Consider the following 219,154-nt stretch of genomic DNA (forward strand, 5'->3'; position numbering starts at 1 on the left):
CCGTCGTGTGTCGCGTGAACTCCACGATAGCGTCAATCAGATTCTCGCTTCGGTCAAGTTTCGGATTGAGTCGGTCGAGGAGCACTTGACCGGCAGAAACAAGCTTGTGCGGCTGGAAGTCCGCAAGACCAAGCTGCTGTTGAACAAGGTCATGACCGAAATCCGCCGCATATCCCGCAATCTTCGCCCGGCCGAACTTGACGACCTGGGGCTCGCATCGGCTGTGCGAAGCCTCGCGGATGAATTCAGCGAACGGACGAACATCGCGACGCGTGTGAAACAGAAGTGGCCGGCGATACCGCTTTCCCCGGAGGTCAAATTGACGCTCTATCGCATTATTCAGGAATCCCTGATGAATGTCGAAAAACACGCGAGAGCCAAGCGCGTGCGCATCAGCTGCACACAGAACAACAATGAAATCACCTGTGTCATTGAAGACAACGGTCTTGGAATACGGACGGATGAACAAACGAAAGCCAGGGCCAGGGGAGACGGATTAGGACTGCTCGACATGCAGGAGCGTCTCTCGTTCATTGGGGGAAGACTTGAAATTTCGTCCGTACCGCGGCAGGGCACTGTCGTGACAATCCATGTCCCTCTGAAACCATCACAAGTATCGGACAAAACCAACGCATGAAAAAACTCTCTCCCGCGAAAATCCGACTCCTTCTTGTCGATGATCATCCCATCGTCCGTGAAGGAATCAAGTCCGCCCTCGCAAAGAAAAGCAACATCACCGTTGTCGGCGAAGCGTCGTCGGGCGAAGAGGCGATGGTCAAAGCAAAGAAGCTCGTACCGGATGTCATTCTGATGGACATCAATTTGCCGGGGATGAGCGGTCTCGAGGCCTCACGCCGTCTGCGCAAAAGCGTTCCGGCCTCAAAGATCCTCGCGCTCACCATGCATGAAAACAGGGAGTACGTGCTCGAGATGAGCCAGCTCGGGGCACGCGGGTACGTGTTCAAGGACTCCTCTCCATCCGAACTCTTTCGGGCAATTGAACTTGTCCATGCGGGAGAGTTTTTCTTCAGCCCCAGGGCTTCACAGCAGCTCCTGAAGTCCTTTCTGAAAGGTGAATCCCGCCAGGACAAGCGTACCGCAATCGACCTCTCCCAACGCGAGAAAGATGTCCTGCAGCTGATTGCAGAAGGACTCAGAACGAAGGAAGTCGCGAAACAACTCGGCGTCACCGATCGGACCATTGAAACGTACCGTCGACGGCTTATGGCGAAACTCTCTGTCCATTCCATCGCAGGACTCATCAAACACGCCATTGGCCGGGGCCTTGTGAAAATCGAGTAGACGCTTTTTGTGGCGCGGTATCCGAGAGCGAGGAAGAATTCATCGGCTCCGGCTATTCGCTCATCGCCACGACTGTCCGCATGGACGATGAACGCTACAACGGCACCGCGTTGTCCCGCATCGATTCAGATTGACGCTCCCACCTTCTTTTCAATTTCTTTCCGATGTACCCTCGCGTCTTATTCCGCTACACCGACATCATGTATCCGCGCAGACGAATTCCAATTTCAGTATTCACTCCCGTCTCATTCCGCAGTTTCCGCAATAGTCCCCCCACATTCCGCAATTACTTGTAGGTACTTTTACGTACACGAAGATGTCGGTACTAGTACGCATTGACATTGAGCCAGGAGTTGACGTGCTTGGTTCCGGAGTCAACGTGTATGGACGGGACACCCTGTGAAATCATTCGATGTACAGCTGATAGAAAAACAAAACCACAGATTTGTCGAAGCTGTTGGTGATACAAATCTGCTCGAATGTGAGAAAGATGTTGTCACGCTCATCGGTTTCTGCACGGAGTTTCATGCCGACCGGATGATGCTGCACGGCAGCGTACTCTCAAAGAATTTCTTCGATCTGAAATCAGGGCAGGCAGGCATGATCCTCCAGAAACTTGTCAACTACCAGATCAAGACTGCGGCCGTTCTCGCGCGCGATCAGATACGGGGCAAGTTCGGGGAGTTTGTCGTCGAAACGAATCGAGGTCACCATTTCCGCGTGTTTTTCAGCCGGCAAGACGCCGAAGCCTGGCTTCTGACCGACTGATCTGATCGTTTGGTTGAACAACGAAGGTATTGAAGGAACACATATGATCGATCTGCAGGCCGAGGGGCCTTCTTACGAAGAGCTCATTCAATTGATGGGAGTATTCTCCGGCGACAAAGACCTGCTGAACTGGTTTTTATCACTTCAGAGCATGACCGAAAACGCCCGGAACGCACATTTGAGAAGCATGGCAGACGGGATGAGGACCACAAGGGAACGCCCGGACCTGATTGCTGCTGTGGAATCGCTTCTGACTCCGCACGTGTTCAGGTCGGCCATCAAAACAGTCGAATCTCTCCGTTCCTAGGGGCCGATTTTTGTACGTAATAATACGTACACGCGTTTTGTACGTATTTGTACGTATTGACATTTGCCCATCCCTTTCCGTGATTGCGGCTATGGAAATGAAAAAGCCGGTCGGGCCAGCCAACACGCACGTCACCACAATCAGAACGATCGAATTGGAGACCATTTCCTTCAGCTCGTACGTAACACTCTGCGTCCTGATTTCTGTCTGCATTGGCCTCGTGGTTTCCATCGCGTTCTTTGTCCTCGACATTATCGTCCTCGACACCTCGTTTCAATGGGGAGGTGTGTCGATTGCTGATACCTGGACGAGTATCATCGCAATGTTCGTGGGTCCATTCGTTTTTGGCATTGTTGGTTTGGCAGGATCTCTTTTCACACACCGGTTGTTCCTCTGGGCGCTCCGTACGTACTCCGGACTTTCGCTGACGGGGACCTGGTCGGTGACCAATCGGGGTGATGATTTGGAGAATGCCACCCGGCAACCTAAGCCTCGCCGACCCGAAGAACAGTAAGGCGAACGGGTCACGAGCGGACCGGGAACAAGGTTCGTGCAGCCGGGGAGAACCCTCCCCTCCGGTGAAGTGACTGTTTCACGTACAGAAGGAGATGTGGATGAGCTATTCTGAAGAGCTAATTCAGGCGGTCTGGGAAAAAGCAATTGCGCAAGATGATAACGATGCAACCATGTGGAGAAAAGATGAATGTGGTGCATGGATGCAGCGAGTGATGTACGGGGATCGCGATTCACAGTACGGATGGGAGATTGACCAAATCTCGCCCAAATTTCCCGAGACCATCTCCAACCTGTGCCCGCTGCATTGGAAGAACAGGATCGGGAAGAGCGACGGAAGGTTGATTTGCTCCGTGACTTCCAGCGGTATCGACAACAAGGAACTGATAGACGGAAGTACCATCAAGGACCTCGCCGCACGATGAAGGTCCGCCGGGGACGGGCACACATCGACACGGAATACCCCGCATTGGCGGATGCACTGTCAGCCGTGGAGATCTCTCATGGGAAGACACTTTGGATTCGGTTCACGCGGGTTTGTATCGGGCTGGCTTCGAGCTGCATGGTCAGAATCTGCTGATCGATGTGGGTGAGGGGGAATACCTTGAGGCCAGTCCGATAAGACCCGTGATCAGCCTGCGTCAACCATGAGAGGGAGGTAGCGCGGCAAGCCCGCGCTGGAGAATGAATGAACAAACCTGAGAAAAGAATCACGGTGCTTGTTGCGGACTTCCACGGTGAAATCCGCGAAGCTGTCTGCGAATATCTCAACCGCATGCGTGGAGTGCACGTCATTGCAGAAGCACTCAACGGTTTCGAAGCCATTGCCAAGGTCGAACAATTGAAGCCGGATATCGTGATTCTTGATGTGGGACTTCCGGAACTCAATGGCATTGAAACGGCTCGAATTGTCAAGCGGCGGTTCGCATCAACGAAAGTATACCTCGCGACGCTGTTCGATGAAACCCTGTACGAGATGGAAGCCCATCGCGTCTCGGCCGACGGGATCATTTCCAAAACGCATTTGAAGCGCGGCCTCACGGCGCTGATGCACGTCGCTCAACATCAGGCGACGCAATGAGGGATGGTCAGAAATATTCTTCAGGGGAATTCCCCGCGACGCCCGGACGCCGCTCCAATCCGAAGTCACCCGGCGGGATTCCGTCACACGGAAAGGACGGGTCAGTGCAATTGCCTTGTCCAAAAAGGATTCTGATCGTCGACGAGGATATCCTGAGCATCGTGGATTTGTCACGTGCTCTCCTTCGCTTCGGGTACGTGCTCTCCCACGCCACAGACCAGGTGCGAGCCGTCGAAGCGGTCAAGAACGAGAAGCCCGATCTCATCATCTGCACTCCCGATGGCCGGAAACTGGACACTCCTCAATTCGTGAAGACGGTGCAACGCTTACCCTGGTCGCGGAGCATTCCCTTTCTTTTTCTTATCGAATCAGGAGATGGTTCCGACCAGGCCCCTCAAATCCTCGGACCCATACAGTATCTGGCCAGACCATTCACGAGCGAACAGCTTTCATCGGCCGTCCAGGAACAACTCGCACGAAGGAGGGCGCGTCCCGCTCGCTGATTATTCGATGCCAGAAAGATCACCCCGGTTTGTTCAATGGAATAGACCGTCGATGGTGCACCAGAATGCTCGAGAGACCACGATCACCTCATGCCAATTGTAGAATTTGACGGATCCGCCGCAGCTGCATTCACTGTGTTTGTCCGTCACAACATGCCCTTGTTCACAGATGAAGCCGTGGTCAGGAAATACGAAAAGATCCTGATGGCAGAAGCAGAGAAATCTCGGTGTGAAGCTCCCGTCTATCTATTCATGCCCGACAGGTGCCACCTCCTTCTCCAGGGGAAGGGAGGGTTGGCAAGCCTTGTCAGCACCATTAAAGCATTCAGGATGGGAGCAGGATACTGGCTTTCAAGAACCCACTGTGATGCCGAATGGCCGGGAAATCATGGGAGTGACAGCCGGACCACTCAGCACGAGATACTGCAGTACGCCCGCCACATTCTCAACGAGCCGGTTCGCGTCGGCATAGTTCCCGACTGGAAGCAATACCGCTACAAAGGCTCAACGCTGTATCAACTGGAATCATGGCTGTAGGATCTTCCCCAAAGTTCCCTCCTGCTCGTCCACGAAACACTCCAAGCCCGGATCTCTGAGCGCCATTGTTGCTCGCCACCCCGGGAATCTCTCTTCCTTGTATCTGAGCCGAATTTTCGCCATTTTTGGAAAAATTAGGTCAATCCAATAGAAATTGACCCTTGAGTGCTTTGGCTCCCTCCCCACCCTCCTCCGCTGCAACATTGGGTGGCGGGCGCCGGCTCTGAGCGTAACCTCGTCTTCCCTGCGGGGCTCACAGCAACCTGTACCAGAGAAAGCAATGATATGCTTCTGATATTCCCCTCCATTGAAATCCGAAGTGGAGAATGTGTCCAGCTCGTCCACGGTGAACCGGGATCGGAGAATCTGTATTCGATCGACCCGGTGAAGATGGCGGTACTCTGGCGAGGGGAAAACGCAAAGACGCTGCATATCTCAGATGTCGATGGCGTCAAAACGGGAAGAGTTCACAACTGGGATATCATTGAAAGAATCGTCAAGGCAGTCGATATCCCTGTTCAGGTCGGAGGCGGCCTCCGCAGCTACGACGATATCAAATCGTTGCTGGAGAAAGGCATCTATAGAATAGTCATCGGGACGATCGCTGTCCACGATCAGGGGTTGGTGGAGAAACTGATTCAGGATTTCGGGGCACGCAAAATAGCAATATCCGTCGAGGCTTTCGAAGGAAAGATCAGGACCGATGGCGGCGCCACCGTGCACAACGTCACTCCCCTCTCGTTCATACTGCAGATGAAGAAGCTGGGAGTGTCCCGCATTGTCTACTCTGAGATGAGCGCAGATGGGGTAACGAAAGTCAGCAACCCCGCCTCGATGAAAGAACTCGCGCAAAGATCCGGCCTTCGCATTACCGCCCAGGGGGGTATCAACGGGTATCAGGAACTGATTCGACTGCAGGAACTTGAGAAATTCGGTGTCGACTCGGTGATTGTCGGCAGAGCGCTCTATGAAAACAGCTTCCCGTGCCAGCGGCTCTGGCGATTGAACGAAAAAGAACTGACGGACCTCGGACCAACAAGACGTATGTGATCAACCGAAGGATATCCCAGTGGCGAAAGATTTGAAAGTAACGGTCATCGGCCACCTTGCCCGTGACTTTTTTCATGTGAGCGACTCTGTCGGCAGCGAACAGGTTATCGAAGCCTACGGCGGCATTTTCTATTCGATCGCCGCCCTTTCGGCATCGCTTTCGCCGGATGACAAAATCATTCCGGCGTTCGGAATTCACGAAGCCGAGTACGACGCGATCGTGGAACGGTGTGCGAGGTTGGGGAACGTCGATACGCGGGGAATCTTCAAGACGAAGGAACAAGTGAACGAGGTTCACTTCTTCGGCAATGCATCCTCCGGAAGAGTCGAATGCTCAAAGCACATTGCCTCGCCGATCCCCTTCCAGCGCATCAAGTCATTGCTGGATGTTGATGGCGTTCTCGTCAATATGGCCTCAGGATTCGATATCGTGCTGGAGACACTCGATGCCATCCGCATGGATGTGCGCGACGATGGTATCCCGCTCCATTTTGACTTCCATTCGCTCACCCTGGGGGTCGACGAAGACTTCAAGCGATTCCGGCGCCCGTTGAGCGATTGGCGGCGATGGTGCTTCATGCTTCACTCCATTCAGGTCAGCGAAGAAGAGGCGGCAGGACTCACGGCGGAACGATACGATGAAACCACGCTCATCAATCAACTGATGCCGCTGATGGTGAACGGGCTCGTGATTACGCGTGCCGAACACGGGGCAACACTTATCCAGCAGGAGCACAAGAAGCTGTTCCGCCACGAAATCCCTGGTATCGCAATGCCAGCCGTTGTCGATACCGTTGGCTGCGGAGATGTTTTTGGCGCCGCCTTCTTTGCCGAGTACCTGAAGTCGAAGGATCTCGTGAAGGCCGCCGGGGCCGGCAACAGAGCCGCCTCCTTCAAATCAACATTCCGGGGGCCCGACGGCCTCGAAGCGCTGAGACAGCAATCACCGACCCCCTCGTCTCCGTAGGAATCAATCAGGACCACCGTATGATCATTATGAAATTCGGTGGCACGTCAGTCGAAGACGCACGTGCCATGGAAAATGTGATTCAGATTGTTACGAAGGAGCAGAACCGGCGCCCTGTGGTGGTTCTCTCGGCAATTGCCGGAGCTACCAACACGCTCCTCAAGTCCGCGAACATTGCCCTCGAAGGGAATCTCGAGAGCGCCCATGCGGAGCTCAACGCGTTGCTGGAACGCCATGTGACGTTGTTGGAAAACCTCATCGAGAACCGATCGGAGATTCAACAGCTCATTCTGACAATCAGGAAGCGGTTCGAGGAGCTCAAAACCCTTTGCCAGGGGATTGCAATCCTGGGGGAATTGACGAACCGGTCGCTCGATGCCATTGCTTCCGTGGGGGAACAGCTTTCTACACTGATACTGGCGCGAGCAATGACGGCACGAGGGTATGATGTTGATCTGGTCGACGCCCGCAGCTTTATGATCACGAACGATCAGTTTGGCGCGGCAGCGCCGGATTTTGATCTCATCAATCAGAAAACACGAGATCACATTCTCCCGTCCCTGCAGGCAGGGAAAATCGTAATCACCCAGGGATTTGTCGCATCGACGGCAAAGGGAATTACCACCACGCTTGGGCGTGGCGGCTCGGATTACTCCGCGGCAATTATCGGGGCCGCTCTGGGAGCCGAAGAGATTCAGATCTGGACCGACGTCGATGGTGTCCTGACCGCCGACCCGCGGATAGTTCCTTCTGCGAAGAAGTTAAGGGTCATCTCTTTCCGAGAGGCCTCCGAGCTGGCGTATTTCGGGGCAAAGGTACTGCACCCGAGCACGATCCTGCCGGCGGTGGAGAAGAATATCCCCGTGATTGTGCTGAATTCGAAACGGCCTCAATCCACCGGGACCAGAATAGTCGGCCATCCGCCGAAATCAAATGCGGCGGTAAAATCAATCGCGTCAAAGAAAGGGATCACCGTCATCAATATTCAATCATCCCGGATGTTGATGGCATACGGTTTTCTTTCCTCAATTTTCTCGGTCTTCCAGAAACACAAAACGCCGGTGGACCTCGTCAGCACCTCCGAGGTCGCTGTGTCACTGACGATCGACAACACGACAAGCTTGGAGATCATCGAACGGGAGTTGCAGCAGTTTGCCGAGGTCAGCGTGTACGACAACAAAGCGATCGTGTGCGTCGTCGGTGAACAAATGCGCTCGACCGTCGGTGTCGTCGACAGGGTGTTCCGGGCACTGAACGACATCAACGTCATCATGATTTCCCAGGGAGCGTCCGAAATCAACATGAGCCTCGTGGTCGACGAAGACTGTGTGACACAGGCAGTGCAGCAGCTGCACAAGGAGTTTTTCGAACCTGTCCCTGAACTCGATCTTTTTGAACAGGTGGATGCATGAGTCAACCCAATCACGCGTTGCGTCTCGCCCTTATCGGCTATGGAAAAATGGGCAAGGAAGTCGAACGCGCCGCTCTCGAGCGCGGCAACGAGATCTGCGCGCGCATCGACCTCGACTCCGCTTCGCTCTCGACCGATGATGTCCGGAGGGCCGATGTTGCAGTCCATTTCGCGATTCCCTCGACAGTCCTGAAACACATTGAAGAATTGGCGAACCTTCGAAAGCCGGTCGTCGTCGGTACAACCGGATGGATGAAGGATGCGCCATCGGTTCGGTCGATGGTGGAGGCTGCAGGCATCGGGCTGGTGCACGCATCAAATTTCTCCATCGGGGTCAACATTGTATACCGGCTCCTCAGGGAGGCGGGCTCGTTGTTTGACCGCTTTGAAGAATACGACGCTTCCGTTCACGAAGTCCATCATAAAGACAAATTGGATACCCCGAGCGGTACAGCGCTCAGCATCGCCGACGTTCTCCTGGGCAAGATCAGGAGAAAGAAGGAGGTCCTCTCCGGTTCTCCACAGGGGAAGATACGTCCGGAGCAACTCCACGTGACATCCGCACGCTGCGGCGCCGTGGTCGGAACGCATACGGTGACGTTCGATTCATTGGCTGACAGCATCGCGATCATTCATACGGCAAAGAACAGGACCGGCTTCGCGCTGGGGGCAGTCGTCGCTGCCGAGTGGGTCAAAGACAAGAAGGGGATGTTTACATTTGAGGATGTGCTCGAAGACCTTTTCAAACAGCAACGATAGGAATCGACTCCATGGCAAAACGAAAACAATTTCAGGGCACCGGCACCGCGCTCGTCACTCCATTCAAGAAGGACGGATCGCTCGACGAGAAGTCGCTTCGGCGACTCGTCGACTTCCAAATCAAGAATGGCGTTGAGGCCCTGATCCCCGTCGGCACCACGGGGGAAAGTCCAACCTTGACCTACAAGGAACATTACCGGGTATTCGATATCGTTATCGAGCAGGCAAACGGACGGGCAAAGATCTTCGCGGGCAGCGGAAGCAACAGCACCGATGAGGCAATCGAACAGTCAAAACACGCAAAGAAGGCCGGCGCAGATGCAGCCCTGATAGTTGGCCCCTACTACAACAAACCCTCACAGGAGGGCTATTTCCAGCACTACAGGGCCATTGCAGAGGCAGTGGACATCCCGATCATCGTCTACAATGTCCCCGGCCGCACCGGTGGCAACATCGAGGCCTCTACGGTATTGAGAATGGCTTCGGAAATCCCCGCAATAATGGCCGTGAAAGAAGCCTCCGGGAACATGGCTCAGATCATGGAAATTGCGCGGAACAAGCCTTCAGGCTTTTCGCTCTTGTCCGGCGACGACGCCCTCACGCTTCCGATGATGTGTCTCGGCGGAGACGGATGTATTTCGGTTGTCGCAAACGAGACACCAAAGGAGTTTTCCGATTTGGTGCGATGCTGTCTCAAAGGACAATGGGAAAAGGCACTGGCACTGCACAACAAGCTTCTTCCCTTGATGAACATCAACTTCATCGAAGCGAACCCGATTCCAGTCAAGGCGGCTGTTGCGATGATGGGGATGATCGAAGAAGTGTACCGGTTGCCGCTTGTACCGATCAGTGAAAGCAATCGCGAAAAGCTCAAAGTTGTGTTGAAGGGTCTTTCCCTCATCTAGGCGGTCGAATGTTATCACGCCAACGAATACGGACATTCTGCAATGGCACTCAAAGACCAGATCGAAGGTTTCTTTTCACAGAATATCGATTCGCTTGACCGCGACGCAGCGCTCAAGGCATTCAACGAGTTGAAGTTCTTTCTGAACCAGGGAGAAATCCGCGCGGCGGGCAGGTCCGGCGAGGAAGGGAATATCGATGGATGGGTCCTCAACAGCTGGGTCAAGAAGGGAATTCTCCTCGGGTTCCGGCTTGGGGAGATGCACGACTATTCTGCGACTCCACAGTTCCGCTACTTCGACAAGAGCACGTTCCCACTGAAAGGCCTTTCCCTTGAGCATGGTGTACGGGTCGTCCCGGGTGGAACATCGGTCCGCGACGGGTCATTCGTCGCTTCAGGCGTGGTGATCATGCCGCCGGCGTACATCAATGTCGGCGCCTACGTCGACGAAGGAACGATGGTCGATTCACACGCGCTCGTCGGTTCGTGTGCCCAGGTAGGCAAACGCGTCCACCTGAGCGCGGCGACGCAGGTCGGGGGTGTGCTGGAACCCGTCGGCGCGATGCCGGTCATCATCGAAGACGATGTCATGGTCGGGGGCAATTGCGGCATTTACGAAGGGACGATCGTGAAGCGACGCGCGGTCATCGGAGCCGGCGTCATCCTCACCGGCTCGACTCCGGTTTACGACCTGGTGAAGGGAACGATCCATCGTCGCACCGCTACGCGGCCGCTTGTAATCCCCGAAGGGGCTGTCGTCATCCAGGGAAGCCGTCATATCGATGGCGATTTTGCCCGTCAACACCATCTTGCGATCTACACGCCCGTCATCATCAAGTACAGGGATGAAAAGACCGACGCTGCGACAGCGCTTGAAGAGAGTCTTCGATGAAACGGATTTTGATCTGCGGATCCAATGGTCTGCTGGGGCAGCGACTTGCTTTGATGCTGAGCTCCCAGACCGACTATGAGGTACTGAACACCTCACGGAAGCGCTCCTTTGTCTATGACGATCGACTGTTTGACTACACGCAGCTCGACATCACGAAAAAAGGGGATGTCAAGAGCCTTGTGTCGAGCTTCAACCCGACAACCATCATTAATGCGGCCGCTGCGGCCGACGTCGATTGGTGCGAGCTGCACCGCGAGGAAGCCTGGAAAATCAACGTGGTGGGAGTGGAGAACCTGATCGAAGCCACGCGCAAAGTCGGGGCGCGCCTCATCCACATCTCAACCGATTACGTGTTTGACGGAACGCACGGACCGTACGGCGAGGACGATAGGCCGAACCCCATCAGCTACTACGGAAAGACCAAGCTTGCAAGCGAAAACGCTGTGCGGATTGCTGAGATTCCTCACGCGATTTTCCGGACCATCGTCCTCTATGGCAGTGGTATCGGCACCCGGGACAACTTCCCGATCTGGGTGATCAAGAACCTCCGGGCGGGCAAGACCATTCGCTGCTCCGAGGACCAGATCAGCAATCCCACGCACGTGAATGACATAGCATTCGCTGCTGTCAAAGGATTCGAACTGAACCGCGAAGGGATCTATCACATCTGCGGCAGCGAGCGCATTAGCCGATATCAGTTCGCTGTCCGGACGGCGGAGCTTTTTGGTCTCGATCCCGGCCATGTCCAGAAAGTGAAGTCGGCGGACCTCAACCAGGTTGCTCCGCGTCCTCCCGTGACGGGATTTGTTACGTTGAAAGCCCAGACGGAATTGGGGCTTAAACCAATGGATATCACGCAGGGCCTTACCTTTTTGAAACGCGAGCTTCAGGGGGCTGGACGCAATTGATGAGCTCGGGCATCGCACTCGTGAACTTCCGCCAAACTATCCGCCTAGCCCTGCTGTTCGCTGCTGCCTCCGGCCTTCTGCTGTCAGCAGGCTGCTCTTCGAGCAGATATTCCGGGTCAGGTTCGGCTCTCCGGATCATGACCTGGAACATCCATCACGGCGAAGGGCTCGACCGGAAGGTTGACGTCGACCGGATTGCGAAGATCATTCTGAGCGAGAAACCCGATGTGGTTGCCTTGCAGGAAGTCGACAGAGGCGTTGAACGATCCGGAAAAATCGATATTATCACCAGGTTGGCAGACCTGACAGACATGACCTATGCCTTCGGCAAAACCATCTCGTACCAGGGCGGAGATTACGGGAATGCGTTTCTGACGCGTTTTCCAATCCTGGAGGAACGGAATCTTCTATACAAGATGATTCATCCAGGTGAACAGCGCGGGTTGCTCCAGGTGGTCCTCGATGTTCGTGGAGAAGAAATCGTTGTCGCCAATACTCACCTGGAAAGCCGCGCGGACGATTCCGCACGATCCACAAGCGCGGCTGAACTCACGCGGGCTCTGCGGGGCTATTCTTCCCGACCTGTTATTCTGTGCGGAGATTTCAATGACGTCCCTGGCAGTCGTGTCATAGCAGAGCTGAAGAAGGACTTCAGAGACAGTTGGGATCAAGTTGCCCGCGGCGCGGGGTTCCCGTTTCCGTCGGAAATGCCCGGGAAACGAATCGACTATATCTTCATGCTCAACAGTTCACAACCTGACAGCGCATCTGCGGCATCGCGTCTTCGCGCAGTGTCGGCTCGCGTGCTGCAATCGTCAGCGTCCGACCATCTGCCGCTCATTGTGGAATTCGAACTCAGAACCGATCGATAGAAAGGACATGGTTTTTCGACTATGCTCGACCTGAAATTTATCCGCGAAAATCTGGAGACCGTACTCAAGGGGGCCGAAGCCAAAGGCGCCACGATCAACCTCCAGGAAATCATAGCACTCGACGAACACCGTCGGAAGATGATCCAGGAAAACGATTCCCTGAAAGCGCGCCGCAATGACGTCTCGGCGCAGATCGGGAAACTGAAAAAGGAGGCGGGCGATGCCGCTCCCGCAATTGCGGAAATGGAGACTGTCAAAAACCGCATCCAGGCCCTCGACGCCGAGCTCAGGGAAACCGAAGGAAAGCTGAACGAGCTCTTGCTGACCGTGCCGAACGTTCCGCACCCTTCCGTTCCCATCGGCAAGACACCCGCCGACAACAAGGACATCTTTCACTGGGGCGAAGTGCCAACCGTGGACTTCGAGCTCAAACCTCATTGGGACATCACGGATCGATTAGGCATTATCGACTTTGCACGCGGCTCAAAAGTCACGGGTGCCGGATTTCCGTTCTACGTAGGCAAAGGCGCTACCCTCGAGCGTGCTCTCATCAACTTCTTCCTCGATCAGGCATTGGAGCGCGGGTACAAAGAGATCTTTCCACCGATCGTCGTCAACGAGGCCAGCGCACGGGGAACCGGACAGATTCCCGACAAAGAAGACCTGATGTATATTGTCGAACGCGATCAATTCTATATGGTCCCGACAGCGGAAGTGCCGGTCACGAATTTTCACCGTGATGAACTTCTGACGGAAAAGGATCTTCCCATTCGTTACGCGGCCTACACGCCGTGCTTCCGCCGTGAGGCCGGCTCGTACGGCAAGGATGTCCGCGGGCTCAACCGTCTTCATCAGTTTGACAAGGTGGAACTTGTGAAATTCGTTCTCCCTTCAACGTCGTACGATGAATTGGAATCACTCCGTTTGGACGCCGAACGCCTCCTTCAGCTCCTGGGCCTCCCCTACCGGACGCTGTTAATGTGCACCGGTGATATGGGATTCACCCAAACGAAGAAGTATGACCTTGAAGTCTGGGCACCCGGCCAGAACAAATGGCTGGAGGTCTCATCGTGCAGCAATTTTGAGGCTTTTCAGGCCAGAAGGATGAACTTGCGGTTCCGTCCGGCGAACGGATCGAAGCCGGAATTTGTTCATACTCTGAACGGTTCAGGCCTCGCGTTGCCAAGAGTCGTGGCTGCCCTGATTGAGCACTACCAGACCCCCGAGGGGAAGATCATCGTCCCGAAGGTTTTGCATCGCTATACAGGGTTCGAAACCATCGGCTAGGCGAAGTTCTTTCTTTTCTGTTATCAGTCTCAGGGTTTTTGTGTCTGGTTTTCGATTTTTCATTCTCCCCCTTTTCATTTTGACTTGTTCATGAAGCCATTACTGCGTCTCAAACCGTACTTGGTTCGCTACAAGCGCACGCTCCTCTGGGGTGTGGTGACGGTGATCGCGAGCAACCTGTTCACCGTTGTGCAGCCGATGTTCCTCGGTAAGGCAATTGATGCGCTCAAGACCGGCATCGATACTCATGCGGTGGTGGCAGGAGATCTTCTGCGCTGGGCAGTCATCATTGTCTCGTTCTCGCTTGTCGCCGGCTTCTTTACGTTCCTGACCCGCCAGACAATCATCGTCGTGTCGCGCCACATCGAATTCGACCTCCGGAACAATCTCCTCTCGCATCTGCAGAGCTTGTCGTATTCGTATTTCCAAAACACGCCAACCGGCGACCTCATGGCGCACGCCACCAACGACATCAGCGCAGTGCGCAATGTCGTCGGCCCCGGCATCATGTATCCGACCGATACGCTTCTGACATTTACCATGGTCCTCGGTTTGATGCTTGTCAAGGACTGGCAGCTCACATTACTCGCCTTGATTCCGTTACCCTTTGCGTCACTTTTTGTCTATCTGCTGGGGAAGAGCATTCACAAGAAATCGCTCGAACGCCAGGCGCAGTTTTCGCTGCTGACGACCCGGGCTCAGGAGAATCTCTCCGGCATCAGGGTGATCAAGTCCTATGTCCGCGAGAAATACGAGATCGGCCTTTTCAGTAGGCTGAGCCGGGACTATCTCCAGAAGAACCTCGTTCTGGCCCGCATCCAGTCTCTGATGTGGCCGCTGATGTTCGGAATTGTCGGTTGCTCAATCATCATCACCCTGTACGCTGGTGGACTGAAGGTGATCAGCGGAGAGCTCACAATCGGAGCACTGTCCGCCTTCCTCGCTTACCTGATCATGCTGATCTGGCCCGTGATCGCCTTCGGATGGGTCATTAATTTGCTTCAGCAAGGGGCAGCGTCGATGGAGCGTCTGTGTAAGATCCTGGACACTACGCCGGAAATCAAAGACACGGATGGGACGCTTGCGACGATCCAGGATATCGGAGGCGAGATCGAGTTTCGCGGAGTGAACTTCACGCACAAGGGGGCTGAGAGGCCAACGTTACTCAACATCGATCTCAAAATCGAACGCGGCATGACAGTTGCCGTCGTGGGGTACACCGGATCCGGGAAAACCACACTCGTCAACCTCGTCCCGCGCCTCTACGACATCACTGGGGGCAAGCTTCTGATTGACGGCGAAGACATCAGGAATATTCCCCTCTCTGTCCTGCGCACACACATAGGGTATGTTCCACAGGAGACATTCCTCTTCTCGGACTCTCTGGCGGAGAACATCCAATACGGGACCGATAACGGAACTGCCGGCCACGTTCGGGAAGCTGCAGAAATCTCCCAGATCGCAAAAGACGTCCTGGAGTTTCCAAAGCAATTTGAAACAATGATCGGTGAGCGGGGCATCACTCTCTCGGGCGGGCAGAAACAGCGAACCAGCATCGCCCGGGCTCTCATGCGTCAACCGCGGATACTGATCCTCGATGACTGTCTCTCAGCTGTCGATACCTACACGGAAGAGGAGATTCTCCGGCGGCTGCGTGCCTTCATGAAGGGACGAACGAGCATTATCATCAGTCACAGGATTTCCACGGTCAAAGAAGCGGACCTGATCGTCGTGCTGGACAAGGGTCAGATTGTCGAGCGGGGCAGCCATCACGAGCTGGTGGCTCATGGCGGCATCTATGCCGACCTGAACGAGAAGCAGCTGCTTGAACGAGAGCTCGAAGAACTGTAATAGCGCATTACTCGAACGGGCGTGGCGCGAAGCACGTGAAGCCCTGTATTGGCTCAGATTGTTAGACGCCTCCAGATTACTGGAAAGGAGGTCATTCATCGACGCTATCCAAGAAGCCGATGAGATTACGCGGATTCTTGGAGCGATTGTGAGTTCTGCACGCGGCAAGAGGAAGACATGAAGAGACATTTCGCTTCCCTCCAGTTTCATTTTGCCTTTCCCATTTTATCTTTTGATTTTGCATTTTCAATATTGAATTGACTTATGCACGAAGAAGAAGTTCTCGGTAAAGCGTACGACGCCCGCTTGATGCGGCGGCTGCTGAAGTATCTGCGGCCGTACCGCTGGCATGTGATTCTCGGAATCGCGCTGAGCATTCTCACGAGTGCCATGGAGGCTATCCGGCCATACTTCACAAAAGTGGCCGTGGATTCGAACATCGCTCAAAAAGACGCTCATGGCCTGCTGATTACTTCGATTCTCTTCTTTGCCGTCCTCATCGTTCGCGGTTTTGTCCAGTATGCGAACGCCTATTTGACACAGTGGATCGGCCAACAGACCATTTATGACCTCCGGATGGAGATTTTCACGCATCTTCAGAACCTCGCTCCAAAGTTCTACGACAAGAACCCGATTGGCCGCATGATTACACGGGTGACGAACGACGTTGAAGTGCTGAACGAGATGTTTTCGTCGGGTATCGTCATGGTGTTCAGCGACATCTTCACCATCATCGGCATTTTCTACTTCATGTTTACGATGAATTGGGAACTCTCTCTCGTATCGCTGAGCGTCCTCCCGCTCCTGTTCTACGGTACGTTCCTCTTCCGCAAGAAGGCACGCGAAGCGTATCGTGAGGTTCGCACCCAGATCGCCCGCATCAACACGTTCATGCAGGAACACATCACGGGCATGATGGTCGATCAGATTTTCAATCGGGAGAAGAAGTCATTTGACAAGTTTTCCGCCATCAACGCCGCCCACCGGGATGCCAACATCAAATCCATATTCTACTACGCGGTGTTCTATCCGGGCGTCGATCTCATTGGCGCAATTTCAATAGGCCTGATCATCTGGTACGCCGGCGGCAACGTCCTTGGCGGAGCTGTGACGCTGGGAACCGTGATGGCCTTTCTGCAGTTCAACGAGATGTTCTGGCGGCCGATTCGCGATCTCTCGGAAAAATACAACATTCTGCAAACCGCAATGGCTTCGTCTGAGCGTATTTTCCAGCTCCTCGATGACAAGTCCATCGCGAATTCTCCCCAGGTGACCACGCCGCTGCCGTCAGTGAGCGGTGAGATCGAATTTCGCAATATCTGGTTCGCCTATCACACGCCGTCGGACGGAGCAAACTCGCCCGAGTGGGTGCTGAAGAACGTTTCCTTTCACGTGCAACCCGGACAAACAGTCGCTCTTGTGGGGCATACCGGCGCGGGCAAAACCTCCATCATCAGTCTGCTGAGCCGCTTCTATGAACACCAAAAGGGCGAGATTCTTGTCGACGGCATCAACATCGATATGGTTCGGCCGGAAGAGCTGAGAAAGCACATTGCGGTCGTGCTCCAGGACGTTTTTCTCTTCTCGGGGGATATCAAGGGAAATATCAACCTCGGCGATCCGTCTATTCCTCTCGACCGCGTGAAAGAAGCGGCGCACATCGTTGGGGCTCACCGCTTCATCGAACAACTGCCCCGGCAATACGACGCCGAAGTGAAGGAACGCGGATCGACTCTTTCCGTGGGTCAGAAACAGCTCCTGTCGTTCGCAAGAGCACTGGCGTTCAATCCGCGGATTCTTGTGCTCGATGAAGCGACGTCGAGCGTCGATACGGAAACAGAATTGCTCATTCAGGCGGCTATCAAAAAACTGTTGAAAGGCCGGACATCGATCGTCATTGCTCATCGCCTCTCGACAATCCAGAGTGCGGACAAGATCATCGTCATGCACAAAGGCGAGATCCGTGAAATGGGGACTCATCAGGAACTCCTCGCGCACGATGGGATCTATCGAAAACTCTATCGGTTACAGTACAAGGACCAAGAAATCAAATCATAGCCGCGAGTCAAGAGTGTGCGGCGATGCTGTAGAAGGAATTCCCTCAGTGCATACTCCGGCTCTGTTCTTCAAGACTCGCAGCCTCGTCGCAAACCATCAGCAACCCCATCCAATCTCAGGCCTCCACTGCCATGTCCCAAAATAAGATTATTACCCTTGAACGTCACATCATCGAAGGTGAGCGGGCACACCCGGGCGCAAGCGGGAGTTTCTCGGGACTCCTTCGTGACCTGACACTCGCCATCAAGATCATCTCCCGTGAAGTCAGCAAGGCGGGGCTCGTCGATATTCTCGGCTCACTCGGACGCGAGAATATCCATGGAGATGAAGTCAAGAAACTGGATATCTATGCGAACGAGGCGATTTACAAGGCAATGGATCACGGCGGCCACCTGTGCGTGATGGCGTCGGAAGAACACGAGGATGTTCTGGATATCCCTGAACATTATCCGACTGGAAAGTATGTTCTTATCTTCGACCCGCTTGACGGTTCATCGAATATCGACGCGAACGTCACCATCGGCACGATTTTTTCCCTCTTCAGAAGGGTCAGCCCCTCCGGACCGGGCTCAATGTATGATTGTCTCCAGCCCGGATATAAGCAGGTCAGCGCAGGGTATGTGATGTACGGTTCGGCAACAATGATCGTGTACACCACCGGCGACGGCGTGCACGGATTCACGCTGGATCCAAGCATAGGAGAGTTCTTGCTCTCACACGAGAACATCCGCATTCCAAAAAAGGGCAGAATCTATAGTGTGAATGAAGGTAATTTTCATCGCTGGTCTGACGGAATGAAGAACTATGTCCGCTATCTTCAGGCTGAGGACAAAGCGACCGACCGGCCGTATTCCGCCCGCTATGTCGGTTCGCTGGTAGGAGACATCCAGCGTACGCTGTTGTATGGCGGCATTTTCATGTATCCGGCCGATTCGAAAAATCCCAAAGGAAAGCTCCGGCTTATGTATGAAGGGAATCCCATGGCGTTCCTGATCGAGCAGGCTGGCGGACGCGCCACGGACGGAATGCAGCGGATTCTGGATATTCAGCCACAGTCGCTCCACGAACGAACTCCGCTGATTCTCGGGAGCGAGGAAGACGTTCGGATTGCAGAGGAATTCATTCAGGGGAAGCGGAATCATTGAGGACGGACCGCACGGTGAAGAGGCCGCAGCTCATCAGCAAGGCAACATTTGTCGTCGTTGACGTTGAAACGACCGGCATGAGCGCGACCGACGACCGCATCACGGAAATCGCGATGATGAAAGTCCAGGACGGCGTTCTGGTCGATGAGTTCTCGACACTCGTCAATCCGCTGGTGACAATTCCGGCGTTTATCACGTCGATGACGGGCATCGACAATGTCATGGTGCTTGATGCGCCGCCGGCGCGCGAGGTCGTCCCCTTCATCGCAGAATTCCTCGGCGACGCGGTCTTCGTTGCCCACAACGCTGCGTTCGACTGGGGATTCGTGTCGCACACTGCGAGGCGCGAACGCGGCATCGAACTCGACAATCAGCGGCTCTGCACGGTCAAACTCTCGGGCCGCATACTCCCTCACCTGACCAGCAAGTCACTCGGCCCTGTGGCGGAACACCTGGACATAACAATCCCCGAACGCCACCGCGCGTCCGGGGATGCGTATGCAACAGCGCTGGTTCTTGTGAAATTCCTCTCGTACCTTCAGAAGAAGGAAAACCTCAGTACTGTCGAAGAGCTGCTCAAGTTCCAGTACGGCCGCTCATCTCACTTTTCACGCACCTGAAGCTCTCCTGTTTCCTGCAGATGTTACGAATCCTTCTTCGGAGCCCACTTCTTCAGGAAATCAAACACCTTGTCGTGATCGTGATGATCACCGCTCTCGAGTGCACCGGTATCTTGTGAGTGCAGAAGTTTCCCCGTGCTTTCCAAAACGAAAATATGGGGGTACCCCTTCACCTGCGGAGATTTGGAAAGGAACTTCTCGTTCTTGTTTTCTGGGCTCCAATTGATCTTCACAACGATATAATTCGTGTGAAGAAATTCCGATACGTCCTTGTTGTCCTGAAAGAACTTGTCGAGCTTGCGGCACCAGATGCACCATTCGCCTCCGACATCGAGCAGTATGCGCTGGTGTGTCTTCGCAGCCAGAACGATCGCGTCCTGAAGATCCTTCTCTGAGTCCCGCTTTGGGTCGAATTTCTCCCGTTGTGTCCCTTCTTCCTTCGGCGTCTCCTTCGTCTGGGCAACTGTGAAGCCCGACAGAATTGACACGAATACGATAAGTGCAATGATCCGGCGTTTCATGTACTCCCCTCCTTCTATGAGAAGATTCGTTGTGGTGTGATTTCGGTGAACTTCTTCAACGTGCTGTAGACCTCGGAATAGATACCAGGCCGGCATTTCCTTCCTTATCGACTGCCTGTACCCCGAAAAGATACTCGTCCTTGGATACCTTGAGTGTGATGGTCGTATCACGGGTGAATACACTTTTTTCCCACACTGGTGCGTGACTTTGCCTGTACCGCACAAGATATCCGGCAAGGTCCGATTCCGGGTTCCTGGACCACCGCAGGACGGTGTCATAGCCCAGTTGAGCGGTAAGTATCGTGGCTTTCTGAACCGGCTGCGGTGCCCGTGCAAGCGTTGCTATCGCCGCAGCATTGATGCGCGCAGCATTGGCACAATACTCGTAATCGACAAATTTGGGGAGGTCCCCGAGTTCCTTTCCGTTTTCAATCCTCACGTCCTGGTGCTGGTGATCATAATTTTCTTTCACTTCGCTGAACCGTACCGCCCGAAATCCGCGCTCGTGGAAGGGCCGGTGATCCCCTCCCCGGAGGAAACGATCGAGCCGATAAACCAGGTCCACACCGAATTTCGGATTGTACCTTTCACCAATCTCTTTGATGTATCGGGCAAGGGTGCGGGAGCCGCCGTCGTTTTCCAGGCCTTGCGATACTAGCTGCCGGAACGCCGCGCCTGTATCAAGAGGAGTGAACGCCTCGGAGAACAGCCGCACATAACGGGTCTCCCGAGTCCCGTCGCCGGCGACCGTACTCCCCACCATGTCAATGTTGAATACCGCTTCGACATTAAGCTTCTGTTTCTTGGCCATGTCAGCCCAGGCAGCTGCCCCAAGCAATCCCTGCTCTTCCCCTGCAAACGCGATAAACACAATCGTCGCATCGAAGGAATACTTGCTAATCACACGGGCGAGCTCCATTGTCACTGCGGTTCCGGTTCCATCGTCGTTCGCCCCCGGCGCATCGCTCTTGACATCTAGAACGTTCGCCGCGCGCGAATCATAGTGGCCCCCAACCACAATCACTCTTTCGGCGGAGGGGCCGGGTTGGGCGGGTCTCAGGGTGGCAACCACATTCACGACTTTTGTCGGAGTTGGTACACGCTGCGTGGGCGGGGACGTCGTTTCGAAAAACTCAACCGTCATCTGACCTTTGCTCGCCTGCGCGGATCGCTCAAATTCTGACATTATCCATCGTCGTGCCGCCCCGATTCCCCGCGTATCACTCACGGTGTCCGAAATCGTCAACCTGGTACCGAACCCGGCGAGTTTGTCAACCGTCGCTTTCAGATTCTTGCGGGAAATTTCCTTGAGAATTTTTTCCACATACGCATTCTTTGTCGGCGGCTGCTGGCCCAACCCAATCGCAACAACAAACAGACAAGCAATTGAAATGAAAAGTGGTTTTCGCATGTCGTTCCCTCCAGCCTAGGACCTTCGTTCCACTGCAACGGCATCGTCGATCTGGCTCCCAGATCATCCGATAAACGGATCACCTGATGATCCGATACCTTACCTTTGTATCACTTCCGGATACTTGATGCCTGCCGCCGTGTTGAAAACGAGCACTCGATCTGTTTCAGCTATTTTCTCTTCACGTAAGAGATATCGCAGCGCAGCAAATGCTGCCGCCCCTTCCGGACAGATGAACAACCCTTCGGTCTTTGCTATCTCGTACACCGTTGCGACAATCTCTTCATCGCTCACAGCTACGGCACTGCCATTGCTCTTGTAGACTGCATCGAGAATAAGATAGTCTGCAAAAGCTTTTGGTACCCGCAGTCCGGACGCGATTGTCTCCGCGCTCTCCCAGAACTGTGAGTCGGGCTTCCGTTCCTTGTACGCCTTGACAATGGGAGCGCAGCCGCTCGCTTGAACCGAGATCATCTTGGGCCGTTTGCTCCCGATCCAGCCAAGCTGCTCCATCTCATCGAACGCTTTCCACATGCCGATCAGCCCCGTACCACCTCCTGTCGGGTACACCACCACATCGGGAACATCCCAATCAAGCTGCTCGGCCAGCTCATACCCCATGGTCTTCTTCCCTTCAAGCCGGTAGGGTTCTTTGAGCGTCGATACGTCAAACCAACCTGGATTGGCCTTTTTCAGCTCGATCATTCTTTTCGCTGCGTCGCTGATGTTCCCCTTGACCAATTCCACATGGGCCCCGCACGCCAGGCATTCCTTTATATTGATTTCAGGGGTGTCCTCAGGGAGAAAGATGTAAGACTCCATTCCGGCACGCGCAGCATACGCCGCCAAAGCACCCGCTGCATTGCCTGCCGACGGGATGCAGACGGTCTTGATCCCGAGCTCCTTCGCCTTCGATACAGCCATCGCCAGTCCGCGGGCCTTGAAGGACCCTGTGGGAAGCTGACCTTCATCTTTCATGAGAAGCTTGGGCAGGCCCAGGCTCTGGCCCATTTTCGGCATCACGGTGATCGGAGATATTCTCTCCCCAAGTGAAACCATGTTCTGTTCTCGCTCAATGGGAAGCAACGGGGCATATTTCCACATCGAGGGCTCTTTGTCCCTGAGCGAAGCCCTGAGGAATGATGTGCGGGCGGCCTGGAGATCGTATCGGGCAACGAGCGACTTGCCGCAGCTGCGGCAGACAGTCTGGATTTCGTGGGGAGAATGACGGTCCCCGCACACACTGCATTCAAGATGAGTAAGGAAGTTCATGGGCGACTTGAGGTTGAACGGTGGCGATGCGAATGGTTGTCTGCAGGAACGGAAATCAATGTAGAGGGAGAATGGCGGAGAATCAAGATAAAACAGCTATTCTAGCGGAACTACGGGCATTCCGCTCTCGTTGAATGTCTGGGACCTTTTATCTAATTTGATGAAGCCAATTCACTCTTTCCACCATTCTGACGGAATCCCAATGCGAAGATACCTGTCTGTTTGTGTAGTCACCGCGTTCGCGTTTACCATGACGGCATTCGCTATTCCCAGGTTTGCCACACAACTGAATCTTCCCTGTCAGAGCTGCCATGTGAATCCATCAGGCGGCGGGATGCGGAACGCTTTCGGCCAGAGTTTTGGAAGCGATAGCCTCTCATTGAAGAGTACGCGCGAAGCGTATGCCATCGACGACTTCTCAACGAAGATCGGCGAGTTCATGTCGTACGGAGCTGATTTCCGGTTCCTTGCCTTCTATCAATCCAGGACAAATCCGGATGCGTCGCTCAGCTCGTTCTTCCCGATGCAAATGGATCTCTATTTCAATCTGGCGGTCTCAAAGAAGATCAGCCTCTACATCAATCCTGCGTTCGGTCCGTACAATCGCCTTGAAGCGTTTGGAATTGCGAGAATTCTCCCGGCGAACGGCTATCTGAAGTTGGGCCGATTTGCGCCGCCGTACGGCCTTCGATTTGACGATCACACATCCTTCATTCGTCAGGCTACGCCGTTCCGGAACAATATGGGACAACAGACCGGCTTGGAGCTTGGATTCAGAACCGGGTCTGTTGTCGCGATGGGTGCCCTCACCAACGGCACGCGGGGTGACCTCGATGGAATTCTCTCGAAAGCTGTGTTCGGCAAACTCGAAGCTCACGGAGAGCTGGGACCACTGAACGCCATGGCCGGCGTTTCGTCGTACAACGACGTTTCGAGTGTCGACAAACTGAACCTCCTCGGCGGTTATGCCTCAGCGACTTTCATGGACAGGCTCACCATCCTCGGTGATGTCGAACGCATCCAGGGAAACTCCTCTTCGATGAGCCTGAGCTCGGACCTCAATCAACGGAACACTCCAGGGACGGACCGCAAGCAACTGGCGGTTTTGATCGAAGCGGATTACAAACTGCTGCAGGGAGTCGAGTTGAAATTCATGTATGATTTCTTCGATCCGAATACGGATGTCAAGAGCGGCACTGCGGTCAGGTATTCAGGGGGATTTGAGATCATGCCGGTGAGCGGCGTGGAAGTGCGTCCGCTGTTTCGATATACGAAAGACACCATCCTAAACAGAAACTCAACCGATCTGCAAATACTCGTCCATCTCTATCTTTGACAACGTGGTCGAACATCCAAGAACAACGGGGGGAAGAAATCCTCATTCGACTTTTTCAATCTTGATCGTATTGGTTGTCCCCCTTGAAAGCAAAGGCAACCCTGCCGTGTAGATCACGTAGTCGCCGGATTTAACATATTCCAGCTTCCGAAGCTCATCGTTGATGCGCTTGAAGGCAGTGTCCGTATCGACAACGAAATCGGGCACTATGATTCCCCGAACTCCCCACACGAGGTTGAGCCGCCTCAGGATCTTCTCACGGCCCGTGATGGCGAGGATCGACGCTTTGGGCCGGTACTTCGCCGTGTTGATCGCGCTGAATCCGGAGTGCGTGATGACAACAATAGCCTTCGCATCAATCTCGTTGGCAATGACACATGCTGCCCTGCCTATTGCATCGAACATCGTGAACTCTTCTGCCGCGCTCATCCTCGCAATATCAAGATGGGGCTGATACCGGATTTCTGCCTTCCTGATGATACGATCCATTGTTTGTACCGCTTCAACAGGAAACTTTCCCACAGAGGTTTCGGCGCTCAGCATGACTGCATCTGCCCCGTCCAGCACAGCGTTCGCAACATCGTTTGCTTCCGCCCTGGTTGGGCGAGGGCTCTCAATCATCGATTCCAGCATCTGCGTGGCGACAATCACCGGCACCCCCTCTTCGTTACAGAGGCGGACTACCATCTTCTGAATGAGGGGGACATCTTCTGGAGGAAGTTCAACTCCGAGATCTCCCCGCGCAACCATGACGACATCCGACTCAGCGATGATCGAATTGATGTCTTCCACCGCTTCGCCTCTCTCGATTTTCGCCACAATCGGGATTCGCTTACCTTTCGGGGCTTCCTTCACCAGAAACTCCCGCAAACTTTGTATATCCTTCACTGATCGTACGAAGGAAAGAGCAACGTAGTCAATATCGTTCGCTAGGCCGAATCTGAGATCTTCGACGTCCTTTTCCGTAAACGACGGCACGCTCACCTTTACTCCGGGAAGATTCATCCCCTTCTTGTCCGAAAGAACTCCTCCATTCACGACCGTGCACTGAACATCCGTATCGGTTTTTGACACCACAGTGAATTTCATTTTCCCGTCATCGACTAGAATCGAATCTCCTGCCTGAATATCCCTGGGCAGCAGTTGGTAGGTCGTCGAGACGACGTCAGTATCACCGAGTATGTCGCGTGTCGTGAAGGTGAACGTCGATCCCGTATGTATTTCCACGCTCTTTTCCTTCAACCGACCCGTCCGGATTTTCGGACCGCTCAAGTCCTGAAGAATCGTAATATGCTCGCCTGTCCTGCTGCTCGCCTCCTTGATGTGCTCAATAACCTCCCGGTGCTGCTCACGCGTCCCGTGCGAGAAGTTCAATCGGGCGACATCCATGCCCGCCTCAATAAGCTTTACGAGTGTGTCCACACTCTGCGATGCAGGACCTATCGTGCAGATGATTTTCGTCTTACTGAACCCTGACGATGGAATCATGGTGTTTTCCCTTGTTGTTGACTGAAGTATGTGACGAGTTGAGGCAGAATTTCCCCCGCTGCCCCCAGAAGTGTCTCCTGGGCACGGGCAGAGAGTTCGGTATGTTCGCGGTTGATCTGAACAACATATGCTCCATGATCCAGGGCCGTGTGAGGCAATGAGGCGGCCGGATACACCACAGCAGATGTTCCCACACAAAGAAAAAGGTCACAGCGGCGGGCAGCTTGTTCGGCTATCGAGTATGCCTCCACCGGCAGCATTTCACCAAACCAGACTACGTCGGGCCGTATCAGTCCGCCGCAATGCGAGCAATGCGGTGCTCCGCTCTTTGCGTCAAGGTCCAGCTCAGAGACGGAGGTTCTGCACTCGATGCAGTAGCTGCGCTCGATGTTGCCGTGAAGCTCAACCACAGATTTGTTGCCGGCCCGCCGATGGAGGTTGTCCACGTTCTGGGTCACGAGAGTGAAGTCGTCAACAGAACGTTCGAGCTCAACGAGCGCACTATGGCCTGCGTTGGGAATGACCTCATGGATCAGTTTCTTGCGATAGGCGTACCACTCCCACACAAGGTCGGGATTCCGGATAAACGCCTGAAAGTTCGCCAACTCCTCGGGTTTGAATTTCTTCCACAGCCCGTCCTCTCCGCGAAATGTCGGCACCCCGCTCTCAGCAGATATTCCCGCCCCGGTCAGCACGCAGACCGACCGGCTCGATTGGATGCGGGCTTTGAGCTCTCCAGATATCGTCATTGTGCCGGCCGCAGAAGCAGGCGATCGTAACCAGCATTCTCAATTGCAGATCGATCCATGAGTTGTGTCCTGTAGCCTCCGTTCAACCACAATTGTACTTGATCGTCGTAGTGGTGTTGAAAAACCTGGCCCGACTGTCCCGGGGGTGTGACAGAACGTGTGTTGTTCCGGTTTGAGAGGTCAAATATCTGGCGCGTGGAAGGACCAACGTAATGCTGGAAGGTTTGCGAGAGGCGAAAGTCCCCTTTGTTCACGGTCGAATGGGAACCACCGCTCGGAAATGGCCCAACGTTGAAAATCCGCCGGAGAAGATCATGCGAGCCAAATACGTGAGGAAACTCAACCTGGTGGGCAGTGCCCCATCGCATTTCCTTGATCTCTCCGCCGAATTTCGTCTTGAGGTCCCGCACTCCATCCTCGACGCTTCGGCGGATGATATCAACCATCGCCTCCGCCTGGGGCGTCCTGATGTCGTCGAACCATGCGGATGATCCCTTCTTCATCAGATTCGTAATCGCAGCGAGCGGGACCGTCGCCAGAGTATCATATACCCCCAGAAGTTGAGGTCCCATTTCATCTTCAAAAGTATTCCGGACCATCTGAACAAGAAACGATTGAAACAATGTTGTCGCGACATCGTTCGGTCTCATCTCATAATTCCAATTCCGGAAATAGGTCAGCGTCGTTCGAACATCGGTACCCTGAGGCGGAGAAGTATCGTATGCTTTGAGAATAATCGGCACGAGCTCACGGGCCTGAGGCGAGAGCACGTCCTGCTGAAGTCGCTGCATATCTTCCACTGAAAACCGTTCTTGTTTGCGCAGCAATTCAGAGATCCGCGTGATGCGCCAATCGGGCTCCCAGAGATTCGACAGGTAGTGGGGATAAGAATCCGAAACGATCTTATTGTTTGCCGTGGCGATGAAGCCCTCGGGAGGATTGAATGATTGCGGCATCTGCTCGAAAGGAACGTACCCTTTCCAATCATACTCGTCTGTCCACCCGGGAAACGGCAGCGTCGCCGTCTTCGTCTTGCGTACTGGAATCCGGCCGCCGGTGTGATATCCGATGTTCCCATCGACGTCCGCGTACACGAAATTCTGGGCCGGAACGGCATAGTGGCGTAGTCCCTCCAGGAACTCCTTCCAGGAATGTGCCCGGTTGATCATGGAGAACGCCTGGGCCTCATTCGAATTATCATGGCCAACCCAACGCATAGACAGCAATTGACGCGAATACTGGGCCGCAGGCTCCATCCGGTTGACGATCGGTCCTCGGTGCGTACTATAGGTCGTCAACAGCACAGGTGGACTGTTCTTCACGAGAATTGTGTCCACCTCTCGTTCGACAGGTCTCCAAGTGTTGTTGAAACGATACCTCGTGGGATGCTGAACGGAATCGACTTCTTCAACATAGAAATCTTCATCGTCGAGCATCGCGTTGGTGACTCCCCAGGCAATGGACTGGTTGTGTCCAATCACGACGAACGGCACGCCTGCGATCGACGCACCGGACACATCCAGATCGGGGCCGACAACATGAATCTCATACCAGCGCCCCGGCGCGGAAAACAGAAGATGCGGGTCGTTCGCCAGAATCGGTTTTCCGGTAACCGATTTCGCTCCTGAAACTACCCATGCGTTGCTCCCTGATTCCATTCCCGCGTTTCCCAGGAGTTGCCTGAACGCCTGATCTGCATCAAGCAACTGATCAGCCATCGCACTTGTCTTTCTTCCTCTCAGTTCGTCTGGAACAATCAACGGGGCGCCTTCCGGCCACGTAGGGAAGATTTCCGATGCTTTTGTAGCACCAAGCCTTTCCACAAGCTGCCCGAGCACAATATCGACCCAGCGCGAGTAGTTCAGTTCCCACGCCATGAGTCGACTTACAAGAAGAGAGTGAGCGATGGTCCATGGTTCAGGTTCGAAATTCAGCAGGTCAAACTCGATTGGGTACTTCCCTTTGTGTGACGCAATATAATGAGAGACACCGTCAGCATACGCCTCAAGTGCAACACGCGTTTTTGCATCTACATCGGGAGCGTTCTTTTGTGCTTGACGCCAGAGACCGAGCATCCGAAACATTCTATCGATTTTCAGGGCTGGCTCGCCCAAAATTTCCGCTAGCCTCCCTTCACCAGCCCGACGGATGAGTTCCATTTGCCACAACCGATCCTGCGCGTGGATGTAGCCAACAGCATAGTACGCGTCGTGTTCTGAATTCGCGTAAACATGAGGCACGCCGTAATCATCCCGATACACCTGGACCTCCGCCTGGATTCCAACAACATTCTCGGTCCCAGAGGTTGCCGGGTACGACTTCGTGATCAGATAATAGAAGAACACCGTGAGCGAAAGCGTCAAGACTGTCAGCGTTCCGAGCACGCCAAGGAATACCTTGAGACGAAGATGCATACGATCGAAGAGAGATTAGGTGGGGAATAGTCCCATCAGTTCATTGTACAGAACGGGACTAATGTAAAGAAAGTTGAGGGGGATTACAATTCGAAACCGAATGCGGTCCATTTTGGCGAGGCGATTCGGCCGGTAATCGGCCCACAGGAGAGGTGCAAGGTCAACGGTTGACGGGCAAGGATCCATTCGTTTCGATGCGAACCACAAAGCGGGAGTAAGCCAGATCAGGGAACGCCATCGGTGCGGGCTCCCATCGCTTTTCCCAGATCTCGATTCTCTTCACCCGGCGCGGATTGATACCATCCAGGTCTTCTTGCTCAGAACGGTTATCGTCGATGTAGAAAGAGATTTCCCTCAGCGTCTTGACCCACCCCTGCTCCGTGTTCGGGAAAAGATCCGGCATCAGGTAGTGCAATACAAGTTTGAAGCGATCATAGCCCGCTGTATTGATCTCTTGTGCATTGATGATGCGGTGGGGTATTTGCGCTCCACTTGATTGTGTGTGCGATAGAGGTGGTATGCCCAAGCATAGAAAAAGGACGAAGGTGAGCTTGCGATATATGCAGTTCATGGTTGCCCCTTTGAGTCCACTCAAATGGCAAGCCCCGATGTGTCTGGCACATCGGGGCTCGGCTCGGAGATTGCACCTCCAATTATCACTAGAAACGGTACGAAAGGGTAATGTTCAGCGTATTCGTATTGACCGTTTCGGCCGTTCGCGATGGAGGCGTACTGGTTCCAGAGAGATAGTAGTTGTCCCGCAAGGTGTTCCATTTGCCGATGGCCAGCGACGCGTTCAGGAATACATTTTCATCGACGGCTGCCCCGATTCCCGCCGTATAGTGTAGCTGATCACGTGAGCTCGGATCGCCTTTATAGGGAGACGGGTTATATACGACTCCCCCACGAAGTCGAATACCATTATTCAAAAACAGGAATTCTGCTCCACCCCTCAGATTTGTCGTCGAACGGAACAGATCCCGGATAGCCCGGTTTTCTGACACCAAATCGGGATTGTCGTTTGTAAACTCCATCTGCGTCCAGTCGGTAAACTCTGCATCTCCCGCCAGCAAGAGCCAATCACGCACCTGGACAGATACTCCTCCTGAAAGGACGAGGGGAGTTTTGACAGCGTATTTTGTCGAACCAAGGTTCTTGGATGTATACGAATCACCATTGTCAAACCAGCTGCTGCCAATATCAGCGAAATCCTCTGAAATATCGTAGTAAGTCGGGGTTCGAACCGTGACACCGATTTTATAGGCCCCTTGCTTCCGATACATGAGACCAATCAGCAGATTGTAGCCGCTTATCTCGCTTCTGATCGTGCTCTCGTATGTGAATCGGCTCAAATCGAAAGGCGGGCCATAATGATAGATGTTTCGTGAATCAGTCTCAGTGTACAGACGATCGTAAGTATATGACCCGGAAAGAATATTGATCCCAACACCAAGTGTGAGACCGCGAGCAATCTCAAGTGCGCCGCCAAAAGACCAGCTATTCAGTCCGCCACCTTCCAACACGTTGCCTTCCTGCTGCACGCTGTCTGTCACGTTCGGATACAACCTTCCCCGCACGGTATCAGAGAGAAATGTCTGGAATGGTATGTTGTTATCAAGAAGGCTCTTTCGATCGGAGGCCGACATTGAATTGAGGTTTACGTCGGGCGTCAGAGATTCAACGATCGAACTGCCAGGGTTGAATCCTTTGAAGGAAGCTGAAGTGGCGTAGTTTGCAACGCGGGCAAACCCGAATCCAAACGAGAGGCTGCCCCGCGAAGTTGGGACAGGGTACACAAGTCCAAGGTTATTCAGATTTGTCACCCTATTGCTGACATTCGTCATTGATCCGAAGAATGTCGCATCATTGGCGTATCCCGCGTTCGAAAGTCCAGCCGAGAATTCAAAGCTACGCAGGGAAGCAAGTCCTGCAGGGTTCGTATACAATGCAGAAAAATCATCGGCGACACCGACGGAGGTGTTTCCCATGCCGGCGCCGCGGGCACCGATACCCATGTTGAATGTCGAGAAACGAAGGACATCCTCTGCATACTGAGCTCTCGAAATCCCGTGGATGAGCAGGGTTGACAGCAAGATACCCAGAACCAGATGAGCGGTAGAACTTGACTGGGTCGACTTCATGACTCACATCCTCCTGAAATTTCAGTTAATTCCGGCCACTGCGAGTTGAACCACTGTTCCTGTTTCCTCCGTTGCCTCCGCTAGAGCTTGGTGCTGGGCTTGAAGAAGCAGGTGCCGATGATGGAGGCGGCGAGTATGAAGGAGCCGGTGAAGTGCGCGGAGAAGACGATGTGGCACTCCCCCTCTGTGAACCTGCTTCCGTCCTGTAGTAGCCAGATGCCGGAGCTTCCGAGTATCCCCTGCTTCGGCTTGTTCCACTATTCCTCGTGTTGCCCTCAGGGCTCCGGCTTCCGCCGCCGGAGGGGGCTGTTCTTGCGCTCGGGGTCGCCGACCGGCTCGGCGCGGCAGTACCACGTCCGCTGCTACCCGATGGCGAGCTATAGTTTCGCGACGCACGACCCGATGGAGCCTCGCTCCGTCGTGTAGCCGGTGCGACTGAACTACCACCCTGGCTGCCTGATCGACGGCTCGCCGGAGGTACACTGAGCGAACTTCCCGGTGATCTTCCGTCTCCGCCCACGTATCCTCCAACCTGGGTTGTGCCGCCAGTGCGACGGTAGCCTGCGTTCCTTGTCTGTGTAGGCCTTCCACTCCCGTACACGACGTACGGATATCCATTGTAGGATCCATATGGATTGTATCCATAACCACCATATCCGTAACCGTATCCATATCCGCCATAGTATGAATTCCAGTTGTTCCAATACCCGTTGTAACCCGGATATCCCATCATTCCGCCGTAGTAGGGCGACCCATAGTAATAGGGATCACCGAAACGAACATCCCAGTACCAACTGGAAGGATAGTAGTACCCGAAGCCAACCCGATAGTGGCCATGCATTTGGTCATAGTCGTCATAATACGATTCTTGGTCCGCATCGGTAGTATCTTGTAGCTCGTTCAGTCGTGTTCTTTCGGGCTTCGATGTGTAGGAACCCTGGTCGTCATCTCGCGTTGTGGCAAGCTGGGTGTAGCACCCTGACAAGAAAAGAGAGAGTGCGAACATCGACACCACTGTCGCTAGAAGCTTGGTTGGGGGTTTCATGAATCCACCTTTCTTTCGTATTCTCTAATGAATTCGAGCAACATTGGTGCCACCAACTCTATGAAAAAACCCCAATCTCAGGCGAAAATTGGGGTTTCTTGTGCGATTGAGACCGCTCAGTATATACAATTGTCAACACCGAGATGCAGTAGTGTACACACGTTGGAACATCAAAAAGCTCCCACGTATTCGAGCTGCAGAGTCCTGTTGCCAACCGAAATATCGCCTTGATTCTTGAGGACATCTTTGATATTGACCCCAAGGACAAGCCCTTTTCCCCAACTCCAACGCACTCCCAGATTCAGGTAGCCGCGTCCGCGGTCACGACCAATCGCATTTGCGCTGTTATCATTCAGCCCAAGGTCATACTCTCCGAGCAGAGAAATGTCACGCCCAAGGCTCTTTTCAGCTCCGAAGAAAATGTTGAGGTCTTTGTCACCATCTCCGCTCTCTGTCGACAAGTTCAATCCACCATGGACGCTGAGATTCCCAAGTATTGAATAATTCTGACTGGCTACGGCATAGAAGCCCGGGGATTTATTGACGTAACGCTTGAGATCTTCAAGATACGGTCCGCGTCCCTGCCACTCAAAACCAATTGCGACGGCAGGCGCCGCAGAACTCTCGTCAAGAACCCGGATCTTGACATTGACTCCGGGATAGGGGTTCATTTTCGGTTTGTTAGTACCCAGAATATCAGTTCCCCCATAGGAAATGCCGAAGTTGAATCGATCAATCAGTCCGACTGAGACGCCGAACAGCACACCACCTTGCTCGAAGAAACCGGCACTCGCGTAGTAGCTGCCACGGTGTAACATGCCGGCTGTGGGCTTGTCAATGATCATCGTCGGTTCAATATTCGCAGACGTGCCTGCATTGCTCTGACCCCGGGCACAATGAAGCACGAGCAGCGCTGCGAAGACGATTGTAGTGATTTTCCTATTCAATGTGTCCCTCGCATGAATGAAGGTTTAGACCGTGGAGAAATCAGCCTTTCCTCCACACCGTTCCATCTTTCTTGTCTTCGATCGTAATTCCGATCTTTTTGAGGCCATCGCGTATTTTGTCAGAAAGCGGCCAGAGTTTCTGAGCACGGACGTCCGTGCGAAGATCGACGAGAAGTTGGGTAAGATCAGCTTCCAATGCCACATCGCCAGACGTCAAGGAAGCGGACTGGGACGAGAGGATGCCCAAGACAGACCCGCCGAAAGTCATGAAGAATTTCTCTATCCGCCGAAGCGATTCGATTGTGAACTTCTCCTCGAGGCTCAGCAGTGCGTTTGTCTCCCTCGAGAGATCAAAGAGGACAGCGATCGCCTGCGGCGTATTGAAATCGTCATTCATTGCCCCGACGAACCGGGTCTCGTAGTGCTGCAGATCTACCGTCGCTTCGGCCGTGCGATCCGCGGCTGCAGGCTTCGAGATTTCCTCCCTAAGATTCCGCACGGTGTTGAGAAGTTTCTCGAGGCCAACCTTCGCACCGGTCACAGCGTCGTCACTGAAATCAAGCGTGCTGCGATAGTGACTTTGGAGTATGAAGAACCGGACGACGAGCGGGTCGAATTTCTTGAATGCATCCTTCAGGTTTACAAAATTCCCGAGGGATTTGCCCATCTTCTGTCCGTTCGCCGTCACCATGTTGTTGTGGATCCAGTATTTCACGAACGGCTTTCCCGTGGAACACTCGCTTTGTGCGATCTCGCATTCGTGGTGAGGGAACTGGTTCTCAAGTCCTCCACCGTGAATATCGAAACTCTCTCCAAGGTATTTCATCGACATCGCCGAGCACTCAATGTGCCAGCCGGGGTATCCTTTCCCCCATGGGCTTGACCATTGCATGATATGCTCCGGTTCAGCTTTCTTCCACAAAGCAAAGTCAGCGGGATGTCTTTTTTCCGGATTCACATCGATTCGTGCACCGGCCTCGAGATCTTCGACACTCCTGCCCGAGAGTTTTCCGTAACCTGCGAACTTAGTGACATCAAAATAGACCGATCCGTTGGCGATGTACGCAAATCCGCTACGAACGAGCTGTTCCACGACTTCTATTTGTTCGATGATGTGCCCGGACGCACGCGGAGTTATGTCTGGACGCAGAACTCCGAGCGCGTCCATATCCTCGAAGTAACTCGTCGTAAACATGTCTGCTATCTGCATCGGGTGAACGCGGTCGAGCCGCGATTGTTTCTCGATCTTGTCTTCCCCAGCGTCTGCATCGTCTGTCAGGTGTCCAACATCGGTGATGTTCTGGACATACAAGACCTTGTAGCCAGCATAACGCAGGTAGCGCACGATTGCATCAAACGAGACGTAGCTCTTCGCGTGTCCAATGTGGGAGTGACCGTAGACCGTAGGGCCGCATACGTACATTCCAACGCGACCTTCGTGAAGCGGCTTGAAGTCTTCCTTCTGCCGCGAGAGCGTATTATATACCTGAAGTGACATATCCGATAAATATTTCGTTGTTAGTGCAAGCGGATTATATACGTGTCAACCCCATAAGCTCACGCGCGCCCTGAAGGCCGGCGTCTGTTACCTCTGTTCCGCTCATGAGTTTTGCGACTTCCTCTACCCTTTCTTCCAATTCCAGCTTCCGGAGACGTGTACGCGTTCTTTTGTCACGCTCTGATTTTTCGACTACAAAATGCGTATCTGCTAGACCGGCAATTTGAGGAAGATGTGTGATTGCCACGAGCTGATGGAATTGTGACAGACTCTTGAGGCTTCTTCCAACAGCGAGGGCGATTCTGCCGCTTACGCCCACGTCAATTTCATCGAAAATGAGGAGAGGCAGCCGTTCGGATTTCGCCAGGATGGTTTTGAGCGCTAGCATGATCCTCGAGATCTCACCACCGGATGCGACCTTTGCAAGCGGTTTCAATTCCTCACCGAGGTTCGCCGAGATGTAGAATTCGACGAGATCGATTCCCTTGGGAGTCGCTTCGAAAAACTCCCTGCCAAGCTTGACATAGGCGCGGGACGGATTCGCGGACCCATTGGCCTTCCCCATCGCCTTGTTTTCGATCCTGACATCAAATCTGGCATTTGCAATCCCGAGCTTTGCCAACTCCGATGTAACTGAGCCGTTGATCTTCCCCACATGTTCGCGCCGTTTGGATGACAATCGCTGCGCGGCTGCTGAGCACGTGCGCCGCTCGGATTCAATGCGGTCTCTCAGCTTTCGGATTTCCTCCTCGAAGTTTTCTGCCAACGCAAATTCCGCCCCGATGTTCGTTCGATGTTCGATGACCGCGTCGAGCGAACCTCCGTACTTCTTCTTCAATAGCGCCAGCTTGCCTAACCGGTCTCTGATTTGCTCCAGCCGGTCGGGATTGAATTCAATTTTCGAGTTGTAGCTTTGGATAAATTTCGCTACTTCACTGATGATCGCAACGGCAGAGGCGCATTCGTTCCTGATTTCCTCAAAGGCTCTGTCGATTCTCGAGAGGTCTTCCAGTTGGTTGCGGGCCAGAACCAGCTGATCGTAGACCGCCTGTTCTCCTTCATAGAGCAGCTGATGCAGGTTTGATGTGGATTCGAAGAGTTTCTCGGCATTCTCAAGAATCCGCAATTCCGCTTCGAGCGCGTCCTCTTCGCCAGGCTGTGGATTCAGCGCATCTATTTCCTGAATCTGAAACTCATAGAGATCTTTGCGCTCACGCAGCTGGCGTTCCTTTGACTGAAGATCCTCAAGCTCGCCGAAAAGCTGAGTGAGCTGATGGTAGCACGCTTCGTATTCTTCTTTCAAGCCGGCCAGGCCTCCGAAGTCGTCGAGCAGATCGATGTGAGTCTCTGCACGCAAGAGAGACTGATGGTCATGCTGGCCGTGGAGATCGACCAACTGATCGCCGAGCGACTGCATCACAGACAGCGTCACCGGCGAATCGTTGACAAAGCATCGGTTGTGACCTTTGGCGGATATCTCGCGTCTCAGGATCAGGTCCTCATTCACTTCGATATCCTGAGATTGGACAAAACTCTTCACGCGTCGATTTCCCGAAACTCCGAAGAGCGCCTCAACCACGGCCTTCTCGGCTCCCTTGCGGATCACGTCTGAACTTGCGCGATCTCCAAGGACGAGGCTCAAGGCATCGATCAAAATCGATTTGCCCGCGCCCGTTTCGCCCGTGATGATGTTGAGGCCGCTTTCGAATTCGACCTCCACCTCTTCGATAAGGGCGTAGTTCTTGATGAGGAGAGTCTTGAGCAATGGTCCGTGCCTTCGTTAGGCTGAAATGTAGCAAAAAAAAGGGGGATTTCAATACAGGAGTCACAAGGTTGAACGCGGAGGCTGTGCTTCGACCTCCATGGCAGCTGTGTGGATCAGTTCACAGACTGGGCCGGAGGGATCGGTTCTTCGAAGAAGTTCACGTCGGGAACGTCAGGGAGGATTCCGTGGAAGTATGCGTACCGGACAAACTCCGACAAACCCGCTTGTTCTGTTTCACCGAGGCCGTAGGAGAACGTGGCAAGGTATTCCTTGCCCATTTCTCGAGAGATCTTCCGCTCGGCGCAGAGCAGTTCGGCACTTTCAGTCAGGTGGGTGATACCCTGCTCCTTCGCCTGCGCCAATCGCTCTACAGTTTCCGCCGACACGGAGCCATCATAGCCAACCCAGAAGCCGTGGACGTACGGCAGACCGGTCAAGTCATGCCATTCCTCCACGAGGTCGATGGCAAAAGGCCGACTTTCCGGAAAGGACTGCGGATGGAAATTGACGATGAGAGCGGCGTCGGCCTTACGGAGCATCTCTTCCCGATTCGGGAACATCGGAATATACTGGATGGGATCGCTGAAAGAAGCTTCATTCGGGAATTTTTCGGCGAGAATGATCTTTGCCAGGATGATCTCCGACGTCACCCGGATGTCGATGGCGATCGAACGGATATTCCGCACATTCGGATTCACGAACAACTGAACGGTATCAGACCGGGAAGATGACGACACGCCGACGCCGGGGACTATCACATAGTCGGCACCGTGGCGGGCATAATCGATAGGGGATAAAAAAGCGCATCGGATGGGACCGATGCGCTGTTGAAATTTGACCGCGAGCTGAGATGGAAGATCGACAAGAAGTTCAACGTTGTCGGTCGATCCTCTCAGGCCATAGAGCAAGGGGTAAAGATAGGACGCATCTGGAACCCCCAGAACGTTCTTTTCAACCTCAGGCACTGGTCTTTTGCGTGACTTGTTTCGCAGCAAGTTTTCGCAGGTAGTAGAGCTTCGCGCGACGGACTTTCCCTTCCTTCACCCGTTCGATCTTGGCGATCCGGGGTGAGTGGAGGGGAAAAATACGTTCGACGCCAACACCATCAGAAATCTTCCGGACGGTGAAGGTTGAATTCAAGCCTGCGCCGCGCCTGCTGATCACGACACCCTGGAATTGCTGGATGCGTTCCTTATCGCCTTCGACGACGCGCACGTGAACATTGATCGTATCACCCGGGTTGAATGCCGGCCTGTCCGATTTGAGTTGTGTTGCTTCGATGAGTTTCATCTTATCCATTGTTGCTTCTCCCAGCTGGTAACGTGTCTCTGTTTTACGAATTCTTGTTCAACAAGTCCGAGCGACGGGATTGTGTCCGTTCCGCTCTCTGGCTCTGGCGCCACTTTTCGATTTTGGAGTGATTTCCCGACAGCAGAACATCCGGGACCTTCATGCCGCGATACTCAGGCGGTCGTGTGTACTGCGGTGCTCCCAACAAACCATCCTGGAATGAATCAGTCAACGCGGATTCGCTGTCATTGAGAACGCCCGGCACCAAACGAACAACCGCATCGACCACCACTGCCGCCGCAAGTTCTCCGCCCGTCAACACAAAATCGCCGATCGAAAGCTCCCGCGTAGCCAGCGACTTTCTCACACGCTCATCCACCCCTTTGTAGTGCCCGCAGATAAGCATGAGGTTTTCTTTCAGCGAGAGATCATTGGCGACACGCTGGTTCAACGTTTCGCCGTCTGCAGTCAGAAAAATTATCTCATCATAGACCCGCTGCCGCTGCAGACTCTCGGCACACTCGAAGAGCGGCTCCGGCTTCAGAATCATGCCGGCCCCTCCGCCATACGGTGTGTCGTCGATGGTTTTGTGTTTGTCGTGTGCGAATTCCCGCAAATCGTGAACGACGATCTGAACTTTTCCTTTGTCCTGAGCCCGCCGGATGATGCTCTCTTGAAGCGGACTCTCGAGGAGCTTGGGCACGCCTGTCACGATATCAATGCGCATCACTCCAACAACCCTTCCAGCGGACGAATCACCACTTTCCGACGCTGCACATCGACTGACCGAATAACATCTTTGATCGCCGGGATCAGGAATTCCTTTTCCCCCTCCACCACAACCCACACATCGTTTGCGGGGAGCTGCATCACCTCCTGCACCGTCCCGACTGGTTCACCCGATTCCGTTTCAACGCTCATCCCGACAATGTCGTGGATGAAGTACGAACCCTTTTTCGGCATCACCACATCTTTTGCTGCGATGAAAACCAACTGGCTCCGCAGCGAGTCTCCAGCGGTGCGAGAATCAACCCCCTTCAACTTCACAACGGCCGCCGAGCGTGTCACTCTCACAGCGGTGACGGCATGTTTCACCGCCAGGGACTCATCAATTCCAATCCAGACTGTTTTCAGTTTTTCGAAGCGTTGCGAGGTATCGGTGAGCAGTGAGACGTTCAGCTCGCCCTTGAGACCTATGCTTCTGGTGATTCTTCCGACAGCAACCATCAGAAAACGTCTCCGTGATTCAGTGTTCCGAAAACCATGCTCAGCCTATGATATCGAGCACGGCTTTTTTCCCTTCTTTCGCGGCCACTGCCCGCAAGAGCACTCTCAAAGCCGACGCCGTACGTCCCTTCTTTCCTATGAGTTTCCCCACATCCGTTTGCTCTACTCTGAGCTTGAAGATCGTCTTGTCCTCCTTCTCTTCCACCTCCACGACGACCTAATCAGAATGATCAACGAGATGCCTTGCAAGGTATTCCACGAATTCCTTCATGATCCACCTCCTGATTAAAAGACAGGGCCTTGCACATTGCGTACGAAAGCACTCACCCTTTAAACATCGTGGGAAGAAATTCTGTCGAACCTATCGCCGGGGAAGTTTCCCTTCCCCTTCACGCCCAGCTTAGGCCGCGGGCTGCGGAGCGGGTTCGGCTGCGGCGACCGGAGCAGCCTCTGCCGGTTTTTCCGCTGCCTTTTTCTTCTTCTGAACCCGGCGGCTTTTGCGATCAGCTTCGCGTTGCGCACGCTCGGTCTGCTGCATCTGCCATTTCTCGACGATAACCTGCATCTTGGCATCATCGACACCACGCCGCATCAAGGACCAGCGCAGCCAAACTCCCTTTCGCTGCAAAAGCGATCGCACGGTGTCTGTCGGCTGTGCACCTTTTTTCAGCCAATAGAACACCCGCTCCTCTTTCACAGAAAGGGATATCGGATTCATGTTCGGATCGTACTGCCCCACGGCTTCAATGAAGCGGCCATCGCGGGGAGAACGAATATCCGCAGCAACGATCTTGTAGATCGGATGCTTCTTTTTTCCGGCTCTTCGCAAGCGTAACTTTACCACCGTATAACTCCTCGTAGGTTTGAGATGAAAGTTTCGATTTTCAAGCTTAGAATTTCAAGTAATGAATCGATGGAGCCTTCTAGCGGTTCGGGAGTCGCATCCCCTGCATCGCACGCTTCATACCCCCCCTGGTCAATCGCTTCATCATTTTCTGCATTTCATCGAACTGCTTCAACAGGCGGTTCACCTCCTGCACCGTCGTTCCGCTCCCAAGAGCGATGCGCCTTCGACGACTGCCATTGATGACGGAGGGCCGGAGGCGTTCTTCCTGCGTCATTGACTGGATCATCGCCTCAATCCGCACGAGGGCATTGTCGTCGACCTGGACATCGGCTGGAATACGATTCATTCCGGGCAACATCCCGAGGACCTGGCTCAGGGGACCCATCTTTTTCACTTCTCGAAGCTGCTCGAGAAAATCTTCCAGCGTCAGCTGCGACTTACGGAGCTTCTCCTCGAGCTTGACCGCCTTCTCTTCATCGAATTGCTGCTGCGCCTTCTCAACGAGGGTGACAATGTCACCCATGCCGAGGATTCTGGACGCGATGCGCTCCGGATAAAACGGTTCCAGCGCGTCGAGCTTCTCGCCGATGCCGATAAACTTGATCGGCTTCTGAACAACCGAGCGAATCGAGAGAGCAGCGCCGCCGCGGCTATCGCCATCGAGCTTCGTCAGCACCACGCCGTCGAAATTGAGACGGTCGTGAAACGCTTTCGCCGTATTCACGGCGTCCTGTCCGGTCATTGCGTCGACGACGAACAGAATCTCGTGCGGCTTCGTGATCTCCTTGATCGAGGCCACTTCCCGCATCATCTCTTCATCGACGTGCAGGCGGCCAGCGGTGTCGATGATGACTGTATCGCGAATATTCTTTCGCGCAAAATCAATCGAGTCGCCGGCGATCTTGACTGCAGATTGACCCCGGTCCGTGAAGACCGGGACGTCCAGCTGCTTTCCAAGCGTCATCAGCTGGTCAATGGCAGCCGGCCGATGCACATCAGCTGCAACCAGCAAGGGATTGCTCCCTTTGCTCTTCAGATACCCGGCGAGCTTTGCCGCAAACGTGGTTTTCCCCGAGCCTTGAAGGCCTGCGATGAGAACCACGGTCGGGGGAGTCTGCGACGTTCTGATCTCAGCTTTCGACTCGCCGAGTAGTTTGACCATCTCATCATAAATGATTTTGATGATCAACTGCCCGGGGGTGATACTGTTCAGGACATCCTGACCAATTGCCCGCTTCTGGACGTCGTCGATAAACTGCTTGGCGACCTTGTAATTGACGTCCGCATCTAAAAGAACTCTTCTGATCTCACGGAGATTCTCGGCGACGTTCGCCTCGGTAATCCGCCCCTCTCCGCGCAGTTTCTTGAAGACCGATTCAAGCTTCTGACTAAGGCTTTCGAACATCGAAACTAACCCTCTCTGCCTGACAAAACTGCCGAAATCTCCCCGCCAATTGAGATTTCGTAAGCCAGAGGTCTCAAAATTAAGGGCCTATAAAGTAGCGAAAAAAAGACAGCCAATCAAGGCATTTGTGGAGCACGCAGGCAGGCCGAGACAGGGTCCCGGTCAACAAAAAACCGTTGCCCCGGTGATCGCGGCAACGGTTTCAAGCATTTCTTTAGCTCTTTTCCCTCAACCCCGGCAGGGAAGGCACTCAGCCTGCTTTGGTTAACGCTTCAGCGCCACTTACAATTTCAAGCAGTTCCTTGGTGATCGATGCCTGGCGTGCATTGTTGAACTTGAGCGTGAGGTCACGGATAAGCTCTTTCGCGTTCTCCGTAGCGTTGTCCATAGCCGTCATCCGGGCTCCCTGTTCAGCGGCATTTGACTCAAGGAGCATCCGCCACATCTGGAAATTCAGGTGACGCGGAATGAGCGCATTGACGATTTCCACGCTCGACGGCTCGTAAATATAGTCGACCTGCGACAGGGAATGAAGATCCTTCGACGATTTCGTCTCCTCCGGTGGAATAGGAAGCAGCTGTTCGATGACGATCCTCTGTTGAATGACCGACTTGAATTCGTTGTAGATCACATCAACCCTGTCGTAGTCTCCCCTGAGGAACCCTTCGGTGATTTCCTGAACAATTTCCCGCGCATCGCTGAAATCGAGGTCGGTGAAAATGCCGGGATACTTGGACACGACCGTGAAATTTCTCTTACCGAAGAAGTCCGTTCCTTTTCGCCCGACTGTGAGCACACGTGCTTGAAGGCCTGAGTACGTCTTCAGCTGATTGACAGCCGCCTTGATGATATTGCTGTTGAAAGATCCGCACAAACCGCGATCGGCAGTGATGACGATGAGAAGGACGTTTTTTGTTTCCCGGCCGACGAGGAGGGCATTGAGGTTGACGTCCACCTTCGTAACGAGATGGCGGAGGAGCTCGCCGAGCTTTCTTGCGTACGGGCGCGCAAAGATGATCGCTTCCTGTGCCCGTCGCAGCCGGGCAGCCGCGACCATTTTCATAGCCTTGGTGATTTTCTGGGTATTCTTAACACCAGAGATGCGCCGTCGTATTTCGCGAAGTGTTGCCATGCGTCACAAGTACCCGACACGTTTGAAGAACATTGCGTTATGCAGCCTTCCCAGAGGTCCTGAACTTGCCGGCGAATTCCTTCAGGACTTCGTGGAGTTTGGCCGCCGTAACATCGGAAAGTTCTTTCGTTCCGGAAATCGTCACATAGATATCAGAGTACTTCATTTCGATGAATTCGTGCAATTCGCGTTCATAGCGCATCACATCTTCCATCGGTATTGCATCAAGATATCCGTTTGTGCCGGCGAAAATTCCCACGATTTGCTTCTCCACAGGCATCGGCACATACTGCCCCTGCTTGAGCAACTCAACGAGACGGGAACCCCGGCGAAGCTGCTGCTGCGTTGCTTTGTCCAGGTCAGAGCCGAATTTCGCGAACGCTTCCAGTTCACGGTACTGGGCGAGGTCGAGGCGCAGACGTCCGGCGACCTTCCGCAGGGCTTTGATCTGCGCATTACCGCCAACGCGCGAAACCGAGATGCCGACGTTGATCGCAGGGCGAATACCAGAGTTGAACAGGCTCGATTCGAGGTAAATCTGTCCATCGGTAATCGAGATGACGTTTGTCGGAATGTACGCAGAGACGTCGCCTGCCTGTGTTTCAATAATCGGGAGAGCGGTCAGGCTTCCGCCGCCAAGATTGTCGTTCAGCTTGGAGGCCCGTTCCAGCAGACGAGAATGGAGATAGAACACATCGCCCGGATAGGCTTCGCGTCCAGGAGGGCGGCGCAGAAGCAGGGACATCTGGCGATATGCCTGGGCATGTTTCGAGAGATCATCGTAAATGACGAGAGCGTGTCGTCCGCTGTCACGGAAAAACTCGCCAAGCGTTGCGCCGGCGTACGGAGCAATGAACTGCAGAGGAGCGGGGTCACTTGCCGTGGCCTGGATGACGGTCGTATACTCCATCGCTCCAAACTCTTCCAGCTTGCTTACCACCTGCGCCAACGTGGAACCCTTCTGACCGATAGCGACATAAATGCAGAAGACCGGCTTGATCCCTTCGCTCTTTGCTTTCTCCGTGTGCGTGTACTTCTGATTGATGATCGCATCGAGTGCGACGGCGGTCTTCCCTGTTTGCCGATCTCCGATAATCAGCTCGCGTTGGCCACGTCCGATGGGGATCATGCCATCGACAGCCTTCAGGCCGGTTTGCAGAGGTTCCTTCACAGGCTGACGCTGCAGCACACCAAGCGCCTTTCGTTCCAGTGGCAGAAACCGTTCTGTCTTGATCGGCCCTTTTCCATCAATCGGCTCACCAAGCGGCGTCACGACCCGTCCCAGCATCTCCTCTCCCACCGGCATCGAGGCAAGGCGCTTTGTCCTTTTGACAATGTCCCCCTCCTTCACGAATCTGCTTTCGCCAAACAGCACACAGCCGACATTGTCCTCTTCGACATTCAACACCATGCCAAACACGTCATGCGGGAACTCCACGAGTTCGCTCGCCATAACCTTGGACAGGCCATAGACGCGGGCGATACCATCTCCAACCTGGAGCACGGTGCCCACGTCATACACGTCAACTTCCTTTTGAAAACCGGAGAGTTGTTTCCGCAGTATTGCAGAAACTTCATCAGGTCTCACTTCTGGCATACGATTTCCTCTTGGTCAAGTCTGATTATCGAAACGGCCTGCTAAGTACGGCCAATCCCTTCGGCGAAGCGGACACGGAGCAGCTCAAGCTGCCGTTGAACGCTGCCATCATACACTGTATCGCCAACTCTGGCGACGAAACCGCCCTTCAGCTGCGCATCGATGCTGAAGGCCACGCGCACTTTTTTCTGCGTTATCTCCTCAAACCGCTTCACAATTGACTGCTGCTGGCTCTTGGAGAGCTCCGTCGCAGCCCGCACTTCGAGCGTGACGATGCCCAGCCGGTCATCGCGAAGTTTGAAGTACTCGCCGATGATGTCTCCCAGCACATCCTCCCGCCCCTTCTCGACAATCATGTTCAGGAAATCGAATGAGAGTGCACTGATGCGGGATTTGAAGACCGCGCTCAGGACCGCCCGCTTCTTCTCCTTCGAGATGACGGGGCTCTTGAGCAACGCCAGAAACTCGCGCGACTCTCTGATCGCCTTCCAGACGACTTCAAGATCGTCTGCAACGCGTTCGCCCTGTTTCTGTTCCTCGGCAAGTTCCAATGCGGCCTCTGCGTAGCGCCGCGCAACACGATATGCACTCATAGATTTCCTGATTGCCCGCCGTCGAGATGACACTGAGATGGAGTTCGAGCGACGATCGCCTCTCCGGACAAACCACCTCCGCGCAACCCCTGAGCACTCGTTTAGCTATTGGGGAGTTGATTCAGAAAGCTGTCGACGATCTTCCTGTGCTTCGCCGCATCCAACGTCTCATCGAGAATCTTGCCAGCAGCCAGCACTGCCAGGTCGGCGACCTCGGTCCGTAATTGCTGCTTGGCAGCATCGACGTCCCGCTGAATCTCCTCCTTCGCATGCTGGATTTCCCGCTGTGCCTGTTGATGAGCTTTGGCGACAACTTCCTCTTTCAGCTTCTCTGCGAACGCCTTTCCTTCCCGAATGATCTTCTGATACTCGTCTTCGGCTTTCGCAAGATTCAGTTCATTCTGCTTCAAGAGTTCCGCGGCATCCGCACGGGCCCTTTCAGCCATCTCGAGCGCCTGACGGATCGTATCTTCACGATCTTTGAGCGACTGCAGGAGCGGCTTCCAGGCGAACTTTGACAGAACGATGAGAAGGACCACAAACGTGGCAACCGTCCAAACCATTAACCCTGGATTGATATCAAACATGGACTGTCGTCCCCGGTTACTTCAACGTGGCAAGAATGATGCAGATCGCCAGGCCAAAAAACGTTGCGCCCTCGATCAAAGCTGCGGCAATAATCATGGCCGTCCGAACTTGTCCCGCAACTTCGGGCTGTCGACCGGTGGCTTCCATCGTGGCTGCTGCGAGTTTGCCGATACCGTACGCCGCACCGATAACGATGAGACCGGCGCCGATACCCGCTGAAAGATACGCTAGTGCAAATGTTCCCATTGTATGTATTCCTCCTGATTGAATAGGTCGTTCAGATAGTGCAGAGTTTTCTTTCGAACTTAGTGAGACTGCTCAGCATGCTCCTCAGTGTGTTCAGTTTGCATGCCAAAGCCCATGAAGAGCGATGTCAACATGACGAATATGTATGCCTGCAGGAACGCGACAAACAGCTCAAGCATGAGAACCCCCACGCTGAAGAGCACGGGGAGCGGAGCCAGAACTGCCGACCGAAAGAGCAAGATCAACCCGATCAGCGCCAGCAAGACGATATGGCCTCCGTTCATGTTCGCGAACAAACGCATACACAGAGCGAAGGGCTTTGTGAACAAGCCGAGTATTTCCACCGGGATCATGATTGGCCAGAGCGCCCAGTGAACGCCGCCTGTCAGGTGAGCGACGTAGTGCGTGACCCCTTGCGCGCGTATTGCCGCGACCTGAATCATGATGAACGCAATAAAAGCCAAGGCGCCGGTGACCGAGATATTCGATGTCGACGTCGCACCGTACGGGATCAGGCCGAGGAGATTCATGATCAGGATGAAAAAGAAAAGGGTCAGCAGGAAGGGAAGATAGCGGAGACCCCCGGGGCCCATATTGGGCACCGCCACTTCATCCCGTATGAACAGAATGAAGACCTCAAGGAGATTTCCAACGCCCTTCGGCACGACGCTCTTCCGGTTCTTTCTGGCTGCATAGATTGCCATGGCTGCAACAATAACCGCAGCGACCAGAAGAAAGAAGACGTGTTTCGACATTGAAAGGTCGATCGTCAGATCACCGATCTGGAACGAAGGACCATGGGGCAGTTCCACATGACCCCACGGAAGCTCAAGCTCCCCCGAGTTCTTCATGTGGTCCAGCAGGTGTCCGAACGCAAAACCCTCACCGTGCTGAGCGGCGCTGTCTGCTACGGCCGCCAACGCGGTATCAACCACACTCACCGCACCGTGCCGGGCTGTATCAACTGCTGCTGCTGTTGGATCTACCATCGATGTCAGATTAGCGTTTGAGAGCAACTTTTTTCTGGAGAAGGTGAATTTCAAGAACCAGGTTCAGCACAAAAAACAACAAGAACGAGATCATCAGCGAAACCGTGTGAAACTCATAGACCCGAACGAGCACAAACACAATTCCGACGAGCAAGCCCATCCGTACGAACGTTCCGCCAAGAATGATCTTGAGAAACGTCGTGTTGGATTTTTCAAATCCAGCCTCAATACAGGCATATCCAAGCAGAAGGTGAACGATGCTCGCGGCGCCGCTGGCAACGACACTCCGGACAATCTCTTTGCTGGAGTACAGCGAGAGTGGAAGCACGACAAGCACAACCACTCCGAAGACACAATATGACACAAGCTTCAAGAATGCCCAGTCGATCTTCACGGTTTCGCGTTCGCAGACTTTTCCTGTTTTCCGAGTTCCACTGCAGATTTCAGAAACTTGATCAATCCGCCGATCGCACCAAAGCCCAGGCCGATCAATTTGAACATCGGCGACGTTTCGTACCGGGTATCCAGCCACCAGCCTATCAGGAAGAACACCACGATGGCTGCTGCAAGCTGGATCCCCATTGTCAAATAGGGAGCGACCTCGCGGAGCGTCTGGTCGGTAGGTTGCTCAGGCTTGCGGGGTCCAGCGGAATTCGGTTCCTTCGTCATGCTGCGCCCTCTCCGACAGTCAAACGGCTCAGTGACGGGCTTCGTAGAGTTGAGTCTTCTCCGTCATCACCACTTTTCCATCGAACAGGCACCCTTCATCGATCACCAGCCTCGACGCGCGGATGTCTCCTGATGCGAACATTACCCTGACTGCGGATCTTCCCTTCGACGACGGTTCCCGGGCCAATCAGATTGAGTTCTTTGACCGGATCAGTTTTCAGAGCCGTAGCTCCTTCAGAAGTTAAGGTTTAGGATGAAGTTGGCCGGGTCGACAGGCACGCCGTCCCGCCAGATTTCGAAGTGAACATGTGGTCCCGCACTTGTTTCGCCCGAGTTCCCAAGCAATGCGATCGGTTCACCGCGCCGCACGTGCGCATTCATCGCTATGAGCACGGACTGATTATGCTTATAGAACGTCAGGAACCCGCCGGGATGCGAGAGAATGACCTTGTTTCCATCATCACTCGTCCACCCTGAAAAGACAACGAATCCATCAGCCGCTGCATTGACCAGCGCTCCGACACTTCCCGCAATGTCCAGTCCGTAGTGTCGTCGGGAGGCGTCAAATCCCCCCGTAATGTACCCTGATGTCGGCAGGATGACCGGAAATACGATCCGGGTATTCTCCGAGGGAGCAGACTGAACCGATCGAGTAGCGGCGATCGAGTTTGTCGCTGCCGGACGGACGATGTCGGGCAGGTTCTGCGCCCGATCTTCCTTTTTCCGTGTGTCAGGCTTTTCGGTTTTTGAGTTGCCAACGATCGCTACACCAGAATCCGTCACCACTGCTCTCTCTCCCAGCGCGTTGCGCAACCTTGCATTGTATTCCCTCAGGAGGATCAATTCCTGGAGGACTGCGGTCATCCGTTCGTTGAGCGAAACGAGTTCTTTGCTGTACCGATTCACGAGTCCCGGGTTCTCGATGGGTATGAGAGTTCCCACGGGCGTGAACACGAGTAGTCCCAGAACGATTGCGACAACGAAGACGAGCGTGCCGGAGATCAGGGCATAAAATTGCCAAGGAGCGAGCCGCAACGATTTTGCCTTCCCTGCATCATCACGAGGTACGAGCAGGAGATCGTAGCGTACCTTTTTTGATCTATGATGCTGGTCTCCCGACATCTGGCCTCTGCACTCCACTCGAGTCTGGCACGATCTTCTCGACCATGCACCCCGGGGCAACTCTTGCTCAGGGGAGCCCTCCCACTCATACGGGAGAGAAAAACAGGTAAAATCGGGGCAAAATCATAAAATTGGACTGATAATTTATGCAAAACGTGCCCAAAAGTCAAAGGAATTATTGCAGTTACAGCGATGATGGGATGAGAACGAAATGATGAACAGCTGTGAGGGGAGTGTTTTCTCAGGGCCTCCGGACCTGAAGAGCGATCACCTTTTGCTCAACATATCTGCGATAGTTCTCCTTGAAAATGCTCCGATTGAATTGTTCGGCATGCCTGCGAATCTCAGCCGGATCAATTGTACGGGTGCGGAGTTTCACGAGGGCTTCTTCGAGAGCGGCTGGAGTTTGCTCATGGAAGAAGACACCTGTCCCACGAAGTGGGTCATCGACAACCGTTTCCAGTGCTCCTCCCTGACCGAAGGCAACGACGGGTTTGCCGCTGGCCATCGCCTCGAGTGGGACGATACCGAAATCCTCTATTCCGGGAAAAATCAACGCCCGGCACCCGGCATAGAGCATTGCCAACTCAGCATCCGATCGCCATCCGAGAAACTCGATATTGCCAGGGGCAAGAGATCGCAACCTGGACAACTCAGGCCCCGTCCCAACGACGAGCAGCCTCTCACCGGATTTCTTGAATGTCTCTATCGCGAGATCTACACGCTTGTACGGTACGAGAGCGCTGACAATGAGATAGTAGCCTTTGTCCTCCCTGGAGATGGAGAATTGATCCACATTGACCGGAGGATAGATGACATCCGAACTTCTTTGGTAGTATTTCATAATGCGCTCAGCAACATGGCGTGAGTTCGCAACAAAAGCGCTCACCCTGCTGCTGGTGGCAACATCCCAACGTCGGAGACGAGGAGCGACAAACGACATTGCAGTCCGGGTCACAAAACCCGCCCGCCCGGGTCCGAAATATTGGTCATACAACTCCCACACATACCGCATCGGAGTGTGGCAATAGCAGATGTGCAGGGCGCCAGGCGAGGGGCGCGCTCCTTTGGCGACCGCGTGGCTTGTCGATAGAATGAGGTCATATCCTGAGAAATCGAACGATTCAATCGCATCTGGAAAGATTGGAAGGTAGTTGCGGTATTGCGTTGTCTTCAATGGAAGACGGTCGATGAACGACGTATGAATCTCCCTCTCCTCGATAACGGGTGAAACGCTCCCCCTGTTGTGAAGAAGAGTGAACAACGGTGCACGGGGATACAGTTCGCAGATCGCTTCCAACACCTTCTCACCTCCGCGCATGCCGGTGAGCCAGTCGTGAACCAACGCGATTTTCAGATCATGCGCCATTGAGTGTCCGTCAGGGGTTCGGAGTGTGTCTGCTTCAAAAGTACGCGTAAATCGTATCACATCAAAATGAGGGGCGCCGCCTTGCATCCGAGCGACGCCCTCTCTATATTGACTTCGAATTCCATTTGCCAACAACGAGATCCGGGACTGCAGCACATGTCCATTCTCCTGGCGCTGCTCCTTTTCGCCCTGCTGTTCCTCATTACAGCTGCGGCGACGATTTTCGTCTTCGGCCCCCTCCTGGTTCTTCAACCCCATCTCCGGACGCGCGCCTGGTACGGCACATTTACCGATCTCCTCGAACCACGTGACGCGGGACTTCCACAGGAAGACCTCGTCTTGTCCACACAAGAGGGGTTCAGGCTCAGGTGCTGGTTTGTCCGCCAGCCGGGGAACGGACGGGGCACGATCATCTATCTGCACGGGGTGGGTGACTGCATGATCGGCGGGGTTCCCTATGCACGGTTGTTCTTTGAGAGAGGCTTCAACGTCTTCCTCTATGATTCCCGCCGGCACGGGATCAGCGAGGGTCCCTACTGCACCTACGGTTATCATGAGAAGCGCGATCTCTCGATTGTTCTTGATCATCTGTGCTCGCGCACTGACGCCACGATCGGAAAGATCGGGGTGTTCGGAACATCGATGGGAGCCGCGGTGGCATTGCAGGCTGCTGCAGTTGATTCGAGAATCGACGCCATTGTTGCCGAGGCAAGTTTCACGGACCTTCGGACGGTGATGGTAGACTACCAGAAACGGATCATCAAACTGCCCTGGCATTTCCTGCGCAACCTGGCGATGAGCCGGTCACAGAAACTCGCCGGGTTCAAGGCCCGGTATGTCTCGCCAATCCACGCCGTGAGAAACGTCCGCAAACCGGTTCTGTTCATTCACGGAACGGACGATACAAAGATTCGTATGGAGTATTCCCGGGTGCTTTATGACAACGCGAATCAGCCGAAGGAACTGCTGCTCGTTCATCAGGGCGATCACACAAACCTGCTCAATGTCGGCGGGAGCGAGTACGAGCAGAGGATTATGGACTTCTTTGAGAAGTATCTTTCGGAGAACATCGAGATCGGTTAAATTGCCAATTGGTAATTATCAGTGGCAGGAGAAATTCTCCCGAATTTGTTGCAGCGCATGAAATCGAATCTTAGACCAGCCAGGACGTTATGACAAGAAGAACTTCTTCCTTCCTTCTGCTTTTCGCTTCCGTCTCCCTTGCGTGGGCTCAGACGCAGACACCGTTTTCAACAGACAGCGCGGCGGCATATCTGCGCACGATTTCGGTCGATATCGGGGCACGTCCGATGGGTTCGCCGAATGAGCGGAGGGGAATGGAATTCGCTCTCAGCAAGTTTCGGGAATTCGGGCTCCATGAGGCGTACATCATGCCTATGAGAGAATATCCGGGCTTTCGGGGAGGCACTCCCACGAACACGCAAAGCGGGGTTGCTGTCGGCGTTCTGCGCGGAGCGACGGACCGGATCATCGTCCTCGGGGCACACATGGACTCCGCCGATCCGGATGTTCCGGGCGCCAACGATGACGGTTCGGGAAGCGCAGTGATACTGGAACTGGCGCGGGTCCTCTCCCAACGGGTGAATGAATCGACGATCGTCTTTGCACTGTTCGGCGGCGAAGAAGCCGGACTTCAGGGATCGAAGTACTTTGTGGAGCATTTTCCCGATTTGAATCGGGTCGCTTTGATGCTCCAGGTGGACATGGCGAACGGGTCTCCACTTCTTTTTCCCACACTTGACGCCGGCGGGCGCAGCGCACCGGAGTGGCTCGTGCGAGCTTCGTATGAGGAGTTCTCCAGGCTCGGACAGACAGGCCTCCATTTTCCAACTGATTTCTTCGTCTTCATGGGTGCCATGCCCGGAGGAGGCGTGGGTTCAGACCACGAACCTTTTCTCGAGAAGGATATTCCGGCAATTGATTTCACCTCGGATGCCCGCGATCCCATCCACACGCCGCAGGACAACTTCGATAACTTCAAGGTAAGCGGACTCAAGCGCTCGGGAGATTTGATCTACAAGCTGGTGGAGAGATTTGATGGCGGCGTTCCGGAAGAAAAAACGGGAAGGTATTTCCTGTATCAAACCGGTTCATATCCCTTCTTTGTCCCCATCTGGGCTCTCTGGACTTTCATCTTCGTTTCAGTGTCTGTTTCTATTGCAGCCTTGATTCTCGTGCGGAGGCGGAGGAAATTCTACGAGGGGACTATGCGACCGAAGGTCCCGGGGCTCAAGCTGTTCCTCCTGATGATCATCATACAAGTCTGTGTCTGGCTTTCTGAAAATGTTGTTTCGCTTCTCAAAGGAGTTCGATATCCGTGGATGACCGACATCAACGGCTATTACGTTCTGGCCTTTCTTGGTGCATGCCTTGGAATCTGGCTTTCACTCCGCCTTTCTCCAAAACTCCGGCTCCGCCACGATGCTTACTCGTACTATCTCCGCGCGTTTGTTTTTCTTGTGCTCTTTGTTGTGCTGGCATCGCTCAGCTCGGCAAAACTTGCGCTCTACCCCGCCACGGCCCTTTTCCTGCTCGGCCTGGCAATGATTGTGCGACAGCCGATGTTGAAACTGCTATTCTGGCTCCTGTCGCCCCATTTCATGTTTCGACTCCTTTTCACAGAGACGTTTGATTTCCTCGCGCGGTTCATGCATGCGCAGCCCGAGATCACACCCGTGGTCAATAGTCTGGTGGTCCTTTCTTACATCCTCTTCTTCTCGATCTGGGCATTTCCGTTTCTACTCGGATTTGCAGCGGTGTACTTCGACTCGGCGAAAGACCTGCTATGGTTGAAGACGTTGAAGCAGCGGACCGCTGCGATTATCGCGGCTGCGCTCTTCGTTGTCATGGTGGTTTTTCTCCTGCAGGAGAATTCCTATTCGAAGGAGTGGAAGCCATCGGTCCGGATTGAACAATCTTTCAATCTGGATTCGACACGCGGTAATCTTTCTGTCCGGAGTCCTGAGTACCTGGGCGGCACGCATCTCGCTTTCGCCGGCATCGACACGACCATCGCAGGGAAGACAACTGAGGTCACCTTTGAGCGCTCACTCTCTCTACCAGCCGATCCATGGATCCGAATTGTCCGGACGATACAGACAGCGCGCAAGGACAGCATGCTCACGGTGGAACTCGTTGTGAACCTGAACATGAAACACCGTCCCGTCAAACTCAAAGTCAGCTATTCAGGAATGAAGGGGAAGCTGGTCAACGCAGCTTCTCCGTACGCTTCAGGGACAACTGAAGGCTCAATTTCGCTCCAATGGGCTTCATTTCCGGACACTTTGCTCACGATTCCGATCAGTTTTTCCATTCCCGCCCGGGACAGCATCGGTATTCGCGAGCATCTGGAGGCGTACTTTGTAGAGGAACCCGTGCCCATCAGCGTCGAAACCAGAGAGCCATCGTCCCTTGTACGCAAGGCGCACTTCCTTCGGGACGGTATCATCAAGCTGCAGTAGCCTATACAGTCATTTTCATAAAGTCATATCATTTTGGGGCTTAGGGTTCTGAAGCCCTCGAAGCGTTATCCGTCTTGACATTTCCATAAATTCTCTTAACTTAGCCGCCAGAAGGAGACGCTCCCACAAACACGAACACCACCATGCTCGCACGTTCGTGTTTTCCCAGATTCCCCCTCGTCCACCTTCTTACTCGTTGTTTCATTTCGTCTCTGTTGTCAGTTCGCAATTACCGTGGTCTTGATGAGATAGATTCCCAATCACTCATTTTGACGAACCAAGAACGATAACACGTCCAAACATTTTCCTGTATAATCCGGTTCAGTTTTTGAGGTCGAATCGAGCAACTGTTGCGGCATTCCCATTTTGTTGATGGGGATGGCGCAGGTTGTATTGATATTCTCACCTCACTTCTTTTCGCAGTAGAAGCGATGAGACATTCTCGTCTGCAGCTCGCGCATTCATTGTAGTGGCGGGAAATCTCTATATCGCCCAGAACATTGCAGCGATTGGAGATTCACTCTCAGAGCAGCGGAGTGTTGTCAAGAATAAGAATCCAGCTCCACACTATTCCAGAGCAATCAGATGTTGAATCCGAGATACACGCTTCACTAATCCACCATCACCACAAGGGAGGTAGCATGCGAAAATTATCTTGCTACATTTTTGTCTCGCTGATCGCGCTTGCGTTGGGAGCCTCCGTGGCTCTGGCGCAGCTCGGAACGATCAAAGGAACGATCACCGATGCGCAGACCGGCGAAGCCATGATCGGAGCGAACGTCTTCCTCGAGAAGACTTCGTACGGCGCTGCATCCGATAGCAAAGGTGTGTACACGATTCAAAATGTACTGCCCGGACCCTACACGCTCGTCGTCAGTTACATCGGCTATGAGCAGTACCGAGTTTCCGTAGCGGTGCAGAGCGACAAGACATCAGCGGTCGACATCAAATTGAAGTCGAGTGCCGTTACGCTGAGCGGTGTCGTCGTCACGGCGATCGGCACACGAGTCGAACGCGAGAAGATGGGCGTCTCGGTTTCGAGCGTCAACGCTGCATCACTTGCCACCGTCGGCACGAATGATCTCGTGGCAGGCCTTGCCGCGAAAGCACCGGGCATTACTACCATCGAATCAACGGGCGACCCGGGCGCTGCAACAAGAATCGTCTTACGCGGCGTGCGATCACTCAACAACAACAACTCCCCTCTGATCGTTTTGGATGGTGTTCCTATCTTCAGCGGCACATCGATCGGCGGTGGAACAGCATATGTCGCCGCAGAGTCGAGGGTGAACGATATCAATCCTGATAATATCGAATCGATCGAAGTGTACAAAGGTCCCGCGGCGGCGGCCCTGTGGGGCTCACGAGCTGCAAACGGCGTCATCGCTATCACGACAAAATCCGGAGGGCAGACTGGAAGCAAGAAGCTGAGCATTTCTGTCCGTTCCCGGACAAGCGGAGATCAGCTGCTGCGCGAGTTCCCCCTGCAGCAGAAATTTGGACAGGGTCAAAACGGGGCATTCTTGTTCAACGGTGTCCGTTCGTGGGGAGACCCGATCTGGTTGAGAGCCGGCGGCGCGGATGCTCTTGATCGAACGAACTATCAATACGCGACCATTGTTACGAAGAACTCCAAAGACGTCTTCAACCACGCGACTGATCTATTCCGGAACCCGATCACCGTGGATGCCGGCGTAACCCTGCGCGGCGGCGACGAATGGAGTGATTTCCTCGTGGACATGAGTCAACTGAACCAACAGGGGATCATCCTATCGAACTCAGATCTGCTACGGACTTCGATCCGGGCAAATGCCACCCGGCGGTTCACTGAAAACGTTATTGTCAAAATCACTTCTCAGTATGTCCGCAGCAAGACGAGCCGCATCCAGCAGGGGTCGAACGTATCCGGGCTTCTCCTCGGAGGCCTTCGCACCCCGCCAGATTTCAATCAGAGCCCCTACCTGACCGATTATGTTTCGCCGACGGGAGCAATCACGTACGGGGTTCAGCGGACGTTCAGAAATATGTCCGCCAACCCGGCTTTGGGCCCAGGGTTTAACAATCCCCTTTACATCATTTATAACATTCCGACGACGCTCAACACCGACCGCCTGCTCGGCACCGTGGAGCTTACCTACGACCCGATGAAGTGGTTGAATTTCGTCTACCGGCTTGGAGGCGACTACTACACTGACCGTGAAGTCTCGACGTACCCGCCCGGCGATGCAAGTTATCCAACTGGCGATACGTATCGATCATTCAACACGAACTACCAGGTCAATTCCGATTTGCTGGGGACGGCGAAATATGATTACAACGAGAACATCAACGGATCGCTGATGCTCGGATTCCACATCGATCATCGCCAGAACCACTCGATTTCAACCGATGCGACCGCCTTCATTCTCTATGATGCTCCGGCGACATTCAGCAACGCGCTGAACTATGCTCCGGGTGAAGGATTCTCGATCATTCGATCGGCGGCGGTCTTCGGTGAAGCTACCCTCGATCTCTACAAACAGGTGTTCATACGAGGAACGGGTCGTTTGGAGAGTGCCTCCACCTACGGCGCGGACGCAACGAAGTCGTATTTCTATCCCTCCGCGAGCGTCGCTTGGCAGTTTACTGAGGTACCTCTCTTCAAAGACAACGGCATTCTGAGCTACGGCAAACTCCGTGTCGCATACGGAACTGCCGCCAATCAGCCGGGAGCCTATGTGACCAAGACGTATTTTGGAAACGCGTTACCCGGAAACGGTTGGCAGACAGGGTTGAGCGGTATTCAATACGGAGGTGCTCCACTCCGCGGAACCAGGCTTGGAAATACGACTCTGAAGCCAGAGATGACCTCGGAGACGGAATTCGGACTCGATCTCCGCTTCCTCAACGATCGTCTCTCAGTAGGCGTAACACAATATGTTAACAAGACCACCGATGCTCTCTTGAACGTAACTGTCGCTCCAACTTCGGGCTATACCTCGCAGACTGCGAATGCAGCCAAACTGGAAAACTCGGGCACAGAGTTGCAGATAATGGCAGAGTGGCTTCGCATCGAGCCGTTCTCATGGAACACGACCATCAACTGGTCCAAGAACAAGAACCTGGTCACAGATTTGGCCGGCGTCAGCGTTATCACTTTGGCGGGCTTTGTTGGTTCCACGTCCTCCGCAATTCTGAATCAACCCGTAGGCATCCTGTATGGCACCAGGTGGGCACGGAATGCAGATCAAACCATAAAGCTCGACGCGAACGGCTTTCCGCAGATCGACGCCACATCGGGAATTCTCGGCGACCCGAATCCGGATTGGCGGGCAGGTTTCATCAATACTCTCCGCTATGAGAGACTCGCGCTCAATGTCGTCCTCGACATCAAGAAAGGCGGCAAAGTATGGAATGGCACAAAGGGCGCGCTCTATTCGTACGGCACGCATGGTGACATGGACATGTGGACCACAATCAGTTCTGCTCAGGCCGCGGCCTTGAAAAACTGGGCTGGCAATACACCGTCCAAAGTCATCGCTGGCTCAACCACACAGAAGCGCTACTACACGAATGCCGATGGTTCAGTCTCCTTCCGTGGAAAGATCGGGAATTTCGGCGCCGGGGACGTGATCCTTGATGAAGATTGGTACCGAAACGGCCTGGCGAACGGATTCAACGGACCAACAGAGCAGTTTGTGGAAGATGCCGGCTACGTGAGGCTGCGCGAAGTTTCCTTGTCGTACTCCATGCCGCTTCACTTCCTGGGGTTGCAGAACCTCACCGTCAGCGTTACGGGACGCAATCTGGCCCTGTGGACGGACTACACCGGCAACGATCCTGAAACCAATCTGCAGGGAACAGGCAACGGCATCGGAATAGACTACTTTAATAACCCAACCACAAAATCCTGGACCATCTCGCTCCAGATTGACTACTAACCACCACGGGAGTTCGATCATGAGAAATTTCATAATCATACTCACAGTCGCAGTTTTCCTGGCGGGATTGGTCGGATGTGAGAAGTATGTTACCGGCTTCGAGTCCAATCCCCTTTTGCCATCCGATGCGTCGGCGCTCAAGGTCTTCAATGGAGCGGAGTTGTCATTCACCGTCTTCACAGAGGGCTTCCCGGCGTATCTGGCGGCTATTTGGTCACAGCAACTCAACGGTGCGGACCGTCAGTTCCTCACCTACGTGACATATACATGCACAACAGACGATTTCAACAATGATTGGAGCACGGCGTACGCAGGAGCGTTAGGCAACCTCCGGCTCGTACAAGACAAAGCCGCGGCCGCTGGTCAGCTCAACCTGAAAGGCGCTGCAGAGATCCTCGAAGGGCTGCACATGGGAAACGTGGCAGCACTCTGGGGAAATGTTCCATATTCCGAGGCCATCACGCCTCCAAACTTCCAACCAAAGTTCGACGGTCAACTCGCTGTCTATACGGCGGTCCAGAAAGTTCTTGATCAAGGAATCGCGGATTTCAATGCGAATCTGGTACCGCTTGCGCAAGATGCTTTATCAATGGGCGGAAGTGCCACACGCTGGGTAAAACTTGGTCATTCGGCGAAGGCGCGCTATCTCATGCACGTCGCCCGCGGCCAGGCTTACAGTGCAACAATTCTGAACCAGATCATCACCGAGGGGGGACTGGGCATCACGAGTCTTACAGGATCGGAAGATGTCCTGACCACCCATGGATCAGTTCAGAATCAGAGTCAGAACCTCTGGTACGATTTCATGGTGGCTTCTCGCACCGGCTACATGGATGCGGCCAACACTTTCATCATCCCCATGTTGCGGGCGAAGAAGTTCGACGGCAAATCAAGTGAGACCGGAAGGCTCGCGTTCTATTTCAACGCAGCTCAGAATAACATGAACACGACCGCTACCGGGGCTTACGCGATCAATGCCGGATACCCCATCTTCCGTGCATCTGAAACGCACTTGCTTATGGCAGAGGCATATGTCCGTCTCGGCAATACTGCGAGCGCGTTGACGGAACTGAACAATGCCCGGACCTACAACAACAACGTGTTCAAGAACACATCCGCGGCGTTTGTTGCGACAGATTTCCCGACGACGGCAGACCTCCAGCAGGCCATTCTGAATGAGACATATGCTTCCCTCATGCACCAGACGGAAGCATTCAGTTTCCTGCGCCGGGTGAACTTCGCGATATCGTATAAGGATTCTGCCGGGGTGACGAAGACGCTGGCACCGACGAAGGGAACAGCGTTCCCGCAACGGTTCCTGTATTCGACGACCGAAGCGAACGCCAACCCGAACTGCCCGGTCGAGCAGACGAACGCGCAATTCAACAAGACACCTGCCAACCAGTAGCAGCGGCCGGCAGCATGTTCTCACACTGGGGCCCCGCATTTCCTGCGGGGCCTCTTTTTTCCAGGATGGTGTCGAGCATCCGGCGCAGGAGGAAAGATCGATGCGGATAACTCAGCTTGCATGTATTCTCGGGGTCCTGATCAGCGGCTGCGTTGCTCCTCGGGAGGGAACCACAGGCAGGGGACAAGGCGATATTCTGACAGCAGAAGAAATCGCGGAAACAACGGCACAGAATGCCTACGACGCCATCAGCCTGAAACGGCCATTCTTTCTGAAGTCCCGCGGCCCCAGAAGCCTGCAGGGCGCACCTGCCGGCCAAACCGTGGAGTTCCCAATTGTCTATGTTAACGGCATGTATTTCGGAGAGCTTGAGTCGCTCAGGAATATCCATGTTTCACAAGTGAGAGAGATCCACTATCTCGATCACAACGCTGCAACCTTGCGATTTGGAACGGGACGTACGGGCGGTATCATTTCGGTCTTGCTCAAGGAAGGCACCGAGTAGCTCCCCCAAGCCTCGTGCCTCTATTTCTCGAGGTTGGTCAGAAGGCGGGTATTCCAATGATCCGTTCTGGCGGCATTTCAGAATAGAAGAAATCGATGGAACTCTTCCGGTTTGTTTTGTACACTCTTTCGAGATCATGAACCTTCTCCGGCTAAAAATCACGCTCTTCCTTTCGTTGTCACTTACTCTCGTGACAAACGGCATTTGTCAGAATGCGACTGTCAGTGAACCAAACGGAGCCGGGGAACGGGTGGTAGTCCTGCCGTTTGAAACGCGCGGCGTTTCCCCGGATGATGGCATACGGCTGAAGCAGAAGTTCGCCGAGGTACTTGCAGAGTCGAAGCGGTTCGACGTCATGCCGGACAACGTGCTGAAGAACAACCTCGATCTCTCAGGCCTCTCGAAGATCGACAGCTGCAATACCTTGCCCTGCCTTGCTCAACTGGGAAATGTTTTGAAGGTTGACAAGATTGTCCACGTGTCGGTGGAACAGTGGAAGGATCGCTACGTGCTCCACATTCGTCTCGTGGGCTCCGCTGAAGCAGCGCTGTTGTATGACGAGCGGGTGGATTACACAGGTGATTCCAGCAGCCTTCTCTCGACTGTTATTCCAGAGCAGGCACGAAAGCTTGACAAAGCCTTCCTCGATAAGAAGCCCAACTGGTATCTCATCGCCGCCGGCGTCATCATCGGCGTAGGACTTATCTATTGGATTTACTCCACATTTTCCGCGGTGAGCGGCACCGAAACAGATAGCCCCATCCCCCCGGGAGCAACGAAGTAACTGCACCTCGTCGTCACCAGTCGCATCCTTCTTCTAAAACCAGAAGCGGTCTGAGATTTTGATCCGGCTAAGAGCCGAGGGGCGCTCCTGCGGGCTGCTCAAGGGAAAAGGCACACACCCCTGCCCCCCCCTCTCCTGCAGGCAATCCAACACACAGAGGACACTGTTTGAGCTCTGAGGAGGACCGTGGGCAGACGTGAATCCAGGAATTGCACGTCCCCTCTCTTGCCAGGGAATGCGGACTGTGAGAGAGGAGTTGAGGGGTACGTGCTTTGTTTCGGAAGGACTGGAGTTGGGGCCCGCTCAAGTCTCGGTGGCCTGCTGTGGGCTCATTCAAAGTCTTTCCAAAACACAACACTTGGCCCTGGTATTTTATTGGCGCAGAGTGAGGCGGGCTACGTTTTCGATGTGATACGTGTGAGGGAACATATCGACGGGCTGAAGAGCTACAATGTCATACTTCGCCGCAAGGTCTTTCACATCTCTCGCCTGCGTCGCCGGATTGCAGCTGACATAAACGATCCGCCCCGGCGCGATCTTCAGGATCTCCTCTACCACCTTCGGGTGCATGCCGCTTCTCGGCGGATCGATGATCATGACATCCGGCTTCGGGTGTGATTCGATCCATGCACGATCCTTCGTCAAACGGTCCTTCAGATCGCCGAGCACAAAGCTGCAATTCGTGACCTTGTTGGAAAGCGCATTTCTCTCGGCATTGTTCACGGCATCTGCGACGGACTCCACGCCGATAACATGTCGTACGGCGTCCGAGACGAACAAGGCAATCGACCCCGTCCCGGAGTACAAGTCCCACACGATGTCCGTTTTCTGAAGGGCGCCGAACTCCTTCGCCGTCGAGTAGAGACGTTCGGCCTGCGCGGTGTTTGTCTGGAAGAACGAACTGGACGAAATAGTGAAGTACAGCCCTCCCAACCGCTCCCGTATAACCCCTTCTCCGGCATAGACTTTCTCCGTGTCGCCAAACGCGATCTGAGCCTTTTTGGAATTGATCGTGTTGACGATTGTCGTCACCGAAGGCACTGCCGCAAGCAACTCCCCGGCATAGTTTTTCATGATTTCCGGTCGATCTTCAAACGTGACGAGGTTCACCATGGTCTCCTGAGTCCGTTTTCCCTCTCGAATGACAAGAAAACGCAGGTAACCCTCGTTAGCGTCGGATGAGTAGACCGGAAGATTCTCGCGTCGGGCAAATGCCCGGGTGAAATTGAGGATCGCGTTGGAGACTTCCGACTGCAGGTGGCACTCGGTTATTTCGAGGACCTTGTCGTACCGTTGGGGAACGTGAAGACCCAGGAAGAGTTTTGAGATTGGAGTTTCGAGTTTAGAGTTGGTTGGATCAGGTACGCTCTCAGGAGGAGTTTCGAGCCATTCCTGCTCAGCGAAGGAATACTCCATTTTGTTCCGATAGAAGAAGACGTCCTCGGCACCGATGATCGGAAGTACATTGGGGCTTGGGAACCCGCCGATCCGTTCGAAGGAATCGACGACGTGCTGCTGCTTGAACCGGAGCTGCTTCTGATACTCGACATGCTGCCACTTGCATCCTCCGCATGACCCGAAGTGACGGCAACGCGGCGCCACACGGTATTGCGACGGCTTCTCCAGGGAAACGACCTTCGCTTCCGCATAATTTTTCTTGGCCTTCAGAATGCGGACTCGCACCGTATCGCCGGGAACGGCCCCCTCGACAAAAATGACAAATCCTTCCAATCGGGCAATAGTCTTCCCCTCGAAAGCGGCGTCTTCCACCTGCACGACGAGTTCGTCATTGTGCTTTAACTTGGTTGAACGGGGTGAATCCATCTGGTTCATCGTAATTGTCGATTGTCGGTTTTCGATTGTCGATTATTGTTGACCAATTGGCAATCGAGAATACTCTACATACTCAGCCAATAGCTGATTTTCAGGAGAAGCACGTTGTCCGAAGGGAGGGCGAAGGTATTGCTTAGATTATCCCCGAATGTGCTTCGGTACGATCCGCGTTCGCCCTGCCGGGATTGCGACCAGACAAGGTACACTGTACTCCCAGGGAGGTATTCCCATCGCAAAACAACGTTGGAATTGAAAGAGAGGTCATTGAAATCACGCGACGGGAGCGACCACGTGTACGGTGCAAAATGGCGGTCATCACCGAAAACCTGTTGGAAGTTCTCGAACGTTCCTGTTGCGAAGAAGAGCTGAAAGTACACCTGGAGCGTGAGCTCCGTGGAGAACACGTACGACCCGCGCGTCATGAGGCTCCATTCATCGGCCGACCGCTCTGCAAAGATGGTTCCATCCGGCGGGCCTGTAAGATGTGCGACCCATGCGAATTCGTGCTCGCGGAGGCCTCGTTGAAGTTCCATTTCCAGCGATATGTTTGTGGCCGGTTTCAGCTCCAGTTCCCCCATGATCTGAAAGTACCTGCCGGCTCTCTGATCGGACCCAAGCGAGAATGCTCCATGGCCAACGATGTGTTGCCTCTTGTCTGATTCAACCGCCAGCGCCACAGTCTGGGTCCCGGGCTTTCTATACAATCCATAGCCGCGCATTTCCCGATCGTCGTACTTTCCCCGGTCAATTTCTGCACGCGCTTCGAACATCCAGTAGCTCGGAAGCGTGAGCTGACTTTCAAGGCTAACCGAATGATTGAGTTCAGCACCGTCGAAATTGCGGCGAAGATGGTACATGGAACTCAGCGACCAGAACCGGCGTGATTCCGTCACTTCATCATCGCGATAGAGGACCTGCCCCATCCAGCCATAGTCGTTCGGCCGCCGGAAATATCCCATGTCGTTGATATTGTATTTTTTCGATGTGAAGTCGAATGAAGCGAACCCGCGCCAATGAGGTCCACCGTCCTTACTGAAATTGAACTTGCCTGCCGTACCGTTTGCGCGGCCTACCTCAGGAATCGTGGTTCGCGAACCGGCGAGGAATCCGTCAACGCGATACATGCTTTCGTCAAACTTGAGGCTCCAATCGGCTCCTGCAGTCATGGCGGGGAGAACACCGTCACGGTTGACAGACGTAACGATCATGCCGATGTTTGAGTTCTCAAGAACGTCCTGCCTTAGGCGAACCAGGCTGTAGTTCGCGAGCGGTTCAACCACTGTTTCAGTTCGTCCACCGGAAGCCGAGACGAGTGTCGCCCTTTCCTTTCTTGTCACCACCTCCAAGACGCCAACGGAGAGTCCCCTGGCCGTCTTGCCGGAAATCTTGGCTGCTCCAAGTATCGTGGCAAATCTCGGTTTATTCAGGACGTACCCTCCCCCGGGAGCTTCGACGTCCAGCGCACGTCCGATCCGGCGGGAATAGAAAAGCCCCGGCCCAAAATCTCCTCCGAACGTCGTGAACTGCATAATCTGCGACCCTTCGACAAAGAAGGGCCGTTTCTCAGGATAGAATGTCTCAAACGTTGTGAGATTCAAAACTGCCGGATCTGCTTCCACCTGGCCAAAATCGGGATTCACCGTCGCATCCACTGTGAAGCCGCTCGCTGGCCTGTATTTGAAATCGAACCCGGCATTCGGCTTTATTTCGTGACCATCCGGGTAACTCGGTGATTTTGGCACAAACCGCGCGTCCGCCACAGCATACGGAATGATTTCGACATTTGACGTCGAAGGGATATGTTCGATGCCGACAAGATGACCGAACTTCGATGTGTGACCTCCTTCGCTCTTGCTCCTCAAGGCCCACATTTGCAATTCGTTCAGCCGCGCGATGCGGCGATAGAGCTGCAGCCCCCATTCAAACGATTCACGGTGCTGAAATCGAAGTATGCGGAAGGGGATTCTGACTTCCGCAATCCATCCACGCCCGGTTATTCTTGTTTTCACCTCCCACACGGCGTCCCACGAAGCATCTTCCAACTGTCCATCGTTGTACTGCAGGATATCGATCTTTACTCCTGCCGCGTTGATCGTGAATTCGAAGTTCGTCTGATGGTCGTGGTACGTATCGATTCGTATGGAGATATTGTCTGATAACACCTCATCGTCCCGCCGGACGAGACGAGCGATGATCTTCGACGGATCAGGGTCATCCATGGTGCAGCCGAAATAGATTGCCTCATCGTCATACAGAATCCGGAACTCCGTAGGCATCGTCCCCGGCGCACCTTCATCCGGGTCCTGCTGCAGAAAATCCTTCACGGGCTTCGCTAACTTCCATTCGGGCTCGTCGAGCACACCATCGATGCGCGGCGCAACGGGAGTACGAACAGCCGTGGCTTTTTTCGGGTTGCTTCCGGCGACCAGCGAGCCGCAGAGAATGAGCAGGAAACAAATCGGGAAACAGAGAGATCGATTCATCATTGGAACGATGGGAGACGATGTTTTCCATTAGCCAACCGTTCTTTGGTTGGGGTTATAGTCGGTCCGATCACACGTGGATTATCAACTCGTCGACGTGTCTTTCAATCGGTATTTGCAAATCGACAATCTATCTACATACTCAACCAATAGCTGACTTTCAGCAGGACCACATTATCCGACGGAAGAGCAAACGTATTACTAAAGCTGTCGGTGAGTGTGCTTTCGTACGTTCCGCGTCCGCCGAGCCGTGCTTGCGACCAGACAAGATACATCGTGCTGCCGGGCAAGTACTCCCATCGCAGGACGACGTTCGAATGGAATGAAAGCTCGTTGAAATCCGGTCGCGCGTAGAGCGGGTACTGCGTGAAGCGATCGGGGGCAAGCATCACCTGGTAGTTGTCGTACTTCCCTTTCGCGAGGAAGATCTGGAAATACACCTGAATGGTAAGGTCCGTCGCGAAGACGTACGACCCCCTCGTTGTGAGGCTCCAGTTATCCGTCGTGCGGTTTGCGAAAACCGGGGAAACGGCTGCCAGGGAAGATGACCAGGCAGGTACAACGTTGTCCGCCCACGCGAATTCATTCCGCCGCACCGATCGTTCCAGATCGAACTGCAGCGTGAGATTCGAGGCTGGCTTGAGTTCCAGATCGCCTTTCATCGACAGGAAGCGGCCGAGGCGCTGGTCGCTCCCCCAGGTCAAGACCACTTCTCCCACGGCGAGTTCGCGCTTGTCTGATTTCACGTCGAGGCTGAGGCTCTGCGTGCCGGGTTTTCTGTACAGTCCGTATCCGCGTGACTCGCGGTCATCGTACTGCCCGCGATCGAGTGATGCGGTGAGATCGATGAACCACCAGTTCGGCAGCGTAATCTGGCCATCGAGAGTAATCGAATTGATGAGTTCCGCCCCGTCGAAATTGCGGCGAAGGTGATACATCGAGCTGAGACTCCAGAGACGCTTGAGGGATGTCACTTCGTCATCCCGGTACAGAACTTGTCCCACCCAGCCATAGTCGTTGGGCCGCCGGAAGAAGCCGATATCGTTCACGTTGTATTTCGGAGCGGTGAAGTCAAACGAGAGCGACCCGCGCCAATGAGGGCCGCCATCCTTGCTGAAATTGAATTTCCCTGCCGTGCCGTCGACACGGGAGCTCGAGTTGTTCGACGTTCGCGAACCGGCGAGAAACCCATCGACTCGGTACACGCTCTCCAGGAACTTGAGGCTCCAATCGATCCCGGCGGTCATCGCCGGCGGGCGACCGTCGCGGTTCACCGAAGTGAGGATCATGCCGACGTTCGAATTCGCCATCAGGTCCTGGCGAAGCCGGATGAGACTGTAGTTCGTCAACGGCTCCACAACTTGTGTTGTTCGATTGCCCGTCGAGTCAACAAGCGTCGCCGTCTCTTTTCTTGTCACCGCTTCGAGAACTCCGACGGAAAGCCCCCCGGCGGTCTTCGAAGAAATTTTCGCCGCTCCCAGAATCGTGGCAAACCTCGGCTGATCCAGCACGTACCCGCCCGGGGGGGCCGCCACCTGAATCGCCCGGCCTATGCGCCGTGAGTAGAACAATCCTGGTCCAGCCAGCCCGCCAAAAGTTGTGAATCGGATGATTTGTGTCCCCTCGATAAAGAACGGCCGGTTCTCCGGGTAGAACGTCTCAAACGTCGTGAGGTTGAGGACCGCCGGATCTGCCTCCACCTGTCCGAAGTCCGGGTTGATCGTCGCGTCAATCGTGAGACCGCTTCCCGGCCTGTACTTGAAATCGAAGCCCGCATTCGGCGAGAAATCATGTCCGTTGGGAAACGCCGGCGAAGCAGGCACGAACTTGCCGCTCCCGACGACATACGGAATGATCTGAAGATTTGCGGATGGACGGAGTTTTTCTATTCCTTCGAGGCGGCCAAACTTCGAGATGAAACCGCTCTCGCTCTTCCGGACCAATGCCCACATCTGCCGTTCGTTGTTGCGCGCGATCCGGCGGATCACCTGCAGCCCAAACTCATAGATCTCCTGTTGAGAAAAGCGAAGTGCGTGGAACGGGATCTTGATTTCCGCAACCCATCCGTCGCTGGTGACCGATGTCTTCGCATCCCAGACCGCATCCCAGGTTTTGTCCAGATCGACACCGTCGTTGTACTGCAGAATATCCGCTTTGAGCCCCGCGGCGTTCACGATGAATTCGAAACACGTCTGGTGATCGTGATAGGAATCCAGACAGATCGACAAAACGTCAGAGACCGGCTGATCGTCCCGCCGTGCAAGACGGCCGACGATCTTTGACGGTTCGTTGTCGTACATCGTACATCCGAAATAGATGGCATCATCATCGTAGAGAATGCGGATCTCGGTCTTCTGGCTTGCCGGGGCTCCCTCATCGGGATCCTGCTGCGTGAAATCGGAAATCGGTTGTGCCAGCTTCCACTGGGGTTCGTTGAGATTGCCGTCAATGACCGGCGCCACGGTTGTCCGGACTGCCCTGGCGGATTTCGGATTGTTTTCCGATTGGGCGCCGGCAGCGAGGCAAGCAGCGAGAACAAACACAAATGGTACTCTTCTGGTCATGATGGCGTCGAGATACTCCATATCAAATCGACAAAAAAAACCTCCGCTGTGGAATCAGGGAGGTTTTGGAACCCACTCCGTACTTCCTGTTTGCGCGTTGCCGGGCCCCCGACGAGCGACCTGGGGAATCCGGCGTCAGACTTCCATCGCGGCCTTGAGGAGCGAATCGACTCTGTACACAGAGTCGGCTTCCGCGTAGAACCGGATCAACGGTTCCGTGCCTGACGCCCGCACCAGCACCCAGCCACCGTCGAAAAACAACTTGTAGCCATCCCCCGTCTCCACTTTTCTCACCAGCATCCCCGCGAGGCTCTTGACCCCTTTCTTGTAACCGGCCAGAGTCTTCTGTTTCTGCTTTTCCGTCATGTGGGCATCGATGCGGTTGTAGTAGTGCCAGCCAAACTCGAGCATCAGTTCCTCAACAAGTTCGCTCAGTTTCAGCTTGCGCGCTGCCATCACTTCCGCGAGCAGCAGTCCGACGTAGATGCCGTCGCGTTCCGGCAGGTGCGCCTTGAGTCCCAATCCACCGCTCTCCTCGGCAGCGATCAGGATATTTCTCTCGGTCATAAGCCGGCAGAGGTGTTTGAACCCTACCGGGGTCTCGTGCAGCTTCAGCCCGTATTTCAGGCACATTTTGTTGATCATCTGGCTGACGGAAAGGGATTTGGCGATTTCGCCGGTCCGGTGCTTTTCCGTTACCAGGTATTTCAGCAGGATGGCAAAGATACGGTGGGAATCGACAAAAGCTCCATTTTCATCGAGTGCTCCGACGCGATCGGCGTCCCCGTCGGTCGCGATGCCGATGTCGCATCCCTTCATGACAACCGTTGAAGCGAGGTCTTTGAGGTTTTGAGCAATCGGCTCGGGATGGCCGCCTCCAAACGAAGGGTTATAGCTGCTGCGCAGCTCTGCACGAACCGGTACCAGCTGCGAGAACACACCCTGACCGGCGCCGTACATTGCGTCGTAGGCGATCTTGATCCCCGACGAAGCGATCAGGGGCAAATCAAGTTTCGTTTTCAGATCCTCGACATAGACGGAGGTGAAGTCCATCTCTTTGATAGTCCCCTTCTCCACCAGCTCCGCATACGTCTTCTTACTCACCACTTTTGACTTGATTACTTTCTTCAGTTCCTTCTCAACCTTTTCGATCATTTCAGGATGAGCCGGACCTCCGAAGTCTCCCTTGATCTTGAAACCGTTGTACCGTGCCGGGTTATGGCTGGCGGTGATGACAACGCCGCCTGCCGCTTTCAGCTTCACCGTCAGGAGCGACACCATGGGCGTGGACGAGATCTTGTCGGAGATGATGACCTTGATCCCTCTGTCCGCGAGAATCGTCGCAGTCGTCTGCGCAAATTCCTTGCTGAGGAACCTTGAGTCGTACCCGATCACGATCCCGTTTTTGATCCTCTTGTGCCGTTTGAAATAGTTCGCGGTCGCGAGCGCGACCTTGGCGACATTGTCAAACGTGAAGTCGGCAGCAATCAGACCGCGCCACCCGTCCGTTCCGAACTTTATCTCTGTCATATGCAATCCATCCCGAGTCTAGAGGATACGTGGACTATCAAGCTAGTTTCTGATTCAGCGCGCCGAAGCTCGCATAGTACCCGTTCGTGCCGAGTTCCTCTTCGATGCGAATGAGCTGATTGTATTTCGCGATACGGTCTGTGCGGCTGGCCGAGCCCGTCTTGATCATCCCCGAGTTCGTCGCAACCACAATATCTGCGATCGTCGTGTCTTCCGTCTCACCCGAACGGTGGCTCAGAACGGTGGTGTAGCGAGCACGCTTGGCCATTTCGATGGCATCAAGCGTCTCTGTCAACGTCCCGATCTGATTGACCTTGATCAGAATCGAATTTGCGACGCCCATGTCGATCCCCTTCGAGAGATACTCGACGTTTGTCACAAACAGATCATCACCGACAAGCTGTACTTTCTTGCCTACCGCATCCGTCAACATCTTCCAGCCTTCCCAATCATTTTCCGCCATGCCATCTTCGAGCGACGCTATCGGATATTGTTTCGTCCATCCTTCCCAGTACTTCGCCATCTGTTCAGGGGATTTTTCAGACTTGTCCGACTTTGAGAAGATGTATTTCTTCTTGTCTTTGTCGAAGAACTCGCTCGCCGCAGGGTCGAGGGCAATGTAGATCTGCTCGCCGGGCTTGTAGTTCGCCTTCTGGATTGCATCGAGAATGACTTCCAGGGCTTCCTCGTTTGATTTCAGATTCGGGGCAAACCCTCCTTCGTCTCCGACAGCCGTGTTGTATCCCTTCTTCTTGAGAACCGACTTCAGAGAGTGAAACACTTCCGCTCCCATCCGCAGCGCTTCGGCGAACGATGGAGCGTCGATGGGCATGATCATGAATTCCTGGAAATCGACATTGTTGTCGGCGTGACTTCCACCGTTCAGGATGTTCATCATCGGGACAGGCAGGATTTTGGCATTGGTTCCACCAATGTAGCGATAGAGCGGCATGTGAAAAGATTGGGCTGCCGCTTTTGCGACCGCGAGTGATACGCCCAGAATTGCATTCGCACCCAGCTTCCCTTTGTTGGGTGTACCGTCGAGAGCGATCATCATCTTGTCGATCCCAACCTGGTCGGTGGTATCGAAGCCGACGACCTCTTCTGAGAGGATGTCGTTGACGTTTCCGACGGCTTTCAGAACGCCCTTGCCGTTGTAGCGGGATTTGTCTCCATCGCGAAGCTCGACCGCCTCGTTCTCGCCTGTCGATGCACCACTTGGAACCGCTGCGCGGCCGATGATGCCGTCTTCAAGTGTTACCTCGACCTCGAGGGTTGGATTTCCGCGGGAATCAAGGATTTCACGCGCCCATACATCAGTTATTGTTGTTTTCATTGTTATCTCCAGGAGTATTCGTCAGAACAGCGTTTGCGGTTAGTGGGACTGCAGCAATCGACGTCAATTAAGCCAAAAGTTGCAGGAAAATCAATTCATTCTGAGCCGAAATGATTCCATCCAGCTGCAGAGGCGGATCTGTTCCTCGAGCTCAACGCCCTGCACATCGCGGTAGAGGTGATTGAGTGACTGCCAGTAATAGATTTTTGCTTTCTCATATTTGCCGATAGCGAATGAGAGCTGTCCAAGCCGGCGCTGACGGGCCAGTTCCAGGATGGGAGACCTCCACGGCGGGACGTTGTCGAGCAATTGCAGCGCCTCTTCGTATCGTTCCTTCGAATTCAATTCTCGCACGAGGAGGTATCTGGGAATGGACTCCGCTGGAAAGCGGGCAACGAGCCTTTGAACCGCTGCCATCCTCAGAGAATCTTCAACGGAGGAGAGGAGGAATGATTTGAGTTCACGCGCGAGATCGGGTTTGAGGAGTATTTCAAGCCGTAGCGCAAGCGTCTCATCCCACGACGATGACAGATGCGAGCGGAGAAGTTCGGAATACGCCTTCATCGCAGGTTCGAGAGAATCCACGCCCCAGAGTGCATCGCCCAACGATAGCTTCAGGGTCAGGAACGACGATGCAGCGGCGCTGTCCGCCAGTTGCGTTTTTGTGAAGGAGACCGCCTCCGAATATCTTCCGAGCCTCAACAGGGCAGCTGCTTTCTGATAGACCGCGTCCGCGTTGACCGTCAGGCTGAGTGATTTGTCTGCGGACGCCAGCGCCTCATCATATTTTCGTTGCACGAGAAGCGAGCGGGTCTCCTTGTTGAGATTCGCAATCACACGAGCACAGACCTTGCCGAAGATTGATCGACGTTTGAAGAAATACTCTGCCTTTGCGAGATCGGCCTCGCTGTACCGAAACCCTGTCATGGTTTTCCGCCAGTCATGCAGGAGCGCCGGGAGGGTTTGGCCGTACAGGATTTCGAATTCACCCGTCCTGTACAACAGCTTGAACCGTCGCATGCCGTACCGATCGATCAGAAACCGGCAGAATGAGCCTGCGAGTGTGTAGCTCACCCCAGCAGGCGCTTTCATAAATCCCGAGAGAGAAAACAGGCTGACCAAATCAGGTGTGCCGCCGGCTGCGAATGCCATGCCTGCAAGCCGGTTGATCGGCTCCTCGAACTCCATGCGTTCCATCGCCACGGCCAGGCCCTCAATGAGCCCCGAGTTGACGCCAACCCTCAGGAGCGGAAATCCAAACTCCGCCGCAAGGACGTGAACGAGTTCGTGCTTCAGTGATCCATCAACGTCACCGAGATTGATGTGAAGCTGCCACAGCCACGGCTTGGCCAGGTTCGTCCCTCCGGCGCCGATGAGTCTTCCCTTCTGATCAGACGAAGCATAGAGAAAGGTGTGAATTTTCCTCGAGGGCTGGACGCGAAGAGCCCGAACAAGCTGATCGAAGTAGAACTCGTGCAGCTGCGCAACTTGTTGGAGCCGCTTGCCTTTCAGAAGAGAATCAGGATACGAAATGATAAAATGCTCGGTTTCGGTTCTTCCACCCAACGTCTGTTCGATCGAAGATTCCGAGGAAGACATCCCGAGACGGTCACTGAATCCGTAGAGGGCTCCCGCAAGTACCAGGGAGACCACCGCCAGAGACTGCATCATCCTCGACAGCTCTTGCGGTTTTTCTCCGGTGATGCTCGTCCGCCGATAATGAATCGCGCATGCCTCAATAAGCAGGAACGCACCAAACGCCAGGGTTCCGATCCTGTACACCAGGAGGCGGTTGAGGACGACGAGCGTCTCATCGTACGTAAGGCCGGCAAAATATCCGAGGATCGGATTGAACGCGAAAATCTGAGGACGTGTGAACGTGACGTACCCGATCTGCGAGAGAATCACTATCCAGCCCAGGAAGAAAATCGTTTTCTTCCATCGCCTCATGGACACGGCGATGAGGAACGAGAACGCGTGGACAAGGAGAACACCCGGAACGACGATCAGCAGAAACAGCATCGCACCCTGCAGAAACGAGCAGTTCTTGACACAGAACGCGTTCACGCTGATAACGAGAGCCGGGATGAGAAGAGGTACAAGCGAAAGTACGATCGAGCGAACGAGGAATGGTTTGAGTTCAACGGATGATTCAGCGGAGGACTTGTTCCAGAGCGAAATGGTCAGCAGTCCCGCAGCGAGGCTCCAGACAAGAGCGATAACCGCGGAGAATTCATACCCGAGATAATTGAACAGCGGAACCTGCGTCAGCGCCAGAGAGATGACGAACAACAGGATGACTGCTACCTTGTGCGCCCTGTATGAAAACAACTCTCTGACCATCGCCATGTCGAGTGAAAAGAAGAAAGACTCCACCACAAAGTCACGAAGAAGAGAGGAAAAAAGAAGCCCTCAAACCCCTGCTACTTTCGTGACTCTCCCGCCCGCCCTAAGAGACACGAAGAAAATATCAGGTATTCTTCTTCCCAAAGATCAAACACTCGGCGATCTTGGCGTCCTCGGCGGTTCATCTTTTTTTTGGAAATTCGAAACTCAACAATTTGCTAGAACTCTTCGCTTGTTGCGCGCTCGATGTCGGCGCCGAGCCGGGAGAGTTTCAATTCTATTTGCTCATAACCCCGATCGAGGTGGTAGACGCGCAGCACCTCCGTTGTTCCCTCGGCAGCAAGTCCTGCCAGGATCAACGACGCGCTTGCCCTCAGGTCTGTGGACATCACTTTGGCGCCGGTCAGCCGTTCCACGCCGACGATCGTGGCGATATTATCCTTGACGGTGATGTCAGCGCCGAGTCGAACCAGCTCGGGCACATGCATGAAGCGATCAGAATAAATTGTCTCCGTGACAATACTTGTTCCTTTCGAGAGGCTCATCATGGCGATCCATTGAGCCTGCATGTCGGTAGGAAAGCCGGAATAGATCGACGTGGTGATATTCACCGGCCGGATGGTTTCCGGCGGAACGATCTCCACGAAATCTTTTCCGAGCGTGAGTTGAGCCCCGACATCTTCCAGCTTCGTGGTCACTGCACTCAAATGCGCCGGATTGCACTGTTCAACTCGGACCGAAGCACCTTTGTCTCCTGTCATCGCTGCCGCGATCAACAGCGTCCCGGCCTCGATTCTGTCGGGGATCGTGACACAATCTGCCGGATGCAGCGAATCTACGCCCTCAATCTCGAGGTGATTCGTGCCAACCCCGTCGATTCTCGCGCCCATACGGATCAGGAATTCCCCCAGGGCGACAATTTCAGGTTCCATGGCGGCATTGTCGATGACAGTCGTGCCCTGCGCAAGGACGGCAGCCATCATCACGTTTCCAGTCGCTCCGACGCTGGAGACATCGAAGACAATTCTCGCACCCCGCAGCCTTTTCGCTTTGGCTCTGATATACCCCCCCTCGACGTCGATCTGAGCACCAAGTTTGCGCAATCCTTCAATGTGCAGGTTGACCGGCCTTGGACCCCACGCACACCCGCCGGGGAGCGACACATGTGCTTGTCCAAACCGCCCTACGAGCGGTCCCAACACATAGATTGAAGCGCGCATTTTCTTGACATGCTCGTACGGCGCTTCGAAACTCGTGACCTCCGATGCATCGATGTGAAGCGTGTGATCGGTGCGGCTGATTTTCAGCCCCATGGTCTCCAGCAGGCGCGACATCGTTGTCACGTCCCGAAGCATGGGAGTCCGGTGAAGTGCGTACTCTCCGGAAGCAAGGAGCGTCGCCGGCATCAAAGCCAGCGAGGCATTCTTGGCGCCGCTGACTTCAACGGTGCCCCGTAATTTTTTTCCACCGTGAATGACGAATTTATCCACGCTTGACCTTCAGGGTTTGGGAATGAGCAGTCGATCCGGTTTGTGGTGAAAATATAACCGATAAACGAGTGAAAGGCAAAGATACGGCTGCAATGAGGCTGTCTTGTATTTCGTTCTTTTTTTCGCTACACTTTTTGGGAAAGCGACGATCAGTGATCCGAGATCAACCGATTCAGAGGCGCTGACGGTCTTTCAGTCCATCGCTGAGCCCTTCCCGCACAGAAGATCCTTCACGTATTTCAAAACTGCCTTCAAGGACTGCGTATGCCTGTTCAGATTATCGTCGGTGCTCAATGGGGGGACGAAGGGAAAGGGAAAATCGTCGACCATCTCAGCGAGAAAGTCGATATCGTCGCACGCTATCAGGGGGGCGCCAATGCCGGTCACACCGTCGTCATCCCCTCGAAAGGACCCGGCGGGATGACGACAAAGGAGTATGTTCTTCATCTCATTCCCTCCGGAATCTTCCACAAGCATGTCACATGTGTCATCGGGAACGGCGTTGTTCTCGATCCCGTTGCGCTCATGACGGAGATCGGTCAACTGCATTCCCTCGGCATCTCCATGAAGGGGCGGCTGCTCATCAGTCACAACGCGCACCTCATCATGCCGTATCACAAGCTGCTGGATTCCATCCGCGAGCAGGGGGACCAGAAGATCGGCACGACGGGGCGCGGGATCGGTCCTGCCTACATCGACAAATACATGCGAACCGGGATACGCGTCGTCGATTTGCTCGACCGGGACACTCTCTGTGCGAAGTTGAAACGCAACATCGAGGAAAACAACCAGCTGTTCAGCAAGTTGTACAACTCAAAGGAACTCGATGTCGACGAGATCATACACGAGTATCAGGAGTTTGACAAGAAGATCGATGAATACATTACTGATACATCGCTGTATCTGAACAACGCTCTCAAGAGGAAGAAGGTTATTCTCGCCGAGGGAGCGCAGGGTGCGCTGCTTGACGTCGACCATGGCACCTATCCGTTTGTCACGTCGTCGAGTCCAACCAGCGGAGGAGCGTGCACCGGCCTCGGGATCCCTCCCACAGCCATCACATCCGTCATCGGAGTGGTCAAAGCATATTCCACCCGCGTCGGGAACGGTCCATTTCCGACGGAATTGAATGACGAAACCGGTGAGCGCCTGCGAAAAACCGGCGGCGAGTACGGTGCCACCACGGGACGGCCGCGACGCTGCGGATGGCTCGACCTCGTCAGCCTCCGGTACTCAATAAGGATCAACGGCATCCAGAAAATGGCCATCACGAAGCTCGACGTCCTCGATGAATTCGAAGAGATAAAGGTATGCACAGCGTACCGCGTTGGGAACAGGAAGATCGAAAATTTCCCCACAGATCTGCGAACGCTCGAGCACATCGAGCCTGAGTACCGCGTGTTCAAAGGATGGAAATCACCGACATCGGGCGTACGCTCGTACGGAAAACTGCCTGCAAGAGCACGCGCCTATGTGGAGGCTTTCGCCTCGCTCCTCGGAACGAAGATCTGGATGGTCTCTGTCGGCGCGCGGCGTGACCAGACACTCATCGCCCGCTAATCCCCATGACGCACCGGACGTTAAACCGGCAATGATAAACCACAATCGAAATCTGCTTCCTCAGTCGAGCGAACTCAAGGTCGGTCTCCTCATTCTTGCGTTCGTCATCGTCGCTGGAACGCTTTGGTACACGCACTCCATTGTCAGCGACCTCGAAGTCAATCAGAAGAATATTGCCAGCCTGTACGCGAAGTCGTTTGAGTACATGGGAAGCAGCACGACGCAGAATGGCGACTACACGTTCGTCGTCGAAGAAATCGTTCGCAACATCGATTTCCCGATGATTCTTTCCGATTCGTCCAATGAGCCCATTGCCCCGTATCCGATGTATGTTCGCAACATCAAGCTCGACTCCACGATATCCACGGACGCCCAGCGATCATTCCTGAAGGACCTCATCCAGGAGATGGATATGCATAATCCACGGATCAGAGTCGAGGCCGGGGAGAATGTTATCCTGAACTACGTCCACTATGGCGAGTCGAAGCTGATCACCCGGCTTCGTCTTCTTCCGTACGTCGAGTTCGGCGTCGTTGCGGTGTTCATCCTTATCGGCTACATCAGTTTCAGCTACATCAAGAGGAGCGAACAAAGCAGCATCTGGGTCGGGATGGCGCGCGAGACTGCGCATCAACTGGGCACCCCCATCTCCAGCATGATGGGGTGGGTTGAACTCCTCAGGCACCAGACCGGAAACGGGGATGAGACGGTCGTTGAAACGTTGCACGACATGGACAACGATCTGCAGCGTTTGCAGAAGATTGCAAGTCGTTTCTCGCGCATCGGATCGAAGCCCGACCTCAAGGAAGAGAATCTGGTTGAGATCATCGAGAAGGTCATTCAATATTTCCAGCGGCGGATCCCTCAGACGGGCAAGAAAGTGCAGCTCACACTCGAATACAAGACTCCGGTTCAAGCAAACGTCAACGGAGAGCTGTTCGAGTGGGTCATCGAGAACCTGATCAAGAACGCTCTTGATGCGATCGAAAACGGCGCTGGCAGGATCACGATTTCGCTGTCGGAACGTCCCGAGCATATCAACATAGACGTGACCGACACGGGCAAAGGGATCGACATGACGTACCGCAAAGAGGTCTTCAGGCCCGGGTTCTCAACCAAGAAGCGCGGCTGGGGACTTGGATTGAGCCTCGCACAACGCATCATCGAGTCGTACCACCGCGGAAAACTCATCCTTCGGGACAGCAAGCCGGGAACAGGAACGACCTTCCGGATCAAGCTTCGCAAACGCTAAGACCTTCCTTGATTTCATCCACCATGCGCGGGAGTTATATGAGAATCGCCAACGCTGCACGCATACTCCTTTTTCTCTCGGTGACAATTGTCTCGCTCCATGCCCGGCAATCCATGGATGGCATCGTTGATCGCGAACTGCCGAAGCTGCTCGAGACATACCGTTACCTTCACAGCAATCCGGAGATTTCCTATCATGAAGAGAAAACATCCGAATTTATGGCAAAGGAACTCCGACGGCTCGGCTTCGAGGTGACGGAACGGGTGGGGAAGTACGAAGACGCGAGACGCGTCAGTTACGGACTCGTTGCCGTGATGAAGAACGGCGATGGCCCGGCAGTCATGGTCCGGACCGACCTCGACGGACTGCCCATTGCGGAACGAACCGGACTTCCCTACGCCAGCACTGTTACAACGAAAGACGACGCCGGGCAGGATGTATCGGTGATGCACGCGTGCGGTCACGACATTCACATGACGTCGTTCCTCGGCACCGCGACGCTCCTGAGTCAGCTCAAGGACCGCTGGAAGGGAACGGTGATCATGATCGGTCAACCGTGCGAGGAGCGGGGCGCCGGAGCGCACGCGATGCTCAATGGAGGATTATACACCCGCTTCCCAAAGCCTGATTTCATTCTCGCGCTTCACGATAATGCGACGATGGATGCCGGAACTGTGGGAGTTTGTGAAGGGTTCACGCTTGCGAGCGTTACTTCCGTTGACATCCTGGTTCGCGGCGTCGGCGGACATGGTGCATATCCGCAATCGACAAAAGATCCCGTCGTCATCGCTTCCGAAATCGTCCTCGCTCTTCAGACGATCGTGAGCAGAGAAAACTCACCGCTTGATCCGGCCGTCGTGACAGTCGGCTCGATCCACGGCGGAACGAAGCATAACATTATTCCGGACGAGGTCCGTCTGCAGATTACCGTCCGTGCCTACAAAGAAGACGTTCGGAAAAAGATCCTCGCATCCATCGAGCGGATTGCCCGCGGCATCGCCTTGGCGGCAGGCGTACCTTCCGACAGGATGCCGGTCATACGAATTGATGAGAGCGAATTTACCGCCTCGACGTATAACAACCCGGAGTTTACGAAACGAGTTGCGCGGTCGTTCGAATCAGCGCTGGGAAAAGAAAAGGTGTTGAAGGTGGAACCCGTTATGGGTGGGGAGGATTTCGGGGCCTACAGCCTTGATGACAAGATTCCGCTGTGCATCTTCTGGCTGGGAGCGATCGACCCGGCAAAAGTGGAAAGGAGCAGGAAGGACGGAATTCCTCTCCCTTCCCTTCACTCAAGCCAATTTACTCCTCTGCCAGAGCCCACGATTCGGGCGGGCATGAAAGCAACGGCTGCCGCAGTGATGGATTTGCTTGCCAGGTAGAACGTCAAGGGGCGATTCTCGAATCGCCCCTTGCGTGTTGTTCATTTTGCAGATGATGTGTGGTCGTAGACGATGCGCCAACCCTCCGGCTTCCTCTCGAGGACGAGCGTGAATCGGCCTCCCGGTTGGTCTTGTGCCCTCGTAAGCTGCCAGCCTCCGGTGGCAATAACGATGTCGCTCGCGATGTTCCGGATGCTCAACTCTGTGAATTCCAGCTTACCCATTTTTTCCCGCGTGTCATATCCCTTCTTGTATCGCGCAAGAACCCCGCGATAACCGCGTGTCACGGTTCCACCGCTGACAAACGTCGTGCTGTCGGAATTCCAGTACCCCTTCATGTATCCTTCAACGCTTCCATCGTTCCAGGCTTTCACCTGGTCCATAAGGACCTTGCGGACATCTGCTATCCCGTTCTGAGCAATTGCAGAGTTGATACCAATGACACTGCACAATAACCACAAGGAGAGATATCGGGTTTTCATGACGTTATGCCTGCGTTGTGTGCGGAGGCGTCTTCGGACGGAACAATGTATACCCAAGAAGGGCCCCAAGTATTGTGAAGATAGGATAGACAATCAGCGTAATGAACAACCCGCCGAAGACATTCGACATGCGACCCGAGTCCTTGACGGACTGTTCGATCTGTTCTTTCAGATTTTCAACCGCGTCCGATGGCAGGCTTCCCTGCTCAGACAGCCGATCCAGCAATTTTCCTGCAATCGACCTGACGAGCTCGGCTTCGACCGGACCAAATACTACATGGATCAACACGTTGATCAATGTGGCGACGAAAGCGCCCACAACCCCCGCCATCAATCCAAGCATCAGCGCATCCGAGGATTCCAGCGGTGGCATCCCTTCCGTGAACTCCTGTTTGTACAGATAGATCGCCAACATTCCGCCAAGCCACACACCGACACAGCAGCAACAGTTGATCAGGCTGAGACCCGGGATGGCGGCGACAACGCCAATCGCGACGCCGCTGATGAGAGCGGTTCGGATCTTATTCGGTTTTTCGAGCATAGAAGAAACCTCCTCGTGCTAAGTATTGATCTCGAAGTTGTGCAATGCCCTCCAGCAGAGGGGGAAGTAGATAGAAAGGCAGGACGAAGCCGAACAGCAGACCTGTCATCGCTCTGGTCAGGAGCGTGCTCACGTGGATCCCCGTCACATTGATGAGCACATCGATGAGCATCGGAACAATCGCGAGAGCGATCCAGTGCTTCGCCGGGAATGCCGGCGCCTGCAACCCACGAGCGTACGGATACAGAACCATCGAAAGCAGGAATCCGAAGTAGATCGCGGAACAACGGGAACACACACCAATCTTCTCACCAAACAGGTGGAACGATCGCGCGTCGATCTGATGACAAATCGGGGAATAGAACGAATAGAGAAGCGTCGAGGCGCCCGGAAGAGCGGTGCTGAACGCGGGAGCAAGAAGGATTCCTCCGCACCAGAGGGCGACCATGAACAGCAAGATCAGGTATGTGCGCTTGTTGAATTCCATTGTCATCGAATTGTCACCATTATCGCAAGTATTGGTATCTTTGTCAAGGAGTGCGGCCGGCTAAACGAATATCCGATCTCGTCCATATCTTCTCGTTCCCGCTGTCTTGATTCTCAAAGCATATAGCGGTACTTTTGTCCTCACATTTTTCACCAATCGGTGTTGATACCATGCCCGTCCCAAAGAAATTCAGCGTTGGGTTGATTCAGATGGCTTTGGGGTCCGATCCGGACAAGAACCTCAGGAAGGCGATTGCAGGAATCGAGGAAGCGGCTGACGGAGGCGCGCATGTTGTCTGCCTGCCCGAGCTGTTTCTTTCCCCCTATTTCTGTCAGACCGAAGACGCTGCGTTGTTCGATCTTGCAGAACCGATCCCCGGACCAACGACCCAGACGCTCTCAAAGCTGGCGAAGAAGCTCAAGGTCGTACTGATCGCTCCCCTTTTTGAGCGAAGAGCGGCCGGTATCTACCACAACAGCGCCGCAATCATCGACGCGAGCGGCGAGATGGTCGGACTCTACCGCAAGATGCACATCCCCGACGATCCGTCATACTACGAGAAGTTTTATTTCACACCGGGTGATCTCGGTTTTCAGGCATTCGATACGCGAGTGGGACGGATCAGCACGCTCATTTGCTGGGATCAATGGTACCCGGAAGGAGCCCGGTTGTCTGCATTGCAGGGAGCTTCGATTCTGTTCTACCCGACTGCGATCGGCTGGCATCCGCACGAAAAGAAACAGCATTGGAAAGTCCAGCGCGATGCGTGGCAAACGGTGCAGCGGGGTCATGCGATAGCCAACGGAATCTACGTGGCCGCGGTGAACAGAATCGGTCATGAGAAACCGAACAAAAAAACCGCTGGAATTGAATTCTGGGGCACTACCTTCATCGCTGATCCTCAGGGTGTTGTTCTTGCAGAAGCCGGGATCGACAAAGAGGAAATTCTGATCAGCGAGGTGGACCTTGTTCATCTCGAGGATATCCGCCGAAACTGGCCTTTTCTTCGCGACCGGAGAATCGATATGTATGGCGGGATCACACAACGTTTTCTTGACCAAGCTCCAAGGAAGAAAGCTCGATGAACACAAGAGGAAAGACTCCTGCGGCACTGGGTTATCATATGCCCGCCGAATGGGAAAACCACGAGGCGACCTGGCTTGGCTGGCCGCACAACAAGACCGACTGGCCAGGTAAATTCTCGCCCATTCCCTGGGTCTTCGGGGAAATGGCAAAGAGAATTTCCGCGGGTGAAATTGTCCGGATCATAGCGACGACCCGGGTTCAGCAGCAGGCGAAGCGCGTTCTCACTCGAGCCGGCGTCAACCTTGGCCAAATCGAGTTCTTCAATTACCCGACCAACCGCGGCTGGACGCGTGATTTCGGTCCCATCTTCGTCACAAGCAACAAGAAGCCGGACGATGTGGCAATTGCGCGGTTCCGCTTCACAGCCTGGGCTCGCTATCCCGATTGGAAGAAGGACGACGCTGTCCCGCCGAAGGCCGCGAAGAAACTCGGCGTTCCTTTGATCGATGCGAAGATAGGCGACAAGGATTTTGTCCTCGAAGGCGGAAGCATCGACGTCAATGGACGCGGGACGGTACTGACGACCGAGGAATGCCTTCTGCACAAGACTGTTCAGGTACGCAACCCTGGCTTCGGGAAGGAAGAAGTGGAACAGGCCCTTCGCGACAACCTCGGAGTAACGAATGTTCTCTGGCTCGGCGACGGGATCGTCGGCGACGACACGCACGGTCATGTGGACGATCTGTGCCGGTTCGTCAATCCAGCGACGGTCGTCCTCATACAGGAATCTAATCCCAAGGATGTGAACTACCGGCCGCTCCACGAAAATCGAGAACGGCTGGAAGGGATGAAGTTGGAGAATGGATCGAAGATACAGGTTGTTCCACTGCCCACGCCCGCCCCTCTTTACTATGATACGATGCGTCTCCCGGCAAGCTACGCGAATTTCTACATCTCGAATGCGGCGGTCATCGTCCCAACGTTCAATGATCCGAACGACCGCATCGCGCTCGGCACTCTTTCGGAGCTCTTCACAGACCGACCCGTGGTCGGAATTCATGCCGTCGATCTCGTGCTCGGATTCGGCACGCTGCATTGTCTGACGCAACAGCAGCCGGCCCCCTGATCAGAGTTGCTTGATTCTCCATACTATAAGATGTACCTTCGAATTGCCCGCGCGCGCTTCCTCTAACGTGCACATCCGTATCCTTTTGGAGCTTACCATGGTTTCTCTGCGCAGAAGTTTACTGCTTATTGCTATTCCACTCCTCATTGTTGGATGCAAAAAGAACGAAATGGACACAAAGACAACAAAAGACCTCGAGGCGAAGATCAGGCGGTTCACACCGGTTGAGATTACGGCAGACGTATCGAAGCTTTCGGATGGTGACAAGAAAGCCCTCGTGAAGCTCTTCGAGGCATCGAGAATTCTCGACAGGCTTTACACCCGCCAGGTCTGGAGCGGAAACGAAACACTCCGCTCGAAACTCGAAGCCGACAAGACCCCCGAGGGGGCCCTGCGTCTGGAGTACTTCAATATCAATATGAACCCGTGGTCTGTCCTCGACCACGACGCACCGTTTATCGAGGGTGCCCCCCCGCGGCCGGGCGGAGCAAACTTCTATCCAGAAGACATGACCAAAGAGGAATTCAACGCCTGGGTCGAGAAGCTCCCCGATGCTGAGAAACAGAAGGCAACCGGGTTCTTTTATACCGTCCATCGCGACGCGGACCGCAAGCTCGCACTTGTCCCGTTCAACGAGGAGTACAGAGATTTCCTGGAACCGGCTGCGAAACTTCTCCACGAAGCGGCCGCGCTGACGACAAACGCCTCGCTGAAGAGCTTCCTTTCCAAACGCGGCGACGCTTTCCTCAGCAACGACTACTATGGAAGCGACGTGGCATGGATGGACCTGGATAGCCCGCTCGAACCGACTATCGGGCCGTATGAAGTGTACATGGACGATCTCTTCAACTACAAAGCGGCATTCGAGTCATTCATCACACTTCGAAACGACGGGGAAACGAACAAACTCGCCACCTTCTCCAAGCATCTCCAGGATGTCGAGAACAATCTCCCGATCAATCCAAAGTATCGCAATCCGAAGCTCGGCGCATCGGCCCCCATTCGTGTCGTTGACGAAGTACTGGTGGGAGGCGAGGCCCGCGCCGGAGTCCAGACAGCTGCCTTCAATCTGCCAAACGATGAACGCATAACCCGCGAAAAAGGGAGCAAACGGGTCATGCTCCGAAACGTGCAGGAGGCGAAATTTAAGAATGTGCTGGTGCCTATTGCGCGCATCGCCGTGGACGCTTCCCAGCAATCGAAGATCGCATTCGAACCATTCTTCACGCACATCCTCGCTCATGAGCTCATGCATGGACTCGGGCCGCACACAATCGCGGTGAACGGCAAACAAACCACGGTCAGGCAGCAAATGAAGGACCTCGGTTCCGCGCTCGAGGAAGCAAAAGCCGATATCGCAGGGCTTTTTGCGCTCCAGTATCTGATCGACAAAGGCGTTGTTGCGAAGTCGGTTGAAGAACCGATGTATATCACCTACCTGGCCGGCACATTCCGTTCCGTTCGTTTCGGCATCAACGATGCGCACGGGAAGGGCATGGTGTTGCAGTTCAACTACCTCATGGACCTGGGTGCGATTGTCTATGACGCTGCGAGCGGGACCTTCAAGGTCAATATCGCAGCGATGAAGGACGCGTCGCAGAGGCTGACGGGAGACATCATGACAATCCAGGCCGAAGGAAGTTATGAGAAAGCGAAGGCCTTGTTTGACAAGTATGTTGTCATACGGCCTGAGATGAAGGCGGTGCTGGAGAAGCTCTCTGATGTCCCGACGGACATTGCGCCGTCGTTCCCCCTCGCCGATCAAATGAAATAACTCTCTACTCAACGAACCGAAGAGAACTATGGAGCAGAAAGCAGAGAAACTGGAGCGGCCGCTGGTCGAGTCACTGGACGAAGTCCTGGGAGTACCATTCAAGGTGCTCGACGACGGATTTGTGCGTGTGGTCGACTACATGGGTTCCGACGAATCGGTCGTCCAGGCGGCACGGGTGTCGTACGGGAAGGGGACCAAAAAGGTGAACGAGGACCGCGGACTGATCCGCTACCTCCTTCGCCATTCACATACTACGCCGTTCGAGATGTGTGAGATCAAGCTGCACCTGCGCGTGCCGATGGATTGCTGGCGGCAGTGGATCAGACACCGGACGGCAAACATCAACGAGTATTCCACTCGGTATTCCATCGCGGTTGATGCCACACAGAAAACGCCTCCGTACGAATGGCGTCAGCAATCAAAGGACAACAAGCAGGGAAGCGAAGGGTTCGTGGATTCTCTCCTCGGAGCGCAGCTTACCCAGCAGGAACAAGAACTCCAGGATTTTGCCCGGAAGGTGTACAACGAACGCGTGGAAAAGGGAATAGCGCGTGAGCAGGCACGCAAAGATCTTCCTCTTTCGACCTACACCGAAGCGTACTGGAAAATCGACCTGCACAACCTGCTCCACTTTCTGCTACTCCGCATGGACAGCCATGCTCAGTTCGAAATCCGCTCCTACGCAAACGTCATCGGCAACGAAATTGTGCGGCGCTGGTGCCCGATCGTGTGGGAAGCTTTCACGGACTACAAGGTGCGGGGTTCATCACTCACGCGGCTGGAAATCGATGTCATTCGGGCTATTCAGCTGGGCAGACCGGAACAAGCGCGCGAGTTGGCCGTGAAATTCGGTCTTCTCCCCCCTCCCGGCCATGAGATCAAACGAAACCGCGAACGGGAAGACCTCGAAGAGAAGCTGATGTTGCTGAATATCCCGGTTCCCTGGAAATAGGCCCCACGCGCACCTGAGCACCCGCGCACCTTTCGAAGGTGCACCTACCCTTGAACCTTCCGAAGGTAGCACGGACATTCAGACGAACGTTCGGAAGGTTGCCTGGAAGGTTTGCTCGCCCCCATGAAACTCATCCTCATTGCCGCCCTTACGAGAAGCCGAGTCATCGGAAAAGACCGCGCCGTACCCTGGGACATCCCGGAGGACATGCAACGCTTCAAGAAACAGACGCTGGGACATGTGGTGTTGATGGGGCGCGGGACCTACGAGACGTTGAGCTCTCCGCTTACAAACCGGCGCAACGTGGTTCTTACATCCAGGAGCATTGAGGGGGTGGAGACATTTCCAACGATCAGCGGGGCGCTCGAAGTGCTGCAAAACGAGGGAGAGGTCTACGTAATTGGCGGAGGTCAGATCTTTGCCCAGCTTCTCTTGTCGGCTGACGAGCTGCGCTTAACGCTGGTGGATCAGGAAATCGATGGCGACACTTTTTTTCCCCCCTACGAACATCTTGTCGGCTCCCTCTTCCAACTGGCATCGAAAGAGGAGTATCCGGGCTTTTCGTTCCTCGATTATGCCCGGATCGGATAGGACAACTATCGAGCTACTCCAGCAAGGAACCCACAATCGAAAATCTGCAATCGACAACCGACAATTCTAATGTATCCCCCGGGTCGCTCCTCCATCGACCAACAGATTCACTCCGTTGATGTAGCTTGCCTTTTCTGACGCAAGGAACGCAACAACATCACCGATTTCCTCAGCCCGGCCAAGCCGGCCAGCCGGTATTGCCCGAGCACTTTCCGACAGGTATTCCTCCAACGTCATTTTCTTATCTGCAGCCCGCGAGACACTGAGTTCCTCCTGGCGCTTCGTGAGAATCAACCCGGGGCAAATCGTATTGACGGTGATGTTGTCCTTGGCGTACTGGTTTGACAACACCTTCGTCAACCCCAGAATGCCGGGGCGAAGTGTCGACGAAATGAGCAACTCGTTGATCGGCTGCTTCGCTGCGATCGACACGATGCTGATGATCCTCCCCCAGTGTTGATTCTCCATCGACGGCAGAACGGCCCTGATGAACCTGATGACGCTCATCAAAGTCAGTTGAACGCCTTTCGCCCATTCTTCATCCGTCACATTGAGGACGTGCCCGGTTGGCGGCCCGCCGGCGTTGTTGACCATGACATGCACAGTTCCAAATTCGTTGATGGCCGCCTGAACGAACCGCGTCACGTCCGCTTCAATGCTCACGTCTGCCACAACCGGAAGAACTATGGCACCGGTTTTCGCTCTGATTTCTTCCGCGGTCCTGTTGATGCTCTGCTCATTGCGGGAGCAGATCACGAGACGAGCCCCCTCCTGGGCCAGAGAGAGCGCTGATGCCTTTCCCAATCCCCGGCTCGCCGCAGCGACAAGAGCCACTTTGTTTCGCAGACCGAAATCCATTCTGAGACTCCTCTCATCAGTGAACACCGACAATCACATACCCTTGATCATCCCCGAGAGTCCGACCCGGATCATCATCACAGCGATTCCTGCCATGAAGAGAGCCGCAACTTTTGCGACCGCCTTTGAGCCCGCCTCCCCCATCAGTCTCACAATAACTTCAGAATACCGGAAGACAATCCAGACGATCAACAGATTCGCCAACAGCGAGAGAATCGTCACGACGTACCCCTTGGAATCAACGAGGATGAGTATCGTCGTCAGCGCAGCGGGACCAACGATGAGCGGAATACCGATCGGCACAACACCAGCCGATGATTCGGGACTCCGCTGTTTCGAAGGAGGAAAGAGAAGGTCGGTGACCGCGAGGACGAGAAGCACGATGCCGCCCCCAACGCGAAAATCATTTTCCGTGATGCCCAGGAAATTGAAGATCAGTCGTCCGCCAAACACGAAGAGAACCGACACAGCAAGTGCCGTGAGAGTCGCCTGCGTGATGAGGGTGTGCTTCTCCGGCCGGTTCATTCTGGTCGTGAGCGACAGGAAGACGGGGACGATGCCGAGCACATCGATCGCGACGAAGAGCGGAATAAAAGAATACAGGAGTGAATTGAGGTCGAAATTCATCTGGGGCTGACACGCTGAACAGCGCGGGCGGCGAACCAACCACTATGGTAGTTCTATCCCTTGTTGCTTCAACTGAAACGATACAATCTTCACGACTTCTTCCGTCGGAAGATGCATCCGGGAACCGGCGGCCCGAACAGCCTGCTCGAGCGTTCCCTTCCTGTCAACCAGCCACATCCAAACGTTGTATCCGAGCCTGTGGCGATCGTTGGGCTCCTGTGTAGGGATTGTGGCAACAGCGTTGTGGGCGATCTTTTCCAGTGCTTCCGGTGGATACGGCTCGATCTGAGCAGGTGCTTTCGTTGTCATGGCTATTCTGTCTTGGTCAGTGAAATTCCGGTACTTGCTACGTTGGGAATATAGGGAGATTTCCCGAAAAAGCAATCCGCGAGAAAGCGCTCACCAGGAACCACAATGGGAAGAAATCATGCGGCATCAGCCTGGAGCGCCGCCCCGACAGTTGACTTCACGACCACAACAGTCAGATCGTCATTCTGTTCTTCTGCACCACGGAATTCTTCCACGGAAGTCAGGATCGTGTGCTGAATCTGCTCCGCAGTAAGAGCTCGCTTCGCTTTGACGATATCGAAGACGGTCTCTTCGCCAAAAAGCGCCTTCCGCCCATTCATCGCTTCGGTCAACCCGTCCGAGTAGAACACAAAGATGCCGTTCGGCAGAAGCGGGCGTGTAATCTGTTCCAGCTCCTGCTCAAAGATCGGTCCCCGTTCCAGCCCAAGACCGATCCCTCCTCCACGAAGATATTCCAGCGCGCCATTGACACCGATCAAAGCCCTGTTGTGTCCTGCCCTGCAAATGGAGACTTCCTTTCGTTGCGTATCGAACAAGGCGAGGATCATGGTGATGAACGACCTGCGTTCGAGGCTTTCATAGATGCGCCTGTTCACCTGGATCAGCATCTCCTTCGGGTTCTCATACATCGGCGCAATGACCTGAATCATCCCCTGGATCTTGGACATGTACAATGCGGCGGAGACTCCTTTTCCGGAGACGTCGCCAACCACCACCAGGAGTTTCCCCGGACCGAGCTCGATATAGTCGAAGTAATCACCGCCAACCGTCATGGCCGGGATTGAGACACCTGAAACCTCAAGCCCTTTCAATGCAGGATTGGCTTTTGGAAGAAGTCCCTGCTGAATGGTACGCGCCAGCGCAAGCTCCTCCTCGATACGCTGCTTTGCAATCTCGGACTTGTGGAGCCGTGCGTTTTCGACCGCGATCGCGGCCTGCCCCGCCACCGTCGAAAGAAGATCGAAGTCCTCCTGTGAATAGACCTTGCCCGACATCTTGGTTCCGACGTTCAGGGCTCCGATCAGACGATCCTGGAGATACATCGGGACGGAGAGTACGACACCGGATCTGGCGAGCTTTTCCTTGTCGCTTGCATTGATCGCATAATATTCAGGCTCGGTTGCAAGCAACGCGAATGAACGAGGCGTTCTGGTCTCACGCAAAGCGGCAAGCAGTCCATCCGGCTCCCTGCCGAACCTGCAGTCGGCTTCAGAAATATTTTTCGAAGCGCACGAGCATCCCTCCTGATCATCACACAGAACGACAGCCACCTTCTCAACGTGCATCGTTGTGGAAATTCTTGAGATGATCGAATTCAGGATCTCATCAAGGTGCATCTTGCTCGGAAGTTCCTGGCTGAATTCGAGCAGAGCGCGCTGATAGTTGTATCGTTCCTGATAGAAAAATCTGTCAATCCAGTCCTGCGCTTTCCGTTTGAGCGGATCGAATGCGAACGCAAGGATGACGAAAGCGATCAGATTGCCAACCTGACTCTCATCCGTCCCGAGGGCGTAGGACATCGCGGAGCTGAAGAGATAGACGAGCAGCAGGTACAACCCGGCCAGCATCCCCGTCACCACTGCATACAAGAGACTTCTCTTGACAACGAGGTCGATATCCATCAGCCGGTACTTGAAGATTGAATAGCCGAGCGCACATGGTAAGAGTACAATGAGCAACACCGGCAGAAGAAGCACGGGCGTCGTGAACAGGATGAACTGATTGAAGGCTCGCATCACATTGGCATACACCACAGCCAGGATGACGGTCAGGACGCCGATGAGGATGGGGCGGATCTGCTTCCGTCGCGCTGGATCAACCCGGGTGAAATACGTCACAGCGAAGATCACCATCCCGCCGATGAAGAATGCGACAGGGGTATAGCTGACTATGGTGGATAAGTATGGCGGAAGCATACCATTCCATCCGAAGAATAGTCGCAACGCATTCGGTATGACCGTGAGAACGGCGAAGGAGTACAACGCTCCCCTGAGCCAGACGGAATCAAATACTTTCCGGTAGACCGGGAAGCGGAGAAAGAAAAGCGGGAAGGTGGGAAGAGCAAAAATCCATGCTATCACGAACGCAGAAGCATACGTGTAGTATGCCAGCGGTGTCGCTCCTGTGAGATCAAACTGTGACAGCCCAAGGAACAGCATCGCGAGGATCCCGAAACGTCCGAAGATCCTCTGCGTCACTCCTTGCGGCCGGGTCATGACGACGATATAGCCGACCACCAGAAAACCAAATCCGAGGAGGAAGTTCGACAGGTAGTTGATATCGAAGACTTTGAGCACCTGCACGTTCGTGGTGAAGGTCGTGCCATTCCGTTCGATCAGGTACTCAGCATAATCGTTCCGTTTGATGGCGTTGATGATCACCATCGCGTCCTTGCCATACATGAAACGCTGGCCGTTGATAGCGAGGAGCACGTCACCGTCCCGAACCCCGGCCTGATCTGCCACCCCGCCAGGGACAACCTGCGTGATGAGAAGGCCGGGCAGTCCTTTCTCCCTGACGAGCCAACCACACTGGTCGTTGCTCGTCGCCTTGAACACCATGATATTCAGAGCGTGGATCAAAGTCAGGAGCAGCACGGCGAGGGCTGCCATAGTATAGAGTGAGCGTGTAGCGCGTGGAGAAATCGACGAGACAGGATTTTTCATTTCTGACCTTTGCGGGATGGGTCTTTCAGGTCTTACGGCAATCCGTTCGATTCGTTGCAGAATCTAGAATGCGTACCCTATGCTGAAATAGCCCAGCAACGGGCCGCGACTGATTGGAGTATCCAGGAATTCTTTTCTGACGAAGAAACTCTGGCCAAGCGAAAACTGGACTGGTCCAACGGGAGTGTCAAGCGCCACTCCGATACCGACCCCATGGCGAAGGTCGACAAGGCGTACGGCAGCGGGCGCCGGCCAGATCGAACCAAAATCGTAGCGGGCGAAGAGATGTGTTTCGAAAAAGAGTTTCACGGGACTGTGATACCGGTACTCGAGGCTGGCCACAAGAAGCTGCCGGCCCCGGCTGTTCTCCTCGCGAAGCCCGAAGAAGCTCTCCTGCCCCCCCAGAGAAAACTGCTCTGTAATCGGCAGCGTCTCGTCTGCAAAACCGAACCGGACGCGCGGGTGAAGCGTGCTGCGACCATATGTTTGGTACCAATCGTACGAGAAGGACATCTTCGTGTATCCCGTACCTCCGGTGGCCGGGATGACAGCAGACTCGTACGAAAAATCCATGAGCACACCCTTCCGCGGATACGGATAGCGGTCCTGGTTATCCACCTTCACTCCAAAACGGAGCGCTCCAATTTTGTAACTCTGCGTCGCAAAGTGCTCACCGAAAAAGCTCCAGACGCGCAGATTCTCCAACCTTCCTTCGACTGTGACCGTCCCCAGCCGTTCCAGCTGGGTTCCAAATGTGGCTGAGGCTCCCTGTCTGAGCTCGCGATATTCACCGACACGTATGCGGTTCCATTGACTGAGCGTGTTCTGCGCATCATCGCCGTACACATTCACGTCGTGAAGAGTGTAGTACCCTTTGACCCCGAGCGTCAGGTATGAACTGAAGATGCGCGTCGCTTTGAACTCCGCCACGAAGCTCCGGTTCCGTGCTCCTCCAAAAGCCCGAAAACCCAGATCTGCCCCCGCACCGAACAGGTTCTCGTCACGCACATCAACGGACGGCTGGATACCCCGTTCGCCATCGATCCTCATCCCAAGCCGGATAAGTTCCGTGCTTCGCTCCCGCACGTTGATCAATACGACCTGGTGTTCATTCTCTGAGCCTTCCTGCCGAACATCGATCGACACCTGCTCGAACAGATTGGTACCGTACAGATTGGAGATTCCCTGCGCGATCTCCCGCACCTGAAAAACCTCCTGTTCATTCCAGGGAAGCTCTCGCCAGATCACATAGTCTTTCGTCTTCGTCGTCCCTCTGATGTCCCGGCGGTAGACGATGCCTTCATCGATGCGTACGGTCGCGACACCCGAGGACCGATCAAGCATCGCCTCGCGGATTCTTGCCAGCGAATACCCGCGATCACGATAGACCGACAGCACATTTTCAATCGCCTTCCGACTCTGGTGAAAATTGAGGCGATGAGCCAGCAACGGTCGGAATACCCCCTTCAGTGTGTCAAGTCCGACGAGCCTGTTCCCTGTGATTTCGACCGATCGAACCACAGGGGTCTGGACAGCGATCAATTGCAGAGTCGTCGCTCCCGAATCAATACCCACATCGATATGAACGTCTTCAAAATCACCGGACTGATACATCGCGTTGACCAGAGCCTGCAGTGCCTGTTCTGAGACTTCAGATCCGCGCGCCAGGCCCATGACCGGCACAATCCATTCCTGATCCAGACTCAGGGCGTCAAACTTAAAATGGGTATTACGGAAGACGGTCTGATAGGGACGTCGGTTCGCTGCATCAGCAGCCATGTGAGCAATCTTTGCCCTCAGAGAGTCCAGGACCAGCTTGGTCGATGCTTCGCCTGCCGCGATGAGCGAATCCAGGTTGGTGAAGTCGTCTGAAAGATGCGCCCCGAGATTCGGTCTGATAATGACATTGGCGTCAGCGAGCTGCTGCTTGTTGGCGGCTTGCATCGTTATGCCGAGAATCTGGTCTGCAATCTCCCACGCGGCGTTGAGCCGGGCTGCCGGCCTGAGCGGGCTCGTGACATCGACTGCGATAATAAGATCAGCTCCCCAGTTCCGGGCAGCATCCACCGGAATATTTGAAACGAGTCCGCCATCCAGCAGCCTGGCGGAGTCGCGGGGAACGGGACTGAAGAGAAGCGGAACAGACGTGCTTGCCCGAAGTGCCTCTGTGAGATCTCCACGGTCCAGTACAACGGCCTTCCCGGAAACGAGATCTGTCGTGACCGCTCTGAAAGGAATGCGCAAGTCGTCGAAGCTCGGATAGGGATGATAGATTCCCTGGAGAACCAGTAAATTCAGGTAGTTCGTGAGCCGCTGGCCGGTCGAGAGCGATTGAGGCAGAATGGGCTCAAGCCCCTGGAATCGAACGGTCAGGACACTGCGATCTTCGGCGATTTTCTGATCGAGAAACAAATCCGACCTTCTGGCATCGTCATTGAAACTCAGCACATCCGCCCAGTTTGTCGTGTCCACCATTTGCCTGAGTTGGTCGATAGAGTAGCCTGAAGCGTACAATCCGCCAAGAATGCTCCCGATGCTGGTCCCGACAATGAGGTCGATCGGGATCTCGGCCTGCTCGAGAACTTTCAGAACACCGATGCTGGAGACGCCTCGAGCTCCCCCTCCGCTAAGCACAACGGCGATCTTCGGACGTTGTACGGATTTATAGGGGAGAAAATTCGGAAGAAGCGGAACGGTCCGGCTGAACTCCGGTTCGATCTTCTTTGTTGTTCTCACAGACTGCGCCTGCGATGGTTCCGCGATCATCATCACGAGCGCAGCCAGCAAAGCGAACGGGCACCTTCGCTTCATGAATGTATGTCGGCTCTTCGTCATAGCAACGTGAAAGTACCGAAATCCGGAAGGAATTGCAACGAACCACGTGAGCGCGTGAAGGCTCAGCGAAGGGCCACTCCATTGCTTGATTTTCGCTCATCTTCAAGTTATGTTGTAAGCGCAGCCTGTCAGTCCTTTCACGGAGTTTTCTCAAGACATATTGTCGCGATTCCCCGAATCCACTCAGAGCCCGGTAGTACCGCTCAATGACATTCCTTAATCCCCTTGCTCTTTTTGGACTTCTCGCCGCGGCGATCCCGATCCTGCTGCACCTCCTGAATCTGCGAAGACTGCGCACGATCGAATTCAGCACTCTTTCGTTCCTCAAAGAACTTCAGAAGAGCAGTATACGGCGTTTGAAACTCCGGCAGCTTCTCCTTCTGATTCTCCGGACGCTGCTCGTCCTCTTGATTGTTTTCGCGTTTGCGCGTCCAACATTGCGCGGATCCCTGATCGGGAATATTGGGAGCCATACCAGAACGACCGCGGTATTTATCATCGATGACTCGTTCAGCATGACGGTGAGCGACGACCAGGGGGAGCTCCTGAAACAGGCCAAGCAGGCAGCGAACAACGTCGTGCATGTGTTCAAAGAGGGGGATGAAATCTTCGTCCTTCCTCTCTCGTCCCTCACCGGGCCGCAAGGAACCAACGAGAATGCCATTCGTGATTTCAGCCTCCTCGCCAAGAGCCTGAACGAGATCAAGTCATCCGCGCAACGCGGGTCGCTTGAAGACGGAATTCGTGTTGCGGCCAGGATGCTTGCGGGCACGCGCAATTTCAACAAAGAGGTATATGTTTTCTCTGACTTTCAGCAAGGGGTGATCCGAAACGAACTGGTTGGATCGGCGGCGAAGGAAAAACTGTTCGCTCCAGAAGTTCGCTTCTTCCTTGTCCCGCTCGGAAAGCGGGAAATACAGAATTTCGGAATCGAATCGGTTGCGATCCCTTCCTCGATTTTCGAAAAGGACAAGCCATTCACTGTCCAGGCCCGGGTGGGCAACTACTCAGGCAATAACGTGCAGGATCACGTGGTCAGCGTTTTCTTGAACGGGACACGCGTTGCAGAGCGCAGTATCGACATTCCTCAACGCTCCGTCCTTCCTCTCGAGTTTTCTGTGGCTGCGAGCGCCACCGGGTACATCGAGGGCTTTGTGGAAACGGAAGAGGATGATTTCCAGTATGACAACCGGAGGTATTTCGTTTTGAAAATTCCGGAAAGAATTCGCGCTCTCGTCGTCGGAGGGGCCGGCGAAACCCGTTTCCCCTTGCTGGCGCTCTCGACACGGACGTCGGCATCGGAGTCGGCATTGGTGCTCAACGAGGTTACAGCAGACCGGATGAGTTCCGTTGAAATCAAACGCGCAGACGTCATCGTTCTTTGCACATCGGTCGGATTCTCCGCGGGTCAGGTATCCGAACTCTCCGCGTTCGTCAGGAGCGGCGGCGGGCTCGTCCTCTTTCCGGGAACGGGAATTGATCCTGTCACGTTCAACGCGTTGATGGGAGCGGGATTGTCCATTCCGTCGCTGACAGGAATCGACCGTCCGTCCAAGCCAACGGCAGAAAGCGGGTCGTACCTCGAATTCGGAAAAGTGGAACTGCAGCACCCGCTCTTCGAAGGCATGTTCGAATCAAGAAGAGGGCAGCCCCCGGCAGGCTCTTCGGCAGGAGGATCGGCTGCGGCGATTCGCATGGAGTCTCCGCGCGTCCGTACATCGGCCCGATTCGCGTTGACTCCTCAGTCCAACCCGGTCATCGCCTTGACGAATGGTGCACCATTTCTCGCTGAACAGCGACTCGGCACAGGACGGATCTTTCTCTTCGCCGTGCCGCCAACGACAGACTGGTCTGATCTTCCGCTCAAGGGCATTTTTGTCCCGTTGCTTCACCGATCAGTACTCTATCTCGCCCGCGCGCAAGCGCGACCGGAGGAAGCGCTCCCAGGATCAGAAGTCGTTGTCCGAAGCAGTGTCGCCACGAGCGGGACATGGACAATTCGCAACCCGCAGAAGGTCGACGTTGTCGCGACGCCGACTCTTCAGGCATTTCAGCAGTCACTTCGTTTCAGCGGAACGGATCAACCGGGGATCTACACCGTTCTTGCGAAAAAAGAAAAACTTGAACAATTCGTCGTGAACCTGGATTCGCGTGAATCACAGACACAAAAAGCAACAACCGCCGAAATCAGCTCGCTGCTTGACGCTCTGGGCATTGATCGAAGCGCGGTGCGGGAATCAAGCAACAGTGACACGATCGGGCGCACAGTCCTCGAATCACGCTTTGGCGTCGAACTCTGGAAGTATCTTCTGATTCTCGCCCTGATTGTTGCGGTGATCGAACTCCTGGTTGCACGCTCCACCAGACAAGAAACCGGACCGGCATAGTATGATAGAACTGGAAAAAGAAGGTGGTAAAGAACGGTGTATTCTCGTCGGCGTTTCCACTCGGGCCGTCGGCCGCGAAGAGACCGAAGAATACCTTGACGAGCTGGCGTTACTTGCAGACACAGCCGGCGCCGAAGTGTTCGCCCGCATTAGTCAGGACCGCGACCGGATCGACGCTGCGACCTTCATAGGAAAAGGGAAAGTCGAAGAAATCCAGAAACTGGTCGAAGAACAGAAGATCCAACTCGTCATCTTCGACGACGATCTGAACGCTGTGCAGGTCAGAAACCTGGAGAAGATCCTGGAATGCAAGGTGCTCGATCGGAGCGGACTGATTCTTGACATTTTTGTTACTCGGGCAAAATCGAATGAGGCCAGGACGCAGGTGGAGCTTGCTCAACTTCAGTATTTTCTCCCCCGCCTCACACGCCAATGGACTCACCTCTCGAAGCAGTTCGGCGGTATTGGAACGAAAGGCCCGGGTGAAACGCAGATCGAGACCGACCGGCGGATGATCCGCTCACGCATCAGTCACCTCAAGGAAAAACTGGAGCGTATCGCCCAACAGCGCGTGACCCAGCGAAAAGGCCGGCTCCATCATACACGCGCAGCGCTCGTCGGTTACACCAATGCGGGGAAATCGACCCTCTTGAATCTTCTGTCAGGATCTGAGGTTTTCGTAGAAGACCGCCTGTTCGCCACACTGGATCCGACCACGCGCGTCGTCCAGCTCAGCCCCTCGAATCAGATGCTCATGACGGACACCGTCGGGTTCATCCGCAAACTCCCTCACCATCTCGTGGCATCGTTCAAGAGCACACTGGAAGAGATCACGGAAGCCGATCTGTTGCTCCACGTCATCGACGTTTCGGCCAAGACATTCGAAGACCAGATCAAAGTGGTCAACGAGACACTCGCCGAACTTGGCGCGGACGAGAGACCAACCCTGTTGGTGTTCAACAAGATCGACCTGCTGACGGACAGGACAGTTCTTCAGGCGTTGTCTGCCGAATATCCAAACAGTGTTTTCATATCGGCCGCGCGCGGTATCAATATCCTGGGACTGAAGGATGCGGTGCTCCAACTGCTCGAGTCCGAATTTGTCGAGGAGCTTGTGCGAATTCCGCAGGACCAGCAGAAACTGATATCCCAGCTCCACTCAGCCGGGGAAGTGCTGGACAGGAGCTACGAAGATAATGATGTGATCTTACGGATGAGGATTCGACGGAGGGACAAGACCCGGATCGAGAACCTCATCCATCAAAAATAACTTCCTTATAGAGGCGCTCCCGCCTGCAGAGTCACGGGGTGAGTTTGGGATTGTAGGGTTTCAAGGCGAGGACGATGGGGGCCAGCGGCCTGGGTCCGAGCAGCATTCCTTTTATCTCGATGACTATTGTTTCCCCCGCTATTTTCAGCCACGGATTTCCGGTTGTTTCGGTATCACTCCCCTGAAGCGTCATCGTATACGAACTACCCGGAGAGACCACGACGTACGGCATAGGCTGGAACCGGTCGTTGAACGGGTAGCGGACGTTGACAGAGGTCCCCTTCAAGTAGGCTTGCTGCAGGTTCAGAGGATCCAGGCTTTTATTGCGGAACACAAATCCAATCGTGGAGTTAAAGCGGTCGGTAATGACGTAGTGTGCCGACAAATCAATTTCGAACCTTCCGCGCTCATCTTTGTACACGAACCGTTCACAATTGCACTCGTCGGTCGTGACGATGTAGGGATAGGTCGACGTACATGAAGAGAACAACACAAGCGCGAGTACTGCCAGGAGCGCCGGCTTCATCTTCTATCTCTCAGGCGACTTGATGACCGTCTGGCCCGCGAAAATCCGCTTGAACTCTTCCGCATCCTGCAACCCGCCGACGACATCCACCCAATGCATGGGAATAACTGTATGCGGTTTGAAGGCGTTCGCTGCGTCTGCGGCTTCGTGGGCAGTCATCGTATACGTCCCTCCGATCGGCAGGAGAGCAAAGTCGGTCACGACCCTCTTCATCTCGGGCGTGAAATCCGAATCGCCGCTGTGATAAATCTTCTGTCCTGTCGACAACGCAATCACATAGCCAACCCAGTTGCTTTGTTTCGGATGAAACTGTTTGCCGATGTTGTATGCAGGAACCGTCCGGATTTTAAGCTCGCCGATGTTGTAGATCTCGCCCGGAGAAACAGCAATCACTGTCCCTTTGATCTGGTACGCGACGTCTTTGGGAGCGAGGAATGCGGTCTCCGCCTTGCTGATTTTCGAGATATCTTCTTTGGAAAAGTGATCGAAATGGGCGTGGGTGATGAAAATGATGTCCGCCTTCGGCACGTTCTCTTTCAACTTCCAGGGATCAATGTAGATCTGCGTCGCGCCGTCTTCGATCCGGAACGACGCGTGCCCCAGCCAGTGAATGTGTTGATGATTCATTGTGTGTCCTTTCCACGGAACGGGCGGTCGGATCCTGAATCACGCAACCCTCTTCCCTTCTAGACAGCTCCCTTCGCCAATCGCTCTCTCGCAGCGGCGAACCCGGGTTTGATCTTGTCATAGATAACGGCGATCCGGCGCTTGTACGGCATGAATGCGCTCTTCATGGCGTTGATCGTCAGTTTTTCGAGATCGTCGAGCTTCAGGTCGAAAACGTCCGCAGCGGTCTGATATTCGTCTGTCAGCGTGATGTTGCTCATGAGCCGGTCGTCCGTATTGAGCGTCACTCTGAACTTATACCGGTAGTAGATTCCGAAAGGATGCTCTTTTATGCTCTTGACCGCACCGGTATGGACATTGCTGGTGAGGCACATTTCGAGCGGGAGGCGCTTGTCGAGGACGTATTGCGCCAATCTACCCATATTGAGCACCTCGCCATCCTTCACCTTCATATCCTCAATCAGCCTGGTAGCGTGGCCGATGCGATGCGCGCCGCACCATTGAATGGCCTGCCAGATCGATTCTTTGCCGAACGCCTCCCCGGCATGGATTGTAATATTGAAGTTCTCACGCTGAATGTAGTGAAAGGCGTCAACGTGTTTCTTGGGAGGATAGCCCCCTTCCTCACCCGCGAGGTCGAAGCCCACGACTCCTCGATCACGGAAATCCACCGCAAGCTCGGCGATTTCGTCTGAGAAATGCGGCTCCATGTTCCGCATCGCACAGAGAATGAGTCCGTAGTCGACACCGAAATCGCTCTTCCCCCGCTCAAGCCCCTTGAGCACGGAACGGACCACAGTTTCATTGTGCAGTCCTTTTTGCCTGTGGAAAACCGGAGCAAATCTAGTCTCCACGTACACCACGCCGTCCTTCTTCATGTCTTCAACCATTTCATACGCCACCCGCTCCAGCGATTCCTCGGTCTGCATTACACCGCTCGTATGCTCAAATCCTTCGAGGAAGAGCGGAAGGCTCCCCCGGGTCGCTCCGCGGTAAAACCACTCGGCCAACTCACCCGGATCCGTCGTGGGAAGTTTGTCGTACTTGGTCTCCTTCGCCAGATCTATCACGGTCTGCGGGCGAAGACCTCCGTCAAGATGATCGTGCAGGAGGACTTTGGGAACCTGACGCAGGAACTCTTTCGTGTATTTCATAGACCCCTCTCGTTTATCAATGACCTAGTCCAAAGAACCGATTCTCTGCTCAACACGGTTCAACACCGCATTGTTCCGCACCAGCTCAAGAGCCTTTTGAATATCCGTGTGCAACACTCTGTCTCGTTCCAGATGATCGATATGCGAACGAACAAACCGGTACGCTGCCTCCACGCCTTCCCCCGCCTTGATGGTTCGGCCTCCCTCGATCTTCCGCGTGAAGTCGAGCCCCTGGCTTGCGCACAACATTTCGATTGCGAGCACAGTCTGGGCATTCTTGAGCACCCTCCACGCCTTCTGCGCCCCGATGGAACCCATGCTGTTGTGATCTTCCTGGTTTGCAGACGTCGGGATTGAATCGACGCTCGCTGGATGGCAAAGGACCTTGTTCTCTGATACAAGGGATGCGGCGGTATATTGGGCGATCATGTATCCCGAGTTCAGTCCCCCTTTTTCCGTGAGGAAGCGCGGGAGTCCGCTGAGCGAACCATTGACGAGCCTCTCGGTGCGACGTTCAGAAATATTCGCAAGCTCTGCCAGGGCGATGGCAAGAAAGTCCATGGCGAGCGCTATGGGCTGACCGTGGAAATTCCCCCCTTCGAGATGAGCCTTGTCGGAAGGAAAGATGAGCGGGTTGTCGTTGGCGGAGTTTATTTCGGTGGTGATCACGCCATACACATACCCGATCGCGTCTCTCGATGCTCCGTGGACTTGCGGGATGCAGCGAATCGAATAAGCGTCCTGGACTCTTGGATCGTTGTACCGGTGCGAGCCCCGGATTTCACTTTTCTTCATCAAGCGTCTCATGCTCCGGGCCACAGCGATCTGACCTTTATAGGGTCTGAGCTTGTGAATCCTCGGGTCGAATGGAGTGTCACTGCCGCGCAGGGCTTCGACGCTCATTCCCGCCACCACATCGGCAAGCTTGCAGAGCGCCATCGCCTGATGCACAGCGAGAGCGGCAAACGCCGTCATCATTTGCGTCCCATTGATCAGCGCGAGGCCTTCCTTGGCAGCAAGTCGGATTGGTTTGAGTCCAACACTTGCAAGGGCATGGGATGCCGAAACCGTTTTACGCGACCGGTCTGTCCAGGTGGGCGCCTGGGAATGATCGTTCTCGAGCCATACCTTCCCTTTCCCCATCATCGCAAGAACAAGGTGGGCAAGCTGGACAAGGTCTCCGCTTGCTCCGACGGATCCCTGGGACGGCACGACAGGTGTGATTCCCCGCCGCAGCATCTCGAGCACCATCTCTACCGTTTCGAGCCGCGCTCCTGAATGCCCCTTCGCCAAGGCGTTCGCCCGAAGAACCATCATGGCCCTCACCACTTCCGGCGGAAGCGGTTCGCCGGCTCCTGCCGCGTGACTGAGAATCAGATTTTCCTGGAGCTGTTCGATGTCTTTCAGGTCGATCCGAACATTGCTGAATTCTCCGAAGCCGGTCGTGACGCCATAGACCGTGCGATCGGAATCAACCCACTCATCAATGAGCCGTCGTGCCGCCACAACTCTTCTCTTCGCACCCGGCGTCAACTCGACGCGCACGTTCTGGCGCGCGATTTCATCGAGAAGCGGAATCGTCAGTGAGTTGCCGTCGAGAAAAAACGTCTTCATCGGGGAGCCTTGGCGGTGAGCTTTCTGTGGATATCAATGGCAATTTACGGTTGACTTACCTGAGATTCAACCTTGAGCGTCATGTGATGCCGATGATTGACTTTTCTGACGAATCTCGTTATTATCTCGCGAGATTTCTTTGGGGTTTGTACGACCTCATCGGCTCCCCACTCTCCGGCCGCATTGACTTCCCTGTGAAGTCCTGGGCAGCGACAGTCAACAGGGGCTTCAGGCTTTACCCAATAAACGGCGATCCCGATATCATGGACGAACAGAAAATCCGCGTTTTGCTCGCTGACGACGAAGACGCACTGAGAACAACCATCGCCGCGTGGCTCAGCGACGAAGGATTCGATGTGGAACAGGCGGCGGACGGGCTTGAGGCGATCAAGCTGGTTCAGACCAAGGATTTTGACATAGCCTTGCTCGACATCAAGATGCCGGGCGTGAACGGACTTGAAGTTCTTCGGTTCATCACGAAGAATTCGCCGACCACCGACGCGGTGATGATGACTGCGATGAGCGATGTCAACATGGCGGTCGAAGCCATGAAGCTGGGGTCGAAGGAGTATCTCACCAAACCGATCGATCTCGACCAGCTCGTTCCCCAGCTGCACTTGCTGATAAGCAAACGCGATGCCGAGCAGCGCATCCGGCAGTTGCAGTCCGAACACACCTCAAGGTTGCTTTATGATCTCCATAATCCAATTTCGGGCCTTCGGCAAAGCATCGGATATCTGGTGAAAGAAATGGCTGGACCCGTGAGCGAGCATCAGAAAGAGTTGTTGGGGTACATGACCAACTCGATCGACCGGGTCATAGGCCTTCTCACCGATATGATGGACCTTACGAAGCTGGAAGCAGGAAGAGTGCGGCTCAACAAGGGAATCAGCGAGGTGAGCGACCTCGTCCAGGAGGCTGCGCAGGAGTTCCACGTTCCGCTTCAAGCCAACAAGGTCACCATCGATATTCATCCCGAACCCGATGTTCCGGCAATTGAATTCGATCGACAGAAAATTCACCAGGTCCTGCAAAATCTGTTGAGCAACGCTGTCCGCACGACTCCGGGACAGGGAGTCGTTGTAATCCACATCCGGAAAATTGCCATGGTGATGGAAGAGGGGCAGCAGCCGGCTGACTATGTGATGGTTTCCGTTTTCAACAGCGGTCCCGGCATTCCTCAGGAAGAGCTCGCGGGCCTCTTCGATCGCTATCGGAACGTCACGAACCCAAAAGACGATCAGAAAACGAATCTCGGCCTCATCATCTGCCAGCGTATTCTCGAGGCTCACAGCGGCAGAATCTGGGTCGAGTCGGAAACCGACAAAGGAGCAACGTTCTACTTTGCGCTTCCAATCCGTTAGCGAGGGTACAGGAGAATGAGCGCATCAAAAGCGCCAACATCAATTCTTGCTGTCGACGACGAAACCGCTATCCTGTCCGCCCTCAAAGGGGTGCTGGAGCAAGAGGGGTATGAGGTTCAAACCGCACAGGATGGTGTCACCGCCATCAATTGTATCCAGTCGTCTCCGTTCGACATCGTGCTGCTCGATGTCAAGATGCCCCGTGTTGATGGCATTGAAGTTCTTCGGTTCATCAAAGAACATTATCTCGACACGCAGGTCATCATGCTGACCGGCATGAGCGATGTCCGGACTGCCGTGGAATGCATGCAGGTAGGAGCCTTCCACTACGTTACCAAGCCCTATGCGATTGATGAATTACTGACAATCATCAAGCGCGCTCTCGAGCGGAAGCAGCTCGTACTCCAGAACAAGGCCCTGCGGACCGAGCTGGACCGGCATACCATTTCTTCGCAGATCGTCAGCCAGAGCAAGGCGTTTCTCGATATTCTGAATCTCGCCGCGCGCATCGCACCGACGGATTCCACCGTCCTCATACAGGGAGCCAGCGGTACCGGCAAAGAACTCATCGCCAATTTTCTCCATGCGAACAGCGCCCGGAAGAGCGCACCGATGTTGGCGCTGAACTGCTCCTCCATACCGGAAACGCTCATCGAAAGTGAGATATTCGGTCATGAGAAGGGCGCATTCACCGACGCAAGCTCCGCGAAAGAGGGATTGGTGGAGATCTCGCACGAGGGAACATTGTTCCTCGACGAAATCGGTGAGATCTCCATGATGATCCAGCCGAAGCTGCTCCGGTTTCTTCAAACCGGTGAGTACCGTCGTGTCGGCGGAAACAAGAACCTGAAATCCGACGTGCGCATCATCTCGGCTACAAACAAGGACCTGCTGCAGGAAGTCGCGGCCGGCCGGTTCCGTGAAGATCTTCTGTACCGGTTGAACGTGATCACGCTCAATCTTCCCTCATTGCGGGAACGTAAGGAGGATATCCCCCTCCTGGTCGAGCATTTTCTGAAGAAGCACTTCCGTGCAAAGGGCCCGAAACGGGTGGATGAAAAGGCCCTGGAATTGCTGGTGAAATATGATTGGCCGGGAAACGTGCGAGAGCTGGAAAACGTCATCGAGCGTGCTGCCATACTTTCACGTGATGAGCTCATCAGAGTGGACGACCTTGCCCTCCCCATCGGCAATCGCTCGTTGATCGAGCCGCTGATGCCGATCGATCCCGGGAACCCCCGGCTCGGGAGCGCCGTCCCGATGACGGAGATCGAGAAAGCTCACATCGACGGCGTACTGAAATCAGTGAGTTGGAACAAGAACATAGCAGCAAAAATCCTCGGCATCAGTCTGAAGACGCTCTATACGAAGATCCAGCAGTACGAACTCACCAAACCCTGAGCAGTTGAAATCTCGGACCGGAATTGACTAAAGGTCGACCACTGCTGCATGCTGTTTTGATTCCTGCCCGACAGGTATGATCATTTATCTGCTTCGCCACGGCGATGCCATTGACTCCTCACGATTCGAAGATCATGATCGGCCATTGAGCAATTTTGGCCTGCGGCAGGCATCCGCAGTCGGCATGTATCTCGCCGGGACACGCGCGGAGTTAAGTCTGATCTATTGCAGTCCGCTGCTGCGGGCACGACAGACAGCGGAGGCCGTCCAGCGGCAGTTGAAACCAGTATCGGTGCAAACGACCGAATCGCTCCTCTCATCCAGCGACCCGAAGCAGATTGTCGGGGAACTTCGAAAAGCCCGACAGCGGAATGTGCTGCTGGTCGGTCACGAACCCCACCTCAGCCGGACCATCTCTGTTCTCCTTTGGGAGGATATCCGGAGCCGGGTTGAGATGAGAAAATGCAGCCTCGCTTGCATTTCCACAGCGGATCCTCTAGAGGAAGGACGCGGTGTCCTCCAGTGGCTTCTTGAATCCAATCACACGCTGAAGGACTGATTCTCAAGAACGCCTCACCGGGAATCAGCCGTGATCTGAAGTGAAAACGCCGGAGGCGCTTGATCACCTGTGCCGGAGCGCATTCCGTGTGGTGAAGCAAAGGCGATTGACAACACGCACATCGATTGGGAAGGAACACACCATGGATTTGAAAACCGTCACCATCGAAAAACCGGAAGCGACAAATTTCATTCTGGGGCAATCGCATTTTATCAAGACGGTCGAGGACATTCATGAGGCTATCGTTCAGACGAACTCACACATGAAGTTCGGACTTGGATTCTGCGAATCGTCCGGCCCAGCCCTTGTCCGGTACACGGGCAACGATTCCTCGCTGATCGAACTCGCGAAACAAAACGCCCTCGCTCTTTCATGCGGGCATTGTTTCATTCTTTTCATGGAGAATGGCTTTCCCGTCAACATCCTCAATACAATCAAGAACATACCAGAGGTGTGCGGCATATTTTGCGCCACTGCAAACCCTGTCGAGGTCATCGTCGCAGAGACGCCTCAGGGAAGAGGCATCCTGGGAGTCATCGACGGTGTGAAAACAAAGGGAATTGAAACAGAGACCGATATCAAGACACGGAAAGAATTCCTGAGAACAATCGGTTACAAGCTCTAATGAACCCGGGACACCCGTTGGTCAGACGGGGTCCTGCGACAACAACGAATATCATCAGAGGCCCCAATGAAAAAGCTCTTCCCGTTCCTCGTTCTCGCAAGCCTGCTGGCAGGATGCGCACCAAGCCATACGTTCATCACAGATGCCAAAACTATTGGGCCATACAGCCCGGCAGTGAAAGTAGGCCCCTTCCTCTACCTCTCGGGCCAGATTGCGATGAAGCCCGGGACAACCGAGCTCGCAGGGGACGATGTGGAAACACAGGCTCGTCAAGCCCTCGAGAACATCAAGTCGATCCTGTCGAAGGCCGGCTACGAGATGGCCGATGTCGTGCAGTGCACGGTATATCTGAAAGACATGAATGACTTCGCGAAAATGAACCAGATCTACAGCAGCTTTTTTGTGCAGGGTCGTTTCCCGACACGCACGACGGTGGAAGTTTCAAACCTCCCGGCGAAAGCCCGAATCGAGATCACTGCGGTAGCCTGCAAATGAGCAATACAACGATGACAAACGGAGTTCAGTCATGAAAAAGAAGACGGTATCCCCTCCCCATCGCAAAGTGCACGCGCCGCGCGGGACAACGCTGAGCTGCAAAGGATGGATACAGGAAGCAGCGCTTCGGTTGCTGATGAACAATCTGGATCCCGAAGTTGCCGAAAAACCGGCTGAACTCATCGTGTACGGCGGAACCGGAAAAGCCGCGAGGAACTGGGCTTGTTACGATGCTATTATCTCAAGTCTCAAAGCCCTTGAAGACGACGAAACGCTTCTTGTTCAATCGGGAAAGCCTGTCGGAGTTTTCAAGACGCATACAAATGCTCCACGCGTCCTCATCAGCAATTCAATGCTCGTCCCGAAGTGGGCCACATGGGATGAATTCCGTAGGCTGGAGGCTCTCGGCCTGACGATGTACGGCCAGATGACTGCCGGGAGCTGGATTTATATCGGCAGCCAGGGCATTCTCCAGGGGACCTACGAAACGTTTGCGGAGTGCGGAGTCCGGCATTTTCGGGGATCTCTCGCGGGCAAGTTCCTCTTGACGGCTGGTCTCGGCGGCATGGGAGGAGCTCAGCCGCTCGCGGCTACGATGAACGGCGCAGCATGCCTCGTTGTGGAGGTCGATCCCGATCGCATCCAGCGGCGATTGAAGACGAGCTATCTGGATACAATGTCGGACAATTTGGACGACGCACTGACGCAGATTCGTGCTGCGAAAGAAAGAAAACTTCCTCTCTCCGTCGGATTGCTGGGCAACGCCGCAGACATCATCCCCAGAATCGCCGACGGGAAATTCCTGCCGGACATCGTCACTGATCAGACCTCGGCGCATGATACGCTCAACGGATATGTTCCCGCGGGTATGCCGTATGCGAAAGCCCTCGCGCTCCGGAAAAAGGACCCTGAACGCTATGCGGCACTGGCGAAAGCATCGATCGTCGCCCACGTGAAAGGCTTGCTGAAGCTTCAGAAGAAAGGGTCGATCGTGTTCGACTATGGTAACAACATTCGCGGCGAGGCACAGGCAAACGGGTTGAAGAATGCATTCGCAATTCCCGGCTTCGTGCCCGAGTACATCAGACCGCTGTTTTGTGACGGCAAAGGTCCGTTTCGATGGGTCGCGTTGTCGGGAGATCCGGAAGATATCTATCGAACAGACAGGGCAATTCTGGAGACGTTCCCCGAAAACAAGCGACTCTGCAATTGGATTGAGAAAGCACAGAACCAAATCTCCTTCCAAGGCCTGCCGGCGCGCATCTGCTGGTTAGGATACGGCGAACGGGCGAAGATGGGAAAGATTTTCAATGACCTCGTGGCGAACGGAGAAGTGAAGGCCCCAATCGTGATCGGGCGGGACCATCTCGACTGCGGGAGCGTTGCCTCGCCAAACCGTGAGACCGAGCTCATGAAAGACGGCAGCGATGCGATCGCCGATTGGCCCATTCTCAACGCTCTGCTCAACGCCGTCGGGGGCGCAAGCTGGGTGAGCGTCCATCACGGCGGCGGCGTCGGCATCGGCTTGTCGATCCATGCAGGGATGGTCGTCGTCTGTGACGGCACGAAAGAAGCGGCGCAGCGGCTCCAACGCGTATTGACCTACGACCCCGGTATGGGTGTAATTCGCCACTCTGATGCCGGATATGAACGAGCGATCAGGAACGCCAAAACGTGGGACATCAAGATCCCGATGATGCCATAATGTGGAGAAGCCAATCGCTGTGAAATCACGCTCTGCAAAAAAAACTCCCTCCCGGAAGAAGACGCCTCGAGCAACCACACGATCCCCGAAAAAGGTCGCTGGGTTGGTCAAGGCACGACGTGGGCAAACAGCGGAATACCGCGAACTCGTCGAGAATGCCACCGATATTATCTATCGGGCTGACAGTGCAGGCCGTTTCACGTACGCAAATCCCATCGCCCTGCAGACCCTGGGCTATTCGGAAAAAGAGATCATGGGAACGCACTACCTCGACCTCATCGTCCCGGAATTCAGGGGCAAGGCCGAGCAGTTCTATAAGCTCCAGAGATCTCAGGGAAAACCCAACACATACTACGAGTTTCCTGTTCAGACCAAGTCAGGCGACATTCTCTGGCTTGGACAGAATCTCCAGATTCTCGTGCACGATGGAAAAGTCGCCGGGTTTCAGGCAGTGGCGCGTGATATTACGCGTCGCCGAGAAGCGGAAGAAGAACGCGACCGTTTCTTCGGCCTCTCACTCGATCTGCTCTGCATCACTGGATTCGACGGCTTCTTCAAACGCGTCAATCCATCCTGGCAACGAATCCTCGGATTCGATGAAAAGCGGCTGCTGAGTGAGCCGTTCATCAATTTTGTTCACCCTGACGATCGCGCTAACACGGAAATGCAGTTCCGCACGGCGATCCAGGGGGAACATGTGATCGCTTTCGAAGCGCGCTTCTCTTGTCTGGATGGATCCTTCAGATGGATCGAATGGAACGCAACAAAGGATTCGTCTCAGAGCATCATCTACGCAGCGGGTCGTGATATTACCGAGAGAAAACGAACCGAGGAGCTTGTCCGGGAAAGTGAAGCCCGGTTCCGCACTCTTGTGGAAGCGGCATCTCTCGGCATCGTTCTCTGCGATGCGGCCGGATCCATAACACTCGTGAATGGACTCGCACAGCAGCTCTTTGGGTATTCCCGTGAAGAATTCCTGAAACTCACGATCGAGGATCTTGTACCTGCCCGCTTTCGCGCTGCGCATGTCTCTCAGCGGTCCGCGTTCTTCGGCATTCCCAAGAACCGTCCCATGGGAACCGGGATTGAGATCATCGCTCTGAGAAAAGACGGCAGCGAATTTCCCGCCGACATATCTCTGACCTATGTCAAGAACAAAGACACTCTCGTTCTGGCACTCATCTCCGATATGACTGAACGACGCCGTATCGAGGAAGTAATCCGGGAAAGCGAAGCCCGTTACCGGATCCTCGCCGAAAACACCACGGATGTCATTTCCCGCCAGACGCTGCATGGCATCTACACCTACGTCTCTCCGGCGTGCAAAACCATCCTGGGATATGATGTGGAGGAGATGGTTGGAAAGCCGTCTTTCTTTTTCTTCCATCCTGACGATCTCGTCAAGGCCCGGATCGCTCAAATCAAGGTCACCGATTTACCGGACTCATTCACGCTTATCCATCGGGCCAGGACGAAGAGTGGGACGTATCTCTGGATTGAATCGACGAACAAAACCGTGCGGGATGAGTCGTCGGGAGAGATCATTGATATCGTTACGATCTCCCGCGACATCACCGTCCGCAAGGCCGCTGAAGAGAATCTTGCGGAGAGCGAGCGGAGGCTGGAGCAGATCATTGAAACGGTTCAGTCCGGCATAACGCTGAGCGACGAAAAGGGCCATTTTGATGTTTTCAATACGGCAATGGAGAAGTTGACTGGATATTCCATGGCAGAGGCCAACTCCAGCGGCGATTTCTCAAAGCTCCTGTACCCCGACGCAGACGATCGTCAGCGGGCACTCGACGGACTGAAGATCCTGCTCGAGCAAGGACACTCGCCGGAGACAGAGTCCACCATTCTTACCAAGAACGCGCAGAAGCGAACTGTGCTCGTCACGACCGATATCGTGGTGTTCAGGGGCCGGAAGATGTTTCTCAGCGGATTCAGAGACATCACCGAACGCAAGAAAGCTGAAGAAGAACTGAAGGGAGCGAAGGAGGCAGCCGAGGCGGCAACGCGGGCAAAATCCGAATTCCTGGCGATGATGAGCCACGAGATCAGAACGCCGATGAACAGCGTCATCGGAATGACGGACTTGCTGCTTCAGACTACGCTCAACGACGAACAACGGGATTTTGTTGAAACGGTCCGGAACAGCGGCGACTCGCTCCTCACAATCATCAATGACATCCTCGATTTCTCCAAGATCGAGTCAGGCAAGATCGATCTCGAGGAAGCCCCACTTGAATTAAGTGCGTGCATCGAAGAGGTTCTCGACCTCCTCTCACACAAGGCTCTGCAGAAGGGGCTCGACCTCCTCTACTGGATCGATCCTCAGGTCCCGGCGTTCATTGTCGGCGACATGACCCGCATCCGCCAGATCCTGATCAACCTTGTCGGGAATGCCATCAAGTTCACGGAACGCGGGGAAGTATCGGTGAGCGTGAAGCTCGGCTGGAAGCTGGGCAATCAGTTGGAACTGCTGTTCGCTGTCAAGGACACGGGCATCGGAATCCCGCCGGACAAGCTCGACCGACTCTTCAAAGCCTTCTCGCAGGTGGATTCGTCAACGACCCGGAGGTTCGGAGGAACAGGGCTTGGGCTGGCCATCTCCATGCGTCTTACGCAGCTCATGGGAGGGAAGATCTGGGCCGAGAGCGAACATGAAAGAGGTTCCTCGTTTTTCTTCACCATCAAGACGCTCACGCCTCCCGACGAACTCGTGCTTCCCAAAGTATTCCTCAGAGGAAAGATACCCGAACTGAGCGGCAAGCGGATCCTGATTGTGGATGACAATAGCACGAATCTCATGATTCTTCGCGCGCAAAGCGAGCATTGGGGAATGGTTGCACGAACAACCCCTTCCCCTCAGGAGGCAATTCAATGGGTTCAGCAGGGTGATCCGTATGATATCGCCATTCTGGATATGATGATGCCGGGGATGAACGGCGTCCAGCTGGCCAAAGAACTCCGGGCGCTGCGGCCGAAGGAATCTCTCCCCCTGATTCTTCTCACATCAGGAGGAACCACAAATGCAGAGATTGGTGCCGCGGATCTCTTTTTCGCGTCAGTGTCAAAACCGATCAAGCAAGATCAGTTGTTCAAGATGGTGATAGAGACTCTCGGTGGGACGAGACGATCAGCCCACAAGACCCCGGCAAAGCCTGTCGAACGTCTTGGAGAAAAGCTGCCGTTGAGCATTCTGATCGCCGAAGACAATCCGGCCAATCAGAAACTGTTGCTTCGGGTACTGCAACAGTTGGGATACGCTGCGGATTTGGCAGAAAACGGCTTGGAAACCCTTGACGCGCTCGACAAGAAACGATACGACATCATCTTCATGGATGTCCATATGCCGGAGATGGACGGCATGGAAGCAAGCCGCGTGATCGTCAGCAGGAATGTCCAGCGGGATCGCCCCATTATCGTTGCGGTCACGGCTGACGCACTGCAGGGAGACCGGGAAAAATGTATCCAGGCAGGTATGGACGACTATATTACGAAACCGATTCGAATTGCGGATATTCAAGGCGTACTCGAACGATGGGCAAAAACAGCCAAGGTGAGGTCGTCGCCCCCGGAGACATCGGTCTATTCTCCATCATCGGACTTTGAACAATCGATGGTCGAGCGGGTGCATCAATTGGGATTGGAGACCGATCCTGATTTTGTACTCGAACTTGTCGAATCCTACGCTCCCCTCCTCAAGAAACAAGCGGATGCAATCCGGGATGGGTGTTCAACACAAAATGTAAGAAATGTGCACCATGCTGCTCACTCACTCAAGGGTGCATGCCTGAATATTGGCGCGAACGAACTGGCCGCCGTGTCCCGGACAATTGAAGATTGTGCCGTAAACAAGGATCTGACGACCGCCGCGCAACAACTGACAACACTCGATGAGTGTTTGGAAAGGACGTTGGCCTCACTCGAAGCTGTCAGAATCAAGCTCTCCAAAGGATCTTCATCCGGCTGAAGACCTCAAGTCCGGCACGGTCGCGGCGCTTCAGCCGGGTTGATGCACTTCTTTGTTGACAAGCCGTACAACGAAGGACGCCATGCAGACGCCACCCCGATCTGATTCCGACCAACTCGAACAGGCCGTACTTGAACGCATCCGGCAATTAGGCCTTGGCACGGAGCCGGGCTTTATTCTCGATTTGATCGACTCCTATGCGCCTCTGTTTCAACGACTTCACGCTTCCATCCTGGACTCGCTTGAAAGAAGAGATCGGGACACATTGCATTACGCAGCGCACTCGCTGAAAGGCGCGTGCCTGAACGTCGGTGCAGCTGACCTGGCAGCTGTTGCACGGGCAATAGAGGAACACTCTCAAAAGGCGGACTTCGCCACAATAGCGCAGTTCCTCAATAACCTCGATGACCAATTGAAAAGGACGATGAGCGCCCTGTCATCAATCAGTTTCAGATTGTCTCAACAGAAACCATCTCTCTAACGTCAGAAACGGAAACCCGGACATGCGTTTCGTCATCTTGGGCACAGGTGGTATTGGCGGATATTTTGGAGCGCGGCTTGCCCTGGCAGGCGAAGACGTCTGGTTCATCGCCCGCGGCAGTCATCTCGACGCCATGAAACGGCGCGGGCTTCAGATCACATCGACTGTCGGGACGTTCACCGTCCCACCGGGGAAAATGACCGACGAGGTTCATTCGATCGGCGCGGCTGACGTCGTCCTCTTCTGCGTCAAGTCGTACGATACGGAGTCGGCAGCGCGTCAGCTCTCGCCGATCCTGCGTGATGACTCGCTTATCATACCTCTCCAGAACGGAATCGACAACGAAGAGAAGATCAGGAAGACTATCACACGGGGAGACGTCTACGGCGGGGTCGCATACATTTCCTCCCGGATCTCCGCTCCTGGCGAGATCACTGAAGTCGGAGGTTTCCAGCGAATCGTCTTCGGGCCGCAGGAGCGAAAAGCGAATGCTCACGCCCAAGCTGTTCACGAAACGATGCTCCGCGCCGGTATCAAGTCGCAGCTGCAGGACGACATCACGAAGGAGCTCTGGAGAAAGCTGATCTTCATCGCGTCGATGGGGTCGCTGACGGCATTGTCCCGGCTGACACACGGAGAAATCCTGGACAACCAGCGAACGGTAGGCCTGATGTTCGATGCGATGCGAGAGGTTCAATCGGTTGCCTGGAAGCTCGGTGTCGATGTCGAACCGGTGGATGAAGCTCGCGTGCTGGAGGGATTGAAACGATTCAGCGATGATACCCGGTCGTCAATGTACTTCGATCTCGTTGCAGGAAAGCCGATGGAAATCGAAGCGCTCAACGGAACGATTGTTCGACTCGGTGAACAGCTCGGCGTTCCGACACCGATCCATCGGGTCATCTATTCGACACTGCTCCCCCACCATCTCAAACACTCCAAAGAACAGGCTTCGCGGTAGTCCGCGCCAATCCATCATGCTGCCGACTGAAGAATATTCTGATATCGGGCTGTGTGCCGAATGCCGCCACGCTTCCAGCATCACGAGCTCACGCGGAAGCACGTTTACGTTTTGCGAGCGATCGAAAACGGACAGCCGCTACGCACGATACCCGCGGCTTCCGGTCTTCGCCTGTCCGGGATTCGAGTCGCCCGAATTGCCGTCGCCCGTGAAACCGAGCCCCGTTGCTTGATTCTTTAGGCACTTCTTTGTTTCTTGCCTCGCACAAACGTGCCTTGTTTTTTCACCAACGCGCCCCCGGCTGAGCTTGAGATGGATTCCCAGAAATACAGCAAACTGATCGCCCAGGAAGCCCGGCACTGGGGTGAGGTCCGAAAGGACCCAAAAAACCCTCAAATCTGGCACGATTCGGTCCTTTTTGACATTTTCTTCGGTGCCGAATACCGACATCTTGTGGAGACCGCGGTTGCCTTTGGCCCGCGGATCCTTGAACTCGGATGCGGGGAAGGGAACCTGACCCTCGAACTTGCCTCCCGGGGCATGCAGGTCACCGGTATCGATTTGAGCCCGGAGCGGATAGCGCGAGCGCGCGCGAAAGCCGTGAAGGTTCGTCTCCAGAATGCTCCGACTTTCGTGATCGGGGATCTCAATACGATGGAATTGCATCGCGGAGAATTCGATTGCGTCGTGGCACACGACTCCTTGCACCATATCCTGACACTCGACAGGTTGTGCGGCGAAGTGAACGATTCGCTCCGACCCGGAGGGCGCTTCCTCGTCATAGACTACATCGGGATGGGAGTGTTCCGCCGGCTCGTGGCAGGATTTCTTTACGCCGTGCTTCCGACGTACCAACCGTACCGAACAAAATGGGGGTTGCGGAAACGTTTCGGAGCATTCCTTGCCTCAGAAAAGACAAAGCGTGCATCTCTCGAGGACTCGGCATCAGGCACGCTCCACCACGATTCCCCCTTCGAAGAGATTACACAATCTTCGATGCTTCATGAGATTGGAGATCGTTTCACCATTCTCGAACAGCGGACGTTCTGCCCATTCTGGTTCTACCTGGTCGCAAAGATCAGAATGTTCCCATCTCTGCGGCATCCGATGGCGCGACTGCTCAAATCGTTGGATGACTTCATCGTACGCCTCCACGTTGCCAAAGGCGCCTATGTCTGGATTCATGCACAGAAACCGACAACAACCTGATAGCTGGACACCATGCAGCTCTTGATAAGCAACCTCAGACAACTCGTCACGGTTCGAAGCGAAGGAAGACCCTGCAAGACGGGGACCGATATGCGTGACCTCGGCGTCATCGAGAATGCTTCCGTGCTCGTCGAGAATGGCGTGATCACATGGATCGGCAGCGCAGCGGATTTCACCAACACGCTGGAACCCGACGCGGACACGCTTGACGGCTCCTCGTATGTGGCCCTCCCAGGTTTCGTAGATTCGCATACGCATGCGGTCTTCGGCGGCAGCCGGGAGAACGAGTTTGCGATGCGCGCAGAAGGAAAAACCTACCAGGACATCGCAGCGCAGGGGGGCGGGATTCTCAGCAGCGTCATGGCCACTCGTGCGGCAACAAAGAAGGAGCTGAAGAAGGCGGCGAGCAAGCATCTCGATGAAATGATGAAGCAAGGGACTACAGCTGTTGAAATAAAGTCCGGATACGCCCTCAGCGAAGATGGAGAGATCAAGATGCTGGAGGCGATTACGGAACTTGCCGATGAGCATCTCATAACAATCCGCTCGACCTTCCTCGGCGCGCACGCCGTGCCTCCGGAGTTCAGAGAACGGCGCAATGAGTATATCGACCTTCTCTGCAATCGGATGATGCCGCACATTGCCAAACGGAAGTTGGCTCACTTCTGCGATGTGTTTTGCGAAGTGGGTTACTTTTCCCTGGAGGAGTCGAGGAGGATTCTCGAGCACGCCAGGGGCCATGGCCTTGGCCTGAAGCTTCATTCCGATGAATTCAACTCGATCGGCGGAACGCAGCTGGCGACCGAACTTCAGGCGCTCTCGGTAGACCATCTTGAGCACGTCTCGGATGATGCCATCGCAGCGTTTCGCGGCAGCCGCACGGTTGCCGTCCTGCTCCCCGGCGTTTCCTTCTTCCTCAGAAATCCTTACGCTCCCGCGAGAAAGCTCATCGACGCGGGGGTTCCGGTGGCAATCGCCTCCGATTTCAACCCGGGATCGTGCATGTCATTCTCCATGCCGCTGATGATGACCATCGCGTGCACACAGATGTCCATGACCCCCGAGGAGGCAATTACAGCTGTTACGCTCAATGGAGCCGCCGCGATGGGGATTTCGGACCAGGTTGGAAGCCTCGAAATCGGGAAACGTGCGGACATTATTCTTTACGAAATCCCCAACTATCGCTATCTTGCCTATCACTTCGGAACGAATCTGGCTGCAAAAATCATCAAGAATGGAACAATTCTCGAATTCTCATGAAGAAAATAGTTGAGTGCGTTCCAAATTTCAGCGAGGGGCGTAACAAAGAAACGATCGAAGCGGTTGCGGCGAGCATCCGCGCAGTCGATCGCGTCACGCTCTTGAATGTTGAGCCCGACAAAGACTACAATCGAACTGTTGTGACATTTGTCGGTGCACCCGATGCCGTCGTCGAAGCAGCGTACCAGGCAACAAAAGCAGCTGCGCGATTGATCGACATGCGCTCTCATAAGGGGGAACATCCGAGAATCGGAGCCGCGGACGTCGTTCCGTTTGTGCCCGTGTCCAATGTGACCATGGATGAATGTGTCAACCTGGCCAACGAGTACGGCAGACGAGTCTCGCAGGACCTCAAGATTCCGATTTTTCTGTACGAGTCTGCGGCGAGAACACCCGAACGAAGGAATCTCGCGACGATCCGAAAAGGAGAGTACGAGGGGCTGGAGAAAAAGCTGAAGGACCCGGCCTGGACACCGGACTACGGCGGCACACAGTTCAACGCGCAATCGGGCGCTACGGTGACCGGAGCCAGGAAATTCCTCATCGCCTACAATGTGAATCTGAATACCCCGGATGCGAATATTGCGCAGGAGATCGCACTCCGGATAAGAGAAAGCGGAAGGCCGCTCAAAAACGCTGCGGGCGAAATCGTAAAAAACGAGAAGGGGGAAAGCGTCAAAGTGCCGGGCACACTGAAGGCAGTGAAAGCCATGGGTGTGTTTCTCGAACGGTTCCATATCGCGCAGGTTTCGATCAACCTCACTGACTATGAAACCACGTCTCCTCATGCGGCGTTCGAAGAAGTGAGGAAACAGGCACGTTCCCTGGGGGCCGATGTTACAGGAAGCGAGATTATCGGCTTAACGCCGATGAACGCACTCCTGATGGCGGGGCGCTACTTCCAGGCCGGCGACGCGAAGAACCGTGAACTCTCGGAGAACGAGCTCGTCGATTGTGCCATACAGAAACTTGGCTTGAGCCAGCTCGAGCCGTTCGACCCAGGCAAAAAGATCATCGAGTATATGCTCTGAGCCCTCCTTCGCAGGAGGCCGGATCTGTCGACAGGAGAACGCATGTTGACCGAAAAAACCGTAACACAATTCCTCGATGAACTTGCATCGAATTCACCCGCCCCAGGCGGCGGGAGTGTCGCAGCCCTCGCCGGTGCCGCCGGCGCGGCGCTTGCCTCGATGGTATGCAATCTGACAATCGGGAAGAAGAAATATGCCGACGTGCAAGACGAGATGGCGGCAGTGCTTCAGCACACCGAAGCAATGAGAAAAGAACTCACGATTCTCATCGACCGGGACACCGAGGCGTTCAATGCCGTGATGACGGCATACGGGCTGCCCAAAGTGACAGAACAGGAACAGGCGGTACGAACAGCGGCAATTCAGGAAGCGACGAAATCGGCGACGTTGATTCCGTTGCAGGTCATGAACGTGTGCGAACAGGTGATGGGCTTCGTGCTGACTGTTGCGCAGAATGGAAACAAAAATTCGGCCTCCGACGCCGGCGTCGCAGCACTCATGCTGCGTGCAGGCTGTGCCGGAGCGGCGCTCAATGTTCGTATCAACCTTGGGGGATTGACTGACGCAGGGTTTGTTCAGCAGATCTCGGAGCAATACAAAGGGATCATGGCGAACGTCGAAAACGGGACTCGCGATGTCCTTTCCGCAGTGGATCAGTCAATACGCGGGAATTGAGTTCTGGAACACTCAGATCGTTCTTCTGTCCGACGACTCCACCTACCAGCTCCCCATCACCCAATTCACTGCGGAGATCGCCGCGGTTTCCGCACGCAGGCGGCGCGGCCCGAGTGAAATCGGTACCAACCCCTTTGCATTCGCGAGCTCCATCTCCTCCACTGTGAATCCCCCTTCCGGTCCGATGACAATGAGGGCAGATGTCGCCTGTGCATGATGCTGCAGGACAGAGCCGATGAAGTGCGATTGCTCGGTCTTTTCGTGCGGGATAAGCCGCAATGCATGATCTTCCGCACGATCGAGAACCGACGCAAGGGATGAAAGCGGATGTATTTTCGGCAGGAATGACCGCCCGCATTGTTTCATTGCGGAAAGGGCTATTTTCTCGAAGCGTGCATGTTTCTCGCTGCGGGGAACTGTCCTATCGCACAACAGCGGAACGATAGCACGCACACCAAGCTCTGTCACTTTTTCCACGAGGAAATCGAAGCGGGCCGGGTTCCGAAGCAGAGAGACCGCCAGCGTAACATCGATCCTTGGTTCGTTAAATCTCTGCTTCACATCGAGGATTTCGCATTCTGCGTGCGAGTCGTCGATGGAGTGAATCACGGCTTCGAACGCGTGATCTTCCCCGTCGACCAGCATGATCCGCTCCCCCGCCTTTTTTCTCAACACTCGCGCAAGATGCTTGAACTCGTCTCCGCGGAGAAGTGCGACGCGTCCATGAACATCCTTTGGTTCAACGAAGAAGTAATCCATAAGTTAAAATGAGGCGCCGAATCCTAGCACAAACTCGCCTCTCCCATGCTGGTTGAATGCGTATTCCGTACGCAGAACAAGACTGTACGGCAGGAGGAAATGGAGGCCGGCTCCATAGCCGGCATACCACGGGTTGCTGAATACTCTGTCAGCGCGCAACCAGGTCGTTCCGCCGTCGGCAAAGAGGCCGGCATACAAACCATATCGCCAGACGCTGAACTCAGGGGGAAGATATGGGATCGAAACTGTTGTATACCGTGGCTTGAGAATCGGTATTCGCAGTTCTGCACTCCCACCGAGAATGTCGTCCCCCTCGAGCACCGTCTTATAGTAACCCCTGACACGATCGAAGTATCCAAAATATGCGTGAAGATAGGATGGAGAGACTCCGCCACTCAGAAAGCTCCCAAAGGCCCGTCCACACAGAGCAACGTCTCCCGCCAACAACTGGTAGCCCCGAAGATCGGTTCCGTATCTCAGGAGATTGACATCCGACTCCCCGAGGCCGTACTTCGTCACCGAGAACATTGCATAGACACCAGAGGTGGCGTATTCACGAATGTCCCGCATGTCATACTGTACGGATGAGCCGATCGTGATGAAGCGGTCGATTCCGTTTGGGGAGACTGTTCGGCTCTGCTTCGGGTCGGAGACATCCCACATGTCGAAGCGGGCGAAACCCAGAACGTTCAGATACAAACCGTACCGCCGGCCGAGCGTCAGGCTCCCGGCCGACACTTTTTGATCGTACTCTCCCTGGTCGGTATTCTGGTTCCTCACGTGATGGAACCCGGCTTCAGTACGCAGGAAGACGTCGCCTTCGGAAGTCAATTTGGGATTCTGGTACGCGAGGTTGAACCACCCGTCATATCCGAACACCGCCGACGCCATGATTTTCTCATTGCGCCCCCGGAAGTTCTGATGAATGAGGGAAAGTCCGTAGAACATCTTCTCGAGGTCCCGGTATTTGAACCCGACAACGGGTATCGGAAAAATGTACCAGCGCTCGGAGACCCGGACGGTAACCGTTGCCTGGTTGCCATCGACAGCGTAACCAATATCGACTTTGTTGAAAAGCTGAAGGCTGTATACCTGCTTCTTGTCGCGCTCCAAGGCCGCTGTGTCCAGAGGAGCACCAACCTTCTGGCTCATCTCGCGAAGAATGACGTATTCCTGCGTGGTTTCATTTCCGGCAACGATAATCTTAGACACGACAAGAGAGTCCACAGACGGTCGCGCTGTCGCACCGGCGCACACCACGAGACCGAGGATCAACACCAACCAATAGTATGCCTTGTTGTTCACTATGTCAGCTATCTCAACGATACTGGAATCTCCTGGTCTGAAGTCCGGACGCGAAAAACCCCTCCAGATTCAGTGGAAGGGTTTTTCATCGGGACTTTTCCGCTCACCTGATCAACCGGCGGTGTTCAACGGCTATGCATCGGTCCATGATCACGTTCAACCCTGCATCCCCGGCACGCCGCGCTGCTTCCTCATTGACCACGTCGTACTGCATCCACACCGTCGTTGCACCGATCGCGATTGCCTCGTCGATGACAGGAAGAACTTCCTCAGGCTTACGGAATATGTTGACGATGTCAATCTTCATGTGCGTGGACGTAAGATCGGGGTGGCATTTCATGCCCAGGACATCACTGTATGCGGGATTCACAGGAAGAACGGCATACCCCCGCCCCGCCAGAAACTGGGCGATACTCCCGCTGTCGCGCCACGGCTTGGGCGAGGCACCGACCACCGCGATCGTCTTCGCTGTGCGGAGGATACTCTCAATCGTGCCGTCATCGTCAATCAGCATCTCGCCCTCGTACGCTTTGCTACTCTCCGGCCTCAGCATACTCCTGAATCGGCGGACATGAACAGATGATGTTCCGGTCCCCGTATGTGTTGTTGATACGTCCCACTGCAGGCCAGAATTTCCGTCCCACGAGATACGACAGGGGGAATGCAGCTTTCGTCCTCGGGTACGCATGCGTCCACTGATCCGAGACAACAACCGCCGCCGTGTGGGGGGCATTCTTCAAAACGTTGTCAGAACGGTCCGCGTTCCCGTCAATGACCTCCTGGATTTCCTTCCTGATCGAAATCAACGCCTCGGCAAACCGGTCGAGTTCTGCTTTTGACTCGCTCTCCGTCGGCTCGATCATCAGAGTATCGTGCACAGGGAAGGAAACGGTCGGAGCGTGGAACCCGTAGTCCATGAGTCTCTTGGCGATGTCTTCGACTTCGACGCCCGCCTGCTCTTTGAACTGCTTCATATTCAGAATGAATTCGTGTCCTACACGCCCATTCTTCCCCTGGTACAACACCGCATAGTGTTCCTGCAACCGCGCTTTCAGATAATTGGCGTTGAGAATCGCGAACTTCGTGGCGGCTGTCACTCCCTTGGGCCCGAGCATCTTGATGTATGCATAGGAAATGAGCAGAATGCTCGGACTTCCCCACGGGGCGGAAGAAACGGCATGGATTGCTTTCGATCCTCCGACCTTCACAACGGGATGACCCGGCAGGAACGGAGCGAGGTGCTGCGCAACGCAGATGGGTCCCATCCCCGGTCCGCCGCCGCCGTGCGGAATGCCAAATGTCTTGTGAAGATTGATGTGACACACATCCGCTCCGATGACGCCCGGACTTGTGAGTCCAACCTGCGCATTGAGGTTTGCGCCGTCCATATAGACCTGCCCACCGTTCTCGTGTACGATGGCGCAGATTTGTTTGATCTCCTCCTCGAAAACGCCATGCGTCGACGGGTAGGTCACGAGCAGCGCTCCGAGCGATTCCTTGTGAGCAGTCGCTTTCGCACGAAGATCTCCGAGATCGATATTCCCCTGATCATCGCAGCCGACAACCACAACCTTGAATCCGGCCATCACCGCGCTCGCCGGGTTTGTGCCATGAGCGGACGACGGGATAAGAGCTACATTCCGATGTCCCTGGCCGCGGTCCTGATGAAACGCCCTGATAACCATCAAGCCGCTGAATTCCCCCTGCGCCCCCGAATTGGGCTGCAGAGACGCTGCAGCAAGCCCCGTCATAGTGCACAGGTCCTTCTCCAGATCGGAGAAAACCTGCCGGTACCCTTCTGCCTGTTCGATCGGGGCAAATGGATGGAGTTGGGCGAACTCAGGCCAGCTGACCGGCATGAGCTCCGTTGCCGCGTTCAGCTTCATCGTGCACGATCCAAGCGGAATCATCGAGTATGCGAGCGAGAGATCCCGATTCTCGAGACCCTTGATGTACCGCATCATCTCGGTTTCAGAATGGTAGCTGTTGAACACAGGGTGCTGCAGATAGGGGCTCTTGCGTTTGAACGGGTCCGCCAGATCCACCACCATGGAACCGTACTTCTGCTTCACATTCAGCGGTTGGGGATTGACACCCTTCGCCTGCGCGAAGATCCCGAGAACCGATTCGATGTCCCTGTCGTTCGTTGTCTCGTCGATTGAAATTCCGATGTGCAGTGGATCGATCACCCGGAAATTATAGCCGGCCTTCACCGCCTCCTGATGCACCTTCGTGGCCGTCACAGCGTCCGGCGCTGCAAACTTGAGCGTGTCGAAATACTCCTCATTGAGCTGGGCAAATCCCAGGGTTTGAAGTTCCTGCTCGAGGACTTCGGCATACGCCCTGATGCGCGTGGCAATTCTCCGGATTCCCTCGGGCCCGTGATAGACAGCGTACATTCCCGCCATGATGGCCAGAAGCGCCTGGGCAGTACAAATGTTCGAAGTCGCTTTCTCTCGTCGGATGTGCTGCTCTCGTGTCTGGAGTGTCATGCGATACGCCCTGTTATTCTGCGCATCGACGGAGACACCGATGATTCTTCCCGGCATGGTCCGGATATACTCGTTCTTCGTGGCGAAGAAACCTGCGTGCGGGCCGCCATAACCCAACGGCACCCCAAACCGCTGCGAATTCCCGACCACCACATCGGCACCGCATTCTCCCGGGGGCGTGAGCAGGGCAAGGCTCATGAGATCGGAGGCGACAACGACCAGTACGCCCGAGGCGTGAGCGGCCTGGATGAACTCCCTGTAATCATATGCGGCCCCGTCTTGTGTGGGGTATTGCACGATGGCGGCGAAGTACGACGCATCAAGTGCCGCTTTCCGGAAATCTCCGACGACCACCTCGATACCGACAGCAGATGCGCGCGTCTTGATGACGGCAAGTGTCTGTGCGAAGCACTCGTCCGACACAAAGAATTTACACGCGGGAGAACCATTGGTCTTCTTGTTGACGATGCCAAAGAGCATGGCCATCGCTTCCGCGGCGGCAGTTCCCTCGTCGAGCAACGAGGCGTTCGCCACTTCCATACCCGTCATGTCCATCACCATCGACTGGAAATTCAGGAGCGCTTCCAGCCTCCCCTGGGAGATTTCGGGTTGGTACGGAGTATACTGTGTGTACCATCCCGCATTTTCAAAAATGTTCCGCTGAATGACTGCCGGCGTGATGCATCCGTAGTATCCCTGGCCCAGATAGGATTTCAGGACTTTGTTCTTCCGCGCCAGAGTCCGAAGAGTATCGATGAAGGCGAATTCACTGACGGGGGCTGCAATGCCGGGTTCGGAGGTCAGCCGGATGGTTTGCGGAATCGTCTCGTCAATCAGTTGGTCGAGGGAACCGGTTCCGATCGTCCGAAGCATCGATTCGACATCCGCATCCCGCGGCCCGATATGACGTGAAACAAAATCTGCGTCATCAAAAAGTAGCTGTTTCATAATCGGGTTTCAGTTATTACTGGTTGAGTGTTGTTGATATGTTCCAGTCCCTGGGCGGCTGCCGCCTGCTCTGCGTCTTTTTTGCTGCGGCCAATTCCGACGCCGAGGCTCTCCGACCCCAGGAATACTTCCACCGTAAAGCGGCGGTCGTGATCCGGGCCATCCTCTTTCACGACAGCATAACGAGGCACACCCATGGAACGCCCCTGGGCATATTCCAGGAGGGCGCTCTTGTAGTTGTCGTCCGTCAACGCCGAGCTCAGAATCCCGGTGTGGGACAGGAGCACGCCCAACACAAACGTCCGGGCGGCGTTCAGTCCCCCGTCAAGATACAGTGCGCCGATGACTGCCTCAAACGCGTCGGCAAGTATGGAATCCGAACCACTGTCGACTGATTGAAGCGCACTGGAGCTGAGCAGCATGTAATCGGAGAGATGAAGTTCCTTTGCCCGAAGGGCCAGGGCTTTCCGGTTGACGAGACGGGATCGGATTTTCGTCAGGTCGCCCTCTTCCAACGAAGGATAGCGGCAGTAGAGGTAATCCGCCACGAGTGAATTCAGGATTGCATCCCCGAGAAACTCCAGCCTTTCGTTCGATTGTACGTTCTGTCCGAGATATTGCAGATAGGATCGATGCAGGAGGGATTCATAGAAAACAGCCCAATTCTTCGGGTGATACCCGATGAGCTGTTCAAATCGTGCCGAGTCGAACTTCCTCTCTCTGAACGCCGAGGCTAGTGTGTCTGCGTTCGGTCCGGGGTGAGGGGTACGACTTCCACGGGGGAGAAACCAGCGAAACAGATTTCCGAGTGCCTTAAGCACACAAGACTCCAACTCATCCGCCACCTCACGACGCTAAGCCTGGTACTTCTTGAAGAGTAACGAAGCGTTGTGACCGCCAAACCCGAAGGTGTTGCTGATCGCGACATTGATGGACCAGTCCCGGGCAACATTCGGGATGTAGTTCAGGTCACATTCGGGGTCGGGGGTCTCGTAGTTGATTGTCGGATGGACTCTACTTTCACAAATAGACATGATTGTCGCAATAGCTTCGACGGCTCCGGCGGCACCGAGGAGGTGCCCGATCAACGACTTGGTCGAGTTTATCGCCATCGAACGGGCGCGCTCACCGAACACAGTCTTGATCGCTGCTGTTTCATTCTTGTCGCCGACCGGCGTCGACGTGCCATGCGTGTTGATGTAGTCAACTTCGTCCGGACTCACGCCTGCATCCCGGATCGCCTGCCTCATCGATCGGACAGCCCCTTCACCACCGGGGGCCGGCTCCGTGATGTGATGTGCATCGGCTGTGAACCCAATGCCTCCCAGTTCCGCGTAGATTTTTGCTCCGCGTTGAACGGCGCGGCCAAGCTCCTCCAGCACAAGAATCCCGGATCCCTCCCCCATCACAAAACCGTCACGGTTGAGATCGAACGGACGGCTGGCCTTCTCCGGGGCATCATTGCGTACCGAGAGAGCCTTCATCGCGTTGAATCCGCCTATACCCATTGGGCAGATCGTGCCCTCAGCGCCTCCCGTGACCATCATGTCTGCATCACCCCGCTGAATGAGGATGAACGCATCGCCGATCGCATGCGAGGATGTCGCACAAGCCGATGTCGTCGCATAGTTCGGTCCCTTGAGCCCATACCGCATCGAGATTCGTCCCGGAGCGATATCGGAGATCATCATGGGAATGAAGAACGGACTGATTCTATGCGGTCCCTTGGTCTCAAACAAGGTCTCCATCGCCTTCTGGTAGGTCCACATCCCCCCGATGCCGGATCCGACAACCACACCGATCCTCTCACGATCTTCGGTCTCAAGCTTCAGACCCGAATCGTTGAGAGCTGCCTCAGCAGCGTACAGGGCGAATTGCGTGAACAGATCCGTTCGCTGAGCGAGCTTCCGATCCATGTACTTCATCGGATCGAATCCCTTCACTTCACATGCGAACTTTGTATCGTAGTTCGACGCGTCGAAGTACGTGATCGGACCGGCACCGCTCTTGCCTGCCAGAAGATTCTTCCAGAGTTCTTCCACAGAGAGACCGAGGGGCGTGATCGCTCCCATACCGGTAACGACGACTCTTCGCTTTGGGTCTGTAAACGCCATGGTTGTCTACCTTCGTTTCGGAGGAGCGCAGGACAGCCTGCTCAACACGACGCGCGGACACGTGCCCGCCGCCTGCAGAGCACTACAATAGTTAAGAGTGCTTATACTACTTTGGCCTTGAGATAGCTGACCGCGTCGCCGACGGTGGAGATTTTCTCCGCATCTTCGTCCGGGATCTGAACATTGAACGCTTTCTCAAATTCCATCACAAGCTCGACTGTATCGAGAGAATCCGCTCCGAGATCGTTCGTGAAGGACGCCTCGAGGGTAATCTGCGCCTCGTCAACGCCGAGCTTGGAGACGATGATTTCTTTTACCTTCTTCTCGACATCTGCCATGGGAGTACTCCTTTCAGAAAATGATATATGATGAAGTGGTCTGAAGTATGTTACATTACAAGTCCGCCATCGACGCACAACACCTGCCCGGTCATGTAGCTCGCTGCAGGTGATGCAAGAAATGTCACGACACTCGCTATTTCCTCGGGCTTGGCCGTCCGTTTCATCGGAACCATGGCGAGGAGCGCTTCCTTCTGCTGCGGCGTCAACTTCTCGGTCATGTCCGTATCAACAAAACCGGGCGCAACGGCATTGACCTGAATGTTGCGAGAAGCCAGCTCTTTAGCAAGGGTTTTTGTCAGCCCCAGAAGCCCCGCTTTCGAGGCGGAATAGTTCGTCTGCCCGGGATTTCCGATCACGCCCGCGATGGAGCTGATGTTGATGATTTTCCCCTCGCGCTGGCCCATCATTTGGCGGCATGCCGCCTTGCAGAAGTTGAACGCACCCTTCAAATTGGTATCGATCACCTCGTCCCAATCCTGCTCGCTCATGCGCATCAGCAACGTGTCTTTTGTAACCCCGGCATTGTTGACCAGGATATCCAAACGCTGAAATTCCTTTACGATGGCTTCAATAACCTTTTGTGCATCATCGAAGCTCTTGACGTCAGACTGGTAGCCGACACCCTTTCTACCCTTTGCCTCAATTTCCTTCACCACAGATTCCGCCGCGGCACCAGCGCTCCGGTATGTGAAGGCAACGTGCGCCCCTTCCTCCGCCAGCATGAGGGCTATTGCTTTTCCGATCCCTCGGGATCCGCCGGTCACCAGCGCCACCTTGTCCTGAAGTCTTTTCATAGGTTCTATTCTACTAATAATTCCACCGTCTATCCAGCGATATCGGCGACCTTCTCGACACCGATCGTCGCGGCAGCCGGCACGATGCGTTTTACGAGCCCCTGCAACACCTTGCCCGGACCGATTTCAACAAAGGTTGAAGCCCCATCCGCTGCCATGTTTTTCACTGTTTCTTCCCACCGAACCGGGCTCGTCAGCTGTTCATTGAGCAATTGCCGGATCTCATCCGCCTTCCGCACGGGCTTCGCCGTGACATTGGCATACACAGGGATTGCAGCGTCACGAATTGCCGTTTTCTCGAGAGCTGACCACAGTCCCCCTTTCGCAGATTCCATGAGTGGCGAGTGAAAAGCCCCGCTCACCGGGAGTTCCTTGACCAGCTTCGCGCCGCGCGCTTTGGCGAGCTCCATCGCCTTGCGCACTCCCGGCACTGATCCGGAAATCACTATCTGGCCGGGGGAATTGAAATTCGCCGCCTGGACAATACCCGCTTCCCAGGCCGAGCAACAGACCGCGCCGACAACATCCGGCTCCAAACCTACAACCGCCGCCATAGTTCCAGGTTGTTCCACCCCCGCTTGCTGCATCAACTCACCGCGGAGTCTGACAAGCCGTAAGGCATCTTCAAATGTCAATGCTCCCGCGTAGACAAGAGCTGAGTATTCACCAAGAGAATGACCGGCTGCCATCGCCCCCTGCGTTCGTCGCAAGAGACGGGCGACAACCATGCTGTGAAGAAAAATTGCAGGCTGCGTGTTCTTCGTCTGTCTGAGTTCTTCCTCCGGTCCTTCAAAACAGATTCTCGTCAACGGAAAACCGAGTATCGCATCGGCCTGGTCGAAGAGCGACTTCGCCTCGCCGTTCTGCTCGTACAGGTCTTTTCCCATTCCTACATACTGAGAACCCTGACCCGGAAACAAGAATGCTGTCACGCCCATGAGGACATTCTGATTATCGTGGGTTCTCAAGTGACCACTTCACAAGCACCGCCCCCCAGGTGTAACCGGCACCAAAACTCGCGAGTACGATATTCTGTCCTCTCTTCAATCTCCCGTCAAGCCACCACTCTGAGATGCAGAGCGGAATTGTCGCGGCTGTCGTATTGCCGTACCGATCGATGTTGATCATCACTTTTTCACGCGAGAGTCCCATCCGGTCAGCGGTGGCGTCGATGATCCTGAGGTTTGCCTGGTGAGGCACGAGCCACGCTACGTCGCTGCCGACGAGATTGTTCCGCTGCATGATCTCTGCGGAAACATCTGCCATGCCTCTGACGGCCGCCTTGAATACCGCTTTGCCGTCCTGGTAAATGTAGTGCATTCGCTGATCGATGGACTCGTGCGTCGGCGGGTTGAGGCTTCCGCCCCCTTTCATATACAGAAAGGCCCCTCCCGATCCGTCGGAATACATACGGCTGTCGAGCACACCTAACTCAGGCTCATCTGACGGCTCGAGGAGCACGGCTCCTCCGGCATCTCCAAACAGAATGCACGTGTTGCGGTCGGTGTAGTCAATGATGCTGCTCATTTTGTCAGCCCCGACAATGAGGACCTTCGACGCTGAGCCGTTTTCAATGAACTGACAACCTGTGACCAGTGCATACAGAAAACCCGAGCATGCCCCGGAGAGATCGAACCCCCAGGCGTTGCTTGCGCCGATCTTGTCCTGGACTATGCACGCTGTCGAGGGAAAGAACATGTCCGGCGTCACCGTGGCAACAATGATGACATCAATTTCGGTTGCCTCGATCTTCCGGTGCGTCAGCAGGTTTTGAATTGCCCCGACGGCGAGATCCGACGTCGCTCCGTGTTCAAGGATGCGCCGTTCCGAGATCCCCGTACGCGTGCGGATCCATTCGTCATTTGTATCCACCATCTTCTCGAGCTCGGCGTTGGTCAGAACCTTCGGAGGTGCATAGTGACCAACAGCCGTTATCGTTGCCCGTCGTTTCATCATGAAAACCCTTATTGTGCAGGTGTTGCTGGCTTCGGCGCCATTGCCATCGCTTCTTCGATGTACGTATTGAGGTGAGTCTGAGCGACTTCCGCCGCCTTGAAAAGCATGTTCTTGATAGCCTTCGGGCTCGAACTCCCGTGACCGATCAGCGAGACGCCGTTGACGCCGAGCACCGGAATGCCGCCGAACTCCTCATAGTCCATGTCCTTGAGCGAGGCCCGTAGCGAACCGCGTGCAGCGCCGATGAGAAGTGTACGAATCAGATTGCCGGACGCGTACTGCTTCAACTTGCTCTTCAGGAATCCGGGAACACTCTCACCAAACTTGAGAACAACATTGCCCACGAACCCATCGCAGACCACCACGTCTGCTTTTCCCCTGAGAATATCCCGTCCTTCCACGTTTCCGATGAAGTTCAGGCTGCTTCGTTCGAGAAGGGCATACGCCTCCTGCACCACTTCAGTCCCCTTGCTCTTTTCCTCGCCCACGTTCAACAACGCCACGGTCGGGTTGTTGTACTTGAAGACGCGGCTGGCGTACAAGCTCCCCATCACTCCGAATTCATACAGCTGTTGCGCCCGGCAGTCGACGTTTGTGCCGGCATCAACGAGGAGACATACACCGTGTTCGGTAGGAAAGAACGCAGCGATGGTAGGCCGGCTGATCCCCTTGATACGTCCCAGTATGAGCGTCGAGGCAGAAAGAACCGCCCCGGTGTTCCCCACGCTCGCGAATGCTTCCGCGTGTCCGTCCTTGTGGAGCTGCATACCTACAGCGAGAGAGGAATTCTTCTTCTGTTTCAGGGCCGCGGTCGGTCCATCGTCCATCGTGATCACTTCATCTGCATTCACGACCGACCACGCGAGTCCATCCGCCTTGTGGCGCTGAAGCTCCGCGCGAATCTGCGGTTCCCTGCCGACGAGGATGACTTCAAATTCATCCCTTTTCTGGCGGAGAGCTTCGATCGCGCCGGCAACTTCATTCGCGGGCGCGAAATCCCCTCCCATTGCATCCAGTACAATTCTCGGTCGTTGAGCCAATGGTGTCGTGCTCTTTGTGCAGTGAACGGTTTCAGTGCTTCCTGGTCGCGGGGCTGATCCTCGGTACACAACCTCCTACAGAGGCAAAATCCCGCCTCGTCGATGACGCGGCGGGATGATCAGCTCTTCTCCTGTAACTTAGGATTCTTTCGGTATGATAATCGAACGACCATCGTAAAAGCCGCAGTTCGGTCATGCCCTGTGCTGCAGCTTCTGCTCATGGCAGTTGGGGCATTCCGCTGTTGCAGGCACGGTTGCCTTGTAATGTGTGCGGCGTTTACGCCCGCGGGTCTTTGAGTGGCGTCGTTTTGGATTTGGCATTGATGGAACCTCTGACTAAGAAGAGACGTGTATTTTCTAGTTCTTTATTTTCTGAAGCCCGGACCATGGCGAGTCGATGTCGTCATTCCGACACTCGCACGCAGCCCGGTTGAGATTTGTGCCGCAGGTGGGGCACAAACCGGCACATTCATCACGGCAGAGCACTTTTTGCGGAAGTGCGAGCACTGCGTATTGCCTCACATCTTCCCCCAGATCAACGTAGTTCGTGTCAGGCGTGATGACTTGCACTTCCTCATTGTCACTCTCTGCACCGCTCGAATCCATCACGAACAAAACCTTGAATCCGGATGAAATTTCGTGTTCGAACTCCTCGAGGCAGCGATCACAGGTGAAAACACCCCCGGTTTTGAATTCCGTGCGGATGTAGAGCTGACGGCTCGTCTTTTCAAGCGTCGATTCAACGATCACTTCTTTAGAGAATCGTGAATCCAGACCAAGTTCCTCAGGCGTAGCCTGAAGAGACCGTTGGTGAGCGCCTTCCGGGAGTTTCGAAATGTTGATTCTCAGTACGCTCACCGCTTCCCCCATCTCCGGCATCACATAGGCACAGAACAAAGTGGCCGGATTTCGAAAATATTCAAGTTTTCGAAGGATTTGGACCGTTTTTCGCAAAAAAGCGGTAAAAATATAACCAGAAGGTGCCCCATAGTCAAGCGAAAACTGGGAACCCTCTGTTGGTCAGCAAGAGAACAAAAAAGCCCTTGCACGGCGCGCAACAGGGCTTTCTTGTCTATCAAATAGAAATGCGTACCAATTATTCCTGCTTCTCTGCAACAAGCTCGCCATTTCCCGGTTCGGCAAGCACGAGCAGCTTACCCTGGACGTAATCGACCGTTTCATCCAATGCGTCACTGAATTTCTCGAAATCTTCTTTATAGAGGAAAATCTTGTGTTTCTCGTACTCCTCTTCCCCCACGCGCTTGCTCTCGGTAATGGTGATGTAGAAATCCTTCTCAGATTTCGTGGACTTCACATCAAAGAAATACGTCCGCTTGCCGGCCCGCACCCGTTTCGTGAAGATTTCGTCTTTATACGTGTTTTCCAAGGTCGTACTACCTCCCTTCAAAAGAACTGCTGTTAGAGTATGGTATCCGCAGACTCAAGTTCGAATTGCGAATTACGAGCTTCCTACCTTCGCCATTCGGATTTCTCCGCGTGATGGTCAATCTCACTTTCCGAATTCTGCTTCTCCTCCCCAACCGCCCATCCTACCTTCAGTGCTGCAGGACAGCAGGGTTGCATCAACACACCCACATCCTCCTTTGAATCACCTCCTCACAACCGCTACCTTCGCGGTACCTGATTGATTTCCATTATCTGAAAATGCCACGACGAAATAAATGCCGCTGGGGACAACCTTCCCCTCCGTGTCACGACCATCCCAAAACGCTCTTCCGCCCCCCTGCGCCTTGAACTGCGACATAAGCTCGCCGTTTGTCGACAGGATCTTGATAGATGTTTCCGCCGAAAGACCTTTGATGGTCAGCCTCGATGTGGAAGGAACAACATACGGATTTGGACCGACTTCGAGCGTGGATATCGTTCTCTGCGCCTGCACCGAGGCAATTTCAAGACTCGAAAGCCCCTTGACGGTCCCGAAATACATGATGCCCCGCTTCTGGTCGTACGCGATAGATCGGATGTCATCATCCACGAGCTTGCCGTTCGTCGACAGGAGTGTGTATTGTCCGAGAACAGCCGTCGCGTCTGAATTCACGACAATAACACCCTCTTTGGTCCCAACCCATTTGTTGTTCACCGCATCAACCGCAATGGCCTGAATAGACTGACCGCGGAGCGGGATACGCTGGAGAATGCTTCCCCGGGGGTTGAGGGGATCGGCGACAATCACCATGCCCAGGTCTGTTCCGACACAGACATCACCGTTGAGATCCAACGCGAGGGAGAGCACAATACTGCTCGGCAGACCATCCGAACTGGTCACCCATCCCCAGCCGCCCAACGCCCGTGTGCCGGTTACCGATGAGTCTTCGTTGAAATAGTACAGTCCGTTCGCCGGTTTGTCGCTCGGTTCTGAGTTTGCAAACCACTTCGTATTGTTTCGGTCGATGAGAATGTTTGTGAACTTTCCATCCGAAGGAGACGTTCGATAGAGGGCCGAGTTGTTTCCCTTTAGTTGGACGAGATGGTTACCGTTGACCGCAGTCCGATCGACGAGCCAGGTGTCTCCCTGTGAATCGACCCCCACGCCTCCGATCACAACATAGGTCGGAGCAGCCGGCACAGATCCAGCAAGCGGGGGTGTGGAAGAATTATCGAGATGCCGCCGGATGGTGTCATTCGCAACCTCCACAAGTCCCCATCCCCACGAACTGACCCAGACTGAACTGTTGGCGCCGGGTGAGACTTTGTAGTAGTCATCGCTCTTCATCACGGGATCGGTTGCCATGGTGTAGTTCTTCCAGCGTGCGTTGTCCGGAAGGTACGGATCGTATCGATAGAAACCCTGGCCCCGCCCGCTGATGCCCGATGCCGCCCAGAGAACGCCTCGGTCATCGACGATCACGCTGCTGAACAGGTTGGAACGCGGAGCGTTCGGAACTTTGTATTCCCAGGCACCCGTCCATTTTGCCAGGCCACTGAGCGACGTTCCTACCCAAACAACTGATGTCAACGGCTGTGCAGCAAAAGCGTTTGCCTGCATACCGGTATTTGTCGCGATCGTCACGGCTGGCGCAGAAAAGCCCGCATACGAAATGAGCACAAATCTGGAGGCTTCATTGGCGAGCACAACGACATCATTCGTACGAACCAGAAGACCGGAAATGGCTTTTCCATTGAACGCGGGGACGGCGAGAAAACCGCTCCCGGTGAAAACAGCCAGGCCGTTGGATGTTCCGGCCACGATTGTATCGTGTATGCTCGTCACTGCGCTGCAGGAGCTGGACGGCAGGCCGTTGGCCGTACCATACGGCGTCCAGGATGTGGGAGATGAAAGGTTGGGGGCGCCAAGCGGTGCCGAGGAAATCCCAAGGTCTGTCGCAGCCCAGATACGGTTCTTGATGATTTTCACATCGTTGACACCCGATTGCGTTGCGAATCCGAGGTTCGCGTAGGTGTCCTTGAATTCTTTCCGCGACAATTGCAGAACAGTGATGCCAAAATCCGTCGCTATGAACAATGAGTCGCCACGCGCAAGGAGCGAACGGATTGCCTTTTGAACGCGATCGGACTCCTTGATCGCCGTGATCACTGTCCACTGGCCCGTCGCGGGGGTATACGCGTTGAGATACCCGTCCGATGAGCCAACCCAGACACGTCCGGTTCCATCCACTGTCACGGCAGTGAGATCATTGGAGCTCAGTCCTTCGGAGTTTGTGAACTTGGCAAAGAGGTTTGAGGAGGGGTTGAAAAGGAAGAGACCGCCTGATGTCGCAGCCCAGAGAGAATCTGTCGTGGAGGCGACAGCGCGGACTGTTTTCATATCGGTGAAATTCCGCCAGCGGCCCAGGTCAAGCGGAGCCTGTTGTCCTCTGAGCACCGCTGGGGCCGTCATCAACACAAAACACGCCAACACACCGTACCTATTCATGGATCGATTGTTCTCAGTCTGCGCTCGATCGGCCGACCGCGCTGCCTGTGGTCGACCCCCGCTTCGTCCGCCTGGTGGTCACGAGAAAAGCCTGCTCCGCATCGTTTCAACAACGTGCATCGGGACTGAATACACACCCAACGTATGATCATCATTCTTCTTGCCACCATGGAAATCGGATCCGCCGCTCTCCAGCAAAAAGTAATGATTGACCAGTCCCCTGTAGTATTCCCGCAGTTTTTCGTCATGGGCGGGATGGATAACCTCTATCCCATCGAGCCCATTCTTGATCAACTGCGCTAGATCCAATTCACTGGTGTGTTTGCCCGGATGCGCAAGAAAGGACAATCCGCCCGCCTTGTTGATCAGCTTGAACGCATCGGCGGGACTGAGTTGGTATTTCTTCTCGAAGGCGGGCCCACTGTTGCCGATGTATTTCTCAAAGGCTTCGTGGTACGCTCCGACAAATCCTCCATCAAGGAGGGCATTCGCGACATGAGGTCGGCCCACTGACCCGATTCCGGCTTGCTCCAACACAGCTTCCAGCTTCAACGGTACGTTGATCTTGTTCAGCTTCTGAACCATCCGCTCAGCGCGCTTCAATCGCTCACGTCGGAAGAAGATCAGATAATCCAGAAGATCCTGATTCCGGTGATCAATGAAATACGCGAGAACATGCACATCTTTCTCACCAAGAGAAACACTCAACTCAAGGCCGGAGATCACTTCCATGCCCAGGCTCTTTCCCCATTCGATACCTTCATCGAGAGCACCGATGTTGTCGTGATCGGTGATGGAGAGAACTTCGAGTCCTGCGCTATGGGCCCGTTGTATCAAATCAAAGGGTACGAGAGCGCCGTCCGAGTGTATTGTATGTGTGTGCAGATCTGCGCGGCCTGCTGAGGAAAAGGATGACGAAGGAACGTCTCCCTGGTTCCCAGACTCCACCTGCTGCGACATGAATTCTTACTTTGTAGGTTCAACATATGAGATTTCCAGCGGAAGCGCCCGAACACCTGCCAACCCGGAGCGGAGGGGTCCTCTGCGAAAAACCCAGAGTGACGGTGCTGTCAGAGATACTGCTTGCGAAACTCGTCGTAATCGTTGATCGTCAATTTATTCCCCTCCAGCTGCAAATGCCCCTCCCGAACAAATTGATGGAGCATACGAGAGACTGTCTCGCGTGAGGTCCCGGCCATATTTGCCATGTCCTGCTGAAGCGGCAACTCGTCGATCTCGACTTTTCCTTTGCGGAAAACGCCGATGTCATCCGCGAGCATGAGGATGACGTTTGCGACACGGCCGGAGGCATCTTTGAGTGAGAGGCTCTTGATCTGCGTATCCGCCTTGCGGAGGCGCGTCGTGAGCTCACCAAGGAGAGAGATAGCTACCTGAGGATGTTCATGTAACAACTTCAAGAAATCGCGGCGGTGAATCATGAACAACTCGGCCTTCGCCAGCGCAACCACACTCGCCGATCGCGCAAGGCCGTCGAGAAGTGACATTTCCCCGAAAAACTCGCCAGGGCCGAAAATGGAAAGGATAACCTCCCGACCATCTTCGTCTGTACGGACGATTTTGACTTTTCCCGATACTATGACAAAAAGTGCTGCCCCCATTTCCTTTTCGAGGACAACAATATTGCCCTTCTTGTATTTCTTCCGAAGGCCGAGCTTCTCAATCTTCTTCAGCTCGGGGTCTTCGAGATCAGCAAAAATGGGGACGTTTTGTAGGAAACTCAATGCCATAACCGGTTTTCGGGAGTTCGTTGTGTGCCGGGCTGCAGATGGCTGATTTAGGATGATGCGCTTCGCCACTCACCTCACCGCACGGCGCTAATATATCCGCATCTGTGCTGAAAGTCAAGGTTAAATCCTTAGCCCAGAATAGCTTAAGCAGGATAGGCGTCATACGACACTGTTTCATATATGGATTGCCATTGCCTGAAAGCCGATTCATGAAGTCATCAAACCGAGGAATGACAACATCGCTCCGGTCGTTCAATTCAGCACCCCATCTGTTTTGGGTTGTGTGACTGGACGTACAATCTTGACTCGTCTCTCTCCGCATCTTGAACAAAGACAGGGGTGAAACGAACCACTGTTTCTTATCGTCCCAGAGCTTCCAAGCACAGATTCAATGATTTGAGAGATTTCTATGAAAGGACTCGCACTGTTTACCGGTTTCCTGCTGCTGACCACCGCCGTCGCAGTTCCTCTCATCTGGAGGAACAAAACAGGATCTGCCCGCAAGGAGTTTGAAGATAATACCCGGTACGACATTGATGATTATGTGGCCGCAGAATGGCTGTAACTGTCAGGCAAGTTTCCCGACAACAAATCTGATGACGATGTTTGCATCATCGATTGGATTCAGGGATGGGGATTCAAATTGGGGCGACAGCCGGGTGTGCAGTCTCTCGGCCGCCAACCGGGCTTCTTCAGGGACAGAGAGATCAGCGGCAAAGCTCCTCAGTTGACCGATAAAATCCTGGCCATACTTCTTTTCGGGTATCCTTCGCTGAAGTTCGGCGAGAGCTATTCCCACCGCCCTGCGCGCTGACGTCCGCAGCCTTCCGGCATTACCGCTCCGTTTCGCAGCATCCGCACGCTGCAACTCCACATGGACTTGGTCAAGCCAGTTCATCGCTCTGCTCTCCCAGCATCGTTTCAAGAACGGAGACAAACTCCACCGGCCTCTCGAGCTGCGGAACATGCCCACAGCGGCCGATGAACTCAACCCGTGCGTGAGGGACGAATTTCGTGAGTACCTTGACGCTTTCCGGAGAGATCACGGTGTCCTGCCGTCCCCAGATGATGCTCACCGGCATCGTAAGCCGGGCAAGTTCTTCCACGAGAAAACCAGTGGTGTCAATCGAGTCAACAAGCTCGTTCATTCCGCGACGCCGCAGCTCACGGTAGATCGATCCGGCGAAGGGTTTGAAGTACCACGGATACCGGTACCAAAGGTTGTTCAGAAGATGCCGGGTGTCGCTGACTGAATTCAACGTGAACAGATCCCTTAGTCTTTCAACTCCGCGGTAGTACACTCCCGCAGTATCCACAAGCACAAGGTGACGCACACGTTCAGGATGGCGTGAGGCATACAGCGCGCTGACCCAGCCACCGAACGAATGCCCGACCAGGATGAACGGTGTTTCTTCGACGGCATCAAGTACATCCGTCAATGCTCCCACGTGCTCCTCCAGCGTGCAAAAACCACCGGCGCTCCTCACAGTCGAGAATCCAAAGCCTGGCAGATCCAGCGCCATGATGCGATAATCCCTCTTGAGAAGCGGCAGCGTCTTCAGCCACGTGCTCGAGGAGGTCCCCATTCCGTGAACCAAAATCAGGCTTGTCTCCGGGCCGGCGTGATCCCGAAGAAGATAATGAAGACGCCCGACGCGCGATTCGAGCGTGCAGCTCCGGAACCCGAGCGCACGGAACCTTCGACGAACGGCTGTATGGAGAAGATCGAGCAGCATTTCAGAATGGGAATTTGTGGTCGTACCAATACCGCGTCATCTCAAGCCAGAAGAAGAGTCCTCTCCATTTTCCGAGTGATGCGTACCGCTTTTCGATCGTCGCGTCCTTCACCTTCCGGCCGTTGGAATGAAGCTCGTAGTATTTGCCGCGTACCCAGGAATCCAGCCCGAGATAGTCATATCGTCCCAGAAGCTTCAGAATGTTTCCGGCGGCGTAATCCCCCATCCCTTTGACCGTCTTCACCTGTTCGAAAAGCTCGCTGGTTGTCAGTGTCGACGAGCGCCAGGATTCGACATCCATCGACCCGTCTGCAACTGCAGTCGCGAACTCAAGAAGGTACGGCGAGCGGTATCCTGAGCGGACCTCCTTGCGCAAGAACGCTTCCGAGACTCCTGCGACCGCTTGCGGGGTCGGGAATGCCGACATGCCATCGCCGGCGTTCTTTCCGAGCAAGGCCGTGAGATTTCCTACCATGACCTCGGTCAGCGACCAGCTGCAATTGGTCGTACAGATCATCTTCACGACATCTTCAAAGACTGTCGGAGAGCGAAGCATCCGCCCTGCACCGGCTTTCGGGATCCAGCGACAGCCCGGCTGGCGGGCTGCGATTCTGTAAAACTCGCTGAGATCTTCATTGAGGCGAAGACACGCGGCAAGCTGGATTCGAATTTCAGCTCTCTGCAATGCAGACAACGCCTTCTGGCTCCTGAGGACAACGCGGACTTCCCCGGCCCCCTCCCTAAGAACGCAGAGGACCGCAGTTCCGTCCTTCAGCTCAACCAGACGCGCCAGGGTGTTGTCTTCCTTGTTCACGTGAAATGGCGGAAGTGAACACCAGCCGTGGCTATAGACTGTGCGCCAGAAACTGAACAACGGAGGCACGGTGATCTGCATCCGACCTGTGATCATGGTGACCCCTTCATCGAAGAATTGCTGTTTTGAAATCAATATAAAGACACGAGCAGGGAAAAGCAAAAAACCCGCTTTTTCCCGGGATGCAACTAACGCGAAATGTTGGTAGATTCGTCGCATCTCTCTACGAACTGGGGAACGCCATGAGCAGCCTCGGACTCATTTATCATCCCGACTACCTGAAACACGTCACCGGCAGCGGCCACCCGGAACGATCCCAGCGGCTGGAAGTCCTCGTGCAGCATCTGCTGTCCACGCCGTTCTGGGGATCGATGACTCATCTCCGGCCCTCTCCCGCCCCCGCTGAATTCATCCACCTGGTTCATCCCGAACGACACACATCAATGGTCAAGATTCGGTGCCAGATGGGTGAGCATATCCTCGATGATGGCGACACTCATGTGTGCAAAGACTCGTATGATATCTCGGTCCTTGCGGCAGGCGGTGTCGTTCAGGCGATTGATGAAGTGGTTGCGGGCACGATGACGCGCGCTTTCTGTGCTGTGAGGCCTCCGGGTCATCACGCTGAGTCCTCGAAAGTCATGGGCTTTTGTTTGTTCAACAACGTCGCGATCGGCGCGCGCTACGCACAGAAGAAGTACGGCGTCGAACGAATCGCCATCGTCGATTGGGACGTCCATCATGGAAACGGAACTCAACAGATTTTTTACGACGACGACTCCGTTCTGTTCATCAGTCTTCATCAATTTCCATTCTATCCCGGTACGGGGGCAGCGAGCGAACGCGGCTCCGGCCGCGGTGAAGGCTTCACGCTGAACTGCCCGATGGGGGCGGGAAGCGTGGAAAAAGATTACCTCGACGCCTTCCAGGCACAAGTCCTCCCGGCGTTGCACCGATTCCAACCGCAGCTTCTTATGATCTCTGCCGGTTTCGACGCCCACACGGAGGACCCCATTGCGGGGATCAACCTGAAAGACGAATCCTATCGTCGGATGACGGAACTCCTGCTTGATATCAGCGGGAAGTATTGCGGGGGGAAAGTCGTTTCGGTGCTGGAAGGGGGCTACAACGTGGAGGCGCTCGCACGGAGCGTCGAGTGTCACCTCAAGGCAATGTTGTAGGACACACTGATACGGTGAGGTCTCGGGGATGGTGACCGCACTACGAATGACGGTGTAGAGTAAACCGGTTCTTCAGTTCCTTCTCAAAAATCTCAAAGGCTTCTGCGTCAAACAGCACAAAGCGGACTTCGCGAACAACGGCGGTGCGGATCATGAAGTCAAGTGCCTCACCGATCATCAGGCTCGCGCAACGGTAGAGAGAAAAGCCGCCAACACCTGTGCCAAGTGCAGGAAGTGAGACTGAGGTCAATCCCTCTTGTTCGGCGACTACAAAACTGCTGCGGGTGGCATTCCGGATAAGGTCAATATCCGTGTGAAGGTCCTGACCCATCACGGCAGCGTGAATGACCCGCTTTGCCTTCAATGTCCCTGCTGAGGTCGAGACGGCCGAACCAATCTCGACAGGCCCACGCGCCATCGCTTCCTGTTCAATGACCACGCCCCCCTTCCGCTTGATAGCTCCTGCCACACCGGCACCCATCCAGAGGTGATTGTTCGCCGCATTGACGATTGCGTCAGTGTCCTGATCAGCGATGTCGCCGCGGAGTACCGTAATCTCGCCCTTGCCGACGTGGATTTTCATGGTGGAGAAAAGGAAATGCGCCTGGGGATGTGGCGTGCGCCACGGTCACTCACACACGGATGCAAACAACTGAAGGGGAATCAGACAGGAAGGAGAATCCGGATTGTAGTGCCTTTGCCCATTTCGCTATCGATCTCGATTTTGCCCTGATGATCATCGATGACCTTTTTGACGATCGACATGCCGAGACCGGTGCCATGTTTCTTGCCATAGGTCATGAAGGGCTCGAAGATTCGCTTCCTGACTTCTTCCGGCATGCCGGTGCCTGAGTCTTTGAATTCGATCTTCACATAGCCGTTGCTTGGTGCCGTCGAGACGGTGAGCGCTCCACCCTGCGGCATCGCATCGCGCGCGTTGCTCGCCAGGTTGTAGAACACCCTGACCATCTTGTCCTGATCCATTTTGATTTGACCCTGGAATTGCGTATCGCGCACGAGCTGCACGTTGTTCTTGCTGAGGTCCTTCTCGATAAAATCGAGCACAGCCCCCATCGTCTCCCCGAAATCCAGTTCCTGGATGTTCGTCGAACTGACGCCGCGTGTGAAATCCAGGATTTCCTGCGTCATGTTTACGAACCGGTCGACCTGATGGATCATCTCGTCTGCGAGCTTCGCTGCTTCATCGTTCCCCGACTTCTTTTTCATCACCTGAGCATAGACGCGCAGGGTTCCCATCGGGTTCTTGATGTCATGGATAATGGTGCTGGCCATACGTCCGACAGCCGACAACCGTTCGTTGGCGACCATTTCCTGCGCGAGGCGGGCATTCTCGATGGCGACCGACGCGTGCGCCGAGAATGCATCGATGAAGTGCTCATCGTCAGGTGTGAACGGACCATCATCCTTGTTCAGCAGCTGGAACACACCGATGATGGTGCCATCCTTGTTCTTCATCGGCATGCAGAGAATATTGCGGGTGTGGTACCCCGAGCGTTTGTCAACGTCCGCGTTGAAGCGTGGATCGCTGTACGCATCGGGAATATTGATCGTCTCTCCGAGCTGCGCCACTGCCCCGGCGATTCCCTTGCCGATCGGCAGACGGATCTCGATCATATTTTCTCCGCCGAAGACCTTGGACCACAACTCCTGCTTGATGGAATCGACGAGATAGACGGTTCCTCGGTCTGCATCAGTGCTTTTGACCGCGGCATCGAGAATCAGACCGAGCAGCTTGTCGAGATCGAGCGTAGAGTTCACACTCTTGCTGGCCTCGATCAGCTTGGAGAGCTTCTCCAGCTGCAGAACCGTATGGGAGCGTTCGGTCTCGAGCTGGCGGACGATGTTGTCGTTCGCCTGACGCAGACGAATCGTAAACTCCTTCAGGACATTGCGTGCAATGATCGGATTGTGCGAAAGCAGATCATCGAATTGAAGAGCGGTGAGAACGTAGACAACGGTAGGTTCGAGGCAGGTCGCACGGGCCGACCGGCCGCGTTCATCAACCACACCAAACTCGCCGACGATGTTGCCTTGACCGAGAATATTGAGCGTGGTCTCTTCGCCGTATGAGGTGAAGCGGGAAATCTTGATCCTCCCCTTGCCCACAACGCAGACATGGTCGACTGTAGAATCAATATCGATCAAGACCGACCCGGTCTCGTAGCTCTCGACTTTCAAGAGAGAGGCTATTGATTGCAGATCGACTTCGCTGAGTCCTTTAAAAATAGCAGATGCGTGCAGTGCATCCATCTGCGGACTTGGGGTGGGCATCCAGATTCTCCGACGATGACTCGTGCTGTGAATGCGAAAGTGAGTATACCAAGATTCGCGCACTTAGTCAAGGAATCACCTTTTCTTGATTTTGCTACAAATTCTGTCTACAATGACACGTGCGGCGAAAGAGTATCAGAACAGGCGGCAACTCTCTTCCGCCATGCTCAATTTCGACAACGGATCATTGTTCAAGTGCGCGCACAGCTCCAGATGAGTGCCTAGTGTCCAGGAAGGCCTCTGAGCCAGTGCTCTCCTCCATGAGCGGAGGCACGTAACTGAATTTTCATCAGGAGCTGCAGGCAATTCACCAACCTTCTTCCCCGCTCGCCCAGCAGTCGGTAGATCTATGCAACGTGTCTGGTTTCTCGTCTATAACACCATCGTCGTTCCAGGCTTCTGGGTTCTCCTTCAGATTGGAGCTCTTCTGAATGGAAAGATCCGCAGAGGACTTCGCGGACGCAAGGACCTCTTCGAGCACCTCGAACAGGAGGTGAAACTCCTCAAGAAGAACCGCCGCTTCTGGTTTCATTCGTCCTCTATGGGCGAGTTCGAACAGGCCAAGCCCATCATCGCCGAACTGCGAAAACGATACGATGACATTGACATCATCGTCAGCTTCTTTTCTCCTTCCGGATACGAACACTCGAGAAACTACAAACTGGCAGATCTCATCACCTACCTTCCTTTTGACAGCGCTGGAAATGCCCGGCGCTTTCTGGACCTTGTGCGGCCATCGATTGCGATCATGGTCCGGTATGACATTTGGCCAAACCACGTCTGGGAGCTGCGAAAACGCGGAGTGCCGATTGTCATTGCAAACGCAACGTTGCGGAAGAACTCATCACGGCACTATCCGATCCTCAAGAGTTTTCACCAAGATGTGTACAATCAGATCACATCCATCCTGACTGTTTCGCAGAGTGATGTCGACGCGTTTCAGAATTTCGGGCTCAAGCACCCTGAGGTGCACGCCATCGGCGAGACGCGGTACGACCAGGTCTGGCAGCGAAGTCTGGATGCCAAAACGAAACACCTGATTCCGGCCCCGATCCTGAGAAGAAAAAAAGTATTCGTCGTCGGGAGCAGCTGGGATGAGGACGAAGAGATCCTTCTCCCCGCATTTCGACGGATTGCCCAGCATGATTCGAATGCACTGATGATTCTTGTGCCACACGAGCCGACCCTTCCGACACTTGAACGTCTGGAGCTGTCGCTCAACTATACCTTGCGTGCCATCCGGTTTTCGGACCTGAATGACTATTCGAATGAGAATGTCATTTTGGTGGACAGCATCGGCATCCTGATGTCACTCTATCAATACGCTGATGTCGCCTACGTCGGCGGGAGCTTCCGTCAGGGCATCCACAATGTGCTTGAACCGGCGGTGTACGGAGTCCCCGTGCTCTACGGCCCCAAACATCAGAACTCGCAGGAGGCCGTGGAGCTCGCACGACGCGGCGGATCATTCGTCGTGACCACGGCCGAAGAATGCTACCTCGAGCTCCGAAGGCTCTTTAACGACAAGAAAGCGCGCGTGCGCGCCGGCGGCGAGTCACAGAAACTCGTGCAGGAGAATGTCGGGGCCACCCAACGGTTTATCGAATACATCGAAACCGCGCTGAAACACTAGCGGCACGATCGCATCGTTCACCACAGCACACAACGAGCAGCATGAGAATAGCATACTTCGACACCCTCGCTGGCATCAGCGGTGACATGACACTCGGTGCATTCCTGAGCGCAGGCGTGCCCCTCGATGTCTTGATCAATGAACTGAAGAAACTCAACGTCTCCGGCTACGAAGTATCTGCAGCGCACATCAAACGAAACGGGATCGGAGCGACAAAAGTCGACGTCGTGATCTCGGATGCTCCATCCTACCATCGCCATCTCTCCAACATCAACGCGATCATTGAGAACAGCAGCCTCAGCGCGACCGTACAGGGGTACGCCAAGAAAATATTCTATGAGGTCGCTGTCGCAGAAGCTGCCGTGCACAGTTCCACAGTCGAGAAAGTGCACTTTCATGAAGTGGGGGCAATTGATTCCATCGTCGATATCGTCGGTACCGCGATCTGCCTCGAACAGCTGGGCATCGAACGGGTGTACTCTTCACCCGTCAAAGTCGGCAGCGGCGGTGTCGTACACACCCAGCATGGCACGATGCCCGTGCCAACACCTGCAACGATGGAGATTCTCAAGGGCTACCCAATTGTCCTGAGCGAAATTCCCTTCGAGCTTACGACACCCACGGGCGCCGCAATCATCAAGGCCCTCTCCGCCGGCACCATGCCTTTCGAGCAGATTCGTATTCGTTCCATTGGGTACGGTGCCGGAACGCGCGAGCTGCAGGCGATTCCGAACCTGCTCCGACTGATCATCGGCGATATCGCAGACGAACGTGAACGCGACGAGGTGCTCTCGATCGAGACCAACATTGACGACATGAACCCGGAAATCCTCCCCTATGTCATCGAGAAACTGATGGGGGCAGGAGCGCTTGATGCTTTCCTGATTCCGATCGTCATGAAGAAAGGGCGATCAGCGCACCTGCTCTCTGTTCTTGCAGGCCGGGAGACGCTTGACGCGATGCTTGGAATTCTTTTCCAGGAGACATCGACGCTCGGCGTCCGCATTCAGCATGTCGAGAGAAGAAAGCTCCCTCGTTCGCAGCGACAGGTGCACACTTCGCTGGGTACGATGACCGTCAAGTCCGTCACCGTCGAAGGCCATGAGCGGCTGATACCGGAATTCGAGGAATGCAGGCGGATCGCGATTGAAAAGAACATCCCGTTGACTGAAGTCTACAAGATCCTCGAATTCGAAATCAGGAAATAACAGCTACACACGTCAATCATTCTCCGGGGGCGGCTCACACAGTCGCCCCCTGCGCTTTCTCATGACCCAGAAACTCGTCGACATAGCGCTGCCGGTCCCTCTCGACCGGACTTTCACGTACATGATCCCGCCTGAACTTGCTCCATCGGTTCAACTCGGGAGACGCGTACTTGTGCCGTTCGGCAGGAAGAAACTCTCCGGCATTGTTGTGGGGTTCCCCGAAAAGTCGCCGCTTCAGACCATCAAGCCGTTGATTGACGTCCTCGATGCCTCTCCGACGTTTTCCGAGGAAATGCTCAAGCTGACCCGATGGATCTCAGAATACTATCTTGCGTCCTGGGGCGACGTCCTCAAGGCGGCCTCTCCCCAGGGAACCGCGTCGGGAAGCACGCAATCAGTTCGGCTCGCCATGGGAAACGTAGCCGAGTTGATCGAAAAGACAAAACGCTCTGCGCGCGTACAACACGCGATCCTCCGGGCCCTCGCGGAATCAGGAACGCTCTCTCCCTCGCAGCTCCAGAAACGAACACGCACGAAGAACATCCAGGGGGTCCTGCAGGAAATGCAGAGTCGCGGCTGGATCCTCGTTGAGCAGCGTCTGCGGTCGACGGCAAAGCCAAAGATGGAAAGCGTTGCGCTCCTGTCAGAGGATGGGCACGCATTTCTTCAAGAGGCCGCACGTGGAGATCCTCCGCGCTTCAAGGTCACTGCAAAGCAACTCGGCATTCTTGCTGAACTCAAACAGCACCCAGAGGCAGTCTCCCTGCCTGGCCTTGTGCGCATGACGAGAGGATCGCTTTCCACGGTCAAGACACTGGAAAAGCGCGGCCTTGTTCGGGTCGAGCAGCGTGAGGTCCTTCGCGGAACATATGATGAGCCTCCCGAAGTCCCGCCGCAGCTGACGCTGAACGGTCACCAGGAACAGGCGTTGCGCACGATCGTCACCGCGCTCGGCATTGACGCACACCGGACTTTTCTCCTTTACGGGATCACCGGAAGCGGAAAGACCCAGGTGTACATCGAGGCAATGCGGGAGACTCTGCGGCACGGCAAGAACGCGATTGTGCTCGTTCCTGAAATCTCGCTCACGCCGCAAACCGTGCGGCGTTTCAAGTCACACTTCGGTGCGGACGTGGCAGTGATGCACAGTCAGATGTCCGTCGGCGAGCGGTACGATGCGTGGCGCCTCGCACATGAAGGGAGAATCAGGGTCGTGATCGGTCCGCGTTCGGCGATCTTTGCGCCGCTCAAGAACATCGGGCTGATCGTTGTCGACGAAGAGCATGAAGCCTCCTACAAGCAGTACGACTCAATGCCCCGGTATCATGCACGCGATGTCGCCATCGTCCGGGCGTCGATCAACAAGGCGGTTGTCGTGCTTGGCTCGGCAACGCCGTCTGCTGAAAGCTATCACAACGCGATCAGCGAAAAGTACGAACTCCTCTCACTTCCGGAACGGGTTGACAACGCTCAGCTACCGACGATCGAAATCGTCGATATGGCAAAAGAGCGTCAACGCAGGTACGAAGAATTCAAGAAGGAGCGGAAGGAAAAAGGAACGTGGACGACGAAACTGGGCCCTGCCCCATCCATTTCGCTCTTGTTGAAGGGCCAAATCGATGAACGCCTGAAGAAAGGCGAGGGAACAATTCTTCTGCAGAATCGCCGCGGGTTTTCCCATGTGGTGGAATGTTTTGAGTGCGGATTCGTGGAGCGATGCGACCATTGCGACGTAACGCTGACGTTTCACGCCACGAAGAAACATCTGCGCTGTCACTATTGCGGCTTTGTCAAAGCACCTCCCGCCGTCTGTCCAAAGTGCCATGGAACGGAAATCCGCCACCACGCGTTCGGAACTCAGCAGATTCACGAGGAGCTCGGCACGCTTTTCCCTGATGCGCGGGTGCTGCGGATGGATCTTGACACCACGGGCCGCAAAGGCGCTCACGATCGTTTGCTGACACAGTTCGGAAACGGCGAAGCCGACATTCTGCTCGGCACACAGATGGTCGCCAAGGGTCTGGATTTCCCTCGCGTGACACTTGTCGGCGTTATCTCGGCAGACACACAGATGCTCCTCCCGGACTTCCGATCCTCCGAACGAACGTTTCAGTTGCTCACCCAGGTCGCAGGACGCGCAGGACGAAGCAAATTGAGCGGCGAGGTCATCATTCAGACACTCCAGCCTTCCCACTACAGCCTGCGGTACGCAGCTGTTCATGATTTTGCCGGATTTCTCCGCGAGGAGCTCGCGTACAGGAAGGAACTCGACTATCCGCCGTTTTCACGTCTCGTGCTGATCGAGTTCAAGGGAGAACAGGAAGGCGAAGTCGCCCAGCAGGTAAAAAAAATCGCGGGGCTGCTTCAGGGAAAAGCGGGAGCACACTACACGGTCCTCGGACCTGCCGACGCGGCAATTCCAAAGATCAAAAACCAGTACCGCAAGCATATCGTCATCAAGAACTTCAAGTCGACTGATCCATCCGGATCATACCTTCGTGCCGTACTGCTTCACGCGCGCGAATTCCACAACACATCACCGCTCGGAAAGAACCGAAAGGTTCACATGACCATCGATGTGGATCCGCAGGGAATGATGTAACGCGGGGGAATTCATTGTTGGTTATTGGTAGCTTCTGCCCACACATCAGCGAACAATTCTGCCTGGTCGAGAACCTTATTCACCGAAACTGTGTATTCACCTGTCGCCGGATCATCCGGCGGGTACTTGTATTTGCGAAGAATGCGCTTGACCAGAACACGTAACTTCGCCTGGACGCTTTGTTTCAAATGCCAGTCGATTGAAGTGTTGTTTCTAACATTCTCCACCAATTCATGCGCAACCTGTTTCAATATTATATCACCGAGTATTGCTTCAGCCGTCGGATTATCAGCAAGGGCATCGTAGAAGGCAAGCTCGTCAGGGCGAAGATTCATCTTATCACCGCGCTTGTCTGCTTCGCGCATCTCCTTCGCCAGTTGAATCAGCTCTTCAATCACTTTGGCCGAATCTATAAGTCCGTTTTGATACTGCTTAACGGCCCCGGCGAGCATTTCAGAAAATTTCTTTCCTTGCACCAAATTGAATTTGGATCGGATTTTTACTTCATCATTAATCAATCGCTTGAGTAATTCCAATGCCAGGTTTTTACGAGGCATGCCCTGAATCTCGGCAAGGAATTCATCGGAGAGAATCGAAATGTCTGGTTTCTTGATCCCTGCGGCATCAAAGATATCGATCACCTCACCGGAAACGATCGCATCGTTGACGATTTGCCGAATTGCCGTTTCAATCTCTTCATTAGTATGTGCTCTCGTTTGATCGTCAAACTTTGCAAAACGAGCTTTGATGGCTTGGAAAAATGCCAAGTCATTGCGAATTTCGATCGCTTTGGCATGCGGCACCGCAAGGCCAAATGCTTTTTGCAGCCGGACAACATTCTCTTTGAACCGTTCCTTGCCATTCCGAAGCCGTCTATCCTCTTTTTCTTCTGTTAATTCCGAGACATAGTTTGCGGCATCAAGAATGAATTGTAATTTATTTTTCGATTCCAGCGTATAGTACCTCCGGTACTCGAAGCGATCGAACATATCCACAACCACCTCATACAACTCAAGCATCTTTGCAACTGCTTCCTCCTGGTCAAATGTGATATTTCCTTTCCCTTGGCTTGCGGCGTAGATCATCATCGCATTCTTCAAATCCTGTGCAATGCCGATGTAGTCCACTATCAATCCACCTTCCTTGTCACCGAACTTGCGATTAACGCGAGCTATCGCCTGCATAAGGTTGTGCCCGTTCATCGGTTTGTCAATGTACATTGTATGCAGGCAGGGCGCGTCAAAACCGGTGAGAAACATATCTCGTACGATAAGAAGTTTGAGGGAATCTTTGGGATCTTTCAACCTGTTAGCAATTGCTTTACGGCGATCCTTGTTCCGTATATGTTCCTGCCAATCCAACGGATCGCTTGCGGAACCGGTCATGACTATCTTAATCGTGCCTTTGTCGTCAGAGGAATTGTACCAGTGTGGGCGAAGCGCAATGATCTCTTTATGTAGTTCAACACAAATGCGCCGGCTCATACAAACAATCATGCCTTTGCCTTCTGCCGCAGTGAGGCGTTGCTCAAAGTGGTTTATAAGATCGGCGGCGACTTGTTTGAGGCGGCTTTTGCTGCCAACAACTGCTTCTTTTCTTGCCCATCTGGCAAAGCGTCTCTGACGGTCGGTCAGTTCATCGTCTTCGGTTACTTCCTCTACTCGCTCATCAAGTATCTTCTTGTCGGAATCGGCAAGCTCGATCTTTGCGAGACGGCTTTCATAGTAGATCTTCACCGTTGCGCCATCTTCTACTGCTTGCTGAATGTCATAAATGTCGATGTAATTGCCAAACACTGCCTGTGTGTTCTTATCTTCTTTCTCAATCGGCGTTCCTGAAAACCCGATAAACGATGCCTTCGGCAGAGCATCGCGCATATGCCTGGCAAAACCATCGACGAAATCGTACTGGCTCCGGTGTGCTTCATCTGCAATCACAACGATGTTGCGCCGCTCACTCAAGACTGGATATGCTGCACCGGGTTCTTCAGGGAAGAATTTCTGAATTGTGGTAAACACAATTCCGCCCGACGCTACCGACAACAGCTTTTTCAAATCCTCGCGGTTTGCAGCTTGCGCCGGTGTCTGCCGCAACAACTGCTGACAATTCGAGAACGTCTCAAATAGTTGCTGGTCAAGATCGTTCCGGTCTGTGAGCACAACAATCGTGGGATTGTTCATCTCCTCTGCGAGGACGAGCTTTCCGGAGTAAAACACCATCGAAAGACTTTTGCCGCTTCCCTGTGTATGCCAGACAACACCGGCCCGCCTATCACCTTTGGATTGTTGTTCTGTGCTTGCGAGCCCATATACAGCCGGATGTTCAGCAACGATGCCGCTGCTTTCTTCTGAGGTTGCGCGGATTGTGGAAGTAATTGCGCTGTTGACTGCGAAATACTGATGATATGCCGCCAACTTTTTTACAGTATTCTCTTTTGTTTTTTCAAAGACGATGAAATGCCTTATCACATCCAACAAAGTTTTCTTGTTCAGCAATCCTTTTACGAGCGGTTCCAATTCAGACTCTGTCTTGGAATCGATCGCACGAACACCGTCGACAGATTTCCAATCCATAAATCGAGAATAATCACTCGAAATTGTCCCAGCTTTGGCAAACCAGCCATCGCTGATGATGAGGAACGCATTAAAGGCAAAGAGAGACGGGATGAGCTGTTGATACGTCTGCAATTGATGGAATGCCGCAGCAACATCGGCGCTTTGATCAGCGGGATTCTTGAGCTCCACAACTACCAGAGGCAATCCGTTTATGAAGAGGACAATATCCGGGCGCTTATTGTTATTATTTTCTAAAACGGTGAACTGGTTGACCGCCAAAAATTCGTTATTCTCCGGTGCGTCGAAATCCACCAGCCAAACCTTGTCAGTCTTGGTTTTGCCCTCACCTATGCCAAACTTGATATCGACTCCCTCGGTGAGCATGCGATGGAAATGCTCGTTGTTTTCGATGGCAGCAAGCGAAACTGTGCGAAGTGCTTTTTTCAAAGCGTCTTCACGTGCATTTTCCGGGATAGATGTATTGATACGATCGATAGCAGTGCGAAGCCGTGCTTCCAGGACAACGTCGGTATACTCGCGTTCCTTGGTTTCGCCCTCTGTGATGTTCGGCCCATAAAGAACGGTAAAACCATTTTCTTCGCGGAGAAGGTCGAGCGCAATTTGCTCTATTTCAGATTCGTACATGATCATTATGGTACCAACAACCTGATGATTTCATCTTTCTCGGCATCGAATCGCCCTTGAAGATGATCTATGGACTTCTCAGTTCGTATTTTAACTGGTTCATACCAGTATTTGCTTTCCTTCTTTCGCTTGTAGAAGCAAATATACGATTCGTGACCACTTGCATCCTTGTCATAATGAAGAAATGGAGAGAGACTAAAGCATTCTGTATCCCATCGAACAAAGAGTTGTTCATGCCCAAGATTCAAGACTAACGTTTTCTGAGCATCGACGAAGGGATACGAATCGTACTCCCGGTTGAGCGCGTGGCCATTAAATGATTCGCATCGACAGGTAGAAGAGTAGCTCTCAAAACGCAATATTTTGCAGTTCTCTAGAAATCTTGTTTTGGCTAGCATGCTTTCAAACAAGGGAATGACTTGATTCAACTCGAAATCCGCTTGTTCTCGCGTTGGAGCAGCATGGTGGGAAATATCATTGCGGATGTCCTGTAATTGCAGCAGTTCATCCAACAAAGACTCATCGATGCATTCACATTTAAAACCAAGGGAATTCCCTTTGCTGTGCTGGACGATAGCTTTGATGTTGTGAAGTTTTTGTTTGACCGCCTCAGACAGTACTCTATCGGTGTTGAAACTTGTATATGCAGGACTACCACTTGGACCAAGAGACACAAATATCTGAGACTCCTTCAAATCCACTTGTCTGTGCCGTACTTCACCCATAACCAGAGAATAGAGAACGTATACAATCGCTTCCCAACTGTCCTTCAAATGAAGTAGTTTCCGAACCGGATCAGTCCCTCCTTCACCTTTCTCCGATAAGCGGAAGTTATAGGCGATGCACGCAGGATAGGAGTCGAAAACAGATTGCTTAAGATCTTCAAGTTCCTGTTCAAGATATTCACTGTATGCATCTTTATAAGATTCTTTCCCAAGTTCGAACAAAATACGGCTTCGTTGGAATGAGATATTCGCAATGTTTACGTCGCCTTCTTCGTCCAGCGATTCATTGAACGATTGAAATTGAGGGTCTTCGTATTTTATATCTGTGCTCATACCTCAATCTCTCCGCACATCAATTTGGGAAGCAAATTGTCACGTATCTTGGTGAGAGAGCTAGACTGTTGTAGGTTTTCTTCAATAGTTGAAAACAAGGGTTCTATTATTGTATGATACTCTTTCATCGTCTGGCTATCGGGAATTGTCAACACAAGATTTTTCAGCAATTCCTGACTTATGTTTTGTTGTGCTGAACCAACAGCTCTCGAAATAAGGTCATCTCTGCTATTTTGTAGGAACTGAAAAACGAAAGTGAAAGGATTGCTGTCATTGGGTATAAAAGCGCAAATGGCTTGATTCGTTGTAGCTTCGTTGCTAACAATACCGATTTCTCCAACAGTAGCACCGTACATTGCTACCAATACAGAGTGTTTTGGAATAAGCTTGGCTGCCGAATTCCTAAGCGCCTCATCAGTGATCTTTTCTTCTGTATCGATTACAAATGATCCGTTTAATTCTTTCGATTTGACCCACTGGTTGATACCATTTTCGTAGTATTCATTTTGAGATCTAGAAGGAGTACCACCTGACGTGGTTTTGTACATGTCTCCGAGCTTTCCCACTCTCCACCCCTTCGGTATCATCCCTAATTCACTTTCGATCATTTCGCCTGTGGCGCCCGGGAAGCGAAACTCCACGAACCACTCCTTAAATATCTCCTGTGCAATTGCCTCAAGCGTCGCGTCGGTCTGGCGGTTGAGTTCGATCTTCTCGTCCAGCGAGCAGAGAATTGCGGCAACCCGACGCTGGATGGGTAGATCAGGTACTACGAATTGAAGGTTCTCTAAATCTTTGCCACTGAAGTTGGCTTGAGCACTACCCAACCCAAGCTCAATTATTTGTGAATTGTTTGCATTGTCGGTGATTAGATAATACAAGAAATCTTTGTCTGAGATACCCTCGACACTGTCTATCTTTGCGACACGTTGATTAACATACGCTACCACATTTTCTTTGAATCTGCCGACCTTGCCAAGAGTTGCGCCCGTCATGGCAATCAAAATATCGTCTTGTGCGAGTTTGAAACGATCTAAACCAACGACTTTATCTGCGGAGATTCTCTGGCAATTAGTAAGATCAACTCTGGGCGGAGCTATTTCAGCGATTTTGACTACAGGAAATCCTTCAACCCCAAAATCATCACTCTTGAACGCGTATCCGGGTATTACTCTCGCAATATCTCCAAATCGTTTTTCTGTGAAGCTTACACTCATCGCTGATCCCCTTCCTTCTGTTCTGTCCAATCCAGCAACTTTTGTTTCAATTCTTCTTTGGAAGGTAGGTAGAGCTGGTACTGTTTGGCAAAGATATTTGCTCCTTTCGGCAGTGTGATTTCCACAAGTGCGTCATGTTTCTTCTTGCAGAGAATAATTCCCACGGTCGGTTTTTCATCATCCGTCTTTATGTGGCGGTCGTAGTAATTTACATACATCTGCATTTGTCCGAGGTCCTGGTGTGTCAGCTTCCCGATTTTAAGATCTATCAGGACGTAACAACGCAGCAGCCGGTTGTAGAAGACCAGGTCGACAAAGAAATGATCTTCATCAAACGTGAATCGTCTTTGGCGTGCTTCAAAGAGAAACCCTTTCCCCAGTTCGCGCAAGAATTTTCCAAGCTTATCAATAATGGCAGATTCAAGATCCGTCTCAGAATATGCAGCCCGTTCATCCAAACCGAGAAACTCAAGAATGTATGGTTCTTTGAGCACATCCTTCGGGTCTGCAATCTGCTGTCCGTGCCGCGCAAGTTTTCCGATTCCTGTTGTATTGCGGCTTGCAGCGAGGCGCTCAAATAAACCGGAATCGAACTGTCGTTTCAATTCCCGCAGAGACCAATTCTGGGACGCAGCTTCAATTTCATAGAAACGGCGTTCTTCTGTCCTTTTCACTCCGATCAGGAAAACATAATGAGACCACGAGAGTGGGAACGGAATGACCGGTGTCTTCGCGCTTACAGCAAGAGGAGATTTGTCGGATGGCGTCTCGGATTTCCGGCTTACCGACAATTTCCGAGACGGTGTCTCGGAAATGTTCGTTAGACTTCCGTAAATCAGATAGAACTTTCGCATGTTCGAGAGATTGTCTTCCGAGAAGCCACGTCCAAATTCCTTTGTCAGCGTAACCGAAAGTTGCTTCAGGACCGCTTTGCCATACTCCGCCCGCTTTTCCCCCTGCTGTTCGTGTTCGATAATTCTGTGCCCGATTTCAAAGCACGTGAGCACCTGAATGGTATCAACACTGCGGGCAACAGTTTGTCGGGCAGCGAGGATCAGCTCCCTGATCCGGCGCAACAGTATGGTGCTGTCGATTTTCTTAGATCTCATAGACTGCCCGACCACGTCAACAGCTTGTTGGCTTTTTTTTCTCCGAACGGCAATTGCGAAACAACCTGTTTCGTCAATTGGGCAACAGGTTGTTACCTAATTGCATCGAATGCTTATCAAAGGTGAACACTTATTTTCTTGCAGGTTCTTTGTCCATACACTAATTTCCCAGACAGCGTCTCGGAAATGTTCTTTTCAGAACTCATAACCGATGCTTTTGAGGTTGCTCCGAATGGTTGTTTCCAGTTCGCTGCTTTTTGTAAACTGTTCAGCCAGTTTTGTCGTCAGGGCGTTCATCTTCTCTTCAAACGGGATGCCATCATCGACCTCTTCTTCTGTGCCGACATAACGTCCGGGCATCAAGACGTATCCGTTCTTCTCGCTTCTGATTTCTTCGATTGTAGCAGACTTGCAGAATCCGGCTTTGTCCTGGTACTTACCCTCTCTGTTCCGCCAGGCATGATATGTTTGAGCGATCAGAGCAATGTCGTCGTCGGTGAATTCTTTATTCCGCCTGTTGATCATCGTGCCAAGCTTGCGGGCATCGATGAAGAGAATCTCGTTTGACCGGTTACGGAATTTATGATTGGTTTTGTTGCGCGCCAAAAACCAGAGACAGGCAGGGATCATCGTGTTGTAGAATAATTGCGCAGGGAGCGCTACCATACAGTCGATCAAGCCGGCTTCGATCATGTTCTTACGAATGTCACCTTCACCGCCGGAATTACTATTCATGCTTCCATTGGCGAGCACAATACCTGCCGTTCCGTTGGGGCTGAGCTTGTGCGCAAAATGCTGAAGCCAGGCGTAATTGGCATTTCCGACAGGCGGAATACCATATTTCCAGCGTTTATCATCACGCAGTTGTTCTCCATTCCAATCACTCACATTGAAAGGCGGGTTAGCGAGAACAAAGTCCATTTTCTGATCTGGGTGTTTGTCGACCAAGAATGTATCGCCCAATTCCAATTTTGCATCGATACCGCGGATGGCGAGATTCATCTTGGCAAGGCGCAGTGTCGTCGGGTTCGATTCTTGACCGAAGATTGAAAGGTCTTTGATGTTTCCCCGGTGATTGAGGACAAATTTTTCACTCTGCACAAACATTCCGCCGCTACCACAGCAACCGTCGTATACTCGACCGTTGAACGGTTCCAGCATTTCGACCAGTAATTTCACTATGCTTTGTGGTGTCCAGAACTGCCCACCTTTCTTCCCTTCAGCATCTGCGAACTGTCCGAGGAAGTATTCGTAGACCCGACCAAGCAAGTCCTGGGATTTGTGGGCGTCTTGTTTGAAGCCGATGGTGCCGATAAGATCGATTAACTCTCCTAAGCGTTGCTTGTTCAGTTCGGGGTCAGCGTATATCTTTGGAAGTATGTTCTTCAAAGGCGGATTGATTTTCTCAATTGCCTCCATTGCGTTATCAATCAATTTCCCAATTTCGGGTTGCTTGGCCCGATCCTGCAAATACTGCCAACGTGCTTTTTCCGGCACGAAGAAAATATTGTGAGCAAGGTATTCATCAGGATCTTCCGGGTCTGCTCCGGATTCTTCCGTCTCAAGCTGAAGCTCATGATGTAACTCTTCGAACGCATCAGAAATGTACTTGAGAAAGATCAAGCCCAAAACAATGTGCTTGTACTCCGCTGCATCCATATTCGAGCGCATTTTGTCCGCAGCAGCCCAAAGGGCTTTTTCGAGCTCGTTATTGTCAGCCATTCATTTCTCCAGATACTTGAATCAATATTGCTCAATAATATCACATTTTCAGAAAACTTGCCGCGCTCTGTAAGCTAACTTCTCGAACATCGTCACCACCATAGAAATGGTGGCCGTCAATCCGACAGTCACCTTCTCAATATTTTCGCCACCTCTTCCGCAGCCTTCCTTCCGCTTAAGACCGCTCCCTCAATTGTCGCCGGATATCCGGTATTGGTCCAATCTCCCGCCAGAAAAAGATTCCGGAATTGTGTCGCACTTGAAGGACGGTGAGTCTCCGCGTCAGGCCGGGGCGAAAATGTTGCACGCTTCTCTTTGATGACGAGCGAATGGACAAGCACCGCATCCCGGACGGCCGGGAGTGCAGCGGAAAGGTCCTTGAGCGCCGCCCTGACGAGCTCAGCGGAATCGAGGAGTATGAGCGATGCAGCTCCGCTGATGACGAGTGAAATATATTGGCGTGAGGCGGTGCTGGAGCCGTAAATCTTCGATTTGTTGAACACCCAGTGGATACGCGAATCGAGGAGTGCCACGAAATCCTGCTCCATAACCATTCGGTCGAACCAGAGGTTGATCGTCACAATAGGGGATGATTGGAGATGGCCGTTGACATTCCATCCCTGCCTTCCTGCGGCCCCCGAGAACAACGGCGATGCTGCATACCAGGGAATTGCGCTGACAAAGGCCTGCGCTTCACGAATGCGTCCGTCCGAACTGCGGACTCCCCGCAACCGATCCCCGTCGAACAAGCTCTCATCGACTCCGCAATTCACGATCACCTCACCCCCCCGTGACCGGATAAAATCGACACATGGATCGACAAAGAGCTGCGTCAATCCTGTCCGCGGCACGAGGAACGACGAGTTTTCCCTTCTGCCGAGGAATGCACTCCTCAGCACCCTGTAGAAAAGAAGGGCTGAGACATCTTTCGGATCATCATTCAGACTCCCGATCGCAAGTATGTCCCACAAGTACTTCTTGTTTTCGTCTGATTGCCCCAGTTGATCCAGCCATTGGTGCACAGTGAGCGAAGCGATCGTCGGTTCAATGCGCTGGGGATCCTTGCGGATCTCGAGGCCTACTCTCAGCAGCTTCAGGCGGTCAATCACAGAAAGATTGTTCAGCCGGAGCAGTCCCGCGAGCAAATGGAAGGGGGCGGGAAGTGGTGGACAATGCAGGGACGAGCGGCCGCGTACCGGGTGAAGAAAGTCGATATGCAGGTTCGCCTGGAGCGCAGCAAGGTGATCCGAACCAATCATCGAAAGGAGCCACCGCGTCGCGTGATAGCATCCCATCATGAGGTGCTGACCGTTGTCGACGACATCACCCGTTTTCTCGTCGACAAACGAATACGTTCGTCCGCCGAGGTGCGGTCGCTGCTCGAGCACAAGCACGGAGATTCCACGCGACGAAAGATCCACCGCCGCACTGAGTCCGGCAAGGCCGCCGCCGATGATGAGGGTATCAACACCCATGGAAAGTCACATGATTTCGGAATGCGAAATGACAAATGCGAATTGGGAGGTTCACGTTTTCCTTTTGGCCGTCTTTCCAGAAGCAGTGAAAATTGCGGTCAGTTCTTTTGCCTCTTCGATCAGACCCGTGATTTCACCTGCCCGTATCGGGATCTGTTCAAGGAGCAGCTCCAGCCAATACTGGGTTTCATCGGCTATCTTCTTCGACGATAGTAATCTTCGAAACAAAATCAGCTCTTGATCGAGCCCGGCATGCGGCCCGGTAATTCGCTCCCACAGACGTCGCTGCTTTGGCAAGTTGTTTCGTCAAGATGTCTTCTGTTCTCCCTCTCTGCACCGAATTGACAAACCGAAGAATGCGGAGAGCAAACTCTTTCGTGCGCTTTTTCAGGTCTTCAGGATTCAAATCACGATCTCACGTACAATTTCGAATTGCGAAAGGAGAATTGCGAATTGGTTTGCACCGGAACTCCACAATCCGAAATCAACAGTGCGCAATGCTTTCAGGCTGGCAATTCTGTCCGGATGAACCGGTGGAAGTTCTTCGGGAGTTTGTTCCGGAGGCGAAGCATCATCGCCACGAGGAACTTGACGGGCGAGCCGAGGCGGATACGTTTTGAGAACACATCGTAATTCGCTCGTTCAATGCGGAGCAGCAACAGGTAGTAAATGTTTCCCATGGCCCGCGCTGCGGTAAACAACGGCTTGTCATCTTCTGCGAGACAGCTCTTTGCCGAGCGGTAGTACTCATGCGCCCGCTCGCATTCGAATCTCATCAATGCGCGGAACCGATCGTTGTACACAGAGTTCATCAGCTCTTCTTCCGAGTACCCGAACCGCTGGAGATCTTCTTTGGGAAGATAGATCCTACCCTTCTTCGCATCAGTCTTGATATCGCGCAAGATGTTCGTCAGCTGAAGCGCAATACCGAGATTGACCGCGTACTGTTTCGTCTGCTCATGATGATACCCGAATACTTCGGCGCAGATGAGGCCGACCGTGGATGCCGCGCGGTAGCAATATTGCTCAAGCTCCCCGAACGTCTCGTAGCGGTTCTTCACAAGGTCCATCTCCATTCCCTTCAGAAGATCGAGGAAATGGTGAGTCGGGATGTGAAATTTCTGGATGACGCTGACGAGCCTGTTCAGGATTGCGAAACGGGAAACGCCCTGGAGGGCAAGCTGCAATTCGTTCGTCCACACGAGAAGGCGGCGGTACTTTTCTTTGACATCTGCCTCTTCATCAACGATATCATCAGAGTACCGGCAGAAAGCATAGATCGTTTCGATCGCCTCTCGTTTCGGCGGGGGGAGAAAGAGGATCGGCAGCAGAAAGTTGCTTTTCCGCGTCGCTTCCAGATCGGGAAGAGCTATGTCGGCGGTGTGTGCTGCCACAGAGAATTATCCTGCGAATGATGAGATCAACAACGTCGCTTTGTCGAACAACGACAACGTCGGGCGACGGGAAAGCACGTCGTACTCCAGGTTTTCGATTTTCTGCAGGATGCGCGATCCCCCGTTCCACGTAAGCCGGAGTTCCATGCGCAGGTCCCTGCCAACTTCGGTCAGCAGCGGTCTCCCCTCCCCGAACATGTGCCGGGTACGGTCAACCTGAAAGCACATCAGATCCTCGAAGGCGGGAGTGAGTCTCCGTTGAAAGAGTTCCTCTTCAGAGTACCCGAACTCCCGGATGTCATCCAATGGAATGTACACCCGATCCTTCTGCAAGTCAACTGAAACATCCTGCCAGAAATTCGTCAATTGCAGTGCCGTACAAACAGAATCCGACAATTCCAGCGTCGATTCGCTGCGATAGTTGAAAAGGAGCAAAATCAGCCTGCCCACGGGATTGGCCGAATTCTCGCAATACGCCAGCACATCCTCGAAGCTCTCGTACCGATGTGTTGTCACGTCTGACCGAAACGCCCGCAGAAGGTTCTGAAAAAGCTCGGGCGGCATTTCGAATCGATCCACGGTTTCACGCAATGCAATGAAGACCGGGTGATGGGCGTGACCGCGATAGGCGTCGATCAGCTGCTCTTCCCATTCACCGAGACTGTCGATCCGCTCTGCCGTCGTCAAGCCCGGTTCGTCCGCGTAGTCATCGGCGATGCGGGCGAAGGAATATATCGAGTAGATATGCTGTCGCTTGTCCTTCGGCACCAACGCGGAGGCAACAGGAAAATTCTCGTAGTGATCGTGCGTCAGGCGTTCGCAGAACTGGAAGGCCTGCGGTACGGTCCATGAGCGGCGCGAAACTTTCTTGATGTCGTGAGTGATCATACGAAAGCGGAGAAAACAACGCTGGTGTCTCAGTACCATGCGGCGCGTCAGTCCCCTGGGGCAGAACACACGCCTTGAAATGCGAAAGAATATCAGCAAACAGGAACCGAAAAGCAAGCCGGGTGAAACGCGGAAATCCTCTGCAATCAGGCCATCGGGCAATCGACCGATGGAACAAGCGGCAGCATGACGATGGCTCGTTCTGAGACCGAGTGAGCCCGAATGCCCTTCTCGTTTCTTGCATCTGGAAACCCCTTTTTCTATATTCACGGCACTTACGGTATCGCTTTCTCACCGGCGTCTAAACATCTCGAGAGACAACCCCATCGTGAAAATCCTTCGGATCCTTTGTATTTGTTTATTCTTTCTGGCCGGTTCGGATGTTCTGCGTGCGCAAGGCATCTCCGCACAGCTGAAAGTGCGGGAGTCGAAGCTCTTCGGTCTGAAAGGCGAGCGATTTGCGAAGTTTGAACTGTCCAACCGCGACCGCACGATTCCGCTCTCGAGCGATAGCGTCAACGCCGGACAGTTTTACACATTTCTCCTCCAACCCGCCGGCGATTGGTCCCTCGATGCGGACTTCTTGCAGGAAGAGCTTCCCAAACTCGTCCTTCTTCAGAACGGTCTCACGCTGCAGATTGGATGGAAGAGTGATATTATCACTGACGCAGCGGGGACATCGATCCTCGTGGGCTATCCGAAGGATCTGAAACTGTACAAACCGTTCACAGTCCAGTTCGGGCTGGATGGAACGGCCAGCAAAGGCGAGCTCGTCATCCCTCAGGAATACTGGCCCGGGTATTCCACGCTTGCGCAGGCACTCCAGGCGGCCGAAAGAATTGTGAGCGAGAAAAGATATCGCGATGCGATAGCGATGTACGAGCGGCTCTTACGGGCCGATTCCCTCCAGATTTTTCCTCAGTCGAAGGAACTCAGTGATCGTCGAGCGCGCACCTTCGAAGCCGTTGTGAACGACATGTGGGCTGCGTTCCTCTCAACGACGCGGGCAACCACCACCCCCCTGAAGGATCGAATCGCCCAGATCGATCAATTCACACCACAGGTCCAGTTTGTTCTCGATTCACTGCCGAGCGTACCGCTCAAAATCAGCGCGCGTGATACAACGGTGCGGCAGATCATCGATCATGCAAACGATGTTCTCATGCGCGTCAAGGGGACGCGTGATTCTCTGCAGCGGGCGCAAGACGATGTGACGGTCCGGTGGATCAGTGATGGAGCCGCCACTGGCAAGAACGGCCCGCAATTTGAGCGTATCATCGAGATTCTGGCTTACGCGTTTTCGTCGCTCGATTTTGCTGACACGACATCACGCCCCCTCGCTGTGAGCCTCACACCGGAGGCACTGGCGCTTCTTCAGAAGAACAACCTGCAGGAATCATACGACATCTTCATCCGTCAGGCGGGCGAACGGTTCCAGAAAAAACTCCCCCCCTTGCCGCAGGGATTCCTGACAAACCTCCAGAAGGACACCGCCTCCTTCCCGCTTCCGTTCTATCAGATGCTGAAAGCGGTACAGGAGTACTATAGCGGGGCATATCCCGCTGCACTCAATGCCATCCGCCTGGTCTTTCGCACGTGCTATGATGCGGAGCTTTCGCGTCGATTCGACAACATGCGGGCACTGATCAACCTCCGTATGCGGGCAAATCGATCCGATCTTATGTCAATACTCGGAGAAGCGGCAGCCGCAGAGAAAGCCGGAGACAAAGACCTGGCGAGCGATCGCTATACGGCGGCGCTCCGGGTGGGACCGGATTGCGCATATCCGGCGTATTTGTGTGGCAGATTGTATGCACGGACAGGCGATCCGATCCGGGCAAGATCATTTTTCGAACGTGCCTACGAAATCGATTCGATGTACCTCAGCGCCTATCGCGAGGCGTGGACTCTTTATCAGGGAACTGGCAATTTCAAGGCGATGATCGGAGTCCTTTCGCGCGCCCTCAGCACTGGAAACGATTTCTGGGAGACAAACATCAACCTGGGCATCGCGTATCTGGGCGACGGCAACCTACCGCAGGCGATCAAGCAATTCGAGCGCGCGCTCGAGCTCAGCCCGAGCAATTACCAGACCAACGTGCAGCTCGGACTCGCCTACCAGACTGCCAAAGACTACCAGAAAGCGCGGGACTATTACAACAAGGCAATATTCATTGACCCGCATCGCTTGGAGGCAGTGGAATCCCTTCAGAAGCTGGACGAACTGCAGAAAGCGGGGCGGTGACCTGCCTTTTTTGTTTTCGTGATTCTTCGTATATTGTGCTCGTTCATGAATCCTCAAAACGGTTGGACCTTTGAGGATTTTTTTTCATTTCAAGGGCGGATGGCGAAATTGGCAGACGCGCTAGCCTTAGGAGCTAGTGGGGTAACCCGTGGGGGTTCAAATCCCCCTCTGCCCACTGGAGTCTTGCGAGATAGGGGTACCTACGGGAGATTCTCAGCGGGAGGCTGATCCGCTTCAGTCGGAGAGTCCTTCCGTCCCCACGCGTACTTGCTGGATGTTGTAACCCATTGGGGTTGCCTGTCCACAGAGCTTCACTGTAGATCTAGAGAAATCCATCGCGATGCCCGCCTTTGGTCGCGCACCGAGGCGGATGTGTACAAATCGTTAGAAAGGAGTGTTGTCTTGGAAGTCACCATTCATACGCTTACCGAGGTCTCACGAGAGGTTGAACTTGAAATCAGTGCCGATGAAGCGCAGCCCTATTTTGATAAAGCATATCGTGAGTACGGTCCGAAAATCGACATCAAGGGATTCCGAAAAGGGAAAGCCCCGGTTGAACTCGTGAAGAAACTCTACGGAGAGATGATCGAGCATGAATACCTTGAAAAGCTCGCCGGCGAGCTCTACCGAAAAGTGGTGAAAGAAAAGGACCTGAAGCCGATCGGCGATCCGACGCTGACCGACATGAAGTACGACCGCGGACAGCGGTACTGGGTGAAAATCCAGTACGATATCCGGCCGACGATCACCCTGACTCAATACAAGGGTCTTTCCGTCGAGGCCGTGGTGCACACGGTAACCGACGATGAACTGGAAGACGAACTCGTGCGAGTCAGGAAAGTCAACAGCTCACGTGAAGAAGTCGAAAAGGTGACCGACAGCGAACACGTCGTCACCGCCGAACTTCAGGAGTTCGACGATACCGGATTCCCCATCATCGGCAAGAAGACCGACAGCGCCAGGTTCTATCTTGCGGACCCTCAGCTGGAACAACCCTTCAAGGATGCCCTCCAGGCCACACAGAAGGGAAACGAGCATGAGATCAAATTCGAGCACAAGCACGAAGAGCACACCCACAAAGTGAACATGAAGGCGAAAGTGACGAAGGTCGAAAAGGTGGTGCTCCCCGAGCTGGACGACGCGTTCGTGAAAACCATCACAAAAGAGAAGGTCGCATCGCTGGAAGAATTCCGAAAAGGAATCCGGGAGGACCTGGAGAATTACTGGAAGGAAAAGAACCGGCGCAGCCTCGTAAACGCTGTCGTCAGCGAGATCATCCGGGTGCACGAGTTCCAGGTGCCGGAGTCGTTGATTCGCAGCGTGCTCGAAAACCTGCTCGAAGAGATCAAGGGACAGTATCCCAATAAACAGCTTCCGGCCGATTTCGACGTCGAAAAGTTCTTCCATGAGAACCGGGCGTATGCCATCTTCCAGGCCAAGTGGGCGCTGCTTCGGGAGGAAATCGTCAAGGCGGAGAACCTGACCATCGATGATGCGGCTCTTGTTGAGCTCGCCGAACGGGAGGCGCCGAAAATTGGGATTGATAAGGAACGATTAATCGCGTACTATAAATCGTCTGAGCAGATCAGGGATCGCCTTGTTGGCGACAAGCTCCTCGATCTGCTGATCAGCAGCACCAAGATCAAAGAAGTTGATGACAAGACGCTGCCAAGCCAACTTGTGAAAGGATAGAACGCTCCATGAGTGCATCGAAATTTGAGGTCTACAACCAGCTCGTTCCAATTGTTGTAGAGACAACCGGTCGGGGAGAACGAGCGTACGACATCTATTCACGATTGCTGAAGGAGCGGATCGTGTTCATCGGCACGGCGATCGACGACACGATCGCGAGCCTGGTGATTGCACAATTGCTGTTCCTCGAATCCGAAGATCCGGACAAAGACATTCACGTGTACATCAACAGCCCGGGCGGCAGTGTGACGTCCGGCCTTGCGATTTATGATACGATGCAGTACATTCGGCCTGAGGTTTCAACCATTTGTATTGGCATGGCCGCAAGCATGGCGGCAATCCTGCTGACGGGCGGAGCGAAAGGAAAGCGGACCGCACTCCCGAACGCGCGTGTGATGATTCATCAGCCGTGGGGAGGCGTCCAGGGAACGGCGTCCGATATCAGTATTCAGGCCGAGGAAATCCTCAAGACCAAGAAGCGGATCAACGAAATTATCTCAGCACATACCGGCAAGCCGGTGGACGTTGTTGAGAAAGACACAGACCGCGACTACTACCTGTCAGCACAGGAAGCAGCTGACTACGGCTTGATCGACAACATCCTGATCAAACGGACAGGGGACGCGAAAAAAGAGAAGTAGCCGTCCAACGGCAACAGAACTTTTGAACATTATCGGGTATTAGAATGTCGGTTGCGCTATGAGCCAGAAGCCAAAACAGGGGGAAAAGATCACTTGTTCGTTCTGCGGACGTTCGTCTGACGAAGTCAACAGCATCATCGCCGGACCGGACGTCTATATATGTGATCTGTGCGTTTCGAGTTCCGTCGATATCATACGGAACAACATGGCTGCCATCAGCGCGAAGAAGCAGACCGGCCGTGGCACGCTGACTCCCGTCGAAATCAAAAAAGCTCTTGACGAGTTCGTGATTGGCCAGGAACACGCCAAACGGACTCTGGCCGTGGCAGTGTATAACCACTACAAGCGCATCGACTCAAACGATAATCTTCATAATCTGGATGAAGTGGAGATTGACAAGAGCAATATTTTGCTCATCGGTCCCACCGGTACAGGAAAAACGCTTCTCGCCCAGACGCTTGCCCGCATTCTGGATGTACCGTTCGCCATCGCAGATGCGACGACGCTGACCGAGGCTGGCTACGTCGGCGATGACGTTGAGACGATTCTTGTGTATCTGCTACAGAATGCCGAATACAACATCGAGAAAGCTGAACGCGGGATTGTCTACATCGATGAGATCGACAAGATCAGCCGCAAGAGCGACAGCGCATCCATCACACGCGACGTGTCGGGGGAAGGCGTGCAACAGGCGCTGCTCAAGATTCTGGAAGGAACCGTCGCCGGCGTGCCTCCGAAAGGCGGGCGAAAACATCCGGAACAAAGCCTGATCAACCTTAACACGAAGAATATTCTCTTCGTGTGCGGCGGCGCATTTGAAGGGCTGGACAAGATTATCGAACGACGCGTCAGTCAGAACCCCGTGGGCTTCGGCGCAGATCTCCACGGAAAGAAGACCCGCTCGGCCGACACGTATCTTTCACAAGTTGAGCCGGATGACCTGTTGAAATACGGTCTCATACCTGAATTCGTCGGGCGTCTGCCGGTCGTAGCAACGCTTCATTCGCTGAACGAGACCGCGCTGCTGAACATCATGACGGAACCACGGAACGCACTGGTCAAGCAATTCAAGAAGCTTTTTACGATGGAAGGCGTAGATCTGGAATTCGAGGACGCTGCCTTGACTTCGGTCGTCACAAAGGCGGTCGAACGCGGAGGCGGTGCCCGTGCGCTGCGGGCGATTGTCGAGGACGTGATGCTCGATATTATGTATCAGCTCCCGTCGCGCCAGAACGTGTCAAAGTGCATCATCACGAAAGACACGATCGTCAAGTCGAAAGAGCCGATCTATCTCTACGAAGAAAGAAAATCAGCGTAAAGAGTTAATTGGGGGCAAAACATTTAACCAATTAACCACTCACTTTTTTTGCTACTAATACGTCCCTCTCGCACTCCCCTGCTTCGTCACCTTCAAATCTTGCAGCTGCGGCGCTTTGATGCGAAGCTCCAGCCTGTAACCCCGATAGAATCCCATCGGAAACCACGAAAAGTTCATTTCCCAGCAGTGGAGATCTCTGTACACCGTCACGCTCGGCGCGGCGAACTCTTTCCGCACGAAGTCATAGGTCCCGCTTGCTGTGAACTTCCATTTTTCCGTGAGATTGAACGAGAGGTTTGCGTTCATTGATGAACTGCGCGATTTCACAGATGGGTCACTCTGCGTTTGTGAGAATGAATAGCTGAGCGTCAGGTTCCAGGGAATGCTAAAATCGGGCGATTCGGTGTCGTACAAGCCGGCGAACGTGCGGGGCTGGACTGGTTGGGCGATTTGTCCCGAGGCCCGTTCTTGTTCCTGTGTGACTTTTGGAGGAGCGCCAGAACTGGATGAAGACTGGTTCTTCTCCCCGCTTAATGACGTCGATGCGGAAAACGATACGCTCGTCAAATCGGGCCAGTACTTCCCCGATGACGCGAGGAATTTGTTGACGCGTGTCTTGGCGACCGGATCGAAGGCGTAGAACTCGTGGGTGGTGCTGGCGCTCAAGCTCAGGAGACTGCCGATATCGGTCCGGTACGAGAGACTCAACTGGGACAACCGCAGGCTGTCTCCCGCGAAATTGTAGGAGATGCCGGCGCCGATATTCATCAGCTGTATCTTCTGTTCCTGCTGTGAGGTATCCGTCGACCTGACTTTCATCTCGAAGAGGTTTCCAACACTCAGGCTGAGGGCTTCCATGCGTCCGGCCTGCGCTCCTCCATAAAGTTCTTTTTGAAACTTGTCATATCGAATCGTCCGGCCGCTTGTATCGACATAGGATCCGTAGTACCCGAACTGAGGATCGGAGAAATCGGGCGTATAGTTGAACGTCAGGCTCGGCGTGACTGTGTGACGGATAGCCGTGACACCGAAAACCTGGGGTTGCACGATGCCGAAAAAGCGCGTGGAAGCCGAGAGCCCCGCCGAAAACGTCCTCACTGCTTTGAACCCGCTGAGATCACGCTCAATCAGCGTGTCGCGCCCATCTACCTTCTCAAATCGCTGTTCATAACTCTTGTTGTACCACCGTTCGTCATAGTTGATGAAGGGCGCTATCGAGAAACGACCGACCTTCGGAGACGCGTTGATCGCAAATGTATGCCGAACGCCTGCCCGGGTATCGTTCTGTTCAACAGTATCGGTGCCCACCTGGACAAAGAGCTTCGAGCGCCTCAGTTCTCCCTGCGCATTGTAGTTCACTCCGATCATTTGATACCAGGTGTAATCGGCCCCCTGATCGCCGAACGTCGCCCCCGGCTTGGAAGAAGGCCTGAACGGGTAGAACTGCGCCTGGCTGAAAGAAACGGTGGGAAATCGCTCCTGGATGTTGCCGCTCGAGAGATTCTGGTCGCGGTAGAGGCTCACTGAAAGGCTGCGACTTCCCTCCTCCCACGATTTGGCGAGCGTCGCGGTCGAGACGATATTTTGCTGCAGGATTTCATTGAGATTCGAACTGGTTGTCCTGAAAAAACTCCCGGACGAAAAAGAAAAATTCACATCGAACCGCGCTGTGGGATCGATCTGCTGATTGTGATTGATCTGAACGTTGTATTCCTTCTGCTCCGTCCGGCCCGGATCACCTGCTTCTCCGGTGTGGAGGTTTGTATAACTTGCAGAGACCGAGCCGGTAAAATCATACCTGAGCGCATACCGGAACATCGAACGGTTCAGCCACCCGCCGCGGGTGAACCAGTCGAACGTTGATGCCGCATCCAGGTAATCATTGATTGCCCAGTAGTAACCAAAGTGGCTCAGGAATTTACCCCTCCGCGTGTCGTCGCCGTACGCAGGGGCGATGATGCCTGAACGCCTGCCGGATTCGTTCGGGAACACTCCAAACGGCAGCGCAAAAACCGGCACGTCTGCGATGTAGAGATACACCGGTTCCGCGACCACCTTGTCGTGCAGGGTGACTTTCATTTTCTCGCAGTAGAAATAGTAGTGCGGGTGCTCGGCATCGCAGGTCGTGTAGCGCCCTCCCTCCACAAAAAGGACGTTCCGATCGACTTTCTTGATCGCCTCGCCGTGATAGTACCCCTGCTCGATTTCAGTAGAGCCGAGACCGATTTTTCCTTTTTGTGTCTTGAAGTTATAGTTGATGCGCGACCCATGATACGTTTCTCCCCCATCGATCATCACGGGTGAGCCGATCATTTTCTTCACTGCTTTCGCTGATGTGTCCGGGATCCCCTGAGCGCTCAGCGTGGCATTGTCCCAGTTGACGTCCACCCTCTCGGATTTGAGTCCAATGGTGCGATATCTCAGCTCGCTCTTTCCGTACAAGTTCATCACACGCGTGCTCATCGAATAGACAATCGAGTCTTTCGCAAGATAGGTTACGACGGTATCAACACCGGACGTTGTGCCAGCGACCGAATCGCGGGCTGGAACGGATTGCCTGGTTGTGTCAGTCCTGGATGGAAGCGCGGATTGCGCCTGCAGCACACCGGAGCAGGCAATGCTGACGAAGAGGAAGAACAGGAAGTGTGTTTTTTCAGTGGGGAGTTTCATCCCGGGAGCCCCGACTCACATCACCAGACCGGCGGCGCCGAGGAGCCCGGCTTCGTTGCCGAGCCGGGCGGGAAGAACACGAATGTCTTTTCGCAGCGGCTTGAGCACGTGTTGAGCCACGGAGTCCTGCACGGCGCTCATGACGAAGTCACCAGCCGCCGAGATTCCTCCCCCGATGATGCTTATTCTGAGGTCCATAATATTCATGACGCCGGCGAGAGCGACACCGAGCAGCTGCCCGGCTTCGATGAGGACTTCCCGGGCGAACTGATCCCCTTCGTGCGCGGCTTGTGAGATATAGACGGGTTCAATCTTCGATATGTCACCACCGACAAGCTGCAGAATCTTTGAGTCGGGATGAGCCTGCAAACGTTGAGCGGTTCGCTGGGAAAGATAACGCTGGCCGACATACGCTTCGACGCAGCCGACATTTCCACAGTTGCACTGTGGACCGTTGTAGGCGATCGACACGTGGCCGATTTCACCTGCGCCGCCTGTAGGACCGCGGAATATCTTGTGATCCAGGATGATCCCGCCGCCGACGCCGGTGCCCCAGATGACGAAAAGGAAATTCGGATACTGGATTCCTGCGCCGAATTTCGATTCGGCGATGGCCGCCGCGTTCGCGTCGTTTTCGATTCCGATCGTGAAGCCCGGAAAGAGGTTCACAAGTTCGCTCTTGAGCGGCACCTCATCCCAATCCACAAAATTGGGGGGCGCTTTCACAACACCATCATCGTCAACCACTCCGGGCGAGCCGATCCCGATGCCTTCGATATGCGCTCCATCTGCGTGTTGAAGGGCATCCTCAACCGCTGCGCGGATTTGCTGGATAACCTTTGCCGGACCTTCGCCCGCACATGTCGGAAACTTGTTGGTGTAGCGGATCATCCCATCGGGCAGGACCACTCCTGCCTTGATGGTCGTACCGCCCATATCGACGCCGATGACAGTTTTCGAATTCTCTTTGCCCATACGTAACGCAAGCTAAGGAAAAATCGCCTTGAAATAAACCCCGAAATGTCTCTAAAAACGGAAAAGAGCATTCATCCTTTCGGACAAATGCTCTCTCCTTTGCTTCCGATTTTGTCGATACTATCTTAGGAGGACCATCTTCCTCGTCATCACAGAAGTCCCGGCCCTCAGCTCGTAGAGATACACCCCGGACGAAAGCGACTCTCCGCGATCACTCTTTCCATCCCACCTTGCTGTGTACACTCCCGGTGTTCCCATCTCATTGACGACTGTCGCAATTTCGCGACCGAGCAAGTCATATATCTTGAGTGTCACGAAGCTATTCGCAGGTAGCTCATAGCTAATAACTGTAGTCGGGTTAAACGGGTTCGGATAATTCTGACTAAGACTGAATGCCTGAGGCACATCGTTATCCCGATCAGTTATTCCGGACACCTGGATACTGCCGCCACCATTGGTTGTCTTAAGAATTTTTCCACTGTCCCCTACTACCCACCCTTCATCAGCGCTGTACATATGAATCGACCAGAAGACCAGACGCGTGTTGGAAGCAAGGGGATGGGTCTGCCTCCCCCACGTGACTCCGCCATCAGTTGTCCGCAGGATCACAGGCCCGCTCACGACTCCGCCTACAGCCCATCCATTCTTGGTATCTGTGAAACAGAGTCCTTGCAGACTTGAACCACCCGGAGTCTGGTTCGAAATCTGCCAGGTAACCCCACCATCTGTTGTTCGAATTTTGGTTTCGACGCCGCTGATACCGCCAACCGCCCAGCCGTTGTTCTTGTCGGCAAAGACCACCCGTCTCAGTGGCTCCGTCATACTGCTTGTACCGTTTGCTGAGTACGAAGCTCGATAAACCTCGCGCCACGTTATCCCGCCATCGGTGGATTTCACGACTCCTCCATACTGACCAACGGCGAAACCTGTAAGCGTATCCGTAAAGTAAATGTCATTTGGTCTGGCAATGTTCGGTAAATCGACGGGTACCCAGGTAGCGCCTCCGTTCACCGTCCTGTAGATTCGCCCAGCGGTATCGGGAGAAGATGCCGAGCTCGCTACCCAACCGTGTTGCGGATCAACAAAGAATACGCTTTGTGGGTACACGTTCTGAAAGCTGCTGTCCTGGACTGCCCACGAAGCTCCTCCGTCAACCGTCTTCAGGATCACACCTCTCTTGCCGGCTGTGGAGCCGATCCCCCATCCGACACTTGTGCTGATGAATCTCAGCTTCGAGATGCTGAGCCCGCTGCTGAAGTTTTGCATCGACCATTGACCGCCGCCATTGGTGGTTCTTAGCAGTTGCCCTCCCCCGACTACGACATACCCCGTCTGGGGTCCGACGAATTGAACGTCATTGAGGTATGACACTGTAGGTGAAGTCTGCGTTGACCATTGAGAGAACAGCGAAGGAGATATTAGCAGAAGGAATAGCGCGGTGGTGCGTAGAGTATTCATGATCACTCCCTTTTCTCATTACATCGAAGATGTCACTTGACTCTATAGTAAATATACCCCCCCCCCCCCGAGATTGTCAATGCTTATCTGATTACATCACCTCCTAAACGCGAATACTCGGAGTTCCTCCTGAGATAGAGTCAATTCTCGATCCCGCAGCTTGTACGCGCCCTCCCTCTCGAACAAAAAGGGGTGTTCACTGGTTTCAGCGAACACCCTTTGAAGAAAAACATCACTCTAGTTGGATCGTGAATCTGCGCGATCGGCTTTAGACCTTCGCTCTATTGCAGCACACGATCGCGACCGTGAAGCGCAACTACTTCAGCAACACCATTCTCCTCGAAGCGACGAAGCTGGCGGTCTTCAACGTGTAGAAATACACACCGGAAGAAAGCTGGAAGCCGTGCGCATCACGTCCGTTCCACGTCACCGCATGAGTTCCTTGCTCGAGCAATCCTTCAACCAGTGTCGCTACTTTCTGGCCCAACAGATTGTAGACAACCAGAGATATGCGCTCAGACTTGGGCATGCTGAACAGTATTTGTGTTGACGGGTTAAACGGGTTCGGGTAGTTCTGCTCAAGCACATAGCTCTCAGGAATTACACCCGGCTCCTGCGCAACATCTGTGACAACAGCGTCGATGTTCAGCGAGACAGTCGATGCGTCAGCCGCGCCTGTCACCGCATCGTACGTCGGCGTGGCCGTTGCTGATGTCGCAGAGTATTCGACCTTGTCAACGGTCACGGAGTATGAGCCCGGTGCAAGCTCGGCGATCGTGAATGACCCGTCGGTATTCGTAACGCCGTATCCCGCCACCTGACCGCTTGCGTTGTCTACCGCATAGACCATCGACCCTTCGATCCCGGCCGCCGCGCTCAGTTTTCCCATCGAGCCGAACGATGTCGGCGTCGACGAAGTAACGTTCCCTCTGATCGACGCATAACCAGTGGAGGTTCTGAGCATCGGCACGACATAGATCGTGATACCTGCAACGCTGTTCCCGTCGACACTGATCCTAGTCGCGTCCTTCCAACGGTTCGTTGATCCGAGAACGCTATAGAACGACGGTACGTAGTGGCCAAGCGGAACTGCCAGCACAATATAGTCTCCAGGCGGGAGGTTCGCGAGAGAGTATGCGCCGAGCGAATCCGTGTCCGCCATGTATGCCTTCGGAGCTATGATCGTATCCCTGCCGACAGGACGCAACCGGTACGCAAGAACACGGGAGATCACTCCTCCGCGGCTTGTAGAATCAACCACGGAGCCGCTGATCTTGCCGAGTGCCAATGGATGAACCGGCTTCAGGGCAAAATTAATATTTGGTGCATCCGCCAGGACCTTGATGATGTCAGCAGACAGGAAATCGCTCCGATTGTTGTAGAACAGGCGATAGTAACCGGACGCGTAAGCCTGAACGATGTAGGAACCCTGCGGCAGTTTGAGGGAGTACTTGCCGAGTGAATCGACCCTGGTCGTATAGACATAGATGGAATTGCCATCAAGCCGGAAATCAAATGACTCAGTCGGATCCATTCCAAGTATTGGAGTACCGACACCGGGCATCGCACCGACAACGCCGAGACCGAATGATCGCATCTGTCCCTGATCGAACAAATCACGATTGTCGTCGTCTCCGGACCAATCATTGTCGCCCGGTCGTGACGAATTGAATCCGAAAGAAGACACTGCAAATGATACCCAGGCCCCCTTGACGGGCTTCTTCGCCGAGTCAAGAACGGCCCCGCTCACAGTGAAAATCGGGATCGTGGCTTTCGATCTGAGTTTGAAATTGACCGGCACGACGAGCGTGTCTTTCACTTCTATTGGTTTCGCTTTGTCGGCCGTGGTAGCTCCATCATACCACTGCTCAAGATAATTGCCCTTCAACGGCACTGCCCGGGCGCTGTACGTTCCGAAATCGATCTTTGAGATCGAGTACTTACCCTGGTTATCCGTCACAGCACTATATTCGAAATGGTTATCGCGATCGCGGCCATAGAGCCGAACGGTTACTTTCGCTATCGGCTTGCCAGACGTATCGCTGACAGTTCCGGCAACGACCCCGCTCGGTCCCGTCACAGAGATGTAAAACAGCTGACTTGCTTTTCCGCCTTTGGAAGAATATACGGTGACCTGGACCGTAGAGGTACCCTTCCGGTCAGGCGTCCATTTGATGAGGCCCGTCGTATCGACTGTCATGCCGGTCGGACGATAGGACAAATCGTACTTGAGTTTGGCGGTCGAATCGGAAGAGACCGCCTTCACGCGATATGTGTATAGAACTCCCACCTTTCCCGTTTTGACCGGCTCCGAGAGTATGCGAACAACGTCGACGCGCGGAATGCTGAGCATGACCGTTACAAGATTGCTCTTCATCGCGAAGCCGCTGTTCATTCTTGCTTCAACGTAGTACACATACATGGGCGGCACAACGTTGGTCGCCGGCGGCGAATCGATGTATTCGTTTCGCGTCGTCGAATCGATCCGGGTGAAACCGAGAATCGTCGTCAACGATGTCCGGTAGACAAGATAGTACCGAACCGAATCCCCTGCCGGCTTGGACCAGTTCAGTTGGACTTTTCCATCAGAACGCACAGAGGCGTTCAGCGAAAAGCCGGAGATTGTCGGCTGAGCAACGGCAAACGAACTTGCCCCCAGTCCGCAGACGACCAACAGCACCAGTAATACTGCTCCCCTTCGTATCATTGTTCGTGCGCCCCTTTCAATGATGTTTGTTGTAGACTGTCGACTACCGAATCCATTCATGCCGAACAACAAGAATCTCTGTCTGGTTCTTTCACTCAAGTAAGCTCTTCTCACGCCAAGATTTGTTGATTGCGGTCACACACCGACAGCCGCCTAACGACCGCGAAACTCCTACGAATTCAGACAAATCCGCTTCAAAAAAGTTTAGTGGGAAATCACAAGCATTTTGGCGAAAACCGGGCCTTCGGAGCATTTCTATTGAGTGCCCCTGTATCCGTTGCCGATCACGGCGAGGCGTGAGCCGCCAGCAACACGCAGCTCACGCCTCAGAGATACCCGCCAATTCACAAAGGTTGTTTGAACTTCTAGAAATACACTTTCAACGTGACGATCGACGACTTCTTTGTCGGGACTTGTACTGCGTTTTTCTCGAGCGGAATCTCTTCCTTGTCTGCCTCGAGAAAGTTCGAGAGTGTGACTCTTTTCGGCGGCCGGGGGAATGTAGCGGTTGCCGTCGATGCCTCACCTTTCGCGTCGTACCATTGGACAATCCAGGCGTCCCCCTCTTCCGCTTTCTTCAATCCCGTAAGAACCAGGTTTGCCGGAGTGAGTTGAACAAAGGACTGCTGCAACGGCAACTCCCCCTTGTGAATGTCTGACAAGATACCGATGAGAGGATAGTTGAACTCATACCCCCGCTGAACCGTATTCGCTTCACGCCAGGTTCCTTTGTGAGGATACAGAGAGTATTCGATGACGTGCTTTCCCCGGTCCGCTGTCGGATCGGGCCACTTCGGGGAACGGAGCAGCGACAGACGAAGAGTGTTTCCTTTGATGTCGTATCCGTACTTGGAATTGTTCAGGAGGCTGACGCCGTACGAGCCATCAGAGAGATCGGCCCAGCATCGTGCAGGAACCTCTACTTTGGCTTTCTCCCAGCTGTCCCGGAGCTGCGTCGATCTCTGGATCGTGCCGTACGGGATCTCGTATGTCGCAACCGTATCGCTCACGGAAACCGGGAATGCGACTTTCAGGAAGGTCTTGTCTTCCCACCAATCGATATCGTTCCTGAAGTCGATTCTGTCAATCCCGCTGTACAAGATAATGTCCTGTGTGAAGAACGAATTCGGAAAATCTTCGGTCGGAAAGTCCTTTTTTGTTCCCGGCTTGAGGTAGTCCCGGTACAGCCGCACGACCACCCTCACCGGTCCCTTTTCGATGACTTCGACTTTTCTCAATGTCGACGGATACTGGACGCCTGTCAAGCCCACGTTCCAGGCATCCCAGGCACTCGGGTAATCTGCAAGGAGCTGAAGTTCGTTTCCTTTGCCGCTCAATACTTCTTTGCCGTTCCGTTTGTCTATCACGCTCCTGAGCCATCCTGTTTTCTCATCAAGGGCCACCGCGAAGTACTGGTTCTCCAGTTTCTCACTCGAAACCATCAGACCGCTCGCAGCGGTGGAGGGCTTCTGTTTCTTCAACTGATACGTCTTGTAGCCCATCGACGGGATGTTCTGCGCAATGAAGAGCACCTCCCGCTCGTACCGTCCGGTCCGTACACTCTGCGAAGGAACCTCTTTGCCTGCCTCGTCAAAGACGGCATAGATGGTTTCATCTGCCTTGGGAAGCTTCATGGCAACGATATCCGTGCGAGTCCACGACAGCGGATTAAACACTACCACAGGGAGCGCATCGCGCATGGCCCCGGTATTGATGTGACGGGCAATATGCTGCAGAGATCCCTGCAGTTCATACTTTCCGATTTCCTGTGCCTCCTGGAGTGTTTCGGCCGCATCGATGTAGACCTCTCGAATGCTCGAACCAGGGAGGATATCGTGGAATTGATTGAAGAGGATCTTCTTCCATGCGTCTTCAAGAGCGTTCGCATTGTATGGCCTTCCCGAGAGACTGGCAAGGCTCGAGAATTTCTCAGCTTCGGTCAGGAGTACTTCATTTGAGCGGTTGTACAATTTCATCTTCGCCTGCGTTGTGAACGTCCCCTGATGATACTCCAGATAGAGTTCATCCTTCCACACCGGAAGCTCGCCCACCTTGTGTTTCTTGACCCAGTCCAGATAGTCGGCTGCATTTCCAAACTCGATCTTCGGAAAAATGTCGAGCTTCTTGAACTGATCGATCCGCTCCAACATGTCGAGCGAGGGACCGCCCCCGTGGTCTCCGACACCAAACAGCACCATCATCTTCCTCATGCCGGTGTTCGCCTCGAACTGGCGAAGCCAGTCAACGAGCTGATAGCCGTTTTTGACCTCGTTAACGTAATCAAACGGGAAGTAACTGAGGACGCGGGAGCCGTCAGGCCCCTCCCACCAGAACACGCGGTACGGAAATACGTTTGTATCGTTCCAGCCAATCTTCTGGGTGATAAACGCGTCAATACCTGCCTCACGATAGAACTGGGGCATGTTCCAATTGTAGCCGAACGAATCTGGATTCCAGCCGATCTTCACATCGACGCCGAGCTTCTGACGGAAGTAACGCTTCGCGTACAGAAGCTGGCGGGCCCACGATTCGCCGCTCGGGATGTTGCAGTCCGGTTCGATCCACATGCCGCCCATGATTTCCCACCGACCTTCTTTGATGCGCTGCTCCATGCGCTTGAAAAGATCAGGATAGAGCCGTTCCATCCAGTCATAGTACGCCGCTGAACTCTGAGAGTACGTCATGTCCGGGCGCGCATCCATGATGTTGAGTACGGAGGCGAAGGTGTTCTTGCACACTTCAATCGTTTCGCGTGATCGCCAGAGCCACGCGGCATCGATGTGCGCATTGGCGTCAAAGTAGATCGTGAATTGCTTGGCATACGCGTCGACTGGCAGGAGCAGCGACCTCGCCTCCTTCAGGCTGAATTCGAATTTCTCGAGCGGACCGTCGGACAACGACGAGAGGTCAATTCTCGCTGCCGTCGATTGCAGAAGGTCGTTGAGGCGCTTCTTCTCCGCTTTGTCCATCGTTGATTTATCCGTTCCCGGATCGACACGCTGGTTGGAACTTGTCTGGTACGTGTCGAAACTCAGCAGTTTCTGCCCGACCCGCAGACTGAGCGATAGGTTCTCAATCATCGACCGAATGGACTTCAGCGCGTCCGATGCGATCTGCGCGCGCAGAAGCCGGAGCGGGCCCCCGGTGTTGATCGCCTTGATGACGATAAGAAAACGGTCTCCCGGTTTGGCGTTGTTCGTCAGTTCAAATTCTCCGTCCCATGGGAAATGGCCCTTGCTCACGCCGTTCACCCAGAAGTGGCCGTAATCGTCCACCGACACCAGGAACTTCATCGGTCCTGTGATCGGCTTACCGAGGATCTTCGCCGGGAGAACTATTTCTTTCCGCATCCAGCAGGAGTCGGGGTAGATGTTTTGATTCAGCTTCAATACCTGCCAACCGGAATCATCGAAACCCGGCTTCGTGGGATCGCCAATGGGGTTGAAGGTCTTCAGGTCGGGACTTACCTTCCATTCATTGTAAGATGCGAGCGAGAGGGAATCGAGCGCTTTGACGAGCTTGTCAACGTTGGTCTGTGCCAGCACAGCCGCTGGTATGAGAGAACAGAAAGCAATTGTGCGGAGAAGTTTCATAACGGGTTCCTTGAAGTTCTATCTTGGTTTGAGACCGGGATCATACCGCTTCTTTGCGAGGGGGTGGAACGATCAGCCTTGAGCGTGGAATACGGTGCGCGAGCGTCTCCTCATGATCGCGAGTAGAGGAGCGGATTGAGTTCGCTTGCTGCCACTTCGCCGGGTTTCTGCCCCGGGTGAAACACTTCCATGTCGACTTTCCGGTGCTGGTTGTCGGGCTCCAGAATGCGCGTTCCATCGGCATAGTAAATAATCGTCATGACTTCTCTCCGAACGGAGCTTGAGTTCGCATGAGCGGAATGGAGCGAGCGGCCCGAATGGAACGTCGCATCCCCCGCTTTCAACGCATAACTGCACACCTGGCTGTTCTGCTCACGAATGACCTGCTCGAAGTACGCCTGAGATGTTTCCGAGATCGGCAGTTGTTTGAATGCGCTGTTGAGGTGCGAACCGAGCGCGAAACTCATCGAGCCCATCTCACGCGGGACGTCGACGAGGGGCATCCACATTGTGATCGTATGCTCAGTGTCCAACGGCCAGTAATAGAAATCCTGATGCCATGGCGTCGGCTTCCCGCCGGGTTCTTTGACCAATGCCTGATCATGGTACAGCCGGACGCCGCTTACACCCATCAACTCGGCGGCAATGCGGGCGAAGCGCTTCGCAACAACGAATCGCTTGACAGCTTCACTCTTGCGCCAGACGTTGGTCACCTGCGTAAACATCTTGCCATAATCGGCAATGCGCCCCTGGGGATCCCGCTCCCTGGCAACTTCATCCACAATTTCCAGAATGAGCGGACGATATTCATCGAGGTCGCTTCGGGACGCGACATTCGGCAGGAAGATATGCCCGCCGCGCTGATACTCCTCGACCTGCTCTCTGCTGACCGGGTACAACGATGAAAGAGCAGAAGACTGAGTCATGTCGTTTCCTTGTGGAGCTGTGTGCGTCCGAGAGCCGCCCGTTGACTGACGGTCAATATGGACAACCCACAAAAGAAAAGCAAGGTGAAGTTTCCCACACCCCTCTGCTGTGTGTTGCGCAGAGCATGATGTATGCGAGAGCGGTTCTCCGCCATCTTTCTTGCATTTGCCTCAACTCTTGTTTACTTTTTCCGTGGTTCAATGAGTACACCCCATCAACACCGGCCTGAGCATGAGCGAACTAACCCCCCGGGATGACATCAAGAAATCGGTGAGTGAGATTCTCAAGCGCGTGGATCGTTTGATCCGGGCGGGCGAGGTCGATCAGGCGATGCGGGAGATTATCCAGGCGAAGGACATCGATCCGAAGAACGTGTACATCTTCGCCTACGAGGAACGCATTACATACCTGAAAGAGGAGCACGAGAAGCACAAGCAGCAGGAGCAAACCAGGCATGCGGCCGAGGAAGCCGCCAGGAGACGGGACGGCGAGGCCAAGAAGAGAGCGGAAGAAGCGATCCGTCAGATCGACGAAGCCCGGAGAGCAGAAGCCGCCAGACAAGCGCGGGCATACTCACCCGGGGTGAGCCCATCCCCGCCCGTGAGACAAGAAGCGCGCCCTTCAATTGAGAAACTTGAACAGGAGCTGCGTGATCTCGAGGCGGATATTCAGAAAAAGGAGACCGAGGCACGCAGGCTGCAGCAAAGCGCTACCCCTTCACCGGAGCAGCTGGAGCAGTACCAGAAAGAGCTCGCCCGGGCTTGGGAGGACGGTGCCCTTACGCCCCTCGAGGAAGAACAGCTCAAAGAGCTTCGCATGCATTTGGGAATTGGCATCCAAGACCATAGCCACCTGACAAAAAGAGTTCAATTGGATGCCTACAGAACTGCGTTTCGTGGAGCTTGGTCCACGGGCGCCATCACTCCGGAACGGTTTTCCGACCTTGCCGACATGCGCAAGCGGTTCCACATCTCAACGGAAGAGTCCGATCGGCTTGAAGCTGAAATTCTCTGGGAAGCGCGGTCGGCAAGCCAATCTGCCACCTTGCTAATCGTTGATGATGATGTGAAACTGCTCAACCTCGTCAGCGACATTCTCCGGGAGGCGAACTACGTCGTGCGTGCATTTACCACTTCGGACGAAGCGTTCAAGTTTCTGAAAGAAAGCACTCCCGACATGATCATCTCTGACATCAACCTGGAAACCTCCACCATGGGGGGCTTCACATTCTACGAAAAAGTGCGCGAGATGGATCACCTGCAGAATGTGCCGTTCATTTTTCTCAGCGGGCTGACGGATGAAGTATTGATTCGGACGGGGAAAGAACTCGGCGTCGACGACTATCTCACCAAGCCGTTTTCCGACGAAACGCTGCTTGCAACAATTAAAGGAAAGCTGAAGAGGTTCAAGAAGCTTTCGCAGACATCGAAAAAGAAGTAGCAACCCCGCCTTGCAGGGAATTCCCCTCTTCCCTTGCCTTCGCATCCTACCCTCACGGTGAAGCACTCATGGACAACTGGTAGCTATCGCCCGAACACCCGCAGAGCCTCTTTGTCGAGCTTCGGAAGATCGTTATCTCTCCTGCACAACTCGCTGTACTTCTCAAAGAAATCTCCTGCCCCCTTGCGCACAGTCTCCGTCAACGCCGGTCGCCCCAATCTCTTTTCGATTTCATACGCGATCCGCAATCCCGCTGTAGCTCCATAGTTTCCCTCGAACGACCCGGAGAGATTCGAGTTCATGATCAGGTCCCGTGTCCTCCCAGGTGTTACCCCGGGTGATTGGAGTTCGAGCATTGCGCCATTGAGCTTTTCCACAGCGCGGGCGGTCACATCGAACCACTGCGGCGGAGGATCCTCCCCTCCGTCCCGGATCTCCATCGAAAGAAAGTACGCAATTCCCTCATTGTGGACGAGGTTCGCGAGTGCCGCCACAGGACTGTTCGCATCAAGATCACCGGATCGATATGCGCCATACACTGCGTGGAAACATTCATGAGCGAGAATGCTCAAGACCTGGATGAACTCCTGTTCGACGCCGGTTCCACGCATCAAACACCGACTCAGGTTCAGCACGATGACCTGTTCTCCCTGATCGCCGCCAACGAAGACAGGGACGTTCTCTTTCCACACTACGCGCCGGACAAACGCCGCGGCTTTTTCGTTCCCCATGGCGACCACGAAAACCGGGATCGAGACAGAGACATTCGCATCAGCCGGGAACAGCGAAGAAATCGTCGCAACTACGCGTCGGTCGAGACGCCTTCTTTTTGTCTCCGCCAGCAGTTTCTTCAACTCGCTCAGGCGAGTCACCGCTGTCTTCAGACCGTAGACATCATCCGGGCTGTTGTACGTGTCGCGCGCCAGTTCGAGCGCTCGCTCAAAATCATCGACCGGACGCACCGTCCGCGCGAGCAGACGGCTGGTGGCCGCAGCGATCTGGTTTCCCTTCTGCGCTGCCACCCTCCCTGCATTGCCGCTTCTCCTCTCGAAGAAATCGAGCATTTCATCCGTTGAAGAGTAGTCAACCCGGAGGGTGACATCAAAACGGGGATTGGTCTGCCCGCGGGAAAGAGACGGGAGAAAGAGGAAAAGCAAGAGGACCGCATGAATTATCGATCGCATCGAGTTTCTTAGAGACTGCATCCCGAGGAAACCGGAAAAGAGCTCACGCAAAGACGCAAAGCCGCCAAGAGAATAAACTGGAGGTCTTTTCTTTGCGCCCTTCGCGACTTTGCGTGAAATACCTTGCCGCGCCTCAGTCATCATCCTCCACGATTGACGCCCGGGAGAAAATGGAATACCGCGGAGCGGGCATCTGCGTTCCTTTGATGGAGCGCCACACGATCTCGTTGAATTCACGATCCGGGACCGCATCTTCGCGACGGAGATTGAACTTCTCCATCCGGGATTGCCCGTAGCTTTTGTCTTTGTTCTTCTCGCTCAGGTCATGCCGGGGTTGTTCAACGACGTACGGGGTCAGGTCGGGTTTCACGGAGAATGCGCCGAACATCGGAGTCGCCCCTGCGTCATACTGGCTCATCGGCGGGAGACCGAGAATCAACTCGATGCTCCGCAGCATCGATGCTGTGCTGTACAATGTATGATCCACGCCGCGTCCCTTCGTGTACGGGCTTATGACGAGCCCTACAGAGCGGTGGGCATCGACGTGATCGGAACCGTTTTGAGCGTCGTCTTCCACGACAAAGATCGCTGTCTCTTTCCAGTATGGACTTTTCGACAACCGCTCAACGATGAGGCCCAGAGCGTAGTCATTCTGCGCAACATACGCTTTGGGCGTCAACGCGCCTTTGCGCGTGCCGGCAGTATGATCATTCGGAAGGTGCATAATGCAGAGACTCGGGAGCTTTCCGTTCTTCTCGAATTCCGTCAGTTCTTTTTCCCACGCTTTGTAGCGATCGACGTCGGAGTATTCAAGGTCCCAGCCGCGATAGGAAGGCGAGAAATTCTTGCCGATCGCGGGATCGCGCGGCTTCGCCGGTTTCCCCCCCGGAGTCGCAGCATCGATGAACTCACCGAAGACGCGGAAACTCACGCCTTTCCGCGCCGCAGCGGTCCAAAGAAATCCTGCTTTCGGCCGGCCTGTTGGCTCCGTCCCTTCAAAGTCATACTCACCTCCCCGGCCGCCGTATTGAGTGGGCCACGTTTTCTCGACGTAGTCCGTGGCGTACCCCGCCATCGACCAATTGTGACCGTCTGCACTCACCTCTGAGTTCACGTAGAAATTATCCATCAGCACAAAGTCTCTGACCAGCTTGTGATGGTTGGGTGTTATGGACTCGTTGAACAGGCAGAGCGACGAATCGCCATTCCCTTCCGGCATGTCGCCAAAGACCTGGTCGTATGTTCGGTTCTCTTTAATGATGTAGAGGACGTGTTTGATGGGTGATGGCTGCCCAACCTCTTTCGGAATCGAACTCTCCCCTTCAAACGATGACTTCAGGAGAGAGGCTTGTTTGTACGGCGTATTTTGGAACACCTGTTGGCTGTATGCGTCCAGCTCTTTGGCTTCGGGATACTGGAAGATGGAGAGCGACCCTTCCATGAGGCCCCCGATGTACTCCCCCTTTGGATTCGCCATCGATCTGCTCCCTTTGCCGTTCATCACCAGGACAGTATTGTCCTTCAACAGCATTACTTTTGTCGGATACCAGCCTGCGGGGATGAACCCGAGCGGTCTCGGCTGCAGCGGGTTTCGTACGTCGACGACTGTCAGGGAGTTGTTGTCGGCATTTGCTGCAAGGATCGTTTTCCCGTCGCCGGAAAGACACACAGAGTTTGTCGTCGATCCCTCGGGAGCGTCCGGATGAATCGCTGTCCCCACCGAAGCGACGGCTTTCTTCTTCTGCAGGTCGAGAACCGAGACGGTATTATCGTTGGCGCATGCAACGTACGCGTATCGGTTGTCTTGCGAGACTGTCACTTCATTCGGGTGATCGCCTGTGAGGCACTCATAGACCTTCTTGTCCTTGTCGAACACCTCGACCTTCTTCGAGCTCCAGATTGAGACCAGAAGAAGTCCGTTCGCATCGAAGGTGCATGCATAGGGCATGCCGTCCAACCGGACGATCGTCTGCTTTTTCGTATTGAGATCATAATAGCGAAGTGTACTGTCTGCGCGGAAAACGATTGCAAGCGTGTTCCCATGCACGTCCAATCCGGCGGCGGCTCCCGCCTTTTTCAACTTCGGATCGATCAGCTGGATTGAGTCTTTCCCCGTCAACGTACCCTGCTCGAGGCGGAAGGTGTAGACGCAGTTCTGGTACCCTCCCGAAACAAAAAGCGTGTTCCCCTGAAACGCGATTCCCTGCCACGCATCCTTCAGTCGAATCGATTGCGTTACTTTCCTTTTCTTGATGTCCACGAGCATCACCTGCGCCTTGGATTGACCGCTGTGGAGTATGGCGAGAAGCGATCCGTCCTCCGAGAGCGCCGCATTCGCCGGGAAGTCACCAAGCGGGATCTGTTCTCCGGCGGGTGACAGCCACCAGCCATTCGGGAGGAGCATGCGGTTTCCTTGTTGACTAGGGACCTGCGCATTCAAACTGAACACGAAGACGAAGAGAAGAAGAGAGAGCGTTCGCATGGCTATCCTTTCAAAAGAATGGTTGGCCTTAGATACAATCGACGATAGAAGATAGAAACAAACATAATGGAATTCATAAGAAAAACGTTGAGAAGGAGATAGAGTTGAAGAGCGTTGAACACTGAGCAGAGCATCAGCAGGAACAGCTCTGTCCCGATGCCGATCAAGCCGGAGAGCCTCAACGCGGGCACATCAGAATACCAGCGGACCGCAAAATCCGGGCCTTGGTCTCCGCCGCTGCACCACCTGTCGATCCGAAGCATCAGTCGATCCTGCCAGCCGTAAATCACCTGAAATATCCGCTGGAGAGTCACCGTAAGGGCGTCCGCTGTTCTGTCTTCGCTGGTGATTTCTTCCGTAATCCTGTTGACCTGATATTTGTCTTCAAGGTGGAGGTACGACGACAGATAATAGACATGGTACGAGACGCGCAGCGTGATACCTGCGAGCCCGAGGACCGCGAGGATGATCATCCACACATTTCCGGTCGAGGTGAAGAGGACCCATCCGATGGTCCCGAACACCGCCAGGTTGACGACAAAATCTCCTATCGAATCGAGGAACCTGCCGATGCGCGAGTATTGCTGTTTCGCACGCGCCAGCTGACCGTCAGCCGAATCGAATACGTCCTTCAGCGTCACGAGCAGACCGGCGATCGCAGTGGAACCAGCTTCGTTGTGAACGTAAAGCCAGGCAGCGACCAAACCGACGATCGTCGACGCAATGGTTACCTGATTCGGCGTCACCGATGTGGGGTACAGAATCCAGACGATGAAGCCGGCGATCGGGCGAAGGAGATAGGTGTTGATGAGCTCGTCCGAGAGGTTGGATTTCAGGGTTTGCTTATAATCGTACATTCTTCTCCGGATTGGAAATCAACTGCTCGGGGGTGCAGGAGAGAATCCGGGACCGGCGGCCATCGCTTCAGCGGCCCGGAGATCATCAGGAGTGTCTATCTCCATGGAAGGGAATCTGCTCACATCGACGGCGTGCAGTTCAGCCCCTTCATCGATGAGCGCCTGAAACGAGGACTCGTAGAATTCTGTCCTCCCCGCTCCGGCACGCACCCGTTGCTCGATGACCTCAAACAGCCGTCGTGCGATGGATGATGAAAATACCTCGATGCCAATCGATTCGCCGAGAGTTTCGGCCAGCGGTACCGTCTTTCCAATCGAGAGGATGGTTCCCTCGTCACGGACCCTTACTCGTACTTCCTCTTCATCGTGCGTACCTTCGACCCTGACGGCGACCTTGTTTGACGCCTCCCGGCTCAGGAGATGAGGAAGAAGATCGGGCGAGAAGAGAATATCGGCATCGAGCAGCAGCAAGTCCTGAAGCGGCACAGCGGAGTTTGCCTTGTTCAGAAAGAACTCGCGCGCCATGAGCAGCGAGAACGCATTGTTCGTCGATTCGTATTTCGGATTGACGACGAATCGTATCCGGAGAAACGGAAACTGCTTCTTCACAAACGACCGTATGGCCTCGGCTTTGTACCCTATGACGAGCCCGATCTGGCTGATTCCCGCGGCTGCGACGTTTTCGATCACCCGTTGCAGGATTGGCTTCCCGCCGACAGCAAGGAGACATTTGGGATGACTATCGGAGAGCGGACGCATACGAGTGGCGCTTCCCGCTGCCAGGATAACCGCTTTCATCGCGCACCTCCCGGTGCACGATTGCCGTCAAGAAATTCCCCGAGTGCGGCAAGCAATAGCCTGTTCTGTTCCAATGTTCCCACTGTAATTCTGATACAGGAGATGAATTCGGGCTCGGTGAAGAACTTCACGGCGAGGTGACGTTCCAGGAGAAACCGACGAAGCGGTTCTTTCAGGTCAAGAGGGATTTTCACGAGCACGAAATTCGCGTCGGATTTGAAGAGTTGAAATCCTGCCTGCCGGCCAAAGAAATCCCCGTATGCCTTCCGGTCCAGTCGCATGGCGCTGCTGATGGTGCTGTAATATTCCGGCGAATCAAGAGCGGCCAGTGCCAGCGCCTCCGATATCCTGTTGTAGCCAAGATAGCGTGAGGCGAACCTGGTGAGCCGGGTCAGGCTTGTGCCGACTGCTGCGAAGGCTATGCGCGCACCGGCAAGTGCATAGAACTTCGAAAACGTCCTCAGCACAACGAGATTCCGGTACCGTTGGATGAGATCCGCGATGTGCTCGTTGGACGTATCGGCAAACCCCCAGTACGCTTCATCGAGAACGACGATGCTCTCCCGAAATGCTTCGGAGAGCTTCTTGAGATCGGCATCGGGAAATGAATTGCCCGTCGGATTATTCGGTGACGCGATGAGGACCACCCGGGGTGATTCCTTCCGGTACAGCTCCACGATCTCATCGACATCATAGTAGAATGAATCAGAGCCCTCCTTCAACGCGTAGGTAACTGTTTCGCCCCCGACCTCGGCTGCGACCTTCTGATAGTACCACCATGATTGGGCCGGGGAGAGTATCTTCTCCCCTGGACCGAGATAGCAGTGGACAATCTGCTTCAGCATATCCTCACTCCCCTCGCTGAGCAGAATTTGAGGCTCAGGGATTCGGAGTTCCGAGGCGAGTCGCTCCGAAAGCCGGCTCTTCACTCCCCGGGTGAAATCGCGCGAGTAGATGCTGAGCTCTTCGATACCGAGCTTCCGAAGGGCTTCGAAGCACTTCGGTGAGGGTCCGTAGAGATTTTCGTTGCGGTCGAGATAGATGATGTCAGGCATATCGGTCATTAAGTGGGCAATCAGCTGTCAGCGATCAGCAATTAGCTATTGGCTGTTAGCGATTAGTTCCCCTGTCTTCTGTCTTCTGTCTTCTGTCTTCTGAATTCTGTTTTCCGCTACTCCACCACCCAGGGTTCCAGCAGGTTCTCACCCACGCCTTGAATGAAGCGTGAGGGCTTTGTCAGGATTAATCCGCTCTCACGGTCATACACATTCATAGGGTACGTAATGAAGAGGTTGTCCTTGGCCCGCGTACAGGCGACGTACATAAGCCGTCGTTCCTCTTCAAGATCGTCATCGCTGGCGACCGAGCGCATGGTGGGAAACCGCCCCTCGAGTGCATAGATGATGAACACGGAGTTCCACTCCAGGCCTTTCGCGCTGTGAATTGTGGAGAGTGTCAGGAACTCCTCCTCGGGGCCGGGAGATTCAACATCAACAATACTCTCATTTGGAGGTTCCAGGGCGAGATCGGTCAGCAGTGTTTCAACTTCCTTGTAGCGCTCCGTGATGTTCTGGAACATTTCGAGGTCTTTTTTCCGCTTCTGGTGGTCGTCATAGCGGCCGCGCAGAATCGGTTCGTAGTATTGAAGAACCTGAAATGTCTTTTCTGCCGGTGGAAGATTCGGCGGGGCGGCGCGTTTGAGGAGTTCAAAAAGGTTCTGGATGTTCTCCGAATAGTCATTGAACTGCATCCAGAATTTCGTCGTCGGGAGCGTTTCGGCCCCGTCACGCGCGGGCAGCACACGGTGTTTGAGGATATCGTCGATCACCTTCTCTGCCGTTCGGGGTCCGACGCCGTCGACAAGGAGAAGGATTCGATTCCAGGAGACGACGTCACGCGGGTTCTCCAGCACCCTCAGGTAAGCGACCACGTCTTTGATGTGCGAGGTCTCAACAAATTTGAAGCCGCCGAACTTCACAAACGGGATGTTCGCTTTCGTAAGCTCGATTTCAAGATCAAACGAGAGAAACGACGAGCGAAACAAAACGGCCATGTCCTCAAGCGGCACCCCCTGTTCGCGCAGCTCGAGGATCTTCTGCACAACAAACCGCGACTGCATGTTCTCATTCTCGGTGGAGACGAGTTGCGGGAGACTGCCGCCGGGACGGCGAGTGTAGAGTTCTTTGTAATACATAGAAGAATACAGGAGTCAGGAGTCAGGAGTCAGGAGTCAGGAGTCAGGAGTCAGAATTGCTCTGCGATAACTGGTCAGAAGTTTGCTGACCTCGTCAAGCAGAGGAGCAATCGTATGTGGATTGCCATATTGAAGATCGCTGCTGAGAATCAAGTAATAGCGACATTCCTCAATGGACCCTTGGCTTATGTTGAAAAATCGTGCCTTGTCCGCCTTCCCGGTTTTCTTGAACCCTTCCGCGATGTTCGCTGCGATCGAGACTGCGGCTCGCCGCAGCTGTGATGTCAACCCGTAGAGTTCACTCTTCGGGAATGAATCTGTATACCGGTAAACACCCAACACGAATTGATGAGCCTTCTGCCATACCATCAGATCTTCAAATGTCTTCGCGGGATTTCGTTCCATGGTTGGCTCCAAAACGCATGTATCAACGCAAAATATTCTGGATTCTGAATTCTGGATTCTTCATTCTCAACTGACGATCGCCCCTCTTTTCAAGATCTCATTCGCGAGGTTCAGAATCGGTTGTGTGCTGCGGAAGTTCTCCTCAAGCTTGACCACCTTGCAGCCGGGGAATTCTTCCGGAAAGCTCATGATGTTGCGGATTGTGGAACCACGGAACGAGTAAATGCTCTGAGCGTCATCTCCTACAACCATGATGTTCTTGTGCTTGAGCGCGAGAAGCTTGACGAGTTCCGCCTGCACCCTGTTCGTGTCCTGGTATTCATCAACCATGATGTACTTGTACTTGTCAGAGAGCACCGACCGGATTCCCTCCTCCTGCTTCAGGAGCAGCGCGAAATTCACCAGCAGGTCATCGTAGTCCATCAGGTTGTGCTGACGCTTGTACTGCACGTAGCTCTTGTGCACGGTCTGGATATCATCTTCGATTTCAAGGTACTGCGGGTAATCGAGCGCGAGAATCTCCTTGACCGGTGTCATAGTGTTGACCGCCCTGCTGTACAGGTCGTACAACGCCTCTTTTCTTGGGAAGCGCTTTTCTCTCGTGTCAAACTTCAGCCTCGTTCGGATGAGATTGACAACATCCTCCGCATCCCCCTGATCGAGGATGGTAAAGTTCATCTCGTACCCGAGTTTCGCCGCATATCGGCGGAGCACGCTGTTCGCGAAGGAATGAAACGTACCGCCGGAGATTTGTTCGCAGCGGCTATCGAGCAGGATCGATGCGCGGCGGAGCATGTCCTGTGCTGCCTTGCGGGTGAATGTCAGAAGCAGGATATGATCCGGCTTCACGCCAAGCTCCACAAGGTACGCGACGCGGTACACCACCGTTCGAGTTTTCCCCGTTCCTGCGCCTGCAATAATGAGATGAGGACCGTCGACAGAAGTCACGGCCTCATACTGAGCAGTGTTCAGTTCTTTCTCATAATCAATTCTGAAACGCTGCGGGTGAACAAGATGCAGGGTATCAGTGGGAAGTTGCTTGAGTGTGAATTTCTTCATTCCGAAACGGTTGTGTTATTGTTGAGAAGATACACCAAAAATTGTCAAAAGTGAAATTGGCCGGCTTGAGTTTACCGCAATAAAGATGTAGCTTCGTACTGCAATGTTTTTCTGAACGCGTCACGCACCGAATCCTCCAACTTTAAAGACAACCTAACGCGGTCATCGGCTTGCCGATCCGCCCCCGACTCCTATGAATATCCTCGTCCTTAATTGCGGAAGCTCGTCACTCAAATTCCAGATCATCGAAACCGATCTCGAAATCATCGAGAAGAACGCTGACATCCAGAAGGCCAAAGGCCTCATTGAGCGCATCGGCGGCCAATCGTTGATCAATTTTCAGGCGTCCGGCCGGCCGGCCATGAAACAGGCTGTTGCGCTGCGCGATCACCGCGCGGCACTCGACTATGTTATCCGGTGGATTATTTCTTCCGAATCGCAGGTTCCCGGCATTCACTCGCTCGCCGACATTCATGCCGTCGGTCACCGCGTGGTCCATGGCGCCGAGAAATTCACCAAGTCGGTCATCATCGACGAGGCGGTCACCAGAGGCATCGAGGACTGTATCGAGCTGGCGCCGCTTCACAATCCGGCCAACTTGAAGGGTATCGCTGCTGCCCGCGACGTCATGGGCCCCGGAGTTCCACAGGTCGCCGTGTTCGACACCGGATTCCACTCAACGATGCCCGAGACGTCGTACCTCTACGCGATTCCTTATCAATTGTATCGCCGGCACAAGGTACGCCGCTACGGATTTCACGGTACGTCCCACAGATATGTCGCATACCGATACCGCCAGCTCACCGGCAAAGACCTTGAGAACACGAACATCATCACGATCCATCTGGGCAACGGATGCTCGGCGTGCGCGATCAAAGCGGGCTCATCCATCAACACCTCGATGGGGCTCACACCGCTGGAAGGACTCGTGATGGGAACCCGCGGCGGCGACCTCGACCCGTCGGTGATCGAGTTTCTTGCACACAAAGAGGCGATGTCGTTGAACGAAATCGATGCGATGTTGAACAAGCAGTCCGGACTTCTGGGGCTTTCTGGGCTGACGAACGACATGCGTGATCTTCTTGCCGAGGAGCAGGAGCATCAGGATCGACGCGCGAAACTTGCTATCGACATTTTCTGTTTACGCGTGAAGAAGTATATCGGCGCCTACCTTGCCGAAATGGGGGGAGCCGACGCCATCGTCTTTACGGGCGGTATCGGTGAAAACTCAGTCCCCGTCCGTCAGCGCATCTGCGCCGGCCTCGAATGGCTTGGCATCGAACTCGATGAATCAATCAACGGCACATTGTATGGCGGCAAAGAAGGCGAAACAGGAACGAAGACCAGCAAGGTCAAGATCTTTGTTATTCCGACCAACGAGGAGCTGCTCATCGCGCGTGACACGGTACGCAGCGTCAAGAACGCACCACGACGCTGGTAGCACTCACCGCAGAGATATCTGACACTAGCCACGAGAGCACGGAACAGATCATTTACTCTGTTCCGTGTTTTCATTTCAAAGACGCTCCGTAACACAGCGAGACACTATGCCCGCGCAACCCAGGAAGAAGCACGAAAAACTGACAACAACGCTCTACGTGAAGAACATGGTGTGCGACCGGTGCACCCGCGTCGTGCGCGAGGAACTGACCAAGATTAAACTCGACGTTCGAAGCGTTTCGCTGGGAGAGGTCGTCGTCGCCGGCGCCGCGCAGGAGCTTCCGATGGAGGACATCAAATCAGTTCTCGGCAAGAACGGGTTTGAACTCATCGAGAACCGGAAAGCGAAGACGATCGAACAGATGAAGCTTGCGATCATCACCTTTGTTCGTGAAGATCGTGACACGTTGGGCAGGAAGCTCAGGTTCCCGGAGTACCTGAGCAAGAAGCTGGGCCTCGAGTATCATCATTTGAGCACTCTGTTTTCCTCCGTCGAGAACGTGACGATCGAGCAGTTTGTCATTCTTCAGCGAATTGAGCGAGTGAAAGAGCTTCTCAAGTACGGCGAGTTGACCCTCAGCGAAATTGCGTATAAACTTGGATACAGCAGCGTGCAGCACCTGTCGAATCAATTCAAGTCCGTCACAGGATTCACCCCCACCAAATTCAGGTCACTCACCGGACAGCAACGAAAGCCGATTGACCGGGTAAGCCGCTCGTGACATCCTTCGACTTCGCGCCGACTGTGAATCGTCGGCGCTGCGCTCAGGATGCAATGAACTCGTTAACCTGCCTGCATAAAAAACGTCAGTCTGAGCGCAGTGAGCGCTCTTCGCGAACGTAGTCGAAGACTGTACCAAGCCTTCGATAAGTGTGCCAGCCCCCGTGCGTCCTTCGACTCCGTCCCACTCAAAAATGAGCGGGACTACGCTCGGGATGGCGATGGCTTTTTGGGCTGCTCGGAAGAAGAGCGACGTCAGTCTGAGCGCAGTGAGCGCTCTTCGCGAACGTAGTCGAAGACTGTACTCGGCCTTCGAATGTAATTCAAATCCGTTCCGTTTCTGTTTCGTTCCCGTGATATCCGTGGTTTCTTCTACCCTGTACCCACCTTGAAACCCTGTAACAAAGACTCATAAAAATGTAACGTCTCTCCCCGGAAGAATTCGCATATTTGTGAAGCGAAGGAGCATTCCCAATGAATGTCTAAGGTGCCTGTAACATCCTTCGACTCCGTCCCGACAAAACATGTCGGGACTCCGCTCAGGATGAAGAATAATCAATTGAGGAGGGCAATGAAAATTCAAGATCTTACAATTGAAGGAATGTCGTGCGGGCACTGCGTCATGCACGTCAAGAAAGAACTCGGCAAAGTTAACGGGCTTACAATCGAAAATGTGGAGATTGGCAAGGCCCGCGTTCAGTACGACGAAACGAACGTGACACCTGATCAGGTCTCGAAAGCGATCGAGGAAGCCGGATACAGGCTTGTCTCTTCATCCAAGTAAGATCACTCGTCATGTGAAGTTGATTGTTTTCAAGGCAGAGACGCCGAGCCCGCAGAGCACCGCGGAGAATCGCGCGTTGGACACTCTGCGATACCCAGCGGCCACGGCGACTCAACGTTGAGAACCGGAATCACGAAGCGGTCTCTCGCAACGAGAACTGCACAACCCAATCGAGACAATACAGATGGATCATTTTCGAACATTGACACTCCCCGTCGAGGGGATGACCTGCGCAAGCTGCGTCGCTCGCGTGGAAAAGGCGCTGAAGAAAGTCGAGGGCGTCGAGAGCACTGCGGTCAACCTGGCGACCGAGAAAGTGACGCTTTCGTTCGATCCTGCGAAAGCGAACCTCACGGAGCTTGCCTCGATGGTAGATGAAGCCGGATACAAGCTCCTTCTCCCCACTCTTGTCACAACGCAATCCGCGTCAGGCAGTGGCGAAAGCACGCCCACCCAAACACACCAGGAGCAAACCTACCGGAAACTTAAGTCGGATTTTCTGTTCAGCGCTGCCCTGACGATTCCAATCATGTTCATCAGCATGGTGAGCATGGCCGAGTGGTTCATGCGTTGGTCTCCCCTCTCCATGGACGAGGTCAACAAGCTTCTTTTCCTGGCGACAACGCTGATTGTTTTTGTTCCCGGGAGGCGATTTTTTCAGGCCGCGTGGAATCTGGCCAAACACTTCTCAGCCGACATGAACACCCTTGTGGCAGTCGGCACCGGTACCGCTTACATCTTCAGCGCTTTGGTTGTCCTGTTCCCGGAATGGCTTCCCACGGCCGCCGCGGAGAATGTGGTGTACTTCGATACCGCGGCGACGATTACAACTCTCATTCTGATGGGCAGACTTCTTGAAGCGAAAGCCAAACAACGAACGACAGACGCCATCAAGAAGCTTCTCGGCCTTCAGCCCAAGACTGCTCGCGTCTATCGGAATGGCGGTGAACTCGACGTTCTGATCGGCGAGTTGATTGTCGATGACTTGATTATCGTCCGGCCGGGAGAGAAAATTCCTGTGGATGGGATCATCACGAGCGGCTCGACATCGATCGACGAATCACTCGTTACCGGCGAGAGTTTGCCGGTCGACAAAACGACGGGTCAGAAGGTCATTGGCGGGACAATCAACAGTAACGGGAGCATTGAATTCCAAGCAACTGCCGTCGGCAAAGACACCGTCATCGCCAATATTGTCCGGCTGGTGGAAGAAGCACAGGGATCAAAAGCGCCTATTCAGGCGCTGGCTGACACGATCGCTGCGGTCTTCGTTCCCATCGTCATCTCAATCGCGGTTGTGACGTTTCTCCTCTGGTATTTTGTTGGCGGACTTCCATTCACAGCAGCGATGATCAATTTTATCGCCGTGATGATTATCGCGTGCCCATGCGCACTCGGATTGGCGACGCCCACGGCAATCATGGTTGGAACCGGCCTCGGCGCATCGCATGGAATTCTGATCAAGAATGCGGAGAGCCTTGAGAGGGCTGAGAAAATTCAGACGATTGTCCTCGACAAAACAGGCACAATCACGGAAGGCAAACCGTCAGTGACGGATTTTGAGGTGTTGAGTGGTTTTGAAGAACAGCGCGTGCTTCAGCGTGTCGCTTCGCTTGAGAACAAATCGGAACATCCGCTTGGGAGGGCGGTCGCAGACTATGCCAGGAAGCATGGAGTATCACTGGTAAGCGTAGATTCATTTGAAAACATGCCGGGATTCGGGTTGCGTGGAAACATCGGGTCTGACGCGATTGTGGTTGGGAACAATGGGATGATGGAGAAGTGGTCCGTCCAGATCTCGGTTGCTCAGGAAATCTCAGCCCGATTATCGCGGGACGGCAAGACTCCGGTTCTGGTTGCTTTGAACGGAGTGCTCTGCGCTGTCATCGGGATTGCCGACACAATCAAGCCGGGATCAAAAGAATCCATCGCCGAATTGCGGCAGATGGGTTTTGACATTATGATGATCACGGGTGACAACGAGCAGACAGCGCAAGCGATCGCGCAGCAGGCTGGCGTTACTTCCGTCATTGCCGGAGTCCTACCCCAGGGAAAGTCGGAGCATGTCAAGCGTCTGCAGCGAGAGGGAAAGAGAGTCGCAATGGTGGGCGATGGAATCAACGATGCGCCGGCCCTCGCCCAGGCCGACGTGAGCATTGCGATGGGAAGTGGCACGGATGTCGCGATGGAAACTGCAGATATTACACTGATGCACAGCGATCTTCAGGGGGTCGTTGCTGCGATCCGGCTTTCAAAGCGGACCATCCTGAGCATCAAACAGAATCTCTTCTGGGCCTTCATCTATAATATCATCGGCATACCTGTCGCCGCACTGGGCCTGCTCAACCCGATGGTCGCTGCCGCCGCCATGGCAATGAGCTCGGTGAGCGTCGTTTCGAATTCTCTGAGGCTGAGGCGGTTTCGGATGTGAGAGAAAGCAGCACTCAACAATCGGCGGTCAGCACCCGATCTTTCACTTCTTCCGTCTTACCAACCCGAACTGAAAACGCCCTCACGTTTCACCCCTTCGTTCAATTGGGAATGTCATAGTACACTGAGTCTGTCACCATCGCGCCGAAGAGCCCCAAACCGCCGTTGATGTTCGTCCAATCCGGCAAGTCCGTTCTGATTGAGATCGCGTCCTGGTAACCGTTGGTGATGTTGTAGTACGTATAGAGATTTTTCTCAACCTGTGTGAGAACGAAAAGCGCACGACGAATCCAGAGTCCATTCCCATATTGCCTCTGAAGCTCGTTGACCTTCGCCTTGTAGGCTGTGACAAAAAACATGCTTCCTTCTAACTGCAAGCTGCCGGGCGGACCGGGAGCCGAGCCCCTCCGAACAAGCTTCGGGAAACCGTAGTATTGTGTTGTATCCACTATGAACACAAACTTCGGAACTTCCGTCCTCATCCGAACCCACGTTGAATCTTGCAAAACGTCATACTCAAGGAAGAACCTGATCAAACAGCCGTACGTCAAAGGGCTGATGAATGCCTGCACGCCGAGATCCTCCGCGGTCCCGTCTCTGACACGACTCAGACTTAGCATCATAGGATTAGACAGTTTCAGGTATCCTGTATCGGGGACGATGACGCTTGTCTGAACGCTTCCGTCCAATGGTGTCAAAACGTCTAGTGTATGGGTCTTGCCTGTCCGGACGCGATACGGAAACGCCATATACGCGACGACGTTGTCGTCGAACCTGCTTGCGTCGCTTCGGGGGACTGTGGTCTCACGGTATTGAACAACCAATCCCCCCTGGGATACCGTCACAGCAGCGCCTCGCACGGCCTGGTCCTGCAAGACATCGTACGGATTGAACCCGGGCGGATCGTACGTTTTCAGAACTCTGACGTACTGCGTGTCCGATCCGTTCGAGAGGATGGCGAAAACAGCCAGCTTCTGTTCATACTGCCCCTTGGGCGAGAACGGTTTCTCGCAGCCGATGAACAGGAGCATCACGACAAGGAGAATATGTTTCGATAGTGACTTCATCTTTCAGAGGATGTCAAAAAACGGACCGCCGAGGACTCGAAACACCGTCCCACGGTCATCGTGGCAGTGCATGAGATTCTCCCGTCATACCGCGCCGCCCCAGATGCTCTTCGACAGTTGAACTGTCGAAGATGGGCCAATGTCCGAGAGTTCAACTCTCGGACAACAAGGGTCATGTGTTTTTTTATATCGGTTCTTGACGCAGACTTTGTTGACAATGTTCCTCTGCGATTCTCCCCGCCAGACCGCGTGGCGGGCTGGTGCGGACTCAGCGTCTCCGCGATGAAGACTACAATATGATTTGTTTGAACTGGCACTAGAACTCCAGACTCAGTGTCGCAGTCGGGAACACCGGCAACATATCGACTTGCTGGCCGGTTTTTCTGTCGAAGTAGAACAAGTTCTTGTGATTGTAGGCATTGATGATGCTCACTCCGATGGATCCGGAGAACGGACGGGCAGTGAATCGATACGTCGCATTGACATCGAGCCGATGGTATGTCGGGAGCCGCGCCGCATTCTTGTCTCCAAGCCGGATGTACGGTCCGGGTGTTTCCGAAACCCAAGGCCCGCGAAAAATGTTCGTCAGCGCCAGGCGATCGTAGTACCCAATCGTTTGCGTATACGGAAGCCCGCTTCCGAATTGCCACCTCGCCCCCACCTCGAGTCCTTCAATGGGTCGATAGGTCACCAGGAGATTCAGCGTATGTCTCCGATCGTACCGGGGGTTGTAGGTGAAACCCCTTGTCGTAACCGAGGTCCAGGCCAGGCTGTAGGCCCCATAGAGATCGATCGCATTCGTACCATACCGCAACAGCGTTTCGAATCCGTACGCCGCTCCAGTCCCGTTGATGTAGTCCGGATCCTGCGAATCGATCTTATCCCGGTTATAGAGTACGAGCGACCTGTAGTCTTTGTAGTATCCCTGGAAACTCGCTGAGAAGTTTCGCAGGGGATTGCCCTCCAAGCCGACAACATAGTGGTCGGCCAGTTCGGGCTTCAACTGACCGGCAAGCTGGACCCATGTATCGAAGATCGAGATGATGTCGTCTTCGTTGTTGAGCGTGATCAGACTTTGAGTGAAGCGTCCGTACGACACTTTCCCCACCCAAGTCTGCCACAGCGGGTAACTGAGATTCAGCCGCGGCTGGACGACCTCGAAACCGGCGTCACGGCTCATGAGGCTTCCCAGATCAAGATTGACACCGAGATCAGCTTTCAGAAGCCCTGCCGTAAACTGGTACTGGGTCCAGACCGAGGCTTCCGCGAGATCGCTGTAGTAGTGTAGATGAACTCCCGCGTTGTTTACGAGCCAGTCTTCGAGCATTGGGAAATTGAACTCGAAACCGAAGAGAAACAGATCGTGATTGTCTGTATAGAGCGTCCCATTGACGCGGACGCCAGCTTCCCGGACACTTGCTGTGGATGACGAGATGTCGGGCGACGATTTCGCGTCCCGGGATCCCGTGAAACTGTTGCCGTACCCGACGACGTTGACATAGAGCCGGTCCTGGATCAGGCTTGATGCCACCAGTCCAAACGCGCTCGTCTTCCACGAATAGTCCGGTTCGTTCGGGTTTGAAGATCGCATCACATCACCGCTGGTGAACCACTCAACGCTGTATTTCCCCTGTCCCTCCCCATCCACCATCGTGAACTTCAGGAGCGCGTCGTAGAATGAAAGCGGGATATCCTTGTTCAGAAATTTGCCCAGAGTCTGGGAGAAGAGCGATTTCCTTCCACTGACCAGCCAGTTTGTGCCGCCCATGGAAGGGCCATTCAGCTCTAGCTTCGTGGAAAGAAAGTTGATGTTTCCCCGCCCGGAGATTTTCTTGGAGTCGCCGTCTCTCGTCGTCATGCTGACAACTGATGACAGCCTCCCCCCGTACTCCGCGGGAAAGGCACCCGTATAAACCTCGGTCGTCTTGATGAGGTCGGAATCAAAAATGCTGAAGATACCGAAAGCGTGGTACGGATTGAAGATCTTCATCCCGTCCAGGAGGATGAGATTCTGATCTCCCGCACCCCCGCGGACATAGAACTGAGACGTCACATCGCTCGTCGAGACGATTCCCGGCAGGATGCCGATCGATCTGAAAACATCATCCTGGGCTGCCATCGGCACAGAACGGATGTCGCGCTGTTCGAGAATGTGCACGCTCGTGTGAATTTCTGTGAGCTCTTTCTTTCCCTTTCCCGTAACGTCCATACCCGACATTTCCACCGGCTTCGACGGAAGCTCAAAATTGACCGTCATCGACGCACCTGACCGGACGGTGATCTCCTTCACCCGTGACTCATATCCAACAGAGCTCGCCGAAATCTGATACTGCCCGGGAGGGACACTGGTGATAAGATAAAAACCCTGGAGATTGGAGGAGGCGCCTTTGCTCGTATTCAACAGGAGGATATTCGCGAAAGGTATTCTCTCCCCCGTTGAACTGTCCGACACAATGCCTCGAATGTCCACGCCCTGGGCGACGAGGAGACACGGAAACAGAAACAGAAGTGTAAGTTGGCGAAGTCTGTTCAAGACGCGTTTCCTGGTTGAGATTGCATGATGTAAACGGTGAGATACAGCGTCGGTGCTGTGTGAATGTGCAGCTAGTCGCTTGCAAAGTAAAAAAACGACTCAATTCAAAGTTCCAAAAGAATCCGCATCACTTGTTCCCCCAGAAATTCGCCGGCAGAAGCTGCACGAGTGAATCAAGATTGTACCCTCCGATCAGCCCGAGGCTTCCGTTGACGGGCGAGGCGATTGATTCATCTAAACGAATCGAGTACGGGTCAAATGAGGGATGAACACTGGTATAGTACTGCACAAGGTTCTTGTCCCCCTGCAATATCACGAGCGTCACCCATTTGAAGATTACGCGGTTGGTGGGATATTTCGAATTGACCCAATAGACGATGGCCCGATAGTACCCGTTCTTGTAATTGAGCGCGATTCTCGACGTCGCCGGTGTTGCCGCGAGTTGCGGGTACACCGCGTGATCAAGAGTATAAAGCGTTGAATCTGCCGAGTTGAGCGGCACTTCCACGCGCTCACTAAACCACTGATTTCCTTTTTGTACGTCGTAGTACAACAGCAGACGGCTGAGGATCCCCTTGGCAGCAGGGGACAACCCGACTACGAACGATAGTTGAAAATCATTCGGATAATCGCGAGGAGTATTCAAGGCTTGCTCTACACCTTGTGACCTCGAGATCTGACTGCTTCCGGGAACTGTCACACTCGCAGATGCAAGGCCATATCTCCTGGATTGGATGACCATCTCGTACGTCGCTTCACCAATTGGAGTGAAGTCTCTCAGCACAAACGAGCGGATTGGAAAATTGTACCGGCTTGTGTCCTGCCGTGGCAACAACGTATCAGCAAAGAAGTAACTGCCATTTGAAGCATTCAGGGCGACACGCACATCATCCAATGAATTGTCGGTGGTATGTGACAGCGGGTTGTAATCCGGAACAGAATAACTCTGCTGTACCAGGACATATTGGTTCTTGTGATCAGTCGAGAGGACAGAAAACACCACCATCCGCTTATCGAGTGGACCCTGAGGGTCGAAAGACTGATCGCAGCCGGAATTGAGAAAAACGCCGGCGACCAACATGAGAAGTCCCAACGTCAATAGTCTGATATTCTTCAACTGCAGAGAATTGCTGCTCAACGATTCACCTCACATCACCAGATCCTACCTCAAGTAAAGCATTTTTTTTGTTTCGATCGATCCGCCTGACATCAAGCGATAATAATACACGCTGCTTGGTATTCCAGCGCCATTCCACTTGACGGTGTAGGTTCCGGGCATCTTCATCTCATCCACCAGCACCGCAACCCTTCTGCCAAGTACATCATAGATCTCCAGATTCACATGACTGAGAGCAGTCAACTGATAGCTGATTGCAGTACCTGGATTAAACGGGTTTGGGTAATTCTGCTCAAGCAAAAAAGTCGGAGAGCTGCCCGTGCCATTCTCTTTTGCGACCGATACTACCGGAGGCGCGAATGTAGTCAGAATCATTCCTCCATCTCCGATCATGAATCCATGAAGCGGATCAATGAACGTTACAGCGTTTGCAGAGGCATCCCATGGCACATTCAGGCTCTCCCATGACAATCCTCCATCGAGCGATCGAAGGATGCACATGCTGTCACCGACGGCATAGGCAGTATAGTCCCCCGAAAAGGCAACCCCGCGCAATGCATTGAGCGTGCCACTTGGTTGTTGAGTCCATGAAACACCGCCATCTTCCGTTCGCAAGATTGTTCCTCTGTTGCCGACTGCAATTCCGAGGGTCCCTTTGTTGAAGGTGAGACTGTGCAGATAGGGAACTGAGCCAAACCCCGATACAGTTGACCATGATAGACCTCCATCTATAGTTCGCATGATCGCCCCCGCCTCAGGATGATTGAGAACAACTCCCTCTTGATATCCACCGACCACGAGTGCTTCCTTCGGCGATCGAAATCGCACGCAGCTGAACTCTGGCCCCTCACCGAGCTTAGCGAACGACCAGGTAAGCCCCGCATCAGTGGTTCGCCAAATGAGGCTTTCTTGGAATCTGGTCCTGGGATCCCCGGGCAACCTGTTTGTGTCCTTCTTTCCAACAACCAGACCCAACGTCAAACTCGAGAATGCGATGCTCGAAATGGTGATGTCTGTGGGGAACACTCTCGGGAGCGTATCCAGGTACCAGGAATTGCCGCCGTTCCTTGTCCTCGGAAGGAATCTCCCGTAAATACTGCTACAGAGGACTGTATCCCGGTCTGCGATCCCAACAGCAAAGAGATGCGCGTCCACTTTGCTTTGCTGCTCATGCCATGACAGCCCCCCATCGGTTGTCTTCAGAATGCTGCCCAAATTTCCCACCATCATCCCAAGAGAATTGTCGTAAAACTGAATGCCGTACATGGGCATCCGCCGCCCCGGGGTTAAGAAACGCCATGTATCCCCACCATCGGTCGTTCTGTAGACTTCTCCAAAAGAACCGGCAATCGTTCCCACATTCGGGTTGGTGAATGAGATCGCCGCGAACCACGCGGTCGTGTATTTTCCGTGAGCATTCCAGGATTTTCCCCCGTCCGTTGTGCGCAGGACTGTGCCGTTGTCTGCCCCAATGGTGCCGATAGCGAAGTCCGAAGAAGCGACCGCCCGCAAGTGATCCCTAGTGCCACTTTGCTGTGCATTCCAAGTGACACCTCCATCTTCTGTCCGCAGGATTGTTCCAATCTCGCCGACAGCAGTGCCAACAGCGGAACTAAAGAATGATACGCCATCCAATTCCACATCGACTCCGCTGTATTGGCGGTTCCAGCTCGCTCCTCCATTTGCGGTCCGAAGAATTGTCCCTCCGGCTCCCACGATTGTCCCCTCGTTAGCATTGAGGAAGTTCACGAAATTCAGGGTCGTGCTCGGAGCGCCGTATTGGAGAACCCAGTTGAACCCACCGTCCGTCGTCCGATAGATGGAGCCAGCGTCCCCCACAAGAGTCCCGGTCGTTGCGTTGATGAACGCAATGCTCAGGAGTCGGTTTGAAGTCCCGATCTTCAATTGTCTCCACGATACACCTCCATCGGTCGTCCGAAGAACTGTGCCCGCTGCACCGACCGCCATTCCGGTCGTCGAATTGATGAATGAGAGACCGTATAGCGTCACCGTGACTCCGGATCGAAGCACTTGCCAGGTCGCTCCGGCATTAGTCGTCTTCATAATGGATCCCTGGTCTCCCGCGACGAAGATGAGATCCTGCGTGACGGTCTGAACCGCCCTGATGTGACTGCCACGCGGCCGCGGGTTGTACCAGTACCAATCCTGCTGAGCCCAGCTTTCGGCGGCAACACCCAGAAACCCGAAGAGAAAAACTCTCCAACCCATTTTGCTCGCTCTCATAGGCTTGCTTTCAATAATGTATAGTATACCTCAGCCTTGGTTTGTTGGCTGTTGCCTGCACAGAATAGAAACCGACGGGATATACGAATCCTCCTCTGATTTCAACGACTGGACTTACACCCTGGACTTGCTGCCTGGCCAAGAGTACCTTAAGTCCGTCAGTTACAAGCACAGCGGAGTATTTTCCAGGCGCGGTGTTAACAACAGTGCCAGAAAAAAGGAGAGCACCAACACCTGGCTGATTGGCATATGTCAGTAAAAGGGAGGGGCTAAGCTCGATAACATATGTTTGGACATCAAACGGAGCATACTCTTTGTCAGTGCAAAGCTCGAGAGCCCCCTCAACAAGAGTGACGCTGGGTTGATTCAGCAAGGGGGGAAATTGAAACGTGAGAAAGATGTTGCGCTGGACGCCACCTACGTACATCCCCAGGCTGTCTACGCCGTTTGCTCTGAGATACACGCGGTCGTTGTTCGGCCACACTGGAAAGTACGAGTTGGGAAATACTTGATCCACATATTGGGTTGTCAACGCGTTTCCGGTTAGTACTGTATCCTTGGTCAGCGTCACATCGAACCTCTGTGTGCTGTCTCCTACTACCACGGGGGCAATCGATGGGTTGTAATCGGGGTGAGTGACCACGAGGGAATCAGACACTTGAGGGACGTTGAAGAACTGAAATCGCCCGGAAATATCCGTTACGTCGACATAAGTAGCGAGTTTTACGCGTGCGCCGGAGATCGGTCCGTCAACTGAATTGACGACGTACCCCGAGATGTTCATTCGCTTGAAATCCAAAAAGACGTTCATCGGCACATCTGCGTCCACATGGATTTTCTCCGAGTAATCCAGCAAACCCGATTTATGAGCGGTCAAAAGATGATCGCCGGCGGCAACGCCTCGTATGCTGTACGATCCGTCTGAAGCTGATGAGACATCTACCGCGCCGCACGACACGATCACCCCGGCAACCGGGTTAGTCGACCCTGCCAGATAACACTTCCCCGAGACCGTCCAGACGTCGACCAAAGAATCCGCCGGGCCCTCTTGCTTACATCCATTCATCCTAGAGAGGAGTATCAGCCAGGAGACAAAGAAGAGTATTTGCTTTCTCAAGCCCAATCAATACCTCAAGTTATCTTCAATTGGATTCGACGTGCGAAATCAACGGATCAACATGATATTTCGCGTCAGCACAAAGCACCTGTGTGAGTTATCGCGATAGACACGATAGCATTTCCCATCTGGAAATATGCTCCGAGCTTCCCAAGACGATCTATATCACACCCGCGGCAGTTCCAAAGCTGACCAGCCCCCCGTTCAATGTGCCGGCGAAAAGGTGAGTTCCCATCGACACCAATGCATACACAAATAGGTTTGTTAATCCCGAGTTCCGGCCTTTCCAGCTATCCCTACGTCAGTCGATCGAAGGAATCCACCACCGAAGACACTGGCATATAGAGTTGTGTCATCGACAACTAACGCCGTGATGGAACCTCTGACCAATCCCGCATTCAAATGCTCCCAGTGTTGCCCACCGTCAGAAGACGTTGCCACCAAGGAACGAAATTCGTCCGCCATTATCAATTCGCACAAATACCGACAAGAGGGATTGGGAATACAGAAGGCAGAATGGAGAATTCAGAAGACAGAAGCCATGTTCGCGGTCAGCCGTCTTACGTCTCTCGTCTCACCAAATGGTTTCGAACGGTGCCGAAATGAATTTCGGGATACTGTCTTGGTCTTCCGTCTCATGTCTTGCGTCCTTCCAATCGGAACCAGCACCGCCCTCACTTCTCACTTCCTTGGAATTGAATCAGCCTTCACTTTCTCTCATTTTTCCTCTGGAATTTCCGCTCATTTTTTTGCATTTTTAGCAATTCGATTCGATTTCTATGATCAACAACGGTGATTCTATTGAGTAACGGTAGTCTCAAGACTTCTGCTGAACGCCTGCAATCTCTCGCACGCAATCTTTGGTGGACCTGGAACCCACAAGCCCAGGAGATTTTCCGGGAACTCTCCCCCCTGATCTGGGAACGATCAAACCACAGCGCAGTCGAAGTTCTTCACGAAGTCTCTCACACCGAACTTGCCGCCCGTCTGCACGATCCGGATTTTCAGAAGAGAGTGCATCGGGTCCTCGAGGACTTCGAATCATACATGCAGACAAGCGATACGTGGACTTCACATCAGGCCCATCGGCTGTCTCATCCTGTCGCCTACTTCAGCGCTGAGTTCGGGTTGCACGAATCACTTCCTATTTACTCAGGCGGACTCGGCATTCTCTCCGGCGATCATACCAAATCCGCAAGCGATCTCGGCATTCCCTTCATCGGTATAAGTCTCTACTACCGAAACGGCTATTTCCAGCAGCACATCGGTCCCGACGGATGGCAGCAGGAATCCTATCCCGTGTACGATCCGGTGCGCCTTCCGCTGGAGCTCGTGACCCGTGAAGAAGGGGGTCGACTGCTGAATTCAGTGGAGATCGGCCAAAGCACCGTTCATTTCCAGGCATGGCGGCTGCGTGTCGGACGCGCAACCATTTATCTTCTCGACACGAACCTTCCTGAGAATGACGAGCATTTCCAGGGACTCACCGGTCATGTCTATGGCGGCGATGTCAATACCCGGATCGGTCAGGAAATTGTTCTGGGGATCGGCGGCGTTCGGCTGCTGCGTTCGCTGGGGATCGAACCTTCGGTCTTCCATATGAACGAAGGACATTCAGCGTTCCTTACACTCGAGCTATTCCGCGAACAGGTGAAACAGGGAACAAGCATCGAAGATGCCCGGAAGTCTGTTTCGTCCCGATGCATCTTTACAACTCACACCCCGGTGCCGGCGGGACACGACCGGTTCAACGCCGGGCTCATTCACCACACGCTCGACCGCTTCTGGAGTGATACGGGATTGACCGGCGAACAGCTGATGGCGTACGGGCGGATCAATCCGGACGATCCGCAGGAAATGTTTACGATGACTGTGCTTGCCCTGAAGATGTCGCGTGCTGCAAACGGCGTGAGTGAACTTCACGGACAGGTGAGCCGGGAAATGTGGAAAGAGATGTATCCACTGAATCCGGTCGCTGAGGTTCCCATCGGCTACATTACGAACGGAATTCATACTCCAAGCTGGGCCACGGCCAAAGCTCATGAATTCTGGAACAAGCGGCTCGGTGTTGATTGGACTGCGAAGTTGATGGATCCTCATTATTGGAGCAAACTCGAAAACGGCGAGGTGGCAACCGATGGCGAGCTGTGGGCTCTCCGGTATGCGCTTCGAAGGGATCTTGTCGAGTTTGTACGTCTCAGGCTGCGGGCACTCCAGGGAAGAGGCGAGGGAGATGGTTTCGGTTCGATCGACAGGACGCTCTCACCTGATGCCCTCACGATATGCTTTGCCAGACGATTTGCGACCTATAAGCGGGCTCCTCTGGTATTCCGACATCTGGAACAAATCATTGCACTCGCCAACGATTCGAATCGCCCCGTTCAGTTTGTTTTTGCCGGGAAAGCGCATCCCCGCGACAACGAGGGGAAACGCTTCATGCAATCCATTGTCGAAATGACTCGCCATCCTCAGTTGATTGGCAAGGTGGTCTTTGTTGAGAATTACGACATCAATGTCGCCCGGTATCTTGTTGCCGGCGCGGATGTATGGCTCAACACTCCCCGACGTCCCCTGGAAGCGAGCGGCACAAGCGGCCAAAAAACCGTGATCCATGGAGGCGTGAATCTCAGCATTCTGGACGGATGGTGGCAGGAGGGTTTCAAGGACACGAACGGATGGGCCATCGGCGACGGTAGTGCAGAGGCAGATCTCGAATTGCAGGACGAAAGGGATGCTGAGGATCTTCTTCAGACGCTCTCCGGGCAGATTGTTCCCGAATTCTACAGCCGCAATGCGGAGGGGGTTCCCGAGAGCTGGATCAAACGAATTCGGAGCTCCATGCGCAGTCTCATTCCTGTTTACAATACCGATCGAATGGTTGCTGAATACTATACGAAGTACTACGCCAACCGATAGAAATTCCCGTGAATATTCTTCGCTAAATCATCCCTATTGGAAGCACAGGCTATAGGTGTTCCGACGGGACAGAGAGACCAGGAAGATCAGAGCAAGTGTTTTCGATTAGGTTTCGCTGATGGAACCATTCGATCCACCTTTCCGCAAGAATAATTCCTGCTCCGAGAATGAGTTCTCCCGCCAGTATTGACATTCCGCTCATCTGTGAATATCTTGACCTTGTATAATTTGGAAGCATCTCCAGTCCGCACGGAGGGGGTAAAGCAGTTCGGACAGGGGAGCCGTCGGGACGGATTGATACCCCCGCGATCTCTCCGTGAAGAATATTTCCAAAAGCGCCACCAAGTCGCGAAGACACTAAGATCTGAGAGTACATCTTTTCTCTTTGTTTTCTTTGTGTCCTGGTGCCTTTGTGGCAGAATTCTGGCTTTCGCTTTCGGTAGTTCGTCACTCTCACTCTTCAATACCACGACAAACGCATCATGGCTTCAAACTCCGAAGGCGGCACCCGCAAACTCGCCGCCATCATGTTTACTGACGTCAAGGATTTCTCCAAGAAGATGGGCGAGAATGAAGGCGCCGCTATGGAGGTCCTTAAGATACACGACGATGCGATGCGCGATCTCGTGGCGCGAAACACCGGGGTTGTGATCAAGTCATTGGGTGATTCGTTCATGGTTGACTTTTCAAGCGCCGTGAACGCCGTTCGTTGCGCGATTGAAGCACAGGAACTCTTCCACAAGCATAGTACCGGCAAGCCCGAATTCGAAAAGATCCAGATCCGCATCGGTATCCATCTCGGCGATGTTATGACCATTGGCAATGACCTCTACGGCGACGGGGTCAACATTGCCGCGCGGATTGAAGCGATCACCGAGCCAAACCGCATCTGTGTTTCCTCCGAAATCTACAACCAGGTCAAGAACAAGATGCCGATCCGTGCTTACAACATGGGATCGATAGACCTGAAGAACATTGCTGAACCGGTTGAAGTCTTCGAACTCCTCCTCGACTCCATCCCGGGGCTTTCTGAGCCATCCGAATCGGCCAAGAGCCGCCCAACCCGCCGCAAAGCTGATCTTGTCGCTGCACAGGAACATGAAGAGGCCACCCGCGTCGAAGCTGCCAAACAGAAAGTCGATGACGCGCAGGAACGTGATAACGCCGAGAAAATGGCGCGCGCGAACGAGCATTACGCAAAAGCTGAGGAATATTTCAAAGCCGGCGACCTGACCAAGGCTGAAGAAGAGATCAAGGAGATTTACAAAGTCGTCCAGATTCATTACGAAGCTCAGATGCTGATCCTGCAAGTTGAGGAGCAGCGGGCCGTCCGCGATGAGGATGACCGCCGCCGAAGGGTCAAAGAGGAAAAGCAGCGGAAGGAAGATGAGCGAAAACAGCGGATTGAGAAGTGCCTTGACGTGGCGCTTGGCTTTGTTGAGCAGGAACAGTATCAGGAGGCGTTGAACGCGTTGCAGGAGGTGTACACGCTCGAGCCGAACAACGAGCAGGCCAAGCGCATCGAGAAGCAGGTCCAGTTCGCTGAGGAAGCTCGTCTTGAACGTCAGAGGCTCGAAACACTTGCTGAAGATGAGCGTGCTAAAGAGGAGTCTCTCAAAGTCGAACGTCAGCGGGCGGAAGAGGTCGCAAAAGTCACGCTGGAGAAAGTCGCTGCCGCCCGGAAGGAACAGCAGAGAGTCCCGAAGACGAAGATCTATATCGGCATAACAGCGGTCGTGCTTCTGCTTCTCGGGGCCACCGCAACGTACTTGCTGACACGGGTATCCTTGAGGAAACCCGGCACCATAGCTGTTCTCCCCTTCTCAGCCGGCCAGGCGGACGATGGCTACATCGGGGAAGCGCTTTCGGCGTTTGTGGCAGACGAAGTGGCGAAAACACCAACCGTGTTGGTGGTTGATCCTGCCAGCGCCCATGTCTTTGGCGCCAACACCGCACTTCTTCAAAGCCAGGCCTCTCCGACTGGTATCACCCACGCACTGCGCGGATCAGTTTCGGTGAACGGGACTTCTGTCACATTGAAAGCTCAACTGTTCGAGCTCGGAGACGAGAAAGCACTCTGGGAGACGACGCTGCAGGGTACCATCCCCGATCTGAATTCCCTCGCCGCACAAACCGGCGCGGCTCTGTTCAAGTTCATGGATATCGAGGCGGCACCGCGCACGGCAGCCCGCCGCTCCGAAAACGCGGAAGCGTTCGCTCTGTACTTGCGTGGATTTGTGTTGTCGCTGCACCCAGGCGGAACTTCGACTCAGCAGGCCATTGTCTATCTCCATGATGCATTGCGGCAAGATTCAACGCTCACTCCTGCGAAGCTGACGTTAGCAAGGGTCATGCTGAATGAATACCAGCAGGGCAAACGGGACGAAGCCATGCTCGAGACCGCATTCTCTTTCGTCCGGGAAGCTGTCAAGGCAGACCCGAACAACGCCTCCGCCCATGCCACCCTCGGGCAGGCGTACCGTTACATGCAGCAATTCGACCGGGCACGGAACGAGATCGCAGCTGGTTTGTCGCTGCAACCGGGAAATGCTGCCTGCAATCGTGAACATGCACTTCTCTCATTGATTCAGGGAAACACTGATGAAGCATTGCAGTACGCAGAATTGGCCATGAAAACTGATCCACGGCATTATCGGTCGTACGAAGTGAAGGGAATTATCGATCTTTTCAAGGACCAGCACGAGGATGCCTCGCGGCAGTTCGAGCAAGCGACGTTGTTGGGGGGGCCGGATTCTCTTCTGACAGTTGGGTATAAGTTCCGTCTGTGGGTTTCGCTGGACCAGGAAGACAGGGTCCTGGACTACTGTCAAAGAATGATGGAGACCAGCGACGATCGCACAAAAATCCTCTTGCACTACTGGATGGGGCGGGCGTACTCGTTGAAGGGAAAATTGAACGAATCCAACGCGAGTTTTGATCAGGGCATCACGCTCGCCGAGCAAGTCGTCCTGACGAAAGATCCAAGAGACGTGGCTACGCTGGCCGCGTACGCACTTCTCCAGGCGAGACGGGCAAAAACCCCCAAGCGCGCTGTGCAGGCGATAGAACAAGCCATGGCACTCGACTCGGCTGCTTCGAAGTTGCACTACTGGAAGGCGCGCGTGCACGCAATTCAGAATGATAAGCAGGGCGCAATCGCCGAACTGACGAAAGCCGTTTCGCTCCAGTACATCTTTACCGAAATCCTCGATCCCGATTTCCTCTCTGTGTGGCAGGAACCCGGCTTCAAAGCAGCGATCATTCGAAAGAATTGATAGAAGTATTGATCAACTGCCCCCTCTGCTCTCAGAACCACGAACGCCGCAGGCAATCGGCAATCGAAAATCGACGATGCTCTACGGGTTGATCCAGTAGGTGAGTTTGATCGAGTAGACGTTGTCGGGGGTCATCCGCATCAGCCTTGTTGCATCCCGCTCAAAAGAAAAGTCCCCCCTGCTTTCGTAATCCGTTTTCTCGTTCGTCCAAACAAAGAAGAGAGTCGAACCGGGGAGATATTCCCACCGGAATACCATATTCGCGCGGACGGATTTGAAATTGAAATCCGGATTGCCGATTGTGAAACCAGGAATCACCCCGCTACGGCCGTTTGGATAGATTCTATACTCGCCGTCCGACACATCAATCTGTGAATCCCCCTCACCGTATCTGTTGAAGGTGAACGTCCCGGGCTGGGCCAATTCCATAATGCCTGAATAGGCTCCACTCGAGAGGATCGGCTGGAGGTACAGCTGAAGACTCATTTTCGGCGTGAAGGTCCAGTTGAGACGGAGAGTCGTGGAAAGCTGCTTCTGGTCGATTGCTCCGAAAAGGTATCGCGTTCCGTACGTGTTCGTTGCAAACCGATCGCCGATGGCATCGATGTACTGCGAAGCGCCATGAACGCGTGAATAGTCCAGGCTGAGACTGGTGTTGAGATTGCGCGAGGCCTTCCAGTTGAAATACATCCCCGAACTGTAGAGCCACCCGCCTGATTCACCCCTGCCCGCACTGAGATTCAGCGACCCGTACAACGATTCGCGGGAGTCACTCGAGATCGTGAACACCATGCTCCGGCTCGCGAGTGCTTTCATCAAAGGACCGCCCCGCGTCCGCTGATCATCGTACGATTCCCCGTTGTACGCCAGCGCCAGGTTCGCCGACCAATAGTTGAGGAGCTGAGCCGAGAGAAACAATCTGTATCCATCGCCGATCTTCCGTCCGCCGAAATCATACTGCCGTATGACGGCACCGGTGATCCCCTTCGATCGCAGGATACCTTCCGGTTCGTACCACTCATAACCGAAATAGATGTGCCCGTTGATGAAGTCTCCCCGGGTGAGAAATCCCACATCATTTGTTTCGAAGCCGGGATCTATTGCACCGAGCGCGGCATCAAAGATCCAGTTACCTGTGACCTTGTCAAGCCAGATGCGTGATGCCCAGCCTGTCATGGACATTGCGTTCGAGTCCACACCGAGATAGCCGACATCCGGACGCTGGAAGAAGTGCTGTGCCGAACGTTGAAGAGTTGTCATTCTTTCCTTCGTCCCGGAAACGCGGGATGCCCCGGCCCAGCCGGTGAGCACCCAAACTTTGCTTTCGTCCAGGAACGACCAGCCGTCAATGCCAAGGGAGAGCGCCCGGTCATTGAGCAGCCTCTTCATCCGGTCATCCCGTATATTTCGTTCGACCACGGTACCGAGCACACCAACGGCCTGACGCGCATCATTGAATTCCTTAAGCGTCCGAACGACGCCGTAGAACGTGAGGGGCTCGATTTCGTCGTTGAACCGGACTCCGGCCGAATCCACATCGCCGTACTCGCGGGCTGTCAGCGCGCTCACAGCCGCAAATGACCACGTGTTGGTGATCTTGCCGCTGACTTTTGCTGCCCCGAGGATCGTTGTCCGATCAGGGGTGTCAACAAATCCACTGTGCGTGACCTGACCTTGTGGGGCCCGGCCAACACGCCTGCTGTAGAAGAAGCTTGGATCTGACCAATCGAAATCCTGTAGCGACGGAGCTCCCCCGCGTCCGAAGCTGAGGATGTTTGACCCTTCAATGAAGAAGGGACGCTTTTCCTGATAATACGTTTCGTACGCTGTCAGATTGACAACAGCAGGATCGACTTCAACCTGGGCGAAATCGGGGTTCAGGGAAAGGTCGAGCGTCACGTCGCCCGCTAGGCCGATCTTCGCATCTGCGCCGAGATTCATCGGAAACTTACGCTGAAACTTGAAGGGATCCGTCCTTCCCAGATTGAACGCATCGACCGGAGCCTGTTGGACGAATTTCCCGGTCGCTGTGGCGTACGGAAGAAGCTCAATGCGCGGCGGGGGCTCAATTCCTTCAATCCCGACCAGCTCGGGCCAGCGGGAAACGCGAAGGCGGTCGGTTCTGGGATAAAACACGAGATAGGACTCCTCGTTTCTCCTCCTTATTCCTCTGTAGATCTCAATCCCCCAGACGTAGCGATCGGACTTCGCGAACCGCAGCTGCGAATAGGGAATGCGAAACTCCGCCGACCATCCCCACGCCTCTTTGCGAACTGCAACGTCCCACACACCATCCCAGCCGTCGTCCGTCTGTGTATCGTTCGAAAACGTCCCGTCCTGAATCGCACCTGCAGGATTGACCATAAAATACTGGCCCGTCCTTCTGTCGTGACCCGCGTCGATACCAATTCCCACTTCATCCGACTCCGAATCCTGGTCACGTCGTGCCAACCTTCCGATAATGGAGTCGGGATCGGAATCATAGAGTTTCACCGCAATGTAAAGCGCGTTGTCATCATACGCGACCCACGACTCGGTCTTCTGAGATGCGGGTTTTCCCTCATCGGGTTGACGCTGCGTAAAACGTGTTTCACCCGCACGCTGCCACGCAGACTCGTTGAGCTCTCCGTCAATCCTAATTGAACCGGAAAAACGAACCGCGGTGATGGATCGAACCGTATCGGGTTTCGGTTGACTTTGCGCGAGAAGCGGGCAAAACAACAGGCACCATTGGAGGGTCGAGATGGAGCGGGTCAGAAGCATGAATGAATCAGGGGTGTCCGGCTGTGCTGAGGTGAGATATTCGCAGAAATATCACGAATCGCGTTCCTAAAAGCAAGGGGATTATTAGAACCGCAAATCGATTTTGAACGTGGTATGTCACGAAAGGAAATGGTTGCGTAAACGTATTCACAAAAGGAGAACTGCAAGGACGCTTCCTGAATGTTCCCACCTTCTCAAGACCCTTGCCTTGGAACATCCGGATTGAATCCGCCGAAAACAGAAAGCTAAGGAAGCTTTCTGCTGATCTGATTCCTATGTGGACGCCCGGTGGCTTTGTGTCAAGAAGTGTGTCGGAGCACTTATCAGAACGTGGCTGGAAAAACGAGTTGCTGGAAATCGTTGACACACTGGTCGACGATTGCCCGAACGTTCGGAGAAGGCAACTCGCCGAGCGTAAAATCGTTGGCGGGAATTTCTATTTGAACCGTTTCGCGCGGAATGAGCCCGTACAGGTCGTTGCTCGCATTGAGCAACATCTGCGGAGTCATGGAATGCGAGTCATACTCAACCATAGCATCCGTGGGGCGCAGTTTTGTGACGCGCAGCTCTTTTGCTGTAGTGCTCGCGTCGATGAAGACCACCGTCCTGTAGTGCGCGAGCGTGACGGCCATGTCCGATGTGAGTTGCTGGACGGTGAGACATTCCACGCCAGGGTAGCGTTGTTCGATGCGTTCGGCCGCATAGACTCCTGCGGCGTCGTCGCGGCGGAGTGTGTTGCCGTATCCTATGACGAGCGTTTTGTTCATCGGGTCAGAGTAGTGATCACTTCACCTTGGCTGCCGAGTACCTCCAGGTGCATTGCCATGCGTCCGAGAGCGTGCGTTGAGCACGAAAGGCAGGGATCATAGCAGCGGATACCCGCTTCGATCCTGTTGAGAATACCTTCGGAGATCTTTCCCTTCTTGCCGTCGATGAAATGAGTGGCGATCTGACGGACAGTGCGGTTCATCGCAAGGTTGTTCTGGGCAGTCGCAATCAGAAGATTTGCCTTCTTGATTGATCCGTCAGGATTCACCCAGTAGTGGTGGAAGAGTGTTCCACGCGGAGCTTCGGAACACCCCACCCCTTCTTCCTTGTTGACGCTTGCCTGCGCGCGGATGTTCTTGCCGAGAATGGCCGGATCGGCGAGGAGCATTTCCGCTTTTTCGACCGTGAACATGAGCTCAATCAGGCGGGCATAATGATAATAGAACGAATTGTTCACAACTCCAACATTGCCGCTCATCGCTTTGAAGATACGCCGCTCGGCCTCGGCCAAAGGGGTCTCGATGAAATCGCAAATATTTACTCTTGCCAGCGGACCAACCCTGTACATTCCGTCGGGATAGTCAGCAGGCTTGTAATAGGGGAATTTCAGCCAGGTCCATGGCTCTGTTGCTTCACCAAAAAGATCAAAAAAGCCTCTCGGATCGAGCTCGTCGGCGATGGTATTGTCGTTGCCGTCCTTGATCCGCAGATGGCCATCGTAATACTCCAGTCCGCCTTTTTTTGAGACAAGCCCCACGAGAAGAGAACGGAAATTGCCAAACTGAGGAATTTCGTTCTTATACTCTTCGTGCACTTTCTTCAGCACATCCAGGGCGAGCTTCACAGTCCCCCTCGCTTCCGGAATGCACTCAAGCAAGTACTCGCGCTTGGCAGGATCCAGAGGATCCCGGACGCCTCCGGGGACCATCCCCGGCGTGTGAATCTTTCTTCCTCCAACGATTTCAATTATTTCCTGTCCGAATTTGCGAAGCCGGATTCCGCGCCGGACGAGTTCTTTATCATAAGCCATCAGGCCGAACACATTCCGTTTTGCAGGATCGGAATCGAAACCGAGCAGAAAATCGGGAGACGAAAGGTGGAAGAAACTCAAAGCGTGCGACTGCATCCATTGGGCGAGTGTCAGGAGCCGCCTTAGTTTGTCGGCTGTTTCGGGAATGTCGACCGCGAGAATTTCGTCCCCGGCCTTCGCAGAGGTCACCAGGTGGCTTGCCGGGCAAATACCGCAAATGCGCGCTGTAATGCCGGGCATTTCCCACAACAGCCTTCCCTCTGTGAATTTCTCGAACCCGCGGAATTCATTGACATGGAAACGGGCGTCAGCAACGTCGCCGTTCTTGTCCAGTTGCACCGTGATTTTTGCGTGACCTTCAATCCGACTGACAGGTTCTATCGTAATCGTCTTCGACATAGTACTCTCATTTTACAATCGGTGAGTATCTCTCTTGATGACCGCAACGAGCCGGCGATCAACCATACCGCATATAGGCGGTCGGAAGCAAGGGCTTCTTCCCCTGCAGCAGTTCGTTGACCGCTTGCCAGATTTCATCGGCAGTGGGTGGACAGCCGTGCAGGAATGCGTCGACTTTGATGACTTCGTGCAACGGCTTGACCTTGTCCAGCAGCATCGCGATTGTCTGTCCTTCATTGGGAACTTGTTTGTTCTTGTCCGCCAGTTCGACGTATGCGCGGCTCTCGACGTCATCCTTCTCGAATCTGTTCCTCAACGCAGTGACGTTGCCGGTCGTCGCACAGTCCCCGAACGAAACGACCATGCGTGAGTTTCTCCGGATGATGTGGGCAAGTTCCTCGTTCTCCACATTCGCCACCGCGCCTTCAACGAGCGTCACGTCGACGTTGTGGGGGAATTCCTTGATATCTGCAAGCGGCGAATACACGAGTTCCATCTTGTCGGCCAGCTCGATGAGCCGTTCATCCATATCGAGGAAGGACATATGGCAGCCGGAGCATCCGCCCAGCCATGCTGTCGCAACACGTGGTTTCATAGACTTCTGTTCTTTCTAATTAGAACCTATCTCAAATACACCTGATAGGAGCGTGAGAGTTTCACGCAAAGCCACTAGGGGATTGTTCCCTTTTCGTTGTTTTGCGCCTTGGCGCCTTTGCGTGAGAATCTTCAAGATGTTTTCCAGTGTAATACTATTCCTCTTCGTGCGCCGTGCTGATCCATTCCCGTTTGTTCCGCGCTGTCACAATGTACTTCAGGAATCCCCGTTCTTTTTGCATCTCGCCGACCGTCATGCCTTTTTCGAACAGCGCTCCCGTAGGACACACGCGCACACACTTGGCACAGGCCGTGCACGAATCTGAGAGAGCCCACGACTGGTCGAGCCCGGAGATGATCTCGCAAGTGATCCCGCGGCCGCCGATATCCCAGACGTGTGCCCCCTCTACTTCGTGGCACACGCGAACACATCGCGTGCAGAGGACACAGCGGTTTTGATCCATCACGAACTGCTTGTGCGAAGCATCGATTTTCTTGTTCGGATAGAGATACGGAAACCGCACGTATTCCAATCCAACCTCATAGGCAAGGTTCTGAAGCTCGCAATAATTGTTCACCACACAGACCGCACACTGGTGGTTTCCTTCCGACGCGAGGAGCTCGACGATCATCCGCCTGTATTTCTTCAGCCGCTCGGTGTTTGTCTGGACAACCATGCCTTCAGTCGGTTTCGTCGTGCAGGCCGGTTGAAGCTTTGGAGAGCCACCGATCTCCACCAGGCAGAGGCGGCAAGCACCGAAGGTTGACAGGCCCTCCAGGAAGCAGAGCGTCGGGATATGAATCTTGTGCTCGCGCGCCACATGGAGTATCGTGTCGGTGTCCTGGGCGCTAAACGTTTCGCCGTCGATCGTAAATGTGATAATCGCCATATGTTATGCCTTCTTCTCCAGCGCGCTGGAATTCTCGGGTGTTTCCACGAATCCTTCCGATTCTTTCAACACCGAAGTATATTCATGCTCAAAAAAGCGTATGCTCGAGAGCACCGGATTTGGCGCCCCCTGTCCGAGCCCGCACAGGCTCGTTTCTTTCACCATCGCGCACAGCTCCTTCAGCAGCTCAAAATCTTCGTACGTCGCCTTGCCGCTTACCACTTTTTCCAGCAGACCATGGATGTGTTTTGTGCCGACGCGGCATGGGATGCATTTGCCGCACGATTCATCCATCGAGAATTCCATGAAGTACTTCGCAACATCCACCATGCTCGCGGTGTTGTCCATGACGATCATACCGCCGCTTCCCATGAAGGAACCGACTGACGGGAGCGATTCATAATCGACTGGAAGATCAAGGTGTTCTTTCGTGACATATCCGCCCGAAGGGCCGCCGATCTGTGCTGCCTTGAACTCTGTTCCTTCCGGCGTGCCGCCGCCGATGTCAAAGATCACCTTGCGAAGAGGGACGCCCATGGGCACTTCAATCAACCCGGTGTTGCGGACATTTCCTGCGAGTGCAAAGACTTTCGTCCCCGCGCTTTTCGGCGTTCCAATTCCCGAAAACCACGCGCTCCCTTTGTTGATGATCGGTGCGACATTGGCGAACGTTTCGACGTTATTGATGAGGGTGGGCATGTCCCACAGCCCCTTTTCGCTCGGATACGGCGGGCGCGGTTTGGGTCTGCCGCGACGCCCCATGACGGAGCGCATGAGCGCGGTCTCTTCGCCGCACACAAAGGCGCCGGCCCCGATCCGAAGATCGATGCGGAAGTTGAACTGCGACTCGAGAATTCTGTTTCCCAGAAGCCCGATTCGTTCCGCCTGCTTGATTGCGAGTTTCAGTCGATCAATGGCCAGCGGATATTCTGCGCGGACATAGATGAATCCCTGTCCTGCCCCGACTGCGTAGCCGGCAATTGCCATCCCTTCAAGGATCCGATGCGGATCCCCTTCCAGGACGCTGCGATCCATGAACGCTCCGGGATCACCTTCGTCGGCGTTGCACACGACGTACTTCTGCTCCCCCTTGTTCTTGCGGACAAGCGACCACTTCAGCCCCGTGAGGTATCCGGCGCCGCCCCGCCCGCGCAATCCGCTTTTGCGAATTTCCTCGACGACTTCATCAGGTGAAAGCTCGGAAAGCGCTTTCGCCAGGGCCTCGTATCCGCCGTTGGCGACATACTCGTCAATGCTCTCTGCGTTGATACGCCCCATGTTTTCGAGCACGATCTTGAATTGCGAAGCGAAAAACGGCGAGGAGAGATCGAGCATATGTTCTTTGACGGGCCGTCCCCCGGCGATGTGCTCATCCACGATGCGGCGTGCAATGTCGGCAGTGACGCGCTGGTACAGAATATTGTCTGTCTGCACATAGATCAGCGGGCCTTCGCCGCACAGCCCCAGACAGCCCGTTCCGAGCACTTCGCATGTTTTCGTCAGTCCTTTTTCCTGGAGCGCACTCTTCAGGGATTCGCGTGCCGCGTCGCAACCGCTTGACACGCAGCCTGCGGACGCGCAGTACAATATCCGGTGGGTAAACTGGGCTTGACGCTCCCGTTCCTTTTCCGCGAGTTCGCGGAGATCTTCGACTGTCATGCTGCAACCTCCGCAGGCTCTTCCTGCCATCGTTTGACACGTTTCATGGATTCATCGACAGAAAGTTTTCCCGCCACTGCATCGTCGAGCACTGCGACCGGAGCCAGGCCGCATGATCCTACGCACCGCGCCGAGATGAGCGATATCTTTCCGTCTTTGGTCGTCTCGCCGAATTTGCAGCTGCATTGATGCTCCACAGCCTTCTGAATGTCCGCCGCTCCCTTCACATAGCACGCCGTGCCTGTGCAAAGAACAAACGTGTGCTTGCCCTGGGGCTTGAGGCGGAAGAAATGGTAGAAGGTGGCAACGCCGTGTACTCGGCTGAGAGGTAATTTGAGCTTGTGGGCAATGTACACGAGCAGATCGTCTTCGAGATAGCCGAAGATCCCCTGCGCGACGTGCAGAATCTCGATCAGCGCATCACCGCTCGCCTGATGCTTCGTGATTGCCCGGTCCAGCAGCTTGAAGCGGTTATCGCCGCTCGGATGCGTTGATGGTTTCTTTGCTTCGGTAGGCATAATAATTGCGTTTTCGTCTTATGGTCGTGATCTACATGAGACATGGTCGGCGACAACACAGCCCGGGGGCTGTTGCGGCACGCGTTCGCCGCCCTTCGTGACGAGCGAAGCACTGCGCGCATGACAAACAAAGGCGTGGCAGAAAGCTAAAAAGCTGCTGCAATGCTCGCACGGTGATGCCAACGGAGGAACTGTGAATCGAGGCTCTTTCGATGCTGACGACAGAAGCAACGTTGCAAAGCAGATTAAAACGAGCAGAATCTACTTCTGGAACATACTGATGGAGAAATCCAACGACATTCTGTGATCGTGAAAGCTCGCGCCTTGTTCCTCATCACTTCCGTGGAAATCCACGGTGCTACGGTCCATGATTTCTGGCAATATCAATGCCAATAGATTCTGGCTCAAAATGGCAAGAAAACCGGTAGTCCCTTCCGGCAATTGCGAACCCGAATCCTCTTCATTTCCAGAATCGTGAATGCAAACAATGATGTTTGTCAGTACGCAACTCAATCCTGACAGAAGAGCGACCGAATGTGACTGGATGTCCTGTGAACCGTAGGAATGGGCGAAGAAGGGGGAAAATCAGCGGATGGCTTCGAGAATCTGCGGAACAACCTCATATTTCTTGAACGGCGGCATAAGATATGCGCCTGCAACGAGATGACGTGCTTCGAGAAGAAACTCCTTCGTCAACTCAACGCCTGCGGCAGCCGCTTTATCACCTGCGTTTCGGAGTTTTTCTCTGGTGCTTTCAGGAATGATCATTCCTGGTATTTCATTGTGCAGGAATTCGGCGTGCCGGTGACTTCTGAGCGGAAGCACCCCGAGCATGACCGGCGTCTTCCATTGCTCGATCTGTTTGATGAACTGCTCAAGTGTCCTCATTTCATACATCGGCTGCGTAAAAATAATATTCACGCCTGCCTCGATTTTTTTCGATAACCGCCTGATCTCGCGATCCATGTCATCTGCTTTCGGGTTTGCCGCGCACGCGATCATGAACGAAGTTCTCTGTTCGATGGAATTACCCATCAGATCCTTGCCGGCATTCATCGCGCTGAGGGCACGAATGAGTCCTACGGAATCCACGTCGAAAACAGACGTCGCATGCGGATAGTCGCCGATGCTTGCAGGATCACCTGTGATACAGAGAATGTTGCGCAGTCCTAACGCGTGGGCGCCGAGCAATTCGGATTGCAGGCCGATCATGTTTCTGTCGCGCGTCGTAAGATGGGTCATCGCTTCGATGCCGACTTCTTTTTGGATCAGGAAGGAGAGCGCAATCGGACTGATGCGTAGCCGGGCGCGCGCACCATCGGTAAGGTTGATTGCGTCGACTCCATGGCGATGGAGGTAGCGGGCGCCATCGATGACCGAGGACATATCGAGTCCCCGCGGGACATCGAGTTCAGCGGTGACCAGGAATTTCTTTCCGATGTTTCGCTCAAACAACGAACGGGTATCCGGCAGCTGTTCGGCAACGGCGGCGTCTCCACCTGGTTTCGGTTTACGTCCGGAAGAAACCACGGCGGTCTCCCGAACGGTGATGTCCGGAGCCGGGCTGCCTGCGAGCTCATCCAGGGTCTTGCGCATTGCCCTGATGTGGGCAGGCGTCGAGCCGCAGCATGCGCCTATGAGCGTCACTCCTGCCTGTACCAGCTCCCGTGCGTACGCCGCGAGGTAATCAGGCGAGGTGTGGTACACAGAGCGTCCATCCTGCAGTGTGGGAATCCCGGCGGCCGGCTGGGCCGAAAGAATGATGCCATCCTTGTACATCGCCCGGATGATGCTGAACATTCTCTGCGGACCAACGGTACAGTTGGCCCCGATGACGTCGGCACCCCGTTCCAACAAGTGCTCAACGACCTCGAGCGGAAATGATCCGGCAAGAATCGAACCGTCTTCGGCGAACGCCTTTTGGGCAACAATCGGAATGGTGGTGAGCTCCTTCGCCGCCGCGATGGCTTCATCGAGCTCATGGAGACTGACAAATGTTTCGAGGAGAAGCAGATCGATCCCTCCTTCGAGAAGGATTTCGATCTGTTCTTTGAACGCTGAGCGGGCCTGGGAGAGCTTGATTTTTCCAATCGGCTCGAGCAGTTTTCCCGTGGGTCCAACAGAACCGGCAACGTACACATCGTCCCTGGCAGCCCTGCGCGCAATGTCCACGGCAGCCCGGTTAATTTCTTTTATCCGGTCTTCAAGATGAAACTGAGCAAGCCGGAACCGGTTGGCTGAGAACGTATTCGTCTCGATGATCTCCGCGCCGGCATCGATATATTCACGATGGATGCGCTCGACAGTTTTAGGGTTCTTGAGATTCTGAATCTCATGCGGTCGATCGCTGTAGTCATACAAATCCAGCAGCGTTCCCATCGCGCCATCGCACAGAATCGGACCCCGTTTCAACCGTTCGCGAAAATCGAGCTTCAAAGCATTCTCCACAACATTGTGTGTTCTTGTCAGCGGGTTTCTGATTGCGGAACTTTGGCGATGACAACTACGCTGTCGAGCCAGGCTCCGGATTTTTCAACAACGAGGAGGCCGCGCACCGAGTCGCCGACTTCAATTCCCTGCATCCTGGTGGTATCCGGCATGCTAAACGGCATTGTCATAGCCTTCATGTACTGGGGGATCTCTTCGTGTGCGATGACAATTCGCTTGCGGGCGGGTTGAAGAGCCATCACGAGGCCCTTGATGTGGTAGGTGCGCGCAGAGCCCGGATCTTTTCCCGCCTGTTTGTGACACCCGGCAGCGGACATAAGGAAAAACACCAGGGAGAGAACTGCCGTGCGAGTTTTGTTTCGGCGAGCGCTCATCACCGTTCATGTGCCTGCGATGAGAGCTTCCGCAATCTGCACTGCGTTCGTCGCAGCTCCTTTGCGTATGTTATCCGAGACGATCCAGAGATTGATGCCGTGGGGAACCGTGTCGTCCAATCGGATCCGGCCGACGAAGACATCGTCTTTGTCGAACGCCGTCAGCGGCATTGGATAGACATTGTGGGCGGGATCATCCTGCAGGACGACACCCGGAGCATGGTTGAGAACCTCGCGCACTTCGTCCACAGTGCACGGTTTCGCAAACTCAATGTTAACAGATTCGCTGTGGCCTCCCATCACGGGAACCCGGACCGTCGTCGCCGTGACGGGGATGTCGGCTTCCATGATCTTCTTCGTTTCGAGTTTCATCTTCACTTCTTCCTTCGTGTACCCGTCATCGAAGAAGACATCGATATGAGGCAGGCAGTTGTATGCGATGGGGTGCGGAAACTTCTTGTCGCGCAGGGGCCGCTGCGCCACCTCGTCTTCGAGCTGTGCAACCGCCCGCTGACCTGCGCCGGTCACCGACTGGTACGTCGATACCACCACACGTTTGATCGTGTACCGATCATGCAATGGTTTCAGAACAACGACCATCTGGATGGTCGAGCAGTTCGGATTGGCGATGATCCCCTTGTGTTTGAATGCCTGATGGCGGTTGACCTCCGGAACGACCAGCGGCACATCTTCATCCATGCGGAACGCGCTGCTGTTGTCGATAACTACTGTTCCCGCCTTCACGGCATGAGGAGCAAATTCCTTGCTGACGCTTGCACCGGCAGAGAACAGAGCGAAGTGGATGCCTTTGAATTTTTCAGGGGTGAGTGTCTCGACTTCAATAGTCCTGCCATTGAACGTCACTTGCTTTCCGGCCGACCGCTCAGACGCCAACGGCAGCAGCCGATTGACAGGAAACTTCCGTTCCTCCAGTACACGCATCATTGTCCTGCCAACGAGCCCGGTCGCCCCGACTACCGCCACATCATATGCTTTCATCGTCGCCTTCTCTCCCATCACTATAACAATTGTTCGATCGTCTGCCGCTCGCGTATGACGCGGACTTTGTCACCGTTGACAAGAACCTCGGCTGGACGCAGCCGGGCGTTGTAGTTGGAGGAAAGTGAAAAACCGTATGCCCCTGCGGTCATAACCGCGAGGACATCGTCCCTTTTTGACTTGTTCAGAGACCGGTCGCGCGCAAGAAAATCGCCTGTTTCGCAGATTGGCCCGACAACGTCTACCCGCTCGTGCTCATACGTCTGCAGTTTGAGAGGAACAACCTGGTGATAGGCATTGTACAGACTCGGGCGGAGCAAATCGTTCATCCCTGCGTCTACAACCACGAATTTCTTGAGGCCGTTCTCTTTCGTATAGAGAACTTTGGTCAGGAGCGCTCCGGAATTGGCGACGATCGAGCGACCCGGCTCAAACCAGAGAGTGCACCCCGTTTCCTGAAGAACAGGCAGCACTCCCTCGATGAAGAGATTCAATGGAGGAACCGGTATCGCGTCCGATTCCTGCGGCAAACCCTCACACGCCAGCGCATTCAAATACTGGACGCCAAACCCACCTCCGAAATCAAGGTGACTAATCGGCAATCCCGCTTCGCGCAGCGATCGCACCATCCCGGCAAGAAATCGGGCGGCCTCGACGAACGGCTCAACTCTCGTGATCTGAGAACCGATATGAGCATGGACCCCAATGACCTCGAGGTTCGGGAGCGTCGCCGCATACTGGAAGATGCCGAGCGCTTCTTCAGCTGGAACGCCAAACTTGTTTTGCTTCAAACCGGTCGTGATATACGGATGGCTCTGCGCATCGATGTCGGGATTGACCCTCAAGGTCACACGCGCCTTCTTGCCGAGCCGGAGGGCAACCAGCGAGACGATCTGAAGTTCCTGCGCAGACTCCGTATTGATTGAGTAGATGTCGTTCTTCAGTGCATATTCGATTTCATCGTCCCGCTTACCCACGCCGGCAAAGGTAATCCGCTCCGGCGCAAATCCCGCCATGAGGGCAAAATACAACTCCCCTGACGAGACAACGTCCGCCCCTGCTCCTTCCTGGGCAAGGAGCTTCAGCAACGCCGGGTTAGCGTTTGCCTTCAACGCATAGCAGACGAGGTGGTCTGTGCCGGCCAGAGGGGCCTCGAGCGTCCGGAAATTCTGAATGATCTGCTTCCGGCTGTACACGTACAGAGGTGTGCCGAATTCCTCGACGAGCTCCGATAACGGGACTTCCTCACAGCACAGCTCATGTTCTTCGTAGCGAAATGCGTCCACAAGACTCCTTCTTACGATCGTTTAGGTGGAGAAGAAAAATACTCGATCACAGCATCCGTCAATTTCTCGGGGCCAAAACGAAACGCATCGACCGCCGGCAGACCCGTCAAGTCAGTGATACGCCCGGCTGCTTCCTGTGATTCCTCGTTTGTGAGGCCGACAGAGTTGAGCCCAATGGCAACAACCTTGGTTTCATGGAAATACCTTACGACAGTTTCATGAAACGCGATCAACGTGTTCAGATCCGGAAGCACGAGTCCGTAATCGTCCTTCAAACGGGTCGGCTGATGGCAAAGGATCATCGCATCTGGCATGGTTCCATGAATAAGCCCGAGTGTTACACTCGAATATCCGATGTGCGTCAGCGCGCCCTGCCCCTCCACGAGAATATACTCGTATCCTTCCGCAACCGAACGGTCCACTTCCAGCTCGATCGCCCCTGCGATGTAGTCGCCGATCAGCGAATCGACGGCGACGCCTCTGCCGCGGATCATCATTCCTGTTTGACCCGTCGCTACGAAGTCTGTCCGAAGCCCGCGCCGCACCAGGTCTTTGTGAACCTCCAGCATCGTCGTCATCTTGCCGATATTGCAGTCTGTTCCGATCGTCAGAATGACCTTCGCCGATCGGGTCCGCCACGATCCTCTTGCGACAACCTCTGATTCGGGGAGGATCTTTCTGTAATCTGTCAGACTGACGCCGTGTTCTCCGGCAAGTGTCTTGAATTCAGTGTCGTCGGAAAGAATCGTGTGCAGCCCGCTCAGAATGTGCAGACCGGCCTTGATCGTATTCCGAATAATGTCCCGCCACGCGTCAGGCAATCGTCCGCCTGACGGTGCAATACCGATGAGCAAATGCGTTGGATTGAGCCGAAGCCCTTCATCAAGGTTTCGGACAACCGGAATGGGTCCCCCGTATCCGAGCACCTGTTGGGCATTCATGCCGGCCTTCGTACTGTCAATGACGCCTATGACTTCACCCGGCAAATAGGCAATTGCGCCGTTTGCCGTTTTGGACTTCAGCGGGCTGAAGCGTCCTTCCGCGAGTGCGAGTATCCGTCGCTGCATAAGCAAGAGATTCCGGGTCGACACATGCGCAGATGCTCCAGAGCATCATCCCCACAATTGACCGGAGGGCCGTCCGGCGAACCAAGATGAGCGTGGAAGTAACATATCTGCGGGTGGCTTACGCAGGTACTTACCAAAAAATGACGAGAAACTCAAGACTATTTGCCTGGCACGGCCTTTGTTGTGATCTTCTGTGTCACTTTCAGGTTTCGATTCTTCCCATTTTTGATTTTGACCTGCTTCCCAACTATCTTTGCAGGAAGCTTTTCAGTACCGAGCTCAGC

At 54.2% G+C, this 219,154-nt stretch carries 176 protein-coding genes, 1 tRNA gene and 2 pseudogenes (1 of these 179 running past the window's edge); 69 read left to right on the forward strand and 110 right to left on the reverse strand.

The window, feature by feature from the left end:
- The 22 genes from NTU47_12465 to NTU47_12570 all read left to right on the forward strand — a co-directional run.
- Nucleotides 1–637, forward strand: the 3' portion of a protein-coding gene (locus NTU47_12465; protein MCX6134619.1) for a histidine kinase. It extends 2,738 nt beyond the left edge of the window; the window shows 637 of its 3,375 coding nt (coding positions 2,739–3,375); its start codon lies beyond the left edge, outside the window; the stop codon is at nucleotides 635–637.
- Nucleotides 634–1,302, forward strand: coding sequence for a response regulator transcription factor (locus tag NTU47_12470; GenBank protein ID MCX6134620.1), 669 nt, complete (start codon nucleotides 634–636; stop codon nucleotides 1,300–1,302). Before NTU47_12465 ends, NTU47_12470 begins: the two co-directional genes overlap by 4 nt.
- A gap of 399 nt (nucleotides 1,303–1,701) precedes the next feature.
- Nucleotides 1,702–2,070, forward strand: coding sequence for a DUF4180 domain-containing protein (locus NTU47_12475; GenBank protein ID MCX6134621.1), 369 nt, complete (start codon nucleotides 1,702–1,704; stop codon nucleotides 2,068–2,070).
- Nucleotides 2,071–2,113: 43 nt separating this feature from the next.
- Complete coding sequence (locus NTU47_12480; protein MCX6134622.1) at nucleotides 2,114–2,377, forward strand: hypothetical protein; 264 nt, start codon at nucleotides 2,114–2,116, stop codon at nucleotides 2,375–2,377.
- 97 nt (nucleotides 2,378–2,474) lie between these two features.
- The gene (locus tag NTU47_12485; GenBank protein MCX6134623.1) at nucleotides 2,475–2,891 is read left to right on the forward strand and encodes a hypothetical protein; all 417 of its coding nucleotides are present in this window, start codon (nucleotides 2,475–2,477) and stop codon (nucleotides 2,889–2,891) included.
- A 100-nt stretch (nucleotides 2,892–2,991) separates the two neighbouring features.
- Nucleotides 2,992–3,315: a hypothetical protein gene (locus tag NTU47_12490; protein MCX6134624.1), complete on the forward strand. Its 324-nt coding sequence runs from the start codon at nucleotides 2,992–2,994 to the stop codon at nucleotides 3,313–3,315.
- Nucleotides 3,316–3,578: 263 nt separating this feature from the next.
- A complete protein-coding gene (locus NTU47_12495) occupies nucleotides 3,579–3,971 on the forward strand; it encodes a response regulator transcription factor (GenBank protein MCX6134625.1) in 393 nt (130 codons plus the stop codon).
- Nucleotides 3,968–4,474 (forward strand): hypothetical protein, encoded by a 507-nt coding sequence (locus NTU47_12500; GenBank protein ID MCX6134626.1) that lies wholly within the window; start codon nucleotides 3,968–3,970, stop codon nucleotides 4,472–4,474. Before NTU47_12495 ends, NTU47_12500 begins: the two co-directional genes overlap by 4 nt.
- A gap of 90 nt (nucleotides 4,475–4,564) precedes the next feature.
- Nucleotides 4,565–5,011, forward strand: coding sequence for a hypothetical protein (locus tag NTU47_12505; GenBank protein MCX6134627.1), 447 nt, complete (start codon nucleotides 4,565–4,567; stop codon nucleotides 5,009–5,011).
- A 285-nt stretch (nucleotides 5,012–5,296) separates the two neighbouring features.
- On the forward strand, nucleotides 5,297–6,061 hold the full coding sequence (locus tag NTU47_12510) for a 1-(5-phosphoribosyl)-5-[(5-phosphoribosylamino)methylideneamino] imidazole-4-carboxamide isomerase (GenBank protein ID MCX6134628.1): 765 nt from the start codon (nucleotides 5,297–5,299) through the stop codon (nucleotides 6,059–6,061).
- A 19-nt stretch (nucleotides 6,062–6,080) separates the two neighbouring features.
- The gene (locus tag NTU47_12515; GenBank protein ID MCX6134629.1) at nucleotides 6,081–7,028 is read left to right on the forward strand and encodes a carbohydrate kinase family protein; all 948 of its coding nucleotides are present in this window, start codon (nucleotides 6,081–6,083) and stop codon (nucleotides 7,026–7,028) included.
- 20 nt (nucleotides 7,029–7,048) lie between these two features.
- Nucleotides 7,049–8,440, forward strand: a complete 1,392-nt coding sequence (gene lysC, locus NTU47_12520; GenBank protein MCX6134630.1) for a lysine-sensitive aspartokinase 3 — start codon at nucleotides 7,049–7,051, stop codon at nucleotides 8,438–8,440.
- A complete protein-coding gene (gene dapB / locus NTU47_12525; GenBank protein MCX6134631.1) occupies nucleotides 8,437–9,198 on the forward strand; it encodes a 4-hydroxy-tetrahydrodipicolinate reductase in 762 nt (253 codons plus the stop codon). Before lysC ends, dapB begins: the two co-directional genes overlap by 4 nt.
- A gap of 11 nt (nucleotides 9,199–9,209) precedes the next feature.
- The gene (gene dapA / locus NTU47_12530) at nucleotides 9,210–10,103 is read left to right on the forward strand and encodes a 4-hydroxy-tetrahydrodipicolinate synthase (protein ID MCX6134632.1); all 894 of its coding nucleotides are present in this window, start codon (nucleotides 9,210–9,212) and stop codon (nucleotides 10,101–10,103) included.
- Nucleotides 10,104–10,145: 42 nt separating this feature from the next.
- Nucleotides 10,146–10,994: a 2,3,4,5-tetrahydropyridine-2,6-dicarboxylate N-succinyltransferase gene (locus tag NTU47_12535; protein MCX6134633.1), complete on the forward strand. Its 849-nt coding sequence runs from the start codon at nucleotides 10,146–10,148 to the stop codon at nucleotides 10,992–10,994.
- A complete protein-coding gene (rfbD, locus tag NTU47_12540) occupies nucleotides 10,991–11,902 on the forward strand; it encodes a dTDP-4-dehydrorhamnose reductase (GenBank protein ID MCX6134634.1) in 912 nt (303 codons plus the stop codon). Before NTU47_12535 ends, rfbD begins: the two co-directional genes overlap by 4 nt.
- Nucleotides 11,902–12,774 carry an endonuclease/exonuclease/phosphatase family protein gene (locus NTU47_12545; GenBank protein MCX6134635.1) on the forward strand — a complete coding sequence of 291 codons (873 nt, stop codon included), beginning with the start codon at nucleotides 11,902–11,904 and terminating at the stop codon, nucleotides 12,772–12,774. Before rfbD ends, NTU47_12545 begins: the two co-directional genes overlap by 1 nt.
- Nucleotides 12,775–12,795: 21 nt before the next feature.
- A complete protein-coding gene (gene serS, locus NTU47_12550) occupies nucleotides 12,796–14,061 on the forward strand; it encodes a serine--tRNA ligase (protein MCX6134636.1) in 1,266 nt (421 codons plus the stop codon).
- Between the two features lie 90 nt (nucleotides 14,062–14,151).
- Nucleotides 14,152–15,912 (forward strand): ABC transporter ATP-binding protein, encoded by a 1,761-nt coding sequence (locus tag NTU47_12555; GenBank protein MCX6134637.1) that lies wholly within the window; start codon nucleotides 14,152–14,154, stop codon nucleotides 15,910–15,912.
- Between the two features lie 264 nt (nucleotides 15,913–16,176).
- The gene (locus NTU47_12560; GenBank protein ID MCX6134638.1) at nucleotides 16,177–17,970 is read left to right on the forward strand and encodes an ABC transporter ATP-binding protein; all 1,794 of its coding nucleotides are present in this window, start codon (nucleotides 16,177–16,179) and stop codon (nucleotides 17,968–17,970) included.
- A gap of 131 nt (nucleotides 17,971–18,101) precedes the next feature.
- Entirely contained in the window at nucleotides 18,102–19,115 is a 1,014-nt protein-coding gene (fbp, locus tag NTU47_12565; GenBank protein MCX6134639.1) for a class 1 fructose-bisphosphatase, read from the forward strand.
- 14 nt (nucleotides 19,116–19,129) lie between these two features.
- Nucleotides 19,130–19,735, forward strand: coding sequence for an exonuclease domain-containing protein (locus tag NTU47_12570; protein ID MCX6134640.1), 606 nt, complete (start codon nucleotides 19,130–19,132; stop codon nucleotides 19,733–19,735).
- 23 nt (nucleotides 19,736–19,758) lie between these two features.
- Here NTU47_12570 and NTU47_12575 read toward each other — a convergent pair whose 3' ends face one another.
- From NTU47_12575 to NTU47_12585, 3 genes are all read right to left on the reverse strand, one after another.
- Entirely contained in the window at nucleotides 19,759–20,256 is a 498-nt protein-coding gene (locus tag NTU47_12575) for a thioredoxin family protein (protein ID MCX6134641.1), read from the reverse strand.
- 55 nt (nucleotides 20,257–20,311) lie between these two features.
- Nucleotides 20,312–21,667: a M20/M25/M40 family metallo-hydrolase gene (locus NTU47_12580; protein MCX6134642.1), complete on the reverse strand. Its 1,356-nt coding sequence runs from the start codon at nucleotides 21,665–21,667 to the stop codon at nucleotides 20,312–20,314.
- 99 nt (nucleotides 21,668–21,766) lie between these two features.
- Entirely contained in the window at nucleotides 21,767–22,939 is a 1,173-nt protein-coding gene (locus NTU47_12585; GenBank protein ID MCX6134643.1) for a threonine synthase, read from the reverse strand.
- Between the two features lie 202 nt (nucleotides 22,940–23,141).
- On the opposite strand from NTU47_12585, the gene NTU47_12590 reads away from it, so the two are divergent.
- On the forward strand, nucleotides 23,142–24,275 hold the full coding sequence (locus NTU47_12590) for a hypothetical protein (protein MCX6134644.1): 1,134 nt from the start codon (nucleotides 23,142–23,144) through the stop codon (nucleotides 24,273–24,275).
- 42 nt (nucleotides 24,276–24,317) lie between these two features.
- On the opposite strand, the gene pyk is transcribed toward NTU47_12590, so the two are convergent.
- The 26 genes and pseudogenes from pyk to NTU47_12720 all read right to left on the reverse strand — a co-directional run bounded on the left by pyk (nucleotide 24,318) and on the right by NTU47_12720 (nucleotide 49,396).
- Nucleotides 24,318–25,763, reverse strand: a complete 1,446-nt coding sequence (gene pyk / locus NTU47_12595) for a pyruvate kinase (protein ID MCX6134645.1) — start codon at nucleotides 25,761–25,763, stop codon at nucleotides 24,318–24,320.
- A complete protein-coding gene (locus NTU47_12600) occupies nucleotides 25,760–26,512 on the reverse strand; it encodes an NAD-dependent deacylase (protein MCX6134646.1) in 753 nt (250 codons plus the stop codon). The genes pyk and NTU47_12600 overlap by 4 nt, the downstream gene beginning before the upstream one ends.
- Nucleotides 26,509–28,926, reverse strand: coding sequence for a penicillin acylase family protein (locus NTU47_12605; GenBank protein ID MCX6134647.1), 2,418 nt, complete (start codon nucleotides 28,924–28,926; stop codon nucleotides 26,509–26,511). Before NTU47_12605 ends, NTU47_12600 begins: the two co-directional genes overlap by 4 nt.
- Before the next feature lie 160 nt (nucleotides 28,927–29,086).
- Nucleotides 29,087–29,497 (reverse strand): hypothetical protein, encoded by a 411-nt coding sequence (locus NTU47_12610; protein MCX6134648.1) that lies wholly within the window; start codon nucleotides 29,495–29,497, stop codon nucleotides 29,087–29,089.
- 88 nt (nucleotides 29,498–29,585) lie between these two features.
- On the reverse strand, nucleotides 29,586–31,067 hold the full coding sequence (locus NTU47_12615; protein ID MCX6134649.1) for a hypothetical protein: 1,482 nt from the start codon (nucleotides 31,065–31,067) through the stop codon (nucleotides 29,586–29,588).
- Between the two features lie 25 nt (nucleotides 31,068–31,092).
- Nucleotides 31,093–32,112: a hypothetical protein gene (locus NTU47_12620; protein MCX6134650.1), complete on the reverse strand. Its 1,020-nt coding sequence runs from the start codon at nucleotides 32,110–32,112 to the stop codon at nucleotides 31,093–31,095.
- A 170-nt stretch (nucleotides 32,113–32,282) separates the two neighbouring features.
- Complete coding sequence (locus tag NTU47_12625; GenBank protein ID MCX6134651.1) at nucleotides 32,283–33,059, reverse strand: YjbH domain-containing protein; 777 nt, start codon at nucleotides 33,057–33,059, stop codon at nucleotides 32,283–32,285.
- A 40-nt stretch (nucleotides 33,060–33,099) separates the two neighbouring features.
- Nucleotides 33,100–34,557, reverse strand: coding sequence for a cysteine--tRNA ligase (gene cysS, locus NTU47_12630; GenBank protein MCX6134652.1), 1,458 nt, complete (start codon nucleotides 34,555–34,557; stop codon nucleotides 33,100–33,102).
- Nucleotides 34,558–34,591: 34 nt separating this feature from the next.
- Entirely contained in the window at nucleotides 34,592–36,322 is a 1,731-nt protein-coding gene (gene recN, locus NTU47_12635; GenBank protein MCX6134653.1) for a DNA repair protein RecN, read from the reverse strand.
- Between the two features lie 113 nt (nucleotides 36,323–36,435).
- A complete protein-coding gene (locus NTU47_12640; GenBank protein MCX6134654.1) occupies nucleotides 36,436–37,287 on the reverse strand; it encodes a hypothetical protein in 852 nt (283 codons plus the stop codon).
- Complete coding sequence (rplS, locus tag NTU47_12645; protein MCX6134655.1) at nucleotides 37,280–37,621, reverse strand: 50S ribosomal protein L19; 342 nt, start codon at nucleotides 37,619–37,621, stop codon at nucleotides 37,280–37,282. The genes NTU47_12640 and rplS overlap by 8 nt, the downstream gene beginning before the upstream one ends.
- Before the next feature lie 34 nt (nucleotides 37,622–37,655).
- Nucleotides 37,656–38,339: a tRNA (guanosine(37)-N1)-methyltransferase TrmD gene (gene trmD, locus NTU47_12650; protein ID MCX6134656.1), complete on the reverse strand. Its 684-nt coding sequence runs from the start codon at nucleotides 38,337–38,339 to the stop codon at nucleotides 37,656–37,658.
- Nucleotides 38,339–38,839: a ribosome maturation factor RimM gene (rimM, locus tag NTU47_12655; protein ID MCX6134657.1), complete on the reverse strand. Its 501-nt coding sequence runs from the start codon at nucleotides 38,837–38,839 to the stop codon at nucleotides 38,339–38,341. The genes trmD and rimM overlap by 1 nt, the downstream gene beginning before the upstream one ends.
- A gap of 40 nt (nucleotides 38,840–38,879) precedes the next feature.
- Entirely contained in the window at nucleotides 38,880–39,044 is a 165-nt protein-coding gene (locus tag NTU47_12660; GenBank protein ID MCX6134658.1) for a KH domain-containing protein, read from the reverse strand.
- A 405-nt stretch (nucleotides 39,045–39,449) separates the two neighbouring features.
- Nucleotides 39,450–39,683 (reverse strand): annotated as a pseudogene (gene rpsP / locus NTU47_12665) (30S ribosomal protein S16).
- A gap of 79 nt (nucleotides 39,684–39,762) precedes the next feature.
- Nucleotides 39,763–41,091, reverse strand: coding sequence for a signal recognition particle protein (gene ffh / locus NTU47_12670; protein MCX6134659.1), 1,329 nt, complete (start codon nucleotides 41,089–41,091; stop codon nucleotides 39,763–39,765).
- A 250-nt stretch (nucleotides 41,092–41,341) separates the two neighbouring features.
- Nucleotides 41,342–42,223, reverse strand: a complete 882-nt coding sequence (gene atpG / locus NTU47_12675; protein MCX6134660.1) for an ATP synthase F1 subunit gamma — start codon at nucleotides 42,221–42,223, stop codon at nucleotides 41,342–41,344.
- Between the two features lie 37 nt (nucleotides 42,224–42,260).
- Nucleotides 42,261–43,820, reverse strand: coding sequence for a F0F1 ATP synthase subunit alpha (gene atpA, locus NTU47_12680; protein ID MCX6134661.1), 1,560 nt, complete (start codon nucleotides 43,818–43,820; stop codon nucleotides 42,261–42,263).
- 41 nt (nucleotides 43,821–43,861) lie between these two features.
- Nucleotides 43,862–44,413 carry an ATP synthase F1 subunit delta gene (gene atpH, locus NTU47_12685; GenBank protein ID MCX6134662.1) on the reverse strand — a complete coding sequence of 184 codons (552 nt, stop codon included), beginning with the start codon at nucleotides 44,411–44,413 and terminating at the stop codon, nucleotides 43,862–43,864.
- Between the two features lie 101 nt (nucleotides 44,414–44,514).
- Nucleotides 44,515–45,000, reverse strand: a complete 486-nt coding sequence (gene atpF, locus NTU47_12690; protein ID MCX6134663.1) for a F0F1 ATP synthase subunit B — start codon at nucleotides 44,998–45,000, stop codon at nucleotides 44,515–44,517.
- A 16-nt stretch (nucleotides 45,001–45,016) separates the two neighbouring features.
- Nucleotides 45,017–45,247 carry an ATP synthase F0 subunit C gene (atpE, locus tag NTU47_12695; protein ID MCX6134664.1) on the reverse strand — a complete coding sequence of 77 codons (231 nt, stop codon included), beginning with the start codon at nucleotides 45,245–45,247 and terminating at the stop codon, nucleotides 45,017–45,019.
- Nucleotides 45,248–45,306: 59 nt separating this feature from the next.
- The gene (gene atpB / locus NTU47_12700; GenBank protein ID MCX6134665.1) at nucleotides 45,307–46,236 is read right to left on the reverse strand and encodes a F0F1 ATP synthase subunit A; all 930 of its coding nucleotides are present in this window, start codon (nucleotides 46,234–46,236) and stop codon (nucleotides 45,307–45,309) included.
- 10 nt (nucleotides 46,237–46,246) lie between these two features.
- Nucleotides 46,247–46,630 (reverse strand): hypothetical protein, encoded by a 384-nt coding sequence (locus tag NTU47_12705; protein MCX6134666.1) that lies wholly within the window; start codon nucleotides 46,628–46,630, stop codon nucleotides 46,247–46,249.
- Nucleotides 46,627–46,905 (reverse strand): AtpZ/AtpI family protein, encoded by a 279-nt coding sequence (locus NTU47_12710; protein ID MCX6134667.1) that lies wholly within the window; start codon nucleotides 46,903–46,905, stop codon nucleotides 46,627–46,629. The genes NTU47_12705 and NTU47_12710 overlap by 4 nt, the downstream gene beginning before the upstream one ends.
- Before the next feature lie 234 nt (nucleotides 46,906–47,139).
- Nucleotides 47,140–48,027, reverse strand: a complete 888-nt coding sequence (locus NTU47_12715) for a M23 family metallopeptidase (protein MCX6134668.1) — start codon at nucleotides 48,025–48,027, stop codon at nucleotides 47,140–47,142.
- Nucleotides 48,028–48,268: 241 nt separating this feature from the next.
- Complete coding sequence (locus NTU47_12720; GenBank protein MCX6134669.1) at nucleotides 48,269–49,396, reverse strand: glycosyltransferase; 1,128 nt, start codon at nucleotides 49,394–49,396, stop codon at nucleotides 48,269–48,271.
- A 156-nt stretch (nucleotides 49,397–49,552) separates the two neighbouring features.
- On the opposite strand from NTU47_12720, the gene NTU47_12725 reads away from it, so the two are divergent.
- The 6 genes from NTU47_12725 (at nucleotide 49,553) to NTU47_12750 (ending at nucleotide 59,495) form a co-directional block, all read left to right on the forward strand.
- The gene (locus NTU47_12725) at nucleotides 49,553–50,479 is read left to right on the forward strand and encodes an alpha/beta fold hydrolase (protein MCX6134670.1); all 927 of its coding nucleotides are present in this window, start codon (nucleotides 49,553–49,555) and stop codon (nucleotides 50,477–50,479) included.
- 89 nt (nucleotides 50,480–50,568) lie between these two features.
- A complete protein-coding gene (locus tag NTU47_12730) occupies nucleotides 50,569–52,878 on the forward strand; it encodes a M28 family metallopeptidase (protein MCX6134671.1) in 2,310 nt (769 codons plus the stop codon).
- A gap of 641 nt (nucleotides 52,879–53,519) precedes the next feature.
- Nucleotides 53,520–56,798 carry a SusC/RagA family TonB-linked outer membrane protein gene (locus NTU47_12735; GenBank protein MCX6134672.1) on the forward strand — a complete coding sequence of 1,093 codons (3,279 nt, stop codon included), beginning with the start codon at nucleotides 53,520–53,522 and terminating at the stop codon, nucleotides 56,796–56,798.
- Nucleotides 56,799–56,817: 19 nt separating this feature from the next.
- Nucleotides 56,818–58,206 carry a SusD/RagB family nutrient-binding outer membrane lipoprotein gene (locus NTU47_12740; GenBank protein ID MCX6134673.1) on the forward strand — a complete coding sequence of 463 codons (1,389 nt, stop codon included), beginning with the start codon at nucleotides 56,818–56,820 and terminating at the stop codon, nucleotides 58,204–58,206.
- A 100-nt stretch (nucleotides 58,207–58,306) separates the two neighbouring features.
- Nucleotides 58,307–58,711, forward strand: coding sequence for a hypothetical protein (locus tag NTU47_12745; protein ID MCX6134674.1), 405 nt, complete (start codon nucleotides 58,307–58,309; stop codon nucleotides 58,709–58,711).
- Nucleotides 58,712–58,847: 136 nt separating this feature from the next.
- Entirely contained in the window at nucleotides 58,848–59,495 is a 648-nt protein-coding gene (locus NTU47_12750) for a hypothetical protein (GenBank protein ID MCX6134675.1), read from the forward strand.
- A 372-nt stretch (nucleotides 59,496–59,867) separates the two neighbouring features.
- Here the strand turns inward: NTU47_12750 and rlmD are convergent, their stop codons facing one another.
- The 7 genes from rlmD to murA form a co-directional block, all read right to left on the reverse strand.
- Nucleotides 59,868–61,319: a 23S rRNA (uracil(1939)-C(5))-methyltransferase RlmD gene (gene rlmD / locus NTU47_12755; GenBank protein MCX6134676.1), complete on the reverse strand. Its 1,452-nt coding sequence runs from the start codon at nucleotides 61,317–61,319 to the stop codon at nucleotides 59,868–59,870.
- A gap of 74 nt (nucleotides 61,320–61,393) precedes the next feature.
- Nucleotides 61,394–63,814, reverse strand: coding sequence for a DUF5916 domain-containing protein (locus tag NTU47_12760; GenBank protein ID MCX6134677.1), 2,421 nt, complete (start codon nucleotides 63,812–63,814; stop codon nucleotides 61,394–61,396).
- Nucleotides 63,815–63,945: 131 nt separating this feature from the next.
- Nucleotides 63,946–66,375: a DUF5916 domain-containing protein gene (locus NTU47_12765; protein ID MCX6134678.1), complete on the reverse strand. Its 2,430-nt coding sequence runs from the start codon at nucleotides 66,373–66,375 to the stop codon at nucleotides 63,946–63,948.
- Nucleotides 66,376–66,510: 135 nt separating this feature from the next.
- The gene (locus NTU47_12770; GenBank protein ID MCX6134679.1) at nucleotides 66,511–67,905 is read right to left on the reverse strand and encodes a phosphoglucomutase/phosphomannomutase family protein; all 1,395 of its coding nucleotides are present in this window, start codon (nucleotides 67,903–67,905) and stop codon (nucleotides 66,511–66,513) included.
- 37 nt (nucleotides 67,906–67,942) lie between these two features.
- Nucleotides 67,943–69,241, reverse strand: coding sequence for a phosphopyruvate hydratase (eno, locus tag NTU47_12775; protein ID MCX6134680.1), 1,299 nt, complete (start codon nucleotides 69,239–69,241; stop codon nucleotides 67,943–67,945).
- Nucleotides 69,242–69,331: 90 nt separating this feature from the next.
- The gene (locus tag NTU47_12780; protein MCX6134681.1) at nucleotides 69,332–71,617 is read right to left on the reverse strand and encodes a hypothetical protein; all 2,286 of its coding nucleotides are present in this window, start codon (nucleotides 71,615–71,617) and stop codon (nucleotides 69,332–69,334) included.
- 188 nt (nucleotides 71,618–71,805) lie between these two features.
- Nucleotides 71,806–73,077 (reverse strand): UDP-N-acetylglucosamine 1-carboxyvinyltransferase, encoded by a 1,272-nt coding sequence (gene murA, locus NTU47_12785; GenBank protein MCX6134682.1) that lies wholly within the window; start codon nucleotides 73,075–73,077, stop codon nucleotides 71,806–71,808.
- Nucleotides 73,078–73,341: 264 nt separating this feature from the next.
- Between murA and NTU47_12790 the strand changes: the two genes are divergently transcribed.
- From NTU47_12790 to NTU47_12800, 3 genes are read left to right on the forward strand one after another with little or no spacing between them, the layout of a single operon-like run.
- Nucleotides 73,342–74,637 (forward strand): adenylosuccinate synthase, encoded by a 1,296-nt coding sequence (locus NTU47_12790; protein ID MCX6134683.1) that lies wholly within the window; start codon nucleotides 73,342–73,344, stop codon nucleotides 74,635–74,637.
- Between the two features lie 31 nt (nucleotides 74,638–74,668).
- On the forward strand, nucleotides 74,669–75,889 hold the full coding sequence (locus NTU47_12795) for a HAMP domain-containing sensor histidine kinase (GenBank protein MCX6134684.1): 1,221 nt from the start codon (nucleotides 74,669–74,671) through the stop codon (nucleotides 75,887–75,889).
- A 38-nt stretch (nucleotides 75,890–75,927) separates the two neighbouring features.
- Nucleotides 75,928–77,271, forward strand: coding sequence for an amidohydrolase (locus NTU47_12800; protein MCX6134685.1), 1,344 nt, complete (start codon nucleotides 75,928–75,930; stop codon nucleotides 77,269–77,271).
- Nucleotides 77,272–77,312: 41 nt separating this feature from the next.
- Here the strand turns inward: NTU47_12800 and NTU47_12805 are convergent, their stop codons facing one another.
- Genes NTU47_12805 through NTU47_12815 form a run of 3 tightly spaced genes read right to left on the reverse strand, consistent with a single transcriptional unit; the run spans nucleotide 77,313 to nucleotide 78,787 of the window.
- Nucleotides 77,313–77,753, reverse strand: coding sequence for a nuclear transport factor 2 family protein (locus tag NTU47_12805; protein MCX6134686.1), 441 nt, complete (start codon nucleotides 77,751–77,753; stop codon nucleotides 77,313–77,315).
- Nucleotides 77,754–77,757: 4 nt separating this feature from the next.
- The gene (locus NTU47_12810) at nucleotides 77,758–78,294 is read right to left on the reverse strand and encodes a hypothetical protein (GenBank protein ID MCX6134687.1); all 537 of its coding nucleotides are present in this window, start codon (nucleotides 78,292–78,294) and stop codon (nucleotides 77,758–77,760) included.
- Complete coding sequence (locus tag NTU47_12815) at nucleotides 78,275–78,787, reverse strand: DUF2085 domain-containing protein (GenBank protein ID MCX6134688.1); 513 nt, start codon at nucleotides 78,785–78,787, stop codon at nucleotides 78,275–78,277. The genes NTU47_12810 and NTU47_12815 overlap by 20 nt, the downstream gene beginning before the upstream one ends.
- 164 nt (nucleotides 78,788–78,951) lie before the next feature.
- Here NTU47_12815 and NTU47_12820 point away from each other — a divergent pair, with 164 nt between their 5' ends.
- The 5 genes from NTU47_12820 to NTU47_12840 all read left to right on the forward strand — a co-directional run bounded on the left by NTU47_12820 (nucleotide 78,952) and on the right by NTU47_12840 (nucleotide 84,250).
- A complete protein-coding gene (locus tag NTU47_12820; GenBank protein ID MCX6134689.1) occupies nucleotides 78,952–79,866 on the forward strand; it encodes a carbon-nitrogen hydrolase in 915 nt (304 codons plus the stop codon).
- Complete coding sequence (locus tag NTU47_12825; protein MCX6134690.1) at nucleotides 79,863–80,933, forward strand: agmatine deiminase family protein; 1,071 nt, start codon at nucleotides 79,863–79,865, stop codon at nucleotides 80,931–80,933. The genes NTU47_12820 and NTU47_12825 overlap by 4 nt, the downstream gene beginning before the upstream one ends.
- A gap of 169 nt (nucleotides 80,934–81,102) precedes the next feature.
- Nucleotides 81,103–82,707 (forward strand): peptidase, encoded by a 1,605-nt coding sequence (locus tag NTU47_12830; protein ID MCX6134691.1) that lies wholly within the window; start codon nucleotides 81,103–81,105, stop codon nucleotides 82,705–82,707.
- A 28-nt stretch (nucleotides 82,708–82,735) separates the two neighbouring features.
- The gene (thyX, locus tag NTU47_12835; GenBank protein ID MCX6134692.1) at nucleotides 82,736–83,659 is read left to right on the forward strand and encodes an FAD-dependent thymidylate synthase; all 924 of its coding nucleotides are present in this window, start codon (nucleotides 82,736–82,738) and stop codon (nucleotides 83,657–83,659) included.
- 123 nt (nucleotides 83,660–83,782) lie between these two features.
- Complete coding sequence (locus NTU47_12840; GenBank protein MCX6134693.1) at nucleotides 83,783–84,250, forward strand: dihydrofolate reductase; 468 nt, start codon at nucleotides 83,783–83,785, stop codon at nucleotides 84,248–84,250.
- 66 nt (nucleotides 84,251–84,316) lie between these two features.
- Here NTU47_12840 and NTU47_12845 read toward each other — a convergent pair whose 3' ends face one another.
- The 5 genes from NTU47_12845 to NTU47_12865 form a co-directional block, all read right to left on the reverse strand.
- A complete protein-coding gene (locus NTU47_12845; GenBank protein MCX6134694.1) occupies nucleotides 84,317–85,108 on the reverse strand; it encodes an SDR family oxidoreductase in 792 nt (263 codons plus the stop codon).
- Between the two features lie 33 nt (nucleotides 85,109–85,141).
- Complete coding sequence (locus tag NTU47_12850) at nucleotides 85,142–85,735, reverse strand: MarC family protein (GenBank protein ID MCX6134695.1); 594 nt, start codon at nucleotides 85,733–85,735, stop codon at nucleotides 85,142–85,144.
- 42 nt (nucleotides 85,736–85,777) lie between these two features.
- Nucleotides 85,778–86,044, reverse strand: a complete 267-nt coding sequence (locus NTU47_12855; protein MCX6134696.1) for a hypothetical protein — start codon at nucleotides 86,042–86,044, stop codon at nucleotides 85,778–85,780.
- A 116-nt stretch (nucleotides 86,045–86,160) separates the two neighbouring features.
- Complete coding sequence (locus NTU47_12860) at nucleotides 86,161–88,710, reverse strand: SpoIIE family protein phosphatase (protein ID MCX6134697.1); 2,550 nt, start codon at nucleotides 88,708–88,710, stop codon at nucleotides 86,161–86,163.
- 63 nt (nucleotides 88,711–88,773) lie between these two features.
- Entirely contained in the window at nucleotides 88,774–91,521 is a 2,748-nt protein-coding gene (locus NTU47_12865) for a patatin-like phospholipase family protein (GenBank protein ID MCX6134698.1), read from the reverse strand.
- A gap of 230 nt (nucleotides 91,522–91,751) precedes the next feature.
- Here NTU47_12865 and NTU47_12870 point away from each other — a divergent pair, with 230 nt between their 5' ends.
- A complete protein-coding gene (locus NTU47_12870; protein MCX6134699.1) occupies nucleotides 91,752–93,932 on the forward strand; it encodes a VWA domain-containing protein in 2,181 nt (726 codons plus the stop codon).
- A 1-nt stretch (nucleotide 93,933) separates the two neighbouring features.
- Nucleotides 93,934–95,202 (forward strand): GTPase HflX, encoded by a 1,269-nt coding sequence (gene hflX, locus NTU47_12875; protein ID MCX6134700.1) that lies wholly within the window; start codon nucleotides 93,934–93,936, stop codon nucleotides 95,200–95,202.
- Between the two features lie 31 nt (nucleotides 95,203–95,233).
- On the opposite strand, the gene NTU47_12880 is transcribed toward hflX, so the two are convergent.
- Genes NTU47_12880 through hutH form a run of 4 tightly spaced genes read right to left on the reverse strand, consistent with a single transcriptional unit; the run spans nucleotide 95,234 to nucleotide 99,123 of the window.
- Nucleotides 95,234–95,728 carry a hypothetical protein gene (locus tag NTU47_12880; protein ID MCX6134701.1) on the reverse strand — a complete coding sequence of 165 codons (495 nt, stop codon included), beginning with the start codon at nucleotides 95,726–95,728 and terminating at the stop codon, nucleotides 95,234–95,236.
- Between the two features lie 3 nt (nucleotides 95,729–95,731).
- Nucleotides 95,732–96,355 carry an MBL fold metallo-hydrolase gene (locus NTU47_12885; protein ID MCX6134702.1) on the reverse strand — a complete coding sequence of 208 codons (624 nt, stop codon included), beginning with the start codon at nucleotides 96,353–96,355 and terminating at the stop codon, nucleotides 95,732–95,734.
- Between the two features lie 59 nt (nucleotides 96,356–96,414).
- Nucleotides 96,415–97,509 carry an adenosine deaminase gene (locus NTU47_12890; protein MCX6134703.1) on the reverse strand — a complete coding sequence of 365 codons (1,095 nt, stop codon included), beginning with the start codon at nucleotides 97,507–97,509 and terminating at the stop codon, nucleotides 96,415–96,417.
- 24 nt (nucleotides 97,510–97,533) lie between these two features.
- Complete coding sequence (gene hutH / locus NTU47_12895) at nucleotides 97,534–99,123, reverse strand: histidine ammonia-lyase (GenBank protein ID MCX6134704.1); 1,590 nt, start codon at nucleotides 99,121–99,123, stop codon at nucleotides 97,534–97,536.
- 86 nt (nucleotides 99,124–99,209) lie between these two features.
- Here hutH and NTU47_12900 point away from each other — a divergent pair, with 86 nt between their 5' ends.
- From NTU47_12900 to NTU47_12960, 13 genes are all read left to right on the forward strand, one after another.
- Complete coding sequence (locus NTU47_12900) at nucleotides 99,210–100,487, forward strand: response regulator (protein ID MCX6134705.1); 1,278 nt, start codon at nucleotides 99,210–99,212, stop codon at nucleotides 100,485–100,487.
- 15 nt (nucleotides 100,488–100,502) lie between these two features.
- Nucleotides 100,503–101,888 (forward strand): sigma-54 dependent transcriptional regulator, encoded by a 1,386-nt coding sequence (locus NTU47_12905; protein MCX6134706.1) that lies wholly within the window; start codon nucleotides 100,503–100,505, stop codon nucleotides 101,886–101,888.
- Between the two features lie 76 nt (nucleotides 101,889–101,964).
- The gene (gene sixA / locus NTU47_12910) at nucleotides 101,965–102,447 is read left to right on the forward strand and encodes a phosphohistidine phosphatase SixA (GenBank protein MCX6134707.1); all 483 of its coding nucleotides are present in this window, start codon (nucleotides 101,965–101,967) and stop codon (nucleotides 102,445–102,447) included.
- Between the two features lie 142 nt (nucleotides 102,448–102,589).
- Nucleotides 102,590–103,072: an adenosine-specific kinase gene (locus tag NTU47_12915; GenBank protein MCX6134708.1), complete on the forward strand. Its 483-nt coding sequence runs from the start codon at nucleotides 102,590–102,592 to the stop codon at nucleotides 103,070–103,072.
- A gap of 66 nt (nucleotides 103,073–103,138) precedes the next feature.
- Nucleotides 103,139–103,567, forward strand: coding sequence for a RidA family protein (locus tag NTU47_12920; GenBank protein MCX6134709.1), 429 nt, complete (start codon nucleotides 103,139–103,141; stop codon nucleotides 103,565–103,567).
- 31 nt (nucleotides 103,568–103,598) lie between these two features.
- On the forward strand, nucleotides 103,599–105,272 hold the full coding sequence (gene hutU, locus NTU47_12925; GenBank protein ID MCX6134710.1) for a urocanate hydratase: 1,674 nt from the start codon (nucleotides 103,599–103,601) through the stop codon (nucleotides 105,270–105,272).
- A 19-nt stretch (nucleotides 105,273–105,291) separates the two neighbouring features.
- The gene (locus NTU47_12930) at nucleotides 105,292–109,248 is read left to right on the forward strand and encodes a PAS domain S-box protein (GenBank protein MCX6134711.1); all 3,957 of its coding nucleotides are present in this window, start codon (nucleotides 105,292–105,294) and stop codon (nucleotides 109,246–109,248) included.
- A gap of 82 nt (nucleotides 109,249–109,330) precedes the next feature.
- Nucleotides 109,331–109,729, forward strand: coding sequence for an Hpt domain-containing protein (locus NTU47_12935; GenBank protein ID MCX6134712.1), 399 nt, complete (start codon nucleotides 109,331–109,333; stop codon nucleotides 109,727–109,729).
- 22 nt (nucleotides 109,730–109,751) lie between these two features.
- Complete coding sequence (locus NTU47_12940; GenBank protein MCX6134713.1) at nucleotides 109,752–110,690, forward strand: 2-dehydropantoate 2-reductase; 939 nt, start codon at nucleotides 109,752–109,754, stop codon at nucleotides 110,688–110,690.
- Nucleotides 110,691–111,002: 312 nt separating this feature from the next.
- A complete protein-coding gene (locus NTU47_12945) occupies nucleotides 111,003–111,899 on the forward strand; it encodes a methyltransferase domain-containing protein (GenBank protein MCX6134714.1) in 897 nt (298 codons plus the stop codon).
- 12 nt (nucleotides 111,900–111,911) lie between these two features.
- Nucleotides 111,912–113,159, forward strand: coding sequence for an imidazolonepropionase (gene hutI, locus NTU47_12950; protein MCX6134715.1), 1,248 nt, complete (start codon nucleotides 111,912–111,914; stop codon nucleotides 113,157–113,159).
- The gene (ftcD, locus tag NTU47_12955) at nucleotides 113,156–114,190 is read left to right on the forward strand and encodes a glutamate formimidoyltransferase (GenBank protein MCX6134716.1); all 1,035 of its coding nucleotides are present in this window, start codon (nucleotides 113,156–113,158) and stop codon (nucleotides 114,188–114,190) included. The genes hutI and ftcD overlap by 4 nt, the downstream gene beginning before the upstream one ends.
- A 42-nt stretch (nucleotides 114,191–114,232) precedes the next feature.
- Nucleotides 114,233–114,865 carry a cyclodeaminase/cyclohydrolase family protein gene (locus tag NTU47_12960; GenBank protein MCX6134717.1) on the forward strand — a complete coding sequence of 211 codons (633 nt, stop codon included), beginning with the start codon at nucleotides 114,233–114,235 and terminating at the stop codon, nucleotides 114,863–114,865.
- 42 nt (nucleotides 114,866–114,907) lie between these two features.
- On the opposite strand, the gene NTU47_12965 is transcribed toward NTU47_12960, so the two are convergent.
- The 17 genes and pseudogenes from NTU47_12965 to NTU47_13045 form a co-directional block, all read right to left on the reverse strand.
- The gene (locus NTU47_12965) at nucleotides 114,908–115,624 is read right to left on the reverse strand and encodes an RsmE family RNA methyltransferase (protein ID MCX6134718.1); all 717 of its coding nucleotides are present in this window, start codon (nucleotides 115,622–115,624) and stop codon (nucleotides 114,908–114,910) included.
- 3 nt (nucleotides 115,625–115,627) lie between these two features.
- A complete protein-coding gene (locus tag NTU47_12970; protein ID MCX6134719.1) occupies nucleotides 115,628–116,929 on the reverse strand; it encodes a hypothetical protein in 1,302 nt (433 codons plus the stop codon).
- Nucleotides 116,930–117,032: 103 nt separating this feature from the next.
- Nucleotides 117,033–117,443, reverse strand: coding sequence for a CoA-binding protein (locus NTU47_12975; protein MCX6134720.1), 411 nt, complete (start codon nucleotides 117,441–117,443; stop codon nucleotides 117,033–117,035).
- A 19-nt stretch (nucleotides 117,444–117,462) separates the two neighbouring features.
- Nucleotides 117,463–120,369 carry an aminomethyl-transferring glycine dehydrogenase gene (gcvP, locus tag NTU47_12980; GenBank protein MCX6134721.1) on the reverse strand — a complete coding sequence of 969 codons (2,907 nt, stop codon included), beginning with the start codon at nucleotides 120,367–120,369 and terminating at the stop codon, nucleotides 117,463–117,465.
- The gene (rnc, locus tag NTU47_12985; GenBank protein MCX6134722.1) at nucleotides 120,366–121,190 is read right to left on the reverse strand and encodes a ribonuclease III; all 825 of its coding nucleotides are present in this window, start codon (nucleotides 121,188–121,190) and stop codon (nucleotides 120,366–120,368) included. Before rnc ends, gcvP begins: the two co-directional genes overlap by 4 nt.
- A 33-nt stretch (nucleotides 121,191–121,223) precedes the next feature.
- Nucleotides 121,224–122,483 (reverse strand): beta-ketoacyl-ACP synthase II, encoded by a 1,260-nt coding sequence (fabF, locus tag NTU47_12990; GenBank protein MCX6134723.1) that lies wholly within the window; start codon nucleotides 122,481–122,483, stop codon nucleotides 121,224–121,226.
- 101 nt (nucleotides 122,484–122,584) lie between these two features.
- Nucleotides 122,585–122,821 (reverse strand): acyl carrier protein, encoded by a 237-nt coding sequence (locus tag NTU47_12995; GenBank protein MCX6134724.1) that lies wholly within the window; start codon nucleotides 122,819–122,821, stop codon nucleotides 122,585–122,587.
- Between the two features lie 50 nt (nucleotides 122,822–122,871).
- Complete coding sequence (fabG, locus tag NTU47_13000; protein MCX6134725.1) at nucleotides 122,872–123,618, reverse strand: 3-oxoacyl-[acyl-carrier-protein] reductase; 747 nt, start codon at nucleotides 123,616–123,618, stop codon at nucleotides 122,872–122,874.
- A 29-nt stretch (nucleotides 123,619–123,647) separates the two neighbouring features.
- Nucleotides 123,648–124,586: an ACP S-malonyltransferase gene (gene fabD / locus NTU47_13005; GenBank protein MCX6134726.1), complete on the reverse strand. Its 939-nt coding sequence runs from the start codon at nucleotides 124,584–124,586 to the stop codon at nucleotides 123,648–123,650.
- Complete coding sequence (locus tag NTU47_13010; GenBank protein MCX6134727.1) at nucleotides 124,570–125,574, reverse strand: ketoacyl-ACP synthase III; 1,005 nt, start codon at nucleotides 125,572–125,574, stop codon at nucleotides 124,570–124,572. The genes fabD and NTU47_13010 overlap by 17 nt, the downstream gene beginning before the upstream one ends.
- 8 nt (nucleotides 125,575–125,582) lie before the next feature.
- On the reverse strand, nucleotides 125,583–126,614 hold the full coding sequence (plsX, locus tag NTU47_13015) for a phosphate acyltransferase PlsX (GenBank protein MCX6134728.1): 1,032 nt from the start codon (nucleotides 126,612–126,614) through the stop codon (nucleotides 125,583–125,585).
- Between the two features lie 195 nt (nucleotides 126,615–126,809).
- Nucleotides 126,810–126,935 (reverse strand): annotated as a pseudogene (gene rpmF / locus NTU47_13020) (50S ribosomal protein L32).
- A gap of 36 nt (nucleotides 126,936–126,971) precedes the next feature.
- Nucleotides 126,972–127,472 (reverse strand): DUF177 domain-containing protein, encoded by a 501-nt coding sequence (locus NTU47_13025; protein ID MCX6134729.1) that lies wholly within the window; start codon nucleotides 127,470–127,472, stop codon nucleotides 126,972–126,974.
- A 238-nt stretch (nucleotides 127,473–127,710) separates the two neighbouring features.
- Nucleotides 127,711–128,001 carry a DUF3276 family protein gene (locus tag NTU47_13030; GenBank protein ID MCX6134730.1) on the reverse strand — a complete coding sequence of 97 codons (291 nt, stop codon included), beginning with the start codon at nucleotides 127,999–128,001 and terminating at the stop codon, nucleotides 127,711–127,713.
- A gap of 222 nt (nucleotides 128,002–128,223) precedes the next feature.
- Nucleotides 128,224–130,509 carry a hypothetical protein gene (locus tag NTU47_13035; GenBank protein MCX6134731.1) on the reverse strand — a complete coding sequence of 762 codons (2,286 nt, stop codon included), beginning with the start codon at nucleotides 130,507–130,509 and terminating at the stop codon, nucleotides 128,224–128,226.
- Between the two features lie 78 nt (nucleotides 130,510–130,587).
- Complete coding sequence (locus tag NTU47_13040; protein ID MCX6134732.1) at nucleotides 130,588–131,469, reverse strand: PHP domain-containing protein; 882 nt, start codon at nucleotides 131,467–131,469, stop codon at nucleotides 130,588–130,590.
- A gap of 110 nt (nucleotides 131,470–131,579) precedes the next feature.
- Nucleotides 131,580–132,326: a Crp/Fnr family transcriptional regulator gene (locus tag NTU47_13045; protein MCX6134733.1), complete on the reverse strand. Its 747-nt coding sequence runs from the start codon at nucleotides 132,324–132,326 to the stop codon at nucleotides 131,580–131,582.
- A gap of 340 nt (nucleotides 132,327–132,666) precedes the next feature.
- Between NTU47_13045 and NTU47_13050 the strand changes: the two genes are divergently transcribed.
- Nucleotides 132,667–132,822: a hypothetical protein gene (locus NTU47_13050; protein ID MCX6134734.1), complete on the forward strand. Its 156-nt coding sequence runs from the start codon at nucleotides 132,667–132,669 to the stop codon at nucleotides 132,820–132,822.
- A 3-nt stretch (nucleotides 132,823–132,825) separates the two neighbouring features.
- On the opposite strand, the gene NTU47_13055 is transcribed toward NTU47_13050, so the two are convergent.
- The 3 genes from NTU47_13055 to NTU47_13065 are packed head-to-tail and all read right to left on the reverse strand — an operon-like array spanning nucleotide 132,826 to nucleotide 134,903.
- The gene (locus tag NTU47_13055; GenBank protein MCX6134735.1) at nucleotides 132,826–133,155 is read right to left on the reverse strand and encodes a hypothetical protein; all 330 of its coding nucleotides are present in this window, start codon (nucleotides 133,153–133,155) and stop codon (nucleotides 132,826–132,828) included.
- The gene (locus NTU47_13060; GenBank protein MCX6134736.1) at nucleotides 133,142–133,993 is read right to left on the reverse strand and encodes an alpha/beta fold hydrolase; all 852 of its coding nucleotides are present in this window, start codon (nucleotides 133,991–133,993) and stop codon (nucleotides 133,142–133,144) included. The genes NTU47_13055 and NTU47_13060 overlap by 14 nt, the downstream gene beginning before the upstream one ends.
- A 1-nt stretch (nucleotide 133,994) precedes the next feature.
- Complete coding sequence (locus NTU47_13065; GenBank protein MCX6134737.1) at nucleotides 133,995–134,903, reverse strand: hypothetical protein; 909 nt, start codon at nucleotides 134,901–134,903, stop codon at nucleotides 133,995–133,997.
- 146 nt (nucleotides 134,904–135,049) lie between these two features.
- Between NTU47_13065 and NTU47_13070 the strand changes: the two genes are divergently transcribed.
- Nucleotides 135,050–135,988: a histone deacetylase gene (locus NTU47_13070; protein ID MCX6134738.1), complete on the forward strand. Its 939-nt coding sequence runs from the start codon at nucleotides 135,050–135,052 to the stop codon at nucleotides 135,986–135,988.
- Nucleotides 135,989–136,028: 40 nt separating this feature from the next.
- On the opposite strand, the gene NTU47_13075 is transcribed toward NTU47_13070, so the two are convergent.
- Nucleotides 136,029–136,571: a macro domain-containing protein gene (locus NTU47_13075; protein ID MCX6134739.1), complete on the reverse strand. Its 543-nt coding sequence runs from the start codon at nucleotides 136,569–136,571 to the stop codon at nucleotides 136,029–136,031.
- Between the two features lie 80 nt (nucleotides 136,572–136,651).
- Nucleotides 136,652–138,280, reverse strand: coding sequence for an ATP-binding protein (locus NTU47_13080; protein ID MCX6134740.1), 1,629 nt, complete (start codon nucleotides 138,278–138,280; stop codon nucleotides 136,652–136,654).
- Between the two features lie 349 nt (nucleotides 138,281–138,629).
- On the opposite strand from NTU47_13080, the gene NTU47_13085 reads away from it, so the two are divergent.
- The 3 genes from NTU47_13085 (at nucleotide 138,630) to priA (ending at nucleotide 143,723) form a co-directional block, all read left to right on the forward strand.
- Nucleotides 138,630–139,913 carry a 3-deoxy-D-manno-octulosonic acid transferase gene (locus NTU47_13085; GenBank protein MCX6134741.1) on the forward strand — a complete coding sequence of 428 codons (1,284 nt, stop codon included), beginning with the start codon at nucleotides 138,630–138,632 and terminating at the stop codon, nucleotides 139,911–139,913.
- Between the two features lie 41 nt (nucleotides 139,914–139,954).
- Nucleotides 139,955–141,121 (forward strand): nickel pincer cofactor biosynthesis protein LarC, encoded by a 1,167-nt coding sequence (larC, locus tag NTU47_13090; GenBank protein ID MCX6134742.1) that lies wholly within the window; start codon nucleotides 139,955–139,957, stop codon nucleotides 141,119–141,121.
- Nucleotides 141,122–141,182: 61 nt separating this feature from the next.
- Nucleotides 141,183–143,723, forward strand: coding sequence for a primosomal protein N' (priA, locus tag NTU47_13095; GenBank protein MCX6134743.1), 2,541 nt, complete (start codon nucleotides 141,183–141,185; stop codon nucleotides 143,721–143,723).
- Nucleotides 143,724–143,734: 11 nt separating this feature from the next.
- Here priA and NTU47_13100 read toward each other — a convergent pair whose 3' ends face one another.
- From NTU47_13100 to hpnC, 9 genes are all read right to left on the reverse strand, one after another.
- Nucleotides 143,735–146,929 (reverse strand): type I restriction endonuclease subunit R, encoded by a 3,195-nt coding sequence (locus NTU47_13100; protein ID MCX6134744.1) that lies wholly within the window; start codon nucleotides 146,927–146,929, stop codon nucleotides 143,735–143,737.
- The gene (locus tag NTU47_13105) at nucleotides 146,929–147,981 is read right to left on the reverse strand and encodes a hypothetical protein (GenBank protein MCX6134745.1); all 1,053 of its coding nucleotides are present in this window, start codon (nucleotides 147,979–147,981) and stop codon (nucleotides 146,929–146,931) included. Before NTU47_13105 ends, NTU47_13100 begins: the two co-directional genes overlap by 1 nt.
- Nucleotides 147,978–149,198: a restriction endonuclease subunit S gene (locus tag NTU47_13110; GenBank protein ID MCX6134746.1), complete on the reverse strand. Its 1,221-nt coding sequence runs from the start codon at nucleotides 149,196–149,198 to the stop codon at nucleotides 147,978–147,980. Before NTU47_13110 ends, NTU47_13105 begins: the two co-directional genes overlap by 4 nt.
- A complete protein-coding gene (locus NTU47_13115; protein MCX6134747.1) occupies nucleotides 149,195–150,307 on the reverse strand; it encodes a PDDEXK nuclease domain-containing protein in 1,113 nt (370 codons plus the stop codon). The genes NTU47_13110 and NTU47_13115 overlap by 4 nt, the downstream gene beginning before the upstream one ends.
- 195 nt (nucleotides 150,308–150,502) lie before the next feature.
- A complete protein-coding gene (locus tag NTU47_13120) occupies nucleotides 150,503–152,029 on the reverse strand; it encodes a class I SAM-dependent DNA methyltransferase (GenBank protein ID MCX6134748.1) in 1,527 nt (508 codons plus the stop codon).
- A 128-nt stretch (nucleotides 152,030–152,157) separates the two neighbouring features.
- The gene (hpnE, locus tag NTU47_13125) at nucleotides 152,158–153,504 is read right to left on the reverse strand and encodes a hydroxysqualene dehydroxylase HpnE (protein MCX6134749.1); all 1,347 of its coding nucleotides are present in this window, start codon (nucleotides 153,502–153,504) and stop codon (nucleotides 152,158–152,160) included.
- Nucleotides 153,505–153,555: 51 nt separating this feature from the next.
- Nucleotides 153,556–153,801, reverse strand: coding sequence for a hypothetical protein (locus NTU47_13130; protein ID MCX6134750.1), 246 nt, complete (start codon nucleotides 153,799–153,801; stop codon nucleotides 153,556–153,558).
- A 206-nt stretch (nucleotides 153,802–154,007) separates the two neighbouring features.
- Nucleotides 154,008–154,898: a presqualene diphosphate synthase HpnD gene (gene hpnD, locus NTU47_13135; GenBank protein ID MCX6134751.1), complete on the reverse strand. Its 891-nt coding sequence runs from the start codon at nucleotides 154,896–154,898 to the stop codon at nucleotides 154,008–154,010.
- A gap of 6 nt (nucleotides 154,899–154,904) precedes the next feature.
- Complete coding sequence (hpnC, locus tag NTU47_13140; GenBank protein MCX6134752.1) at nucleotides 154,905–155,825, reverse strand: squalene synthase HpnC; 921 nt, start codon at nucleotides 155,823–155,825, stop codon at nucleotides 154,905–154,907.
- 289 nt (nucleotides 155,826–156,114) lie between these two features.
- Between hpnC and NTU47_13145 the strand changes: the two genes are divergently transcribed.
- The 5 genes from NTU47_13145 (at nucleotide 156,115) to clpX (ending at nucleotide 161,682) form a co-directional block, all read left to right on the forward strand.
- Entirely contained in the window at nucleotides 156,115–158,031 is a 1,917-nt protein-coding gene (locus NTU47_13145) for a tetratricopeptide repeat protein (GenBank protein MCX6134753.1), read from the forward strand.
- Nucleotides 158,032–158,124: 93 nt separating this feature from the next.
- A tRNA-Leu gene (locus tag NTU47_13150) sits at nucleotides 158,125–158,206 on the forward strand.
- 227 nt (nucleotides 158,207–158,433) lie between these two features.
- The gene (gene tig / locus NTU47_13155) at nucleotides 158,434–159,723 is read left to right on the forward strand and encodes a trigger factor (protein ID MCX6134754.1); all 1,290 of its coding nucleotides are present in this window, start codon (nucleotides 158,434–158,436) and stop codon (nucleotides 159,721–159,723) included.
- 8 nt (nucleotides 159,724–159,731) lie between these two features.
- The gene (gene clpP / locus NTU47_13160) at nucleotides 159,732–160,364 is read left to right on the forward strand and encodes an ATP-dependent Clp endopeptidase proteolytic subunit ClpP (GenBank protein ID MCX6134755.1); all 633 of its coding nucleotides are present in this window, start codon (nucleotides 159,732–159,734) and stop codon (nucleotides 160,362–160,364) included.
- Between the two features lie 58 nt (nucleotides 160,365–160,422).
- Nucleotides 160,423–161,682 (forward strand): ATP-dependent Clp protease ATP-binding subunit ClpX, encoded by a 1,260-nt coding sequence (gene clpX / locus NTU47_13165; protein MCX6134756.1) that lies wholly within the window; start codon nucleotides 160,423–160,425, stop codon nucleotides 161,680–161,682.
- Nucleotides 161,683–161,736: 54 nt separating this feature from the next.
- On the opposite strand, the gene NTU47_13170 is transcribed toward clpX, so the two are convergent.
- From NTU47_13170 to NTU47_13195, 6 genes are all read right to left on the reverse strand, one after another.
- Complete coding sequence (locus NTU47_13170) at nucleotides 161,737–164,352, reverse strand: putative LPS assembly protein LptD (GenBank protein ID MCX6134757.1); 2,616 nt, start codon at nucleotides 164,350–164,352, stop codon at nucleotides 161,737–161,739.
- A gap of 15 nt (nucleotides 164,353–164,367) precedes the next feature.
- Nucleotides 164,368–165,327, reverse strand: coding sequence for an ROK family protein (locus NTU47_13175; protein ID MCX6134758.1), 960 nt, complete (start codon nucleotides 165,325–165,327; stop codon nucleotides 164,368–164,370).
- A gap of 120 nt (nucleotides 165,328–165,447) precedes the next feature.
- A complete protein-coding gene (locus NTU47_13180) occupies nucleotides 165,448–166,785 on the reverse strand; it encodes a YCF48-related protein (protein MCX6134759.1) in 1,338 nt (445 codons plus the stop codon).
- Nucleotides 166,786–167,101: 316 nt separating this feature from the next.
- On the reverse strand, nucleotides 167,102–169,492 hold the full coding sequence (locus NTU47_13185; protein MCX6134760.1) for a carboxypeptidase regulatory-like domain-containing protein: 2,391 nt from the start codon (nucleotides 169,490–169,492) through the stop codon (nucleotides 167,102–167,104).
- A gap of 365 nt (nucleotides 169,493–169,857) precedes the next feature.
- Complete coding sequence (locus NTU47_13190; GenBank protein MCX6134761.1) at nucleotides 169,858–173,085, reverse strand: glycosyl hydrolase-related protein; 3,228 nt, start codon at nucleotides 173,083–173,085, stop codon at nucleotides 169,858–169,860.
- Between the two features lie 110 nt (nucleotides 173,086–173,195).
- Nucleotides 173,196–174,011 carry a phytanoyl-CoA dioxygenase family protein gene (locus NTU47_13195; GenBank protein MCX6134762.1) on the reverse strand — a complete coding sequence of 272 codons (816 nt, stop codon included), beginning with the start codon at nucleotides 174,009–174,011 and terminating at the stop codon, nucleotides 173,196–173,198.
- Nucleotides 174,012–174,243: 232 nt separating this feature from the next.
- On the opposite strand from NTU47_13195, the gene NTU47_13200 reads away from it, so the two are divergent.
- Nucleotides 174,244–175,452, forward strand: coding sequence for a response regulator (locus NTU47_13200; GenBank protein ID MCX6134763.1), 1,209 nt, complete (start codon nucleotides 174,244–174,246; stop codon nucleotides 175,450–175,452).
- Between the two features lie 83 nt (nucleotides 175,453–175,535).
- Here the strand turns inward: NTU47_13200 and NTU47_13205 are convergent, their stop codons facing one another.
- The 8 genes from NTU47_13205 to NTU47_13240 form a co-directional block, all read right to left on the reverse strand.
- Entirely contained in the window at nucleotides 175,536–176,636 is a 1,101-nt protein-coding gene (locus NTU47_13205; GenBank protein MCX6134764.1) for a hypothetical protein, read from the reverse strand.
- A gap of 133 nt (nucleotides 176,637–176,769) precedes the next feature.
- Nucleotides 176,770–179,118: a bifunctional YncE family protein/alkaline phosphatase family protein gene (locus NTU47_13210; protein ID MCX6134765.1), complete on the reverse strand. Its 2,349-nt coding sequence runs from the start codon at nucleotides 179,116–179,118 to the stop codon at nucleotides 176,770–176,772.
- Between the two features lie 2 nt (nucleotides 179,119–179,120).
- The gene (locus tag NTU47_13215) at nucleotides 179,121–179,975 is read right to left on the reverse strand and encodes a CDP-alcohol phosphatidyltransferase family protein (protein ID MCX6134766.1); all 855 of its coding nucleotides are present in this window, start codon (nucleotides 179,973–179,975) and stop codon (nucleotides 179,121–179,123) included.
- 18 nt (nucleotides 179,976–179,993) lie between these two features.
- Entirely contained in the window at nucleotides 179,994–180,773 is a 780-nt protein-coding gene (locus NTU47_13220) for a phosphocholine cytidylyltransferase family protein (GenBank protein ID MCX6134767.1), read from the reverse strand.
- A complete protein-coding gene (locus NTU47_13225; protein ID MCX6134768.1) occupies nucleotides 180,770–181,828 on the reverse strand; it encodes a histidinol-phosphate transaminase in 1,059 nt (352 codons plus the stop codon). The genes NTU47_13220 and NTU47_13225 overlap by 4 nt, the downstream gene beginning before the upstream one ends.
- A gap of 116 nt (nucleotides 181,829–181,944) precedes the next feature.
- Nucleotides 181,945–182,967 (reverse strand): ATP-dependent helicase, encoded by a 1,023-nt coding sequence (locus tag NTU47_13230; protein MCX6134769.1) that lies wholly within the window; start codon nucleotides 182,965–182,967, stop codon nucleotides 181,945–181,947.
- Nucleotides 182,968–183,003: 36 nt separating this feature from the next.
- Nucleotides 183,004–183,372, reverse strand: a complete 369-nt coding sequence (locus NTU47_13235; protein MCX6134770.1) for a four helix bundle protein — start codon at nucleotides 183,370–183,372, stop codon at nucleotides 183,004–183,006.
- A gap of 66 nt (nucleotides 183,373–183,438) precedes the next feature.
- Nucleotides 183,439–184,431, reverse strand: coding sequence for an ATP-dependent helicase (locus NTU47_13240; protein ID MCX6134771.1), 993 nt, complete (start codon nucleotides 184,429–184,431; stop codon nucleotides 183,439–183,441).
- Nucleotides 184,432–184,624: 193 nt separating this feature from the next.
- Here NTU47_13240 and NTU47_13245 point away from each other — a divergent pair, with 193 nt between their 5' ends.
- The 4 genes from NTU47_13245 (at nucleotide 184,625) to NTU47_13260 (ending at nucleotide 189,807) form a co-directional block, all read left to right on the forward strand.
- Nucleotides 184,625–185,872, forward strand: a complete 1,248-nt coding sequence (locus tag NTU47_13245) for an acetate kinase (protein MCX6134772.1) — start codon at nucleotides 184,625–184,627, stop codon at nucleotides 185,870–185,872.
- A gap of 106 nt (nucleotides 185,873–185,978) precedes the next feature.
- On the forward strand, nucleotides 185,979–186,593 hold the full coding sequence (locus NTU47_13250; protein MCX6134773.1) for an AraC family transcriptional regulator: 615 nt from the start codon (nucleotides 185,979–185,981) through the stop codon (nucleotides 186,591–186,593).
- Between the two features lie 570 nt (nucleotides 186,594–187,163).
- Complete coding sequence (locus NTU47_13255; GenBank protein MCX6134774.1) at nucleotides 187,164–187,376, forward strand: cation transporter; 213 nt, start codon at nucleotides 187,164–187,166, stop codon at nucleotides 187,374–187,376.
- A 184-nt stretch (nucleotides 187,377–187,560) separates the two neighbouring features.
- Nucleotides 187,561–189,807 (forward strand): heavy metal translocating P-type ATPase, encoded by a 2,247-nt coding sequence (locus NTU47_13260; GenBank protein MCX6134775.1) that lies wholly within the window; start codon nucleotides 187,561–187,563, stop codon nucleotides 189,805–189,807.
- Nucleotides 189,808–189,907: 100 nt separating this feature from the next.
- Here the strand turns inward: NTU47_13260 and NTU47_13265 are convergent, their stop codons facing one another.
- From NTU47_13265 to NTU47_13285, 5 genes are all read right to left on the reverse strand, one after another.
- Complete coding sequence (locus NTU47_13265) at nucleotides 189,908–190,873, reverse strand: DUF4249 family protein (protein MCX6134776.1); 966 nt, start codon at nucleotides 190,871–190,873, stop codon at nucleotides 189,908–189,910.
- 316 nt (nucleotides 190,874–191,189) lie between these two features.
- Nucleotides 191,190–193,406, reverse strand: a complete 2,217-nt coding sequence (locus NTU47_13270) for a TonB-dependent receptor (protein ID MCX6134777.1) — start codon at nucleotides 193,404–193,406, stop codon at nucleotides 191,190–191,192.
- Nucleotides 193,407–193,533: 127 nt separating this feature from the next.
- Complete coding sequence (locus tag NTU47_13275; protein MCX6134778.1) at nucleotides 193,534–194,544, reverse strand: hypothetical protein; 1,011 nt, start codon at nucleotides 194,542–194,544, stop codon at nucleotides 193,534–193,536.
- A 24-nt stretch (nucleotides 194,545–194,568) separates the two neighbouring features.
- Entirely contained in the window at nucleotides 194,569–196,767 is a 2,199-nt protein-coding gene (locus NTU47_13280) for a YCF48-related protein (GenBank protein ID MCX6134779.1), read from the reverse strand.
- 10 nt (nucleotides 196,768–196,777) lie between these two features.
- Nucleotides 196,778–197,797, reverse strand: coding sequence for a carboxypeptidase-like regulatory domain-containing protein (locus NTU47_13285; protein ID MCX6134780.1), 1,020 nt, complete (start codon nucleotides 197,795–197,797; stop codon nucleotides 196,778–196,780).
- A gap of 879 nt (nucleotides 197,798–198,676) precedes the next feature.
- Between NTU47_13285 and glgP the strand changes: the two genes are divergently transcribed.
- Together glgP and NTU47_13295 are read left to right on the forward strand one after the other, a co-directional pair.
- Nucleotides 198,677–200,800: an alpha-glucan family phosphorylase gene (gene glgP / locus NTU47_13290; protein MCX6134781.1), complete on the forward strand. Its 2,124-nt coding sequence runs from the start codon at nucleotides 198,677–198,679 to the stop codon at nucleotides 200,798–200,800.
- A gap of 482 nt (nucleotides 200,801–201,282) precedes the next feature.
- Nucleotides 201,283–204,075 (forward strand): hypothetical protein, encoded by a 2,793-nt coding sequence (locus tag NTU47_13295; protein MCX6134782.1) that lies wholly within the window; start codon nucleotides 201,283–201,285, stop codon nucleotides 204,073–204,075.
- Nucleotides 204,076–204,156: 81 nt separating this feature from the next.
- Here the strand turns inward: NTU47_13295 and NTU47_13300 are convergent, their stop codons facing one another.
- The 12 genes from NTU47_13300 to NTU47_13355 all read right to left on the reverse strand — a co-directional run bounded on the left by NTU47_13300 (nucleotide 204,157) and on the right by NTU47_13355 (nucleotide 218,870).
- Nucleotides 204,157–206,838, reverse strand: a complete 2,682-nt coding sequence (locus NTU47_13300; protein ID MCX6134783.1) for a DUF5916 domain-containing protein — start codon at nucleotides 206,836–206,838, stop codon at nucleotides 204,157–204,159.
- 323 nt (nucleotides 206,839–207,161) lie between these two features.
- Entirely contained in the window at nucleotides 207,162–207,605 is a 444-nt protein-coding gene (locus NTU47_13305; GenBank protein ID MCX6134784.1) for a hydrogenase maturation protease, read from the reverse strand.
- Nucleotides 207,602–209,035 (reverse strand): Ni/Fe hydrogenase subunit alpha, encoded by a 1,434-nt coding sequence (locus tag NTU47_13310; GenBank protein MCX6134785.1) that lies wholly within the window; start codon nucleotides 209,033–209,035, stop codon nucleotides 207,602–207,604. Before NTU47_13310 ends, NTU47_13305 begins: the two co-directional genes overlap by 4 nt.
- 58 nt (nucleotides 209,036–209,093) lie before the next feature.
- Complete coding sequence (locus tag NTU47_13315; protein MCX6134786.1) at nucleotides 209,094–209,630, reverse strand: hypothetical protein; 537 nt, start codon at nucleotides 209,628–209,630, stop codon at nucleotides 209,094–209,096.
- 154 nt (nucleotides 209,631–209,784) lie between these two features.
- Nucleotides 209,785–210,519, reverse strand: a complete 735-nt coding sequence (gene hoxU / locus NTU47_13320; GenBank protein MCX6134787.1) for a bidirectional hydrogenase complex protein HoxU — start codon at nucleotides 210,517–210,519, stop codon at nucleotides 209,785–209,787.
- Nucleotides 210,520–210,522: 3 nt separating this feature from the next.
- Nucleotides 210,523–212,178 (reverse strand): SLBB domain-containing protein, encoded by a 1,656-nt coding sequence (locus NTU47_13325; GenBank protein MCX6134788.1) that lies wholly within the window; start codon nucleotides 212,176–212,178, stop codon nucleotides 210,523–210,525.
- Nucleotides 212,175–212,696 carry a bidirectional hydrogenase complex protein HoxE gene (hoxE, locus tag NTU47_13330; GenBank protein ID MCX6134789.1) on the reverse strand — a complete coding sequence of 174 codons (522 nt, stop codon included), beginning with the start codon at nucleotides 212,694–212,696 and terminating at the stop codon, nucleotides 212,175–212,177. The genes NTU47_13325 and hoxE overlap by 4 nt, the downstream gene beginning before the upstream one ends.
- A 585-nt stretch (nucleotides 212,697–213,281) precedes the next feature.
- Entirely contained in the window at nucleotides 213,282–215,132 is a 1,851-nt protein-coding gene (locus tag NTU47_13335; GenBank protein ID MCX6134790.1) for a bifunctional homocysteine S-methyltransferase/methylenetetrahydrofolate reductase, read from the reverse strand.
- Between the two features lie 29 nt (nucleotides 215,133–215,161).
- Nucleotides 215,162–215,518 carry a copper-binding protein gene (locus NTU47_13340; protein MCX6134791.1) on the reverse strand — a complete coding sequence of 119 codons (357 nt, stop codon included), beginning with the start codon at nucleotides 215,516–215,518 and terminating at the stop codon, nucleotides 215,162–215,164.
- Between the two features lie 6 nt (nucleotides 215,519–215,524).
- Nucleotides 215,525–216,517, reverse strand: coding sequence for an aspartate-semialdehyde dehydrogenase (locus tag NTU47_13345; protein ID MCX6134792.1), 993 nt, complete (start codon nucleotides 216,515–216,517; stop codon nucleotides 215,525–215,527).
- A 20-nt stretch (nucleotides 216,518–216,537) separates the two neighbouring features.
- Nucleotides 216,538–217,803, reverse strand: coding sequence for a diaminopimelate decarboxylase (lysA, locus tag NTU47_13350; GenBank protein MCX6134793.1), 1,266 nt, complete (start codon nucleotides 217,801–217,803; stop codon nucleotides 216,538–216,540).
- An 11-nt stretch (nucleotides 217,804–217,814) separates the two neighbouring features.
- On the reverse strand, nucleotides 217,815–218,870 hold the full coding sequence (locus tag NTU47_13355; protein MCX6134794.1) for a DUF1611 domain-containing protein: 1,056 nt from the start codon (nucleotides 218,868–218,870) through the stop codon (nucleotides 217,815–217,817).
- Between the last annotated feature and the right edge of the window lie 284 nt (nucleotides 218,871–219,154).

The sequence above is a fragment of the Ignavibacteriales bacterium genome, from assembly GCA_026390595.1.
Lineage (GTDB): Bacteria > Bacteroidota > Ignavibacteria > UBA10030 > UBA10030 > UBA9647.

Excerpts from the sequence above, each read along its gene's own strand:
- NTU47_12470 (MCX6134620.1), top strand. The coding sequence starts at position 634 with ATGAAAAAACTCTCTCCCGCGAAAATCCGACTCCTTCTTGTCGATGAT.
- NTU47_12480 (MCX6134622.1), top strand. The coding sequence starts at position 2,114 with ATGATCGATCTGCAGGCCGAGGGGCCTTCTTACGAAGAGCTCATTCAA.
- NTU47_12485 (MCX6134623.1), top strand. The coding sequence starts at position 2,475 with ATGAAAAAGCCGGTCGGGCCAGCCAACACGCACGTCACCACAATCAGA.
- NTU47_12490 (MCX6134624.1), top strand. The coding sequence starts at position 2,992 with ATGAGCTATTCTGAAGAGCTAATTCAGGCGGTCTGGGAAAAAGCAATT.
- NTU47_12495 (MCX6134625.1), top strand. The coding sequence starts at position 3,579 with ATGAACAAACCTGAGAAAAGAATCACGGTGCTTGTTGCGGACTTCCAC.
- NTU47_12500 (MCX6134626.1), top strand. The coding sequence starts at position 3,968 with ATGAGGGATGGTCAGAAATATTCTTCAGGGGAATTCCCCGCGACGCCC.
- NTU47_12505 (MCX6134627.1), top strand. The coding sequence starts at position 4,565 with ATGCCAATTGTAGAATTTGACGGATCCGCCGCAGCTGCATTCACTGTG.
- NTU47_12510 (MCX6134628.1), top strand. The coding sequence starts at position 5,297 with ATGCTTCTGATATTCCCCTCCATTGAAATCCGAAGTGGAGAATGTGTC.
- lysC (MCX6134630.1), top strand. The coding sequence starts at position 7,049 with ATGATCATTATGAAATTCGGTGGCACGTCAGTCGAAGACGCACGTGCC.
- dapB (MCX6134631.1), top strand. The coding sequence starts at position 8,437 with ATGAGTCAACCCAATCACGCGTTGCGTCTCGCCCTTATCGGCTATGGA.
- dapA (MCX6134632.1), top strand. The coding sequence starts at position 9,210 with ATGGCAAAACGAAAACAATTTCAGGGCACCGGCACCGCGCTCGTCACT.
- NTU47_12535 (MCX6134633.1), top strand. The coding sequence starts at position 10,146 with ATGGCACTCAAAGACCAGATCGAAGGTTTCTTTTCACAGAATATCGAT.
- rfbD (MCX6134634.1), top strand. The coding sequence starts at position 10,991 with ATGAAACGGATTTTGATCTGCGGATCCAATGGTCTGCTGGGGCAGCGA.
- NTU47_12545 (MCX6134635.1), top strand. The coding sequence starts at position 11,902 with ATGAGCTCGGGCATCGCACTCGTGAACTTCCGCCAAACTATCCGCCTA.
- serS (MCX6134636.1), top strand. The coding sequence starts at position 12,796 with ATGCTCGACCTGAAATTTATCCGCGAAAATCTGGAGACCGTACTCAAG.
- NTU47_12555 (MCX6134637.1), top strand. The coding sequence starts at position 14,152 with ATGAAGCCATTACTGCGTCTCAAACCGTACTTGGTTCGCTACAAGCGC.
- NTU47_12560 (MCX6134638.1), top strand. The coding sequence starts at position 16,177 with ATGCACGAAGAAGAAGTTCTCGGTAAAGCGTACGACGCCCGCTTGATG.
- fbp (MCX6134639.1), top strand. The coding sequence starts at position 18,102 with ATGTCCCAAAATAAGATTATTACCCTTGAACGTCACATCATCGAAGGT.
- NTU47_12575 (MCX6134641.1), bottom strand. The coding sequence starts at position 20,256 with ATGAAACGCCGGATCATTGCACTTATCGTATTCGTGTCAATTCTGTCG.
- NTU47_12580 (MCX6134642.1), bottom strand. The coding sequence starts at position 21,667 with ATGCGAAAACCACTTTTCATTTCAATTGCTTGTCTGTTTGTTGTTGCG.
- NTU47_12585 (MCX6134643.1), bottom strand. The coding sequence starts at position 22,939 with ATGAACTTCCTTACTCATCTTGAATGCAGTGTGTGCGGGGACCGTCAT.
- NTU47_12590 (MCX6134644.1), top strand. The coding sequence starts at position 23,142 with ATGCGAAGATACCTGTCTGTTTGTGTAGTCACCGCGTTCGCGTTTACC.
- pyk (MCX6134645.1), bottom strand. The coding sequence starts at position 25,763 with ATGATTCCATCGTCAGGGTTCAGTAAGACGAAAATCATCTGCACGATA.
- NTU47_12600 (MCX6134646.1), bottom strand. The coding sequence starts at position 26,512 with ATGACGATATCTGGAGAGCTCAAAGCCCGCATCCAATCGAGCCGGTCG.
- NTU47_12605 (MCX6134647.1), bottom strand. The coding sequence starts at position 28,926 with ATGCATCTTCGTCTCAAGGTATTCCTTGGCGTGCTCGGAACGCTGACA.
- NTU47_12610 (MCX6134648.1), bottom strand. The coding sequence starts at position 29,497 with ATGAACTGCATATATCGCAAGCTCACCTTCGTCCTTTTTCTATGCTTG.
- NTU47_12615 (MCX6134649.1), bottom strand. The coding sequence starts at position 31,067 with ATGAAGTCGACCCAGTCAAGTTCTACCGCTCATCTGGTTCTGGGTATC.
- NTU47_12620 (MCX6134650.1), bottom strand. The coding sequence starts at position 32,112 with ATGAAACCCCCAACCAAGCTTCTAGCGACAGTGGTGTCGATGTTCGCA.
- cysS (MCX6134652.1), bottom strand. The coding sequence starts at position 34,557 with ATGTCACTTCAGGTATATAATACGCTCTCGCGGCAGAAGGAAGACTTC.
- rplS (MCX6134655.1), bottom strand. The coding sequence starts at position 37,621 with ATGGATAAGATGAAACTCATCGAAGCAACACAACTCAAATCGGACAGG.
- trmD (MCX6134656.1), bottom strand. The coding sequence starts at position 38,339 with ATGCGCATTGATATCGTGACAGGCGTGCCCAAGCTCCTCGAGAGTCCG.
- rimM (MCX6134657.1), bottom strand. The coding sequence starts at position 38,839 with ATGGTTGCTGTCGGAAGAATCACCAGAAGCATAGGTCTCAAGGGCGAG.
- ffh (MCX6134659.1), bottom strand. The coding sequence starts at position 41,091 with ATGTTCGAAAGCCTTAGTCAGAAGCTTGAATCGGTCTTCAAGAAACTG.
- atpG (MCX6134660.1), bottom strand. The coding sequence starts at position 42,223 with ATGGCAACACTTCGCGAAATACGACGGCGCATCTCTGGTGTTAAGAAT.
- atpA (MCX6134661.1), bottom strand. The coding sequence starts at position 43,820 with ATGCCAGAAGTGAGACCTGATGAAGTTTCTGCAATACTGCGGAAACAA.
- atpH (MCX6134662.1), bottom strand. The coding sequence starts at position 44,413 with ATGAGTGCATATCGTGTTGCGCGGCGCTACGCAGAGGCCGCATTGGAA.
- atpF (MCX6134663.1), bottom strand. The coding sequence starts at position 45,000 with ATGTTTGATATCAATCCAGGGTTAATGGTTTGGACGGTTGCCACGTTT.
- atpE (MCX6134664.1), bottom strand. The coding sequence starts at position 45,247 with ATGGGAACATTTGCACTAGCGTATCTTTCAGCGGGTATCGGCGCCGGT.
- atpB (MCX6134665.1), bottom strand. The coding sequence starts at position 46,236 with ATGGTAGATCCAACAGCAGCAGCAGTTGATACAGCCCGGCACGGTGCG.
- NTU47_12710 (MCX6134667.1), bottom strand. The coding sequence starts at position 46,905 with ATGACGAAGGAACCGAATTCCGCTGGACCCCGCAAGCCTGAGCAACCT.
- NTU47_12715 (MCX6134668.1), bottom strand. The coding sequence starts at position 48,027 with ATGTCGGGAGACCAGCATCATAGATCAAAAAAGGTACGCTACGATCTC.
- NTU47_12720 (MCX6134669.1), bottom strand. The coding sequence starts at position 49,396 with ATGGCGCATGATCTGAAAATCGCGTTGGTTCACGACTGGCTCACCGGC.
- NTU47_12725 (MCX6134670.1), top strand. The coding sequence starts at position 49,553 with ATGTCCATTCTCCTGGCGCTGCTCCTTTTCGCCCTGCTGTTCCTCATT.
- NTU47_12730 (MCX6134671.1), top strand. The coding sequence starts at position 50,569 with ATGACAAGAAGAACTTCTTCCTTCCTTCTGCTTTTCGCTTCCGTCTCC.
- NTU47_12735 (MCX6134672.1), top strand. The coding sequence starts at position 53,520 with ATGCGAAAATTATCTTGCTACATTTTTGTCTCGCTGATCGCGCTTGCG.
- NTU47_12740 (MCX6134673.1), top strand. The coding sequence starts at position 56,818 with ATGAGAAATTTCATAATCATACTCACAGTCGCAGTTTTCCTGGCGGGA.
- NTU47_12745 (MCX6134674.1), top strand. The coding sequence starts at position 58,307 with ATGCGGATAACTCAGCTTGCATGTATTCTCGGGGTCCTGATCAGCGGC.
- NTU47_12750 (MCX6134675.1), top strand. The coding sequence starts at position 58,848 with ATGAACCTTCTCCGGCTAAAAATCACGCTCTTCCTTTCGTTGTCACTT.
- rlmD (MCX6134676.1), bottom strand. The coding sequence starts at position 61,319 with ATGGATTCACCCCGTTCAACCAAGTTAAAGCACAATGACGAACTCGTC.
- NTU47_12760 (MCX6134677.1), bottom strand. The coding sequence starts at position 63,814 with ATGATGAATCGATCTCTCTGTTTCCCGATTTGTTTCCTGCTCATTCTC.
- NTU47_12765 (MCX6134678.1), bottom strand. The coding sequence starts at position 66,375 with ATGACCAGAAGAGTACCATTTGTGTTTGTTCTCGCTGCTTGCCTCGCT.
- NTU47_12770 (MCX6134679.1), bottom strand. The coding sequence starts at position 67,905 with ATGACAGAGATAAAGTTCGGAACGGACGGGTGGCGCGGTCTGATTGCT.
- eno (MCX6134680.1), bottom strand. The coding sequence starts at position 69,241 with ATGAAAACAACAATAACTGATGTATGGGCGCGTGAAATCCTTGATTCC.
- NTU47_12790 (MCX6134683.1), top strand. The coding sequence starts at position 73,342 with ATGCCTGTTCAGATTATCGTCGGTGCTCAATGGGGGGACGAAGGGAAA.
- NTU47_12795 (MCX6134684.1), top strand. The coding sequence starts at position 74,669 with ATGATAAACCACAATCGAAATCTGCTTCCTCAGTCGAGCGAACTCAAG.
- NTU47_12800 (MCX6134685.1), top strand. The coding sequence starts at position 75,928 with ATGAGAATCGCCAACGCTGCACGCATACTCCTTTTTCTCTCGGTGACA.
- NTU47_12805 (MCX6134686.1), bottom strand. The coding sequence starts at position 77,753 with ATGAAAACCCGATATCTCTCCTTGTGGTTATTGTGCAGTGTCATTGGT.
- NTU47_12810 (MCX6134687.1), bottom strand. The coding sequence starts at position 78,294 with ATGCTCGAAAAACCGAATAAGATCCGAACCGCTCTCATCAGCGGCGTC.
- NTU47_12815 (MCX6134688.1), bottom strand. The coding sequence starts at position 78,787 with ATGACAATGGAATTCAACAAGCGCACATACCTGATCTTGCTGTTCATG.
- NTU47_12820 (MCX6134689.1), top strand. The coding sequence starts at position 78,952 with ATGCCCGTCCCAAAGAAATTCAGCGTTGGGTTGATTCAGATGGCTTTG.
- NTU47_12825 (MCX6134690.1), top strand. The coding sequence starts at position 79,863 with ATGAACACAAGAGGAAAGACTCCTGCGGCACTGGGTTATCATATGCCC.
- NTU47_12830 (MCX6134691.1), top strand. The coding sequence starts at position 81,103 with ATGGACACAAAGACAACAAAAGACCTCGAGGCGAAGATCAGGCGGTTC.
- thyX (MCX6134692.1), top strand. The coding sequence starts at position 82,736 with ATGGAGCAGAAAGCAGAGAAACTGGAGCGGCCGCTGGTCGAGTCACTG.
- NTU47_12840 (MCX6134693.1), top strand. The coding sequence starts at position 83,783 with ATGAAACTCATCCTCATTGCCGCCCTTACGAGAAGCCGAGTCATCGGA.
- NTU47_12845 (MCX6134694.1), bottom strand. The coding sequence starts at position 85,108 with ATGGATTTCGGTCTGCGAAACAAAGTGGCTCTTGTCGCTGCGGCGAGC.
- NTU47_12850 (MCX6134695.1), bottom strand. The coding sequence starts at position 85,735 with ATGAATTTCGACCTCAATTCACTCCTGTATTCTTTTATTCCGCTCTTC.
- NTU47_12855 (MCX6134696.1), bottom strand. The coding sequence starts at position 86,044 with ATGACAACGAAAGCACCTGCTCAGATCGAGCCGTATCCACCGGAAGCA.
- NTU47_12860 (MCX6134697.1), bottom strand. The coding sequence starts at position 88,710 with ATGAAAAATCCTGTCTCGTCGATTTCTCCACGCGCTACACGCTCACTC.
- NTU47_12865 (MCX6134698.1), bottom strand. The coding sequence starts at position 91,521 with ATGAAGCGAAGGTGCCCGTTCGCTTTGCTGGCTGCGCTCGTGATGATG.
- NTU47_12870 (MCX6134699.1), top strand. The coding sequence starts at position 91,752 with ATGACATTCCTTAATCCCCTTGCTCTTTTTGGACTTCTCGCCGCGGCG.
- hflX (MCX6134700.1), top strand. The coding sequence starts at position 93,934 with ATGATAGAACTGGAAAAAGAAGGTGGTAAAGAACGGTGTATTCTCGTC.
- NTU47_12880 (MCX6134701.1), bottom strand. The coding sequence starts at position 95,728 with ATGAAGCCGGCGCTCCTGGCAGTACTCGCGCTTGTGTTGTTCTCTTCA.
- NTU47_12885 (MCX6134702.1), bottom strand. The coding sequence starts at position 96,355 with ATGAATCATCAACACATTCACTGGCTGGGGCACGCGTCGTTCCGGATC.
- NTU47_12890 (MCX6134703.1), bottom strand. The coding sequence starts at position 97,509 with ATGAAATACACGAAAGAGTTCCTGCGTCAGGTTCCCAAAGTCCTCCTG.
- hutH (MCX6134704.1), bottom strand. The coding sequence starts at position 99,123 with ATGAAGACGTTTTTTCTCGACGGCAACTCACTGACGATTCCGCTTCTC.
- NTU47_12900 (MCX6134705.1), top strand. The coding sequence starts at position 99,210 with ATGCCGATGATTGACTTTTCTGACGAATCTCGTTATTATCTCGCGAGA.
- NTU47_12905 (MCX6134706.1), top strand. The coding sequence starts at position 100,503 with ATGAGCGCATCAAAAGCGCCAACATCAATTCTTGCTGTCGACGACGAA.
- sixA (MCX6134707.1), top strand. The coding sequence starts at position 101,965 with ATGATCATTTATCTGCTTCGCCACGGCGATGCCATTGACTCCTCACGA.
- NTU47_12915 (MCX6134708.1), top strand. The coding sequence starts at position 102,590 with ATGGATTTGAAAACCGTCACCATCGAAAAACCGGAAGCGACAAATTTC.
- NTU47_12920 (MCX6134709.1), top strand. The coding sequence starts at position 103,139 with ATGAAAAAGCTCTTCCCGTTCCTCGTTCTCGCAAGCCTGCTGGCAGGA.
- hutU (MCX6134710.1), top strand. The coding sequence starts at position 103,599 with ATGAAAAAGAAGACGGTATCCCCTCCCCATCGCAAAGTGCACGCGCCG.
- NTU47_12935 (MCX6134712.1), top strand. The coding sequence starts at position 109,331 with ATGCAGACGCCACCCCGATCTGATTCCGACCAACTCGAACAGGCCGTA.
- NTU47_12940 (MCX6134713.1), top strand. The coding sequence starts at position 109,752 with ATGCGTTTCGTCATCTTGGGCACAGGTGGTATTGGCGGATATTTTGGA.
- NTU47_12945 (MCX6134714.1), top strand. The coding sequence starts at position 111,003 with ATGGATTCCCAGAAATACAGCAAACTGATCGCCCAGGAAGCCCGGCAC.
- hutI (MCX6134715.1), top strand. The coding sequence starts at position 111,912 with ATGCAGCTCTTGATAAGCAACCTCAGACAACTCGTCACGGTTCGAAGC.
- ftcD (MCX6134716.1), top strand. The coding sequence starts at position 113,156 with ATGAAGAAAATAGTTGAGTGCGTTCCAAATTTCAGCGAGGGGCGTAAC.
- NTU47_12960 (MCX6134717.1), top strand. The coding sequence starts at position 114,233 with ATGTTGACCGAAAAAACCGTAACACAATTCCTCGATGAACTTGCATCG.
- NTU47_12965 (MCX6134718.1), bottom strand. The coding sequence starts at position 115,624 with ATGGATTACTTCTTCGTTGAACCAAAGGATGTTCATGGACGCGTCGCA.
- NTU47_12975 (MCX6134720.1), bottom strand. The coding sequence starts at position 117,443 with ATGCTGATTGACGATGACGGCACGATTGAGAGTATCCTCCGCACAGCG.
- gcvP (MCX6134721.1), bottom strand. The coding sequence starts at position 120,369 with ATGAAACAGCTACTTTTTGATGACGCAGATTTTGTTTCACGTCATATC.
- fabF (MCX6134723.1), bottom strand. The coding sequence starts at position 122,483 with ATGGCGTTTACAGACCCAAAGCGAAGAGTCGTCGTTACCGGTATGGGA.
- NTU47_12995 (MCX6134724.1), bottom strand. The coding sequence starts at position 122,821 with ATGGCAGATGTCGAGAAGAAGGTAAAAGAAATCATCGTCTCCAAGCTC.
- fabG (MCX6134725.1), bottom strand. The coding sequence starts at position 123,618 with ATGAAAAGACTTCAGGACAAGGTGGCGCTGGTGACCGGCGGATCCCGA.
- NTU47_13010 (MCX6134727.1), bottom strand. The coding sequence starts at position 125,574 with ATGATGAAACGACGGGCAACGATAACGGCTGTTGGTCACTATGCACCT.
- NTU47_13035 (MCX6134731.1), bottom strand. The coding sequence starts at position 130,509 with ATGAATAGGTACGGTGTGTTGGCGTGTTTTGTGTTGATGACGGCCCCA.
- NTU47_13040 (MCX6134732.1), bottom strand. The coding sequence starts at position 131,469 with ATGTCGCAGCAGGTGGAGTCTGGGAACCAGGGAGACGTTCCTTCGTCA.
- NTU47_13050 (MCX6134734.1), top strand. The coding sequence starts at position 132,667 with ATGAAAGGACTCGCACTGTTTACCGGTTTCCTGCTGCTGACCACCGCC.
- NTU47_13055 (MCX6134735.1), bottom strand. The coding sequence starts at position 133,155 with ATGAACTGGCTTGACCAAGTCCATGTGGAGTTGCAGCGTGCGGATGCT.
- NTU47_13060 (MCX6134736.1), bottom strand. The coding sequence starts at position 133,993 with ATGCTGCTCGATCTTCTCCATACAGCCGTTCGTCGAAGGTTCCGTGCG.
- NTU47_13065 (MCX6134737.1), bottom strand. The coding sequence starts at position 134,903 with ATGATCACAGGTCGGATGCAGATCACCGTGCCTCCGTTGTTCAGTTTC.
- NTU47_13070 (MCX6134738.1), top strand. The coding sequence starts at position 135,050 with ATGAGCAGCCTCGGACTCATTTATCATCCCGACTACCTGAAACACGTC.
- NTU47_13075 (MCX6134739.1), bottom strand. The coding sequence starts at position 136,571 with ATGAAAATCCACGTCGGCAAGGGCGAGATTACGGTACTCCGCGGCGAC.
- NTU47_13080 (MCX6134740.1), bottom strand. The coding sequence starts at position 138,280 with ATGCCCACCCCAAGTCCGCAGATGGATGCACTGCACGCATCTGCTATT.
- NTU47_13085 (MCX6134741.1), top strand. The coding sequence starts at position 138,630 with ATGCAACGTGTCTGGTTTCTCGTCTATAACACCATCGTCGTTCCAGGC.
- larC (MCX6134742.1), top strand. The coding sequence starts at position 139,955 with ATGAGAATAGCATACTTCGACACCCTCGCTGGCATCAGCGGTGACATG.
- priA (MCX6134743.1), top strand. The coding sequence starts at position 141,183 with ATGACCCAGAAACTCGTCGACATAGCGCTGCCGGTCCCTCTCGACCGG.
- NTU47_13100 (MCX6134744.1), bottom strand. The coding sequence starts at position 146,929 with ATGATCATGTACGAATCTGAAATAGAGCAAATTGCGCTCGACCTTCTC.
- NTU47_13105 (MCX6134745.1), bottom strand. The coding sequence starts at position 147,981 with ATGAGCACAGATATAAAATACGAAGACCCTCAATTTCAATCGTTCAAT.
- NTU47_13110 (MCX6134746.1), bottom strand. The coding sequence starts at position 149,198 with ATGAGTGTAAGCTTCACAGAAAAACGATTTGGAGATATTGCGAGAGTA.
- NTU47_13115 (MCX6134747.1), bottom strand. The coding sequence starts at position 150,307 with ATGAGATCTAAGAAAATCGACAGCACCATACTGTTGCGCCGGATCAGG.
- NTU47_13120 (MCX6134748.1), bottom strand. The coding sequence starts at position 152,029 with ATGGCTGACAATAACGAGCTCGAAAAAGCCCTTTGGGCTGCTGCGGAC.
- hpnE (MCX6134749.1), bottom strand. The coding sequence starts at position 153,504 with ATGGGTGTTGATACCCTCATCATCGGCGGCGGCCTTGCCGGACTCAGT.
- hpnC (MCX6134752.1), bottom strand. The coding sequence starts at position 155,825 with ATGGTACTGAGACACCAGCGTTGTTTTCTCCGCTTTCGTATGATCACT.
- clpP (MCX6134755.1), top strand. The coding sequence starts at position 159,732 with ATGAGTGCATCGAAATTTGAGGTCTACAACCAGCTCGTTCCAATTGTT.
- clpX (MCX6134756.1), top strand. The coding sequence starts at position 160,423 with ATGAGCCAGAAGCCAAAACAGGGGGAAAAGATCACTTGTTCGTTCTGC.
- NTU47_13170 (MCX6134757.1), bottom strand. The coding sequence starts at position 164,352 with ATGAAACTCCCCACTGAAAAAACACACTTCCTGTTCTTCCTCTTCGTC.
- NTU47_13175 (MCX6134758.1), bottom strand. The coding sequence starts at position 165,327 with ATGGGCAAAGAGAATTCGAAAACTGTCATCGGCGTCGATATGGGCGGT.
- NTU47_13180 (MCX6134759.1), bottom strand. The coding sequence starts at position 166,785 with ATGAATACTCTACGCACCACCGCGCTATTCCTTCTGCTAATATCTCCT.
- NTU47_13185 (MCX6134760.1), bottom strand. The coding sequence starts at position 169,492 with ATGATACGAAGGGGAGCAGTATTACTGGTGCTGTTGGTCGTCTGCGGA.
- NTU47_13190 (MCX6134761.1), bottom strand. The coding sequence starts at position 173,085 with ATGAAACTTCTCCGCACAATTGCTTTCTGTTCTCTCATACCAGCGGCT.
- NTU47_13195 (MCX6134762.1), bottom strand. The coding sequence starts at position 174,011 with ATGACTCAGTCTTCTGCTCTTTCATCGTTGTACCCGGTCAGCAGAGAG.
- NTU47_13200 (MCX6134763.1), top strand. The coding sequence starts at position 174,244 with ATGAGCGAACTAACCCCCCGGGATGACATCAAGAAATCGGTGAGTGAG.
- NTU47_13205 (MCX6134764.1), bottom strand. The coding sequence starts at position 176,636 with ATGCGATCGATAATTCATGCGGTCCTCTTGCTTTTCCTCTTTCTCCCG.
- NTU47_13210 (MCX6134765.1), bottom strand. The coding sequence starts at position 179,118 with ATGCGAACGCTCTCTCTTCTTCTCTTCGTCTTCGTGTTCAGTTTGAAT.
- NTU47_13215 (MCX6134766.1), bottom strand. The coding sequence starts at position 179,975 with ATGTACGATTATAAGCAAACCCTGAAATCCAACCTCTCGGACGAGCTC.
- NTU47_13220 (MCX6134767.1), bottom strand. The coding sequence starts at position 180,773 with ATGAAAGCGGTTATCCTGGCAGCGGGAAGCGCCACTCGTATGCGTCCG.
- NTU47_13225 (MCX6134768.1), bottom strand. The coding sequence starts at position 181,828 with ATGCCTGACATCATCTATCTCGACCGCAACGAAAATCTCTACGGACCC.
- NTU47_13230 (MCX6134769.1), bottom strand. The coding sequence starts at position 182,967 with ATGTATTACAAAGAACTCTACACTCGCCGTCCCGGCGGCAGTCTCCCG.
- NTU47_13235 (MCX6134770.1), bottom strand. The coding sequence starts at position 183,372 with ATGGAACGAAATCCCGCGAAGACATTTGAAGATCTGATGGTATGGCAG.
- NTU47_13240 (MCX6134771.1), bottom strand. The coding sequence starts at position 184,431 with ATGAAGAAATTCACACTCAAGCAACTTCCCACTGATACCCTGCATCTT.
- NTU47_13245 (MCX6134772.1), top strand. The coding sequence starts at position 184,625 with ATGAATATCCTCGTCCTTAATTGCGGAAGCTCGTCACTCAAATTCCAG.
- NTU47_13250 (MCX6134773.1), top strand. The coding sequence starts at position 185,979 with ATGCCCGCGCAACCCAGGAAGAAGCACGAAAAACTGACAACAACGCTC.
- NTU47_13255 (MCX6134774.1), top strand. The coding sequence starts at position 187,164 with ATGAAAATTCAAGATCTTACAATTGAAGGAATGTCGTGCGGGCACTGC.
- NTU47_13260 (MCX6134775.1), top strand. The coding sequence starts at position 187,561 with ATGGATCATTTTCGAACATTGACACTCCCCGTCGAGGGGATGACCTGC.
- NTU47_13265 (MCX6134776.1), bottom strand. The coding sequence starts at position 190,873 with ATGAAGTCACTATCGAAACATATTCTCCTTGTCGTGATGCTCCTGTTC.
- NTU47_13280 (MCX6134779.1), bottom strand. The coding sequence starts at position 196,767 with ATGAGAGCGAGCAAAATGGGTTGGAGAGTTTTTCTCTTCGGGTTTCTG.
- NTU47_13295 (MCX6134782.1), top strand. The coding sequence starts at position 201,283 with ATGGCTTCAAACTCCGAAGGCGGCACCCGCAAACTCGCCGCCATCATG.
- NTU47_13300 (MCX6134783.1), bottom strand. The coding sequence starts at position 206,838 with ATGCTTCTGACCCGCTCCATCTCGACCCTCCAATGGTGCCTGTTGTTT.
- NTU47_13305 (MCX6134784.1), bottom strand. The coding sequence starts at position 207,605 with ATGAACAAAACGCTCGTCATAGGATACGGCAACACACTCCGCCGCGAC.
- NTU47_13310 (MCX6134785.1), bottom strand. The coding sequence starts at position 209,035 with ATGTCGAAGACGATTACGATAGAACCTGTCAGTCGGATTGAAGGTCAC.
- NTU47_13315 (MCX6134786.1), bottom strand. The coding sequence starts at position 209,630 with ATGAAACCACGTGTTGCGACAGCATGGCTGGGCGGATGCTCCGGCTGC.
- hoxU (MCX6134787.1), bottom strand. The coding sequence starts at position 210,519 with ATGGCGATTATCACATTTACGATCGACGGCGAAACGTTTAGCGCCCAG.
- NTU47_13325 (MCX6134788.1), bottom strand. The coding sequence starts at position 212,178 with ATGACAGTCGAAGATCTCCGCGAACTCGCGGAAAAGGAACGGGAGCGT.
- hoxE (MCX6134789.1), bottom strand. The coding sequence starts at position 212,696 with ATGCCTACCGAAGCAAAGAAACCATCAACGCATCCGAGCGGCGATAAC.
- NTU47_13340 (MCX6134791.1), bottom strand. The coding sequence starts at position 215,518 with ATGAGCGCTCGCCGAAACAAAACTCGCACGGCAGTTCTCTCCCTGGTG.
- NTU47_13345 (MCX6134792.1), bottom strand. The coding sequence starts at position 216,517 with ATGAAAGCATATGATGTGGCGGTAGTCGGGGCGACCGGGCTCGTTGGC.
- NTU47_13355 (MCX6134794.1), bottom strand. The coding sequence starts at position 218,870 with ATGCAGCGACGGATACTCGCACTCGCGGAAGGACGCTTCAGCCCGCTG.